The sequence below is a fragment of the Sphingobacterium sp. LZ11T8 genome (assembly GCF_024261425.1).
Lineage (GTDB): Bacteria > Bacteroidota > Bacteroidia > Sphingobacteriales > Sphingobacteriaceae > Sphingobacterium.
In genome coordinates, this window is record NZ_JANBZY010000008.1 from 115,343 (window position 1) to 284,281 (window position 168,939).

A 168,939-nucleotide genomic window follows, 5' to 3' on the forward strand; every position below is an offset into this window, starting at 1 on the left:
GATTTCCCTAGCAATATCAGTGTCCATGCCGGTGGGGTGCTGATCAGTGAAAAACCATTGAATGAATACGGCGTATTGGAATTACCGCCAAAGGGATTTCGGACCCTCCATATGGATATGTTCGAGGCCGACAGGATAGGACTCTTTAAATTTGATATCCTGAGTCAGCGTGGCTTGGGGCATATCAAAGACGCTCTAGGATTGGTGCAGAAAAATAAAGGTAAGCATGTCGACATTCATCAGGTGGAACGCTTCTTTGAAGACCCCAAGCTTGCAGAAATGATCCGAAAGGCAGATACCATTGGCTGTTTTTATATCGAAAGCCCTGCTATGCGACAGCTTTTGGGCAAACTGAAATGTTCTGACTACCTTACCCTCGTGGCTGCCAGTTCGATCATTCGGCCAGGAGTCGCTCAATCGGGCATGATGAAACAGTATATCGAACGCTATCATGATCGCGATAAAATCGAATACCTGCACCCTAAAATGAAGGAACTCCTCGAGGAGACCTTCGGTGTGATGGTCTATCAGGAAGATGTGATCAAGGTTGCCCATCATTTCGGTGGGATATCCTTGGAGGAGGCCGATATCCTGAGACGGGCCATGAGCGGAAAGTACCGTTCTGAAAATAAGTTTGAGCTGATGCGTGCGAAATTCTTTTCAAACTGTAGGGAACAAGGCTATGATGAATCTGTCACCTCCGAGGTTTGGCGGCAGATGGAGAGCTTTGGTGGTTATTCCTTTGCCAAAGGACACTCGGCCTCCTTTGCTGTGGAGAGTTATCAGAGCCTTTACCTCAAAACGTATTACCCCTGTGAATTTTATGTCGCCGTTATCAATAATTTCGGCGGCTTTTATCGCACGGAATTCTATTTCCATGAATTACGGAGGAATGGCGGCATCATCCAACTTCCATGCTTGAACTACAGCGATCATCTTACCAATATTACCGAGCAACAGGTCTATGTCGGTTTTATCCACTTGCAAGGTCTGGAGCAGGAGTTTGCCCATCAGATCGTGGAGGAAAGGCAGCGAAATGGACCTTATAAGAGCTTGAATGATGTCCTACAGCGATTGCATCCGGCTCCCGAACAGCTCAATATCCTGATCCGGATCGGTGCATTGCGGTTCACGGGCTTGGATAAGAAAACCCTGCTATGGGAAGCAAACTTCAGGAATAAACGGACAGAGAAAGATGATCCTGAAACGCTTTTCCAAACAGAGGAAATCAAGTTTTCCCTGCCTGATTTTGAAAAGAACAGGATGGATGACCTGCGTGATGAACTCGATCTCTTGGGCTTTGTCGTGGGCGACTTCTTTGAGCTGTTGAATAAGGAGCATCTGAAAGGTTCGGTCTTGGTCAATCAGTTGCCTGATCTCCTTGGCCAACAGATCAAGATCATCGGCCGATTGGTCACCTTGAAAGAAACCCGAACCATTAAAAAAGAACGGATGTGTTTCGGGACATTTCTCGATGTGGAGGGAGACTGGTTGGATACCGTGCATTTTCCGCCCGTACTCCGTCAATACCCTTTCCAGGGAAGCGGCTTTTATGAACTCCATGGAAGGGTTATGGAAGAATTTGGAGTCTACAGTGTCGAGATCTCTGCCATGCGGAAGCTCGGATTCAACATTCAGCAAGAAGTATAAAAACACAAAAGACATAAGGCGAACCTTATGTCTTTTGTCTTAAGTCCGAAAAACTTATTCTTCGTCCTTCTTCTTGAATTTATCTTGCGGAAGGTCTTCATAAGGGAGCTCCTCAGATTCATTGATCTCTTTATAGGTCATTTCAGAATGCGGAGTTTCCTCAGGACCATCTACCGTAACATTGACATCCACTTCAATTTTTTTCTTGTTTTTGGGCATCCGAACGATTCCCCATTTCATCAGCAGCTCCTGTGTCGAGTTCCGCTTGAGATGGAGTTTCTCTGGCTCACCAATCAAGAAACCAAATGCTTCCATATTTGGGTTTGCATCAAAAATAACCTTTAACGTTGCGATAAAAGGCAGCGCAATGATCAAACCGGCCAATCCAAATAACATCCCGCCCAATAGGATTCCGATGATTGCCATCAATGGATTGATGCTGACCTTGGAACCCACAATATTTGGCGTAATGATGTTACCCTCCAGGAATTGCACCACTTGAAACCAAGCCACCACACCCAACGCGTATAGGGCACTATCCTTTGTGGCCAATGCAAATAATGCAGGCAAGATCGATCCAATGGCAATACCTATATAAGGAAGCAACATCAGCAGGGAGGCCAATGAGCCGAAAAACCAAGCATAGTCAATACCCATCGCCATGAGTCCCACCGTATTCAGTACAGCAACAATTCCCATTACGGTAATCAGCCCTACCAAATAACTCTGAACCACATCGTATATTTTGTTCAACACCTCATTGACTTTACTCTGAGGAGTTGTTTTAAAAGCTTTAAAGAAAAATTCCCGAAAGAAATCACGGTAATACAATAGGAAAAAGCTCAATAATGGAACCAAGATGGCACTGGCCAGGATATTCCCAATCGACCCAAATGTACTGGATACCATACCTCCGGCATTCTCCATGGCTTTTTCCCCCTGCTCGCGCAGTTTTTCCATCACTTCAGTCCTTTCAATGCCGAATTGGCTTTCCAGCCACTTCTGCCCACCCTCTAATACAGACATCACTTTGTCCGTGATCGCTGATGCATCCTTACCGATCAAGATACTCTCATAAACAATAAACCACGATAGACCCGAGATAATTGCTATGGCTACAATGACAGCCAAGATCGCAGAAAAGGCCTTTCCAAGACGGATTCTTTCAAATAATCTTGCCAATGGATAAAGGGAAATTGAAATCAGGATTGAAAAAATGAGCGGTAATAGAACACCCTGGGTAAAGTACATGACGGCAATGATAAGAACCAAGGCCATCAAGCTCGATGCAAGCTCAAAGGAATACGGTCTTTTGGTTTGTTTATTTTCCATACGAATGCTATAACAGGTTATTAGTTTTTTTGTTTTTTGAATTCCAGTAAATCACATAAAAAAATGCCAGCAAGATGATCAGGGCATTCCCATAGAAAATATACGGAATTCTAAGGATTTCATCGTGATAGATATATCCAGCAAATAATGCGCCACCTCCAATACCAGCTTCCAATGCGATATACATGGTCGCCATGGCTTTCCCACGATATTGCGGCAGCGAAAGATCAATGGTCCAGGCATTGACTGCTGGCGAAAAAATACCCGTACCTATCCCGTAAAGGCAGGCACCGATCACCAATTGAGCAATGCTGTTTCCAAAACCAAGGTACAAAAGAGAGATAGCGACCACTACCAGCCCTACTTTCATCACACTGATCCTACCATAGCGATCGGCCACTTTCCCCGAAACAAATCGAATCCCTATGGACGCCAAGGTATAGGCCGTGAAAAACAGCCCCTTATTTACTATGCCCAAATGTTCGCTCCAATCCGGAATCAAAGTCAAAATTACACCATAAGCCGAGTAGGAGAGAAGCGTAACGATTGCTGCAGGAATCACACGCACTTCAATAATATCACGGCGTGAAATCTTGAGCATCTTAGGCGAGAATCTATTTTTGTCCTTCAGGGTTTCCTTCATGTTCATCACGATAATGATGGAAAGGAATGCAAATGCTGAAGAGCTATAGAACATGGTATTCAGATCATACTTTAGGGCAATATAACTTCCGATTGCCGGTCCAACGGCACCACCGATGCTGAAACATAGCCCATGCATCCCCAATGCCTCACCCCAACGCGTCGATGGGATAATATCAGCGATATATGCCGAGGTGGCCGTGGGCTTAAACCCAGTGGAGAAACCATGGACTAAGCGGAGGAGAAAGAATCCAGCTACACTGCTCAGGATAGGATATAAAAAACCACAGATGACACAGACGGTAGACCCTATGGCCATCACAGGTACTCGGCCCCATTTGTCCGTCAATCTACCGCTAAATGGTCTTGAAATCCCAGCTGTAAGCGTGAAAAGAGCAATGATCAGGCCCTTGTGGGCTGCACCTCCCAAAGAGGACAGGAAATTGGGTAACTCTGGAATGATCATGTTGAAACTCGCAGAGAATAGGAGAGAGCTCAAACAGAGCAGTCCAAATTGTATTGTATATAAAGGTTGATCTTCGTTTTCGATATTATCCATTTTTCTTTTCCATATTTTGTCGCGTCAATTCTGAACAAAATATTGTTGTCGCCACTGCAACATTTAATGACTCAGCCTTGCCAACCCGCGGAATGGTCACTGCCTGATCAATTTTAGGGATCAAGCTTTCCCTGATTCCATTTCCCTCATTGCCCATCATGATAAACCCTTCATTCCCAAAATTGGCCCCATAAATAGAATCCCCGTCCAACAAAGCCCCAAAAACCGGCATGCTGTTTTTCTGAATGAACTCTTCCAGATCCAGATAGTGTAATTTAATACGTGAAAGTGAACCCATGGTCGCCTGTACGACCTTGGGATTGTAGGCATCTACAGTACCTATTGAACAGATAATGTTTTCAATCCCGAACCATTCCGCCGTACGGATGATGGTTCCCAAATTGCCCGGATCTTGAACATCATCCAAGATCAAACTATGCCTCCCCTGTAAATCCTTTACCTGTAATTGATTAAAATGAGGGATTTCCACCAAAGCCAAAGCCCCTTGCGGATTCTTTAAGCCACTTATTTTCCCAAACTCTGACTCACTAAGCTCTTCAAGTTTTATATTTTGCGGTATTTTGCCCAATTTTGCAGCGGCATCTACTGTCGCAAATATTTTACTTATCTTGTAGCTGGAATGTATAAACTCCAAAACGGATTTTATGCCCTCTACCACAAATAAGTTATGCTGAGTTCGAAATTTTTTATGCTGCAATGAAGTAATTAGACTGATTTGAGCTTTTGACAACATGGGATGAATGACTAATAAAAGAAGTTTATTATTTTTTGCAAGTATAACGTTTTTGTCGCTAATTATTGCGTCCTGTCGATCTGCGAAATACCTCGACGACAATCAATACCTGGTCACAGATGTCGATCTAAATGGCGTAACTCCCGAATTGAAAGAACCCGCTGGCATGTACGTGGCCAATGAAATTCGTCCGAATTCTCCGCTCTATCTGACCATCTATAACATGTTCAATACCCGAGACGGTCAATATAAAACTGAAAAAATAAAAAATGTCGGTGAGGCACCGAGAATCCTAGACTCTGCGGTAGTCGAGCTATCGGCGACCCAAATTCAACGCTTCCTCCAAACCAAAGGTTATTTTAATGCCAAGGTTGAACCGCAGATAGAATTCAATAAAAAGAAAGCAAAAATCAACTTCAATGCGAACCTGGGAAACCCTTATACCATTCGGGAAATCGATAGGACAGTAGAGGACCCCGCCGTCGATTCCATCTATCAAGAAAAGGTCGTCCCAATTAGTCCTCTGAAATCAGGAAAACGCTATGATGCTTCTGATCTTTACCTAGAACGAGAGCGCTTATATACCAATATGAGAGAATCGGGATACTATGATTACCTAAGGCAATATATGCGGGCTGGAATTGATACCATTGATTTGGAAAATCAAGCTGATTTATTGATCCAGGTGTCCAATAGAGAAGATTCAACTAAACATAAGATTTATTATATTGACAGTGTGTACTTTACGGTTGAAGCTGCCGATCCGGAATTAAAGAAGAATTCTGAGGGTAAATTTGACAGCCTGACCAAGATTTTCTATACCGATCAAACCGGCAATTTTAAACTAAGACCGTTATCCAGATATGCATTCCTGAGAACAGGACAAAAGTTCAATAGTGCGAATGAGGAATTGGCCTACGACCGGTTATATGAAATGAATGGTTTCCGATCGGTAAAGATCAATTACCAGCAAAAAGATTCCAATAAATTGGATGTCCATTATAATGTGGTGCCACGTTCTGCCATGAGCAACCAGATTGAAGGCGAATTTACTTTCAGCTCTGGAATGAGCGGTTTTAACGTGGGGAATACCTTCTCCCATCGAAATGTCTTCGGTGGATCGGAAACCATTGAGGTCAAAATGCGCTATGGAGTACTTTTTGATTCCAGGTTGCCGGGTAGCTTGGCCGATAAGATCTTTAACAATGACTTTCAGGTAGGGGTTAACCTGTCCTTTCCTAGGTTATTGACCCCTTTCCGGGTTCGTAGCGTAGGTCGTTACGGTTTGCCTAGAACCACCTTTTCATCTAGTTTGCAATTGTTCTTTCAGGATCAAACCTATGCCAACAGGTATTGGATCAATAGCTTAAACTACATCTGGTATGAGGCAACCAATAAGATGCATAGTCTGACTCCGGTGGTTATCGAGTATAGACACGGACAGTTGAACGAAGAATTTAAACAGAGCCTGATCGATCAGGGCTATGGCCTATATGTTCGAAGCAATGACCGTAAATACTTTGGCTTAGGTGCACAGTATGCCTATACCTACAATGGACCAAAATTAACAACCAAAGAAAACTTCAGTTATTTCAGGGGAGCGGTCGATGTCAGTGGAAATCTGTTAGGTGTGTTTGGGAATGTCATGAAATTCAAGCAGAATCAAGACGGCGAGAAGCTGATCTTTGGGGTGCCATTTCTACAATATGTGAAAGGTGAAATAGACTATCGTTGGTACAGACATCTGGGCGGAAATAAACAGTTTGTGTTTCGGGTCAACTCCGGTGTTGCGGTTCCTTATGGTAACAACTCCTCCCTGAACATGATTTTTGAAAAGAGTTTCTTTGCAGGGGGTATGAATGGTATCCGTGCTTGGCAGGCCCGTACGCTGGGTCCAGGGGGCTATAACCGTTCTTCCATCAATCCTGAATTCCGTGTAAACCTGAGAAACCTCGATCAGCTTGGTGAAATAAAGTTGGAAACCAATGCTGAATTTCGCTTCCGCATGCTGAACAATTTCTTTGGGGCCAAGTTAAATGGAGCCACATTTTTAGATGCTGGAAACGTATGGAGGATCCGTGAAGATATCATCAATCCTAATGGGGAGTTCCGTGGGGATAAATTCCTTTCGCAAATTGCACTGGGCACTGGTTTCGGTCTTCGTGTCGACCTCGATTATTTTATTATCCGTTTAGATGCAGGTCTTAAACTGAAAGATCCACAGTTTTCAGGTTCGGATCAATGGGTTATCAAGGACTTCTTCAATGCCAAGAAATTCAAACAGGATTATTATCAGACCAACTGGCCAGACCGATATAGCTTTATCCAATACAATTTCGGGGTAGGGATGCCGTTCTAGAGCAGGCCTTTCAATCCCATGATACTGCTTTCGATCAACTGTCGAACATCCAATCCTTTGCTATAGTTCAGGTAGAAATAAATAGCAGCTAGAATTAACAGGGTAATCAAGAAGCGCTTGAACTTATAGGCAATGTACAGGATCAACAAGGGAATAATGATCAAAAGAAATCCACTGATTTTATAAGGGGTAATGCCTTTGTCGGTCACCCGCAAGAAAAAAAGTTTCCCTAAATCAGAACCTGCGAATTTATGCTTAAAAAACACAAAGGTTGAAGATTCAATGGGATTGCTTGTAACAGCCACACCATCGGTAAATTTCAGTTCCTGCGAAAAACCATTGATGGTGAAATTATAATTGCCGTTGACCGTATTGTCCGTTTTTTCAGCGGTATCGATGGCAATTATCGCTAATTTTCCATTCTGCGAAAGGTTTTCCTTAACTGTAAAGTCCTTAATAATTGTGTTTTGCGCCAGCAATTCTAGGGGCATAAGGTACAAGATACCAAGGCATAAGAAAAGAAACCATCTGTTTTTCATGATGCAATGATACAAAATTGCATGGATTCTAAAAATGGATAGGCTACAAATTCAAGTTTATTAATTGCGGAGGTCTTCTTATCTTTGCTCACGTTACAAATAAAAAAGCATAATTATATGTTGCAATTAAATTACATCCGCGAAAATCGGGACCATGTAGTTGAAAGGCTTGGAGTTAAGAATTTCAACGAAGTAGAATTGGTCGATCAGATCATTGCTTTAGACGAACAACGTCGCAAAACTCAAAATCAATCTGACTCTATTGCAGCTGAGGCAAACTCGTCCGCTAAGCAAATTGGAGACTTGATGCGTCAAGGTAAGAAAGAGGAAGCTGAAGCAATAAAATCGCGTTCTGCATCATATAAAGAGCAAATCAAAGAGCTTTCAGAAGCATTGGATAAAATCGAAAAAGAACTGCACGATAAGTTGATCCAATTGCCGAATCTGCCTTATAAACTGGTTCCTGCTGGATTGACTCCAGAAGATAATGAAGTTGTTCTAGAAAATGGAACGGTCCCTCAGTTACCTGAAGGAGCATTGCCTCACTGGGAATTAGCAGCTAAATACGATATCATTGACTTCGAATTAGGTACTAAGATCACCGGTGCTGGTTTTCCAGTGTATAAAGGAAAGGGCGCCCGTTTGCAACGAGGATTGATTAACTTCTTCTTGGATGAAGCTGCTAAAATGGGCTACCGTGAGGTTCAGGTCCCTATTGTAGTGAATGAAGATTCTGCCTATGCAACTGGTCAATTACCTGATAAAGAAGGTCAGATGTACCATGTCACAAACGACGACTTTTATCTGATTCCAACTGCAGAGGTGCCAATCACAAATATTTACCGTGATACCATTGTTAAAAGTGAGAATTTCCCTATCAAACATTGTGGCTATACCCCATGTTTCCGCAGAGAAGCGGGATCTTATGGCGCGCATGTCCGTGGTTTGAACAGATTGCACCAATTTGATAAAGTTGAATTGGTTCAGATCGTTAATCCTGAGAAATCCTACGAAACGTTAGAGGAGATGAGTAGCTATGTACAATCTTTATTGCAGAAGTTAGGATTGCCATACCGCGTTTTACGTTTATGCGGAGGTGATATGAGCTTTACATCTGCCATGACCTACGATATGGAAACCTATTCAGCGGCACAAGAACGATGGTTAGAAGTATCCTCAGTATCAAACTTTGAAACTTACCAAGCAAACCGTCTTAAAGTTCGTTTCAAAGGCGAGGATGGCAAGACCCAATTGGCGCACACCTTAAATGGTTCCGCATTGGCTTTACCTAGAATCGTAGCAACACTCTTAGAAAACAATCAAACCGAAAAAGGAATCAAGATCCCAGAAGTTCTGGTCCCTTATGTTGGATTTGACTATATCGACTAAAAAAATATCCCCGATCTCTCGGGGATATTTTTTTTAGTCAGTATTGAGATATGAGATGTGAGATTTGATATATTAAATTTGAAACCTGTATGATCTCAAATCTCATATACCAATACTCACATCTCTCTTAGCGCCTTTCTATCTCAAATCTCAAATCTCAATACTCACATCTGTCGTAGCGCCTTTCTATCTCATATCTCACATCTCAATACTCATATCCCGACCTCACATCTCAATACTCATATCTCCTCTAGGCTCCATCCTCAGCAAATACTGATCATTATCATCTTCAAATAGGACCTGCACAACCCAATTCTCTTCATGGGCTATTTTGATCAAGGTTTGTTGGTCGATGTAAAGCCATTTGAAAGGCTGTCCAAGGTTACCCTTGTATTCGTATTGAAAGTTGATCTCACCGAAGTAGTGTTCTGGTCTGGCAATCCTATACTCCTCATAGAGGTAGGAAATATCGGAACTGTCGAAAATAAGCTGTCCTTTATCGGTAAGCAGCTTTTTTGAATGTTTTAGAAGATTCCTGAATCCATCTAGGGTTTCGGCGATCCCTATTCCGTTCATCAAGAACAATAGGGTATCATATTTTTTATCCGAGAACTTAAAGAAATCAGCATGGATGACATGGTTTACACCGCGCTTTTCCATGATCTTGCAGGCTGTCTCCGAGATTTCCATGGCATCGACCTCAAATCCCTTCTCTTGCAGGTACAATGCATGTACTCCGGCACCTGCGCCAACATCCAGGACCTTGCCGTCGCAAAGGGATAGCGCAATAAATTCCAGCTCCGGAATATCTTCCTCTTCCCTGAAAAACACTTCAATGGGCATTTCTTCAATATCGCCATAGCTGCTGTGCAATAGGAGAGGTTCATTTAGCTTGCCTACAGCATGATAATCATATAGCGCTTCACCATAAACATCTCTATTCATGGTTTGCGATATTTAAGAAACGTTTCGCCATTTTTATTTCCTCGGGGTCACCGGTATGTTTGTTAGGTTCATCCGACAGCTTGATTACAGGAGTCCATTCGCCTTCATCTGGAAAGGCTTCCGTCATCTTGATTACGATATTCATCCTCGACAGACCGACATCATTGGTGAAGTCTGTTCCGATACCAAATGAATGACCGATTTTATCCTGACAGAAATTGACAATCTTTACGACCTTCTCATAATCCAGTCCATCAGAAAAGATGATGGTCTTGTTGAGCGGATTGATTCCTTTACTGTTATAGTGGTCAATAGTCTTTTGCGCAAATTCAATCGCATCGCCACTATCATGTCTGACCCCATCAAATAGCTTACTTAGCTTTTTGTCAAACTGTTTGAAGAAAACCTCTGTAGTATAGGTGTCCGAAAGGGCGATCCCTAAATCGCCACGGTAAACATCCGACCAGTTCTCCAAGCCTAAGAGGTTGGCCATCTTGTAGCCATATTTTGCGGCATGGAACATAAACCATTCATGGGCATGTGTACCGATTGGCTTAGTATGGTATTTCATGGCGAAATGCACATTGCTCGTGCCGATAAATGTCTTGGAAGGATGCTCCTTCAAGGCTTTGATCACCAAGTCATGCACGGCATAGGAGTGGCGTCTACGGGTCCCAAAGTCTGCAATCGTAATGTTGAGCTTATCGTATTTGTACATCTTTTCATGAACAATATTCATGACCTCAGCATCATCCACCCTTTTTTGTCCAGTTACTTCATAATAGGTTTCACAGATCAATGCCATCAGGGGCACCTCCCATAAAATGGTCCTATACCAATAGCCTTCGACCTTTACCGATAGATCGGGGCCATTTTGTGTAATCTTGACTTCATCTGGGTCAAAATGATAGCCTTGTAGGAAATCAAAATAAGTCGGGTCGATATAAGGACAGGTCTTTGCAAAAAAGTTTTTTTCTGCAACCGTAAGCTTCAAGTTTGCCAATTGATTTACAGCTTCCCTCAGTTTTTCGGCAAAGCCCGCCGGAAACTCATGCTTCCCACGGTTGATAAATTGATAACGTGCTTTCGCCTTTGGAAAGAGTTTCACCACGGCATATTGCATGGTGAATTTGTAAAAATCATTGTCTAAAATGGAGGTAAGTTTTGCCATTCCTTAAAAAAATTATGCTTGTGCTTGAATTGAAGTTAACAAAAAGCAGGAACAAAAATGCCTTTTTATCCACAACAAAACAAAAAATCATCTCCTTTTGGATTAAATACTAACCACAGATTTCTAGTCATTCAGGTCTTAGCTTGGCTAAGTCGTCGAGTAAAAAAACAAAGCGGGCTGATCAAGATCAGCCCGCTTTAACAAATTGTTTCAACTAAATATAAAAATTTATCCTCTATTTCCTCGACCTGAACCACGTTCAGAACGTTGGTTTGATTGTGGTCTTGAAGATGATCTAGATTCATGATTTGAACTACGTTGTACCGAAGGACGACTTTGTGGTCTTTCGGAGTTGCGTGTTTGAAATACTCTATTTTGCGACCTAGATTCCTGTTGCATTCTAGGTTGGCGTTGTTCTCTCTGTGGAGCAGACTGCCTTTGCTGGCTACGGTTCATCGACTCATTTCTAGCCGGTCTAGAGCTGCGGTTCATCGACTCATTTCTAGCCGGTCTAGAACTGCGGTTCATGGACTCGTTTCTAGTTGGTCTAGAGCTGCGGTTCATCGATTCATTTCTGGTCGATCTAGAGCTGCGGTCCATAGACTCATTTCTAGTTGGTCTAGAACTGCGGTTCATTGATTCATTTCTAGAAGCAGGACGATCCATTGAAACGCGTCCGCGAGAAGAAGGCTGACGGTCTCTGTTGTTGTTGTTTGTGTTTCCTCGCTCTACTCTTCCAGAACGTGAATTCGTGGTTGCTTCTCTATTGCTACGGTTTGAATTGCCGTTTCCAATATGCATTTCACGTTGCCCCTTCGCATTTCTAGTGATTCTGTAGTCAGAATTACTTCTTCCGCTTTGGCTACGTCCTGACCTGTTCTCTACGCGATTGGCAGGAGATCTGTCAGAAGAACGTGAGCTACGATTGTTTTCAAGGCGTCCACTTCTGCTGCTGACAGCACGATCCGAACGATTGTTTCTATCTGGACGGTACATCGATACTGAACTGCGACTTACACGTGATGCCCCACGTCTGTTATCAAAACTTACATTTCTAACATCAACGCGTCTACCGATATGTCTTTCGATGTCTCTGCGAGCAGGACCTCCATAGTAACGGTTGTTGTTCACGATATAAGTATTGTTGATAATCGTGGTATTATTATAGATATTGCGGCGTCCGTAAGACCAATGTCTGTTGATATAACGGTCATAGATACGCGTAGTCGGAATAAATACCCATAGGTCTAGCGGTAAACCGATGCTTACATTGACACTGATGCCAGGACGCATCGGTGCCCAACCGTAATATCCACCACCACTACGCCAATCTACCCATGCTGGTCCCCATTCATAGCCTGGAACCCATGCCCAACCTCTATGTGGTCTGTGGATCCAACGACCGTAGTGAAATGGTGCCCATCCCCAATCGTAATTGGAGACCCAGGTATTTCCATATTCGGTCATGGTCCAATATCCATTGGTACCATAAGGACGAAAGTCATCGTCTTCATCCGGATACCAAACATCGCCATATTCGTCATCATGATCCCAATCCCCATAAGGGTCCAGTTCTTCATGAAAAACATCAAAATCGACATCTTGATATCCCTGTGCCGATACTGAATTTACGCTGAAAAGCCCCAAGAGCATCATCATAAATGCAGTATATATTGTGGATGTTTTTAAATTTTTCATATGTAAACCATTTAATCTTATTACCATAATTTGTAGGTATGACCGCCACTTTTAAGAAAAGGTTTAATTGTATAATTATTTTGTCAAACTTTTTTGCTCTTACTGATGTTTCTGCTAATATTGGATAGACTTTCCGAATGGATATTAAGAAATTTTGTACATTTGCCACAAAATATTTCCGAATTAGCAATTGGAAAAACACGTTAATCACATAGTTAATGGCTAAAAAAATTGAGTCCTTATTACTAGAGTTTGCGAAGATTCACCGCTTTCTGATGCGTTTTTTTCGCGAAGTGGTAAGTCCACCTTACGAGTTTAAAGAGATCATTAGACAATGTTATGAAATTGGGTGGAAATCATTTCCATTAATAAGTTTAACGGGTTTTATTGTAGGATTTGTTTTTACAAAGCAATCTCGACCTTCCCTGGAGGAATTTGGTGCCGCCTCATGGTTGCCAGCCTTAATTTCCATCGCTATCGTAAGGGCCTTGGCCCCATTGGTTACTGCGCTTATTGCATCCGGTAAGGTAGGGTCGCAGATAGGTGCAGAATTAAGCTCCATGAATGTTACCGAGCAGATCGATGCCATGGAGGTATCAGGTACCAATCCGTTCAAGTTCCTGATTGTGAGTCGAATATTGGCCACAACTTTTATGATTCCTGTCCTCTGTTTTTATGTTGCCGGAATTGGATTAGCAGGTGGTTATTTGAGTATTATTTCCAAAGATCAGTTGAGTATTCTAAGCTTTATTACCCAGGTATTTGAAGCTATCGCTCCTAAAGATATTTTCGCCATGGTATTCCGCGCCATTGTTTTCGGTTTTACCATTGGTTTTGTTAGTACCTATGTAGGTTATTATTCTTCAAAAGGTACCGAGGGTGTGGGTAAAGCAGCAAACAGTGCCGTTGTGGCATCCATGTTTATAGTGTTCATCGAGGAACTCTTGATCGTTCAGGTTCTAGCTTTAATGGGATAATGGATTATGGAACAGAAAAAGCCAGTAAATATTAATTACGACGATGTAGTGATCAATGTGCAAGGGGTAAGTAAGTCCTTTGGGGATTTACATGTCCTGAGAAACGTTGACCTGCAACTCTATAATGGCGAGAACTTGGTGGTGCTAGGGAGGTCTGGTACTGGTAAATCAGTTTTGATTAAACTGATTTCCGGTTTGTTAAAGCCTGATAAAGGTGATATTACCGTGTTGGGCGAAGTGGTAAACCAATTGAACGAGAAGGAATTGCGAGATCTGCGTTTGAAAATTGGGTTCTCCTTCCAAAACAGTGCGCTCTATGATAGTATGACCGTGCGTGAAAATCTAGAGTTTCCCTTGGTTAGAAATAAAAGAAACCTAACTAGAGCAGAAATTGACCGTGAAGTCGAAGATGTATTAGATGGAGTAGGCCTTTTAAGGACGATCAATCAAATGCCATCAGAGCTTTCCGGAGGTCAGAGAAAACGTATCGGTATCGCACGCACCCTGATCTTAAGACCTGATATCATGATGTATGATGAGCCAACAGCTGGATTGGACCCCTTGACCTGTTTGGATATCAATACCTTGATCAATGAAGTTCAAGAACGATATAAAACCTCTTCCATTATCATTACACACGATTTGGCTTGTGCAAAAATGGTAGGCGATAGGGTAGCCATGCTTTTGGATGGCAAATTTGAACGTGTAGGTAAATTCTCTGAAATCTTTGATACGGATGATGAGAGAGTGAAACCTTTTTATGATTATAATTTTATAGTATAGCAAGATATATGGCAACATCAGAGAGAAAACGATCAATAATTGTAGGATTGTTTACCTTCATCGGATTAATCATTTTGGTTGCAGGGATTTTGGTCATTGGAACACAACAGAACAAATTCTCTAAAAACCTGACCGTGACGACTTACTTTAAAGATGTTAAAGGCTTGAAAGTTGGAAATAACGTTTGGTTTTCAGGTGTTAAGGTAGGGATTATCAAAGAAATCAGCTTTGAAAGTGTGGAGAATGTTCGTGTGGTCATGAACGTTGAAGAGAAATCCAGCAAATTTATCCGTAAAGACGTCATCGCTACATTGAGTTCCGATGGTTTGATCGGTAATGCTATTATCAGTCTTGTGGGCGGTACAGAAACCTTTCCTCAGATTGAGAATGGTGATGAAATCAAGTCCGGTGTTTCTGGAGGTATGGATGCCATGTTGGCAACCCTGCAGGTCAACAATGAAAACCTGGTGGAGATCACTAAAAACTTTGCTGCGCTTTCCAAGAATATGCTCGAAGGAAAAGGTGCGGTGGGCGCTATGATGACCGATGAAACAATTGCCAATAATTTAAGGCAATCTGTTGCTTCATTGAATGGTACCATGTCGCAGGCCAATCATGCTGTCAATAATTTGGTGGAATTGACCAAAAAGCTAAACAGCAACCAAGGCCTGATCCATGAGCTATCTACGGATACAGCAGTGTTTGCAAGTCTGAGAGAATCAGCAGCACAATTGCAAGGGGTGACCCAAACAGCGACTGCTTTGATGGCAAACTTAAATAAAACCTCAGAACGCTTAAATGACAAGGATAACGCCATTGGTGTGTTGACCAATGACCCTGAAGCAGCTAATGAAATCAAACAGATCCTTAGAAACCTTAATATGAGCACAGAGAAATTGGATGAAAACATGGAAGCATTGCAGAGCAACTTCCTGTTAAGAGGTTTCTTTAAGAAAAAAGCTAAGGAAGAAGCAGAGGCAGCTCAGAATTCAATTAAATAATTAAAGAATTTGATCGTCAAAAAAGTATAGAAAAGCGTCTGCTAAAGACGCTTTTTATATTTGATAATGGATATGGGAATTACAGAGAAAGATGTTCTTTTCGAGGACAATCATTTTATCGCCATCAATAAACGTGGAGGTGATATCGTTCAGGTAGATGTATCTGGAGATACTTCCATGGAGGATATGGTCAAGCAGTTTTTGGCTAAGAAATACAATAAACCAAACGAAGCTTTTCTAGGGGTTATCCATCGTTTGGATAGGCCAGTGAGTGGAATGATCCTTTTTGCGAAAACCAGTAAAGGATTAGATCGCATGAACCGTCTTTTCCATGATCGCAAGGTGGAAAAAACCTACCTTGCTTTGGTTCGTGAAAAGCCGCCACATCCAAAAGGGACCCTGAAAAATTGGTTGCTGCGTGATCGAAAAAAGATGGTCACCAAAGCTTATGACCGCGAGGTTAAGAATGGAAGTTATGCCGAGCTTAATTATGAGGTCGTAGGTACCCTAGATGGATATTATTTGCTAAAGGTCAACCCATTGACGGGCCGTACACATCAGATCCGAAGCCAACTCGCATATATGGGCTGTCCCATCGTTGGAGACAATAAATATGGATATCAACGTGGTAGCCATAGAAGGACCATTTGTTTGCATTCCAGGTCCTTGAGTTTCGTACATCCCATCAAGGATGAGCAAATGATCATTAAGGCTCCTTTGCCGGAAGATGGCTTCTGGGAGAAATTTAATGGCCTGATTAAGGGAAACATATAAGAAAATTGGGATAATAACGTTAACTTTGCAATATGAGTTTCATGCAAAAGTTCAGAATAGGTCTAATTGCTAGTTTGCTAAGTATTACACTGTTGGCTGTTCCTACTGCAGGTTCAGCACAATGTGCTATGTGTACATTGAATGCTGAAAACAGCACACAGGAAGGTAATAACCAAGGTAAGGGCCTAAATGATGGGATTTTGTTTTTATTAGCAATGCCATTTATGATTGCTGCTGGTGTAGGGTTCCTTTGGTATAAGAAATTCAGGAATACCGGCTCAGCCAATTCATTGAATATGGTTAAACAGGTGGAAGAATAAGGAATGATCTCTAAATTTCAAGCTGTTTGCCAAAGTAAGTGCCCGAAGTGTAGAACGGGAAATATGTATAGTGGATCAGCCTATGGTCTATCTAAACAAAAAATGCACGAATTTTGTCCGCACTGTGGATTTAAATTCGAGATAGAACCCGGCTATTTCTATGCTGCCATGTATGTTAGCTATGCTTTTTCCGTAGGCGAGGTGTTAATGTTAGCCTTAATTACGGCTTACTTAACGGGCAGTGAGTCTCCTTGGACCTATATCATTGTCCTTTTCAGTGCGATCGTTATTTTCGCACCTTTCAATTATCGTTATTCACGTTTGGTTTTATTGCACTATCTTTCGCCGAAGGTATCCTTCGACCCCAAATTATACGGGGACCCAAAAAATAGTGCAAACCTAAAGGGCTAATTATGGGGGATGTATTGCATGATACTATCAAACAGAAAAGCCTTTTCTACATGATGCGTGCTAATATATTCCTGAAGCCTCTGAATAACCTGCTCTCTAATTCTCTCAATCTCTTCTTCATTGTTTAATACCACCTGTAGGCAATAGGTTTGCCCTTCGTGTGGAGAATGGAGCATTTTGAGTAGTTTAATGGCAAATCCAGGATGCTCATTCAATAGACCTTTGGTCCAAGTAATGACTTCCTGATGAATGGAATCTTCAATGATGATCGAAACGTTGTATAAAAACATAGAAATCTATAGCTTGATTGAAGCTGTAAAATTAAGGTTGCAAAAGGAACTTTACGGTATTTTTTTATAATATTTGATTAGAGGCTAAAAAAATAGAATGAATTTAAATTACTTGTTCTCTGTTCTACTTATGATGATGGTTTTGGTTTCATGTAAGCAAGAGCAGGGCGGTCAGTTACATGTGCCAATAGAGGACTTTTTCGTTAAGCCAGAAAGGACCTCTTTTAAACTGTCTCCCGATGGAAGCAAGGTAGCTTATCTGGGGGTGCATGACCATTGCAAAAATATCTTCATTCTCGACCTCGAAGAACCCGATTCTTCCAAACAACTTACTTATCAGGTCAACCTGAATGTCCAAAGCTTTTTCTGGCTAGACAACAAACGCATTGTCTTTTCCAATACGCAATCTCCAACGGATAGTTTGAGGATGTTCCAGATTGATGTGAAGACCGAAAAAAGACAAGCTCTATTTTCACCTGAAAAATCAAGATTGCGCTGGGTCTATCCCATTGTTGAGAAAGACAATAGCCTAATGGCTGGGATGAACTTACGTGATTCCTCGCTGTTTGACCTGTATAGGATTTACCTAGACGGTAGAAAGCCCCAATTGGTGCAGCATAACCCAGGAAATGTGGTGAGCTGGATCGGAGCTCCTGATGGAGTCGTAAGGATGGCATTGACCAGTGATAGTGTACAGGAGTCATTATTGTACCGAAAGCATGAAGGACAGCCTTTCAAAGAGGTCATGAAGAATGATTTCGAAACCATTTTTGTACCCCTTGGCTTTGTAAAGGATTCCGATAAAAATGTCTATGCGCTTTCTAATCAGAACCGAGATAAGATGGCTTTGGTGGAGTTTGATGCCGAAAATGGCAAAGAAATCCGCAATATCTATGAGAACAAACTTGGTGACCTTGGCGTAGAGGGCTATTCTGCCAACCTACAGGAAATGCTGTATGCGACTTCCTTCATCGATAAGTTCAAAAAGAACATCTTCAACGAAAAATATGAGCAGGTCTATAAAAAGCTGAAAAAGAAATTCAAAGGTTCCGAAATCGGTTTCTTGGATAGCGACAGCAGCTTAACTGGATTTGTCGTACGTGTGTATAGCGATATCCATCCTGGAGAAACCTATTATTACAATCAGAAAAAGGATGATATCCAACTGTTGAACGAAGAGAATCCTAAACTCAAGGATTTGGAGTTCAATCCTATGGAGGAAGTGGAATTCCTGTCTCGGGACAACAAGAATATACATGCCTATATCACGTATCCTAAAAATAAAAGAAAGAACAGCCCTGTTGTGGTATTGGTCCATGATGGTCCTAACAGGAGATCAGAATGGGGGTTTGATCCGGAAGTTCAGTTCCTTGCCAATCGTGGCTACACCGTGTTCCAGGTGAACTATCGTGGTTCAGTGGGCTATGGTAAGGACTTTTGGACCTCAGGTTTCAAGGAATGGGGCGGTAAGATCCAATCTGATATTACGGATGGTGTCGCTTGGTTGATCCATCAGGGGATAGCCGATAAGGATAAGATTGCCATTATGGGCACCGGTTTCGGCGGTTATTCTGCCCTGTATGCTGCTGCATTTAATCCTTCCCTTTATAAATGTGCCATATCCTCATCGGGATATAGCAACCTATTCACTTATTTCAGGGAAATTCCCCCTCATCTAAAACATTACGTACAGTTATTCTATAGAATCATTGGAAATCCAGAGACTGAACCAGAATTGTTTCAAGCGATTTCCCCAATTTTCCATGCTGATAAGGTTCGAATCCCTATCCTATTTTTCCAAGGTGGAAAAGATAAATACAGTTCGGTAACCGATGCTAATCAATTTGTTGGTAAATTGAAGGGCAATGAAGTTCCAGTGCGTTATATCTTTAAGAAAGAAGAAGGCAAGAGATTTAGGAACGAAGAGAATATCGTAGAATATTATCAGGAGATAGAGAAGTTTCTTGCAGTGTACCTGAAGTAATCACACATGGTGAAAAGAGCAAGTAAATACCGGAAAAACATTGGGTTGTTGATCGCCTTTTTGGCTTTTTTGACAGTCCTGTATATCATTTCAGTTTTCTTGGCCAGGACAATGATGTCCAACTTTGTAGAATCTGAGTTTTATAACAGAAAGGTCGATGTCTTTGATGCGACCCTAAAACCCTTTAATAGCTTTTTCAATAACGATATTTCCGAAGTATCCAATTATCAGGGGTACCTCGATTCCACACATGCCAGCAATTATTCTGAAAAGGTCTTGCGAAAGAATCCATTCGTTGACGAATTGGTGTTTTATGACGTACTGTTCACCAATCAGAACCCCACCGTTCGCGGTGTACGCTTTCAAAACCTCCTGATTTACCCCCGATCGATCTTTTCCTATAAATTGGACAAGGAAAATAAATTGATCAAGGCCAGCCTTTCTTCGGTAGATAACAGGCCTAATGCCGATGACTTCAACAGCATGGCCATTAAAATGGTGAACTTCTTGGATGTCCTGGATGATTCTACTTCCTTGAGCGAAAATGATATCTATCGGATCTTCTATAATACGGTTCCGGGAAAAATAACCTATCTGAACATCCCACGGGTCAATACCCTTCGCGCCTATAAATCCATGATGGATGATACGACGGCAATGACGGCGCCTGTAGCGTTTGACCAAGATTTATTCGTCTATAAGGTTAATCCTCAGAAGATAAAAATAGTCAATAACCAAAAGAGATTGTATGAAACCATTCGGATCAAGGCCATAGCTGACCCTAATGTGATGGAAGAAAAAGCCTTTCTTTCCACAGATATGCCGTTGCCAGGTGCATTATCCGACTATAAACTGCAATTTGATTCCTCAGAACATTTTTTGAGAGGAGAGATCAATAGAAGATTTTTTCCTGTAGTGTTGGGCGTTTCCCTATTATATTTAATTTTGTTATTGATTATTTATTTGATTTATAGGAATATCTCCATCAATAGTAGGTTGTTCCAATTGCAGTATGATTTTATCAATAACCTGACCCATGAGTTTAAAACGCCGGTCAGTGTGATCAAGATAGCGGGTAACAATATCCGAAGTGCTGAGAAGATAAGTGATCAAGAGCGCGCGATGTACGGAAAGATCCTAGATCAGGAAGCTGATAAGTTAAATAATTTGATGAATAAGTTACTGTCTTTCACGCAGATAGAAAATAAATCATTAAAATTTAAAGGAGAATACATTGATTTGAACAGTTTTTGCGAGGAAGTATTTGCGGGTACACGGATTAAATATCCTGATCTGAACCTGAGCTATCACATCGATGTGGACAGCAAAATGCATACAGATCCGGTTTTATTGAATTCCGTGTTCCAGAATTTAATTGATAATGCGTACAAATATTCAGAAGTTTCAAGAAAATTTATTGATATTAGTGTACAACAATCTAAAAAGCACTTTATCATGAAGTTTAGTGATAAAGGAATTGGGATAAACAGAAATGAACTTAAAAACATATTCAAGAAATTTTATAGAGTAAAGAATCAGTTCAATCAAGGTGGGAGTGTTGGGCTTGGATTGGCATTTTGTAAAGAGATTACCGAATTTATGGGTGGAGAGATCAAAGTCAGTAGTGTGGAAGGAGAGGGAACGACCTTTACTTTGACTTTTCCTAAATAATGTTTAGAATACTATGAATAAAGATATAACTATTGCCGTTGTAGAGGATGATGATAACTTAAGGTTCTTGGTTAGTCACCGTCTACAGACCGAAAATTTTCAAGTAATTCAATGCAGTGATGGCTTGGAAGCTGAGAAAATCATCTTAGACCAAAAGCCAGATATCGTTCTATTGGATTGGATGCTGCCAGGTAAAGAAGGGATAGATGTATGTGAGTCCGTAAGAAAGTCTGGATTTGAGAACATCATTATTATGATGACCGCCAAATCCCAAGATATCGATAAAATTGATGCCTATAGCTACGGCGTGACCGATTATATCACCAAACCATTCAATATGGATGTTTTAGTGGCCATGATCGAGAATAAAGTACGCTTTTTTGTGCCTAAAACCCAGAACGAGGTTTACCATTTCGGTGATACCGAACATCACCCCAATGTACATTCACTGATCAGGGATGGCAAGAAAATCGAGCTTACAATCCTTGAAAACCGAATCCTCTTGCACTTCTTACAGAACAAAGGTAGAGACATCACCCGCGAAGAATTGATGGAGGTGGTATGGGGCTATAGTTCCAACGTGAATACCCGTACTTTGGACATGCACGTTGTGCGCTTAAGAAAGAAAATCGAAACCAATCCTGACAAGCCTCATTACTTGCAAACCGTTCGAGGATTGGGCTATAGATTCATCAATGAAGAGACTGATGATGTAAGTTAGATATTTGTTTTATTAAATTTAATTATATAACTTCGTCAGAAGAGCAAGACCATGTTGTCCTATTAGCGGATAGTGTGGTCTTGTCTTTTTTTTGTTTATTAAAATATTAGAAAACTATAAAAAGAGGGTAAAAGGTACATATTATGGCAGAAGTAACTTATTACACAGAAGAAGGATTAACTAAGCTTAGAGAAGAGCTTCAATATCTAAAAACAGAAGGTCGTTCCAATATCGCTAAAGCGATTGCTGAAGCAAGAGATAAAGGAGACCTTTCCGAGAATGCAGAATACGATGCCGCGAAAGAAGCTCAAGGACTTCATGAAGCTAAGATTGCGAAACTAGAAGAAGTTTTGGCATCAGCAAGGATCATCGATGAGTCGAGTCTAGATACCTCAAAGGTATTGGCACTGTCTTACGTAAAGATAAAGAATAAGAAAAATGGAGCAGTCATGTCTTACCAATTGGTTTCTGAAACAGAAGCTGATCTGAAGGCAGGAAAGATATCCGTTAAATCACCGATTGCGCAGGGTCTATTAGGACTGCAGGTTGGCGATATCGCAACGGTAGAAGTTCCAGCAGGACAACTTGAACTAGAAGTTCTGGAGATTTCAAGATAATGAAATAGAGGTTATGTGCGGTGATGCCATAACCGCCATGACAATATCAAGAAATTGAAACCCCGTTTAAAGCTATTTAAATGGGGTTTTTTATTTTATGAAATTTGAAAATTAAAGGAAAACTGGTGTGAAAAATCACTTTTAGAACAAAATTAGAACAAAATTAGAACAAAAAATAAGGGGTAATTTTTAGTTACCCCTTTTATATTCAATGTCATATCTACATCCATTTTCCTTTGTACTGATGTGTAAATCACCATCTTCAAATCTATACATATAATTGACCGTAGAATCATTTTTTAGGGTGAATCCAACCATACTATACTTCCATTATAAGTGAAAGTTGTCTTATATCCATCTATAATAGCCTTATTTCCTTTGTTAAATTCAAGCTTGTTATAAAATGTTGGTTCAACATCCGATTCACAAGCATTCAGTAAAGTTGTATTTGATTTTTCCCATGAACCTAAGATTGAATCATCATAGGTTGTTTTTGTGCATGATGCCATAATTGCAACTGTTGCAATGATAGCCAAAATTGATTTTTTCATTTTTATCCGTTTATTATAAATAGTGGATAAAATGAATTTGGTCCTCAAATATAGATTTTTTTTTTAAAAGAAAAGGGGTAAATTTTCATTACCCCCAATATGATTGAAAACAAATATAGATTTAAACTCCTAACACAAATCCTTATCACTCCTACTATATAATCAAATGTATACTAACATTGGTCAAAAGTCAAGTTTATAAATAAAAAAATTATTCAGGTTGAAGAACGTCTATAACAATACCACCGTTGTTAAAATCATCCCAATCTTTTATAAATTCATTATAAATAACAATGAATTCATCCAGAGTCAAATCTTTTCCCTTCACATCATTGATAAACAAAATAGTAGCAATTCTAGACCATTCATTGATTATATGCCTACGATTGTACATGAATTGAACAATGTCAGGATTGAAAACATGTTGAATGAATAATTCATAATTAGTTTCTGTTTTTTCCATAGCAATAGGTTTTAATTAAAGATAAGTAATCTGACCTTAAATAAGACGTTTTAAGCTGTTTTAATTTGGTTTGAACCATTGATATCATTCCTGAATAATATTCAATTGTAGGTCACAGCAGGGTGGCGAGCGGAACCCCTTCAACATTGATGTTCTATGATTATATTCTTTGAACTATTGACGATAGTCTATTGAGATAGTTGGAATATTGTGATGATAAACATTCAACCAATACTTATTACCTGTTGAAGAATTTTATTTTTTATGTTGAGATAATTATGTTATTACCTGATTTTATACCGTAGGGTAATATCAATTTCATTCTTGAAGAATTAACTGTTTTAAGTTGATTTAAACAATTTTTATTCTGTTTCAATTACCTACCTAAGTTGAGGTAATTAATTGATTTAATAGTTAGTGTATATTTAGTAATTCCCATAACTTTTTAAATTAACTTGATGTTGCTAAGATAGTACAAATTTAGAACAAAACAAACTTTAATGATCTTTAAAGGCATATTGTAAGGTAATGCCATAACCGCACTTTTCTTACAATTTACAGCCCCGATATTTCGGGGCTTTTTTTTGCTCCAAGGTTCTACGAAGCGTCTTTTCTAACCTTTAATTCAGATTATTATCCATTTGAGTTTTGGCAGTTGCTTCGGGAATGGCTTTACTCTTATTCGAGACATATTCGGAATTTTCAATATATGTCTCGAATGAGGGTAAGCTGATGTAGCCATTAAACTTACTATGCAGAAAAATTGGCTGGGAATTTTGATAGAATAATGACTTCAACAAACAGGGGTAATTTAGGTTGATGAAACCGGTAATAAATCCTATTTGTCATTATTTTATTGTTAAGAAATCAATAAATGTCACATTGAAGTTAAATCTTATGCTTCTAGGGGGCTGAATGTCTGTTCATATGTGCACAAAATTATTATCTTTGTTACTCACGAAATTGAACTATAGTTTATGTCAACCATATTCGCTAAAATCGTTGCAGGAGAGATTCCTGCTTATAAAGTTGCTGAGAGCAATGATTACTTAGCTTTTTTAGATGTAAATCCACTAACTGAAGGACATGTTTTAGTCATCCCGAAGAAAGAAACAGACTATATCTTTGACATCAACGATGAGGAATATATGGGGATGTGGGTTTTTGCCAAGATTGTTGCCCAAGGCATCAAGCAGGCATTTCCATGTCAAAAAGTTGGTGTAGCGGTAGTTGGTTTAGAAGTAGCACATGCGCATATTCATTTGATTCCATTGAACCATGTGCATGATATGAACTTTGAAAAACCAAAGCTGAAGCTTTCGGAAGACACCATGAACACGATTGCTGACCAGATTCGGGATGCAATTTCAACGATAACAAACCCAGCTTAATCCGATAGCGGGAAATATAATTTACTATGCAAGAATACTTGTTGTCTTTTCAACAATTGCTAGATGCTGAATATCTTTTAAGTCACGGTGGTTTCTACATCGTTTGTCTTATAGTTTTTGCCGAAACCGGTCTCTTCTTTGGATTTTTTCTCCCAGGGGATTATTTGTTGTTTTTAGCGGGGCTGTTTTGTGCGCTGGATAAAATCGATGTGGACATTGTTACATTGTATTTTGGGATTTTATCGGCCGGGATACTCGGTAATTTTGCGGGCTATTGGTTTGGGCATCGAACGGGTCCCATGCTCTTTAAACGGAAAGATTCCATACTTTTCAAACGGAAATATGTGATCATGGCCGAGGAGTTTTTCCAGAAATATGGTGGAACAGCATTAATAATTGGACGATTTGTACCTATTATTCGTACATTTGCACCCATCTTTGCAGGTGTAGTACAGCTGAACTTCAGGAAGTTCGTGCTGTTCAATGTGCTGGGAGCGCTGTTGTGGGTGTCTTTATTGACCCTGACAGGCTATTATTTAGGTATAGAATTCCCATGGATCATCGACTATGTTGAATATATCATCGTAGCCTTGATCGTCATCGCATTCCTACCTATCGCGATTGCACTCCTGAAAAAGTGGCTTAAGAATAGAAAAACGAAAAACGAAATAAACAAACAGTAATTATTTAATGAGTACACAACATCCTTGGCATCAAGTGTCTCCTGGTGAGGACTTGCCTAACTCCGTAAATGCCATTATCGAAATTCCTAAAGGTTCTAAAGCGAAATATGAAATCGACAAAGACAGTGGTTTGATCAAATTAGACCGTGTATTGTTTTCTTCTGTGATGTATCCGGCTAACTACGGGTTCATTCCGCAGACATATTGCGATGATAAAGATCCTTTGGATATTTTAGTTTTATGCTCAGTTGATGTTTACCCGATGTGTATGATCGAAGCGAAAGTTGTAGGTGTGATGCACATGATCGACAATGGTGAACAAGACGACAAAATCATTGCCGTTGCGAAACACGATATGTCGGTAAACTACATTAACGACCTATCTGAACTTCCTCCTCACACGATGAAGGAAATCGTTCGTTTCTTCCAAGATTATAAAACCCTTGAGGGCAAGAATGTGACCATCGAGAATCTTTATGGTCGTGCCTATGCGCAGAACATCATCATGGAAAGTATCGAACTTTACAATAAAGAAATTAGGACTAAGTAACCATTTTCATGGACCTCTCAATTTTATTGTCGCTGTTCTTGTTGTTTTCAAGCCTTGTTGGGCTAGGACAGGAGCAGCACCCATGGCATCAGGTTTCCCCTGGGAAGGATGTCCCAAATACTGTTACAGCAGTAATTGAAATCCCCAAAGGCAGCCGAGGCAAATATGAAATTGATAAAGCTTCTGGAATGATCAAGTTGGATAGGGTATTGCATTCTTCAATGGTGTACCCGAGCAACTATGGATTTATTCCACAAAGTTACTGTGGCGACAAAGATCCACTGGATATACTTGTGTTATGTTCAGTGGATCTTGTTCCTGCATCCCTCGTGGATGCAAAAGTAATCGGTGTGATGAGCATGACGGACTCTGGAGATCAGGATGATAAGGTTATCGCCGTAGCGAAAAACGATATGGCCTATAACTATATCAATGATATCTCGGAGCTTCCGCCCCACACTATGAAAGAAATCGTGCAGTTTTTTCTGGAGTATAAAAACCTAGAAGGAAAAAAAGTTATTATTAACAAAATAAGTGGAAGAGCTATCGCTCAAAATGTTATATTAGAGAGTTTAGAATTGTACAAGAAAGAATTCGCTAATAAAAACCTAAATCATGGCAATTGATATTTTTTGGACTATCTTTTTAGTGCTGGCAAATGGTTTTTTCGTTGCAGCTGAATTCGCTATTGTGAAGGTTCGAGCCTCTCAGATAGAGCTCCAGGCCAAATCGGGCAGTAAAGTTGCCAAGATGGCCAAGAGCATTACCGATCATTTGGACGGTTACCTTGCGGCTACCCAATTGGGTATTACCTTGGCTTCCCTAGCCTTAGGTTGGGTGGGTGAGGCCGTAATGACTCAAATCGTACACCAGATCTTCGGATTTTTCAACATTGAACTTACCGGTAAATTAGCGACGAACCTAGGCCATGTCCTTGCGTTCAGTATCATTACCTTTTTACATATTGTTTTTGGAGAGTTGGCACCTAAGTCCATCGCGATCCAAAAACCTGTAGCAACGACCATGAAAGTGGCCGTGCCGCTTCAATTCTTCTATTATGTCTTCCGACCTATTATTTGGTTGTTGAATGGTTTCGCCAATTTCTTGTTGAAATTGATCGGTATCCAGGTGAGTGCCCATGAAGCCAGCCATTCATCCGAAGAACTTCAATACCTATTGGAGAAAGGAAAAGAGAGTGGTGCCTTGAACAATGCAGAACATGAATTGATCAAGAATGTCTTCGATTTCAATGAGCGTATCGTCAAGAACATTATGGTGCCCCGAACCAAGATCGTTGCAGTAGACAAGGATGATACGGCAGAAGAGTTTATCAATACCGTAACGGAAGAGGGCTATTCCCGTATTCCGATCTATGATGACAATATTGACCAGATCATTGGTGTTGTCCATACCAAAGATATCTTACCGCTTATTGTTAAGGGTAAGGATGTGGTATTGAAGAACATCATGCGTAAGCCATATTTTATTCCTGAAACCAAAAAGATCAACGACTTGATGACGGAGTTCCAATTGAAGCGGATCCAGATTGCTTTTGTCCTAGATGAATTTGGAGGAACGGCTGGTATGGTAACGCTGGAAGATATCGTGGAAGAATTGGTAGGAGAGATCCAGGATGAGTATGATGAGGAAACTCCAGTAGTAGAGCAGATTTCGGAAACGGAATTTATGGTGGATGCTGGTGCCAGTGTACATGATGCCAATGGATATTTGCCGTTGGAACTACCTGAAAGTTCAGATTATGATACGATAGCTGGTTTGGTTTCACATCTCTTTGAGAAGATCCCAGATGTTGGCGATAGTACGGAACAATTGGGTTACCGTTTTACCATCATCAAGAAGACGCAACAAAACATTGAATTTGTAAAATTGGACCTTGTCGAAACTCCAAACGATGAGGACGAAGAATAATCCATAATATTGTGCATTTATTCTATACAGCGGATTTAAAGCCCGATCAAAGCTTATTTCAACTTTCTGAGGAAGAAAGCAAGCATGCCGTGCGTGTATTGCGATTGAACGTGGGCGACCAGGTACAGTTGATTGATGGGGTAGGTGGTTTCTATGAAGCTGAGATAGCGGATGCACATCCCAAAAGGACGCAGCTGAGAATCTTAAATTATACTCCAGAATTCCAAAAACCGGATTACCATTTACATATTGCAGTGGCACCGACCAAGAACATCGATCGTATCGAATGGTTCTTGGAAAAGGCGACCGAGATCGGAATCCAGGAAATTACGCCCATCATCAGCGAGCATTCCGAGCGTAAGGAGGTCAAAACCGAGCGTCTGAACAAAGTCATCGTCTCGGCGATGAAACAGTCCCTAAAGGCTTATATGCCCCTTCTAAATGAAGCTATAGGTTTTGATACCTTCCTGAGCAAGGTTGAATCAGAAAAAGACCTGAACAAGGCAATTGCCCATTGTGAGGAAGACGCTGAAAAGAAATACTTAAATCAGGAATTTGAAAAGGGGCAACGGTATTTGGTCTTGATCGGCCCTGAGGGGGATTTCTCGCCCGCTGAAATAGAAAAAGCCATTTCTGCAGGATTTATTCCGGTATCTCTTGGGGAGGCCAGACTTCGCACAGAAACGGCTGCTTTGTATGCTTGTACAGAAATTGCTTTACTGAACCGTTAGTTCACGAGTTCAGCATCCACGATCTGAATTTCCGCATTACCTTTCAAGGGTTCAGGATTGAATTTCATCTTTCCTTTGATCTTGATCGGCTCATCCGTAAACTTCACCGTACCTTTTTTCATAAAGATCTCCACCATTGGGGGGATACCATTGGTACCACAGAACTGACACTGGGTGATCGGCAATACCGAAAGCATATAGGTGCTGTGGTTTCTGCCACTCACTAATGGAACCATGTAACCTGGAAGATCAACCACGGTGTTCTCTAATTTCTTCAATGCAGGTGGGTAGGTCGGGGTATACACTTTTTTGTTACCCACGGTAGACACCTTGTACATCATCTTGTCAATGGCTTCCCAAGTACCGTTCATCATAGGAGTATGATCTGGAACTTGCGTTTCATTGCTATAGTTTCCGATTTGAGCTTTAGAAAAGCTCACTGTCATCATCAATACGAATACTGTAAATATTAACTTTCTCATCATTACTTATTACCTAAAATGGTAGAAATTGTTGTGTTGTATGCTTTAACTGCTGGAATAAGGGATGCGATCACCCCAATTAAACAAGCCGTAAGCAAAATTAACCATTCTTTACTATATATCTGGAATGCCTGGATAAAGTCTGCACTCTGACTGGTCTGGGTACTGATCAGGTACAGGCCGATATGACCAATGAACAATCCGACAATACCGCCAATGAAGGTTATTACCAATCCTTCGACAATCAACATGGTGAATAGTTTAATCTTACTTGCCCCTAAGGTTCTCATGATGGCAAGGTCATATTTTCTGTCTTTAAGCGCATTATAAAGACTGATAAATACGCTCAGTCCGGCGATGATCATGATGACATAGGCCAAGATTTCAAGGGAATCGATGCCTACACCCATTAGAGAAAACAATCTTGCTGTTTCCAATGCTGGGGATGCTGCCTGCATGCTTGTGGATTGGTTGACCAACTTAGGGACCACACCAATGGCAGCAGGTGAGCTGAATTTGACCAATAGGGCCGTTATCTCCAATCCTTTGTCCTGAACGATATCATCAGCGATGCTCTTTACGAATACATCCGACCTAGGGCGTTCTGTCACTAGGCTATCCGGAGTTGCTTGAGCAAGGGGGCTAGGTTTTTCCGCTACGATCTCTTCATGTTCGTGATCTGCATGGTCGTGTGCATGGTCATCATGTTGATGGGTCTCTGTAGCTGTATGTTCATGCCCGTGATCGTCATGGTCATGGTCTGCATGGTCGTGATCGTGGGCTTCTGCAACATGATCGTGCTCATGGTCATGTTCTTCGTGACCGATGCCATGGATATCCCAGACACTTTCTAAATTGGTCAATAGCAGGTTGTCTACGATAGAACCCGACGGTTTCAGGATTCCGACAACTGTAAAGGGATGTTCTTCGTGGACATGGGCATTTTCGGCCAGACCATGTGCGCCGTGTACTTTATCCCCTAATTTCAATTTGTTTTTACGGGCAGTTTCACTGCCTATGACTACCTCATAGCTTTTGTTCCATAATTGACCATCGGCCAATTGAAGTTCATATAAGCCCATAAAGCTGGTGTCAGTACCAACGATACGGTGGCCTTTGAAGTTATCTCCCAGTGAAATGGGTACAGCTTTTTCAATGAAAGGGTTATCCATCAGCTTTTCAGCTTCTGCCAGTTTAATGTTCCCGGTAGGGTTGTCCACATGGTACAGTGCGCTGAGGATCAATTGTAACGGGCTCCCTTTTGCACCAACAACGAGGTCAACCTGTTTGCTATTGCTGTCCAGTTGTTTTTCAAAAGTGTCACTGGTAATATAGATACTCACCAAGATAGCTACTCCGAATGCGGTTAGGATGATACTTAACAGCGTGGAGCCCCATTGTTGTGATATGTTTTTCCAGACTAATTGTAATGTATTCATCTTATTGCGCAGCTAGTATATAGTTGTTAGTAAATTCATCTTTTAACCTTTTGTCATGGGTAGAGATCAAAAGGGTGCTTCCTTGTTCTTTGGCCAGTCCCTTGATGAGTTCCACCACCAGAAAGGTATTCTTGTCATCTAGGGCTGCGGTAGGTTCGTCAGCGATCAGGAGCGAAGGCTTGTTGATCAACGCCCTGGCGATCGCAACACGCTGTACCTGACCACGGCTCAGCTCATTGGGTCTCCTGTTTCCAAAACCGCCAAGTTGCAGTTTTTCCAATAGCGATTTAATGGCCTGTTCATCCACGGCAAGTCCGGCAAGGCTTTGGGCCAGTTTGATATTTTCTGTTACAGAGAGATTTTTGAGCAGATGAGCTTCCTGAAAAATAAATCCCAGGTTTTGCGCCCTGAATTTATCCAGATCACTTCCTGAAAGTTGATAGAGATTTTGGCCATTGATGATGACCTCTCCCGTAGTTGGAGAAGAAAAACCTGCAATGAGGTTCAATAGCGTTGATTTTCCGGATCCTGAGTCCCCTAAGACCAAGGTGTGTTGCTGATCGGCCAGCAGCAGATCTTGGAAAGAAAGTTTGGGACCTTTAGGGTATTGATAAGATAAATTGGAGGTTTTTAATACAAAATCGCTCATAATAAAACTTTGTTGCAAAATAACACTAATTGTTGGCTAAACCCAATCTAAAGGGTAACAATTTGACCGATAGGTGTCTTAACAATTAATTAACTAGAGACTAATATTAACATAATAGAGTATTAATATTCACGTAACAATGCGATTATACTTTTGCAACATAATATTAACATTGTATGAATTGTATTAAACGAGTATTTTTATTGTTGGTTGTTTGCTTCGGCGTGATGATGAGCTATGCCCAGCAAGCACCATTTGGAGTAAAAGGGACGGTTGTGGACGTGGAGTCCTACCAACCTTTGGCAGGTGTTACAGTAACAATTGCGAACTCCCAGTTGGGCACAACAACGAATGACAAAGGTGAATTCTTTATCCCCTTACCTAGCGATAAATCCGCAGAATATCTGATTCGTGCGACTCTAATGGGGTACGACGCCCAAGAAATGAACTTTACGCTACAGTCTAGCGACACTGAGTTTGTGTCCTTTGCGCTGAAAAATGCAGATGCGGTGATCGAAGAAGTGGTGGTGACCAGACGCCGTGAAAAATTTACAGAATTAGCCTTATTGGAAGAAAGAAAGAAATCCAACCTGATGGTAGAATCCATCGGTGCACAGGAGCTATCTAGAAAAGGGGTTAGCGATGCAAGAGCAGCATTGACTAAAATGGCGGGTGTATCGAGACAAGAAGGTGTAAAGAACGTATTTGTACGCGGGTTGGGCGACCGTTACAACTCTTCTTCCCTAAACGGATTGCCATTACCTTCGGAAGATCCATTGAATAAAAATATCTCTTTAGATTTCTTCAGTTCAGATGTGATCCAAAGCATTAATGTAAACAAGACTTTCAACTCGAATATTGCTGGAGATGTGACTGGTGCAAACGTTGATATCTTTACAAAGGAAGCTACCGGAAACAGTTTTGAAATCAATGTTGGCGGAGGAGTTAACTCGCAAACGGTTGGTGCAGATAATTTCAGGAGAATTGACGGAACAAATTGGTTTGGAAGCCTTCCTGGCGGTTCAAAACCAAAAATGACCAGTTTTGATACCTATAATTTTGGTAATAGCTGGAATCCTAATCCTCAAGGATCTCTTTTCAATTCAAACTTCAAATTGTTGGGAAATAAAAGGGTATTGATTGGAAACAATCCATTGAGCATTTTCTTCACAGCCAGTATGGATTCCAAATACCGTTATGCAAATGGAAAGATCCAGCAGTCTGATGACCAAGGTCGTTTGATCTTGAACCAAGATTTCGTGAGAAATGAATATACCGTTTCCCAAACCGGTATGTTGAACCTAAGGTACACTTGGGGAAATAGCAATGTGAGCTTTAACTCCCTGTATATCCATGACCAAAGACAGGACTTAAGTGATTTCCATGGATTTGAGGAGAATGTGGGTGATGCCAAGACTGACGTAGTTGACATGAGAAGACAACAGGTGAATGATAACCATGTTTTTGTCAATCAATTATTGTCCAAACTATTCTTGAATGAAAAATGGTCTGCAGATTTAGGTTTGGCCATGAATAATGTGATCGGCAATGAGCCAGATCGTAGAATTAACAGAGCGGTAACCAAGGAAGCCACAGGTACTAACCTTTCCAGAAACAGTGCTGGAGAGAATGAAAGATACTTTGGGGACATGGATGAAACCGGTTATATAGGAAAAGCGATCCTGAACTATAACCTGGATAACGAATCAGGGCTGGAAAGAAAGATCTCCTTCGGTTATACCGGGAACTTTGTGAACAGAAATTTCAATTGGTGGGAATTCAACCATCAATTAAGAGCCGTTGCTGCGCCTCCATTAGATTTAAACAATATCGAGGCTATCATTGGTGCTGAAGGTTACAGAAAGTATTTTGATTTGGTAACCAATAGAGGTGGAGATGGAGATGTAAGCAACTTGAACCCTTTCTACTATAAAGGTAGCAGAAGGACCCAAAGTGGTATTGCTTCAGCAATCTACCAGTTTACCCCTGAATTTACAGCGGTATTGGGCTTGCGTTTGGACAATGTATTCCAATCTGTAAGTTATCAAACCAACCTACCGGATTATTCAACTTCTAACTATAATAAAATCAACAAGAACTATTTCTTGCCAAGTTTGAATTTGAAATATTCCTTGACAGAAAATATGTTCTTGAGAGCTTCAGGTTCCAAAACCTATACCGTTCCCCAGTTTATTGAGTTAGCGCCGGTAAGATATAGAGGTAATAACAACTTCACCCAAGGTAACCCGGCATTGAATCCATCGGAGAGCATCAATGCAGATTTCAAATGGGAGTTTTATCCTAGCAATTCAGAATTGGTATCCCTTGGTCTATTCTACAAGAATATCAAAAACCCAATTGCGAAGGTTGAATCTGGTTCATCAGGAAGTACATTGAGTTTCTATAACATCGGTAAGGATGCGGTCGTATTCGGTGCGGAATTGGAATTGAAGAAAGATTTGATCAAAACTTCAGGTGCCAACGGAGAAAACGTATTGTCAGGAGGCTTGAATGTTTCTTATCTGCATTCGGACCAGAAGTTGAGTCTGGAAGGAAGATCCTTCAATAAAGAGTCTGACCAAATGGAAGGAGCATCTCCATTGCTAGTTAACGCAGACTTAACCTATAAATTAGCTTTTGCTAACGTGGATTTGACGCCTTCTGTTGTATTCAACTATTTCTCGGATCGTATTTTCTCCTATGGTACATCAGGGTACAAGAACATCATGGAGAAAGGTATTCCATCTTTAGATTTTGTTACTCAGGCGATGATTAAGAAGCGTATTGGCGTTAATTTAAAGATTGAGAACATCTTGAACCCGAACAGGGAATTGTCGCGTGAGATTGGTGGGGACTCGCCAAAAGTGCTGATTGAGCAGTACAAAAGAGGGGTAGATTTTAACCTAGGAATTTCTTATAAGTTTTAACAATAAATTAATTTTCACCTAACAGAAAGGTTAACTGTTAACGGTTCCTTTGTGTAGAAATAAAAAGATTATGAAGACAAAATTATTTTCGATTTTAGCAGCAAGTGCTTTAGCTTTTACAGCATGTACAGACACCAATGTGCCAACTCCAACGACTCCAAAAAGTGAGCAGGATCTAATTGGTAAGATTGACAAGAACACAAAATTAGATGCGAACGTTACTTACAATTTAACAGGTGCATTGTACGTTGAGTCTGGCGCTACTTTAGAGATCCCAGCTGGGACTACTATCAAAGCGAAGAGCGGTGGAACGAGTGTATTCTTGTTGGTAAAACCAGGAGGTAAAATCGTTGCAGAAGGAACAGCAGAAAAACCAGTTGTGTTTACATCAGCTTCAGCTACACCAAAAGAAGGTGACTGGGGTGGAGTAATCATCAATGGTAAAGCTCCTCTTTCAGGTCCTGCAGGTGTAGTGACACAAAACACTACAGAGATGGATGCAACTGTAAAATATGGTGGTGACAATCCAGCTGACAACTCAGGTGTACTTAACTACGTGAAGATCGAATATACCGGTGCTCGTATGGACTCAAACAAAGAGCACAATGGTTTAACATTGAACGGTGTTGGTAATGGTACAAAACTTTCTAACCTTCACTTAAGATATGGAGCTGATGATGCAATCGAATTCTTCGGAGGTACAGTAAATGCTACAAACATTTTGGTTGAGAACTGTTCAGATGATATGTTTGACTTTACTGAAGGTTATAGCGGTACAATCACAAACGCTTACGGTATCCGTATGAAAGGTTACTCTGATGCTACTGAGGATCCAAGAGGTATCGAAGCTGATGGAAACTTTGACGGTAAAAACCCAACCCACGTTAACCAATCAAATTTCAAGGTAAATGGAATGACTATCGTTGTCAATGCAGCTGATATCAAAGGACAAGATGGTAAAGTTTCATTGGTAATGAACAAAGAGGTTTTCAAAATCAGAAGAGGTGCTAAAGCGACTATCACTAACGCATTCGTTAAATTTGGTCCTGGAACTACTCCTTATGTATTGATCGATACAGATGGCGCTAACCCAGAAACTTCAATTAGCTACAACTTTGATCCAGCTAATGGTTTAGACAAAGCGAAAATCGTTAATCCTGTAAATGCATTGTTAACTAAAGATGCTTCTAAAGGTGCTGATGTAAATGCTTTTGCTTGGACTAAATTCCAATTCTAAGAACATAGTACTAAATAGTTTATCAAATACAAAGGACCGCCTGCATGGCGGTCTTTTTTTTTGGGTTTGAACCAGGATGGAAAGGATGGGAGGATAGACCAAGATCTGGCTATGAACCAGGATAGCAAGGATGGGAGGATAGGCCTAGATTATGGCTATGAACCAGGATGGGAAGGATGGGAGGATAGACCAAGATTATGGCCAATATATCGCTATATAGGTATCAAGCTTAATTGGGGTAAGTTGATATCGGTTAGTGATTTATCCAATAAAAAAATCCTGGGGCGGGGAACCTCAGGATTTTAACTAACCAATTATTAACCTAAATTATGAAATTTTTACTCTTTACTCTTTTTTACTCTGTTTGTACTATCTATAACGCAAAGCATATGCCGATTGTATTTCGCATAACAGCTCTTAACATCTTTTAACAGATGGATTAGATTATGATGACAAAAATGAGATGATCAGAGATTTTTATGACATTTGACCCGTATTGGCCTACTTTATACCTATGCTACCCTTCCCAAAATATGTATACAAACAGAAAAGCCTGACAGCATCTGTCAGGCCTTATATCATCAAGTCTAAATACTAAATACTTTATACTAAATACTACTTCACCTCATGTTTGTGTCTGAACAAAATGGCAAAGAGTATGGCTATTACCAAGGTATATAGGGCAAAGGCGATCCATATATGGTGCCAGTCCTTTAAGTGAATGACCTGATCAAAGATTCCATTGCTGACATTCACCCCTCTGGAGCTGATGAATTTTTGCAGGGAACCATTGTCGGCTGTGGTGTCCAAGAAAGAGGCTAAAGAAGCGCTGTCGTTGAACGAAAGGGTGTAGAACCTATCAATGATCCATCCGGACACCCAAGAGCCAAATACGGCTCCAAATCCGTTGGTCATCATCATGAACAATCCTTGTGCTGATGAACGGATCTTGTTATTGGTATTGGTCTCCACGAATAGGGAACCTGAAATATTGAAAAAGTCAAAGGCCATTCCATAGACTACACAGGACATAATGATCATCCATAGGCCAGTGGAAGGGTTTCCATAGGCGAATAGTCCAAAACGTAGCACCCAAGCCACCATGGCGATCAACATGACCTGTTTGATACCAAACCTTTTGAGGAAAAATGGAATGGCAAGGATAAACAAGGTTTCAGAGATCTGCGATATCGACATGATAATGGTGGAATACTTCACCACAAAGGAATCTACATATTTTGGATAGAACTTGAATTCATCCAAGAACACATCGCCATATGCATTGGTCAGTTGTAAGGCTGCACCCAAGAACATGGAGAAGATAAAGAACATGGCCATCTTAAAGTTTCCGAAGAGCTTGAAAGCCTCGAGTCCCATGATCTGGGAAAAGCTTGCATTTTCTTGTATATGTCTTTGCGGTGGACACTTAGGTAGGTAGATCAAGGAATAGAGCCCTAATAGGATGGAACCTCCGGCAGCAATATAGAATTGCCCCTCTGTTGCTTTACTTCCACTCAGGTTTGTCATCCACATGGCCGCGATAAAACCAACCGTTCCCCATACGCGGATGGGAGGGAAGGCCTTGATCAGGTCGTAATTGCCTTGGTTGAGTGCTGTATAGGCAATGGAGTTGGACAGGGCTAAAGTAGGCATGTAGCAGCACATACTGAGCAACATGACCGTAAAGAATGATCCAGGGTCCTGCACTTGGGCAAGATAGATCAGACAGGCTGCGTAAAGCAAGTGTAAGGCTACATAAAGTTTTTCGGCATTGACCCAGCGGTCGGCAATGATACCCATCAGAGTAGGCATAAATAAAGATGCAATGCCCATGGTTGAGAAAATGGCTCCGAATTCGGTACCACCCCAGTTTTTAGTCCCAAACCAATAGTTTGCTATAGTAATCAACCATGCTCCCCAGACGAAGAATTGCAGGAAGTTCATGATCGTTAACCTCAGTTTAATAGACATCGTATTTTGCTATTAGTTATTGTAGGTAGAAATTAAGATTTTCGTTTTTCTATTTCGTCCCTGATTTTGGCAGCCGTCTCATACTGTTCGTTTTCGATAGCTTTTTCCAGGGTTTTTTCAAGTTGTTCCAGCGTTAGGGAAGCGTAAGGTGATGGTTTGTTTTTTGCTGGTTCTTTTTCAACGCTTTCCTGTTCTTTTTCTTTTTCCTCGGTTGGAGTGTCCGATTGTTTATAGTTTCCTACGTTTTCGATGTTTTCCAGAAAGGCAAAGTCATTTCCTTCGATCACGATTCCGGCTGTATTCATGATAAAATCATAGGTATAGATCGGACATTCGAAGCGTACAGCAAGTGCGACGGCATCCGAAGTACGGGCATCGATTTCAGAAGTCTGCTCTCCATCCGTACAGATCAATTTGGCAAAGAAGATCCCATCAACCAGGTTGTAGATCAGGACTTCTTCTAATTTTATCTTAAAGGTTTCCGCGAAAGATTTGAATAGATCATGGGTTAGGGGCCTGCTTGGGGTCATTTTTTCAATTTCAACGGCAATGGATTGCGCCTCAAAGCCGCCAATGATGACAGGTAGTCTTCGGTTACCTCCTACCTCTCCCAGAACCAGGGCATACGCTCCAGACTGGGTCTGGCTATAAGATAAGCCTACAATATCTAACTTGATTTTCTTCATCGATAACACGTTAACGTGATTACAAAGATGGGAATATTAACAGCAAAAAAAAAGTGACCTTGCGTTTTTTTAGGCAAGGCCACTCGTTCATTGTTTAGTTATTCCTAGTTGTTTTTTAAGTTTTTGATAGCTTCCGTCAGCTTTGGAACGATTTCGAAGGCGTCTCCTACGATTCCATAATCCGCCACTTTAAAGAACGGTGCTTCTGGGTCTTTGTTGATGACAACAATGTTTTTTGATGAGCTTACTCCCGCTAAATGCTGGATAGCTCCAGAAATACCGATAGCGATATAGAGATTCGGGCTGACCACAATACCTGTTTGTCCTACGTGTTCTGAATGGGGTCTCCAACCGGCATCGGAAACAGGTTTTGAACAGGCTGTTGCAGCACCAAGCACATTGGCTAATTCCTCGATCATTCCCCAGTTTTCTGGTCCTTTCATACCACGGCCTGCGGAAACCACGATTTCTGCTTCCGGAAGGGAGATTTTATCCGTTGCTCGGACAATCTCTTTGACCATAACATTAAAATCTTGGTCGTTCAGATCAGGTGTAAAGTCTACGATCTCTGCTGAGCCTCCTGTTTCTTTCAAATCGAAAGCATTTGGGTTGACGGCAATCACCTTGACCGCTGAGCTGATCACTTCGGTTGCAAAGGCTTTGTTGGAGAATGCAGTCTTTTTAACTTCCATTTGTTCTCCATTGAAGGTAGGAAGGTTGATCGCACCATCAGCAAAACCTGCATCTAGTTTAGCGGCAACCCTCGGCCCCAATCCTTTTCCACTAAATGAATTGGAAAGGACAACAACCTTCGCATTTTCCTGCTTTGCAGCAGATGCTATAATGGATGCGTATGCTTTGTTCACAAAGTTCTTCAACTTGTCTTGGTTGGCATCCAAAACTTTGGATACGCCGTATTTGCCCAATTTTTCTAATTCTGACCTGTCCACATTCCCAATGGAAAGGGCGGTTACAGTATCGCCTAATTGGTCAGCAATAGCTTTGGCATAAGAAGCGACCTCAAATGCCGACTTCTTTAATGTACCTTCTGTATTTTCTATATATACTAAAATTGCCATGATTATTTCTTAATGGGGTAAATGAATTAAATAACTTTTGCTTCGGAACGAAGTAACTGAACCAATTGGTCCACATCTTCTACCAGTTTCACAGCGCCCCTTGGAGCAGGTGATTCGAATTTCGCGATATTGGACAATTCATTTACTGCTATTGGTTCCACAACTTGAAGAGGTTTGGTCCTTGCTCCCATAATGCCGCGCATATTCGGGATCTTTGGTTCTGCAACTCCTTCAGCAGTACCGACCACCACCGGTAGTGAAACGGTCAATACTTCTTTACCGCCTTCAATTTCACGGTCAATAGTCGCATTGTTATCTTGGATATCTAATTTCTTTGCAATGGAAACCGAAGGTAGGTTCAATAGCTCGCCTAATAGGGCAGCAACTTGTGCGCCGTTATAGTCTATGGACTCACGACCCGTTAAGATCAGGTCAAAGTTTTGTTCTTTTGCGTAGTTGGCAATCTGATTGGCTACAAACCAAGCGTCTCTAGGTTGAGAATTTACGCGAACTGCATCATCCGCACCAATTGCCAATGCCTTTCTGATGGTAGGTTCTGTGCTAGCATCACCAACATTGATTACAGTGACCGTACCTTTGCCACCTTCCGCCAATTCAACTGCTCTAGATAATGCAATCTCATCATATGGATTAATGATATACTGAATACCATTGCTGTTAAAAACCGTATTATCGTTGCTGAATGTTATTTTTGAAGTGGTGTCAGGGACATTACTTATACATACTAATATTCTCATAATTCAAACGTTTTACACAAACCTACATTAATTAAGGAGCATTTCAAAGCTGTGTTTCCTCGATTTTCAGGAACTGTTAGATAATTGTTAATTATCAAAATAACATCAAAATTGTATAAAAAATATTATAAATTTAATTAACCATATATTTTTATTTTAATATATTAATACATCATTGGTTTTGATGCGATTATCTAATAGTCATTGATTTGTCATTTTGTATGCTAGCATAGTAATTCTATTCCGCGGGAGCAATGCTTTTGCATTTCTAAATATTGATTACTTTTGTTTATGGAAAGCAGATTAGCACAGTTACAGAATTTTTTAAGAGAAAGCCCAAACGATCCTTTTTTAAAGTATGCCCTGACCATGGAGTTTGTTAAGTTGGGAGATAAACAAAGTGCAAGAAATGGATTTGAAGACCTTGTACATTCCCACGCTGATTATGTAGGTACCTATTATCATTTTGGAAAGTTTTTGGAAGGCGAGGGGGAGAAGGACTCGGCACTTGAAATTTATGAAAAGGGAGTTCTGGTTGCTCAGCAAAAAAGAAATTTTCATGCGCTTAATGAACTGAAAAATGCCATGCTTATGGCTAATGGGCTGCTCGATGAAGACGATTAATGTTAAATTTTCTAAAAAATAGATTTGTGGTATCTTTTTTGCATTTTTTCTGGCAAGGAAGAAAATTATGCGAGTATTAACACTGTCATTAATCGGATTGATCATGCTGATCTTTGGATTTAGTTGTATTAACAACAAATCCAACGTCAATCAGCTTGTTGCTGCCGAAGATAATGCAGTGAAAGGTTTGGCAATCGTTGGTACCTATGAGGGTAAATTACCTTGTGCAGATTGTACTACAATTGCAACAGTACTTAGCTTAGATAAGAATAAAAATTACTCCATGCGGTATGAATATGTCGGCAAAAGTGCTGAGGTATTTGAAAGTACCGGAAAATGGAAGGTTGACCAGGATATTTTGAGTTTAGAGAATGTAGATTATAGCTTTAAGATATCTAAGGACCAACTCAATCAATTAGATCTCTCTGGCAAGGAAATAAAAGGCGATCTTGCCGAAAAATATGTCCTTCAAAAAATAAAATAAAAACCTGCAATAGCAGGTTTTTTTATGGAACTACTCCCCACACTTTTATTAATATTTATTTTGAGGAATACCTAATGCTAGGTATTTTTTTCGCTTAGTGGGTTGATTATCTTTGGATAACACTAATTATTAAAAGATGAAAACCAAATTATCTTTTATGATGATGCCCGTTTTGCTCTTGCTATTGGTATCCATAGGCAGTATTTTTCAGGTAGTAGTGAATGAAGAGGAGAATACAGTCGATCCATTGGAAATAACAGGGCAATGGACAGCCTATGAATATTATGACAATAATATCAACCCCAAAGGCCTATCATCTGAACTGGATTATTCTAAGGTCAATCAAATTGCTAAACTGATAAAATTCCAATCTAAAGCAACCCCTTGCCCCGAAAAAGTAAGTAAGGTGGAACAGAAAATGGAATTCTTTAAGATCAATTTTAAGCCTAATGGCAAAGCGGAAATTTTTGAGAAACAATACTATAAGGCTAATTCCTTTGATTCACATTGTCGTAACACTGTTTATGATGAATCATATAACCAAAGAATGCAGGTGAATTGGAGGATTGATCAACCGGAAGCCGCGCTCATCCTGAATGATTCCACAAAAAGGCATCTTACTGTTTTTAAAGTTCTATATTTTGGTAATAATGAACTGCATCTATCCTTGAAACAGGATGAAGATTATATCCTTGTCAAATTACATAAGGATTAGTCAAAAAAAAAGGCTGTTGCACTGCAACAGCCTTTTTAATATTATCGTACGAGACCTATTTATGGTTACAGATTTCTTTTACTGTTGCTACCACGAAGTCTATTTCTTCTTTTGTATTGTACTTGCTGAAAGAGAACCTCACAGATGGTCTGGTACCATCAGCTCCAATTCCCTGAAGGACGTGCGAGCCTATTTCGGAACCTGAACTACAAGCACTTCCGCCTGATGCAGAAACGCCCTTGATATCTAGGTTGAACAATAGCATGTCGCCCATGTTAGTGCATGGTAAGGATACGTTCAGTACAGTGTACAACGATTTATCTGAATCAACCTCGCCATTGAATCTTACATCTGGAACGGCTTTGATCAACTCAGCTTTCATATAATCCTTTAGGGACTGTATATAAGTTTGGTGTTCGTTCATTTCAGCATAAGCGATTTCCAATGCTTTTGCCAATCCCACGATTCCATAAACGTTTTCTGTGCCCCCGCGCATGTTTCTCTCTTGAGCACCTCCGTAGATAAGCGGTTTGATCTTATTGCGGGCATTGATATATAAGAATCCAACACCTTTAGGTCCATGGAATTTATGAGCTGCACCTGTAATAAAGTCGATTTTTAGGTCTGCTAAGTCATGTGCATAATGTCCCATCGTCTGAACGGTGTCTGAATGGAAGATGGCATCAAATTGCTCACATAGCTCACTAACCTTTTTAAGGTCAGTTAAGTTGCCTAATTCATTATTGGCATGCATCAAGGAAACAAAGGTCTTTGGGTTTTTAGACAAAAGCTCCTCTAGTTGACCAAGATCAACATTTCCTTTTTCATCAACGCCTAAAAGATCTAAATGAATTTTTCCAGCTTTTTCCAGTTCTTCCAACGTGTGTAGTACAGCATGGTGCTCAATTGGTGAACTGATTGCGTGGGTAATATTATAAGCTTCAATAGCACGAACGATAGCCATGTTGTCTGCTTCAGTTCCTCCGGAGGTAAAGAATATCTCGGAAGGTGATGCATTCAATAATTTAGCGACTGTTCTTCTTGCTTTTTCAACAATGGTCTTCATTTCTCGGCCATGTGCATGGATGGACGATGGATTTCCAAAATTCTCGTTCAACATCTGAACCATTACCTCGATAACTTCTTTATCTAAGGCAGTGGTGGCGGCATTATCAAAATAAACTTGCATGGCGGCAAATATAATTATTCAATAGGATAATTCTGTTATATTTATTTTTTTCTGACAATCATTAAGCCTATTGATATTAAGCCTGTTACGAATGATAAATAGACTATTAAATCACTATATTTTGTATAGAAAGTAAGGTCTTCATTCAAATTGATTTCCTGAGACAGCGCAGTCGGCACCCACCAAGAACTTTTTTGGACAATATCCCCACGTTGGTTAATAAAGCCAGAAATACCTGTATTGGCTGATCGAACTACCCATCTGCGGTTCTCAATGGCCCTAAGTTTAGCGTATTGAAGGTGTTGGTCCTTTCCTGAAGTATCTCCCCACCATCCATCATTGGTGATGACGGCAATAAATTGGGCTCCTTTTTTAATATATTCAGCTACATAATTCCCCCAAATGGATTCATAACAGATTACAGGTGCAGCGCCGATCCCACTGGCAGAATAAAAGACAGAGGGTTCTTCTTGGCTACCATACCCACCCGTAGTACCACCAAAATGCTTGAACAGTGGGGTTAAGAATGACAAGGTTTTTCCAAAAGGAGTTTTCTCCGCCCCCGGTACCAATTTAGATTTATGGTAAAATTGCAGCTTACTAGAACCATCCACCAATACTGCAGCATTGAAGCTGTCATAAAAAACATTACCGATCGGTCTTGCGGTCAAGGTCTTCTGATCTTCATAGATCTGGTAACTTTCTATCCCTGAAAGCACATTTCCATTGTGATAAGGCTCCAAGAATTCAAGGATCTTATTGTACTGGTCATATTCCCGAAACTCCTCCTCATTGATTCCATTAGATCCTGATATTGCGGTTTCAGGCCAAATAAAAAACTCGGTATTTAGTTTTGCTACCTTTTGCGAAAGATCGGTTAGGGTTTTTAATTGCTCCTCTGGGGTAATTGACCCAAATTTACCGTAAGGATCAATATTTGGTTGGACAGTTACAATTTCCGAAGGGTTGACATGTTCTTCGTAAGTGCTGTAGACAATTAAAGATCCAATAGCAGGAACGAGAATCCAGCCAGCCAATGAACCTAATAGCAGTTTCTGGCTATAGACCTCTACCTTTTCCTTCCTTTGCCAATACCACAGGAATACAATGATATTAGCTATCCAAATCCACAAAGTTCCACCATATACACCAGTAATGCTATACCATTGAACCAGTTGATGGAAATTGGCAAATCCATTCCCTAATGTCATCCAAGGAAACGCAAGTTCCCAAGTCTGGTGCAGGTATTCATATGCCATCCAAAAGGATACAAGCCCCATAAAGCTCAGCATGATGTTGTTCCTTTTGCGCATCTGGTAGTAAAGATTAAATGCCAGAGCCATTAAGAGAGGCGCCAGGGTAAATGGAATCAAAGAAACCATAAACGATGGAAATACATCTAATACAGCATTCATGGCATTAAATACCCAATAAATGGATGCGGTATTCCAGATGACACCTGTCAGAAACGCTAGACCAAATATCTTACGGCCTTTCTTTTTATAGTCCCCGCGGATCACGTTTTCAACAGCGACCAATAGGGGTACAAAAGCAATAAAAAGTAGAAAGCTAGAATATGGGATAGGGGGCCAAGCCAGCCACAGTAATATAGCACTTAGACTGGCTAGTAGGTAATTGTTTTTCATGCTATTATAATTGGCTTAAAACTTCGGCCTTCTTTGTTTCATATTCGGCTTGGGTAATAAGCTGCTTGTCATACAAGCTCTTTAATTTCTTTAATTTTAAAGTGATTTCATCATCCTCTTCAGCTTTATGCACTTCCGGACTAGGCGTAGGTGACGCTGGGGCTGGCGAGTTGAAAGAAGTTGGCTGTTGATAGCTTTGAGGTTCTTGTTTTGGAGCCTGAGCTTGTTGGTTTTGTTGGGCAAACATAGAATTCAAGCTAGGTCTTTCCTCAAACCTTGGAAGTTCAACAGGTTTTTCAGCTTCAACAGGTTTTGTAGCTTCAGCTGGTTTAACAGGTTCAACCTTCTCTTCCGGACTAACCACAGGATTACTGTAGGCTGGTTTATTGCCATAAACAGGAGTACTTTCTTTAGCTTCATTTTTCTGGTTCTGCAGATTAGCTAAAGCATCTTTTATCAGTTGGTACAACTTCCTGGCCTGTATCTTTGGGATATAATCAATCGTTAAGTTCTCGCCGGTAAAAGGGATAACAGTAACCTTGGAGCCAAAGATCTCCTCTTTAAATGCAATATCCTTAATATCCTTCCAAGGGAAGATCTCGAAGTTGGTAGCAAGACCCAATTTTGTGAACTCACACAGAAAGATTCTCCTGTTAGAAAGGGTAATGCTATCCGGCAATAAGTTCACGGCCGGTTTCTTTTGCAGGGCTATATAATTAATGGATTCTCCAGGGGTCAACATATCCAAAATCTTTCCATGGATCTTTTCTACCACTTTTGGATCCTGTCCATCCTGAACAAATTTGTCGATTTGATAATTTTCCATTGATTTGATATTTACGTCAAAAATTCTTTTTTATTATTACTCATGTCCCGCGACACAGCACACAAATTCCCCTTTGATAGGATTGGATTCAAAATGCTGTTTAATCTCTTCCAATGTGCCTCTCACGGTCTCCTCATACATCTTACTGATTTCTCGGGATATTGAAGCTTGCCTTTCAGGTCCAAATATTTGAATGAATTCATCTATGGTTTTCAAGATCCGATGTGGAGATTCATAGAAGATCATCGTTCTTTTTTCTTCTGCCAATGATTTCAAGCGGGTCTGTCTACCTTTTTTTACAGGAAGGAAACCTTCAAAGCAAAAGCGGTCATTTGGCAGTCCAGAATTAACCAGGGCCGGAACAAAAGCCGTTGCACCAGGCAAACATTGCACATCCAAACCTTCCTTGATCGTTTCCCGAACCAATAAAAAGCCAGGATCAGAGATGGCTGGCGTCCCGGCATCCGAGATTAGCGCGATCTGGTTCCCTTCCTTTAACAATCGGATAATTTCTTGGACAGCTTTATGCTCATTATGTTGATGATGGGCAAAGACTTTTTTGTCAATCCCAAAATGCTTTAACAAAGGTGCACTGGTCCTTGTATCCTCAGCTAAAATAATATCAACCTGTTTCAGGACATTGATGGCCCGAAAGGTCATATCTTCCAAATTACCAATTGGTGTGGGAACAATATATAACATAATCCAAAGATAGCGATTAACTAAGAATCTATTTCAGTATAATCTTCGGACTTAGGTATTTTGCTGATAATTTCCATCCATTCTTCTGGGATGTTGGTCAATTTCCTTTCTCTAATGTTCATCCAGGCACCATCCACTAACACTACAGCCGCTTTCACACCATTTTCCTTAAAGATCTCATGCCTGAAGGAAAACCTGGAATTGAGCTTGTTGAATTTAGTGATCACAACGCTTACTTTTACCCGCTCATCCAAACCTATTTCCCGCAAATAATTCAACTCTTCACGAAACAAAATAGGTCCAATCTTTCGCTTATTGAATTCCTCTAGCGACAGCCCCATCTTGTTCAGCATATTACTCCTTGCCTGGGCGCAAAAATCCGCATATGCAGAATGTCGTAAATGCACATTTGCATCAATCTGCGACCATAAAACCTGTCCTTCGTAAAATATATTTTCTTCCATCGACCTTAATCTTTAGTGTTTTTCTAAAAATATGAAAAATAAATAATCGGCTTTCCATGAAATACGAAGCTTAACAATCTGATGAGAATTCAATGTTAACTTTTTGCGAACTGCATTTCTTGCATTTAGGCTATTTTGCTGATAAAAAGAAATAAATACTCATTATAGGAAAATCGACAGGTTGGTATGTTAACAAATTAATAACATCCAGTTAATAATCTAGTAAATCCCTATAAATATTTTTGGGCCATTAAATTATTAACTTTATGAGATTATTCCTATTATTCCTATTCAATTTCATTTGTTGTATTTCCTTTGCTCAAAGGACCACCCCTTTGGCTACAACGACCATCCTAAAAGGTAAGGTCATGGACAACAATGATCATTTTTCTTTACCAGGTGCAACTTTAAGAATTGCAGAAGGCAATAAATTCACGGTTTCCGATGCAAACGGAAATTTTGAATTCCTAAACCTTCCTGCTGGAACTTATACCGTATCGGTTGACTATTTAGGTTACCAACATTTTGAACAAAAGATCCAGACTACCGATATGGCTGTTGAAATCTTTTTGGAGCCAGCTAGCAAAACAATTGATGAGATCCAAGTCATTGGAGATATTGCAAAAGGTCAAGCAAAAGCCTTGAACCAGCAAAAAAATAACAGCAACATCACGAATATTATTTCTTCTGACCAAGTGGGCCGTTTTCCGGATCAGAATATCGGAGATGCCTTGAAAAGGGTTCCGGGTATTACGATGCAAAATGACCAAGGTGAGGCAAGAAATATTATTGTCCGTGGTCTTTCCCCAGAATTGAACTCTGTGACCTTGAATGGTGACCGTATTCCTTCAGCAGAAGGTGATAACCGTAATGTTCAGATGGACTTGATTCCTTCCGACATGATTTCATCGATCGAAGTCAACAAAACATTGACCCCTGATATGGATGCTGATGCGATCGGTGGTAGTGTGAACCTGATCACTCGTGCCGTTCCGAATAAGCAACGTATTTCTGCTACCCTAAGTGGTGGATATTCCCCAGTTCGTGAAAAAGCAATCTACAATGGATCTTTGATCTATGGTAACCGATTCCTGGATAACAAGATGGGCTTGGTATTGAGTGGAACGATGCAGACCAATGATTTTGGTTCAAACAACATTGAAGCCGAATGGGATCAAAAAGATGGAAATGTATTCCTAAAAGAAATGCAGATCCGTAAATATGATGTGGTCCGTGTCCGTAGAAGTGTATCAGCTGCCTGGGACTACAACTTTAATTCTAGAAACAGGATTGCCTTAAATGCCATGTACAACTGGCGTGATGACCGCGAAAACCGTTTTGCAACCAAGTTCTCAAAGCTAAAGTACGATAATGCAACCAAGTCTTACACAGGACTAATTGAACGTGAAACTAAAGGCGGTATTGATAATAGCAGAAACAAAGGCCGTCGTTTAGAGCGTCAGACTGTATTGAACTTTTCATTGCAAGGGGAGCACCTTATTTCACCTTTGTTGGATATGGACTGGGCTGCTTCTTATTCAAGAGCCTCTGAATGGAGACCTAACGAAAGGTATATCTCTTATGAAAAACCATCGGGACCTCTTTCTGTCGATATTTCTGATCCTTACCTGCCATTTATTGCGAATGCAAACGCAGATTTGGACAAATTTGAACTTAATGAAATCACAGAAAATGAAAACAACACCCATGAAGATGAATTCGGTGCCAAATTAAACTTCCGTATTCCTTTGTCGGTGATTGCAGATCAAAAAGGAAGGATCCGTTTTGGTGGACGTGTAAGGTTGAAAACCAAAGAAAGAGATAACAATTTCTTTGAATACAAGCCCGTTACAGGCTTTGAGACCTTAACTTCTGGAATGCCATTGGTGACATGGGACGCCAAAACTTGGGACCAAGGTGAGCGTTATGCTCCAGGGACCTTTGTAGACAAAAACTATTTAGGAGGTTTAAACCTAAGCGATAAATCTAAATTTGAAGAAGAGGCAAACCCAAAAGAGTTCCTTTCCCAAAACTATAAAGCAAAAGAGCAGATCTTTGCAGGTTATGTACGTTGGGATCAAAATATTACGGAAAGAACAGCCTTGATCTTGGGAGCTCGTTTGGAGCATACTCGCATTGACTATACCGGTAATAATGTCGTTGATGAAGAAGAATTAAAAGGTCAGATCCGTAATGAAAACAGTTATACCAACATTCTTCCAGGTATTACCTTAAAGCATAATTTCTCGGACAACTTTATCCTTCGTGCTGCTGTGACAACCAGTTTGGCAAGACCAAACTACTACGCCTTGGCGCCATATGTTAACTCCAACATAGATGATAAAGAATTGTTCGCAGGCAATCCAAACTTGAAAGCAACCTATTCGACCAACTACGACATCATGTTGGAACGCTATTTCCAAAATGTGGGTATTATTTCCGGAGGTGCATTTTATAAAAACCTAAAGAACTTTATCTACATGTACAATGATAGGAGTTTTACCAATGCTCGTTTCTCGGAAGTGTTCCCAAATCTAGCAAACCCTATCGCTGCAGGTGAAACATGGGACTTTGCACAGTTTAGAAACGGCGATAAGGTAGATGTTTATGGTTTTGAAGTTGCTTTCCAGAGACAGTTGGATTTCCTTCCTGGAAAATTCCTGCAAGGATTCGCCATCTATGCAAACTATACCTTTACCGAGTCAAAAGCTAAGGGTATCTCAGGTGAAGACGGTGTGTTGCGTGAAGGCCTAGGTCTGCCTAGAACTGCCCCGCACATGTTGAACGGATCCTTGTCTTGGGAAAACAATAAATTCTCAGCTCGTGTATCTGCAAACTATACGGCAGCTTACTTGGATGAAATCGGAGATGATGCATTTACCGATGCTTATTATGACAAACAGTTTTTCCTAGATGCAAATGCTGCATATAAAGTAACTAAGTCACTTCGCATTTTTGCTGAAGCCAACAACCTAACCAATCAACCTTTGCGTTACTACCAAGGTGATGTACAGCGCATGCGCCAATTAGAATATTACAAGCCGCGCTATACCCTTGGAATTAAATATGACTTATAAAAACCAACAAATGAAGAAACAACTTACAATATTTAGTTTTTCGGCCCTAGTGCTTGTCTCCTGTGGAGATAAGTTGGCCCCTGTTGCCGAAAATGCGCTGAAACCAGCCGTAATTACTGAAGTGGTGCCTAATGATACCGATGATCCCGCTATTTGGGTCAACCCTCAGGATAGCTCCCAGGTAATCGTTATCGGGACAGATAAACATGAAAAAACCGGTGGGCTTTATGCCTATGATATGGACGGAAAGATCATCAATAAGGTCGTTCCTTTGGATCGTCCAAACAATGTCGACATCGCTTATGGCTTTAATTTGGCCGGTAAGAAAGTGGATATAGCTGTAGTTACAGAACGCGGTACAGATAAGATCAGGGTGTTCAGCTTACCGGATCTAAAGCCGATAGATAATGGCGGAATTCCCGTGTTTGAAGGTGAAACAGAAAGGTCACCTATGGGTATCGCGCTATATACGCAAATGGATACTACAGGAAATAAGATCTATGCCATCGTAGGTAGAAAGATCGGACCGACAGGAAAATACCTGTATCAGTATGAACTACAGGATAAGGATGGCGTGGTCGTAGGTAATAAAGTGCGTGAATTCGGAGCCTTCCAGGGAGGAAAGGAAATCGAGGCAATAGCCGTGGATAACGAACTAGGTTATGTCTATTATTCTGATGAAGGTTTCGGAATCCATAAATACTATGCTGATCCGGCTAAGGGCAATGAGGTCCTTGCGGTTTTCGGACAAAAGGATTTCAAAGAGGACCATGAAGGTATTGCCATCTACAAGAGCAGCGACAGTACAGGTTATATTGTAGCCTCCAATCAACAGAACAATTCCTTTAACATCTACCCTCGAGAAGGGGATGCAGGAAATCCTCATCAATATACAAGGATTGCTGAGGTTCCGGTATCAGCTGTGGAGTGTGATGGTGCCGATGCGATATCTATGCCGATCGGAGCTAAATTCCCGAAAGGAATTTTGGTTGCTATGAGTAATGGAATGGTGTTCCATTATTATGACTGGCAGCAGTTCCAAGATCAGATTGATGCAAAAAAATAACATACAACAATTGGATTGATAATAGATAGGCCGCGAAATTTTCGCGGCCTTTTCTCAACACTAACTATTGACCTATACTTAAAACTACCTATAACTTTCTTTATTATTTACGGACACATCTTACATTGGCGCCTCTTCCGTCCCTGATCTGTTCTAAATCTAGTACCATTGTCGTAAACACGGCACTCTGCCTGTAATACATGGTCATGTACGTTAAAGTGTCTGAAGTCCTATAATATCCTATATCCCCATATTTTGGAAAGAAAGGTACTATATTTCCAGCCTCATAATTGAAGTCTTTCAATGTTCTGTTCATTGCCCTATATCCAGCCGCAACAAAGGGTAGGTGTCTGTCTGGATATCTCGGTGGACCCAATGATGAAACATTTGTCCAGGCCATATACCAGCCTTTGTCTCCAGGTTGGTTGTAGCGGACCCTGTTGGTCGTGTAATTTATTATGGTATGGTACTCAGAGGTTTTAGGAAGGCGCCAAGTTCCTTTCGGGTACACTTGGTCACATGGATCCCAGATCGTCGGACCAGTTTGTGGAAGTGGTCTTGGGGGTCTGGTATCAAAGTAATCCCTTTCTATGAAATTCATCATACCTCCAGATTTGTTGTTTACAAAACCGTTGTCATACCAAAACCTGTATTGATTCTTCAAGGAGTTTGCAACAAAGGTGAGGTTTCCACGTGCCCAACTTGCGCCACCATAATTTATTCCCGATTCGATCAGCCGTATTTTTAGCACATAGCGTTTGCCCATTTCAGGTGTAAAAGTAGGTACGCTAAATGGGACATTGTCAAACGTTCGATCAACAAAATAATCTACATTGGGCGCTTCTGAATTTACAGATTGACTTGTGATTATGGTATTCTTTATGTTACCCGCTAAACTCATGTTTCCACCACTGGGAACAGTTAGGAAATCCATGTATTTCACCCAGCCTAAGGGAATGCTGTCGGCTATGGCGTCGGTCCACTGGCTTGCATTAAAAGCTACAGGCGTGGTGCTCGTGAAATTTCCGTTAATAATTGAAAATACGCCATTATTAAGACCAGTATTTCCACCACTTTGAGGGAATTCAATACTGGTACTCTTGATCTTGGAAAAGGTACCCCTAGCGTCCAGCTCAATTCTGAGTAAACTCATTTTCCGCTGGAAGGTTATCTGAATTCTATTTTCGGCTTCAGGGTCATCAGAAGTTCGGATCAGCCCTGTCGCGTATAAAAATTCCGACCCCTGGCCCAATGCTGTAGAATTAATGGTCAGATTTGGATTTGCAGGGTCAAATGTCGCTAGATCATTGCCATTATTGTAGGAATAGGCAAACCAACGGTAGTTTTTGTTCCTATAGGCGTCGATCACGATTTCAGAAGTTGCCGAAGCCTGTGCCTGGCCAAAATACGTAGTTGCCTCACCGGCATCATTGGCATCATACAGCACGATCAGGTATTTTGTGCTGCTGGGTAGCGGGTTTGCTATGGCTATCGAACGGGATTTCGGTTCAAAGGCTTTCGATTCGGCTAGCATATAGTCATAATCTACACCATTTGCAGAAGTCAGCTCTTTTTTAAAGATCAAGGGTTCAGCACTGTTCTGTTTTGAACTGTGCTTTGCAAGGATTTCCTTTGTGTCTATGGTTTCTCCAATGCCTTGTACACTGAATGTTAATCCTTCCTTGCCCCCAATTGTAGGCTCAGGTCTCTTGCATTGGCAAAAGAGGATTAGAAAAGAAAATGAGATGAAGACAATTGGGTCAATTCTGTGCTTCATTGTTTTTTTAATTTGGGTCTATTTGCTTTTAGAAGTCTACATTAAAGGTTTTGCCGTCGGAATCTTCCCATTCATCAACTTTTGGCGTATTTTCGTTTTCCCCTCCAATCCTTATCCTGGTTGATGTAATAGCAACATCAAAATCTAATTTAACAACATAGATTTCAATTGTTGGAAGGCTATATTCTTGTTTGAGATGTTCATTGTTTTTAAAAAAAGTTTTCCTTCTTGTTTTTTTATTAGGCATAAAATCATGCTTTTTAGTTTATGAATATTTCAATCCGATCAATCTTAAACTGGTTGGTCTATAATTATTTAATATTATCAATGGTTTATAATCGTTTGTTTCAAAATTATATAATTCAAAACAATATTTCGTAAAAAATTTATTAAAAGTATAAAAATGTTACTAAAGGCCTGTTTTTTGAAATTTTCTTTCGTCATATGTTTTATTAAGTCTGTAGTCGAAAATTATTCAAAACAAAAAAGGCGCAATGAAAATCATTACGCCTACAAGAAAAAATATTATATGTAGTTATATTTTTGCCTAATTATTTATTTTCTTATACATCGCACATTTGCCTCTCTTCCGTCCAAAAATTGAGTAACAGCTAGGTTAATATTGTTGTTTTTTTTGCTAAGCAAATGGGGGTTATCTCCTCACGCAGCGAACATTTGCTCCAATGCCTTCATGAGTAGTAAACACCCTCATGCCAAAGTCTATGCCTGCAAATCCGCCATAGTCAAAATTGAAAAACTGGGTCGTGTCCGAGGTCTTAAAGAATCCTTCATCAGCTGAAAGCGTTCCAAAACCCCGATAATTAAATCTCCTTAATTCTCTTGTCTTTCTGTCCCTGAAGCCAGCGGCAACTAAATTAAAATTATTGTTTTTGTACCTTGGAGTGCCCACCCCTGGTCGGTTTCTCCAAGACGCATACCATCCGCCATTATTTTCTTGGTCAACCCGATTTCTGTTAATCGACTCTGCCAATTCGCCGAGTCTAGTGAATTCTGCTGCTGTTGGAAGCCGCCAAGTGTTTTCTGGATATACTAAAGCACATGGGTCCCAATTTCTGGGTTCGGCTTGTGGTTCCCCTATGGGTGGTCTGGTGTCAAAATAATCGCGTTCTATAAAGTTTATCATTCCGCCATTGACATTTTTTATAAAGTTGTTGTCGTACCAAAATCTATATTTGTTTTTTGGTGAATTGGCTACATAGGTCAAATTTCCCCTAGCCCAATTGGTTCCACCCACTAAAAGTGTGCTCTCCTTTAATCTTAATTTTATGGTATATCGCTTGCCTGCAACAGGTGTGAAAGCTGGGAAATTTAATGGAATGCCCGCTGTAGGTATTCCGTAATCTCGGTCTGCAAAGGTGATTGCGGTAGGGTTATTTGGTGTAATGGTTTGGCTTGTAAGGGTCAAACTTTTTAGGATAGCCTGAAAATTCATAGGTTCACCGTTCGGAACAGTTAGCAACTGTTGATATTTGACCCATCCGGTTGGAATGGTATCGGCTATATGATCAAGCCATGTTGGTCTACTAAATGGCTCCTCAGCGTTTGTCTCTTTAAATACCCCATTTCTAAGGGAGAATTTCCCGTTTTTAAAACCATTAGAGGATGCTGGGAAATCCACCCTCAAATTTTTGATGGAAGAGAATGCGCCTCTAGCATCGATTTCAAAACGTATCGCACTGACCATTCTTTTAAAAGTAATGGAAGCTACATTTGGAGCGTTCGGATCATTGCTCGTTGTGATTACGCCCGTGGCGTAAAGAAAGTCGCTTCCGTCTTCAGCTGCTGCGGAGTTGACATCTAATATAGGAGATTCAACTGTTGGTTGGCGGAGGTAAGTAGAGGAGTTATAGGAATAGGCAAACCATCTGTATTGCCTATTGCGATATGCGGGAAATGGGATAGTTGGTCCATTGCCAGTGCTGGTGGAGAGAAGGTGAAACGACACAGCGTTGCCATTGCCGTCGGCTTCAAAGAGCATGATGATGTACCAGTTAAATTCACCAAATGGTTTGCTGCTTACAGCTTTTGTCAATGCTATATTCTTTTCAGCGCTTTCTTCGATCATTAAATCGATGTCCATGCCTTCTATGTTGTGTAGCTCTCGATGGATAGGGAATTTATTGAGGTTTTCGGTATCCCTTTCTCTATTGGAGCCCATTAATTCTGCGCTACTATCTTCTTCGATTCCTACCACTCGAAATACAATCCCTTTTTCGGATGGTAAATCTATATCACGTGGCTTGCAACAATTTAACATGACAATGCAAAATAAACTGCTCAGAATAAATAGGGGGGCTGTAATTTTCATCTTTTTAGGGTTTAGTTGGTTTTTCTAAAAGTCAAAATCTTTAATAGTTTCTCCTTCGTCCTCCCAGTCTTCAACTTCTGGGACATTGCCTGGGCCTCCCATTCTGACATGGGTAGAAGTGGCCATAAGACTGAAATCTAATTGTAGGGGCTGAATGGAAATTTTCGGGCGTAAGTAAGGTTTTTTGTCTTTTTTCCTTACAGAGGCATTCAAATCTTCAGCGCCCAAGCAGTGTGGTTCCTGTGGGGTCTTCATGATTTTTTGGTTCTTAATAACAGGTTGGCTGTTTATCTATAATCGTTATTTTTTAATTAATTGGTTCTTAATTAATTAATATTAGCAAAAATAAATAAAAATATTAATACTAAAGTAAAAATTAGTGTTTTAAGTATAAACTTTAAGTTAAGTGTTTAATCAATTCAGAGGGAGAGTGGAAAATGTGTGTCGGCAAGCAAAAAAAACAGCGCTATTTGACTTAGCGCTGTTTCTCGAAATGATAGGTTTTTTTTATACGCCTGAAGCGATTTTCATCAGCAATGCCGTTAACCATCCTGCATAGGTTCCGATTGCATAACTGAATACTGATAAGATTACTCCAACAGAAATTAAAGAGGGATGAAAGGCAGCAGACATCACGGATGCGGAGGCAACACCACCTACATTCGCCATACTTCCCACAGAAAAGTAAAAGAATGGCACCTTAAAGATCTTTCCAACAATGATCAACAATATAGCATGGAAACTGATCCAGATAAAGCCGACTACAAATAAACCAGGGTTGCCCAAAATGGCCATGATGTTCATCTGCATTCCGATTGTGGTGATCAGTACGTATAACAGAACGGTTCCGATTTTGGATGCTCCGGCAAATTCCAGTTTTTTTGCTGGAGTGAAAGATAGGGATATCCCAATGGCAGTAGCAAAGAAGATCAACCAGAAGAAAGTATTGGTCAGGGAGAACTTCTCCGTCTCCGGATAATGGGTTGCCATAAAGTTAGCAACAGGTTCTGCCAATAAGGTTGCCAGTCCCGTTCCGCCGAAGGCTAACGCAATCATGATCATAAAATCTTTCGTCTCCGGAATGCGGCTGTTAACTTTTACGCGTTCATCCATTTTTGCCTTTAGGTGCTCCACGTCCTGGGAATCGGCCTTGAAGAATTTGTCCACGGCCTTGTATTTGCTTGCACCATATAATAGAATGGCCATCCAGATATAGGCTACAAAAACATCCACGGCGATGATGGAAGAGAAGAGGTTAGGAGAAGGTTGAAGGATCTCCTTTAAGGCCACTTGGTTTGCAGATCCACCAATCCATGAACCTGCCAATGCACCTAATCCACGCCAGACCTCATCGGGCCCTGTGCCCCCAACGACTTCTGGTGCGACCAAGGAAGTCAGGTAAACAGCCAATGGGCCGCCCAATAGGATACCTATTGTACCTGTTATGAACATCAATCCTGCTCTCTTGCGCAATGCCCACATCTCCTTGAGGTCTAGATTGTTCACAAATAAGATCAAACAGGCCGGAAGAAAATAACGGCTCCCGATCGTCGTCAATGGCGAATTTTCACCATCGATGATATTAAACGAATTCAATAGCCCCGGTAAGAAATAACAGAGCAACAATGGCGGGATGACATTATAAAATCCCTTGATGTATCTGTTGGATAGACTGGAGGTGTAAAAAACCAAACCTAAGATCGTCATCAATAATCCAAAGACCACCGTAGTGTTCTCTATCAATGGTCCGGCTTCTGTATCGGTTATTTGCATAAAATTGTAATAATTGTTATTTTGCTGTGAAAATAGATAATTTTTCAATTATTTATTGAAATAATCAACATATCAAAAACATTAGATCAATCTGAATCATTCAAAAAAAGACCGAATGGACCGAAGAAATTTTATTAAAAACGGTGGTATTATCCTTGGTGCCACTTCATTAGACTTTTCAAATACCAACCTTGATTTCAAGAAAAAAATAAAAGTAGGATTAGTCGGCTGTGGAGGTCGTGGAACAGGAGCCGCCTTTCAGGCCTTATCTGCTGATCCAGATGTCGAAATTGTGGCATTGGCCGATATTTTTCCGGAACAATTGGAAACAGCGCTGGCTTCCCTGCAAGAAGCGCACAAAGATCGCGTCAATGTTCCTGAAAAAAGGAAATATGTAGGTTTTGATGCCTATAAAAACTTAATAGCCTCCGACGTTGACGTCGTGTTGTTGGCCAGCCCTCCGAGCTTTAGACCGGATCATTTGACCGAAGCGGTTAAACATGGTAAACATATCTTCTGTGAAAAGCCTATGGCGGTAGATGTGCCCGGTGTACATAAAGTGCGTGAAGCGGTAAAAGTAGCCAAAGAGAAAAAGTTGAACCTTGTTTCTGGCTATTGCTTTAGGTATTCAACTCCTAACCGTGAATTGGCAAAATTAGTCCATGATGGCAGTATAGGTGATATCTATGCCATCAGTACCTTCAGGTTGGGCGGTGAATTGACCGAAAAACCTAGGCAGCCAAATTGGACCGACCTAAAATATCAATTGTACAATTGGTTTTACTACCAACGCTATTCGGGTGATATCATCGTTGAACAGACCGTGCACAGCATAGATTTCATGAACTGGATCTTAAACCGCGGATTGCCTAAAACCGTTTCAGGAACAGGAGGTAGACAGAGCCGTCCTTGGGACAAGTATGGCAATGTCTTCGACCATTTTGCCATTGAGTTTGATTATGGAGATGGCTTGAAAGGGTTCCATTTCGGCAGACAGCAAAATGGTACCCAACCACGAAACTCCGTAGAAGCAATCGGGACCAAAGGCAATTTTAATGTAAGCCTTTTGAGTTCCTATGCAATCAATGGATCAAATCCGTGGAAATTTAACGGTAAGATGAACAATATGTACCAGACGCAACATGATGAGCTTTTTGCGGCCATCAAGAATAAGCAAGTGATCAATGATGGTGATTTTATGGCGGATTCTACCTTAATGGCTATCTGGGCGCGCGAAGCTGCTTATACTGGTAGCATTATTTCGTTGGATGAAATCTTGAATTCAACCAAAACCTATGGTCCGAGTTCAGATGGATATAATTGGGAAATGGAAATAGATACTGCAAGAATCCCTAGACCGGGATTGGCGACATAATTATTGGTGAAAGGGAAATATTGGAAAAGATAAAGATTTTAGTGGTTGGCTGTGGTAATATGGGAGCATCCCATGCGCAGGCCTATCATGAGATGGAAGAATTTGAAATTGTAGGACTGGTCTCGCGTGGAGACAGTAAAAAGAAATTGAATGAGAAATTAGCTGCGCAATACCCCTTGTATGACAGCTATGAGCAGGCCCTAGAAGAATCGAAACCGGATGCGGTCTGCATCTCTACCTATCCGGATACCCATGAAGACTATGCCATCAAGGCATTTCAGGCAGGAGCACATGTCTTCATTGAAAAACCCCTTGCGGATACGGTTTTAGGGGCCCAGAAAGTAATCGATGCGGCCAATGCTGCCGATAAAAAACTGGTGGTGGGTTATATTTTAAGGCATCATCCTTCCTGGATTAAATTTATTGAGGTTGCCAAGACCATGGGGTATCCTTTGGTCATGCGCATGAACCTGAACCAGCAAAGCCAAGGCTATATGTGGGATGTGCACCGTAATTTGATGAAAAGCCTGAGCCCAATTGTTGACTGTGGGGTGCATTATATCGATGTGATGTGCCAAATGACCAATGCCAATCCGGTCACTGTATCGGCCATCGGTGCAAGGCTAACGGATGATATACCGACAGATAATTACAATTATGGCCAGCTGCAGATCCGTTTTGATGATGGCAGTGTAGGCTGGTATGAGGCAGGTTGGGGCCCTATGATCAGTGATACGGCGTTCTTTGTAAAAGACGTGATCGGGCCGAAGGGCTGCGTATCCATCGTGGCCAAAGAAGCTGGAAAAGCTGGAAATTCAGACTCTGTCGAGTCACATACCAAAACAGAATCCTTAAAGGTCCATTATGCTGATATCAATGCGCAGAATGAATTTTTGAAAAAAGATGAATGGCTAGACCTAACCGATGAGCCTGACCATCAGGAACTCTGCAACAGGGAACAACGCTTTTTCCTGAAAGCCATAAAGGAAAACTTAAATTTGGAAAAATCAATGCAGGATGCCATCAATAGCCTCCAAATCGCTATTGCATGTGATGAATCTGTAAAGACTGGTGAAATCGTAAAACTCTAAAATGCGCAAATACTCTCTTTTGTTCGGGTTGCTGTTTCTCAACCTGATGCTGTTAGCTCAATCCAAGAAACCTAATATTGTATTGATTCTCGCTGATGACCTCGGCTATGGAGACTTAAGTATCTATGGACAAGAAAAATTCAGCACCCCAAATATCGATGCCTTAGCTAAAAAAGGCATGCTCTTCACGGACTTCTACGCCGGGGCTCCTGTATGTGCCCCTTCACGTTCTGCCTTGATGACCGGGCAGCATACGGGTCATACGCATATCCGTGGGAATAAAGAAATAGTTCCTGAAGGTCAGGAACCTTTAGCTCAGCAAGTTGAAACCTTTGCCATGGCCCTGAAAGATGCTGGGTATAGAACCGGTGCATTCGGAAAATGGGGCTTGGGGATGGTTGGAACGACAGGTGATCCCCTGGAAAAAGGGTTTGATGAATTCTATGGCTATAACTGCCAAAGACAATCCCACCGTTATTATCCAACTCATCTGTGGGATAATGAGGAGCGTATTGACCTGAAGGGCAATGAGAACTTAATGAAAACCACGACCTACGCTCCAGACCTGATCCATCAGAAATCATTGACTTTTATCCATAATTACAAGGATGGACCTATATTCCTGTTTATCCCAACGGTATTGCCCCATGCTGAATTGATCGTTCCGGAAGATGAAATCTTTCAGGAGTTTGACGGGAAGTTTGAGGAAAAACCATTCAAAGGTAGCCCTTATGGACCTAATGCGAGTTCAGGTTATACCAGCCAAGCTAAGCCTAGAGCGACCTTTGCAGCTATGGTTACCCGTATGGACAGGCAGGTAGCAGATGTAGTTTCTGCCTTGGAAGAAGAAGGAATGCTTGAAAATACCATTATCATCATTACGAGCGACAATGGCTCGCATAGGGAAGGCGGAGCAGATCCTGATTTCTTTAAGAGTTCGGGTCCATTCCGTGGTAATAAACGTGATGTTTATGAAGGTGGGGTAAGAACGCCTTTTATTGTGCATTGGCCAGCTCAGGTAAAAGCGAATAGCAAATCTAACCATATAGGCGCTTTCTGGGATGTAGCACCAACATTATTGGAAATTGCCCAAGCGAAACCGATGAAACAAACCGATGGTATCAGTTTCTTGCCAACCCTGTTGGGTAAAAAAGGGCAAAAGGAACATGAATATCTATATTGGGAATTCCATGAACAAGGCGGGAAGCAAGGCTTAAGGTTAGGTGACTATAAGGCTATCCGCTTGAATGCTAAAGGTAATCCGGATGCTGAAATAGCAATTTACCATTTACCGACCGATGTTGCCGAGCAAAACAATATCGCTGCCAAGCATCCTGAACTGGTGAAAAAAGCCAAGAAGATCATGGCTGAAGCTAGAACGGAAAGTGATATTTTCCCCTTTCAATAAAAAAGATTGGCTACAAAAAGGGAAGGGCTGCAAATCAAAATTTGCAGCCCTTCCCTTTTTATATCTAATGGGCAAAATGTATTCGCCATTAAGGGATGTTCAGATATTTGTGTGTCTGCAAGGAGATTTCCCACCTTGGATTGTCCTTAACATAGTCAATGATCAAAGGAGTCATCTCTGCAGCCTTGGACCATTCCGGTTGTAAGTAGAGTTTGCAGGTCGAGCTAACAAACTTCGCGTGTTCTTCGGCCCATTGGAAATCACTTTTATTGAAGACGATGACTTTCAGTTCACCTGCTGCACTCAACACATCTTCTCTCGGTCCCTTGAATTTTTTTGGAGAAAGGCAGATCCAGTCCCAATATCCCGTCAAAGGATAAGCTCCGGAGGTTTCCAAGAAAATCTTGATGCCTGCTTCCTTAAGCTTTTGGGTCAGGTAGGTCAAGTTGTACAATAAAGGTTCGCCACCGGTAATCACCACGGTTTTTGCCGGATGTTGCAAAGCATGCTCCACGATGACGTCTGCAGAAGTCAAGGGGTGCATTTCAGCATCCCAGCTCTCCTTGACGTCACACCAATGACAGCCTACATCACAACCTCCCAAACGAATAAAATATGCTGCTTTTCCGGTATGGTATCCTTCCCCCTGTATCGTGTAGAATTCTTCCATCAAGGGAAGAAATGTGCCGTCCTCTGGAACTTGATTTGACATGTTACTGAATTTGAGCTGCAAAAGTAGGAAAAAAATCAAGATAAATGGAATTTCAATCCCTTGTAAGTCCTTCAAGCCTGTCGGCTGAAGGTCAAAAAATAGACCTTCAAATTTTTAAAATCGAAAATTTCATTCGGGATTCCTTTTAGTCTTGTTCGAGGCATATTCGTAATTTTCGAAATATGTCCCGAATAAGGGTAAGGTGAGTCCCAGCTGTATTGCTTCCTTTTATTTTTGCTGAAGTTTTTTTCTTCAAGCTGGGATTTGTAACGAGGCCAGAAATAGAAGTCCATGTTTCTTGAAATATAAGCAAAAACTTTTCTGAAATGACTGAAAATAAACTTTTTTCCCCTAGAGTTCATTTCGAAAAGACTAAAAATTTTCGTATTTTTGCATTGCATTAATTAAGGCGGCCTTTATAAACCAATGTAATTGTACATATTGGAAAGGTTGCAATTTTAGACAAACAATAAATCATAGTTGTAAATGATTAACATTACACTACCTGATGGATCTGTCCGTCAGTATGAACAGGGTACAACTGCTATGCAGGTTGCCCAATCGATTTCCGAAGGATTAGCTAGAAATGTATTAGCTGCAGAGGTAAATGGTGAGGTTTGGGATTCTTCAAGACCTATTGAAGGAGACGCTTCGGTGAAATTATTGACCTGGAATGATGATAAAGGTAAATCTACCTTTTGGCATTCATCCGCTCACTTATTGGCAGAAGCACTAGAAGCCCTTTATCCAGGGATTAAATTTGGTATCGGTCCAAACATCGAAACCGGTTTCTATTACGATGTTGACTTCGGTGACCGTGAATTCTCCTCGGATGACTTCAAGCAGATTGAGGACAAGATGTTGGAATTGGCTAAGCAAAAAGAGGTTTTTGAGCGTAAAGCTGTATCAAAAGCGGATGCATTGGCTTATTTCGAGGAAAAAGGTGATGAGTACAAGTTGGACTTGATCAAGGACTTGGAAGATGGAAAGATCACTTTTTATACACAAGGAAATTTCACTGACCTGTGTCGTGGACCACATATCCCGAATACAGGTTTTATCAAAGCGATAAAATTGACCAATGTGGCAGGTGCTTATTGGCGAGGTGATGAATCTCGTAAGCAGTTGACCCGTATTTATGGGGTTACTTTCCCTAAGGCTTCGGAATTGACCGAATATTTGAAGTTTATCGAAGAAGCCAAGAAACGTGATCACCGTAAGTTAGGTAAGGAATTGGAACTGTTTGCCTTCTCGGAGAAAGTGGGGATGGGATTGCCATTGTGGTTGCCGAAAGGAACTGCATTGAGACAAAAACTTCAGGACTTTTTACAGAAAGCGCAGATCAAGGCTGGTTATGAGCCTGTGATTACCCCGCATATCGGTCATAAACAATTGTATATCACTTCTGGTCACTACGAGAAGTATGGTGCGGATTCATTCCAACCGATCAATACACCGGTAGATGGCGAAGAGTTCTTGCTAAAACCGATGAACTGTCCGCATCACTGTGAGATCTACAAAACAAAACCTCGCTCTTACAAAGAGCTTCCGGTTCGTTTTGCAGAATTTGGAACGGTTTATCGTTATGAGCAGTCGGGTGAGTTGCATGGTTTGACCCGTGTTAGAGGGTTTACTCAGGATGATGCGCACTTGTTCTGTCGTCCAGATCAGGTGAAAGAGGAGTTCAAGAAAGTGATTGACTTGGTGCTGTATGTATTTGGGGCATTAGGTTTCAATGAGTTTACTGCTCAGATTTCATTGCGCGATCCAGAGAACAAGACCAAATATATCGGTTCGGACGAGAACTGGGCATTGGCTGAGGCAGCGATCATCGAATCGGCTACCGAAAAAGGCTTGCCTACCGTAGTGGAGTATGGTGAAGCAGCTTTCTATGGTCCTAAATTGGACTTCATGGTGAAAGATGCCTTGGGCAGGAAGTGGCAATTGGGTACCATTCAGGTTGACTACAACCTTCCGGAGCGTTTTGAGCTGGAATATACGGGTAGTGATAACATGAAACATCGTCCGGTTATGATCCACCGCGCACCATTCGGATCCTTGGAACGTTTTGTTGCAGTTCTGATCGAGCACTGCGGGGGTCAATTCCCGTTATGGCTTGCTCCTGAGCAGTTTATCATCCTGCCAGTGTCAGAAAAATATGAAGAATATGCGCAAAAACTTTTGGAATCCCTAAATAATTCCGATATTCGCGGTCTGATTGACTTGCGTGACGAGAAAGTTGGACGCAAGATCCGTGATGCCGAAGTGAAAAAGATGCCTTACATGTTGATTGTAGGGGAGAAGGAGATGGAAAGCGGAACAATCTCAGTTCGTAAACATGGTGGGGTGGACTTAGGGTCGATCACAGCAGAGGAATTTAAAGATTTATTAATAAAAGAAATAACTGTTTAATTAAAGGAACATTTGGCAAAAAGTAACAATTTCGGCCCGAGAGGCCCGATAAGAAAAAAAGAACCAGAACATCGTATCAATGAGCACATCCGTGTTCCAGAAGTACGTTTGGTTGGTGACAATGTAGAGCAAGGGGTATTTCCGACACGTCAGGCATTAGCATTAGCTGATGAGTTAGAATTGGATTTAGTTGAAATCTCTCCAAACGCTACGCCTCCTGTTTGCAAAATTATTGATTACAGTAAATTCGTTTACGAACAGAAAAAAAAGCAAAAGGAAATCAAAGCGAATGCGAAGCAGACGGTGATTAAGGAAATCCGTTTTGGACCTAACACCAGCGAGCATGACTTCGAGTTTAAGTTGAAGCACGCAATGCGATTCCTGGAAAGTGGCGAGAAAGTTCGTGCTTACGTACATTTCAAAGGCCGTGCAATTGTGTTCAAGGAACAAGGTGAAATCTTGTTGTTGCGCTTTGCCCAAGCCCTAGAAGATTATGGTAAAGTGGAACTGTTGCCTAAGTTGGAAGGTAAGCGCATGTTCTTGACATTGGCGCCCAAAACCAGCCCAAAGAAATAAGACGTATCTAACAGATTGATAAAAATTATATAAGTATTATGCCAAAAGTTAAAACCAATTCCAGCGCGAAGAAACGTTTCAAATTGACTGGAACAGGTAAAATAGCAAGAAAAAACGCTTTCAAAAGCCACATCTTGACTAAGAAAACTACTAAACAAAAACGTAACTTAACTACTACTAGTTATGTGAGTGATGCTGATACAGGCAACGTAAAACGTATGCTAGCTATCGGTAAATAAGTTTAGAAAACATTTTATAACAATATTTTTTTAACCGGGTATAGGGTCGTAAGATTGCTGAAAAACGCAACGCCTTTTACCAAATTAAATTTTAAAAATTATGCCACGTTCGGTTAACGCAGTTGCTTCTAGAAGAAGAAGAAAAAGAATCCTTAAATTAGCTAAAGGCTATTATGGATCCCGTAGCAAAGTATATACTATTGCTAAAAATACAGTAGAAAAAGGTTTACAGTACGCTTACCGCGACCGTAAAACCAAAAAACGCGAGTTTAGAGCTTTATGGATTCAACGTATCAACGCTGGAGCACGTCAACACGGAATTTCTTATTCTCAGTTGATCGGTAAATTAAACGCTAAAAACATCGGCTTGAACCGTAAGGTATTAGCTGACTTAGCTTTAAACAATCCAGATGCTTTCAAAGCAGTTGTAGACGCAGTAAAATAAGTTTAAACCGCATCTTTTTGTTAGATATAAATAAAGCCATTCCGAAAGGGATGGCTTTTTTTGCTGAAGGAAATTAGGGATTTTTGTACGGGTGTATCGCATCCGGCTGACGGATGCAGGTACAGATTATGGGATTCTTTGTACTTCCTGTTTGACGTCAAAATTCCTTCCTCCAACCAATAAAAAAATGGTTTCCTCATCTTACGATTTTGGAATGACTGGCATCCCTAAAAAAACAAAAAATAGATTCTTCGCTTTGCTCTGAATCCCTTTTTAGCTCATTTTTGGTTCCGTACGCTAATTATATTTTAGATCCTGTCATCCATTATCGAGGATAATTGAACTGCTCGCCATATAAACCATTTATATGTTCTAAATATGCAGCAGGCTTATGCAATAAGCCCCTACGGAAATGGGGTCAATTTTTGCCAGGAAATAATCTTCAAATCATAATCTTGGTCCAGCCGTTGGATGAGCCTGTCGAGAACCACATCCTTGCCCAAATTCTAATGTCTGTTGTCTATTGTCTAATGTCTATCGTCTGTTTTCCCCCAATACAATCTCAAACTCATCATAATCTGCTTTTCTCCAGGCCATATCTTGGGTGCTGCTTGACAATGCAAACCATGGGGAAAAGGTTTTTACTTTTATGGTTTTACCATCTGGCAAAAACTCCAAAATCCTTATCCAGCCATCTCCACCACTTCCATAGGTTCCACCACCCAAGGCTTGGGCGTTAAAGGTCATTTGATTTACATCTTTACCTGCAGCGTTCTTGTCGATACGGAAGCCTACATGTTTCCTGGGGTCGTTTGGAGAGCCTATATGGCCGGAAATAACCATTTCGATATTCTTGGATGGTTTTACCAGTTTTTCAAATACAGCAGTCCCGTAATTGGCGTCCTGCAGATCATACTTGGCGGTCTTGATGTGATCGTTTTGGTAATTTAGGTAGGCATGGGTCAACAAGACTACGCTATGGTCTCGGTATTTGTCTTGGTTGACGACCTTGTTTGCCCATTTCAATACAGTATCTCGAGGAGCGAACTCGATGGAAAGGAATAGAAACGGCTTGCCATGAGGTGATTTCCATTGATAGGCCGCATTTTCTAAGCTTGGGTTCCCATAAATGTTCTCCGTAACTTCCCTTAGGATCTTTTGGTTTTCGCTGTTTTTGTCCGGATAGAAATAATTTGGGAAATGCGTGGTCTTGGGTTTATGGGTATAGCTGAAGATGTTGTAGTCATGGTTCCCGGTTGCGGTAATGTAGGGGATTTTGCCATCCAGTTTTTCGAAGGCTTTTGCGGCTGCTTCCCATTGCTGTTTACCGGTCTGGTCCATTTTCTTGGGATCTGGATTGATGATGTCATCGTGCTCTACCAGGTCTCCCGTGCACATGACCATCTGAATGTTGAGGTTGTCCTCGTTTTCCACGATCCAATTCATCATGACATCCAAAATAGGTTGGTTCCGCTGAAACTTCACGTAGTTCTGGATGTCAGGTAAGAGGACCATGGTCCAGGAGCTGGAATCGGATAGATGAGGCTTTTCAAAGGCTTTTTTTTCTTGTGCTATGGCGTAAGAAGTGACTGTGACCAATAGGACACAGAAGCATATGATTTTTTTGATTGCGTTCATTTTTTTAGGATTGCTGAGAAAAACAAACGTGACCTGGGCCGGTCACGTTTGAGAAATAAAAGTATTTGTATGAATTGTAAACGTATTAATAACCTGGGTTCTGGGTCAGGTTTTTATTGGCATCCATCTCTTGCGCAGAGATTGGCCAATACTCATCTTTGTTTTCCTTGAAGACTACAGCCTGAGTGCCGAAGACTTTACTTGCTACACTGTGGTTGTACACTGGGTTTGCATTCTCATCGATACGGGTCAATACGTTTTTATCCCAAGCATTAGCCAATCGGTTTAGATAGATATGGCCGTTCATGACTTGGTTTGCAATTCCCCAGCGACGAAGGTCGTGCCAGCGCAAACCATCATTGGCCAACTCTACCTTTCTTTCATAGCGTAGGGCTTGGCGCAATTGCGCCTGAGAAAGTCCTGTAGGAAGGTTTGGCATATGCGCGCGTTTACGGATCTGGTTGATGGCATCATACACTGTACCGTCGATGCTGTTATCTTCAATCTTCGCTTCTGCATAGATCAACAGGAGTTCTGCATATCTCAACACACCAACATTTAAGTCCGAGAATCCGGAAACCGAAGTCGTCGGGAAGTCCACTAGATCGGTATGTTTACGCCATAGATATCCGCTAAAGGAACGGTATGCATTGGTGGCATCAGCATTGGTCTGCGAACTAGGTTTGGTAGAGGTACCGTTGATTACAGGCCAATAGTTGTTCACTTTGGAGAATGAGGCATTTGGCTCGAATTGGAATCCCATAAACCTGGAATTCGGACGAACAGTGTAAAGGTCCAAACGAGGGTCTCTGTTTTCAAAAGGTTTCTCCGGGTTGTAACTGGTCGATTCCGTGATGTACTTGCCATCTAGATCCTGGAAAGAGTCGATGAAGTTTTGGGTCGGTCCCCAATAACATACGCCTTTCCCAAGTCTGGAAGCTAGATAATAACCTTGATTATGTACGTTGTCGCTGATATTGCGGTTGTATTCAGCCACCCAAATCCATTCTTTGCTGCTTTCGTATCCTTTGTGGCCAAATATATTGGCAACTTCTGGTTCGCCTTCCTTGTGGGACTTGTTGGCAAAGTCGATGGAATTGTCGAACTCCGTCAAGGCATGGATCCCATTGGATAGGGTGATAGCTTTTTGTGATGCTTCGCTAGCGAGCTTGTATTGTTTTGCATAGAGGGCAACTCTGGCTTTTAGGGTATAGGCAGCAATGCTGGATGCCCTAGAAAACTTTGTTCCGGCCTGTGATTGGGGTAGGTTGTCTGCAATGGCAGTCAGTTCATCCAAGATGAATTTTTCTACCTCAGCTTTTTTGGTTCTACCCGGTAGTTCATCGCCCAGTTTCAATGCGTTTTTCAATAAGGGAACATCGCCATACAATTCGATCAGTTGGGAATAGGAATAGGCACGGATAAATCTCAACTCTGCATCGATCTTTTTGTAATCAGCTTCAGACATGCTGGTTTTGATGTCTGCCAATTTATCCAGGACATCATGTACCCTTCCGATGGTTTTGTAATGGGCAGCCCAAGGTTTGGTTGCCAAGGCATTGTCAGTCGTGATAGAACTGGTAATCGGTGATGTATAGTTGTTTCCCGGTCTAGCATAGCCAATATCGGTGATGTTGTCCATAACGTGCCAGATAGGGGTGCTGGAAGCATCTAGAAGGGTTAAACCTTTGTATGCTCCTAAGAGTCCCATTTCAGCTTCTTTTTGGCTGGCTGGGAAGGTTTCAGACGATGGGCCGTCCAATGGTAATCGGTCTAGGTCGCAAGAGCTCATGAGAGCTGCGCATAATAAACTGATTCCTATGATAGATTTTGTCTTCTTGATCATTGTTCTTAAAATTTAAAGTCTAAACCAAATGTGTACACCTTAACCTGGGGGTAGAAGTTACCTGAACCTAAGGTTACTCCATCCTGTGCTCCTGAGTTATAATTGATTTCAGGGTCATAGCCTTCGTAGAAGTTTGTTTTTGTAAAGAGGTTCTGTCCGTTGGCATAGATGAATATTCCGCCGATCTTGCTGTTCGCCAGCCAGCTTTTAGGGATCTCATAGCCTAACTGAACATTTTTCAATCGGAGATAAGAAGCGCTTCTCATCCAGAAATCAGAGTTCTGCGTATTGTTTGTTGAGGTTACCGATACGCGTGGTAATGAGGCTCCTCTGTTGTCTTCGGACCAGTAGTCCAATTGCCAAGGTTTAATCGCCGAAGAGTTCACCGCTGGGATCACGTAATGTGAATCCAGGTAGCCATTTGCTTTGGCTACACCTTGCAAAAAGGCACTGAACCTAAGACCCTTGTAGCCTAAGTCTAGGTTGAATCCGTAGGTATATCGAGGCATGGTGCTGCCGATAATGGTTTTATCTGCATCCGTGATCTTGCCATCCGGGATGGCATTGCCATTCGCATCTAGATCACCCGCGATGTCCCTGTATCTGATATCGCCCGGTTTTAAGGTGCCGAACTGCTTAGGTCCATTGTCTATTTCTTCCTGGGATTGATAAAGACCGTCGGATTGGTAGCCGTAAATGGAGTTGATGGAATATCCTTCCTGTTGTCTCAATAACGTTCCTGAAACTTGTCCTTTCATGTCAAGGATCTTGTTCTTTACATCGGAAATATTGGCGCCGATACCTAATTTAAAATCGCCGAATTGGTTGTCGTAACGCACCGATGCTTCCCATCCTTGGTTCTGTACCTTGGCCGCATTTTGGAATGGTGCATTCTTACCATATAGCTCAGAAACGTAAAGTTTCATCAGGATACCATCGGTCTGTTTTGTGTACCAATCGAATGTAACGCTGAAGTTGTTGAAAAGGGATGCATCCAATCCTAAACCGGCCATGGTGGTTTCTTCCCACAATAGGCCCGAGTTTGCCATGGTGTTCAAGGCAATCATTTGGTCAACCGCACCACCAACGGAAATACTTCCTAGATTCAAGGTTTCGATGTATGGTTGGTAGGTTGTTCCGATGTTTTGGTTACCTAGGATACCCCATGAACCGCGGAGTTTCAACTGGTTGATGGAATTTTTTAGGTCAGCCATAAATGGCTCTTCCGAGATTCTCCATCCAGCAGAGAAAGATGGGAATGCTGCCCAGCGGTTTGATTTTGCAAACCTGGAACTTCCGTCATAACGAAGGTTGGCTTCCAAAAGGTAACGGCCTTTGTAATCGTAGTTAAATCTTCCGAAAGTGGAAACCAACAGCCATTGGAATTGGTTTCCAGCATTGTTCTTGGTTTCTGTGTCTGCACCAGCGTTCAATACCTCATAGGTGTCGTAGGTAAAATCACGACGGTATCCCATCAGGTATTTTTCGTCATAAGTTTCTCTTGAGGCACCGAGCATCAAGCTGAAGTTGTGGTCATTGAATGATTTTTGTGCAGTGGTTTGGAAAGAGTAGCTTCCGTTGAAATAGCGGTAAGCAGATTCAGTCAGTTCCGTAGAAGGTAAGGCTGTGCCCGCTTCGCTTCCGTCTTCGTAATAGGTCATGACTGCCTTTGCGAATTCATGGATATTACGGGTGCGGTATCTTGGTGCTGCCATACCTGAGATGCTCAACCAATCGAATGGTTTATAGTTAATGGAAAGGTTTCCCAATAACTCCAGGTTGTTTACTTTTTTATTGCCACCATCTTCAATAAAAGCTACGGGGTTGTTTTTTACCCAGCCTTCTGACCAAAGGCCATCGCCTACGCGGATTGGGATGTTGGTTGGCATACGGCCAATATAATTCCAGATAGTTCCTTCATTAGCGATCTGTAAGCGGTTGCTGTTTACGGCTGAAAGGTCAAAACGGATGTTTAATTTATCATTTGGATTGATGTCCATATTGTTTCGGAAGGTGTATCTTTTGAAACCGGTGTTGTCAATCAGTCCATCTTGGGATACATAACCCAGGGAAGGAGCCACGCGGATCTTCCCAGCGCCGGCATTGAGGGAAACAAAATGGTTGTGGGTGAATCCTGAACCATTTAGGATGCCTTTTTGCCAGTCGAAATTATCTGGGTTCTCTGCATATAATTTATTGAATTCTTCAAAATCTTTTTCGCTGTAGATTACGGAGCCGTTATCGTTCATGTTGGCATCGTTAAATACTTTCATGAAAGTTGCACCATCCGTTACCTTCGGGATAAAGGTTGGGTCCTGCCAACCTGTATAGCCTTTGTAGTTTAGGGCAAATTGGTCCTTACCACGCTTAGTTGTGATCAAGATTACCCCGTTAGCGGCACGGGAACCGTAGATTGCCGCAGATGCTGCGTCCTTAAGGATGGAGATGTTCTCGATCAGGTTCGCATCTACATTGTCCAAGGATCCTGCTACACCGTCGATGATCACAAGAGGTTCAGAATCTGATCCGCCGAATGAATTGACACCGCGGATACGGATCTGACCTTGGTCGCCGCCTGGTGCGCCGGATTGGGAGGTTACTGTTACGCCCGGTGCGAGACCTTGCAGGGCAGAGGAGGTGGATACGATTGGTCGTCTTTCCAGCTGTTCGCTATTGATCGTAGAAACAGCTCCGGTCAGGTTTACCTTTTTTTGAGTCCCATAACCAACCACAACGACTTCGTCCAGGTTGGTCAGGTCGGCTGTAAGGATAACATTGATTGTCACTTGGTCCGCAATGGTTCTTTCCGCATTGGCATAACCCATGCTTGCGAAAACCAAAACATCTCCAGTGTTGGCTTCGATAGCATACTCGCCAGTTGCTGAAGTTTGGGACAAGGCATTAAGATGACCCTTAATGCTGATGGTCACGCCTTCCAAAGGGTTTCCATCTTCATTGGTCACTTTCCCCGAGATATTCTTTTGCTGTGCCCATAGCATGCCTATAGGTAGAAAACACAGCAAAAAAATGAGTTGCAGTTGTTTTTTCATTTAGATGCTTATTAATAATAAATAGGTTCTTTTTACAGATGTTTTAGAGTAGAGTTTTAATGTCCTTACAATATGTTTAAAATTGTTTCGAAAATAGCTTAATAATGTTAAATCAATATTAAGGCTTTGTTTTCGTTATGTTAAAACAAGGCATAAATGCCGATATCATATTAGATTTTATTCAAAAATAACAATAGGTTATTCGCTTATAAAGCGTTTCGAAAATAAAAAAAAGATTTTTAAACCAAAAATTTAAAAATCTTTTTTCTGAAAATGACTTAGAAAGGTAGCTTAAGCTAGAATGATTTTGATACCCAAGTCTTCGATAGACTTGACGATGTTTGGGGACACCTTGTTGTCGGTAATGATGTAGTCTACGTCGATCAGTTCGCAGATCTTGCCTAGGCCTCTTTTTCCAAATTTGCTGCTATCTGCCAGGATTGCAATCTTTTGGGAGGTTTCGATCATTTTTTGGTTTAATGTTGCTTCAGGTAGGTTGCTGATGGAGATTCCGAATTCCAGGTCGATTCCGTCGGCTCCAAGGAACAGGATCCCGCAGCTGATCTCGTCCAAGATGCGGATCGCATACTGCCCGGCAACGGAAGATGAATTGGTCCTGATTAGTCCTCCGAGCTGTAAAACCTCGATGTTAGGCTTGCCACTGAGCTCTAAACCTACTTTTAATGCCGGCGTGATGACCGTAAGCATGTGTGTGGATTCAATGTTTTTGGCTAGGGTGAACACGGTTGTGCCGGATCCGATCATGATGGAGTCGTTGTCTTTGATCAGTTTGATCGCGGCCTGTGCTATGCGCTGTTTCTCCTCGCTGTTGATGGATTCCTTCACCATGATAGGGCGGTCGATAGCGTAAGGGTTGCTGTTGGAAGCTCCTCCTTTGATCCTGAATAACAGGTTTTTGTCTTCTAGTACTTTAAGGTCCTTTCGGATCGTTACGCTGGAAACCTTCATGGTTTCGCAGAGCCAGTCTATCGTAATTTTCCCTTTTTCCTTTAAGCTTTTTAGAATGAATTCGTGTCTGTCTGTGATATTCATCATAATTCATTAAAATAAGTTAATATAATAGCAAATATAGTCAGCATTTCTGTACTTGCCTATTCTTTTTTTTTATTTAAAAATGTTTTTTTATATTCATTTATTCCTACATTTGAATTCATAACTGGTATTATTTTAATAACCGAATCTAATTTATGTCGAAATTTACGTTGCCTATTCCAGCCACTAAAAGGAGATGGTATATCATAATTGTCATTTTTTTAGCCATTGTCTTCAATTATTATGATAGGCAGATTGTGTCGATCTTGAAGCCTATGCTAAAGGACGAGTTTGATCTGGGTGACGATGGATATGCCTTGGTGATCAATGTTTTCACGGTGTTCTATGCCTTGATGTATCCGGTGTCTGGTTGGTTGGTGGATAAATTCGGTGAACGGAAGGTGATGTTGGTCGGCATATTGGGGTGGTCAGTAGCATGTTTGGGAGGTGGTTTTTCAAGGACTTTTGGTTCTTTCCTGTTTTTCCGAGGGATGCTCGGCGCGGCAGAACCTACAAACTTTCCCGCTCAGTTGAAGGTGATCACGGTTTGGTTTTCAGGAAAATTGCGCGCTACGGCAAATAGCCTATGTGTTGCGGGAAGTTCGATCGGGGCGATCATTGCGCCGCCTTTGGTTGCTTGGCTCGCCATGCGCTATAATTTCCATACGGTATTTATCGTTGCCGGGGTTGTAGGCTTGATCATTGCCCTTTTATGGTTCCTGATCTATACGGAACCGCCAGCAGGGATCCGTAAGGAAGCAATCGGTGAGGCGGATGCTCAATCTGCCGGATACGGTTTCTCATGGGGGCAGTTATGGAAGACCAAGACCTTGTGGGGGATCCTGTTGATTCGTTTTGTGAGTGATCCCGTTTGGTATTTCTGTCTTTTCTGGTTGCCCGGCTATCTACAGGAAGAAAGTGGATTGACCTTGGCACAGATCGGTATGTTTGGATGGATTCCATTTTTGGTGGCCGATTTAGGAGCTATTGGCACTTCTGCATGGTCGGATAAAATGGTCCGCAAGGGCAAGGAGCCTTTGTTGGCCAGGAAAATTATGTTGAGTAGCATTGCAATATTGGCACCATTGTGCTGTTTGACGGACTATGTTTCCAATCCTTATCTCACCATTCTGATCTTTTCCTTGGTTGCCGTGGCTTGCTTAAGCTGGTTGTTTACCATTTCAGTGGTGATAGCCGAGGCTTTCCCTGTAAAGAATGTAGCTTCTGTTTTAGGGATCGCAGGTGGTTTTGGTGCATTGGGAGCAGTTCTGTTCAACTATTTCGTTGGTCAGATGATGGGATCGCTGGGTGCAGGGACCATTTTTATAGCAATGGCATTTATGCATCCCATTGCGGTATTGATTCTTTGGACCATGGTCAAAAAGGAGAAGCCCAAGGAGGCTGTATTAGTAGAGAATAATTAATTAAAAAATATTACAACATATTATTGTTATGGGAGAAGTTAAGAACATTTTGGAGCCTGCAAGAGAGACTCCTGTTCGTATGGAAGTTGATGTTTTGGTTGTTGGCGGCGGTCCTGCTGGTATTATTGCTGCTCAGGCTGCTGCATCAGACGGGTTAAAGGTTGCCTTGATTGACAACCGTAGCTTTGTTGGTGGGAATATGACCATCGGTTTACCGATCCTAGGTTTCTTGGGGCAAAAAGGAAACCAGATCATCAAGGGTCTTCCACAGAAGTTTATAGAACGCTTGAAAGAAGTGGATGCAGCCTCAGAACACCGTCCATGTCCACTGCACATGAGCTTGACCTTAGTGGAACCGGAAGCAGTGAAAAATGTTGGCTTGAAGGTTTTGGAAGAAGCTGGCGTGAAAGTACTGCTTTATGTTTTCTCTGCTGGTGTTGTGATGGAAGGCGATGAGCTGAAAGGTGTAATCATTGAGAGCAAATCTGGAAGAGAGGTCATTTTGGCGAAAACGGTCATTGACTGTACCGGAGATGCTGATGTTGCCTATAAAGCAGGGGTGGAATGCGAGCAAGGAAACGATGTTGGTGGTGCCCAGCCTCCGACCTTGATGTTCTGTATGGCTGGAGTGGATACAGACAAATTGCGGATGTCCATTGCTGAAGAGCCAAGAACTTATTTGACTGACTTTATACCAGCGGAATACTTTGGGCAAAACCATCAGTTTATCGTGGTTGGTCTTAGGAGTGTGATGGAAAAAGCACGTCAAGCTGGCTATCACCTTCCGGTTGAACGTACGATTTTGATCACCGGTCTTCGTGAAGGAGAGGTTTGGGTAAATATGTCCAGGATCAATGGCGTAGATGGAACTAATCCAGAAAGTTTGACTTTTGGGGAGATTGAAGGTCGCAGACAGGTGGAAGAGATTCAACGTTATTTGGTGGATTTCGTTCCTGGGTTTGAAGATGCACATTTCACTAAAATGGCTCCATTCCTGGGAATTCGTGAGACTCGCCGTATCGTTGGAGATTATGTGATGACTGCAGATGATATCTTGACCTGCCGTCGTTTTGATGATGCCGTTGCTGTGGCAAGTTATCCATTAGATATCCATCATCCTGAAGGTGGTGGCTGTACCTTGACCTGGTGTGGCGATAGTTATGATATTCCATACCGTTCTTTGGTACCTAAAAAGGTAAAGAATTTATTGGTGGCTGGACGCTCGATTTCAACGACGCATGAAGCTATGTCTGCCATCCGTGTGATGGCCCCATGTATGGCGATGGGTGAAGCGGCGGGGCGTGCGGCTAAACTAGCGGTTCGTCATGGCGTAAGCCCGGCAGATGTCAATGTGGAAGAGCTAAGGGCAGAATTGATCAATTCAGGGGCATATTTAGGAGAAGACCTAACGGCTACCGTTTAAAAATAATACAATGAAACGTTCCGAAATGTCCAATCGCAGGGAATTCTTTAAGAAAGTAGGTTTGTTGTCAGCAATGCCATTATTGGCGAAGCTGGATTTACAGGCTGCTGTTGCTCCTGTACTGGGTGGTCAGATTAAGGTGCTGACTTGCAATATCCGGGTTGATCTAGAGGAAGATGCCGCAAAGGGCTTAGGCTGGAAAGATCGCCGAGGTGCCTGTTTGGCAATCATTAAAAAGGAGAAAGCAGATTTAATAGGTTTTCAAGAGGTTTTGAAAGGTCAGTTTTTGGATCTCAAGGAAAACCTGAAAGATTACTTTGCTTTTGGATTTGATGGCCCTGAAATGGATCAGTTTAAGGAAGGTTATCATGGCATTGCCAAGAACCCTATATTGTTTTCCAAAAAGAGATTTGAGTTGTTGACAGCCAATACCTATTGGCTGTCGGAAACCCCCTTAAAGGCAGGAAGCCTTTCCTGGGGTTCAGCAAGAGCGAGGAACGCAGTGTTTGTAAGGTTGCTGGATAAAATAACTAATAAGGAAATCCGTTTAACAAACCTGCACTTGGACCATGTCAGTAATGAAGCCAAGGAAGGACAGATCAAGGTGGTGCTAGATGAGGCTGCGCAATATCAAACTGACTTTCCGCAGATCTTGACCGGGGACTTTAATGTGGGGATGGATTCTAAGGTTTATCAGGATGTTATTGATGCGGGATGGAAAGATTCTTATGTGCAGGTCCGAGGAAATGTAGTTCCTGAGGGTACTACCCATGGATTTAAGGGAAATGACCCGAACAGGAAGAAATCCAAGAAAATTGACTTTATCTTCCTGAACGGACCTTTGAAGGCCGTTGACACAAACATCATCAAGGATAGCTATAAAGGCGTTCTGCCAAGCGATCATTATTTTGTGAGTGCCGTATTGGCGTATCAATAAAGGAACGATTCAAATAAACAGTTAAAAAAAGAACAGTTTTTGGTACTGTTCTTTTTTTAGAGCGATTGGGTTTAATTATGTTATATTTTGTTTATTTTTATTTTACTTAAACACATATTTCAATTAAAACCTTAACTAAATTTAATGGCACAGCAAAGCACAATGGATAGGCTAGGTATACCTAGTCATTTAAAATGGGGCTACCTTGGTATTCTTATCTTCATGATGGGTGATGGGGTAGAGCAGGGATGGCTCAGTCCTTACCTTGTCAGTCATGGCATGAGTATGGAGCAATCGGCAGCTCTTTTCACCGTATATGGAATTACCATTGCAATTTCTTCCTGGTTTTCTGGCGTATTGGCAGAGAGTTATGGACCGCGTAAATCCATGTTCATGGGTTTGCTGTTGTATCTGATCGGGACCGTAGGTTTTGTGTCCATGGGAATGGCCAAATTGGATTACAATGCCATGCTGTTATTCTATGCCATCCGAGGCTTTGGCTATCCTTTGTTTGCCTATTCCTTTATGGTCTGGATCAACTACCGTAGTCCAAAACATATGTTGGGCAGAGCAGTAGGTTGGTTTTGGTTTGTGTTCACTGGGGGGCTGAATGTGTTGGGAGCCTACTATTCGAGTTGGGCATTGGATAAAATGGGTTATGAAAACACACTTTGGTCTTCTATACTGTGGGTCTTGATAGGTGCATTTTTTGCACTGGTCCTGAACAGGGATAAGTTTGAAACAAAAGCATCCAAAGGTTCAAAAGCTCAGGAGTTGATGAATGGACTGACCATTGTCAAAAAGGAGCCCAAGGTATTGATCGGAGGAATTGTGAGGGTAATCAATACGACTGCCCAGTTTGCATTTCCGGTGTTCTTGCCGATGTATATGGCAGAACATGGATTCAATACCAAAGAATGGTTACAGATCTGGGGAACCATTTTCACGAGTAACATTGCATTTAACTTAATATTTGGATTTGTAGGCGATCGCTTAGGCTGGCAACGCACCATTATGTGGTTTGGTGGAGTTGGCTGTGCGATTACCACGGTCCTTTTCTATTATTCGCCGGTATGGTTCGGAGGAGCCTATTGGGCGGTAATGGCGGCAGGTATAGCTTGGGGAGGGCTTTTGGCCGGCTATGTTCCTTTATCCGCATTAGTGCCTTCATTGGTGAAGGAGGATAAAGGAGCAGCGATGGCCATCCTGAACCTTGGAGCTGGACTGCCAGTTTTTGTGGGGCCAGCGATCGTAGGATTGTTGATCGGCACCATTGGAAGTGAGGGGGTGATTTGGGTACTGGCTGTATTATATCTGATCAGCGCAGTATTGACAAAATTTATCACGATTCCAGAAGGAGAGCTGAGGGAATCGGAGAAAGAATTGAATACCGTATAATTAAAGAATTTAGATTAAAAATAGAATAACAACCTATGAAAGTATTGCTAACTGCGCCTTATGAGAACGAAAAAGCTTTGAATGAATTGAAAGGTCTTTTTGATGAAGTCATTTACCGTTCATGGAAACCAAATGGACGCGCCTATAATCCAGCAGAACTAAAAGCGTTATTGAAGGAGACAGGGGTTGATGCCTTGATTTCCGAACATGATGAAATCACAGAGGAGGTATTGCGTGAGAACCCGAACTTGAAATTTGTCGGCATATGCCGTGGTACCCCATCGAATATCGATTTGAAGGTCGCTACAGAATTAGGTATTCCCGTATTCAATACTCCGGCAAGGAATGCACAGGCAGTCGCAGAGATGTTTATTGCTAATGTCATCACTTTGATGAGAAATACCGTTCCTGCTATCGATTGGTTAGAAGGAAAAAACTGGGGAGAAGGAGCGCATACTTCTTATTTACAGTTCAAAGGAAATGAGCTTGCAGGGAAAAAGGTCGGTATGGTCGGATTTGGTGCCGTAGGACAGCATATTGCAAGGATGTTGGTTAACTTTCCTTGTGAGATCTATTATTTCGATCCTTATTTTACAGATCCTAATACAGATTTTAAAAAGGTTGAATTAGAAGAATTGTTCGCTACTTGTGATGTAGTAGGCATCCATTTGCCCGTTACGCCAGAGACTACAGGAATGATAGACAAGAAATATCTTTCATTGTTGAATAAAGATGCGATTTTTGTGAATACAGCGCGTGCGACGGTTGTCAATCGTGAAGATTTATTGGAAGTGATCGAAGGTGGGCAAATCCGTGGTGCCGTTTTGGATGTATTCTACAATGAGCCACCAGATGAGATTGACTACAAGATGATCCTGAACAAGAATGTCATTGCAACGCCGCATATCGCTGGTGCTACCCATGAGGTAGAAGACCACCACGCATTTATCATGAACAACAACCTTAGGGAGTTTTTCCATAAGGGTAATAAATCTATCAAACAGCTTGTCAACAAAGCAGTTTTAGAGAACACATCAATTAGCTAAACATGGCAACAAAAGAAGCTTATTTAATCGTCGACATCGGCACAGGAAATGCACGCGTTGCAGTATGTGCTATCGATGGCGAAATCTTAAGTATCAAAAGAGAAAACGTTCATTACGAAACGGATACTCAATATGAAGACTCCATCTTCTTCAATCCTGAAGAGCTGTGGTCACAGATCCTGAAGCTTTCGAAAGAAGCATTGGCCGAAGCTGGAGCGGTGAAGATCAATGCTATCACAGCAACTAGCCAAAGGGAAGGTATTGTGGTGGTTGACCAAGAAGGAAAGCCATTGCTCGGCATGCCTAATATCGACCATCGAGGAAGAAAATGGGAAATCGACTTACAAGATAAAGATCTTGTCTATGATCTTTCTGGTCGTTACCCTACATCATTATTTTCTGCTTTCAAGCTTGTCGGAGTAAGGGAAGTATATCCAGAACTATTTGAACAGATTGCCTGCGTAATGAGCATCAGTGACTGGATCCAATTCCAGTTTTCAGGGGTTGCAGGATACGAGCATTCTCAAGCTTCTGAAACCTTGTTGTACGATGTGGCAAAGAAATCATGGTCCCAAGAATTATTGGATCAATTCAACCTATCCTCTAGCATCTTACCAGATTTGAAAGATTCAGGATCGATCCTGGGCGATATCAAAGCAGGCGTCTCGACCGCTTTTGGTATCAATCCAGCGGCAGTAGTAGTCGTTGGTGGAGGGGACACCCAATTGGCCATCCGTAGTATGGAACCTTCGGCTAATGACGTTGTCATCGTTTCGGGTACGACTACACCAATCATTAAGATTGTTGATAGCTATGAAAAAGATGCCGAGCAGCGGACATGGACCAGCAGGCATATCGATGCGGATAATTTTATCCTAGAGGCCAATGCCGGCGTGACAGGACTTAATTATCAACGTCTGAAGGAGATTTTCTATCCAAATGAGGGCTATGATGTCATTGAAAAAGAATTAGAAGATGCAACCTATTCGCAGTGTGTGGCTTCGTTAGGTTCTTTGATTGCAGATGAAGAAGAACCCTTGACCAAGGGAGGTTTTATCTTCAATGCACCGGTATCCCATCAGTTAACTCGCGGGAGCTTTGTTTTTGCGATTTTATGGGATATTGCCTGCAGTATCTATGAGAACTATAAGTTCCTGAGTGTGGTCTCTCCACACCAAGAGTCCTACATCTGGGCTTGTGGCGGCGGGGTGGAGAGCCGCAAACTGCGTCAGTTTATTGCCAACCTGTTTGGAAAGAGCATCAAGATCAGGGATACCTTCCGCCAAGCTTCCGTGCTGGGTGGTGTTTTCCTCTGCAATGATGCTTTAGGTGTCAAGAACGTGAGTCCGGAGTTATTGGAAGAGATACACCCGAAAGACCATGAGGAGTTTGAAAAACTATATCAAGAGTGGAAAAACGCTCGTAAAACCTTTAAAGAAGTAGTTTCCTAGATGAGTACATATTTTTTTGGATTAGATGTCGGGACCCAGGGGGCGAGGGTCGTTTTGGTGGATGAGAAAGGTGAATTGTTAGCATCTGATTCCCGAAAATTCCAATTGGATGATAAATTCCGTGAGGAGCAATCGCCATTGCTTTGGTGGAATGATTGTAAGGAGATGTTATCCAAGCTGATCCAGAAACTTCCAGATAACATTGACAAAAAAGATATCCTTGCTATCTCCGTTACCTCAACATCAGGAACGGTCATACCTTTGGATAACCAGAACCAACCCTTACATTCCGCCATCATGTACAGCGATCCCCGGTCAGCTGAACAGGGAAAGCGAATCAAAGTGATCGCAGAAAGAAACGTGCCACATGGCTATACCGGATTCAATGCATCCAGCGGAATCAGCAAAATGCTTTGGTATATCGAAACCTATCCTGAAAAGGTTCAGGATATCGCACAATGGATCCATGCTTCAGATTTCCTCGTAGGGAAACTTTGCGGAAACTACCAAGTGACCGACTATACCAATGTGTTGAAATCCGCTTATGATCTGGAGAAACTGGAATGGCCTACTTATGTAACCGAAGAGATCGGCCTAAAAGGAGAGTGGTTACAGGAAGTAGTACCCTCAGGAACCGTGGTGGGATCACTATTGCCAGCCTTGGCTGAGGAATGGGGTGTTCCCGAAATCAAGGTGGTCGTGGGCATGACTGATGGCTGCGCTACACAAATGGCTTCAGGAGCTGTCAAGCCTGGTACTTGGAACAGCACGATTGGAACAACCCTTGTAATCAAAGGCGTAACGAAAAACAACGTCGTAGATCCATTAGGCAGATTATACAGCCATAGACATCCAGAAGGTTATTGGATGCCAGGAGGAGCCAGCAATACAGGTGCAGATTGGATTTCTCTACAGTTTGCAGAGGGGTTAGAAGAACTCAACCAAGAAGCTTCGCACCTGATCCCGACCAATGAGTTGGCTTGGCCACTACTCCAAGAAGGAGAGCGATATCCCATTATGGCTTCCCATGCCAAGGGATTTGCTCCCGACAACATCAGCCGTGAGAAGCTGTTTGCTGCAAATCTGGAAGGAGTAGCTTTTATAGAAAAGTTAGCATACGATATTATCGAAGAGCTTTCAGGAGAAAAGATCGATGCGGTTTATTCTGCAGGAGGAGGCAGTAACAGTGATGTCTGGTTAAAGATCAGGGCTTCTGCGCTGAATGTGCCCATCTACAATTGCAAAGAGGCAAGCGGTGCCTTTGGTGCAGCTATCATGGCCGCTTCCAATACCTTTTACCAGACCTTGACCGAAGCATCAGAGCATATGACAGCCATTGAAAAAATGGTGGATCCAGATCCTCAGTTGCATGCTTCCTACCAAGTACAGTACAAAGACTTTAAAAATAAATTGAAAGATTTAAACTATTTATAGATGATAACAATCTGTCTTTTGAGACACGGAGAAACTGCCTATAATGCAGAGGGAAATAAATATTGCGGACGGACTGATATTCCTTTAACGGAAAAAGGGCTTTCCCAAGCCAAGCGAATGAATGAGCTGCTTAAGGATTACAGTTTTGATCAGATCTTTTGTTCTCCATTGCAACGAGCGAAAAACACCGCGGAGATTGCTTCCGGAAGACCCGATGTGGTTCAAGTCGATGAACGCTTGATTGAAGTCGATTTTGGCCAATGGGAAGGCAAGCGATCTGAAGATTTCATTGCCGAAGATCCAAATTCATGGTACAACTGGTTGTCAGATCCAGCAAGCTTTGAGGCTGGAAGGACGGGTGAAAATGCAAGCCAAGTGATCAATCGTTTGGAGAGTTTCTATGCTGAGCTGTTGGAGAAATATGATGGGCAGACCATTTTGGTGGTCGGACATAATGGAGTGAACAGACTGTTCATGGCGCAACAGCTGGGTATGCCTTTAAAGAACTATAGAAGGATCGTGCAAGAGAACTCTGCATTGACCTTGATAACATTAGATAAACATTCAGGTTTCAATTTGTTAAAATTGAATGCTTAATTTTAGAGCTTCAACAAAAACCCTATGAAGAAATCCCATTTAGTCCTATTTACTTTGATCGCTATGATGCAGGCTTCTCCTGCATTTTCCCAAAAACTGCACAAACTCAATTTCAAAACTGTTGAGGAAATGTATGAGTACTTCAAGTATCAACCAGGAAAGAAGATTATCTCCGGACATCGGGGGACCATTGAGGAACAGATGCCAGAAAATTCCATTCCTTCCATGGAGGCAGTCCTAAAGCATACCTCCGCAATCTTTGAGGTTGATCCACGTTTAACCAAGGATGGCGTGCCTGTCATGGTACATGATGCCACGTTGGAACGTACGACCAGCGGAAAGGGAAAAGTAGCTGATTTCACATGGAAAGAGCTTCAGGCATTAAAATTAAAGGATCATCAAGGTAACCCTACCAAGTATAAGATCAATACATTGGAGGAGATGATCAAATGGGCAAAGGGCAAGACGGTGCTAAACTTGGATAAGAAGGATCTCCCGATGGAAATGACGGCTGAAATCATCCGCAAGCATAATGCCTATGCTTGGGTTTGGGTTACAGTTCACAATGTGGAGCAGGCCAAGTTCTATTTGGATAAAAATCCCAAACAATATCTGTCCATGCACATCAAGACAGAAAAGGATTTAGAAGCCTTTAAGGCCTCGGGGCTTCCTTACGATCGAATGATCGTTTATATCGGACCTGAGATCAAACCTTCGAACCAAGCCATGTACACTTTCTTTAAGGAAAAGGGCGTGTTATGCATGATATCAACAGCACCTACATACGATAAGTTGGCAACGGTTGAGGAACGTGCTGAAAAGTATAGGGCTGTTTTTGCAGACGGAGCAACTGTACTGGAATCAGACTTGCCGATTGAGGTCAGCAAAGCTATAAAGTAACCCAAGGTTAATTAAGTTTATAGATTTAGGAAACCGGTACTGGTTTCCTTTTTTATTTTATTATGATTCTAACGCTTATTGATAATTATAGCTGTTTAAGTGGCTGTTTGTCAGTTGTTAATAATTTTTGTTTACCGGATGAAGCAGCTTGAATAATCAGTATCTTCGTTTACTGATTATTAACACATGAGAAAACCAATTTTTTTAACCGTACTCCTACTACTGGTTTGCAGCACTGTTTTATGTGCCCAATCGGCAGTAAGCATCAGCAAGGCCAATCTACCCACTTGGTTGAGAGCAAGCCAAATGAAGCCCCAATCCATCGATTTGAATGATATCAGTATGGGCTATTATTTTGAATTGATCGAAAACCAATATAATCTGCAGAACCAGACCCATTTCAACAGGACCATCAAAGTCGTTAGCGAGGCAGCGGGAGCCGAAAATGCGGGGCAGGCGAGCGTCAGCTTTGATCCCACGTACCAGAAATTGGTTATCCATGAACTTAATGTTATTAGAGATGGTAAAGTATTAAATCGCTTGGATCTTTCTAAATTCAAGACTGTAGCCGTCGAGACTGAACTTTCGAGAATGATATACAATGGTATTTATTCCGCAGTTGCTGTTTTGGATGATGTCAGGAAAGATGATAAGATTGTGTTTTCTTATTCCTTAGTCGGTTTTAACCCCGTATTTGAAGGGAAATTTGCGAACACCTATTATTTAGAAAGTACCGAACCAAATGGTCTGTTACACCTAGTTTATATTGTTCCTGAGGGCCGTATATTAAATATCCGAAAACAAAAAGGTGCAGCAGTTGAGAAAAAGCAGGTCAAGGGTAATCTAACCTATTATTATTGGGAGCAGCCCATGAATGCGTCCGAAGAAACGGGATTGTATACACCCAGCTGGTTTGATAATACCCCTCGTGTTGAGGTTTCTGAATTCTCTACCTGGAGGCAAGTTGCAGATTGGGCGAAAAGGATCAATCCGATCCCTAATATTAAAACCGGCTCAGCCTTGGATAAGGAGGTGAAAAAACTTTGGCAAGAAGCTGGAGGAGATAGTCTGAAATATTTTGAGAAAAGCTTGGACTTCGTTCAGAACTCCATCCGTTATATGGGAATTGAATTGGGCGAACATTCCCATCGTGCTCATCTTCCTGAAGTGGTCTATAATCAACGATATGGGGATTGTAAGGATAAATCACTGTTATTGGCTTCCATGCTCAAGAGCAAGGGAATAGGGTCTTCTTTGATCTTAGCTAATACCTATCAGGACAAGGAATTGGATAAGGTGCAACCTAGTCCATTTGCGTTTAACCATATGGTCTTGGCTGGGGTAGTCGCTGGACGTTTGATTGCCGTCGATCCAACGATTAGTAACCAGGGAGGTAGCATCCTGAATCGATATTTTCCTTATTATGGTAAAGTCCTGTTTCTTGAAAATGGAAAGAAGCTTTCCGAGGTAAAAAAACCGGTAGCAACTCATGGTTCCTTTCTCAATATCATAGAGGTTTTCCAGATCTTGGATGATGGCAAAGCCAATCTAAAGGTTACAACAACATACTATGACCATGAAGCTGATGCTATCCGCTATCAACTGCAGAGTTCTGCAAAAAACCAGTTGCAAAAGGAGTATGAAGATTATTATCAAAGGGTTTATGATAAAGCGAAGCATATTAGTCCATTGACCATCGACGATGATTTGGAAAATAATATTTTGGTCATCAAGGAAGAATATCTCTTGGATGCATATATAGTCGAAGAGAATTTGCAAAAGTCTGCCCCAATGTATTCCAAGTACATTTATGATCGCCTGCCCAAAGTAGAGGAAGGGATTCTAGAGCCAATTGCCATTAATTTTCCCCTTGATGTCCATCATGAAATCAAGATTGTCAATAAGGACAATAAAGCCATAGGCTTTTTTCAACCAGAAGAAAAGGTTTTAGACCGTGAAGCATATTGGTATTCAAAAGGGCAGTATGCTGATAAGGATACGCTCAAAATTTCCATTAGTTTTCGTAATAATGATTCATTTGTTCCCATGGAGCAGTCTCAGCAGTACGTGGAGGATTTCAAGGTCATGCAAGAAGGGATGGGGTATCTTTATTTTGTTGATAATAATGGTTATTTAACAATTGGGTCAATTAATCCCGTACAATTACCTAAAATAAATTTTGGAGCTCTCTTTACGTTTTTCACCATCGTCATCGCGACGCTGATCTTTTTATTTAAGACCCATTATAAATCAAAACCAACTGGTTTTATCAACCTGTATCATGAACATACGCGAAATGATATTGGCGGTTGGTTAATCGTTCTGGCAATTAAGCTTGTCATTGGTGTGTTTTTTTTAACTGTTATGATATTCATCACACCAACCTCCATCAGTGATTCGCTATGGGCATTACTTGATAATGCAGATGATGCCTATGGTTATTTGCTTCTCTTTCTCATCGTATATTTAGTGTCTCACGCTGCTTATTTAGCATTTAATATCTATTGCTGTATTTTGTTATTTGAACGCAGGGATATCTTTCCGCAGACCTATTTTTTCGTGAATATTGCTGGAGTGGTCATCCTGATTTTTGCTAATTTCGCCATTTCACTTATTTATCCTAATAGCCTGACCTGGGGTTTTATGAACCCTGGAGATCTTTGGTCTATTTTCGTAATTATTGCTTGGTCCATTTATCTATACCTTTCAAAGAGGGTTAAGGAAACCTTTACAGTACCCTATCATAAGGATAGCTATTACTACTTAGGTGGGAGCGGAAATTCAAGTACAGAATTATCATCTGCATCAGAAAATCCATCCCCGGAAAACTATGGACCCCATCCTTTGAATAATTAGAATAGGGGAGTTTAATATGCGTTATAGGGGGTGTAATTTTTTGTTTATGTTGCGGGCGTATGCGATAATTCCCCAAGAAGGATAATGCATTTATTGTACAATACTCCCTTGATCTTGGTCCATCCTCTCATCCCATCAATCCTGGTTCAAAAAAAGCAGCACGTAAAACATGCTGCTCCAATTATTTTCAGATGGAAAGTTCTCTCACATCTCATATCTCACATCTCAAATCTAACCCCTACAGATTACTTTCCTTTTTGATTTTCCTTCTGGTCGTAATCGGTTTAGCCAATTGTTTGGCTTCATACTGTCTTTCCAGATATTTAATGATCTCTCCGGCGATATCCTTTCCGGTTGCCTGTTCGATTCCTTCGAGGCCAGGGGAGGAGTTTACCTCTAAGATCAATGGTCCACGTGCTGAAGGTAGCAAATCCACACCCGCCACGGTCAATCCCATAGCACGGGCAGCTGCAATAGCAGTTTCCCTTTCTGTCCTGGTTAATTTAACAACTTCAGCGGTACCGCCACGGTGTAGGTTCGAGCGGAATTCGCCTTCTTTGGCCGTTCTTTTCATGGCACCTACAACCTTGCCGTCTACTACGAAAGCACGGATATCGGTACCTTTAGCTTCTTTGATATATTCTTGGATCAAGATATTGTTTCCGAGTCCGTAGAAAGCTTCAATTACTGATGAGGCAGCTTTTTTAGTTTCGGCTAATACAACTCCGATCCCTTGCGTCCCTTCCAATAATTTGATGACCAATGGAGCACCTCCAACCATGGAGATCAGGTCGTCCACATTTGAGGCTGTCCTGGCGAAACCCGTGATCGGTAAACCAAGGCCAGCACCTGAAAGGATCTGCATGCAGCGCAGTTTGTCCCTTGAGCGAGTGATCGCTTGGGACGGGTTGGCTGAAATGACTCCCATGACCTCAAACTGGCGGACAATTGCCGATCCATAGAAGGTTACTGAAGAACCAATTCTAGGGATGACAGCGTCAACCTCTGCAATATCTTGACCTTTATAATGAATGGATGGTTTTGCTTGTTGTATGCCTACATAGCATTTGCTATGGTCGATCACTTCGCATTCGTGACCTCTATTTATGGCGGATTCTACCAGTCTACGGGTAGAATATAATGACCTATTAGTCGATAATACAGCTATTTTCACAATTCTTTATTTGTTAAACAGATAACGATGTTATGAGTTTTATATGATGTTTGTTGCTAAGTTTTTTTTAGATACATCGACCAAGAATTTCCCCGTAATAAAATTACGTCCCAATAGCATGGGGTAGGACATGGCGGATCGATTTCGAAAGGACAATTTGATATCATATAGCTCGTTAAACATACGAATCTTGGTCAAAAAGATATAGCGTATCTCCGATTGTCCAAAAGAACTTTTTACTGTCCTTTCTCTGTGTACAGGGAAAGTCAGTTTCAGGGTTTTTTCACTGTCTTCGTTGGGCCTGATATAGGCGGTAATGTAAAGGTGGCCAGCTTTTTTTACCACTTCCACTTCTTCGCAATGTAGAACAGAGGTTTCAGCGCCGGTATCCGTCTTTGCGTGAATATTGTATAGACCTAGTTCCGGTAGGTCAATGGTTTCTGTTCTGCCAATGGTTTTTTTACCTCTCACTGCCTAGTCTATTCGTATACAAATTCTCCAAAAGGTGAACGGATGGTCACTTTTTTCTTGTCTGCAGCTTCCACACGACCAATAATCTGGGCAGGGATACCAAAAGATTCAGAGATCTTGATGATATCAGCAGCGATTTTCTCAGGAACATAAAGTTCCATACGGTGACCCATATTGAATACTTTATACATTTCTTGCCAATCGGTGTTGGATTCTTTCTGGATCAATTCAAACAGTGGCGGAATTGGAAAAAGATTGTCCTTGATGACATGAACATCGTCTACGAAATGCAGCACCTTTGTCTGAGCACCACCTGAACAATGTACCATACCATCAATCTGGCTACGGTATTTGTCCAAGATCTGTTTGATCACCGGTGCATAAGTGCGCGTAGGCGAAAGTACTAATTTTCCGGCACTTACTTCTTCTCCTGTTTCAGTTTTAACCATGTCAGTCAATGCCTTACCTCCAGCAAAGACTAAGTCATAAGGAACAGCAGGGTCAAAACTTTCAGGATATTTCTCGGCAATGTACTTACTGAACACGTCATGGCGGGCTGATGTCAGACCATTAGATCCCATACCACCGTTATATTCTTTTTCGTAAGTAGCCTTTCCATAAGATGCTAAACCGACAACCACATTGCCACCTTTGATCTTATGATTAGAAATAACATCTTCACGCTTCATGCGGCAGGTCACGGTGCTATCTACGATGATAGTCCTCACCAAATCGCCCACATCAGCTGTTTCTCCACCTGTAGAGTAGATGCCGATACCCAATTCACGTAATTCAGCAAGGATTTCCTCGGTACCATTGATGATTTCGGCAATCACTTCACCTGGAATCAGGTTCTTGTTTCTGCCGATGGTCGATGAAAGAATAATATTGTCAATAGCCCCAACGCATAATAGGTCGTCCAAGTTCATGATAATGGCATCTTGCGCAATGCCACGCCAAACGGATGCATCTCCGGTTTCTTTCCAATAAACATAGGCTAAGGAAGATTTTGTTCCGGCACCGTCTGCATGCATAATGTTGCAATATTGCTCATCAGCTGCTAGAATATCTGGAACAATCTTACAGAAAGCTTTCGGGAATAATCCCTTGTCAATGTTTTTGATTGCGTTGTGTACATCCTCTTTCCCTGCGGATACACCTCGTTGGTTGTATTTTAAATCTGACATCTTGCTGCAAAAATAAGCAAACCTCCCGATTATAGCGAAAAATTTTCGTTTAGAGAGGTTTGCAATTCGACATCTTCCTTTTAATGCCCGATAATCATAGTTGACAGAAGCTTCCTGAGAACTGTAAATACCTTAAAAACCTTATTCCGAGATCCCTTTCGGGTCGTAACCATTGTCCTTGACCTTGATTAATTGATTGAACAAATGCAACATGAGTGTATCTGTCCTTGGATCTTCCTTCAGGTATTTTTCATTTTCCTTATCGGTTGCAATGAGATTGAACAATTTATCGTTCATGAAATAATACCGTACCTCGCCCGCCTTTTTGGTTTTGTCCATGTCAAATTTCGGGTCTATGATATGTGTATTGTAATTGTACTGCTGCTCAAATACGAAAGACAGCTTATCATCCTTCAGGTACATGTCCTGCAAGGAATAACCACCTTCACCATAGTTCCTCGCCTTGATAAGTTCTAATTTGTTGTTCTTGAAGTAATATGTGGCCACACCGCCTTCAGTTGACTCATGTACTTGTGCAGAGTCTATTTTATCCCAATCTTTGATAGCATTGATCCTTTCAAAGTTTTCTCGGACCAGCAATGTCGAATCCGTGCTTGCTGCCACTGAACTGTCATTCCCATCCGTATTTGCTACCAAACTGCTATCTGAAAGTGTATTCCCTGAATTTTTATTTCCTTGGCAAGCGGATAAAGCTAGGACCGCTGCCAGTGAACATATTGCTAGTTGTTTCATATAATTTTTTAATAGTCTGCCTATGGAAGTACAAAAATAATTCCAAGGATATGCAGCAACAAAAAAGCCCTTCGTATGAATTACGAAGGGCTTTTGTATCAGTCTGAGCTTAATTTTTTTTATTAATGTTTGAAGTGACGAACGCCAGTCGTTACCATAGCAACTCCTTTTTCGTTGGCCATATCAATTGACAATTGATCTTTGATTGATCCGCCTGGTTGCAAAACTGCTGTTACACCAGCTTCTCCAGCAATTTCAACACAGTCAGGGAATGGGAAGAATGCATCCGATGCCATAACGCTGCCCTTGATTTCAAAACCGAAAGATTGTGCTTTTTCGATCGCTTGCTTCAATGCATCTACACGTGACGTTTGACCAACTCCTGAAGCGATCAAGGTACCATCTTTAGCGAATACAATAGTGTTCGACTTGGTGTGTTTAACAATCTTGTTTGCAAAGTATAGATCTTTCAACTGTTCTTCACTAGGTTTTACCTCCGTTACAGCAGTCATCTGTTCAGGACCTTCTACGGTATTGTCCTTATCTTGTTGGATTACTCCGTTCAATAGAGTTTTGAATTGCTGCGTAGGTAATTTAACCTCTTTGCGGCGAAGGATAATTCTGTTTTTCTTAGCAGTCAAGATCTGTAATGCCTCTTCAGTATAGGAAGGAGCGATCAAAACTTCAAAGAATAGGTTGTTGATTTCTTCCGCGGTTGCTTTATCCACTTCGCCATTGGTAATCAATACGCCACCGAAAGCTGAAACAGGGTCACAAGCTAATGCTGCTTCCCAAGCTGCCTTGATAGTAGGTCTTGAAGCTACTCCACAAGCATTGGTATGCTTAAGGATAGCGAAAGTAGGTTCGTTGAATTCATCGATAATGGCTACAGCAGCATCTACGTCAACCAGATTGTTGTATGAAAGCTCTTTACCGTTCAATTTATCGAACATAGCGTCAAGGTTACCATAGAAAACACCTTTTTGGTGTGGATTCTCTCCGTAACGAAGAACTTGGGCATTTTGTTCCGATTGTTTGAATACGTCTAGAGACTCTTCTTGATTGAAGTAATTGAAGATAGCAGTATCGTAATGCGAAGAAGTATTGAATGCGCGTTTAGCGAATGATTTACGTTGTTCAAGAGAAGTTGCACCTTCTTGAGCCGCTAAGATTTCTTCCAGTTCGGAATAGTCGTTTTTCGAAGAAATAATGACTACATCATTGAAGTTTTTTGCCGCAGCACGGATCAATGAAATACCACCGATGTCAATCTTCTCGATAATATCTTGCTCTGAAGCACCAGAAGCTACAGTTTCTTCAAATGGGTAAAGGTCTACGATTACTAAATCGATCTCTGGGATTTCGTATTCCTCTAATTGTTTTTTGTCGTCTGCCAACGGACGGCGAGACAAAATTCCACCGAATACTTTCGGGTGAAGCGTTTTTACACGGCCACCTAAAATGGAAGGGTAACCGGTTAAATCTTCAACACGTTCTACTGGGATATCTAAATCACGGATAAAGGACTCAGTACCGCCAGTGGAATAAAAAGTAACTCCGAATTTGTTTAGTAGTTGAATTAGAGGTGCAAGGTTATCTTTATAATAAACTGAAACCAATGCATTTTTAATCTTAACAGGATGATTCATTGCGTTTTGTTTGGAGCCGCAAAGATAATTATTTAAAATATAATTTTCTTGAATTTTATTACTTAATTAAAATGCCTCGGCTAAACAGTTTTAAATTATTAGTATATTGGATTATCCAATTCTAAAACAAAAAATTGACCATGAAAAATCACCTTATATTTCTAATGACCTTGTCCCTCGTTCTCATCGGTTTGGGCGGAATTGCTCAGGAAAACATTGGCGCTAAAGAGACCAAAGTCAGTTCCCCTATCGTTGCAGCAGACAATACGGTAACCTTTAATTTGGTTGCACCTGACGCAAAAACTGTTTATTTGACGGGAAATTGGATGGTTCAAAAGCCGCAAGAACTGCCTAGGGTTGCAATGAAAAAGGATGCTTCTGGGCTATGGTCGGTTAGACAGGATAGTTTAGGGTCAGACCTATTTCTCTATAATTTTATTGTTGATGGCGTGCGCATAAATGATCCTTTGAATGTATACCAGGTGAGGGATGTGGGTAGTGTCTTCAATTACTTCATAACCAATGATGGAAATGCAGATTATTATAAGACCATGTCCGTGCCTCATGGTTCCATGATCAAGCAGTGGTATCCCTCTCGGATCAATAAATCCGAACGTAGAATGACTGTTTACACCCCGCCAGGTTATGAGTCTTCCAAGGAGAAATTTCCAGTGCTGTATTTATTGCATGGAATGGGAGGGGATGAAGATGCATGGCCAACCCTCGGTCGGGTCGCGCAGATCATGGACAACCTGATTGATGAAGGTAAGGTTGTGCCGATGATCGTAGTGATGCCTAATGGCCATACCAGCAATTCAGCGGCCCCTGGTTTTTCAGAAAAGGGAGAGTATAATATCGAGTTTTTTACGCCCGATGTAGGTTCGGGGGATATGGAATCCAATTTTGATGAAGTCATTAACTTCGTGGAGTCCAATTATAGGGTCATTAAGAATAAGAAAAACCGTGCAATAGCTGGTCTGTCCATGGGCGGATCCCATGCTATGTTTATATCCAGTTTTTATCCGAACACCTTTGGATACGTAGGTTTGTTTTCCGCCGCCTATAGAATCAATGATAAGATAAAAAGAGAGGTCTATGATAAGTTTGATGAAAATCTGCTGAAACAAAAGGAAAATGATTACGAAATATATTGGATAGGTATGGGAGAAGATGATTTTCTTTATGACACTGGAGCTGATTTTAGGAAGAAGTTGGATGGGATAAAATTGGATTATATTTACCATGAATCCAAGGGTGGTCATACTTGGTCTAATTGGAGGGATTATTTAGTGGAATTCGGTACCTTCCTCTTCCGAGATTTCGATTAGACTAGGAGCAATAATATCCTAAGTAAAATAAGAGTTTTTTGATAGGAAATCTTTGGGTTTCAGTTTGACCTCATTCGAGACACATTCGGAAAATTCGGAATGTGTCTCGAATGAGGTCAAGTTGTATCCTAGGAAATTTTGAGTTTAATGGAATGCTGGATCAGGTCTCGAAGATAATGAAAAAGGAGCTGTTCCTAAGGTAGCTCCTATATTATATTTTATGATTCTAAGCTTAGTAATCCTTAGTTGTATTTTTTCAACAGGTTCTCGATTACTTTAGGGTAATGTGCGTGTTCAAGTTGTTGGCCATTGAACTTTAGTATTTCCAAAGTATCTCCTGGCTCTACCCGGAAGCGTGCCTGATGAATGATCTCTCCTTCATCGAAATTTTCATTTACAAAGTGAATGGTAATTCCGTGTTCGTCTTCACCGGCTGCCAATACTGCTTTATGCACTTTATCCCCATACATGCCTTTTCCGCCAAATTTTGGCAATAGGGCAGGATGTATATTGATAATTTTGTTTGGAAAGCTTTTTAAAAGGTTTTCAGGCACTAACCACAGGAATCCAGCTAATACTACTAAATCAATTTCAAGTCTTTTTAACAAGTCAACGATTTCATCTGTTTGGTAGAAGTCGTGCTTATCAAAAACATGCGTAGGGATTTCGAAATTATCTGCACGTTGTAAAACATATGCATCTGGGTTGTTACTTAGGACTAAGGCAACTTCGGCGCTGTCAGAGTATTTAAAATGCTCCATGATCTTTTGAGCATTCGATCCAGAACCAGAAGCAAAGATAGCAATACGCTTTTTCACAGTGTGTTATCGTTTGAAAATTTAACTTTAATTTTTCACAAATATAGCTGATTTTTTCCAATAAAGGGCGGTTTGACCTCCATATTGGGGTATTTTTTGTTAGATTTAGGGACATTAAGCTCAAATTATCAGGTTATGAAGAATATTATCTTAGTCCTATTGACTGTTTTTGCAACCGTTAGCTTGTCGGTAGGGCAGGTTCCGGAGAGGATGCCTTCATTTTCCAAGTTTAGTGATATGAATACGGGGGCGAAGTTTACTTCTGACTCATTAAACCGTAAGCATACCCAGGTATTTATCCTTTTTGATCCTGGCTGTGGGCATTGCCAAGAGCTTGGTCAGGGCATTGCCGAGTCCTTGGGTAGGATTCGGGATGATGTAGATTTCTACTTTATATCCATGCAGGAAAAACCATTGGTGGATGGGTATATCAATATGTTTGCAAAAGGTTTGCGAAATGACAAGCGTGTCAGATTCCTCTACGATCCTGAAGGCGAATTTATTTTAAGTTTTAATCCCAAAAATTTTCCTTCGACCTATATCTATGAGGCCGAATCTCTACAAATAATCAAACAATTTGACGGTGAAAACCGTGTAGAAATGCTACTTCCGTACCTTCAAAAACAGGACTAGAGCATTAAAAACCTTATATTTCCTATATTTTACTTTATATTTCTAAAATTTTCCTAATAAAATAAAGTGATATTACTTATTTAATTGTTTTCATATATTTACATATTGAAAGTTTTTAAGGAAAAAACTGTCCTTGATTGGTAGTAGATAGTAAATTCTAACAAAAAGGATCTTGGTTTTGGAGATAACATAGATGCAGGCAACGATTTGTGCGAATGTGAAGACCTAAAAGAAAGCTGAAATCAAATTTTAGAAACATTTTTGAACAAACAATTGATGATATTTGAATTTTACGGGGCGATAAATTGCTGGAAATGAATGGTATTTATTTCTTTGGGGGTAATTTAACTCAAGGTTCGTATAAGTGGAAAATATATTTTCAAGCCGCATTAAACATTTTCAAAATTCTTTAGTCTTTGCGAATATCAGCCAGTCGATAATAAAATATTGTAATGGCCAAGAAATTACAATTGGGGTTGAAGTATACATTTATTTATGATTAACATTTATAAGGAATTAGCTTATCGCGATAAGGAATCTTTTATGGCGGTAGAAACTTTGATTATGTCACTTGATTTAGGACCTCAGAAGCAATTGGTGCTGAGCCAATTTCCGAACTGGGTAAATATTGCCAAGGATTATATCAAAGAACATTGGAATAAACACATCACTCTGGAAGAGTTATCCAATCTGTGTGCGGTTCATAAAGTAACAATATCGAAATATTTCGAAAAATATGCGGGTAGTACAGTACTCCTTTACCAGCGGAAAATTAGGATTATTCGAGCAGTTGAATTGATGCATTTTAGCGGTTATTCGCTAACAGAGATAGCTTTTTTGTGTGGTTTCTCGGATCAAAGCCATTTTACGAGGTACTTTCGTCAAATGATTGGATTCTTGCCTAAGGAGTTACAGAAGAACTGACGCTAATATCGTTCTATTTTAAATTTTAAGCATAGGTTTATTTTGTAACAAGCGAATAAAATCAATTGTTTAACATGAAAATATTACAGGGAAACCGACTGCCAAAACCAAATGGACATTATAGTACAGCCATAGTATCAAATCATTTTCTGTTTGTGTCGGGTCAGTTGCCCATATCGGCAGATGGAAAACATCACGAACAAGATGATTTCGAAAGTCAATTTACTGTTGTATTTCAGAACATTGAGAATATTCTATTAGCTTCTTCGAGCAGTATGTCGAAGATTGTCAAGGTTACAGCCTATGTCTGTGATGTGAAATATTGCCCCCAATTCAATGCTCTGTTTGCCGATTTTATTGGTAAACATAAGCCTGCCCGGACAGTTGTTCCGGTTGCTGAATTACGTCATGGATATATGCTCGAGGTAGACTTGATCGCAGAAGTTTAGTGTTGCACACATTTATTAAACCCGTATATTCCTTTTCATTCGAGTAATTGAGTTTTGTAGCGTCCCTGAAGGAAAACTAGTTTATTTTCTTTCTTAGGAAGTTCCGGATAAGGTTAAAGATGAAAAAGCGATTGGTTTTTTTCTTCATTTTATCTCCAATGTAAATTTTTATCCCAGGATGGATCTTGAAATTGGAATGTAAATCAATAAGAGAACTAAACAATGAAAAAGGGAGGTTTCCACTGGAAATCTCCCTTTATTTTTATTTTATCTAACGCCAGTTAATTTTGGCGATTGGCATGGTGAATCTAAGTGTTAAAGCTAATACTCAGCAAGGTTATTTCGTAGAAAGTACTTTTTCCAATAAAGCCGTGCCTACCTTTCCCAATTCATTGCTTGAGTTGGAAAGCATAATCACCACCGATTTTTCATCGGGTACAAAACCTACAAATGCATTTGAACCAGCTGTTGCTCCAGTATGGTGGTAGTATATAACGCCATCCAACATGTTCATGTGCCAAGCCAGACCGATGTCACTGTTAGGTGGCACGAAGAAGGTGAACTGTTTGGTCAGGTTCATGGCTTTTTGAACATCAGTTTCCGGGTAGGTCAATTGTGCAATGGTATATCGTAGAAGGTCATTTACACTTGATTTCAGGGATCCTGCTGCGGTTATGGCCTGGAAGTTCCAGAAAGGAACCTGTTGGCCTTCTCCATCAAATGGTGGAGCGATGTTTTTTTCCTTCGGGTTCAATTTATCCGTGCTGTTTGTCATTTCTAAGGGGGTCAAGATCATTTCCTTGACCATGGTCATATATGGCTTTTTCGAAATGGTCGATAAGAGCTCGCCCAATAAGCCATAGCCTAAATTGCTGTACTCGTAGACCGTTCCTGCCTCTTCTTTGGATTTGAAGCCTTTTAGGAATGCATACAGTGCTTTTTTATCGTATGCAGCATAGGGATCACTGCTGGAGAATTTAGGAACCTTATTCCAGTTATCTGCAAGCCTTGGAAGTCCTGAGGTATGGTTTGCCAACATCTTGAACGTGATTTTTTGCACATCAGGATTTTGAGCTACGGAATCTGGTAGAAATTTTGCGATGCTGTCTTCCAGGGAAATAATTCCTTTATTGACCATCTCTGCCAATAAGGTAGCCGTAAAAGTTTTAGTTACCGAACCGATTTCATATAAGGTATTGGCATCAGGAAGCGTGTTGTTTCCCGGAGTGGTTTCACCATAGAAAAATGTATTGATCTTGTTTTGATGAATGACAGCAACCGCAAGGGAATGCGCATTTCCATTTTTCGCATAATTGCGTGCTACCGAGTCGATGTATTGATCCAAAGGACTTTTAGCTTCTACATTGGAAAGGATTTCTTCCTTTTTTGGTGCCTCATCAGGGGAATAAGGTTTTATTAAAAAGGTATTGTACCTCATGTTGGAGTCAATGGCAAGTTGCATGGTCAGGGTTTCCTGTTGCAATTCCACTTTATAGGTTGCCAATCCTCTGCTAAACCCTGTTTTAGTCACATTCTCGATGCGGCCTAGGATAAAAAGATTATCCAGTAATTCAGCCATCTTTTCCTTGCTGATGTGTTGTTTAAAATCATCGCTGGCAAGATTGTAGATGGAGTCAACTTGCTGGGAATTGAAGAAAAATTCAATTCTATTGAATACGGCTCTGTTGTTATTCTCCTCAACCGTCTGGGCATTCACAGTGCCCAAACAAGATAAAACTAGGATAATGAGGAGGTTGATCGCTTTAATTCTCATGCCCAAAAATACAAAACAAATTATAAACCTATAACTTGCTTTAATCTTGCATAGCCAGACTTGCTGATATTGACCTTTTCACCAGTTAGGAGGGTGGCAATATAGCTGTCCTTTTCCATGGGTTCTATCTTTTGGAGTTGATCGACTTTTACGATAAAGGAACGGTGGACCCTGACATATTGTTTAGCATCCAGTTGTTTCTCAAAGGAGCTCATGGTCTTGTTCTTTAAGAACATGCCGTCAGGGGTATGGATTTTCACATAATCATCATAGGCTTCCAGGAAATTGATCTGTTGGACCGGGATAATCTTGATTTGGTTACCCGTTTTAACCACGATGCGTTCCAAGGAAGTATCCTCTTCCATGGATTCTTGGAGCTTGGCAGAGTCTATTTTTGGTGCTTGATGGCTATTGAAAGAGGCCTTGAATTTGTCAATAGCCTTTTGAAAGCGATCCGGTCGAATTGGTTTCAACAGATAGTCCACGGCGTTTTTTTCAAAGGCCTTGAGTGCATATTCATCAAAAGCAGTCGTAAAAATGACATGGGGCTGGTTGTCCAACAGTTCCAGCATTTCGAATCCGGTCAATTTAGGCATTTGAATGTCCAGGAACACCAGATCAGGTTGGAATTGCTGTATAGCCTTTACGCCTTCGAATCCATCGTTGCATTCGGCCAATACTTCAAAATCTGGGTGTTCTTTTAGATATTCCAGGACCATGCTTCTTGCCAATGGTTCGTCGTCTATAAGGATTGTCTTTATCATAGTTGAGGGATTCTTAGGGTGGATATAAATGTATTTCCATCGACAGCTGTTTCCAATAGGTCAGTCCTGCCAAAAAGGAGGTACAGTCTTCGCTGAATGCTGGTCAAGCCAAAGCCAGTTCCTTTTTTCTGTTCAGGTTGATCCTGTTCGAAGGGATTGCTGATTTGGATGGTCAACATATTGTTTTCTAAATGGATACTGGTTCTAATGGTTACTTGGTCCGTGACATTGTAAAGGCCGAATTTAATGGCGTTTTCTACCAATGGCTGCAGGATCATTACAGGGATCTTGCCATTGAGTACGCTTTCATCATAATCAAATTCGGTGCTCAGTCGATGTCCGAACCTTACTTTTTCAATATCCAAATATAAGCTTAAATGATTTATTTCTTCTTCTACGGTGGTAAACTGTTTTTCATCCTTTCTCATGGTACCACGAAGGAAGTCTGAAAGTTGGAAGACCATGTTCCGGGCTTCCGTAGGTTTGCTGCCGATTAAGGCGATAATGGAATTTAAGCTATTGAATAGAAAGTGGGGTTGTAGTTGCTGTCTTAAATTGTAGAGCTCGGCATCGCGAACCATGCGCTCACTTTCGTCTTTTCGTCTTTTGTTGAATACGAGTTCTTCCTGGATATTCCAGAAGATATTGATGGTCATGACGCAAGTGATGATCAAGAAGTTGATCACAAAGCGAAACGGAAGGCTAAAATCTAAATAGACCAGGTTTTCATCGGGGGAAAGCTGAATAATCAAGATGCGGATGATGAGAACACTGATAGCTGAGAAGATTGCGGCCATGGAAAAAAGCTTCCAATAGTTCTTGTTGTTCGGAAGATAGAACTGGAGGGTACTATAGATCAGATAGGAGATTCCGGTCATGGTCAAGGCGCCAATGACTGCATCGTAAGCAGCAGTGACCTTGGCAATGTTTGACCAAAGCAAAAGTCCATAAACAATAAGGAAATATAAAACACAAATAATCCACGAGGAGGCATGGATTACATAGCGTTTGGATTGTTCACTAATGGGTTTTTGCATGCCTTAAACTAACTGTTCTTAATGGTTAATCCTCCGAATAGGGATGTGCCAGTGATATAGATCTTTTTGTTTTCATCCGTAACGACTTCGATCATGGGTCTTCTGTCGTCTACCTCTCCAAAAATAGAAGATACGTTGGAATAGACTTTCCAATTGGTTGGGACGATGATTTTGGTGCTTCCAAACAATTGGAAGGTATCTATCACAACAGGTTGTTTCAGATCTGCCTGTAGAAAGTTCAACTGAGTGCTTCCAAATACCGATGTGATATTGCCACCCAAGAAATTTTTGCTCAGGATGACCTTTTTGGTGTCACTGAAGAAGTTGTCTACTTTCAGGTAGTTTTCGAAATCGGGCAGGAATTTTCTTCCGTATGGCCTATGCTCAGTACCGGTGGCCTGAGCATAGGAGTCGTTAGGGTTTTGGGTACCAGGGTTAGTTGGTCCTTCTGTATTTCCTTGATAGTCTTGGTTTACGCGTTTGTCCCAGTCGTACTCATCGTTGCGTGGAGGAGTCGTTGGAGGCAATTGCGGGGTGCTTTTGTTACGATTGATCAAGTAGAAGCCCAGTGCAATAGCAGCAGCAGGGATCAAGAACCTACCTAAGTGGATATCCAATTCGTTCTTTAGTAAGAATACTGAACCGATAATGATCAGGACGATAGAGGATTTCTTTTCAAATTTTGAATTGACCCCGATTACCAGACCGATGACGATCAAGATGGTTTCCCATCCGAACATCCAATTCGGGATGATATTGCCCATGTTCAGGTTTTTGAATAGGATGGCTACTCCTAAAAAAACAATGATAAATCCGACTAAGTTGGAAGATTTGTTGTTTTTAGGTGGCTTTTCGTAATCTGTTTTCGTTGTTTGATTATTCATGATATTGTTTCCTTTTGAATTAGTTTACTCAAAAGTATAGCGAATATAAGCATAGCCACAGAGCAAATAGGTCTCTTGGGCATTTTTTTCGGTGAATAACTGTATTTAATCGGTAAAAATCCGAATTCAATTTGCGATCTCTTCAAATCTGGTGCAAATTTTTAATTATTATAATAATAATTTTTAAATAAAATTTGGATGATTGAAATTAAATATTATATATTTATGACTGAAAATAGAGGGTTAAACTTAAATTTTATATTAATCTAATGGGAGATTTTGACAATAAAGAGCGTGAAGAGGTATTTTCAAAAAAGGTGAGAGCGGGCAAACGTACTTATTTTTTTGATGTGAAAGCCACTCGCTCGAACGACTATTATGTGACAATTACAGAAAGTAAAAAGCGTTTCGAAGACGGACAGTTTATTAAACACAAGATCTTCCTTTATAAAGAAGACTTTGAAAAGTTTGCAGAAGGCCTTCAGGATGTAGTTGAATACATTAAAGCTAACCAAGAAGTTGTTGAAAAAAGATATGAGCCAAATCAAGACGAAAATGGTTTTGAGAACAATGGCGAACTAGTACAAAAAGACAATTACTCTTTTTAATTTAGTTTTGAATACATAATTAATGGGCCACTAAAATTTAGTGGCTCTTTTTTATTGGCAGCTGCATCGGCTTTGCAATTCCATTATTGACGGACAGCATGATGCTCTACATGATAATCCCCCAATAATATCCGTTTGACCCCATTGTATTTTATGCTATCGATTTCGTTAAATATGTTACAGGTATTATTTAACTAGATCGGTTAGAATTTCCTATTTTCGAAGATTTATTGAAACAAATTACTAATTACGAAATCATATGAACAAGTTGTTTTCAGCGGCTTGTCTTACGCTGTTTATCTTGTCGACAGCAGGGGCAGAGGCACAAACGAAAAAATTATCCTATGAACAGGCTTGGAACCAAGCACCTTCATTAACCAAGACGATCAGTCGTTTTGAAGGTTGGGCCGATGCCAATCATTATATAGAAAGGGCAAACAATCAGCTCTTCAAAGTCAATGTAAAGACTGGGAAAAAAGAAAGTTACAGCTATCATGTGAACAGCTCGACGCAGGTTTTTGTAAAGGACAAGGATGTTTTTATCCAATATCCGGAAGGAGAGGCCAAGAAATTGACGAATTCCCCGGACGTGGAAGAGCAAAATCCAACCCTGTCGCCTGACGGTAAATATGTAGCTTTTACAAGGAAAAGCGATTTGTATGGTTTGGAAATATCCTCTGGTAAAGAGGTTCGATATACCACAGATGGAACGGACGTAATCTACAACGGTTGGTCTTCTTGGGTCTATTATGAGGAAATCTTAGGTCGCCCAACCAATTATAGGGCTTTCTGGTGGTCTCCTGATAGTAAGGAAATTGCTTTTATGCGCTTTGATGACAGCAAGGTTCCCATGTTCCCGATCTATGTTTCGAAAGGTCAGCACGGCTACCTCGAAGAAACTCGATACCCTAAAGCAGGCGACCCTAACCCAGAAGTAAAGGTAGGATTTGTGAAAGTTGAGGGTTCTCCAATCGTTTGGGCAGATTTCAACGAGAAAGATGATCAATACTTTGGACAGCCTTACTGGAGCTTTGACAGTCAATCGATCATGGTGCAATGGATGAACAGGGAGCAAAATACCTTGAAGTTCTATGCAGTGAACCCTGATAATGGACAAAAAACGGAAATCTATAATGAGGAACAGCCAACATGGATCAATTTAGACCATGATGAGCGAATCACTTATTTGGCAGATAACAAACACTATATCCTGAAATCGGATAAAACGGGATGGGCACATTACTACCTATATACCTTGGATGGTAAATTGCTGAACCCTATTACACAGGGGGATTGGCAGGTGACTTCTATTGAGCGTATCGATGAGAAAGGTAAAGTTCTTTATTTTTCTGCGAGAAAAGAAAATTCAGCGACCAAGGATCTATATAGAATCGGTTTTGATGGCAAAAATATGCAGCGTTTGACCTTTGGTGACTATACGCACAATGTATTGGTGTCGCCAGATGGAAAATATTTCATCACGAACTATTCCAATATCCACACGCCAAATAAGGTTGCCCTTTTGGATAACAAAGGAAAGGTTTTGAAAGAATTGGCGGATAGCAAAGCTGATGATTATGCAAACTATAAAGTGGCAAAACGCGAGTACATGACTATCCCCTCGGAAGATGGGAAGTTTAATCTTCCATTGATCATCACTTATCCTACGGATTTTGACGAAACGAAACAGTATCCTGTAATCATGAGTATCTATGGAGGCCCTGATGCGGGTACCGTGAGAAATACCTGGAAAGGTGTGAATGGTGAATATTGGTCTCAAGAAGGGATCATTCAAATTGAAGCGGACCATAGGGCTTCTGGCCATTTTGGAAAACAGGGTGTGGCATGGATGCACAGAAACTTAGGAAACTGGGAGCTGGTGGATTATATCACCGTTGCCAAATGGTTGAAAGCTAAGACTTTTGTAGCTAAAGATAAATTGTTGATCACCGGACATAGTTATGGTGGTTACATGACCTGTCTGGCGTTGACCAAAGGTGCCGATTACTTTGACTACGGTATTGCAGGTGCACCGGTGACGAGTTGGGAATTATATGATACCCATTATACCGAGCGTTGGATGGATACCCCTCAATCTAACCCTGAAGGATATAAAAATGGTTCTATTTTGCCTTATGTAAATCAATACAAAGGTAGGTTGCGTATCATGCATGGCGATATGGATGATAACGTGCATATGCAAAATACCATTCAGTTGGTGGATGCATTGACCGATAGGGCGGTTCCATTTGAACTGATGATCTATCCTGGAAGCAGACATGGATTCAATCGTTCGAAAAGCGCTTATGATTTCAAGGAAAGAACAAGGTTTTATTACCAATACCTATTGGACAAACCTGTTCCAGAAAATTTAAGGTAAGAATTGTCGATAAAAGGCTAAGAATATAAAATCTTAGCCTTTTTTTATAACATATAGCGCTTCAAAAAAATTGATTCCACCGAAAAAATTATCATATTTGCAATATTATTTATGCCATGCTAGATTTTCTAAAAGACATTACATTTAAAGCTAACGACGTTGTTTTAAGAGCAATAGATATCCTCATGAGGAATTATATTTCTATCGCTGGGCTATGTTTTTTAATTTTTGTAACCTCTAACCTTTCATCTTTTCTAGCGATGTATTTGGATTCTTCGAATCTGATCGTGAAAGTGCTTTTGTTGCTGCTGTTTGTGGCTATCTATTTTGGTCTGCAATTGGTGCTTTTAAAGAAGGCTATTTTCTTGGCTAAAGATGAGAAAAGCCATGGCTTGATGGACTACCTGCCGACCATGTCTCAATTTTGCTATTACATCTTGGGATTATTGCTGTACAGTTTGATCGCATTTGTGGTTTACATCGTTATGTATGTGGCATTATTCCCTCTATTGTATTTAGGTGTGAACATGAATACGGTTCAGACCGAGATTCACCCATTCTTGACAGGTGTAATCATGTTGTTCGTATTGATCAGGACCACTTTCTTTCCATTCTTCATCGTGGAGAATGGCTTCAATACCTTTAAGTCATATCGGTTCAGTCTGGCGATGACGAAGGGGAATGTTTTGAGGCTATTGGCCATTATCTTTATTATTGCATTCACTCATCTACTACAATTAGGTACTGAATACATGGGGTATTCCCTGGTTTCAAAGATCTTGAGTCTTATCAATTCCTTTGTGATTATTCCTGTGGTCAGCGTTGTTATGTCAATTGTGTATATTGACATGATTAAAGCCTATAAGGGCAGTTCTGATCCTTCCCTTATGGATAACATTATATAAAATCATTTAAGTTTTGAGTAAAAGGAAATTAGCCATATTAGGTTCTACGGGCAGTATTGGGACACAGACCTTAGAAGTAGTAGAACAATATCCTGATCATTTTTCGATTACTGTACTATCTGCCGGAAGAAACGCCGATTTATTGATTCAACAGGCTCTTAAGTTCAGGCCAGCTGCAGTGGTCGTTTGTGAAAAGACGGCTTTTGAGAAGGTAAGCGATACTTTGCAGGGCAAGGGCATCGAAGTCCTGTTCGGTGAAGATGCACTGGTGGAGACCGTGCAGCGGGATGATATAGATATCGTCCTGACAGCGGTAGTTGGGGCGGTTGGGCTAAGGCCTACTGTTGCGGCTATTGAATCGGGTAAGGATATCGCTCTGGCCAATAAAGAGACTTTGGTGGTTGCTGGGGAACTGATTACAGGCTTGGTTGAAAAACATCAGGTTAAACTGTTGCCGGTTGACTCAGAACATTCGGCTATATTTCAATGCCTGGCCGGTGAGGAGGCTAACCCTATAGAGAAGATTATCCTTACAGCCTCGGGAGGTCCCTTCCGTGGGAAATCAATCGAAGATTTAAAGTCGGTGACGAAAGCGCAAGCTTTGAAGCATCCGAACTGGACAATGGGAGCGAAAATAACCATTGACTCGGCTTCTCTGATGAATAAAGGATTGGAAGTGATTGAGGCCAAATGGCTGTTTGGTTTAGAGTATGACCAGATCGATGTCATTATCCATCCGCAATCCATTATCCATTCGCTGGTGCAATTCGAAGATGGTTCTCTGAAAGCTCAGTTGGGCTTGCCGGACATGAAGCTTCCCATTCAATATGCTTTGACCTATCCACAGCGATTTGAAAATAACTTTAAGCGCTTTAGCTTCTTGGACTACCCAAATTTGACTTTTGAACAGCCCGATATGGAGGTTTTCAGAAACCTAAAGTTGGCATTTCAGGCCCTTGAAGCTGGTGGTAATGCAGCCTGTGTGCTGAATGGTGCCAATGAAGTTGTCGTAGATGCTTTTTTGAATGACCAGGTTGGTTTTTTACAGATGAGTGAAATCATTGAAGAGACATTGTGTCAGGTGAAATCACAAAAAACGTTAAGTTTAGAGGATTATTTACAGTTCGATTTGGAAAGCCGGACTGTGGCACGAAGTTTAATAGAACGTATTTAAATAATTAAATAGTAAATAAAATAATAAAAATATAATCAATGGGAATTGTAATCATGATTGGGCAAGTACTTTTAGGCTTGTCATTATTAATCATCTTGCATGAGCTTGGGCACTTTCTAGCTGCTCGGGCATTCGGAATCAAGGTGGAGAAGTTTTATCTTTTCTTTGATGCCTGGGGTGTGAAATTGTTCAAATTCAATTATAAAGGTTGTGAGTATGGTGTGGGCTGGTTGCCGTTGGGTGGTTATGTGAAGATTGCAGGTATGATCGATGAATCGATGGATACCGAACAGATGAAAGGCGAGCCACAGCCATGGGAATTCCGTTCTAAACCGGCTTGGCAACGTTTGATCGTCATGCTGGGCGGTATCATTGTCAATATTATCGTGGGTATCGTGGTTTTCTGGATGTTGACCTTTAAATATGGAACTACCGACTTTAACAACACGCAGCTTTACGGTGTAAAACCGGGCATTATCGGTGAAAAGGTTGGCTTGAAAGAAGGGGATAAGATCCTTGCCGTAAATGGTAAAAAAGCGAATCTATTCTATCAAGATCTGTTGACTTCGGACGTGTTGATGGGTGATGCGGTGTTGACGGTTGATCGTGCAGGTCAGCAAATGGAGATAAAATTGCCCAGCGATATCCTGAATGATGTCTCTGAACATAAGAAGAACGAGTTGGTTCAGCCTATGTTCAAGATGCTTCCCGTAACGATGGTCGAGAAGAACAGTAGGGCGGAGAAGATGGGATTGCAAGTAGGGGATAGCATTGTTTCGATCAATGGGGTTCAAGTGCAGCAATTGGATCAATTTAAATCTGAATTGGCAGCGAATAAGAATAAGGAAGTAAATTTGGATATTGTTCGTAAAGGAAGTCCAATGGCTTTAACAGCAGCTGCAGATAGTTCTGCTACCCTAGGTTTCCTAAACCTTCCGGTAGTTCAGCATAAATATGGCTTTATGGAGTCCTTGCCGCTGGGTGCAAGCAAAGCTTTCTCGGTGATTACGGATAACATCAAGGGCTTCGGAAAGATTTTCAAAGGTGAGGTGCGTGCTGACAAAGCGCTTTCAGGCCCGGTAGGGATTGCAACCATGTTCGGTACTGAGGTAGATTGGTTAAGGTTCTGGAGTCTGGTAGGTATGCTTTCCATGGCCTTGGCCTTTATGAATATCTTGCCAATCCCAGCATTGGATGGTGGACACGTGATCTTCTTGTTGATTGAGATGATTCAAGGGAAGCCATTGAGTGATAAGTTCTTGGAGAAAGCCCAGATCGTTGGGTTCTTCATCATTATCGCACTGATGATATTCGTTTTTGGAAACGATATTTTCAAATTGACGAAGTAATCTATTCAAAGATATAGGAAGCCCTGCGGTGTATGACCACAGGGCTTTTTTAATGGAAATAAGGTAGAGAATAAATTAAAAAACTATTGTTTGCGAATTAAAATAATTTGTACCTTTGTCTCCCGATAAAAATGAAAGAGACCTTCTACCCAATAGCATTTCAAAAAGTAGTTTCTACTTCTCGTCAATATATTAATTGATCTGTTAGCCCGTTTGGGCTTTTTTTATGTTTAGGAGTTAAGGAAATCTATCAGTAAATTAGTGATACGTTTTAACTAGAAATAAGAATGACCAACTACAGCAAATTGCCAGCAATTTTAGTCCTAGAAGATGGAACAGTTTTTCATGGTAAGGCCGCAGGAAAGATCGGTACTACTACAGGTGAGATTTGTTTCAACACTGGTACGACTGGCTACCAAGAGATCTTTACGGATCCTTCCTATTATGCACAGATTATGGTTACGACCAATGCGCATATCGGAAACTATGGTATCGATGATGAGGATGAAGAGTCTAAAGAGATTCAGATTGCAGGTTTAGTTTGTAAGAACTATAACATCAACTACAGCCGTAAAATGGCTGACCAATCTATCCAGAATTATTTCGAGGAAGAGAATTTGGTGGGTATCTCTGATATCGATACGCGTTCTTTGGTTCGTCATATCCGTAGTAAAGGTGCGATGAATGCGATCATCTCTTCTGAGAACCTAGATGTAGACTCCTTGAAAGCAGAATTGGCTAAAGTGCCTTCTATGGACGGTTTAGAACTTTCTTCCCGTGTTTCTACTAAGGAACCATACTACTATGGTGAAGAAGGTGCTCCTACTCGTATCGCTGTATTGGATTTAGGGATCAAAAAGAACATCTTAAGGAACTTTGATTCTCGTCAGGTGTATGCAAAGGTTTTCCCTGCTAAGACTACATTTGCAGAAATGCAAGAGTGGAACCCTGATGGATACTTCATTTCAAATGGTCCTGGTGACCCTGCTGCAATGGATTACGCGATCCAAACCGTTAAAGATATCTTAGCTGCTGATAAACCAATGTTCGGGATTTGTCTTGGTCACCAAATCTTGGCACTTGCAAATGATATCAGGACGCAAAAAATGCACAATGGACATAGAGGTATCAACCACCCTGTAAAGAATATTATCGCTAATAAATGTGAGATTACTTCTCAAAACCATGGTTTTGGTGTAGTAGCGGAAGATATTGAAAACTCTGATAAAGTAGAGATCACGCACGTGAACCTCAATGATAATTCGATCGAAGGTATCCGTGTAAAAGGTAAAAATGCATTCTCGGTACAATATCACCCTGAATCTTCTCCAGGTCCTCACGATTCAAGATATCTGTTCGATGATTTTATCGCTATGGTAAAAGGATAATTTCAGATAAAATATAAATCAGGTCGCATCTCAATGTTGCGACCTTTTTTGTGCCATTAAATTCGATGGATAAGGATAGGAGGCTGGACTGGTTAGTTTTGTGTATTTCAAAAGATGCTGCGTCCCGGATTTTTGGTTGAGTTTTACGATTTTCATAATATTCAATTTAGCAATGATTTAATTTTTCCAAGCATTAGGCCGAATCACTTAGATTTTTCATATTTTTGATAAAGTAAGAATTATTGTTATATTAGTGTCTTAGATACACTAAGTAAGGTAGCTAACGAAGTAAGATATTTAAATAAACCACACATAAAATGAGCTTGATAATTGACGTACATGCGCGCCAGATTTTAGATTCGCGCGGAAATCCTACGATAGAAGTTGATGTAACAACGCAAAACGGTTTTGTTGGCCGTGCAGCAGTTCCTTCAGGAGCTTCTACAGGTGCACACGAAGCGGTAGAATTACGCGACGGTGATAAAAAGAAATACTTAGGAAAAGGTGTTTTGAAAGCTGTTGAAAACGTAAATACAAAGATTGCAAAAGCTTTAGAAGGTGTTGACGTATTTGAACAAAATGCAATCGATAAATTGATGATCGATTTAGATGGTTCTGAAAACAAAGGTAAATTAGGTGCTAACGCTATCTTAGGTGTTTCTTTAGCGGTTGCTAAAGCTGCAGCTCAAGAAAGCCGTCAGCCTCTATATCGTTATATCGGTGGAGTAAATGCCAATACTCTTCCTCTTCCAATGATGAACATTGTAAACGGTGGTGCTCACTCTGATGCGCCTATCGCTTTCCAAGAGTTCATGATCATGCCAGTAGGCGCTGAGTCTTTCTCGGAAGCTCTACGTTGGGGTGCTGAGGTTTTCCATAGCCTTAAGAAAATTCTTCACGACCGTAACTTATCTACTGCTGTAGGTGATGAAGGTGGGTTTGCTCCAACTTTTGAAGGTACTGAAGATGCTATCGAAACTATTTTGGAAGCAATTAAAAAAGCTGGCTACAAACCAGGAAAAGAAATCTGTCTTGCGCTTGACTGTGCTTCTACTGAGTTCTTCGTAAAAGGTAAATATGATTACGCTAAGTTCGAAGGTAAAGGTGGAGCGGTTCGCAGTATCGAAGAGCAGGTAGATTACCTAGCTGAATTGACTGCAAAATACCCTATTATCTCTATTGAGGACGGTATGGCAGAAGATGATTGGAAAGGCTGGAAATTATTGACAGAGAAAATCGGTGACCATGTACAATTAGTTGGTGACGATTTGTTTGTTACAAATACAAAACGTCTTCAAGAGGGTATCGATAAAGGAATTGGTAACTCCATCTTGGTTAAAGTTAACCAGATCGGTTCTTTGACAGAGACTATCAACGCTGTTCATTTGGCTCAAACCAATGGATATACTTCAGTAATGTCTCACCGTTCAGGTGAAACCGAAGATACTACCATTGCAGACCTTGCGGTAGCTCTAAACTGTGGTCAGATCAAAACTGGATCAATCTCTCGTTCAGACCGGATCGCTAAATACAATCAATTGTTGCGTATCGAAGAAGAATTGGGCGAGAACGCAAAATTCATCGGAAAAGATTTTAAATACGCTCCGAAAAAATAATTGACTTTCTAGTCAGGGAAAAGGGGACCTTTGGGTTCCCTTTTTTTATGGCTTCTGTTTTAGCAGATCAGTTTATGGCTTCTAAGGGTCCTTAGGTTGTTAAAATATTTATTTTTCCACAATGGTTAATTTAATTATTCCAATATGCTGTTTCTATACTTGTATAGTTCATCTTAAAATAGTTATCTTTAACCGAATTTTAATTGCTTTGGTCTAGCCTATGGAACGTTTCATTAATACTATCCGTAATCAATATCTTATCGCAGGAGTTGCATTCTTAGTCTGGATGTGTTTTTTCGATCGTTACGATATTACTACCCAGTACAATTTTCAAACTGAGAAAACCAAATTGGAGCAGGAGAAAGAGTATTACACGAATGAAATTGAAAGCATATCTCAATCCATCAAAGATGTGCAATATAACCAAAGTGAGATTCAACGTATCGCCCGCGAAAAATACAAAATGAAGAAAGACCAAGAAGATGTCTATATCATTACCGAAATAGACGCACCGGAGTCAAAATAGTTACAATCCCCTTTCCTGTTTTCCATTTCTCTCCTTGATATTGCTCTGCAATTATCACGGTTTTGTCATTTAACTTGACCGTCAGTTCAATCCTATTTTTCTGATTATTCTTCTGTGTTTTCAATTGAAAACATGTGTTTATAGTCTCTAAAGGCTGATTTTTCAATTATTAAGGCTAAATGAAATCAAATAAATCATACTGCAACTAAATAGTATATGAATTGAAATAATTATTCTTATAATGATTATTTCAGATTCTATTTGGAATTGCCATGATAGTTATATTTTGCCCTAATAATTGTAAATAATTATAAAAAATAGCTAAATATGTTTTGAATATCATGGAATAATGAAAGTAATTTGAAAATATTAAAATATTATGTTTCGTTTATTTTATAAATAAGTTATGTTAATTATTATCTGCAAGAATTATATATAACTATAAATTACATATATAAAATATTACTACATGTAATTTTAAAAATACCCACACTAATTCTGTTCAATAAATAAAATTACTTAAAACGCTTTATATAGATAAAATATTGACTTTTTTAATATTTTTACGCCATTAATAACTATTTATTTAGCCGTAAGTCTAATTTTTATTAACAATTACAATTAAAAGATCAATTTTTTATGAAACAAAAATTACTCTGTCTTCTTTTTGTGTTAACATGCCTAATTGGGCAAACGTTTGCACAAAATCAAAATCTGAGTGGTACTGTGACCTCAGCGAATGACGGGCAGGCCTTGCCTGGTGTGTCGGTTCGTGTGTCTGGTTCAACGAATGCTACTCAAACAGATGCAAACGGAAAGTACACATTAACCAATGTGGCTTCTGGAAGTAGCATCACATTCTCATTTATCGGTTATTCGTCTCAAACGGTAACTTTTAACAACAATGCAGTTATCAATGTTCAATTAAGCTCAGCAGGTGAAGAACTTGATGAGGTGGTTGTCGTTGCCTATGGTACAGCTAAGAAATCTGAAGTAACAGGTTCCATGGCTACCATGAGTGCAGAAGATTTGGACAAACGTACTGTATCCAACGTATCCAATGCATTAGCGGGTATGGCTCCAGGTATCTCTGTTTCTTCCGGAAACGGTCAACCAGGATCAGGTGCTAGCGTACGCTTGAGAGGTATCGGATCTATGAGTGCTTCAAGTTCTCCTTTATATGTGGTAGACGGTGCTGTATTTGACGGTAACATCGGTGATATTAACGCTGATGATATCGAAAGCATCTCCATCTTAAAGGATGCGACTTCAGCTGCTCTTTATGGATCTAGAGCTGGTAACGGTGTGATCATGATCACAACGAAAAAGGGTCGCGGTCCGGCTAAATTAAATGTTGGCTTAACGCAAGGTATTACGGAAAGAGGTATCAAAGAATACGAAACAGTAGGAATCAATGATTATTATCCTGTTGCATTCCAGGCTATCAAAAACTCAAGAATGTTCCCTGCTAGCGGAGCTCAAGGTGCTTCAGAAGCAGATGCGAATAAATATGCATTCGATAATATCAAGAGATTCCTAGCTTACAACCCATTCAACGTTGCGGACAATGAAATCGTTTCAATGGACGGTACCATGAATCCAAATGCAGGTTTGAAATACGATGATTTCAACTGGTTTGATGCCATTCAACGTGTTGGAAAAAGAACTGATGCCAATATGAACATCGGCGGTAGCAACGAAAAAACTGACTACTACGTTTCATTGGGATATTTGAATGATGAAGGTTATATCTTAAACTCAGATTTCCAACGTTTCAACGGAAGGATCAATGTAAACTCTCAGATCAAAGATTGGTTAAAAGCAGGTGTTAACATTTCTGGTGCTATGTCTGAAGGTTCATTAGCTTCTGATGCTTCAACAGGTAATGGTAACTCCTACATCAACCCATTCTCGTTCATCAGAGGATTAGGTTCGATCTACCCAGTTCATGCATTTGATGCAACTACAGGAGCTCCAGTTGTTGACCCAGTTACTGGAGAACAATACTACGACTACGGAATGCACCCAGGCGCTGTAAACAGACCTTCAGGAGCAAGTCCGGGTAGACACGTTATTTACGAGACTATCTTGAATACTCGTCTGAACAAACGTACGATGTTAGGTGGTAGAGCTTTCTTGGATATTAAATTCTTGAAAGATTTCACATTCACACCTTCGGTTAGCATTGACCTTTCTAACAGAAACTTCGATTACTCTTGGAACAACCAAGTAGGTGATGGTGTTTCTTACAATGGATTAGGTTCAGCTGAAAACTACATCACGAAATCATATACTTTCAACCAAGTATTGCAATATAGAAAATCATTTGATTTACATAACGTATCTGCAATAGCGGCTCACGAAAACTATGATTATCAATTCAGCAGCAGAAATGCGACCAAAACAGGACAGATTATTTCTGGAATCACTGAATTAGATAACTACGTAACTCCACTTTCTTCAGGAGGATACAAAAACGTGAACCGTCTTGAATCTTACTTCGCTAAAGCATCATATAACTACGATGAGAAGTATTATGCAGATGCATCATTCAGAACGGATGGTTCATCGATCTTCGATGATAGCAAAAGATGGGGTAATTTCTTCTCAGTAGGTGCTGCATGGGCTATCAACAAAGAGGACTTTATGTCAAGCGCTACTTGGATCAACGACTTGAGATTAAAAGCTTCATACGGTCAAGTTGGTGTCAACCACCTATTGGATGTAAACGGAAATACAATCTATTACGGATATCAAGCGCTTTACAACCTTGGATGGTCTAATGGTGGATTGCCAGGAACTGTTCTTAGTTCATTACCTAACCCTAACCTGACTTGGGAGTCTTCAAATACATTCAACCTAGGTGTGAACTTCGCTTTATTCAACAACAGATTAAGAGGTGAGGCTGAATACTACAAGAGAGGTTCAGACCAGTTATTACTATCCGTTCCACGTCCTCTTTCTTCTGCAGTTAGTACAGAATTCAGAAACGTTGGTTCGATGTACAATACAGGTTTTGAATTGTCATTATCAGGTGATATCGTAAGAAACGATAATTTCACTTGGACAATGACCAAAAACTTCACCACCTTCAAGAACGAAATCACGAAGATGCCGGTTGAATCTCCAGTTATTACTGCTGGAAACAAAAGAAGAGAAGTTGGAAGAGATTACTACTCTTTCTGGTTGAGACAATACGCTGGTGTTGACCAAGCTGATGGTGCTGCCCTTTACATCCCTGCAGAAGGTACTGCACAAGAGAACATCCGCGTAGTGGATGGTAAAGAATATGTAACCAACCAAAACTATGCGAAATTCGATTATTCAGGTACTTCAATTCCTGATGTAATGGGTTCCATCATCAATACCTTCAACTATAAAGCATTCACATTGTCTTTCTTGTTGAACTACCAGATCGGTGGAAAAATCTATGATAGTAACTACGCTGGTTTGATGAGCACAAACTCATATGGTAAATCATACCATGTTGATGCGATGAAAGCATGGACTACGTCAAATACTACAAGTAATATCCCTAGATTAGACCAAGCGAACAGCAACAACATCAATGCTGCTTCTACAAGATGGTTGACAAGCGCGTCTTACTTTAGCATTCAAAACGTAAACTTCCAATATAGATTACCAAGTAGCTTGTTGAACAAGATCGACCTGTCTACTGCACGCGTATTCTTAACTGGTGAGAACTTAGCCTTATTCTCAAAACGTAAAGGTATGAATCCTACAGAAAGCTTTGATGGATCTGTATCATCTACTTATTTGCCGACTCGTATTTTCAGCATCGGTGTAAATGTTGGATTTTAATTAGCAGCTGAATTATTATGAAAAAAAGAAATTTAACGATATATGCTTCCGTTTTACTTCTAGCTCTTAGCGGATGTAAAAAGGACTATTTGGAAACCGCTCCAACTGACAAAGTTTCTCAAGATGAAATCTTCAGTTCGATTGCCAATGCTAATACAGCATTGAACGGTATCTATAGATTTATGTTTGAGCGTACAACCGTAGTGGATTGGAATGTTCAAAACAAACCAGGTGTTGGTGGTATCATGCTAGGTCTTGACTTTATGGGCGAAGACTTAGGTATCAGTGATGCAAACTGGTTCGGTTCTACCGGTGAAGGTAACTGGCAAGGTGGTCGTAATGACAACCATAAATTGACTGAATACTATTATAGAACTTTCTACAAAATCATTGGTGACTCTAACTTTATCCTGGATAATGTAGATGGTCTTCCAGGAACTGATGAAGAGAAAAACAACCTGAAATCTCAAGCTTTGACGCTTAGAGCATATGCTTACTCCAATCTGGTTCAGCTTTACGCTAAAAGATATGATGCAAGCACAGCAAACGATCAGCTAGGTGTTCCTTTGGTATTGAAATCTTCAGATGGCGCATTGCCAAGATCAACAGTGAAAGAAGTGTATGCTTCAATCATCAAAGATTTAGATGATGCGATCGCATTGAACGTGGAATCAAGAGTAAACAAGTCTCATATCAACCTATATGTGACTTACGGTATACGTGCAAGAGTTGCTTTGACCATGCAGGACTATCCTAATGCAATCAAATATGCTCAATTGGTTATCGAGTCAGGAAGTTTCCCATTGATGAACCAAGATACGTACATGAAAGGATTCAATGATGCTCCTTCTATGTCTGAGTTTATGTGGGCTTCTATGCCAACACAGGATCAGATGGATGCATTCGGATCTTACTTTGCACAGATCGCTTACAATGCAAATACCTCTTTTATGCGTGCGAACCCTAAGAGAATCAACTCTGCATTGTATGACAAAATCTCTGAAACAGATATCAGAAAGAAACTATGGGAACCAAAACCAACTGCGGCCAACTTCCCATTGCCATTGGCATCTTTCGCTCGTCAAGAGTATATGACTAGGAAATTCTCTATCAAATCACCAGGTGGTGCTTTGGGAGATGTTCCTTTGATGAGATCGGCAGAAATGCACTTGATCTTGGCAGAAGCTTATGCAAGCTCAAACCAAACGGCTAATGCACAAGAAGCATTGTTCAACTTTGTAAAAGTTCGTGACCTTGAAGCGAAGAAATCAACCAACACGGGTGCCGCTTTATTGGAAGAGATCTGGACCAACAGAAGAACAGAGCTTTGGGGTGAAGGATTCAGATTCTACGATTTGAAACGTTTGAACCAGCCTTTGGACAGAACTGTCGTTCCTAACTATGCTCCTGGAAGTGTAAATGGAATCGTAAAGGTTGCTGCCGGTGCTAAAGATTGGCAATTCTTGTTCCCATTGGCGGAATTGAATGCTAACGCGGAAATCAAACAGAACGATTAATTCGGTTTGTAAATAATAATCTGGAAGAGGTTGTCTGAAGAGACAACCTCTTCTTTTTTGAGGGAAAGGGAGAAGAAGTGGCATCGGCTCTGCTCTGCCAATGGGATGAAAGGTGCATTTGAACCAGGATGGAAGGGATAAGAGGATAGACCATGATTATGATCAACATTTCGCTGGAAAATCCATCATACTGTAGGGACGTATCGAATACGCCCGCGCCCCAATGACTCTATTATCCTTATCCGAAGGTCACGGAAAGTACGCCAATTCTAATAATGCTGTTTTTAATTAATCTATTTGATTTTTGATGTTGTTCTGAGATCCTTCCTGCGTACACAATATTGTCTTTTTTGCGACATACTGCCCTAGCAGGGCAGAATTATTTTAGAAAGGGTCTTGAACAAAAAAGGTGGTAACGAAAAACCGATGTTCGATTAATCGAACATCGGTTTTTCGCTAATTCCAGCCTATCATGCCGCGTCGGCTAAAATAATGAAACCCCTATAGGGTTCCATTTCTAAAATTTCAAAAACCAATGCTTTTTGCCAGCCTGCTGCTATCTTTATTTCTTCTGTACATTGTGGGCTGATGCTATTTAGAAATGCTTATAGATGGTCCATTAATAAAAACAATCCTTTTACCCTTTCACTAATGAAATTTCCTGGTAGGTATCAGAAATGGCAAAGATCCTATAGCCATGGTCATACAATAGCTTAAAGAATTTCTGTCCTTTTTCCTTACCATTGGGAAAGAACCTTTCGTGGGTTTCAACGAGGATTTGTTTGATGGGAATGCCGGAGTTTAATATTCCTTCCATGACAGCGTATTCAGAGCCCTCTATGTCCATCTTTAACACATCGATGGATTGGTGCCCCAAATCGTTGGCAATCTCTTTAAACTCCTTTAAAAGCACGTCTACAGAATCGTGTTCATCGACAAGGCTATGGTCGTAAACACTTCCGGAAACATGCTCCTTGTTTTTGGGAAGATGGAAGGTAACCATCTCCGTTTTTTCGCCCAAACCAAAAGGATGGAAATAAAACTGTTCTGGAGTTTCATTATTACGCACGTAATTGATAGACTTTGGGGTAGGATCGAAGCCAAAAACCTTGGCTCCATGTTTGGCAATGATGGCTTTATCAAATGAAATATCCTCACCAATGCCAAATGAATATACGATCGCATTATCGGGAACCAGGCTTGGATCGACATAAAAGCCGCCATATCCATTGCCATACCATTCCTTTGCACGTTTTTCCTCTACGTCAATAAAAGCAATCTTTCCAATGCGCGCTTTAACCCAATATTCTAATCTTTTAAGTTTGTCGTTTCTTTCCATTCTTTGTGGTAGATTAATTTAAATATACCCAAAAAATGGAAAAATCCTAAACTTCTGAAATTGCGTTGATGATATCGTATTGGGTGATGATATTGATCCTTCCAAAATCATCTTCCACCAATACCGCTTGGGTATCTTTATTGATCAATCCAGAGATCTTATCAATGGAGGTGTTCAGGTCAACAAATGGAAAAGGTTTGGATGTAATCTCTTCCACTGCAGATGATTTTAATGATGGATTTTCGAGCAATGCAGAAAGAATATCCGATTCTGTGACCTTTCCGATTACCATACCCTGTTGGGTGACAGGTATTTGGGAAATGTTCAGCGATTTCATGATATTGAAGGTTTCCACAACAGTCTGGTTGGCATCTGCCGTGATGATGGCCTGTTCGCCACGTTTTTTGAGAATTGATTTTGCCGTTAGCTTCTCATCTTTTAAGAATCCTCTTTCGCGCAACCAATCCTCATTGTACATTTTTCCCATGTAACGAGATCCATGGTCATGGAAAATCACAACGACTACATCATCTTCTTTCAGGTCTTTTCCTAATTGTAACAAACCTGCCAATGCAGCGCCGGCAGAATTTCCGGCAAAGATACCTTCCTTGCGCGCCAGGTCCCTGGTCATCAATGCTGCATCTTTATCAGTGACCTTTTCAAACAGGTCTATCAGTGAAAAATCAACATTCTTCGGCAAGAAATCCTCACCTATACCTTCGGTGATATAGGGGTAGATTTCATTCTTGTCAAATATGCCGGTTTCCTTATATTTCTTGAATACGGAACCATAGGTGTCAATCCCCCAAACCTTGATGTTCGGGTTCTTCTCCCTCAAATATTTTGCGGTACCCGAGATAGTACCACCGGTTCCGACCCCTACGACCAAATGCGTAACCTTTCCTTCGGTCTGTTCCCAGATTTCCGGACCGGTCTGCTCATAATGGGCTTTAGTATTGGAAAGGTTGTCATATTGATTGGCCTTCCAGGCATTGGGAACCTCTTTCTCCAATCGGCTGGAAACCGAATAATAGGAGCGAGGATCCTCTGGATCTACGTTGGTAGGACAGACGATCACTTCAGCACCAAAGGCACGAAGGGCATCGATCTTCTCTTTCGACTGCTTATCCGTGGTGGTAAAAATACAGCGATAACCTTTTACTACGGCCGCCATTGCCAATCCCATTCCTGTATTTCCCGAAGTCCCTTCGATAATGGTGCCTCCAGGTTTCAGTAAACCGGCTTCTTCAGCATCCTCAATCATCTTCAAGGCCATACGGTCCTTGATGGAGTTTCCAGGATTGCTTGTTTCGATCTTGGCTAAAATAGTTCCCTTTAAATTCTCAGTTATCTTATTTAGTTTGACCAAAGGTGTATTTCCAATGGTTTCTAAAATGTTATTATACCACATAGGTGAAGTTTTGTGTCTGTTTGTTGTCTACCACAAAAGTAGATATTTTTTAGAACTTCAAGTGTTTTACCGTTAAGCCATTGTTGATTAATTGCTTTAAGGCATCAATTCCAATTTTCACATGGGTTTCCACATAAGATTTGGTAACCGTCACATCAGATTTGTCTGTTTTAACGCCTTCCGGTACCATTGGTTGGTCTGAAACCAATAATAGGGCACCAGTAGGGATCTTGTTGGCAAATCCTACCGAAAAGATCGTTGCAGTCTCCATATCTACGGCCATGGCACGGATGCTCTTTAGGTATTTCTTAAACTGCTTGTCATGCTCCCAAACGCGACGGTTGGTGGTATAGACAGTTCCGGTCCAGTAATCACGGGAGTGGTCCCTAATGGTGGTGGAAATGGCTTTCTGCAGAGCGAAGGCCGGTAGTGATGGTACTTCAGGTGGCAGATAATCATTGGAAGTCCCTTCTCCACGGATCGCAGCGATCGGAAGGATCAGTTCACCTACATCTATTTTCTTCTTTAATACCCCTGTTTTACCTAGGAATAGCACTGCTTTCGGGTGGATGGCTGTCAATAGGTCCATCACGGTTGCAGCAACGGGAGAACCCATACCAAAATTGATGATGGTAATGCCGTCTGCGGTACAGGTCTGCATCGGTTTGTCCTCGCCCATGATCGGCGCATCGCCATGCATCTGCGAAAACAACTTCACATAATTGCTGAAATTGGTCAATAATATATATTCCCCAAATTCTTCCAAGGGTCTACCCGTATAACGAGGCAGCCAATTGTTCACAATATCTTCTTTTGTCTTTAATCCTGCTTTAATAGGGGAGTTTACCTCTTCGATATTTTCTTGTTTTTCGTCTTTTTTCTTAGTCATAATTTCATCCTTTCTTAATAATTTCCTAATACAAAAAACCCTCGCGTGATTGGCGAGGGTTTAGATTTTTATGCGACTTGCAGTTTCTTAAAGTCCGTCTTAGCAAACTTGTTCTTTGCATAATCCAGACTGATCTGCAAGGTCTTGTCTTCTGAATTTTCCTTATTGCTCGGTGTTTCGAACATGGCATCCAGCATGATTGCCTCACAAATGCTCCGTAACCCACGGGCCCCTAATTTGAATTCCCAAGCTTTGTCAACGATGAAGTCATAAACCTCTGGCTCGAATGACAGCTTGATCCCTTCGTACTCAAACAACTTGATATACTGTTTTACCAAGGCATTCTTAGGTCGGGTAAGGATATTCAACAAAGTTTCCTTATCCAATGGGTTCAGATGCGTAAGAACTGGCAAACGACCGATCAACTCAGGGATCAATCCGAAGTTCTTAAGATCTTGCGGAGTGATGTATTTATATAAGTTGTTCAGGTCAATTTCCTGATCCTCATCTTTCATTTTATATCCAACAGTTTGAGTTCTCAATCTGTTTGCGATTTTCTTTTGGATACCGTCAAATGCACCACCACAGATAAACAGGATGTTGCTGGTATTTACCGAGATCATTTTCTGATCAGGGTGCTTACGGCCACCTTGAGGTGGAACATTGACATTGGTTCCTTCCAAGATCTTCAATAATGCTTGTTGAACGCCTTCTCCTGAAACATCACGGGTGATCGATGGGTTATCGCTTTTTCTAGCGATCTTGTCAATCTCATCGATATAGATGATTCCACGTTCTGCGGCAGCGACGTCATAGTCTGCAGCTTGCAGTAATCTGGTCAAGATGCTTTCCACATCTTCACCGACATATCCTGCTTCTGTCAAAACTGTAGCATCCACGATACAGAATGGCACGTTCAAGATCTTGGCAACGGTCTTTGCCAATAAGGTTTTACCTGTTCCGGTCTCTCCGACGATAATCAAGTTGGATTTTTCAATCTCGGTCTCATCCGACTCAACACGTTGGTTTAAACGTTTGTAATGGTTGTAAACCGCTACAGAGATGACTTTCTTCGCATCATCTTGTCCAATCACGTATTGATCCAAATGTTCCTTGATTTCCTTTGGACGGATTAATTTAAGAGCAGTTTGAATAGATTTATTCTTGCGTTGCTTAAGCTCTTCCGCCAAAATCTCCCCAGCTTGTTGCACACATCTGTCGCAGATATGCGCACCATCACCCGCAATAAGCATTTGCGCTTCATTTTTACTGATTCCGCAAAATGAGCAATGGATATCTCTATTGTTCGATTTACTCATTGTTATTATTTTGTTTCTTTCTTCTTCGGTAGCAATACCTCATCTATCATACCAAATTCTTTGGCTTCAGCGGCACGCATCCAATAATCACGGTCTGATGACTTCTCAACCCAGTCGTAAGTCTGGCCCGAATGATCAGCGATGATCGTGTATAATTCTTCTTTTAATTTCAACATTTCACGCAGGTTGATCTCCATATCTGCAGCTACACCTTGTGCACCTCCAGATGGTTGGTGGATCATCACACGGGAGTGACGCAATGCTGCACGTTTACCTTTAGCACCTGCCACTAATAATACAGCACCCATTGAGGCTGCCATTCCGGTACAGATCGTTGCTACATCAGGAGAGATGTACTGCATGGTATCATAGATGCCTAGACCAGCATATACACTGCCACCTGGTGAATTGATATAGATCTGTATGTCACGTTGCGCATCGGTCGATTGCAAGAACAATAACTGTGCTTGAACGATATTTGCAACCTGATCATTAATGCCATCTCCTAAAAAGATGATACGGTCCATCATCAAACGTGAAAATACGTCCATCTGAGCTACATTCAGTTGTCTCTCTTCGATGATGTATGGCGTAAGGTTGCTCGGAATTTGTTGTTGTAGTCTAGAAATGTAACCATCTACATGTTGGCTTCCAATTCTATGATGCTTGATAGCATACTTTCTAAATTCGTTTTTATCTATATTCATGTGATTCTTTCTGTCTTTATGCTACTAATATAATATTTATTTTAATATCCAAAATTTTCCTGCCCAAAAGATGGCAGTTCCGTTATAAATGTAAATTTCTCCTCCTCGAAATCTATCCTGCAATAATAATGCTCAATTCCATTACTGACCAAAAGAAGGGGGATTTTATAAATACTGTTGTAATTTGCGATCTGTTCGAATGTTTTTTCGGTAATTTTGACAGATGGAGCCTTGAATTCTGCCAAAAGTACGCGCGATCCTTCTCGGTCATAAATCACCAGATCACTCCTTTTCTGCAGGCTGTTCAGGGATAGGCCGCCCTCGATCTTCATCAAGGACATCGGGTACTGATAGTGCCTGTTCAGATGACTGACCCAATGTTGTCGTACCCACTCCTCCGGTGTCAACAAAAGATGCTTCTTCCGCAGCTCGTCGAAAATATAATACTGATCCTGTTTTTTGCTGATTTTTGCCGGAAAGGGCGGTAAGTTCAAAGGAACCGGTCTAAACATTTACAAAATTACGAAATTTTCCAACCTTTTCCAACAAGCAAAAGTCTATGTATTTTCGTACTTTCGTACAGCATGAATGTCCAATCCATTTTATCCGATATCAAGAAAAAAAAACTCGCCCCAGTTTACCTACTGCATGGTGAAGAACCTTACTTTATCGACCTGATTTCTGATGCCATAGAACATACCGTCCTCGACGATGCCCAAAAGGGTTTCGACCAGTCGGTCGTGTACGGTAAGGATGCGGACTTCTCCAGCATTATCAGCATGGCCAAACGCTATCCCATGATGAGTGACCATCAGGTCATTGTGGTCAAGGAAGCGCAGAACCTGAAATGGAAGGATGATGAACTCCTGCAAAAATACCTAGAACAGCCAACTCCTTCAACCGTATTGGTTTTTGCCCATAAATACAGCAAGTTTGATAAGCGGAAAAAATCCTTTAAATTATTGGAGAAGGCAGGAGTGGTGCTGGAATCCAATAAGCTCTATGAAGATAAGGTGGCAGCCTGGATCAATGAGCAGCTGAATGCTTCAGGGAGAAGGGTGCATCCGCAGGCAGCTGCGCTGATGGCCGAATACTTGGGGACCGATCTATCTAAGATTGCCAATGAAATCGAAAAACTGCAACTGAATATTCCTGCAGACAAAGAAATCAGCACTGTGGATGTGGAGCAGAACATCGGTATCAGCAAGGACTTCAATGTATTTGAATTGAATACCGCTCTTTCCAAGCGGAATGCGCTGAAAGCTTTCCAGATCGTGGATTATTTTGCTGCCAACCCAAAGAGTAACCCGATGCCGGTGGTGATTGGTTTTCTGGGCACCTATTTCACCAAGATCCTGAAATACCATTACCTACCCGATAAATCTTCGGCCGTGGCTGCCAAGCAGCTCGGGGTACATCCGTTTTTCGTCAAGGAATACGAATATGCCGCTAGGAACTTCAATAGAAGGAAAACCTTTGAAATCATCCATCTGATCAAGGAATTCGACCTGAAATCAAAAGGAATGAATGTGGGACACCTGACTGAATCCGGTGATCTGTTGACCGAACTGATCTATAAAATATTAAACTAAAAACATGCAAAAGCTATTTTCTCTTCTTATCCTGATGCTGATCAGTAGCTTGGGTTTTGCCCAAAGCTCCTATTATACCTTAATTCAAGGTGGTGGAAATCTTGGCCTCCGTAATCCCGGTTATGAAGGCACCTTCAATGGATATTCCCTGCATTTTATTTTTGGAAAGAACTTTGATGATAAAGCCTATTTAGGGCTAGGGATTGGTAATGAAACCCTGAAAGGAGATTACAGCAAATCTGGGGAAGTAGCAAATACCGATGGGAGGAAATCCAAATATGACCGTAATCTTTTTCCAATATTCATTGATGCAAGATTGCCAGTGAAGGATTTTGGACAAGCATCCAGAATCGGTTTCTTGGCTAATGCTGGTTATTCTGCGAGTATCGGTCCGGTCTATGATAAAGGCTTTATGGGCAAAGCAGGTGTCTTTTACCTTTTTGACTCCCTGAGCAAAACCAAATTCACGATTTCAGCCACTTATGCCTACCAACAACTGCATGGTAGTTTTTATACCAGCAATTTCGATCATCAACATCTGAACCTTTCCGTGGGGATTATGCTGAAGTAAGGTGTTTTCATGCTGAGGTCCATTCGAAGGAATTTGAGAAAAATACACTCCATTAATATCAATCAATATGGATAAAATTGGGTACTTTCTTGTACCGTCAATTTTCCTTTTTTTGTCATGTTGAGGGTTTAAAATTTGAACTAAATTTATCGGAAGGTGATGACAGCATGTTGGCAATGAAAATCTATTAGCTCTTTTATTTTTAAATATAGACCCCCTTTTGGGGTTCCATTATTTTAGCTGGCATAGCACGTTAGCCTGAAAGTCGCGCAAAAACGATGTTCGATTAATCGAACATCGTTTTTGCATTAGCCCTATATTGTTTACCATCCATGCTAAAATAATTCATCCCCTCCGGGGATGTATGGCGGATAAAAAATATTCTTCTGGAAAATTAATATGGGTCTAAATATCTAGGAACACAGTTCATTGGTAGGAACGAAATATCTCGGGACAGTACCTTATTTATAAACTAAACTGAAGAAAATAATGTATTGGCGTACATTTCCTGTACCGAAGCTACAAGAAAACAGAGTCTTTGGGGCTGGGCGTATTCGATACTCCCCAACAGTATGATGGACTTTCCAGCGAAATGTTGATCCAAATCTTGGTCTATCCTCTTATCCCTTCCATCCTGGTTCAATACCAACAACCATACAAACAGCCCCTTCTACGTATTCAAAATTCCTTAACATGGAAAACTCGATTCTTCCTTAGAAATTGTATAGATTTAAAGCATCGCACTTCACAATAAGTTTTCCGATTCCATTTTTGTTGAAATCAAAAATTAAAAATTTTTAAGATCCATTGGACATCAATCGGACCTTATTCGAGGCATATATTGAAAATTCCGAATATGCCTCGAATGAGAGTAAAAGGAATCCCGAAGGTTCTTGCCAAAAACTTTCATTATTTTTTTAACTTTCTTCCCCTCATCTAGTCTAGTACGTCCTATGTGTCGGATGGCATATGCCTAAAATCTTGGGAAGATATCAAACAAAAAAGGCTCGTTCATTGCTGAACGAGCCTTTTAAAAATATGGAGTTAAACTAAATTAGTGCGCACTTAGGCTTTTCTTTTTCTCCTCATCGAAACTAGCTTCCAATTCTGCTAATTTCTTTTTACCGTAAGCCATTCGTGTAATCACTACGAAAAGCACCGGTACGATAAAGATGGCAAGGAAAGTTGCTGCTGTCATACCCCCGAATACGGTCCAGCCGATAGTCTGTCTTGATACAGCACCTGCACCTGTAGACAACATCAATGGGATAATACCTAAGATAAATGCCAATGAGGTCATGATGATCGGACGCAGACGAAGTTTAACAGCGTCTAGCGTTGCTTCAACCAGGTTCATTCCGATATCCACCCGTTCCTTGGCAAATTCCACGATCAAGATCGCGTTCTTGGCCGCCAAACCGATAATGGTTACCAAACCAATCTGTGCATAGATGTTATTGTCCAAGTTAGGTAATAAGGTCAATGCTAAGATCGCTCCGAATATACCTAGAGGTACAGATAACAGGATGGAGAATGGTACCGACCAACTTTCATATAATGAAGCCAATAACAAGAACACGAACAAGATACAGAGTGCAAAGATCTGGATGGTTTTGCTACCCGACTGTTTCTCTTGCAGGGATAGTCCTGAGAATTCAAACGAATATCCATCGGAAAGGGTCTGAGCAGCTACTTCCTCCAATGCGCGGATGGCATCACCGGATGAGTAACCTGGACCAGCCTCTCCAGAAATCTGGATCGAACGGAAAATGTTAAAGTGGTTGACGATCGAAGGGTTTGTTGTCAGTTCATATCGCACTAAGTTTGAGATAGGCACTGGTTGACCCTGAACGTTTTTCACATATAATTTATTGATGTCTTCGATATGCATACGGTAGCTGGTATCTGCCTGTGTTACTACACGGAAGTTACGGCCGTATTTGGTAAAGTCATTCACATAGCTACTACCTAAGTAAGAAGATATAGTGCTATAGATATTGGAAACGGGAACACCCATACGTTTAGCCATTTCACGGTCTACCTGTAATTTGTAGTTCGGTGAATTACTGTTGAAAAGGGTATAGGCCATTCCAATTTCAGGGCGTTGGTTTGCAGCAGCCAAGAATCGGCCTACCATTGCTTCGAAATCTTTGATATCGACAGTCTGTCTATCCTGGATCTCCATGGTGAAACCACCCGCGGTACCCAAACCAGGGATTGGCGGCGGAGTTGCAGCAATTACAGTAGCCTTCGAATAGCCTCGATATTTACCCATGATGGCACCTGTGATATCAGATACGGTTTTCTGTCTTTCATCCCATGGTTTTAAGGATACGAAAAGGGATGCACCGTTTGGTTTTGCAGAACGGTTCAATAAGTTCATACCGTTGATGGAAGTCACATAGTTGATTTCTGGGAATTCCTTACGAAGATCGTTCGTCAATTCCGTCAAGACTTCTTCGGTTCGTGCACTGGATGCCCCTTCTGGTAAGCTGACTCCCATAAAGAAGATACCACCATCCTCATTAGGGATAAATCCGGCTTTCTTAGCGGTAAACATCCATCCGGTTCCTACGAAGATACAGACCAAGATAATCAATACCAGTGGAGCTGACTTAATCGCTTTTTTAACACCTTTGGAATAGCGGTAGGTCACCTTGTCGAACCAAACGTTGAATTTATAGAAGAATTTGTTCAAACCCTTGGAGTCCTTTGTTGTTGCCGAAGGTTTCAACATGATCGAACATAAGGCAGGCGTCAGGGAAAGTGCAATAAATGCCGAAAGCATTACGGATACAGCAATGGTAATCGCAAACTGTTGGTACAGTTTACCAACCATCCCTGGGATAAATCCTACCGGAACGAACACCGCTGCCAAGATCAGGGCAATGGCAATAACGGGCGCTGTAATATCCTTCATGGCACGCATGGTCGCTTCTTTCGCATCCATCTTATAATGGTCGATATAATGCTGGACGGCCTCCACCACAACGATGGCATCATCCACTACGATACCGATGGCGAGTACGAATGCCAACATCGTTAAGTTGTTGATCGAGAAGCCAAATAAGGTAAAGAAGATAAATGTACCCACAATGGATACTGGAATCGCCAATAATGGGATCAAGGTTGCTCTCCAACTTTGTAGGAAGAAGAATACCACTAAGGTTACCAAGATCATGGCTTCGATTAGGGTATGGATTACGGAACTGATGGAAGCGTTTACCACCGATACAGTTTCATAACCTACAACATAATCAACACCTGTAGGGAATGACTTCTTCAATTCCTCCAAGGTCTTATAGATACCATCGGCAGTTTCCACCGCATTACCACCAGGGGTTTGGGAAATCATCATACCCGATGCTGTATTTCCATTTACCTTGTTGGTAATACCGTAGTTAAATTGTCCTAGTTCTACTCTAGCTATATCTTTCAAAAGCACGATGGAACCATCTGCATTTGTTTTTACTACGATGTTTTCAAATTGGTCCACTTCCTCCAAATCGGAGTCCATTACGATTGGGTATTCAAATACCTGCATGTTTTCCTGAGGACGGGCACCTACCGAACCACCCGGCATACGGGAGTTCTGTTCTTGGATAGCTGTATTGACATCTGCTGGAGACATCCCGATGTTAGCAAGTTTATTGGCATCTAACCATACACGCATGGCGAATGGTTGACCGAAAGCTTGCACATCACCCACACCAGGGACACGCAATAAGGCGTCTTTCAGGTAAAGGTTGATGTAGTTGGATAGGAAGTTGATATCGCGGCTACCATCTGGGGATACCAAGGAAACCATCATCAAGATATCGGTATTAACCTTACGCGTGGTTACCCCTAAACGGCGTACAGCCTCTGGCAATACGGGTTCTGCGATACTCACACGGTTCTGTACGTCCAAGGTTGCAATATCGATATCGGTACCTACTTCAAAAGTTACCGTGATACGTGAACCACCATCGGAGGTTGAGTTGGAACTCATATAGATCATTCCGGGAGTACCGTTGATCTGACTCTCGATAGGTGTCGTTACTGTTTTTTCTACTGTTTGTGCATCCGCACCTGTATAGGTTGCTGAAACCGATACAGTAGGGGGCGCAATATTGGGATATTGACTGATAGGTAAGGTTGTGATCGCGATAACCCCAATGATCGAAATCAAAATGGATACCACCATCGCCGTTACCGGCCTTTTTATAAATACTTCTGAGATCATTCGTTAATTATATTTTGTGGAACAGCACTTATTTTTTCGGTTGAGCTTGAGGTTGTTGAGGAGCCATTGTGGCTTTGTCCACAACCTTTGCGCCTGGTTTCAATGAGGTTACCCCATCAACGACGATTTTCTCTCCAGGGTTGATACCTTTTGTAATCACGACACGGTCGCCTAATTTTTGTCCTAATGTTACTTGTTTCAAGTCCACAGTACTACTGTCGGTTACCGTATAAACAGAGAATGAACCTAACTGCTCAAAGATGGCACGGTAAGGAATTACCACAGCTTCTTCTTTTGAAGTACTTACCACATTCAAGTTCAAGTTCATACCTGCACGTAAAGTATTGTTGGGATTGTCGAAAGTAGCTCTAACCTTTAAAGTACCTGTTTGAGGATCCACTGCACGGTCAATTGTTGAGATTCTACCATGAGAACCATAAGTACTTGCATCTGGCAAAGTCAAGTTGATCTGGGTACTTGATTTACCTGATTGAAGGTTGCTGAACTCCATGATCTCTTTTTCATTGATCTGGAATTCTACAGCAATTGGGTTTGTTGAACTGATGGTGTTCAATAAGGTTGTTCCGGCTGATACTAAAGCGCCATTACGCACTTGGGAGATACCAATGGTTCCCGAGAAAGGTGCGACGATGCTAGAACGTTGCAAGTTAACTCTAGCAGTAGTTAAAGCAGCTTCGGCAGCTTGTACCTGTGCTTTTTGATTATTGACATCAGTGAATGCATAATCCAATGTTTGTTTAGCGATCGCATCTTTATCTGCTAGGGTCTGATAGCGTTGCAAGTCTTTTTCCACACGAGCTAGGTTAGCTCTAGCGATTTCAAGATTTGCTTTGGCTTGGTCGACTGCAGCTGCATAACGAACGCGGTCGATATCATATAGTTTCTGTCCTTTGCTGACATGGGCACCATCAGCAACGCTGATATTGGTGATATAGCCAGAGACTTCTGCTCTAATTTCAGTTTCTTGTAATGGAACAACGTTCGCTGGATAGCTATGCTGTCCTGAAACGATTTCATGTTGTACAACAGCCATGGTAACAGGCATGGCCTGCGCTTGCATCTGCCCAGGACCTTGTTGTTTTGATCCCTCTTTGTTGCCACAAGCTGTAAAGAACAGTCCAGAGCCTAAAAGTATTGTTGAAAATAAACGAGTTGTATTCATGTTTTCGTAGTTTCTTATGTGAATTGTATTGTGGATGTTGTTGTATTAATTAGCAAAATTGATTGTTCCCAATGCTTTTTGAATATCTAGTTTGCTTGACAGTACGGCATACAGCGAGTTCAAGTAATTCAATTGGCTTGTTTTCAAGTCTGTTTCCGCAGTCATCAGCTCTAGATAGGTCTTTACCCCTGCATCATATTGTAATTTGATCGTAGCGTATACTTCTTCTGAAAGCTCTACGTTTTCTTTTGCATTTCTCCATTCATTGATATTGGCACGGTAGTTAGCCATGGCAGCGGAATATTGAGCACCGATCTGGTTTTCTAGGTTTTCAATGTCCATATCAATTCTTGATTCCAACAACTCTGATTTTCGGATTTCTTGCACGCGTTTTCCTCCTTGGAAAATAGGGAAGGATAGGCTCAGGCCAAAGCTGGACTGTGGAAAGTTATCGCCATACAGGTCCGCGAATGAATTGTTCCTATAGTTAAGACCGTAGTTTGCAAAGGCTCCTAACTTAGGAAGGAATTGCCATTTTTGATACTGTGTGTTCAGTTTTTGGATGTCCTTCATGGTCTGCAATTGTCTCAATTCAACGCGGTTGTTATAATTCAGGACATCTGTGGTATCCATCAGAACATTGGATTCCATGTTTTGGTTCTCAAAAGAGAGCGTCAAACCGTTTGTTGGGTTCAAGCCCAACAAGGTCTTTAGATAATCATATTTATATTTTCTAAACTCCAATGCAGATTTTAATTCAGCTTTAGCGTTGTTCAAAGAAATCTGGGCTCTTTTATAGTCTGTTTTATCGACCAATCCAGTTTCATAACGTGCATTGGCCTCCGTGTACTGGCGGTTCAGGCGTGCGATGTTTTCCTGGATGATGTTGATCTGTTCTTCGCTTGTTAAGATATCGTAATAAGCTTTGCTGACATCGACTACGGTATTGATTTTAGTGTCTTCAACGCTAAGGTCATTTTGTTGTCTGATGAATTTGGCAGCCTTAGAAGCTTGGAACAAGCCTGGGTTAATTATTGCTTGATCTGCTTGAAAGGTCAATGCGGAGGTATTGCTCTGTCCCATTGCAATGTTCTGGCCGTTGATATTGGCGGTTGGCAATTGCGTAAAGTGGGTGAGGCTACCGTTGGCATTGATTTGCGGGAACCAACCCGAAAGGGCTGATGCGATTTCGCGTTCGCCGATTTCCTGGTCGATCTGTGCTTGTCTGATTTCGATTTTGTTTTCCAAAGCATATTGGATCAATTCGTCCAAGGTGGCATTACTGTTCAGGTTATTTGTCGTTTGGGCAAATACTGATCCTACAGAGATCGCAGTAAAGGAAAGATAAACTAATAAGTCCTTAATTCTAAAATTCATATATATTATTTTTTAACCCCGTTCCAAATGATGTCTACCATGGTTTCAATTTCTTGATCAGTAGGTTTTGATTTTTCGTATAAGCAGCCCCTAACCAGGGAGATAGCTACGCCCAAGTAGGCAGATATTAATAGTCGAACATTTAAATCTTTCAAATGTTTTAAGCGGACCCCTTCATCTAAAAAATGAAGCAAAACGTTTCTTTCGGACTTTTGTTGGAAGATGTTTTTACGGATACCTTCATAGAAAGGGGATCCATAGAATTGTTCCAAAAACCCGAAATGGTCTAGGTTGTCCAGATAGTACAACACGAGGTTTCTCCAGATTTGCTTGAATTTTTTTTCGTACGCCAAGGTAGGGTCTATGGCTGAAAAAACCTGATTGTTCAATTTTTCTTTACAATACCAGTATAATTCTAAGATTAAATCCTCTTTGGAAGGGAAATAATGATAGATCGAGCCTACTGCTACGTCTGCATCTTTAGCAATCTTGCTCATTGGAGATCCGTGAAACCCATGAGTATTAATTAGTTTTAGTGTGCTAAAGAAGATCTGCTCTTTCTTTTCTGTCAATTGAATGTTCATTCGGTTGCAAATGTAGGCTTTTTTTTGAGGCAATTGTGTCACGTATTCGTTATAAATGCGATTAAATCGGATGCTATGTTAAGAAATTGTTAAATATTCAATTTCCCCTTGACGTGTGTATTTTTTACACTTACCTTTGTAGTATCATAATTTAGGTTTATAATTGGTTATTAAAGGTTTTCATTCTCCCCGTTTGAAAACCTTTTTCTTTTTCCAGGGGTTTGTGTAAAGTGTTGAGGATGAATAGGTAGGGTTGGGTTTGAACCAGGATGGAAGGGATAAGAGGATAGACCAAGATCTGGGTTTGAACCAGGATGGAAAGGATGAGAGGATAGACCAAGATCTGGGATTAGAACTAGGATTAATTGGAATTTATTGGATAAGAGGATAGACCAACAGCATCTTTACAATATGGCGCTGGAATGTGCCCCCGACAGTAATGCCGACTTTCCAACAATTAGCTTGTTTTTTTTCTTAATGACTTATTTGCTTTCCTTCAGAAAGGTCTAGTGTCTTATGTCTATTGTCTAATGTCTCTCATTCACAATTGCGCAAAAACTCTTCGATTTCTTCTTTTTTGAAATGGGTTTTGCTATCGCCGAAATAGGTGGTGACATAGGTAAGGACATAGGCGATATCGACAGCGGAGAGTTCGGGTACTCCTGGCATCTGTTGATTGAATAGGGTGTTGTTGACTTTGATTTCGCCGGACATGCCGTTTTTGACGATGCATGCCAATTTGCTTCTGTTCTCGTTCAGGAACTGGGCGTCGGTAAGGGGAGGGTATAGTTTGCCCAGTCCTTCTCCATTGGCGCCATGGCAATTTTGGCAATGCTTGACATAAATTTTCTGTCCGTTGGTAGCATATTGCATCGTTTCCACACTTAGATCTGTATTGCAGGAAAACAGAAAATAAAGCATGGAAACGAGTGCAACAGAACCTATGAAGTATCGAGCTATCATTATTTGTATTCTGCTAATATGACATCAAGATCTTCCAATAGTTGTTTTACTTGTTCATCGTTAGTGCCATCATAAGCGCCACGGATTCTTTTCTCAGGATCAATGATCACTAGATACCCTTGATGGTCATAGCCTCCTGGAGCATTGGGATCTTCTTTGGTGAAGACCATGTATTTTTCGGATATGCCGTAAATATCAGCTTTGCTTCCGGTCACAAATTGCCATTGATCATTATCGACTCCCAGTTTGGTAGCATAATCCTTCAGAACAGATGGTTGGTCATATTTGAAGTCGATGCTGTGGGAAAGGAAAGCGATCTTGTCATTGCCTTTGTATTTTTCGTATGCCTTCAGCAAGTTACGTTGCATGGTAGGGCAAATACTTGGACAGTGGGTAAAGAAGAAATTGGCCACATAGATCTTGTCCTTGAAAAAATCTTGGGTCAAGTTTGTGCTATCCTGGTTTAGGAAAGAGAAATTAGGGATGGTATGATAAATGGTGTCAACGACCTTTTTGCCATCGACTTCTTTTTCAACTGGACTACGTTCACCATAGATAGGCAGTTTTCTTTCCGTGGGTCCACAGGAGAATAATACAACACTGGCCATACATGCGGCAAACGCTCCGCCTAAGTACTTTTTCATTTTGTTTTTATTAATTGAATGCTGCTAATGAAGTTTTGATTTGTTCTGAAACGCGATCGAATTGATTTTTCATTGCGCTGATTTTGTCAACCTCTTTTTGTTGATAGGCTTCATCTTCGTTCATTGCATCATAATCCTTCATCCAGGTCATCATATGGTCTGTTGCATTCTCGATGCTATCTTTCAGGTTTGTCAGGTCAACACGAGTTTTTGCGGTATCCAAGTCGGCCTTAGTTGCCTTGATCGTTGCTAGGTTGCTGATGATAGAGTCGATCTTAATGGTCGTTTTATCAAACTGTGATATTTGAGGCATGATTTCATCATGGATAGCAATTGCCTGTTCAGAAAGTTTTTGATCCTTGTTTTCAACCTGTTTGTTTTGACAAGAAGCAAATGCAATGGAAAATGCTGCACTTAATAAGATTAATTTTTTCATGATTAATTAAATTATAGTTCTATACTCGATTTCTCAATTTGAGTAGGAGCAGGATTTAAAGATTCGAAGTTAAAGTCCAGGTCACGGATATAGATTTCATTATGAGCGACGGCACATAAGGTTCCGTGTTTGTCAAAGACTTGGGTCTGAAAGGTTCTGACCACTTTTCCTTCCTTTTTAATGGTTTGCAGGGTTTCATCCAAGATTTGCTGATTAAGGCGGATGTTTACCTCCAAGTCAAACCTTCCGGGTTTGATATAGTCGATATGGGCTGTTTTTAACCAAGCCACAGTTCGCATTATTCCCTGATGTTTGAAATATTGGTCCAAAAGGATGGGGTAGAAAGGATCGATTGCGGAAAAGATAGTCCCTCCAAATATGGTTCTATTGGAATTGATGTTGAGAATGCTTCTGTTGATCTTGACATCTGCCCCTAAGAAATTGTCCAGAATCCTGCGCACCCAGATGCGTTGGAAAAAGAAAGGTGGGTACAATCTAAGTCCCCACTTTAAAGTATTTGGAGATACTTTCATGGCGATAAAAATACAGTTAATTTCTAACAAAAAACATCGTTCTATTGTAATAAAAGAAAGTCTGCCTTATATTCAATAAATATTCCTGGATTATGGACGCTCAAAAACCTAACAAGAACGTATGGATATTGATTTTTGTGGCCGCATTGGGCTACTTTGTTGATATCTACGACCTCATTATTTTCTCTATCGTCCGTATAAAGTCTTTCAGTGATATCGGGGTTCCAGCAGATCAGATGCGCAGCAAGGGTGAATTTGTTCTCAATATGCAGATGGGAGGTTTACTGATCGGGGGTGTGATATGGGGCGTGTTGGGTGATAAATATGGAAGGCTGAAGGTCCTGTTCGGTTCCATCCTGCTTTATTCCATAGCCAATATTGCCAACGGTTTTGTCCATGATGTCACGACCTATGGAATAATTAGGTTTGTTGCTGGTATTGGATTAGCGGGTGAATTAGGGGCCGGAATCACCTTGGTTTCTGAAAGCATGCACCGAAAGAAGCGCGGCTATGGTACCATGATCGTGGCTGGAGTAGGGGTCTTAGGGGCGATTTTGGCCTACTTTATCTCCGAATGGTTCAGTTGGAGGACCGCTTATTTTGTTGGTGGCGGCATGGGGATCCTATTGTTATTTATGCGGGTCGGGGTTTTGGAATCAGGCATGTTTTCCTCCTTGGAGAATAAGTCGGTACAGAAGGGCAAGATATCGATGCTGTTTAACAATGGGGATCGATTTAGAAGGTACCTGTACTGTTTGTGCATCGGATTGCCGATTTGGTTTGTCGTGGGAGTCCTGGTCACACAGGCACCTGAAATTGGGCAGGCCTTGAATGCGCAGACGACCCTGAGTGCGGGGAAAGGAGTGATGTTTACTTATCTGGGGATTTCTTTAGGTGATTTTCTTGCCGGCTGGTTAGCCCAGATCTTTAGATCAAGGCGTAAGGTGGTTTTTATCTATCAAATATTGATCCTCCTATTTTCTTGTATCTATTTGACCCGGCAAGGGATTTCAGAACAGGAGTTTATGTGGTTGGCATTCTTGATGGGGCTGGGTGTGGGTTATTGGGCAACCTTTATCACTATTGCAGCAGAGCAGTTCGGAACCAATATACGTTCGACGGTTACCACTACAGCGCCTAACTTTGTGCGAGGAGCATTGATTCCTTCGACATTGATGTATGGGGTATTGGTAAATTGGGTGGGTATTATCGCTGCGGCCATGATCATGATCGTCTTGCTGTCATTGATCGCTATTTTTGCCCTTACGCGCTTAAAGGAGAGCTTTGATAAAGATCTTGACTATGTGGAAGAATAGGGAGGAAGAATAGCTTTTTTTATTCAGATCTACCTGGGCATTTTTTGCATCTTTTGCCCTTTTTATATTTCTTACAACATTTTTTAAAAACCTGTTCTCCATTGGAGTTAAAAGGAGAGTGACCCTTCTGGTCTTCAAAAGGGTTGTTTTCTAAAATATGCAGCTTGATCATGGTCTCGTACATGATGCAAAGATAGCTAATTTAGATTAATTAAAAATAATTATCCAATTCTTTTTCTGAGTTCGATTGCAATATCGTTGGTGAAGGTTTGAATGACAAGTGGGTCATCCACATTGTTATGGATGATCAAGTCACATTCTTCACGGTGAGGGAGAAGATATTGGTTGTATGAAGGGACCACATGGTTGATCCATTTATACATAACATCGTCATGGTCGTAGCCACGTTCTACAAGGTCACGTCTCAATCGTCTTTCGAGTGCGATGGGTTCATCGGCATCCAAAAAGATCCTATAGTCCAGCAGTTCATTAATTTCCTCATAATGGAAAATAAACAGGCCTTCAACAACTAGGATAGGGGCAGGTTTGATTTCCAACATCTTGGGTTCTAGATCAGGATTGTTGAAGGTGTATTCTTTTTGGAATACCGTATTTCCTTCAAAGAGTTCCTTGATGTGCTGGTAGAACGACTCGCGGTTGATAGAAGTCGGCAAGTCAAAATTATAGAGCCTATTTTCTTCTTTTGTTTTGGTATTGGCAGGGATATAGTAATCATCTTGAGAGATCAAGGTGACTTCTTCTTGCGAAAAATGATTTAAAAAGCTTTTTAAAAAGAAAGTTTTTCCTGAACCGCTGCTTCCAGCGATTCCAATTACATAGGGTTTGTCCATTTTTTAACTTGCACTAATTTACTGGTGCGCCGTAGGCAATTTCAATAAGGAATCGTTTATCAAGTGCTCCAATATAAGATGCTGCGGATTTGGAAAGAATAACAATAGCATCTCTGCTTTCTGCAGTATCGGAGAATTTTCCTACAACTTTCGCAAAGGTAACACTTTTTGTCAATGGGTTTGTAATTTTTAGAATTGTACCTACTGGAGCTGTACGGTGCAAAGCCAGGTTACTGCGGCCACCGGACTCCAGGTTTTCCATCCAGATGCCTATACCTTTTTCTTTTTTCTCGCGGATGCCGTAGCGATTGGTTTCGAATTCGATCTCTTCCTTGGAAATGTTTTCAGGGATAGGGAGGTTGATGGCCGCTGGTGCGGTTTCTTTCTGGATTACGACCACATTGCCATCTGGAATCTTTAAGGTCTGACCTTCGCGAACGGTGTCCGAATCCAGGCTATTTAGCTTTTTTATGTTGTCTACTGTGGTTGAAAAACGCTTGGCGATGGAATATAGGGTTTCATTGGATCCAACCTTATATTCGGTTAAGATCTTAGCCTGAATGGTTTCTCCATTGGGATCTCCCAAAGGCTTTGAATCCCTATTGATGGGTTCGTTCTGAACAACCGCCGGTTTATTGTCCTGTTTTTTTTCTTCCTCCTTAAAAGGGATATAGACGGCATCACCCACGCGTAAATTCTTTTTATTGTTGGCATTCATGATATCCTTCACGGGAATGCCGTAAATCCTGCTCAGTTGGTAATAAGTATCCTTTGCAGTGACACTATGTTCTATAAAAGTTTTTCCGTTTACTACAGTTTTCTTTTGACTAGGATTGCTGGATTGGGCCTGTGCCAGAGAGATTCCAGCGAATAAAAAAGCAGCAGAAAATATAATAATAGTCTTTTTGTAAGACTTTTTGAATAATCGTTCTTTCATCATTGAATGCAATTATACTAAATATGAAACAATTTCTCTCTTGTTAAAGGACATAAAGAAGACTTGACTTCCTAATTGGAAATAGGGTTGGGGAATCATTTTCTCCATGTCATGAAGTATGACTTGTTGATCTAGTATCTGGTTTAAATTACTTGTTGCCAAACAAAGGTCGAAATGGTCATTTTTCTGCTTGTGGTAACACCAAAGGAAATGGTGTCCGCACTTGCTCAACCAAAGGGGACCGATGTTATGTTCATTTTTTAGAAATCGTGGGGTCTGTTGATACGTGACTGGGTACTGTACTTTGTTGCATGCCATATCAAACTGAATGTCGTTTGCGGAGCTGTATTCTCCATTCTTGATATTGATGGCAATGCTTTCTCCAGAGGAGATGCTACGGTGCCTGGCATGGATGTAATCTTTGAAAACATCGAGTAAGACAAACTCATAACTGCTGAAGATAATTTCATTGTTATGGATCTGGATGATCTGTATCCCTTCTTGCACCGGTGTCTGTTCACCGATCCGCTTAAGGATCAAATAGCCATTTTGGATGGAATCCAGTGTCCATTCCTTTCCATCCGCTTGGCATGGTGACATGAGGCAATTTCCTTCGAAATCGAACACAAAGAAAGAAGCCAGAGTAGTCTCCACATCCCTAGTTTCTATAGCTACATAGGGCTTTACGGAGTCAATCTCTATTTTCCAGATATTCGTAGGGAATGCTTTCTCGAAAATTTTATTTATCGTATATTTAGTCATCCGATGACAAGCAAATTCGGTAAAAAACACTATTATGAACAAATTTACAAAATACATTTTAGGTATTCTCGTCATTTGCTTTGTGAGTTTCTTTCAATCTAATGCACAGACGGTTTATTCTGTGCCAATCAAGGAAGATATTGGTCCCAATGCATGGCGTACCGTGAAAAATGCGATAAAGCAAGCCAAATTGAACAAATCAGCGTATTTATTGATCGATCTTAATACGTTTGGTGGTGCTTTGAATTTTGCCGATTCTATTCGTTCTAGCCTATTAAACGAAAATCTGTTCAAAACTATTGTATATGTTAACAATAATGCTGCTTCTGCAGGAGCATTGATCTCATTAGCAGCGGATTATATTTACATGCACTCGGGTGCAAGCCTAGGCGCCGCATCGGTGGTGAATCAACAGGGCGAAGTCCTTCCGGAAAAATACCAATCCTATATGCGTGGCCTGATGCGGGCAACCGCTGAAGCCAAAGGGAGGGATCCGAAGGTTGCCGAGGCATTTGTAGACCCCGCTATTTCGGTTCCTGAGCTTAAAGAAGATGGTACATTATTGACCCTGACAGCCTCTGAAGCTGTCAAGATTGGACTGGCCAAGAAAGAAGTGAAAAGCCAGGTGGATATCTTTTCGGATCTCAATATAGAGAAGCCAGAGGTCACTGAACATAAGCTTACCTGGGTCGACTCTTTGATTGCCCTTTTGATCAATCCCTTGGTTAGTGGTTTGCTGATCATGGGAATTATTGGAGGGATCTATTTTGAGTTACAGGCTCCAGGAATTGGATTTGCCTTAGTGGTTGCCCTGGTCTGTGCTGCTTTGTTCTTTGCTCCGTTGTACCTTCAGGGCCTAGCGGATAACTGGGAGATTGCCATCTTTGTCTTAGGTGTCATACTCCTCGTGCTGGAAATATTTGTAATTCCAGGCTTTGGGGTCGCTGGTATTGCGGGAATTATATTAGTTTTATGCGGATTGGCTTTCTCAATGGTAGCTAATGATTATTTTGATTTTAAACTTACCCAACCAGGATTATTGATGAATTCCTTTATAATAGTAATAGGCGCCATGATCTTGACCATTGTCTTGATGGTTATTTTTGGCAAAAATGTATTGCAATCTCCAACTTTCAAACGACTGGTCTTGCAAGATGAACAAAAAGCGGATGAAGGTTATACCTCTTCAGTTGCTAAACCTAATCTGATCAATAAGGTTGGGGTGACCAAAACGGTCCTGCGCCCAAGTGGAAAAATAGAAATCGACAATGTATGGTACGATGCGGTTTCCTTAGATAGCTTTATAGATGTTGGGGAAGAGATCTATGTTGAAAAACACGAGAACTACAACCTCTTTGTAAGGAAGTTGTCAGAGCGTAAAGCGTAGGAGAGTATTGAGATATGAGATAGAAAGGCTCTAAGAGAGATATGATTATTGAGTATTGAGATTTGAGATATGTCCTGTTGAAGGTAAATGGTCTAAATACTAAATACTTTCTACTAAATACTTTAAAAAATAAAAGCCCGGAATTATATTCCGGGCTTTTATTTTTTAAAACTTAGCGCCTAAAGTCAGGACTACGTTTGTTCGTGTATTTTTCACTTCTGCTGTTGGAATTGGACTGTTCCAAGAGGAGAATGTATAAGGGCTGTGGTTGTAGTTGAATTGCTTGTATTGCATTGCCGCTAAATCCACATATAAGGATTTGGTAAGGACATAGCCTAAACCTAAGCTTGCAATATAGTCGCTTTGGGTGTCACCTTTGTAAGGGGATCCAATCAGGTTGAAACCAGCGCGGGCAGCTAATTGATCTGTAATCAAGATTTCACCACCTACCTTGAAATTAAAGGTACCTTTGAAGGTATCATTGATATTGTTGTTTACTTCACTTTCAAATGTATAGTCAGGGTCGGTTACAATTTCGCGGTATTTAATGGACGAATAGTTTAGGTATTCCACTTCGGCAGAAAGCAGGCCCCTTCCAAAGAACTTGGTAAGACCAACTGCAGTCTTCCAAGGAGAAACTACGGCATAATCATAGGATTGACCATAGTTCTTGGAACCGTAGCCAGGGTGTAAGGAAGTGGTTGTATTTTCGTCCTTATAATAATCCACTATAGTTTCAATATTGCTATCTTCTTGGATTTCCGTCCAGGTAGGAGTGGAAATGTTGATGCCGATATTCCAATCCCAAGTAGGTTTGAAAATAGCCCCTAATCCGAAATTAACGCCTGAACCTTTTAAGGTCAGGTCATTGAAATCCGTTAAGTCATAGCTGATGTCGGTATATTTATTGGCAGGATCATTCGGGTTCGCAAAATCTGTATCTGGATTATCTGCCTTGATCTCTGCAGCAGTCTTGGTCCATCCTTTTTCTAACAAAGTAGCTTTGGAATCATATTTATAGGATATGAATCCAAACCTTGCACCGATATATATTTTATTGCCATAGTTGGCACCAAAGGAAACGTTGGTATTATATTTATAACCTGTTGTCACTAAATCCATCTGTTGGTTTTTAGGGTCAGCTTCCAAAACAGTAGGGAAGTACCTTCCATTAGCGCCAGGACCTTGTTCCACTAGGTATGAATTCCAGAAATCCTTAGCGAATACATCATCATCCTCCATAATATCCGTGTAGGAATGAACCAAAGAGTTTTGGTTGTTAGTCCCTGCATATTTCAGGTGATCGCTGAAATTATTCTGTTTGTCTATGCTTAGACCGACATTAAAATTTTGCCAGCCATAATCAGGATCATTATGCGTAGGGTAGTGGATGACAATACCTAAATTTTCCAGTCCGAACTTACCTTGACCTTGAGTTGTAGATTGGCCGAAAAAGTTTGATTTATTATTGTTGTTCAAATAGTTTACGGAAAGGGAGACATCGGACTGTCCGAAGAAACCAAGACCGGCAGGGTTTCCAGATACAGAACTGATATCGCCACCTAAGGCCGTATTAACCCCTCCCATAGCCTTAAAACGAGCAGTTCCATTTGTAATGTCTCTAGAGATCAACAAGGAATTGTCTACTAATGATTGGGCTTGTACGTTTGAATAGTTGTATGCGAGGGCAAGACAGGTAAGGGAGAGTAAGATTTTTTTCATTGTGTAATTTTGATCTTTTGTTTTTTTCTTAGGTCACTCAGGAACGGCGGCCAAAGATTGATAGAGGTTATATTAAAAACATGTATCCGAAAAAAAGTATAGCCAATATAAATTTATATTGGCTATACCATATATCTGTAGTAATTAGCGTCTGCTTCCGCTTCTTCCTGAAGAAGAAGAGCCACCGCCACCACCAGAGCTTCTGCTGCTACCACCAGAGCTTCCTCTGCTGAATCCGCCAGAGCTACCTGAGCTACCGCGGTCAAAGCTTCCGCTTGAACGAGGAGTTGATGATCTGGTGCTTGGAGCTGAAGATCTAGAAGGTGTTCTGTTGATCGTACCTTGAGACCTACTAGAACCTGATCTTGAAGAAGGAGTTCTATTGATCGTACCTTGGGATCTACTTGAACCTGATCTTGAAGAAGGAGTTCTATTGATCGTACCTTGAGATCTGCTAGAACCTGACCTTGAAGAAGGAGTTCTATTGATCGTACCTTCTGATCTGCTAGAGCCTGATCTTGAAGATGGAGTTCTACCTACAGTACCGCTTGATCTTGTGCCACTACGTCCTGAAGATACACCTGATCTGCTATTCACAAATCTTCCGCTTGCATCTCTAGTTACTCGGCCACTGTTTGATCGAGGGGCATATCCACTTGAATAACTTCTACCAGATGCTACGCGTCTGTTTCCGTAGTAGTTTCCGCCATAGTATGCATTACCGTAGTAACCACCGCCGTAGTAAGGGTGTCCCCAGTAATTATAGTAGGAGTTAGGGCCCCAATAGTTACCCCATCCGTAGCCATAATAAGGTCTTCCCCATCCGTAGCCGTAGTAAGGACTTCCCCAACCCCAGCCCATGCCAAGATATGGAGATCCCCAACCAAAGCCTAAGGACCAGCCAAATCCAGAGTTCCAGCCAAGGCCGAAACCAGAATAGCCATACCATGGGTCAAACCAAGGGTCGTAGTACATCATTCCTGGAGAATTGTAATAGAATCGGTTGATGCGGTTTGCATATTCTAATTCCTCAACACCGCCTTCTACATAATCCTCATCGGAGTATTCATCTGCATAATAATCTGATTGAGCAATGGATTCTTCGTCCGTGCCATCAGTATAGTAGTAATCTGGGCTTTGATAAACCGTACCATTGTCCCTGTTATTATAGACATCGTCACGGTATACTGTCCGGCTTGTTGTCGAACAGGAGCTAATCAGAGCTGCGAAAGCTAAGGCTAACCCTCCCAAAAATATCTTGTTGTTTTTCATGATTCTAAAACAGTTAAAATTCGATATTACAGTCATTAATTATTATCTTAGACCCGATTTTATCGTCAGGGTTTAATCTACCAATCAAAATTACAAATTATTTTTTTGCTTTGGTTATTTATGTGTTAAAGTACACGCAAACCCATGTTTTTAGGTTAAAATACTATTTAAATTTTCGAATGAGTAAAGGGATAACAAGCCGTAGCGAAGATTATTCGCAATGGTACAACGATCTGGTAATAAAAGCCGATCTAGCAGAATACTCTGCAGTAAGAGGTTGTATGGTGATCAAACCATACGGGTATGCAATCTGGGAGAGAATGCAAGCCGTTCTTGACAAAAGATTTAAAGAAACGGGCCACTCCAATGCCTATTTCCCCTTATTTATCCCCAAATCTTTCTTTTCTAAGGAAGCCTCCCATGTTGAAGGCTTTGCCACTGAATGTGCCGTTGTTACTCACTATAGGTTGAAGAATGATGGTAATGGCAACATTATCGTTGATGAAGATGCTAAACTGGAAGAGGAATTGATCGTTCGTCCAACATCAGAAACCATTATCTGGAATACATACCGCGGATGGATCGAGTCATATCGTGATCTTCCAATCTTGGTAAATCAGTGGGCAAACGTCGTTCGTTGGGAAATGCGTACGCGTTTATTCCTTCGTACAGCAGAATTCCTATGGCAAGAAGGCCATACTGCACACGCGACCAGCGAAGAAGCTATTGCTGAGGCAGAGCAAATGTTGGAAGTTTATGCTGAATTTGCGGAAGGAACCTTAGCGGTTCCAGTGGTTCGTGGAAGGAAAACTGAAAACGAGCGTTTTGCCGGAGCGATCGATACGTTATGTATCGAAGCCTTGATGCAGGATGGTAAAGCTTTGCAAGCAGGGACATCACACTTTTTGGGTCAAAATTTTGCAAAAGCTTTTGATGTGAAGTTTACTTCCAAAGAAGGAAAATTAGATTATGTTTGGGCTACATCTTGGGGAGTATCCACTCGTTTGATGGGTGCTTTGATTATGGCGCATTCTGATGATCAAGGGTTGGTATTGCCTCCGAAATTGGCGCCAACTCAGGTAGTCATCGTCCCAATTTATAAGACCGATGAAGAAAAAGCAAACCTTGATGCTTATGTGGATCAATTGAGTGCCGCTTTGAAGCAATTGGATATCCGTGTGAAATATGATGATCGCGATACACAAAGACCAGGATTCAAATTTGCAGAATGGGAATTGAAAGGCGTGCCTTTGCGCGTAGCTCTAGGTTCTCGTGATATGCAGAATGGTACCGTGGAGCTTGCTCGCCGTGATACACAAACGAAAGAAACTGTTCAGCAAGCTGGATTGCCAGACCGTATTGCGGCCTTGTTGGGAGAAATCCAGGATAACATCTATAATAAGGCATTGACTTTCCGTGATGAACATATCACTGAAGTAAATTCTTATGAGGAATTCAAACAAGTATTGGAAGAAAAAGGTGGATTTATTTCTGCACACTGGGATGGAACGGTAGAGACCGAAAAACGTGTGAAGGAAGAGACCAAAGCAACGATCCGTTGTATTCCTTTGGATGCTAAAGAAGAGGAAGGCGTTTGTATCTTTACAGGTAAACCTTCGAAACAACGTGTTTTATTTGCGAAAGCATATTAATATAATGAAATGAAGAACCTTTTGATATTGGGTTGTGGATGGGTAGGTGAAGAACTTGCTCGTCAGCTCAAAAAGAAAGGTTGGAATCTGTGGGTAACGACCCGTACAGAGGAAAAATACCATCGCTTGCAAGGCGATGGTATTTTTGCGTTTATCCACGACTTTGACAGGGATCTCAACCTGGATCTTCCAGTTGATGTCAGTTTTGATGCGATCGTCAACTCGATTCCAGCCACGCAGAGAAATACGGAGGCAGAAATAGAGCATCGCTTTTCGCATGTTTTCAATATTCTATGTTCCTTAAATTATAAAAAGCATATCTTTTTGAGTTCCGTTGGAGTTTATCCCGATCAGGATGGCAACTTTGATGAAAGCTTTGTGGAAGAAGAATTGATGTCCCCAAAGCTTCGAATGGCTGAAAAGAAAATGATGAGCCTCCCTTATTCATCTACTTTTAGGCTAGGAGGCTTATTTGGGAATGAAAGAATACTGGCTAAATACTTTCAGGATAAGGTGGTGCATATTGGGGGTCAACCTTCAAATTTTATCCATTTGGATGATGTTGTTGGAATCATCGAGCGGAGTCTCGAAATCAATCTGCCAACCGGTTATTATAATCTGGTGGCTCCGGAGCATCCCTTGAAAAAGGAGGTGATCCTGAAAAGCGCCCAGAAATATATGTACAGTTATCCAAGTGCTTTTGAACCGAAGGACAGTTTCCAGAAAGTGGTAAATTCGGATAAGATCATCAATTTGTTGAATTACGAGTTTAAATACCCTTCTCCATTAGATTTTTAATAACTTAGTCCGACTAATACAAAATAATATGAATTACAAATTTGCAACCAAGGCAATTCATGCCGGACAGGAGGCAGATCCTACAACTGGCGCAGTGATGACGCCGATATACCAAACCTCAACTTACCAACAGAAAGCACCGGGTGACCATAAAGGTTATGAATACTCACGTGGTACCAATCCTACCCGTAAGGCACTCGAAGATTGTATCGCAGCGTTGGAAAATGGAAAGTTTGGTTTAGCATTCTCTTCAGGAATGGCCGCAACAGATTGTGTATTGCGCTTATTGCAACCTGGAGATGAGGTGGTAACCGGTGATGATCTATACGGTGGTTCTTACCGTATTTTCACAAAAGTTTATGAGCCCCTTGGAATTACCTTTAAGTTTGTCAATACTTCCGATGTAAAAGCAGTGGAAGATGCTATTTCAGACAAGACAAAATTGATCTGGGTGGAAACTCCAACCAACCCAACCTTGAAATTAGCAGACATCGAAGCTATAGGGAAGATCGCAAAAGCAAAGAAAATCCTTTACGCGGTAGACAATACTTTTGCCTCTCCTTATCTTCAAAACCCATTGGACCTTGGTGCTGACATCGTGATGCACTCAGTAACTAAATATCTTGGTGGTCACTCTGATGTGGTCATGGGAGCTTTGGTGATGAATGATGAAGAGTTGTACAAGAAATTATGGTTTTTCTATAATGCTTGCGGAGGTACTCCAGGACCACAGGATGCATTCTTAGTGCTTCGTGGTATCAAAACTTTGCACCTTCGTATGAAGGCTCATTGTGAGAACGGAAGAAAGGTAGCAGAATATCTAAAGAACCATCCTAAGGTAGAAAAAATCTATTGGCCAGGATTTGAAGACCATCCAGGACATGATGTTGCCAAGAAACAAATGAAGGATTTCGGAGGCATGGTATCTATCGTAATCAAAGGAGCTGATTTGGCGGAAACATTCCGCGTCGCTTCTGGATTCAAGGTATTCACTTTAGCTGAATCATTAGGTGGTGTGGAATCATTGATCAACCACCCTGCAACCATGACCCATGGCTCGATCCCTAAAGAAACTAGAGAAAAAGTAGGTGTAGTGGATAACCTTTTGCGCCTTTCGGTAGGGGTGGAAGATGCTGAAGACCTGATCGCTGATCTGGAACAAGCCTTATCGCGTTAATTTATTGTAATTATTATTTTATTTGCACACAGACTTTTGTACATTTGTGCAGCTTTAATAGGAGATTATCAATTATGGAAAATACAACTGTAGAAAGACCAGCAAAACATACGGACAATAATGCAAACCGTACTGAATATTATGTATCATTAACTATTGCCATCGTTATCGGCTTAGTAGGCGTGTTTATTCGTTTTGTACCGGATGTAATCCCTGCGTTGGATCAATTAGGATCTGTATTCTCATGGATCGCTAACATTGCACTTATCGTTGCTTCTTTCTTAGCATTCAAAGTTGTTTTTGCAATCTTAGGATTCAGCAAAAAGTAATTGCAAGATATACAATACAAAAAGAGAGGGCTAAACATCTGTTTAGCCCTCTCTTTTTGTAGGATTATTAGGGAGTATTTAGTAGTAAGTATTTAGTATTTAGACCTATGGGTATCAGTAGGTAAAGTTAAAGGGGCAATTTTCATTGCCCCTTTATTAATTCTTTTAGAGTCTAAATACTAAATACTAGATACTTTATACTTAAAAATACTAGTTAAAAATCGACCAAGTAGACCAAGGGATTCTTGAAAGGATCAATACCAATCCTAAGATATAGTAAATAAGCACTGTTTTGTTAGCGGCTTTTTGATCTGCTAATTTCTTAGCTTTAGAGTATCCCATTGTAATCAATACTAGACCTAAGATCATCATAATTGGATGTTCCAAGAAGTACAATCTAGCTCCGCTATTTTTCATGTTTTCTCCTGAAAAGCTGCTTAATCCCAGTGGGGATGTAAAGTATAATACCAAACCAATTACCAATTGAAGGTGTCCACTGATTAATCCGATTAAAGCGATCTTACGGTTGTAAGGCTTGTTTCCAGAGTAATTTACCAATGTAATGATGATTGCAATGACCAACGCTATTAACAATACAATAGCTAGGGTTGAGTGTAGATGTTTCATTCCTGTAAGCATAGTTTCAATTATATAATATTCACAAATATACTATTTTGAAAGGCGTTTGTCGCCTAATTCTTTAAACTCTGATTTTGCTTTAAAGTTAGGGAAAATTGTATCCATACTTAAAGTGTAGCCAATATCAAAAAATAATCGGATGTCGGCAATGATTCCATCGAAGTTCCAGTTGTCATTTAGTTCATCAGTCACGGCATGATAGCGGCCTGCTAATGCCTTCTGACGGTTCTTGATAACGGTTGTGTCGGATTCTAAGTAATCCCCACCACTGCCCATGTATAGACCTGGTACACCTACTTTCACAAAGTTGAAATGGTCAGAACGGTAGAATCCACCACCTGTAGCACTTCCTTCTGGTACCATCTTACGGTTAAATTTAGCTGCCGATAGGATGGCATAGTCTTCCAATTCCGTCTGTCCTGTTCCAGTTACACGGAAACCGTTCATGGCACCTACAGGATTGAAGGAGTCCATATTTATATTGGCAACCGTTTTGTTCAATGGGAATACAGGGTTTTCAGCATAATATTGAGAACCTAATAAACCTTGTTCCTCTGCAGTAACCGCTAAGAACACAACTGAACGCTCTGGCTGAACCTTTGCCGCTTTAAAGGCTTTTGCCAATTCAAATAAGGCAGCCACACCTGTAGCATTGTCCATCGCTCCATTGAAAATAGAGTCGCCATTGCTAGCTTCACCAATTCCTAAGTGATCCCAGTGAGCGGTATAGATAATGGTTTCATCAGGCCTTTTAGAACCTTTGATCATCCCTAATACGTTATTGGATTTAGACTCCCTGAAGCTGTTTGCCAATTTAACATTCGTCGTCACATTCAATGGAACGGCCTTAAATCCAGGTTTTTTAGCTTGTTCCATCAGATCTGCATTCAATCCACCCAATTGGAATAGTTTTTTTGCAGTTTCATTGCTTACCCAACCTTGGAATTTGCTCAAGTTGGCACCTTTGTTTTCAGGAACCAATGATAATCTAGGGCCTGTCCAACCACTTCTTACCACATTCCAGCCATAACTCGCAGCTTCAGTTTCATGAACTAACAAGATACCAGCCGCACCTTGACGAGATGCTTCCTCGAATTTGTAGATCCAACGACCGTAATAGGTCATGGTATCAGCTTTGAATAATGTTTTGTCATAGCGACCTGGGTCAGAGACCATCACCACAACGGTTTTGCCTTTTACATCAAGACCTTCATAGTCATTCCATTTATATTCAGGTGCTACGATCCCAAATCCAGCAAATACCAGTTCGGTGTTTTCAACATCGATGGTTTCCGCCATTTGGGGAGTACCGATTACATAGTCATCTAGGTATTGAGCTGTAAGATCGCCGTTTTTACCTTTAAAGGTCAGAGTTGGATTAACAGGTTTAGAGCTGATTTCCACCATCGGCACCTCTTGGAAAAAAGAGTCGCCGTTTCCTGGTTCTAGGCCAAGGGTTTTATATTGTTCTTGAATGTAATTTACAGTGATGGTATCGCCCTTGCTAAAAGGCAGACGACCCATGAATTCATCCGAAGATAGTTTAGCAACATAAGCTTTGTAGCTATCTTCGGTGATCGCAGCAATCGCTGTCGAGTCTAAACTGTTTTTGTCATAGGAAGAACTGTCGCTCCCCGATTTACAAGATGCAAGTCCGAGTAATAAGGCTGCACTAATAAATAGTTTGTTGTTCATCATGATTGTTGATTATCAATTTTAGATTATTTGGTTATTGCAATTTAAGGATTTGATTCCATTTCGACCGGTTTTACCTCAGCAATTGGGTGAAATAGATAAATTCGCTGTGTTTTTACCTCCAGACACTTATATCTTTTCCGCAATCGCTCCAATTTCTGGAAAACCCTTCCGTTTTTGATGCTGAAATAACTGTTGAATTCTATGCTGTCAATCGTTACGGTTTCAAATTCTGATTTATCGTAAGATTTCAAGACCTTATACAGGGTTAGGTCCGTACAACTGGAAGCTGCAGGATTGTTCATGTATTTGATCAATGCCAAATGGATATCTTCTGGAAATAGGTTCAGCTTAATGAATGCATCCATTAAACTCTTGAAGTTGTTTTTCCATTCAGCGCCATGCGGCTTTACCTTGTTCTTATGCTTTTGCCAAGTTTTGAGGTGAGCAAACTCATGGACAGTCGTAATCAAAAAAGAATAGGGGTTCAGATCGTGATTGATGGTGATCTGATGGGGTTCGTTTTTGAAAGGAGAGCGGTAGTCTCCCAGTTTGGATGCTCTAGAACGAGTCACCTTAAACCTACAGGCAGTATCATTGATCCATTCAGAGATGATAGGAGCTGCGGTAGATGGGATGTACTTACTTAACTGTTTGCTAAAATCAGGCATGAAATACAAACATATCAGTTTTTTAGAGATTTCAGAATATTAATGCCTTAATTTTAGCTTGGGATGAGAATTATTTATATTTGATGAGGAACAGCATGTTAGGGATTAAATGGACTATTTCAACATGTTGCTAAAGCACAAAGGAGCGAATGTTAAGCAAACTACAGATAAAAAACTATGCATTGATTGATGCATTGGACATTAATTTCGACGACAAACTCAATATCATAACAGGTGAAACTGGAGCGGGTAAATCCATTATTATGGGTGCTCTAGGTTTAATCCTGGGCAATAGGGCCGAGAGCAAGCATTTCTTCGATGAATCAAGGAAATGTATAATCGAAGGTCACTTCTATATCAAAGACTATAACCTTCAAGATCTTTTCAATTCTTTGGACCTGGACTATGAGGATACCAGTCTGATCCGTAGAGAGCTGCATGCCGATGGCAAATCAAGAGCTTTTGTCAATGATACACCTGTAACCTTGCAAACACTTAAGGTATTAGGGGAGAAGTTGATCGATATCCATTCCCAGCATGCTACATTGCAGATCAATACGGAATCTTTTCAGCTACTGGTCTTGGATACCGTAGCACAAAACCAATCTGTACTCGCTGACTATAAAAAGAAATACCAAGAATATAAACGTACAGTCGCTGAACTCAAGCAATTGGAAGAAGATTTGGCAAAGACCCGGTCGGAATCTGATTATCAGCAATTTGTTTTCAACGAATTGGAACAAGCCAATCTACAAGACCAAGAACAGGAAGGGTTGGAAGCAGAACAATCCCAATTGGAAAATGCCGAAGAAATAAAACGTCATTTTCATGCTGCAAGTTCAGAACTCCAAGATGGTGAAATCAATGTTTTGGACAGCCTTAAGCAAGCTTTGAGCTCTTTACAGAATGGTGCTCGCTATCTACCTTCCTCAGAATCCCTTGTTGATCGCCTGCAAAGCAGTTTGATCGAATTGAAAGATTTGAGTTCTGAAGTGGAGCAGGTAGCAGAGGGCATCAGTATGGATGAAGAGCGCTTGAGCATCGTGAATGAAAGACTGTCTGTTTTGTATGACCTGCAAAAGAAACATCGCGTAGCTACTGTAAAGGAGCTTCTGGAGCTAAAGCAAGACCTCGAAAACAAACTGCAGGCTACCGATTCGCAAGGTGAACAGATTGAAGAATTAAAGGTGAAAATTGACAAGTTGCATCAGGAAATATCCAAATTGGCCGATCAATTGACCAAAAACAGGAGCAAGGCAACTAAGATCGTAGAGAAGGAAGTTCAAGATGTGCTATCCAGAGTTGGTATGCCACATGCTCAATTGAATGTTGAACTCAATCAATTATCGGATTTCAAATCAACTGGTCAAGATGAAGTATCCTTTCTTTTCTCGGCCAACAAAGGTCAAGCATTACAACCTATACACAAGGTAGCCTCAGGCGGTGAACTTTCTAGGGTGATGCTGGCCATTAAATCCTTGGTAGCAAAGACTTCAGCTCTGCCAACTATCATCTTTGATGAAATCGATACAGGTATATCTGGAGAAGTAGCACTCAGGGTAGGGGAATTGATGGAAGAGCTCGCAGACAATATGCAGGTGATCAGTATTACCCACTTGCCGCAGATTGCATCCCAAGGGAATAGCCACTTTAAGGTATATAAAGAAGATAAGGGCGATAAAACCAAATCAAATATTGTATTGATGAATGAGGAGGAGAGGGTCTTGGAAATAGCACAAATGTTGAGCGGAGCCAATCCGGAAGATACGGCAATTCAACATGCCAAAGAAATGTTGAAATAAGAAAAAGGGGGCATGATCAATCATGCCCCTTTTCTATATCTTAGTTACCAACATCTGCATCGGTTAATACAATCTTAACGCGCATAGCTTTTGGAGCTTCATTTAATTTATCCAAATCAACAGCGTTCAAAAAAACCTTTCCTACAGAATATGAGGCGTTATAGCCATGACCAAATAAGCCTTCTGAAGGGATGTTGTGGAATGTTCCAACTTGATCTTCAAACTGAATGGCAACACTAACGTGTCCATCTTCATAATAAACATCATCAAGGTCTGCTACTGGAATTACTGCTTCAAAATTGTTTGCTGAAATTCGTTTCCAGTCACTTGATGCCAATGGGTGATAATAACTTACCCCTGGTAAATAATTTGTCACATATTCCTTTGTACAAGAGCTAAAGCCTACTAAAGAAGCTGTACCAATTGCGAGTGCTAATAAAAGTTTTTTCATGAGTGGTAAAAGTTATTTTGTAAATAATTTCATTCTTCTTTCTTATTCAGACAGATAAACTGTAAGAAAGTTTAAAGAATAAAGCAAAAACATGACCACTTTTTGAAACTTTTCAATAAACAAAGATGTATTTCCTTATTGCTTGATGTTTTTCAGTCGGTTAACCGAAAAGATTTTGATAGCATTTCCTTCCTTGGTCAATAACTTTTCGTCCTTAAAATCGGCCAGCATCCTACTTATGGTCTCGTTTGCCGTACCTGCTAAGGCTGCTAGGTCATCCCTGGAAATCTTGATGGTGACTTCATCCGATTCATTGTCTGATTTCTCTGCAACATTTACCAAAGCATTGGCCACGCGCTTGCGAACAGAATCGTAGGCAAAACCCAACATCTGCTCTTCTTTCTCACGAATGTTCTGTGATAGGACTTTGATCAGTTTGGAGGCAATTCCTGGCTTTTTGTACAAGAGCTCAAAGAAATTATCCTTATGGATCAAGGCAATTTCTGCATCTTCCAACGTGGCTGAATTATCTCCATACTTATCGTTCAATAACACAGATTCTAGTCCGAAGAATTGATTTTCTACATAGATGTTGGTAGATAGTTCCCTGCCGTCCTTATAGTTCAAGAAGCTGCGGACTTTTCCCTTTTTAATATAATATACATAAACTGGAGTGTCTCCAGCTTCGTAAATGGTTTGTTTCTTTTTGATATTCTTGATCCGTCCATGATCTGCAAGATCCTGTAACAGATAAGCCTGTTCCTGTTCATCAAGCCTTAGGCTTTCCATATTAGGCGCAGTCTTAGATTGTAATTGAGCCCTTTTTTTGAAACGACTTTCTATGGCATTGAGCAATTCCATGTCATCAAATGGTTTGGTCAGGTAATCATCTGCCCCCATTTCCATGGCCTTGCGCAAGTCTGCTTTCTCAGTTTTGGCAGTAAGGAAAATAAATGGGATCTGTTGTGTGTTTTCATGTTTGCTCAACATATACAAAACCCCATATCCATCCAGTTCAGGCATCATGATATCACAAAGAATGAGATCTGGCTTATGTTTAATGGCCATATCTACTCCAGTTTTACCTTCTTCAGCTACCAATACGGAATACTCCCCGGTTAATTCCAATATTTCCGCTGTGCTTTCGCGAATGTCACTATTGTCTTCGATTATTAATATTTTCCTCTTTTCCATTATTCTTGGATAAAAAACATCTTAAAAATTGCTCCTTGATTTACTTCCGACCAATATTCCAAACGTCCTCCCATCAATTCAACATATCGCTTCACAATATTCAAACCCAATCCAGTTCCTGGAATGCTGCCCGTGTTATTGGCACGGAAGAAAGGCTCAAATAGACTCTTCTGTTCTTCCAGCGGGATACCGATCCCATTATCTTTCACCGTGACCAACAGCTGGTTTCTGCCGATCTGGGTGTTGAACTCAATAAAAGTATCTTCACCTGAATATTTAATGGCATTAGAAACCAAGTTGATGATACTGTTCTTCAAAAGATTGGGGTCGATGACAAAGTCAGATTCCTCACCGGTATGCTGATATAAAATATGTTGGTTTTTCTTACAGATCAACTGCATCTCCTCGGCAATCTCCTCACCAAGGTGTACTATGTTGGTATGCGATTTATTTACCATGACAACTCCCGCCTCAAGTTTTTCAAGGTTAAGGAAGTCATTTAATATCGTGTTCAATAATTGTACAGAACCTTTGATTCGGTTTGTATGTTTCTCAATTGGGCCATATTCCTGCTTCTCTACATAGCGATCGATCAATGATGCTGAAAGTTGGACCGAACTCAGGGGAGTCCTGAACTCATGAGAGGCCATGGATACAAACCTAGATTTCAACTGACTCAATTCTTTTTCCTTTTCCAAGGAAACACTGACATCAGCTTTTGCTCTCTCAAGCTCTGAAACCAGTTTGATCAGATCCTTAGTCCTTTCCCTCACTTTTAGCTCCAGCTCTTGGGTATGTTTCTTCAACTCATTTTGAGCCTGTTTCTCCTTGGTCAGATCGTGGATAAAGCCCGTAAATATTTTACGGTCTTTATAGAACACTTCGCTGACAGCTAAGCGAAAAGGAAAGGTGGAACCATCTTTTTTCAGACCTCTTACTTCGCGCCCAATTCCGATAATTCGTTTTTTACCAGTTTCTTCATAATTGGCAATGTAACGGTCATGGTTAGAACGGTCAGGTTCAGGCATCAATACCGAAATATTTCTGCCCACAACCTCCTCAGCTCTATACCCAAACAGCTCTAGGGCCGCAGGGTTGATGCTCTCTACAATTCCGTGATTATCGATCGTAATGATGCCATCAATGGCATTTTCGATGATCGCTTCTAATAGCCTAGCTGATTCCAACACGTTTTTATTTTACTAATTTTTTGTATTTGATTCGTTTCGGACCAATATCGCCTAAACGTTTCTTACGGTTCTCCTCGTATTCTGTATAGTTACCTTCAAAGAAATAAACCTGTGAATCTCCTTCAAAAGCTAAGATATGGGTACAGATCCTGTTCAGGAACCAACGGTCGTGGGAAATAATTACCGCACATCCTCCAAAGTTCTCAAGACCTTCTTCCAAAGCACGTAAGGTATTTACGTCGATATCGTTGGTAGGCTCATCCAGTAACAATACGTTAGAACCTTTTTTCAAAGTAATGGCTAAATGTACTCGATTTCGCTCTCCACCTGATAAAACACCAACTTTCTTCTGTTGGTCAGCACCATTGAAATTGAATTTGGATACATAAGCCCTAGAATTCATCGATTTGTTACCCAACATGATGTTCTCATTGCCGCCTGTGATATTTTCCCATACGGTTTTATTAGGGTCAAGGTCATCGTGCATCTGGTCAACATATCCCAACGAAACGGTTTCACCAACCTTAAATGTTCCGGTATCTGCCTGTTCTTGACCAGTGATCAAACGGAATAAAGTAGTCTTACCCGCACCGTTTGGACCAATGATTCCCACGATCCCTGCCGGAGGTAAGGAGAAGCTTAAGTCTTCGAATAAAATTCTATCCCCGTAAGACTTGCTAATCTTGTCTGCTTCAATGACCACATTACCCAAACGAGGTCCTGGTGGAATGAATAACTCTAGTTTTTCTTCGCGTTCCTTCGTTTCCTCTGATGCTAATTTCTCATAGTTATGCAAACGGGCCTTTGATTTGGCATGTCTCGCTTTCGGAGCCATCCTTACCCATTCTAACTCACGCTCTAATGTTTTCTGACGCTTGCTTTCGGTTTTCTCCTCTTGAGCTAAACGTTTAGCCTTTTGGTCCAACCAAGAAGAATAGTTTCCTTTCCATGGAATACCTTCTCCACGGTCAAGTTCCAAGATCCAGCCCGCAACGTTATCCAAGAAATAACGGTCGTGGGTTACGGCGATAACCGTTCCTTTATATTGTTGCAAGTGTTGCTCTAACCAATCGATGGACTCAGCATCCAAGTGGTTGGTAGGCTCATCTAATAATAAAACGTCAGGTTCTTGTAATAATAGTCTGCACATGGCCACCCTTCTTCGCTCTCCTCCTGACAAATTGGCAATTAAAGCGTCAGGCTCTGGACAGCGCAAAGCATCCATGGCGCGCTCCAATTTGCTGTCCAATTCCCATGCATTTGTGGCGTCTATAATATCTTGTAACTCACCTTGTCTAGCCAAAAGTTTATCCATCTCATCAGGATTTTCATAAACTTCAGGAAGACCGAATTTCTCATTGATTTCCTCGTATTCTTTTAAGATCGAAGCAGTCTCGGCAACTCCCTCTTCTACAATCTCTTTAACGGTCTTTGTAGGGTCCAATTCAGGCTCCTGAGCCAAATAACCCACAGAATAACCTGGTGAGAATACAACCTCACCTTGGTAGGATTTATCTAGTCCCGCAATGATCTTCAATAAGGAAGATTTACCGGAACCATTTAAACCAATTACACCGATTTTCGCTCCATAGAAGAAAGAAAGGTAAATGTTCTTAAGTACTTGTTTGGATGGGGGATAAATTTTGTTTACCCCAGCCATTGAGAAGATAATTTTTTCGTCAGACATAGGTGCTTTGAAATTTTCTTTTATGTTTTTACACAAAGATAATGTAATTACTGACAAATTGATAGTTTTCGCTTGGTGGCGCAATTGTTGATAAAAAATATTTATAACAAATGGGTGTGATTTGTATTTTTAGTACATTTATACTGTTGATCACCCGAATTTAATTGAGAAAGGAATTTAATGGAAGCAAAATTTTCACCCCGAGTTAAAGATGTTATATCATATAGTCGTGAGGAGGCTCTTCGCTTACGTCACGATTATATCGGTACCGAACATCTATTGCTAGGATTAATACGTGAGGGCGATGGAGTGGCAATTAAGATATTGAAGAATATCGGCGTTGACATGGGCGCAGTCCGCCAATCAGTGGAGGATGCTGTGAAAGGTTCTTCCGTTTCACGCTCTCCAATTAGTAATATGCCGCTAACTAAACAAGCCGAAAAGGTCTTGAAGATTACTTATTTGGAAGCTAAAATTTTTAAGAGTGATATCATCGGGACTGAACATCTCCTGTTAGCTATATTACGTGATGAAGAAAACATCGCATCACAGATCTTACAGCAATTCAATGTTTCATATAACGTATTCAAAACCGAAGTCGAACAGAATGCCACCGGCATCACTGATGAAGCTTCCAGTACGCCTCCAGGAGGCGACGAAGAATACGCTGATGAAGATTCACAGTTCTCTTCACCTAAAAAAGTATCTGATATCAAGTCTAAAACCCCTGTTCTAGACAACTTCGGACGCGACCTGACGAAAGCCGCAGAAGAAGGTAAATTGGATCCTATTGTAGGTCGTGAGAAAGAAATTGAAAGGGTTTCGCAGATTCTTTCCCGTAGGAAGAAAAACAACCCTATTCTAATCGGTGAACCTGGTGTCGGTAAATCAGCCATCGCTGAAGGCCTAGCACTGCGTATCATCCAAAGGAAAGTATCTAGAGTACTCTTCAACAAACGTGTAGTTACCTTAGACTTAGCATCGCTAGTAGCTGGTACCAAGTACAGAGGTCAGTTTGAAGAACGTATGAAAGCGGTCATGAATGAGTTGGAAAAATCGCCTGATGTAATCTTGTTTATCGACGAGATCCACACCATAGTTGGTGCAGGTGGTGCTTCTGGTTCTTTGGATGCTTCAAATATGTTCAAACCTGCCTTGGCACGTGGAGAGATCCAATGTATCGGTGCTACTACACTGGATGAGTACCGCCAGTACATTGAGAAAGATGGTGCTTTGGACCGTCGTTTCCAAAAAGTAACCGTAGAACCTACTTCTATCGACGATACGATCGAAATCTTGAACCGTATCAAAGATAAATATGAGGAACACCACAATGTTACTTATACCCCAGAAGCTATTGATGCCTGTGTGTCATTGACCACAAGATATATCACGGATAGATTCTTGCCAGATAAAGCTATCGATGCTTTAGACGAGTCGGGATCACGTGTACACTTGAACAATATCCATGTTCCTCAATCCATCATCGATATCGAAGAGAAAATCGAGGAAGTTAAAGTGGAGAAAAACAAGGTTGTCCGCAGTCAGAAATATGAAGAAGCTGCCAAACTTCGTGATACTGAAAAGAAATTGATCGAAGAATTGGAGAAAGAAAAAGCCGCTTGGGAAGCAGAAACCAAAACAAAACGCTATACAGTTACGGAAGATAATGTAGCTGAAGTTGTGTCGATGATGACTGGTATCCCAGTGCAACGTGTTAGCCAATCGGATAGCCAGAAACTATTGAACATGGGTGAATCCATGAAAGGTAGGATCATTGGTCAGGACGATGCCGTACAGAAATTGGTGAAAGCCATCCAACGTACTCGTGCAGGATTGAAAGATCCTAAGAAACCTATCGGTTCCTTTATCTTCTTAGGTCCTACAGGTGTTGGTAAAACTGAATTGGCAAAAGAGTTAGCTCGCTTCATGTTTGATTCTGAAGATGCTTTGATCCAGATCGATATGAGTGAGTACATGGAGAAATTTGCCGTGTCTCGCTTAGTCGGAGCGCCTCCAGGATACGTAGGTTATGAAGAAGGTGGTCAGTTGACCGAAAAGGTTCGCCGTAAACCATATGCTGTTGTCTTATTGGATGAGATTGAAAAAGCTCACCCTGATGTATTCAACTTGTTGTTGCAAGTATTGGATGAAGGTCAGTTGACAGATAGCCTTGGTCGTAAGGTAGACTTTAGAAACACCATCATCATTATGACTTCAAACATCGGTGCCCGTCAATTGAAAGAGTTTGGTCAAGGGGTAGGATTTACTACAGCTGCCAAAGAAAATCAAGCAGACTCGCATTCAAGAGGGGTTATCGAAACTGCATTAAAACGTGCATTCGCCCCTGAGTTCTTGAACCGTATCGATGATGTAATCGTGTTTAACTCATTGACAAAAGACCATATCTTCAAGATCATTGATATCGAATTGAGATCTTTATTTGCTCGTATCGAAGGTTTAGGTCATAAAATTAACTTGACTGAAGCTGCCAAAAACTACATTGCTGAAAAAGGATATGACAGCAACTTTGGCGCTAGACCATTGAAACGTGCAATCCAAAAGTATCTTGAAGATCCAATCGCCGAAGAGATCCTGAAAGGTGAACTTAAGACCGGTGAGACTATCTTGGTAGATTATGATGATGAAAAGAAAGATATCGTAGTTTCTTCTGCAAAGAATGAAAAGGACGATGACTCTTCTCTTGCTTCTGATGTCAAAAACAACAAGAAAAAAGATTAATAGAAAATATATCCAATATGGCGGCCTGAAAGCAATTTTAGGCCGCTTTTTTATATAATTATCTGCTGATTTTACTCCTTTTTACAACCAAAATTATAATTAGAGGTCAAAATTCCTAGCTCATGGACCTTCCTCCTGCCAAAATCCTTCCGGCGAATTCCTTTGCAAACATGATTTATATCACTTTCTGTCATGATGCAGTGCATTCGTTTCTGCGGGCCTAAACGCTAATTTTGGAACAATAACTACTTTACTTAAGGGATGAGAGTGATTGCATATAACATTTTGGGACCTGAGAAGGAGCACCTCGCCAAGGCAAATGGTAAGGTACATGATTTGACTTTGATATCAAACGAGTTGAATTTTAGTACCATGCACTATGCCATAGGCAAAGAGGCTGTCATCATCTCTGATCGTGATGTGTTGGATAGAGTAATGTTATTTGAACTCTATAAAATTGGGATTAGAAATATTATCACCCGTTCAAGATCCACTGACCATATTGACCTAGATTATGCCGGAGAATTGAAAATACACGTTGCAAACGTCCCATTCGATAACTCCCTTGAAGGAATTGCCAAGCAGACCATCATGAACCTTACCCAATGGATGGTAGGAGGTTGTACGGGAGAGGCTTGTCAATGTAGAATGGAATGCAATAAAAAGGTTAAATATAGACGATATGGAAACGGAGATTCTAAACAAACTGATCAACAAATATAACGTAGCGGCACCTCGCTATACCAGTTATCCAACAGTACCTTTCTGGGAAAACGAACGTTTTAATGAAGCCGATTGGCGCCAAAGAGTGGCTTTGAACTTTAACAAGTCCAAAGATCAGGGAATCAGCATTTATGTGCACCTGCCATTCTGCGAAAGCCTTTGTACCTACTGCGGATGTAATACCCGTATTACCAAAAACCACCAAGTCGAAGATCCTTATATTACCTCCCTTCTCAAAGAATGGCAGATGTACAAAGATATCTTGAAGGAAGATAACCTTAAGATCGCAGAAATTCACCTAGGTGGTGGAACTCCGACCTTCTTTACGCCAGAAAACCTGCACCGCTTGATCGCAGGTCTCTTGGAAGGGAACGAAAAAACGCAAGATGCCTCTTTCTCATTCGAGGCCCATCCTGCAAATACTACTTACGATCATTTAAAGACCCTTTATGATTTGGGATTTAAGAGATTGAGCTTGGGTATCCAAGATTTCGATGAAAAAGTCCAATTTATTATCAATAGACATCAAACTGTGGAAGATGTAGACCGTGTCATGAAAGATGCTAGAGGTCTTGGTTACGAATCCATCAACTTTGATTTGATTTATGGCTTGCCTTTACAGACGGCAGAATCCGTGCGCATGACCATAGAGCATTCCATGAAATTAAATCCTGACCGGATTTCCTTCTATAGTTACGCCCATGTGCCTTGGATCAAACCTGGTCAACGCCGATTTACTGAGCATGACCTTCCCGTGGGAGAAGAAAAATTAAATCTATATAAACTGGGAAAACAGATGATCCAGGAAAGTGGTTATAAAGATGTAGGTATGGACCACTTCGCCAAAACGGATGATGCCCTTTATATCGCTTCCCTTGATGGAACCCTTCACCGTAACTTCATGGGGTATGCAGATCGCTATACACCCTTGTTGATCGGTCTGGGTGTGTCTTCCATCAGTGATGCCTGGACAGCATTCGCCCAAAACGTCAAAACCGTTGAGGAATACCATAAACTCATAGGCGAAGGCATTTTGCCGGTCGTGAAAGGTCATATCCTAAATGATGAAGATCTGATCATCAGAGAATATATCCTGGATATGATGTGCCGTGGTAAAGTTCAGCTGAAAGAAGGTTTTGCCCTAAATGAAAAAATCATCGAACGCCTACAACCTTTGGTCGCAGATGAATTGGTGAGTGTAGATCAGGATATCGTTCAGATCAGTGAACTAGGGAAATCATTCCTGCGCAATGTCTGCATGGCATTTGATGAACGCCTGCAAAAAACAAAAGAAAGAGACAATTTATTCAGTCAAGCTATTTAACCTTATATTTATATTATGTCAACAAAAGGGGAACTGCAATTAAATACAATTTGCTATCACTGTGGTGATCCGGTGGAGGATTCTGCCTATATCTTGGAAGACCATCGCTTTTGTTGCCTAGGCTGCCAAACTGTTTATCAGATCTTGAATGATAACAACATGGCATCCTATTATAAGTACAATACCCATCCAGGGAAATCCCAAAAAGCACAAAAGGAGGACCTTTCCTATCTGGATGAACCCAATATCATTGCCAAACTGGTAGACTATCAGGATAATGAACAGGCCATCATTACATTTTATGTACCTGCTATCCATTGTAGCTCTTGTATCTGGCTGCTTGAACACCTATATAAATTGAATCCAGGCGTGAAGACCTCTCAGGTGGACTTCATGAAAAAACAAGCTAGCATCACCTTCAAAAAGGACGAAATTTCCCTGCGTGAACTGGTCGATCTATTGCACAAGATCGGATACGACCCAAAGATCACCCTTCAGGATGTCGTCAAAGAAGGTAAGAAAATAAACCAAAGTGGACTTATTGCAAAGATTACCGTGGCAGGTTTCTGTTTCGGTAACTCCATGATGATCTCTTTTCCGGAATACTTCGGTATGGGCGAGTTTGAAAGACAGTATTCCAATTTCTTCAACTACATGAACTTGGCATTCGGACTCCCAGTCCTATTATATAGTGCCTCCGATTATTTCAAATCGGCCTGGTTGAGCCTCAAGCAAAAACGCCTGAACCTTGATGTGCCTTTGGCCCTCGGGATCTTTGTGCTCTTCTTCCGCTCGGCCTTTGAGATCATTTCCCAGACAGGTCCTGGATTTATGGATACCTTATGCAGTTTGGTATTCTTTATCCTGATCGGAAAATATGTACAACAGAGAACATACTACCATATTTCCTTTGAACGCGATTACCGTTCATACTTTCCTGTTGCGGTAACTGTATTGGATGAAGGTGTTGCAAAGCCCACACAGATCGCTGACCTGCAGGTTGGCGACAGGATCTTGGTCCGCAATAATGAAATTATTCCTGCTGATGCCATTTTGCTGAATGGCAATGCATCCGTGGACTTCAGCTTCGTGACAGGGGAGAGTAAACCTGTTGAAAAGGTGTTGGGGGAAGTGGTTTACGCTGGAGGTAGACAAATGGGAGAGGCTATCGAATTGGAAGTGGTCAAAGCGGTATCCCAAAGTTATTTGACCAAGCTCTGGAACAATGATAGCTTAAAGCAGTATGAAAAGAAATTTGAAACCTTTGTAGGTTTTATCAGTAAATATTTCACCATTGGTCTTCTCATGATTGCCATTGCAGCCTGTGTGTTCTGGATTGTTGGTGGAAATGCAGATAAAGCTTGGGGAGCTTTTACGGCCGTTCTGATCATCGCCTGTCCATGTGCATTGGCCTTGAGCTCGCCATTTACGCTTTCAGCTGCATTGAGCATCTTTGATAAAAACAAGTTGTACATCAAGAATACAGCCGCTATTGAACAGATGGCAGCTATTGAGACCGTCGTGTTTGATAAAACTGGAACCATTTCTTCGCCTACTGCATCCAGTATGTATTTCGAAGGAACCCTGGATCCAATGGAGCGCAATCTCTTGGCTTCCCTATGTCGTAATTCTAACCACCCATTGAGTAGAGAGATTATCAAATGGTTGGGCGATGTTCAGATGTTGAACATAGAAGAGTACGAAGAGGTAGTCGGAAGAGGACAATCTGGAAAATATCAAGATTACAGTATACAGATCGGTAGTGCCAGTTATGTGAATACCGCCAAAGTCGATTTAGAAGGGTCGGTTGTATATGTCAAGATCAATGATACCTTGAAAGGATATTTCACCCTAGAGCAATCTTGGCGTACTGGACTTACCGAAGTCATCAATAAGTTAAAGGCAGAGCATTATGACCTGCATTTAATTTCTGGTGACAACGAACGTAGGGCTGATGCATTGCGCATGATATTTCCCGCAAATGCTAAACTCCTATTCAACCAAACTCCTGCGGCTAAATTGGAAAAAATTACCGAATGGCAGCATCAAGGAAAAAAAGTCTGCATGTTGGGCGATGGATTGAATGATGCCGGAGCATTGAGGAAAGCGGACCTCGGTATTGCCGTATCAGACGATATCAATAATTTCTCGCCAGGTTGTGATGCCATCTTGGATGGTGAGGCATTCCATAAACTGCCGAAATTCTTTGATTTCAGTAAAGATGCCGTCAAGGTCATCAAGATGTCATTTATCATTTCCTTATTGTATAATGTAATCGGTATTAGTTTCGCCGTTCAGGGAACAATGTCACCTTTATTCGCAGCGATCTTAATGCCTATCAGTACCGTTACTATTATTTCATTCACCAGTTTGATGACTAGAGGATATGCAAAACGGAGAAAATTAATTTAACTTTGTACTATGAACATCATATTTTTCTTAATCGGTTGTAGTGTATTGATTGCACTGTTCTTTTTGGGAGCTTTCTTTTGGGCCAGCAAAAACGGACAGCATGAAGATACATATACCCCTTCCGTAAGAATCTTGTTTGACGATGAACCTAATAATCCGGAAACAGAAACTGAACAAGCCGCTCCAAAAAAATAAAATCACAGTTTTTTTACATTCCTAATACCTTTTTGCTTAACACCTTGCTTATCTTTGTGGCGTATGTTTCGACTATTGCATTTCTTGGCGCTATTCGGATACCTCAATGTGCTATGCTTGGAGGTAAAGTCTATCGACCTTTTTGGTTCCGCGAATGTGGTAGCCAACGAAACCTTAGTTGAAGTCGTATTGGAAGAGGTGCTCAACCTGACACATCCTGTGAATTCCGAGGCCCTTCCTGAAATCATCTTCGATGATTATCGCATTCTTTCCCTGTTCCTAGGGTTAATACCATTGGTATTCATCTTTAACTGGTTAATTTCCAGACTTTACAGGATCAAATCAACCTTAAAACATCCGTTTTATCTGTCCAAGACACTATGCCTCCCTGGCTATTACCAGTTCTTGTATAGATACCGTCCTTTCTAATTTCCATTTTTTATATGCTTTCCATTTTGAAAGTATAGGGATTGTTATGCCATCTGCGTAACAACCAACATCTATTGTATTCTATTTTATTTTAATACCCATATTTTATATTGCTATGAAAAAACAACGCATGCTACTACCCGTAGTAGGTTGCGCATTATTAGTTGCATCCTGTACTGCTACCAGTAACGAAAAGACAACTGCTAATGCACCTAAAGTCGTTCCCGTATCTAATTTAGTTCAACTGGATACTGTTGTGTACAAAGAGTATATCGCAGATATCCAATCTCAACGTAATGTGGAATTACGCTCCCGTTTGGTAGGGTTCCTGGATAGGATCTTTGTTGATGAGGGAGCATTCGTGAAAAAAGGACAGGTCCTGTTCTCTTTGGTAGCGGATGAATACAAAGCTGACTTGGCACAAGCTCAGGCAGCAGTCAGCAGTGCTGAAGCTGAAGTGAAAAAAGTAGAACTGGAGATGGAAAGGACCCAGAAGTTGGTTCAGAAAAACATCGTCAGCTCAACCGAATATGATCTATTGAAAGTTCAATTACGTGCCGCTAATGCTAAAGTTGGGGAAGCAGAAGCTGTTTTGAACCAAGCAAGGACAAAATTGTCCAATACGCAGATCCGCGCACCTTTTGATGGCCGTATCGATCGAATCCAATTAAAAGAGGGTTCTTTGTTGGAAGAAGGGTCCCTATTGACCACTATCTCAGATATGGCTAATATGAACGTGTACTTCGATATCTCTGAACAGGAATACCTAGGGATCGCATCTGACTCTACCTTTAATAGAAATAATTTCAAGAAAGAAGTTCAGTTGATCTTAGCAAATGGTGCTACCTATCCTAATACAGGAACTGCTGAGATCGTTGAAAGTGAATTCGAGGCCAGTACTGGATCAATTTCCCTTCGTGCTAAATTCAAAAATCCTGATGGACTATTGAAACATGGTGCTACCGGTAGGATCGGTGTGCCAGTGCAAACTGGTGACCTGCTTTTGGTTCATCAGAAATCTGTTTTCGAAATCCAGGACAAAGCTTACGTGTATACCTTAAAAGGGGATACCGTTAAGATGACCCCTTTCCAGAACGGACGTCGTGTTGGACATTATTATGTCGTAGAAAATGGTTTGCCAGCTGACGCTAAAGTTGTATATGAAGGCGTTCAATCCCTTCGTGATGGAATGGTAATTCAACCAAAAATGGTTAAAAACTAAGAAGGGAGCGAGATTTAATGTTTGAAAAATTTATTAAGAGGCCGGTGCTATCGCTGGTCATCTCGATCTTTATTACCCTTTTGGGTCTATTGGCATTGTTTACCTTGCCCATTACCCAATTCCCTGATATCGTTCCGCCATCAGTAGTTGTAACGGCTAACTATACCGGTGCAAATGCCGAAGTAAGTACCAATGCGGTAGCCATTCCGCTGGAAAAGGCAATCAATGGGGTAGCAGGAATGACTTATATGTCTTCGGTATCCACAAACAATGGTAATACCTTGATCCAAGTTTTCTTTGAAGTAGGTACTGACCCAGATATCGCTGCCGTAAACGTCCAGAACAGGGTGACCACCGTGCTCGATGAATTGCCTGAAGAGGTAATCAAGGCCGGGGTGACCACCGAAAAGGAAGTGAACAGTATGCTGATGTACCTGAACCTGTATACTGATGATGAAACTGCTGACGAACGCTTTATCTATAACTTTACCGATATCAATATCCTGAAGGAATTGAAACGTATCGAAGGTGTGGGCTTTGCGCAGATCATGGGTATGAAGGATTACGCCATGCGTATTTGGGTAAAACCCGACCGTCTTTCAGCGTATTCCATTTCAACAGAAGAATTAGTGGCGGCATTGCGTAGGCAGAATATTGAAGCTGCTCCGGGTCAGACCGGTATCAGTTCGGATAAAACCGTCAATATGCAGCAATACGTATTGCGCTATCCCGGTAAGTTCACCGAAATCAGCGAATATGAAAATATTCCGATCCGTGCCAATGTAGATGGTTCGATTATCCGTATCAAGGATATCGCCGATGTGGAATTTGGTTCCCTGGATTATGAAATGGTATCCAAAACGGATGGTAGGCCATCGGCATCCATCATGATCAAGCAGTTGCCGGGCTCGAATGCCCAAGAGGTTATCCAAAGGGTTAAGGATCGTATGGCGGAATTAAAAGATGCCACTTTCCCGCCGGGAATGACCTATACCATGGGGTATGATGTATCTCGTTTCTTGAATGCCTCGATTTCCAGTGTATTGATCACCTTAGTGGAGGCCTTTATACTCGTTTTCTTGGTGGTATTCATTTTCCTTCAAGATTTCCGGGCTACCATTATCCCGATCTTGGCGGTTCCTGTATGTTTGATCGGGTCCTTGTTCTTCATGCAGATGATGGGATTCTCCATCAACTTATTGACCTTGTTCGCACTCGTGCTCGCCATTGGTATTGTCGTCGACAACGGTATTGTCGTCGTCGAGGCCGTCTATGCCAAGATGGAGGAGGAACACCTTTCTCCAATGGAAGCAACATTGGCGGCAATGGACGAGGTGGGTTCTGCAGTTATCGCTATTACTTTGGTGATGTCAGCGGTATTTGTTCCCGTCGCCTTCCTGTCCGGTCCTGTTGGGATCTTCTATAGGCAGTTCTCCCTGACCTTGGCAGCTGCGATCGTCATTTCTGGTATCAATGCCTTGACGCTTACCCCTGCACTTTGTGCCATTATCCTGCGTTCACCGCATGATAAAAAACCAAGCAATAACTGGTTGGATCGTTTCTTTAAAGGATTCAACAATGTATATAACAGAATTTCCGGAGGGTACAAAGGGTTGCTTTCCAAGATTGCAGGTCGTCGCATAATCACTTTATTAGGGTTAGTTATTATGTTCATCGCAACTTGGGGTTCCGCAGCAATCCTGCCTTCCGGATTTATTCCTACCGAAGATCAAGGTATGATCTATGTGGCAGTAACTACGCCTCCCGGAGCAACGGTTGACCGTACTGAAGCGGTATTGAATGAAGTTGACAAGATTTCCAGAGAATTGGAAATGGTAGAAACGGTTTCCATCCTCGCTGGATATAGTATCGTAACTGAAGTTTCCGGTGCTTCCTATGGTATGGGGATGATCAACTTGAAGGCTTGGGATGAAAGAAATGAATCGGTAGATGATGTAATGAAAATCCTTCGTGAGAAAACTGCGCATATCGCCGATGCAGAAATCGAATTCTTCCCGCCACCGACCGTACCAGGGTTCGGTAACTCCTCGGGTTTCGAGCTGAGGTTATTGGATAGGTCCGGTAATGAAGACCTGAATCAGACCAATGAAGTCGTAAATGAGTTCATCACTAAATTGGAGCAAGATGAGGTGATCGAAAGTGCTTCAACAACCTTTGATGTTAACTTCCCACAATATATGCTGAAGATTGATTATGATCAGGCGGCCAAAAAGGGAATATCGGTAGAAAATTCAATGAACACCTTGCAAACCCTGTTAGGTAGTTTATATGCGACCAACTTTATCCGCTATGGACAGATGTATAAGGTAATGGTGCAATCCGATGCCTTTGCTAGACAACGTCCAGAGGATGTGTTGAACCTATATGTAAAGACCGAAGAAGGTGAAATGGTTCCTTACTCATCCTTTATGACGATGGAAAGGGTTTATGGTCCGGAGCAGATTACACGTTATAATATGTTTACCTCAGCCATGATCACCGGTCAGGCAGCCCCGGGCTTCAGTTCCGGTCAAGCTATCGAAGCCGTAGAACGCATTTCTGCTGAACTTCCGCAGGGTTATGCCATCGAATGGTCAGGGATGACGCGTGAACAGAAAATTTCAGGTAACCAAGCGGCCTACATCTTCTTGTTATGTTTGGTGTTTGTGTACCTATTGTTGGCGGCTCAATATGAAAGCTTCTTATTGCCTTTGCCTGTATTGTTATGTCTGCCTGCCGGATTGTTCGGAGCATTCCTGTTCCTTAAGGTCTTTGGTCTGGAAAACAATATCTACGCGCAGGTGTCACTGGTCATGTTGATCGGTCTATTGGGTAAGAATGCGATCCTGATCGTGGAATATGCCAACCTGAAACGTAAGCAAGGTATGGATGTGCTGACAGCTTCCATTGAAGGTGCGGTTGCACGTTTGCGCCCAATCTTAATGACATCCTTTGCATTTGCTGCAGGTTTGATCCCGTTGATGCTGGCCAATGGTGCCGGTGCTATAGGTAACAGAACCATTGGTTCTGCTGCAGTAGGAGGTATGGTTATCGGTACTATTATCGGGGTAATCGTAATTCCTGGTTTGGTCGTTCTTTTCTCAAAACGTGAAAAGAAAAAGAAAATCAAGCAAGCTGCGGTTGCTGTAGCGGTACTGCTGTTCATTACCTCTTGTTCAGTGCCTAAAGCAACGGTACAAAAGGATATTTCTCCGACCTTGACCGGACAGGCCGATCAGGTCATGAAAGATTCCAGCTCCGTAGGAAGCTTAGCTTGGCGCAATGTGTTTACGGATGCCCAATTGATTTCTTTAATTGATTCGGCATTGATAAATAACCTGGATGTCCGTCAGGCCATCCACAGGATCGAAATGGCACAAGCTAATTTCAAGTTCCGAAAATCTGCGCTGTATCCTAGTTTGGATGCTGCAGTGGAAGGGGGCTTGAGAAAGTATGGCCATTATACGGAATCGGGAATCGGAAATTATGATTCCAACTTTTCGGATAACCTCAATGATGATGAGAAAATCCCGGAACCTTTCATCCCTGATTATTTTGTGGGTGTCCGTTCTTCTTGGGAATTGGATCTGTGGGGGAAACTGAGAAATAGGAGAGAAGCTGCTTTCTTGAACCTCATGTCCGAAAGTGAATTGAAACGCCTGATCGAAACGGAATTGATTTCATCGATAGCCTCTTCTTATTATGAATTGATGAGCTTAGACGAAAAGATTCAGGTCTATGAAGAGAACATTAAGCTCCATGAACGTGCCCTGGAGATAATCGAAGCACAGAAGGAGGCGGGCCGTGCCGATGAGTTGGCCGTGCAGCAGTTCAAATCACTGTTGTCCCAATCTAAAGCTAATCGTGCGCATGCAGCCCAGGAAATCCTTGCCTATGAACATCAGATCAATTCCCTTTTGGGAAGGGTCTACCAACCTATCGATAGGAATAGCAATGGAATTGGCAGCAATCTCCTGTTCCAAGACCTGACCGTCGGCAATCTGGACGAGCTATTGAATAACCGTCTTGATATCCGCAAAGCGGGCATGGATCTTCAGGCAGGATTCCATGAAATGGAATCTACCCGCTTGGCATTCTTGCCGACCGTGGCGATCTCTCCGTATTTGGGATTGCAGTCTTTCAGCTTTGACAAGCTTTTCAGTTTGGACAAATCTGTGACCTACGGTCTTTTTGGTGGAATTACCATGCCGATCTTCAGGCAGCGCGAATTGAAGTCGGAATATGAAAAAATGAAAGCCTCCTATGGGATAAGCTTTCTGGAATATGAAAAAACCGTCCTGAATGCAGTCAATGAAGTATCCCTGGCCTTGAATACTCAAGATGCCATTGTTGCTCGTGCGATGCATGTGAAGGATCAGGTAGCTGCGTTGGAATCGTCCATCGGAGCTGCGGAAGAACTGTTTATAGCAGGCCGGGTTACCTACCTGGATATCATCACTGCACAAAAAGGCTTGATCGAAGCACAAGTTGCCGATGTGGACATCAACAAGGAGAAGATGCTGAATCAGGTCGTTCTCTATAAAGCCTTAGGTGGTGGATGGCAATAAATGGGTAAAGTAAAATAGATGGTGTGGGTGGACTTCGGTCCACCCATTTTTTTTTGGATCGATTTTGAGGTGTTTTTTTGGTTGTCTCCTTCGGGACTCGTTCGGGGCATGTTCGGGAATGGTCCGCAGAGAACAGGTAAACCGGCCGGAGCGTACCCGAGGGCGCATTGGGGATTTGGTCGCTCGCGTTGCGAATTTTCGGAATGTGGGTCGAATGAGGTCAGGTGGAAAGGGGAGGATGTTGGACCGGGATTCCCTTCCTGTCCTGGTCCATCCTCGTATCCTTTCCATCCTGGTCCTTTCCATGTTCTTGGTCCATCCTCCCATCCCTCTAATCCTGGTTCAGACCCGTCTTTTGGAAAAATTATCTGGCAATGCTACAGCGAGTTAGCTGGCGGCGGTAAAAATACTTTGGCCTCCCCCTTGGAAGTGAACGTATTTTGTCCCTATCTTTGCACCACTCCGCAAGGGAGGGACGGCCTAACGGCCACTGAAACACGGGAAGGAAAAGGGATGAGGAAGGGCCGCGACCGGCACGACCGAAACCACCGAGAAAAGGGCCTCAAAAAATATTTGAAAAAAGATTTTGCGGTTTCGAAAAAGGTTCCTACCTTTGCAGTCCCAACCAAGGGAAACAGCGAGGGACGCGATGTCCGGAGCGAAAGAAAATGACAGATTGCGACCTTCCGATGCGGAAGGGAAACAACATAAAAAAGCCGAAGCGAGATGCCCAGGCGCGATAAGTTCTTTAAATGATCATGTAGCGCAGCGACCCGTACGAGAGTACGGTAGC

At 41.2% G+C, this 168,939-nt stretch carries 145 protein-coding genes (1 of these 145 running past the window's edge); 77 read left to right on the top strand and 68 right to left on the bottom strand.

Annotated features, from left to right (window positions below):
- Positions 1-1,650, top strand: the 3' portion of a protein-coding gene (locus tag NLF99_RS17235) for a DNA polymerase III subunit alpha (protein WP_254529763.1). 1,287 nt of this gene lie to the left of the window's left edge; the window shows 1,650 of its 2,937 coding nt (coding positions 1,288-2,937); the start codon falls outside the window, past its left edge; its stop codon occupies positions 1,648-1,650.
- Positions 1,651-1,704: 54 nt separating this feature from the next.
- Here NLF99_RS17235 and NLF99_RS17240 read toward each other — a convergent pair whose 3' ends face one another.
- From NLF99_RS17240 to NLF99_RS17250, 3 genes are read right to left on the bottom strand one after another with little or no spacing between them, the layout of a single operon-like run.
- The gene (locus NLF99_RS17240) at positions 1,705-2,982 is read right to left on the bottom strand and encodes an AI-2E family transporter (protein WP_185210542.1); all 1,278 of its coding nucleotides are present in this window, start codon (positions 2,980-2,982) and stop codon (positions 1,705-1,707) included.
- Positions 2,983-2,989: 7 nt separating this feature from the next.
- Positions 2,990-4,183, bottom strand: a complete 1,194-nt coding sequence (locus NLF99_RS17245; RefSeq protein WP_185210541.1) for an MFS transporter — start codon at positions 4,181-4,183, stop codon at positions 2,990-2,992.
- On the bottom strand, positions 4,176-4,937 hold the full coding sequence (locus NLF99_RS17250; protein ID WP_254529765.1) for an RNA methyltransferase: 762 nt from the start codon (positions 4,935-4,937) through the stop codon (positions 4,176-4,178). The genes NLF99_RS17245 and NLF99_RS17250 overlap by 8 nt, the downstream gene beginning before the upstream one ends.
- Positions 4,938-4,989: 52 nt before the next feature.
- Here NLF99_RS17250 and NLF99_RS17255 point away from each other — a divergent pair, with 52 nt between their 5' ends.
- On the top strand, positions 4,990-7,296 hold the full coding sequence (locus NLF99_RS17255) for a BamA/TamA family outer membrane protein (RefSeq protein WP_254529768.1): 2,307 nt from the start codon (positions 4,990-4,992) through the stop codon (positions 7,294-7,296).
- Here NLF99_RS17255 and NLF99_RS17260 read toward each other — a convergent pair.
- Positions 7,293-7,835, bottom strand: coding sequence for a hypothetical protein (locus NLF99_RS17260; RefSeq protein ID WP_185210538.1), 543 nt, complete (start codon positions 7,833-7,835; stop codon positions 7,293-7,295). The two genes, NLF99_RS17255 and NLF99_RS17260, sit on opposite strands and share 4 nt — an antisense overlap.
- 117 nt (positions 7,836-7,952) lie before the next feature.
- On the opposite strand from NLF99_RS17260, the gene serS reads away from it, so the two are divergent.
- Positions 7,953-9,224: a serine--tRNA ligase gene (gene serS, locus NLF99_RS17265; RefSeq protein WP_254529770.1), complete on the top strand. Its 1,272-nt coding sequence runs from the start codon at positions 7,953-7,955 to the stop codon at positions 9,222-9,224.
- A gap of 225 nt (positions 9,225-9,449) precedes the next feature.
- Here the strand turns inward: serS and NLF99_RS17270 are convergent, their stop codons facing one another.
- The 3 genes from NLF99_RS17270 to NLF99_RS17280 form a co-directional block, all read right to left on the bottom strand.
- Positions 9,450-10,169 (bottom strand): bifunctional 2-polyprenyl-6-hydroxyphenol methylase/3-demethylubiquinol 3-O-methyltransferase UbiG, encoded by a 720-nt coding sequence (locus tag NLF99_RS17270; protein WP_185210535.1) that lies wholly within the window; start codon positions 10,167-10,169, stop codon positions 9,450-9,452.
- On the bottom strand, positions 10,162-11,340 hold the full coding sequence (gene pncB, locus NLF99_RS17275; RefSeq protein WP_254529772.1) for a nicotinate phosphoribosyltransferase: 1,179 nt from the start codon (positions 11,338-11,340) through the stop codon (positions 10,162-10,164). The genes NLF99_RS17270 and pncB overlap by 8 nt, the downstream gene beginning before the upstream one ends.
- 228 nt (positions 11,341-11,568) lie before the next feature.
- The gene (locus NLF99_RS17280; protein WP_254529774.1) at positions 11,569-13,038 is read right to left on the bottom strand and encodes a DUF6600 domain-containing protein; all 1,470 of its coding nucleotides are present in this window, start codon (positions 13,036-13,038) and stop codon (positions 11,569-11,571) included.
- 218 nt (positions 13,039-13,256) lie between these two features.
- Between NLF99_RS17280 and NLF99_RS17285 the strand changes: the two genes are divergently transcribed.
- The 6 genes from NLF99_RS17285 to NLF99_RS17310 all read left to right on the top strand — a co-directional run bounded on the left by NLF99_RS17285 (position 13,257) and on the right by NLF99_RS17310 (position 17,304).
- Positions 13,257-14,015 (top strand): ABC transporter permease, encoded by a 759-nt coding sequence (locus NLF99_RS17285; protein ID WP_093098864.1) that lies wholly within the window; start codon positions 13,257-13,259, stop codon positions 14,013-14,015.
- Between the two features lie 6 nt (positions 14,016-14,021).
- Positions 14,022-14,798 (top strand): ABC transporter ATP-binding protein, encoded by a 777-nt coding sequence (locus NLF99_RS17290; RefSeq protein ID WP_185210529.1) that lies wholly within the window; start codon positions 14,022-14,024, stop codon positions 14,796-14,798.
- An 8-nt stretch (positions 14,799-14,806) separates the two neighbouring features.
- Positions 14,807-15,799: an MlaD family protein gene (locus tag NLF99_RS17295; RefSeq protein ID WP_254529777.1), complete on the top strand. Its 993-nt coding sequence runs from the start codon at positions 14,807-14,809 to the stop codon at positions 15,797-15,799.
- Between the two features lie 72 nt (positions 15,800-15,871).
- A complete protein-coding gene (locus NLF99_RS17300; RefSeq protein ID WP_185210518.1) occupies positions 15,872-16,573 on the top strand; it encodes an RluA family pseudouridine synthase in 702 nt (233 codons plus the stop codon).
- A gap of 41 nt (positions 16,574-16,614) precedes the next feature.
- Positions 16,615-16,893 (top strand): hypothetical protein, encoded by a 279-nt coding sequence (locus NLF99_RS17305; protein WP_254529779.1) that lies wholly within the window; start codon positions 16,615-16,617, stop codon positions 16,891-16,893.
- A 63-nt stretch (positions 16,894-16,956) separates the two neighbouring features.
- Positions 16,957-17,304, top strand: a complete 348-nt coding sequence (locus NLF99_RS17310; protein ID WP_254529781.1) for a DUF983 domain-containing protein — start codon at positions 16,957-16,959, stop codon at positions 17,302-17,304.
- Here the strand turns inward: NLF99_RS17310 and NLF99_RS17315 are convergent.
- Positions 17,301-17,594, bottom strand: a complete 294-nt coding sequence (locus NLF99_RS17315) for a DUF4286 family protein (protein WP_185210514.1) — start codon at positions 17,592-17,594, stop codon at positions 17,301-17,303. The genes NLF99_RS17310 and NLF99_RS17315 overlap by 4 nt on opposite strands.
- A 97-nt stretch (positions 17,595-17,691) precedes the next feature.
- Here NLF99_RS17315 and NLF99_RS17320 point away from each other — a divergent pair, with 97 nt between their 5' ends.
- The 4 genes from NLF99_RS17320 (at position 17,692) to greA (ending at position 22,587) form a co-directional block, all read left to right on the top strand.
- Positions 17,692-19,578: a prolyl oligopeptidase family serine peptidase gene (locus NLF99_RS17320; protein WP_185218230.1), complete on the top strand. Its 1,887-nt coding sequence runs from the start codon at positions 17,692-17,694 to the stop codon at positions 19,576-19,578.
- 6 nt (positions 19,579-19,584) lie between these two features.
- The gene (locus NLF99_RS17325) at positions 19,585-21,249 is read left to right on the top strand and encodes a sensor histidine kinase KdpD (RefSeq protein ID WP_214648497.1); all 1,665 of its coding nucleotides are present in this window, start codon (positions 19,585-19,587) and stop codon (positions 21,247-21,249) included.
- Positions 21,250-21,262: 13 nt separating this feature from the next.
- Entirely contained in the window at positions 21,263-21,970 is a 708-nt protein-coding gene (locus NLF99_RS17330) for a response regulator transcription factor (protein WP_093098875.1), read from the top strand.
- Positions 21,971-22,113: 143 nt separating this feature from the next.
- The gene (greA, locus tag NLF99_RS17335; protein ID WP_093098877.1) at positions 22,114-22,587 is read left to right on the top strand and encodes a transcription elongation factor GreA; all 474 of its coding nucleotides are present in this window, start codon (positions 22,114-22,116) and stop codon (positions 22,585-22,587) included.
- 299 nt (positions 22,588-22,886) lie between these two features.
- Here the strand turns inward: greA and NLF99_RS17340 are convergent, their stop codons facing one another.
- Both NLF99_RS17340 and NLF99_RS17345 read right to left on the bottom strand, forming a co-directional pair.
- Positions 22,887-23,138, bottom strand: a complete 252-nt coding sequence (locus NLF99_RS17340) for a hypothetical protein (RefSeq protein ID WP_254529783.1) — start codon at positions 23,136-23,138, stop codon at positions 22,887-22,889.
- 211 nt (positions 23,139-23,349) lie between these two features.
- Entirely contained in the window at positions 23,350-23,601 is a 252-nt protein-coding gene (locus tag NLF99_RS17345) for a hypothetical protein (protein WP_185210510.1), read from the bottom strand.
- 977 nt (positions 23,602-24,578) lie between these two features.
- Between NLF99_RS17345 and NLF99_RS17350 the strand changes: the two genes are divergently transcribed.
- The 6 genes from NLF99_RS17350 to NLF99_RS17375 are packed head-to-tail and all read left to right on the top strand — an operon-like array spanning position 24,579 to position 28,885.
- Positions 24,579-24,992, top strand: coding sequence for an HIT family protein (locus tag NLF99_RS17350; RefSeq protein ID WP_185210509.1), 414 nt, complete (start codon positions 24,579-24,581; stop codon positions 24,990-24,992).
- Between the two features lie 26 nt (positions 24,993-25,018).
- A complete protein-coding gene (locus NLF99_RS17355) occupies positions 25,019-25,675 on the top strand; it encodes a DedA family protein (RefSeq protein ID WP_185210508.1) in 657 nt (218 codons plus the stop codon).
- Between the two features lie 7 nt (positions 25,676-25,682).
- Positions 25,683-26,225, top strand: coding sequence for an inorganic diphosphatase (locus NLF99_RS17360; RefSeq protein WP_093098881.1), 543 nt, complete (start codon positions 25,683-25,685; stop codon positions 26,223-26,225).
- Positions 26,226-26,233: 8 nt separating this feature from the next.
- Positions 26,234-26,851 carry an inorganic diphosphatase gene (locus NLF99_RS17365; RefSeq protein WP_185210507.1) on the top strand — a complete coding sequence of 206 codons (618 nt, stop codon included), beginning with the start codon at positions 26,234-26,236 and terminating at the stop codon, positions 26,849-26,851.
- Positions 26,841-28,154: a hemolysin family protein gene (locus tag NLF99_RS17370; protein ID WP_185218226.1), complete on the top strand. Its 1,314-nt coding sequence runs from the start codon at positions 26,841-26,843 to the stop codon at positions 28,152-28,154. Before NLF99_RS17365 ends, NLF99_RS17370 begins: the two co-directional genes overlap by 11 nt.
- Before the next feature lie 11 nt (positions 28,155-28,165).
- The gene (locus NLF99_RS17375) at positions 28,166-28,885 is read left to right on the top strand and encodes a 16S rRNA (uracil(1498)-N(3))-methyltransferase (protein WP_254529785.1); all 720 of its coding nucleotides are present in this window, start codon (positions 28,166-28,168) and stop codon (positions 28,883-28,885) included.
- Here NLF99_RS17375 and NLF99_RS17380 read toward each other — a convergent pair.
- Genes NLF99_RS17380 through NLF99_RS17390 form a run of 3 tightly spaced genes read right to left on the bottom strand, consistent with a single transcriptional unit; the run spans position 28,882 to position 31,455 of the window.
- Positions 28,882-29,370 (bottom strand): hypothetical protein, encoded by a 489-nt coding sequence (locus NLF99_RS17380; protein ID WP_237219546.1) that lies wholly within the window; start codon positions 29,368-29,370, stop codon positions 28,882-28,884. The genes NLF99_RS17375 and NLF99_RS17380 overlap by 4 nt on opposite strands.
- Entirely contained in the window at positions 29,370-30,806 is a 1,437-nt protein-coding gene (locus NLF99_RS17385) for an ABC transporter permease (RefSeq protein WP_254529787.1), read from the bottom strand. The genes NLF99_RS17380 and NLF99_RS17385 overlap by 1 nt, the downstream gene beginning before the upstream one ends.
- A gap of 1 nt (position 30,807) precedes the next feature.
- Complete coding sequence (locus NLF99_RS17390) at positions 30,808-31,455, bottom strand: ABC transporter ATP-binding protein (RefSeq protein ID WP_254529789.1); 648 nt, start codon at positions 31,453-31,455, stop codon at positions 30,808-30,810.
- A gap of 176 nt (positions 31,456-31,631) precedes the next feature.
- Here NLF99_RS17390 and NLF99_RS17395 point away from each other — a divergent pair, with 176 nt between their 5' ends.
- From NLF99_RS17395 to NLF99_RS17405, 3 genes are all read left to right on the top strand, one after another.
- On the top strand, positions 31,632-34,382 hold the full coding sequence (locus NLF99_RS17395) for a TonB-dependent receptor (protein WP_254529791.1): 2,751 nt from the start codon (positions 31,632-31,634) through the stop codon (positions 34,380-34,382).
- 70 nt (positions 34,383-34,452) lie between these two features.
- Positions 34,453-35,619, top strand: coding sequence for a hypothetical protein (locus NLF99_RS17400; RefSeq protein ID WP_185210501.1), 1,167 nt, complete (start codon positions 34,453-34,455; stop codon positions 35,617-35,619).
- A gap of 60 nt (positions 35,620-35,679) precedes the next feature.
- Positions 35,680-35,925, top strand: coding sequence for a hypothetical protein (locus tag NLF99_RS17405; protein ID WP_254529793.1), 246 nt, complete (start codon positions 35,680-35,682; stop codon positions 35,923-35,925).
- 309 nt (positions 35,926-36,234) lie between these two features.
- Here the strand turns inward: NLF99_RS17405 and NLF99_RS17410 are convergent, their stop codons facing one another.
- The 4 genes from NLF99_RS17410 to NLF99_RS17425 all read right to left on the bottom strand — a co-directional run bounded on the left by NLF99_RS17410 (position 36,235) and on the right by NLF99_RS17425 (position 40,113).
- A complete protein-coding gene (locus NLF99_RS17410) occupies positions 36,235-37,590 on the bottom strand; it encodes a nucleoside permease (protein WP_093098893.1) in 1,356 nt (451 codons plus the stop codon).
- Between the two features lie 32 nt (positions 37,591-37,622).
- Positions 37,623-38,276, bottom strand: coding sequence for a bifunctional nuclease family protein (locus NLF99_RS17415; RefSeq protein WP_093098894.1), 654 nt, complete (start codon positions 38,274-38,276; stop codon positions 37,623-37,625).
- A gap of 104 nt (positions 38,277-38,380) precedes the next feature.
- Positions 38,381-39,355, bottom strand: a complete 975-nt coding sequence (locus NLF99_RS17420; RefSeq protein ID WP_185218221.1) for an electron transfer flavoprotein subunit alpha/FixB family protein — start codon at positions 39,353-39,355, stop codon at positions 38,381-38,383.
- A 26-nt stretch (positions 39,356-39,381) separates the two neighbouring features.
- Positions 39,382-40,113 carry an electron transfer flavoprotein subunit beta/FixA family protein gene (locus tag NLF99_RS17425; RefSeq protein ID WP_185218220.1) on the bottom strand — a complete coding sequence of 244 codons (732 nt, stop codon included), beginning with the start codon at positions 40,111-40,113 and terminating at the stop codon, positions 39,382-39,384.
- 291 nt (positions 40,114-40,404) lie between these two features.
- Between NLF99_RS17425 and NLF99_RS17430 the strand changes: the two genes are divergently transcribed.
- The 3 genes from NLF99_RS17430 to NLF99_RS17440 all read left to right on the top strand — a co-directional run bounded on the left by NLF99_RS17430 (position 40,405) and on the right by NLF99_RS17440 (position 41,936).
- The gene (locus NLF99_RS17430) at positions 40,405-40,737 is read left to right on the top strand and encodes a tetratricopeptide repeat protein (RefSeq protein ID WP_185210498.1); all 333 of its coding nucleotides are present in this window, start codon (positions 40,405-40,407) and stop codon (positions 40,735-40,737) included.
- A 67-nt stretch (positions 40,738-40,804) separates the two neighbouring features.
- Positions 40,805-41,221 carry a copper resistance protein NlpE gene (locus tag NLF99_RS17435; RefSeq protein ID WP_185218218.1) on the top strand — a complete coding sequence of 139 codons (417 nt, stop codon included), beginning with the start codon at positions 40,805-40,807 and terminating at the stop codon, positions 41,219-41,221.
- Positions 41,222-41,357: 136 nt separating this feature from the next.
- A complete protein-coding gene (locus tag NLF99_RS17440; RefSeq protein WP_254529795.1) occupies positions 41,358-41,936 on the top strand; it encodes a hypothetical protein in 579 nt (192 codons plus the stop codon).
- A 55-nt stretch (positions 41,937-41,991) separates the two neighbouring features.
- On the opposite strand, the gene NLF99_RS17445 is transcribed toward NLF99_RS17440, so the two are convergent.
- The 5 genes from NLF99_RS17445 to NLF99_RS17465 are packed head-to-tail and all read right to left on the bottom strand — an operon-like array spanning position 41,992 to position 46,763.
- A complete protein-coding gene (locus tag NLF99_RS17445) occupies positions 41,992-43,125 on the bottom strand; it encodes a cysteine desulfurase family protein (protein ID WP_254529797.1) in 1,134 nt (377 codons plus the stop codon).
- Between the two features lie 41 nt (positions 43,126-43,166).
- Complete coding sequence (gene lnt, locus NLF99_RS17450) at positions 43,167-44,771, bottom strand: apolipoprotein N-acyltransferase (protein WP_254529799.1); 1,605 nt, start codon at positions 44,769-44,771, stop codon at positions 43,167-43,169.
- Between the two features lie 4 nt (positions 44,772-44,775).
- Positions 44,776-45,597, bottom strand: a complete 822-nt coding sequence (locus tag NLF99_RS17455; protein WP_254529801.1) for a PH domain-containing protein — start codon at positions 45,595-45,597, stop codon at positions 44,776-44,778.
- 36 nt (positions 45,598-45,633) lie between these two features.
- Positions 45,634-46,299 (bottom strand): 16S rRNA (cytidine(1402)-2'-O)-methyltransferase, encoded by a 666-nt coding sequence (rsmI, locus tag NLF99_RS17460; RefSeq protein ID WP_185210491.1) that lies wholly within the window; start codon positions 46,297-46,299, stop codon positions 45,634-45,636.
- A 20-nt stretch (positions 46,300-46,319) separates the two neighbouring features.
- Positions 46,320-46,763: a thioesterase family protein gene (locus tag NLF99_RS17465; protein ID WP_185210490.1), complete on the bottom strand. Its 444-nt coding sequence runs from the start codon at positions 46,761-46,763 to the stop codon at positions 46,320-46,322.
- A gap of 266 nt (positions 46,764-47,029) precedes the next feature.
- Here NLF99_RS17465 and NLF99_RS17470 point away from each other — a divergent pair, with 266 nt between their 5' ends.
- Together NLF99_RS17470 and NLF99_RS17475 are read left to right on the top strand one after the other, a co-directional pair.
- Entirely contained in the window at positions 47,030-49,840 is a 2,811-nt protein-coding gene (locus tag NLF99_RS17470; protein WP_254529803.1) for a TonB-dependent receptor, read from the top strand.
- A gap of 10 nt (positions 49,841-49,850) precedes the next feature.
- Complete coding sequence (locus NLF99_RS17475) at positions 49,851-50,906, top strand: phytase (RefSeq protein ID WP_254529805.1); 1,056 nt, start codon at positions 49,851-49,853, stop codon at positions 50,904-50,906.
- Between the two features lie 103 nt (positions 50,907-51,009).
- On the opposite strand, the gene NLF99_RS17480 is transcribed toward NLF99_RS17475, so the two are convergent.
- The 5 genes from NLF99_RS17480 to NLF99_RS17500 all read right to left on the bottom strand — a co-directional run bounded on the left by NLF99_RS17480 (position 51,010) and on the right by NLF99_RS17500 (position 56,785).
- Positions 51,010-52,683: a fimbrillin family protein gene (locus NLF99_RS17480; RefSeq protein ID WP_254529807.1), complete on the bottom strand. Its 1,674-nt coding sequence runs from the start codon at positions 52,681-52,683 to the stop codon at positions 51,010-51,012.
- 28 nt (positions 52,684-52,711) lie between these two features.
- Positions 52,712-52,930, bottom strand: coding sequence for a hypothetical protein (locus NLF99_RS17485; RefSeq protein ID WP_254529809.1), 219 nt, complete (start codon positions 52,928-52,930; stop codon positions 52,712-52,714).
- A 405-nt stretch (positions 52,931-53,335) separates the two neighbouring features.
- On the bottom strand, positions 53,336-55,012 hold the full coding sequence (locus NLF99_RS17490) for a fimbrillin family protein (protein WP_254529811.1): 1,677 nt from the start codon (positions 55,010-55,012) through the stop codon (positions 53,336-53,338).
- 24 nt (positions 55,013-55,036) lie between these two features.
- Positions 55,037-55,267, bottom strand: coding sequence for a hypothetical protein (locus NLF99_RS17495; protein WP_185218211.1), 231 nt, complete (start codon positions 55,265-55,267; stop codon positions 55,037-55,039).
- 252 nt (positions 55,268-55,519) lie between these two features.
- Positions 55,520-56,785 (bottom strand): DUF819 domain-containing protein, encoded by a 1,266-nt coding sequence (locus NLF99_RS17500; RefSeq protein WP_254529813.1) that lies wholly within the window; start codon positions 56,783-56,785, stop codon positions 55,520-55,522.
- Positions 56,786-56,900: 115 nt separating this feature from the next.
- On the opposite strand from NLF99_RS17500, the gene NLF99_RS17505 reads away from it, so the two are divergent.
- The 3 genes from NLF99_RS17505 to NLF99_RS17515 are packed head-to-tail and all read left to right on the top strand — an operon-like array spanning position 56,901 to position 60,659.
- A complete protein-coding gene (locus NLF99_RS17505; RefSeq protein WP_185210482.1) occupies positions 56,901-58,160 on the top strand; it encodes a Gfo/Idh/MocA family protein in 1,260 nt (419 codons plus the stop codon).
- 20 nt (positions 58,161-58,180) lie between these two features.
- The gene (locus tag NLF99_RS17510) at positions 58,181-59,251 is read left to right on the top strand and encodes a Gfo/Idh/MocA family protein (protein ID WP_254529815.1); all 1,071 of its coding nucleotides are present in this window, start codon (positions 58,181-58,183) and stop codon (positions 59,249-59,251) included.
- A 1-nt stretch (position 59,252) separates the two neighbouring features.
- Positions 59,253-60,659, top strand: a complete 1,407-nt coding sequence (locus tag NLF99_RS17515) for an arylsulfatase (RefSeq protein ID WP_254529817.1) — start codon at positions 59,253-59,255, stop codon at positions 60,657-60,659.
- 88 nt (positions 60,660-60,747) lie between these two features.
- Here the strand turns inward: NLF99_RS17515 and NLF99_RS17520 are convergent, their stop codons facing one another.
- Positions 60,748-61,371, bottom strand: coding sequence for a 7-carboxy-7-deazaguanine synthase QueE (locus NLF99_RS17520; RefSeq protein WP_185210479.1), 624 nt, complete (start codon positions 61,369-61,371; stop codon positions 60,748-60,750).
- Between the two features lie 486 nt (positions 61,372-61,857).
- Here NLF99_RS17520 and thrS point away from each other — a divergent pair, with 486 nt between their 5' ends.
- The 4 genes from thrS to rplT all read left to right on the top strand — a co-directional run bounded on the left by thrS (position 61,858) and on the right by rplT (position 65,043).
- The gene (gene thrS, locus NLF99_RS17525) at positions 61,858-63,783 is read left to right on the top strand and encodes a threonine--tRNA ligase (RefSeq protein WP_185218208.1); all 1,926 of its coding nucleotides are present in this window, start codon (positions 61,858-61,860) and stop codon (positions 63,781-63,783) included.
- A gap of 12 nt (positions 63,784-63,795) precedes the next feature.
- Positions 63,796-64,359, top strand: coding sequence for a translation initiation factor IF-3 (infC, locus tag NLF99_RS17530; protein ID WP_214648496.1), 564 nt, complete (start codon positions 63,796-63,798; stop codon positions 64,357-64,359).
- Between the two features lie 38 nt (positions 64,360-64,397).
- A complete protein-coding gene (gene rpmI / locus NLF99_RS17535; RefSeq protein ID WP_185210477.1) occupies positions 64,398-64,598 on the top strand; it encodes a 50S ribosomal protein L35 in 201 nt (66 codons plus the stop codon).
- Between the two features lie 100 nt (positions 64,599-64,698).
- On the top strand, positions 64,699-65,043 hold the full coding sequence (gene rplT, locus NLF99_RS17540) for a 50S ribosomal protein L20 (RefSeq protein WP_093098929.1): 345 nt from the start codon (positions 64,699-64,701) through the stop codon (positions 65,041-65,043).
- 534 nt (positions 65,044-65,577) lie between these two features.
- On the opposite strand, the gene NLF99_RS17545 is transcribed toward rplT, so the two are convergent.
- The 4 genes from NLF99_RS17545 to NLF99_RS17560 all read right to left on the bottom strand — a co-directional run bounded on the left by NLF99_RS17545 (position 65,578) and on the right by NLF99_RS17560 (position 72,633).
- A complete protein-coding gene (locus NLF99_RS17545; RefSeq protein WP_254529820.1) occupies positions 65,578-66,681 on the bottom strand; it encodes a metallophosphoesterase in 1,104 nt (367 codons plus the stop codon).
- An 85-nt stretch (positions 66,682-66,766) separates the two neighbouring features.
- A complete protein-coding gene (locus NLF99_RS17550; RefSeq protein ID WP_254529821.1) occupies positions 66,767-68,527 on the bottom strand; it encodes a RagB/SusD family nutrient uptake outer membrane protein in 1,761 nt (586 codons plus the stop codon).
- 5 nt (positions 68,528-68,532) lie between these two features.
- Positions 68,533-71,577: a TonB-dependent receptor gene (locus tag NLF99_RS17555; RefSeq protein WP_254529823.1), complete on the bottom strand. Its 3,045-nt coding sequence runs from the start codon at positions 71,575-71,577 to the stop codon at positions 68,533-68,535.
- Positions 71,578-71,868: 291 nt separating this feature from the next.
- Positions 71,869-72,633 carry a DeoR/GlpR family DNA-binding transcription regulator gene (locus NLF99_RS17560; protein ID WP_175486313.1) on the bottom strand — a complete coding sequence of 255 codons (765 nt, stop codon included), beginning with the start codon at positions 72,631-72,633 and terminating at the stop codon, positions 71,869-71,871.
- Between the two features lie 152 nt (positions 72,634-72,785).
- Between NLF99_RS17560 and NLF99_RS17565 the strand changes: the two genes are divergently transcribed.
- The 10 genes from NLF99_RS17565 to NLF99_RS17610 all read left to right on the top strand — a co-directional run bounded on the left by NLF99_RS17565 (position 72,786) and on the right by NLF99_RS17610 (position 86,096).
- The gene (locus NLF99_RS17565; protein WP_254529825.1) at positions 72,786-74,054 is read left to right on the top strand and encodes an MFS transporter; all 1,269 of its coding nucleotides are present in this window, start codon (positions 72,786-72,788) and stop codon (positions 74,052-74,054) included.
- 28 nt (positions 74,055-74,082) lie between these two features.
- On the top strand, positions 74,083-75,477 hold the full coding sequence (locus NLF99_RS17570; RefSeq protein ID WP_185210472.1) for an FAD-dependent oxidoreductase: 1,395 nt from the start codon (positions 74,083-74,085) through the stop codon (positions 75,475-75,477).
- Positions 75,478-75,487: 10 nt separating this feature from the next.
- Positions 75,488-76,414: an endonuclease/exonuclease/phosphatase family protein gene (locus NLF99_RS17575; RefSeq protein WP_254529827.1), complete on the top strand. Its 927-nt coding sequence runs from the start codon at positions 75,488-75,490 to the stop codon at positions 76,412-76,414.
- 144 nt (positions 76,415-76,558) lie between these two features.
- Positions 76,559-77,812 carry an MFS transporter gene (locus NLF99_RS17580; RefSeq protein ID WP_254529829.1) on the top strand — a complete coding sequence of 418 codons (1,254 nt, stop codon included), beginning with the start codon at positions 76,559-76,561 and terminating at the stop codon, positions 77,810-77,812.
- Positions 77,813-77,847: 35 nt separating this feature from the next.
- Complete coding sequence (locus tag NLF99_RS17585) at positions 77,848-78,858, top strand: NAD(P)-dependent oxidoreductase (protein WP_254529831.1); 1,011 nt, start codon at positions 77,848-77,850, stop codon at positions 78,856-78,858.
- 2 nt (positions 78,859-78,860) lie between these two features.
- Positions 78,861-80,309: an FGGY-family carbohydrate kinase gene (locus NLF99_RS17590; protein WP_254529833.1), complete on the top strand. Its 1,449-nt coding sequence runs from the start codon at positions 78,861-78,863 to the stop codon at positions 80,307-80,309.
- Complete coding sequence (locus tag NLF99_RS17595; RefSeq protein ID WP_254529835.1) at positions 80,310-81,743, top strand: FGGY-family carbohydrate kinase; 1,434 nt, start codon at positions 80,310-80,312, stop codon at positions 81,741-81,743. It begins immediately after the preceding gene.
- Entirely contained in the window at positions 81,744-82,340 is a 597-nt protein-coding gene (locus NLF99_RS17600; protein WP_254529837.1) for a histidine phosphatase family protein, read from the top strand.
- A 24-nt stretch (positions 82,341-82,364) separates the two neighbouring features.
- A complete protein-coding gene (locus NLF99_RS17605) occupies positions 82,365-83,240 on the top strand; it encodes a glycerophosphodiester phosphodiesterase family protein (RefSeq protein ID WP_254529838.1) in 876 nt (291 codons plus the stop codon).
- Between the two features lie 186 nt (positions 83,241-83,426).
- A complete protein-coding gene (locus NLF99_RS17610; protein ID WP_254529841.1) occupies positions 83,427-86,096 on the top strand; it encodes a DUF3857 domain-containing protein in 2,670 nt (889 codons plus the stop codon).
- Between the two features lie 238 nt (positions 86,097-86,334).
- On the opposite strand, the gene rimK is transcribed toward NLF99_RS17610, so the two are convergent.
- From rimK to purH, 5 genes are all read right to left on the bottom strand, one after another.
- Positions 86,335-87,270, bottom strand: a complete 936-nt coding sequence (gene rimK, locus NLF99_RS17615; protein WP_185210464.1) for a 30S ribosomal protein S6--L-glutamate ligase — start codon at positions 87,268-87,270, stop codon at positions 86,335-86,337.
- 39 nt (positions 87,271-87,309) lie between these two features.
- Positions 87,310-87,741: a RimK/LysX family protein gene (locus NLF99_RS17620; RefSeq protein WP_254529843.1), complete on the bottom strand. Its 432-nt coding sequence runs from the start codon at positions 87,739-87,741 to the stop codon at positions 87,310-87,312.
- An 8-nt stretch (positions 87,742-87,749) separates the two neighbouring features.
- Positions 87,750-88,928, bottom strand: a complete 1,179-nt coding sequence (locus NLF99_RS17625) for an AIR synthase related protein (protein WP_254529845.1) — start codon at positions 88,926-88,928, stop codon at positions 87,750-87,752.
- A gap of 141 nt (positions 88,929-89,069) precedes the next feature.
- Positions 89,070-89,681, bottom strand: a complete 612-nt coding sequence (locus NLF99_RS17630; RefSeq protein WP_185210461.1) for a hypothetical protein — start codon at positions 89,679-89,681, stop codon at positions 89,070-89,072.
- A gap of 122 nt (positions 89,682-89,803) precedes the next feature.
- Positions 89,804-91,330, bottom strand: a complete 1,527-nt coding sequence (gene purH / locus NLF99_RS17635) for a bifunctional phosphoribosylaminoimidazolecarboxamide formyltransferase/IMP cyclohydrolase (RefSeq protein ID WP_254529847.1) — start codon at positions 91,328-91,330, stop codon at positions 89,804-89,806.
- Positions 91,331-91,470: 140 nt separating this feature from the next.
- Here purH and NLF99_RS17640 point away from each other — a divergent pair, with 140 nt between their 5' ends.
- Positions 91,471-92,658: an esterase family protein gene (locus tag NLF99_RS17640; protein WP_254529849.1), complete on the top strand. Its 1,188-nt coding sequence runs from the start codon at positions 91,471-91,473 to the stop codon at positions 92,656-92,658.
- Positions 92,659-92,900: 242 nt separating this feature from the next.
- Here NLF99_RS17640 and purN read toward each other — a convergent pair whose 3' ends face one another.
- A complete protein-coding gene (gene purN, locus NLF99_RS17645; protein WP_185210444.1) occupies positions 92,901-93,476 on the bottom strand; it encodes a phosphoribosylglycinamide formyltransferase in 576 nt (191 codons plus the stop codon).
- A 135-nt stretch (positions 93,477-93,611) separates the two neighbouring features.
- Between purN and NLF99_RS17650 the strand changes: the two genes are divergently transcribed.
- From NLF99_RS17650 to NLF99_RS17660, 3 genes are all read left to right on the top strand, one after another.
- Positions 93,612-94,109: a hypothetical protein gene (locus NLF99_RS17650; RefSeq protein ID WP_254529851.1), complete on the top strand. Its 498-nt coding sequence runs from the start codon at positions 93,612-93,614 to the stop codon at positions 94,107-94,109.
- A gap of 495 nt (positions 94,110-94,604) precedes the next feature.
- Positions 94,605-95,033 (top strand): helix-turn-helix transcriptional regulator, encoded by a 429-nt coding sequence (locus NLF99_RS17655; RefSeq protein WP_185210442.1) that lies wholly within the window; start codon positions 94,605-94,607, stop codon positions 95,031-95,033.
- A gap of 74 nt (positions 95,034-95,107) precedes the next feature.
- A complete protein-coding gene (locus tag NLF99_RS17660) occupies positions 95,108-95,482 on the top strand; it encodes a RidA family protein (protein WP_185218191.1) in 375 nt (124 codons plus the stop codon).
- Positions 95,483-95,819: 337 nt separating this feature from the next.
- On the opposite strand, the gene NLF99_RS17665 is transcribed toward NLF99_RS17660, so the two are convergent.
- From NLF99_RS17665 to NLF99_RS17680, 4 genes are read right to left on the bottom strand one after another with little or no spacing between them, the layout of a single operon-like run.
- Positions 95,820-97,256 (bottom strand): beta-lactamase family protein, encoded by a 1,437-nt coding sequence (locus NLF99_RS17665; protein ID WP_254529853.1) that lies wholly within the window; start codon positions 97,254-97,256, stop codon positions 95,820-95,822.
- Between the two features lie 20 nt (positions 97,257-97,276).
- A complete protein-coding gene (locus NLF99_RS17670; protein ID WP_185210439.1) occupies positions 97,277-98,020 on the bottom strand; it encodes a LytTR family DNA-binding domain-containing protein in 744 nt (247 codons plus the stop codon).
- On the bottom strand, positions 98,017-99,057 hold the full coding sequence (locus tag NLF99_RS17675) for a sensor histidine kinase (protein ID WP_185210438.1): 1,041 nt from the start codon (positions 99,055-99,057) through the stop codon (positions 98,017-98,019). Before NLF99_RS17675 ends, NLF99_RS17670 begins: the two co-directional genes overlap by 4 nt.
- An 8-nt stretch (positions 99,058-99,065) precedes the next feature.
- Positions 99,066-99,941, bottom strand: a complete 876-nt coding sequence (locus NLF99_RS17680; RefSeq protein WP_185210437.1) for a LiaF domain-containing protein — start codon at positions 99,939-99,941, stop codon at positions 99,066-99,068.
- Between the two features lie 269 nt (positions 99,942-100,210).
- On the opposite strand from NLF99_RS17680, the gene NLF99_RS17685 reads away from it, so the two are divergent.
- The 10 genes from NLF99_RS17685 to NLF99_RS17730 all read left to right on the top strand — a co-directional run bounded on the left by NLF99_RS17685 (position 100,211) and on the right by NLF99_RS17730 (position 115,226).
- A complete protein-coding gene (locus tag NLF99_RS17685; RefSeq protein ID WP_093098970.1) occupies positions 100,211-100,549 on the top strand; it encodes a DUF3276 family protein in 339 nt (112 codons plus the stop codon).
- 259 nt (positions 100,550-100,808) lie between these two features.
- Positions 100,809-102,929 carry a S9 family peptidase gene (locus tag NLF99_RS17690; RefSeq protein WP_254529855.1) on the top strand — a complete coding sequence of 707 codons (2,121 nt, stop codon included), beginning with the start codon at positions 100,809-100,811 and terminating at the stop codon, positions 102,927-102,929.
- A gap of 260 nt (positions 102,930-103,189) precedes the next feature.
- A complete protein-coding gene (locus tag NLF99_RS17695) occupies positions 103,190-103,834 on the top strand; it encodes a hypothetical protein (RefSeq protein ID WP_254529857.1) in 645 nt (214 codons plus the stop codon).
- Positions 103,835-103,847: 13 nt separating this feature from the next.
- Positions 103,848-105,008 carry a 1-deoxy-D-xylulose-5-phosphate reductoisomerase gene (locus NLF99_RS17700; protein ID WP_254529859.1) on the top strand — a complete coding sequence of 387 codons (1,161 nt, stop codon included), beginning with the start codon at positions 103,848-103,850 and terminating at the stop codon, positions 105,006-105,008.
- Positions 105,009-105,046: 38 nt separating this feature from the next.
- Positions 105,047-106,357, top strand: coding sequence for an RIP metalloprotease RseP (gene rseP, locus NLF99_RS17705; RefSeq protein WP_185210433.1), 1,311 nt, complete (start codon positions 105,047-105,049; stop codon positions 106,355-106,357).
- 287 nt (positions 106,358-106,644) lie between these two features.
- Positions 106,645-107,745, top strand: coding sequence for a glutamine-hydrolyzing carbamoyl-phosphate synthase small subunit (carA, locus tag NLF99_RS17710; protein ID WP_254529861.1), 1,101 nt, complete (start codon positions 106,645-106,647; stop codon positions 107,743-107,745).
- Between the two features lie 317 nt (positions 107,746-108,062).
- Positions 108,063-109,361 (top strand): phosphopyruvate hydratase, encoded by a 1,299-nt coding sequence (gene eno, locus NLF99_RS17715; protein WP_185210431.1) that lies wholly within the window; start codon positions 108,063-108,065, stop codon positions 109,359-109,361.
- A 220-nt stretch (positions 109,362-109,581) separates the two neighbouring features.
- Entirely contained in the window at positions 109,582-109,887 is a 306-nt protein-coding gene (locus NLF99_RS17720; protein WP_185218184.1) for a septum formation initiator family protein, read from the top strand.
- A gap of 639 nt (positions 109,888-110,526) precedes the next feature.
- Positions 110,527-113,709 carry a SusC/RagA family TonB-linked outer membrane protein gene (locus tag NLF99_RS17725; protein WP_254529863.1) on the top strand — a complete coding sequence of 1,061 codons (3,183 nt, stop codon included), beginning with the start codon at positions 110,527-110,529 and terminating at the stop codon, positions 113,707-113,709.
- A gap of 17 nt (positions 113,710-113,726) precedes the next feature.
- Complete coding sequence (locus NLF99_RS17730; RefSeq protein WP_254529865.1) at positions 113,727-115,226, top strand: RagB/SusD family nutrient uptake outer membrane protein; 1,500 nt, start codon at positions 113,727-113,729, stop codon at positions 115,224-115,226.
- 637 nt (positions 115,227-115,863) lie between these two features.
- On the opposite strand, the gene NLF99_RS17735 is transcribed toward NLF99_RS17730, so the two are convergent.
- The 6 genes from NLF99_RS17735 to NLF99_RS17760 all read right to left on the bottom strand — a co-directional run bounded on the left by NLF99_RS17735 (position 115,864) and on the right by NLF99_RS17760 (position 121,403).
- The gene (locus NLF99_RS17735; protein ID WP_185210426.1) at positions 115,864-116,565 is read right to left on the bottom strand and encodes an FkbM family methyltransferase; all 702 of its coding nucleotides are present in this window, start codon (positions 116,563-116,565) and stop codon (positions 115,864-115,866) included.
- Positions 116,566-116,611: 46 nt separating this feature from the next.
- The gene (locus NLF99_RS17740) at positions 116,612-117,976 is read right to left on the bottom strand and encodes a pyridoxal-phosphate dependent enzyme (RefSeq protein ID WP_185210425.1); all 1,365 of its coding nucleotides are present in this window, start codon (positions 117,974-117,976) and stop codon (positions 116,612-116,614) included.
- Positions 117,977-118,025: 49 nt separating this feature from the next.
- Positions 118,026-118,865: an AMP nucleosidase gene (locus tag NLF99_RS17745; RefSeq protein WP_185210424.1), complete on the bottom strand. Its 840-nt coding sequence runs from the start codon at positions 118,863-118,865 to the stop codon at positions 118,026-118,028.
- A 68-nt stretch (positions 118,866-118,933) separates the two neighbouring features.
- A complete protein-coding gene (clpX, locus tag NLF99_RS17750; RefSeq protein ID WP_185210423.1) occupies positions 118,934-120,184 on the bottom strand; it encodes an ATP-dependent Clp protease ATP-binding subunit ClpX in 1,251 nt (416 codons plus the stop codon).
- 5 nt (positions 120,185-120,189) lie between these two features.
- Complete coding sequence (clpP, locus tag NLF99_RS17755; RefSeq protein WP_093098991.1) at positions 120,190-120,891, bottom strand: ATP-dependent Clp endopeptidase proteolytic subunit ClpP; 702 nt, start codon at positions 120,889-120,891, stop codon at positions 120,190-120,192.
- A gap of 41 nt (positions 120,892-120,932) precedes the next feature.
- Positions 120,933-121,403, bottom strand: a complete 471-nt coding sequence (locus NLF99_RS17760; RefSeq protein WP_185210422.1) for a type I restriction enzyme HsdR N-terminal domain-containing protein — start codon at positions 121,401-121,403, stop codon at positions 120,933-120,935.
- Between the two features lie 72 nt (positions 121,404-121,475).
- Here NLF99_RS17760 and holA point away from each other — a divergent pair, with 72 nt between their 5' ends.
- Complete coding sequence (gene holA / locus NLF99_RS17765) at positions 121,476-122,483, top strand: DNA polymerase III subunit delta (RefSeq protein ID WP_254529867.1); 1,008 nt, start codon at positions 121,476-121,478, stop codon at positions 122,481-122,483.
- A 4-nt stretch (positions 122,484-122,487) separates the two neighbouring features.
- On the top strand, positions 122,488-123,054 hold the full coding sequence (locus NLF99_RS17770) for a hypothetical protein (protein ID WP_254529869.1): 567 nt from the start codon (positions 122,488-122,490) through the stop codon (positions 123,052-123,054).
- Positions 123,055-124,108: 1,054 nt separating this feature from the next.
- On the opposite strand, the gene NLF99_RS17775 is transcribed toward NLF99_RS17770, so the two are convergent.
- From NLF99_RS17775 to NLF99_RS17810, 8 genes are all read right to left on the bottom strand, one after another.
- Positions 124,109-127,279, bottom strand: a complete 3,171-nt coding sequence (locus NLF99_RS17775; RefSeq protein ID WP_254529871.1) for an efflux RND transporter permease subunit — start codon at positions 127,277-127,279, stop codon at positions 124,109-124,111.
- A 28-nt stretch (positions 127,280-127,307) separates the two neighbouring features.
- Positions 127,308-128,462, bottom strand: coding sequence for an efflux RND transporter periplasmic adaptor subunit (locus NLF99_RS17780; protein ID WP_185210418.1), 1,155 nt, complete (start codon positions 128,460-128,462; stop codon positions 127,308-127,310).
- 45 nt (positions 128,463-128,507) lie between these two features.
- Complete coding sequence (locus NLF99_RS17785) at positions 128,508-129,839, bottom strand: TolC family protein (RefSeq protein ID WP_254529873.1); 1,332 nt, start codon at positions 129,837-129,839, stop codon at positions 128,508-128,510.
- Between the two features lie 5 nt (positions 129,840-129,844).
- Complete coding sequence (locus tag NLF99_RS17790) at positions 129,845-130,423, bottom strand: TetR/AcrR family transcriptional regulator (protein WP_185210416.1); 579 nt, start codon at positions 130,421-130,423, stop codon at positions 129,845-129,847.
- A gap of 537 nt (positions 130,424-130,960) precedes the next feature.
- Positions 130,961-131,386 (bottom strand): cytochrome c, encoded by a 426-nt coding sequence (locus NLF99_RS17795; protein ID WP_254529875.1) that lies wholly within the window; start codon positions 131,384-131,386, stop codon positions 130,961-130,963.
- A complete protein-coding gene (locus NLF99_RS17800; RefSeq protein WP_254529877.1) occupies positions 131,386-132,030 on the bottom strand; it encodes an SCO family protein in 645 nt (214 codons plus the stop codon). Before NLF99_RS17800 ends, NLF99_RS17795 begins: the two co-directional genes overlap by 1 nt.
- A gap of 10 nt (positions 132,031-132,040) precedes the next feature.
- Positions 132,041-132,466 carry a transposase gene (locus tag NLF99_RS17805; RefSeq protein ID WP_185218178.1) on the bottom strand — a complete coding sequence of 142 codons (426 nt, stop codon included), beginning with the start codon at positions 132,464-132,466 and terminating at the stop codon, positions 132,041-132,043.
- Positions 132,467-132,477: 11 nt separating this feature from the next.
- Positions 132,478-132,999, bottom strand: a complete 522-nt coding sequence (locus NLF99_RS17810) for a DUF4442 domain-containing protein (RefSeq protein WP_254529879.1) — start codon at positions 132,997-132,999, stop codon at positions 132,478-132,480.
- 92 nt (positions 133,000-133,091) lie between these two features.
- Between NLF99_RS17810 and NLF99_RS17815 the strand changes: the two genes are divergently transcribed.
- The gene (locus tag NLF99_RS17815) at positions 133,092-134,315 is read left to right on the top strand and encodes an MFS transporter (protein ID WP_254529881.1); all 1,224 of its coding nucleotides are present in this window, start codon (positions 133,092-133,094) and stop codon (positions 134,313-134,315) included.
- Positions 134,316-134,536: 221 nt separating this feature from the next.
- On the opposite strand, the gene NLF99_RS17820 is transcribed toward NLF99_RS17815, so the two are convergent.
- The 3 genes from NLF99_RS17820 to NLF99_RS17830 are packed head-to-tail and all read right to left on the bottom strand — an operon-like array spanning position 134,537 to position 136,865.
- Complete coding sequence (locus tag NLF99_RS17820) at positions 134,537-135,166, bottom strand: uridine kinase (RefSeq protein ID WP_185210410.1); 630 nt, start codon at positions 135,164-135,166, stop codon at positions 134,537-134,539.
- A gap of 13 nt (positions 135,167-135,179) precedes the next feature.
- Positions 135,180-136,106 (bottom strand): LysM peptidoglycan-binding domain-containing protein, encoded by a 927-nt coding sequence (locus NLF99_RS17825; protein WP_237219544.1) that lies wholly within the window; start codon positions 136,104-136,106, stop codon positions 135,180-135,182.
- 9 nt (positions 136,107-136,115) lie between these two features.
- On the bottom strand, positions 136,116-136,865 hold the full coding sequence (locus tag NLF99_RS17830) for a hypothetical protein (RefSeq protein ID WP_185210409.1): 750 nt from the start codon (positions 136,863-136,865) through the stop codon (positions 136,116-136,118).
- Between the two features lie 34 nt (positions 136,866-136,899).
- Between NLF99_RS17830 and NLF99_RS17835 the strand changes: the two genes are divergently transcribed.
- Entirely contained in the window at positions 136,900-138,252 is a 1,353-nt protein-coding gene (locus NLF99_RS17835) for a nodulation protein NfeD (protein WP_254529883.1), read from the top strand.
- Between the two features lie 165 nt (positions 138,253-138,417).
- Here NLF99_RS17835 and NLF99_RS17840 read toward each other — a convergent pair whose 3' ends face one another.
- Both NLF99_RS17840 and NLF99_RS17845 read right to left on the bottom strand, forming a co-directional pair.
- Positions 138,418-139,974 carry a hypothetical protein gene (locus NLF99_RS17840; RefSeq protein WP_254529885.1) on the bottom strand — a complete coding sequence of 519 codons (1,557 nt, stop codon included), beginning with the start codon at positions 139,972-139,974 and terminating at the stop codon, positions 138,418-138,420.
- Positions 139,975-140,118: 144 nt separating this feature from the next.
- The gene (locus NLF99_RS17845; protein WP_254529887.1) at positions 140,119-141,246 is read right to left on the bottom strand and encodes a hypothetical protein; all 1,128 of its coding nucleotides are present in this window, start codon (positions 141,244-141,246) and stop codon (positions 140,119-140,121) included.
- Positions 141,247-141,425: 179 nt separating this feature from the next.
- On the opposite strand from NLF99_RS17845, the gene proS reads away from it, so the two are divergent.
- From proS to NLF99_RS17865, 4 genes are all read left to right on the top strand, one after another.
- Positions 141,426-142,898 (top strand): proline--tRNA ligase, encoded by a 1,473-nt coding sequence (proS, locus tag NLF99_RS17850; RefSeq protein WP_185210405.1) that lies wholly within the window; start codon positions 141,426-141,428, stop codon positions 142,896-142,898.
- Between the two features lie 9 nt (positions 142,899-142,907).
- Positions 142,908-143,696, top strand: coding sequence for an NAD-dependent epimerase/dehydratase family protein (locus NLF99_RS17855; protein WP_254529889.1), 789 nt, complete (start codon positions 142,908-142,910; stop codon positions 143,694-143,696).
- A gap of 28 nt (positions 143,697-143,724) precedes the next feature.
- Complete coding sequence (locus NLF99_RS17860) at positions 143,725-144,873, top strand: cystathionine gamma-synthase (RefSeq protein WP_185210403.1); 1,149 nt, start codon at positions 143,725-143,727, stop codon at positions 144,871-144,873.
- Positions 144,874-144,947: 74 nt separating this feature from the next.
- Positions 144,948-145,202, top strand: coding sequence for a hypothetical protein (locus NLF99_RS17865; protein ID WP_093099024.1), 255 nt, complete (start codon positions 144,948-144,950; stop codon positions 145,200-145,202).
- Between the two features lie 210 nt (positions 145,203-145,412).
- On the opposite strand, the gene NLF99_RS17870 is transcribed toward NLF99_RS17865, so the two are convergent.
- The 3 genes from NLF99_RS17870 to NLF99_RS17880 are packed head-to-tail and all read right to left on the bottom strand — an operon-like array spanning position 145,413 to position 148,207.
- Positions 145,413-145,829: a hypothetical protein gene (locus NLF99_RS17870; RefSeq protein WP_214648495.1), complete on the bottom strand. Its 417-nt coding sequence runs from the start codon at positions 145,827-145,829 to the stop codon at positions 145,413-145,415.
- 42 nt (positions 145,830-145,871) lie between these two features.
- Positions 145,872-147,539 (bottom strand): M28 family metallopeptidase, encoded by a 1,668-nt coding sequence (locus tag NLF99_RS17875; protein ID WP_254529891.1) that lies wholly within the window; start codon positions 147,537-147,539, stop codon positions 145,872-145,874.
- Between the two features lie 41 nt (positions 147,540-147,580).
- Positions 147,581-148,207 (bottom strand): SprT-like domain-containing protein, encoded by a 627-nt coding sequence (locus tag NLF99_RS17880; RefSeq protein ID WP_254529893.1) that lies wholly within the window; start codon positions 148,205-148,207, stop codon positions 147,581-147,583.
- Positions 148,208-148,356: 149 nt separating this feature from the next.
- Between NLF99_RS17880 and recN the strand changes: the two genes are divergently transcribed.
- Complete coding sequence (gene recN, locus NLF99_RS17885) at positions 148,357-150,009, top strand: DNA repair protein RecN (protein ID WP_254529895.1); 1,653 nt, start codon at positions 148,357-148,359, stop codon at positions 150,007-150,009.
- A 40-nt stretch (positions 150,010-150,049) separates the two neighbouring features.
- Here recN and NLF99_RS17890 read toward each other — a convergent pair whose 3' ends face one another.
- From NLF99_RS17890 to ettA, 4 genes are all read right to left on the bottom strand, one after another.
- Positions 150,050-150,460, bottom strand: a complete 411-nt coding sequence (locus tag NLF99_RS17890) for a hypothetical protein (RefSeq protein ID WP_185210399.1) — start codon at positions 150,458-150,460, stop codon at positions 150,050-150,052.
- A 135-nt stretch (positions 150,461-150,595) separates the two neighbouring features.
- On the bottom strand, positions 150,596-151,654 hold the full coding sequence (locus NLF99_RS17895; RefSeq protein ID WP_185210398.1) for a response regulator: 1,059 nt from the start codon (positions 151,652-151,654) through the stop codon (positions 150,596-150,598).
- Positions 151,654-152,841, bottom strand: a complete 1,188-nt coding sequence (locus NLF99_RS17900; protein WP_185211424.1) for a PAS domain-containing sensor histidine kinase — start codon at positions 152,839-152,841, stop codon at positions 151,654-151,656. Before NLF99_RS17900 ends, NLF99_RS17895 begins: the two co-directional genes overlap by 1 nt.
- 7 nt (positions 152,842-152,848) lie before the next feature.
- Positions 152,849-154,531: an energy-dependent translational throttle protein EttA gene (gene ettA, locus NLF99_RS17905; protein ID WP_254529897.1), complete on the bottom strand. Its 1,683-nt coding sequence runs from the start codon at positions 154,529-154,531 to the stop codon at positions 152,849-152,851.
- Positions 154,532-154,711: 180 nt separating this feature from the next.
- Here ettA and NLF99_RS17910 point away from each other — a divergent pair, with 180 nt between their 5' ends.
- From NLF99_RS17910 to NLF99_RS17955, 10 genes are all read left to right on the top strand, one after another.
- On the top strand, positions 154,712-157,273 hold the full coding sequence (locus NLF99_RS17910; RefSeq protein ID WP_185210396.1) for an ATP-dependent Clp protease ATP-binding subunit: 2,562 nt from the start codon (positions 154,712-154,714) through the stop codon (positions 157,271-157,273).
- Between the two features lie 261 nt (positions 157,274-157,534).
- Positions 157,535-157,996 (top strand): lactate dehydrogenase, encoded by a 462-nt coding sequence (locus NLF99_RS17915; RefSeq protein ID WP_185210395.1) that lies wholly within the window; start codon positions 157,535-157,537, stop codon positions 157,994-157,996.
- On the top strand, positions 157,956-159,320 hold the full coding sequence (gene hemN, locus NLF99_RS17920) for an oxygen-independent coproporphyrinogen III oxidase (protein WP_254529899.1): 1,365 nt from the start codon (positions 157,956-157,958) through the stop codon (positions 159,318-159,320). Before NLF99_RS17915 ends, hemN begins: the two co-directional genes overlap by 41 nt.
- Positions 159,321-159,335: 15 nt before the next feature.
- On the top strand, positions 159,336-161,732 hold the full coding sequence (locus tag NLF99_RS17925; RefSeq protein WP_254529901.1) for a heavy metal translocating P-type ATPase metal-binding domain-containing protein: 2,397 nt from the start codon (positions 159,336-159,338) through the stop codon (positions 161,730-161,732).
- 9 nt (positions 161,733-161,741) lie between these two features.
- Positions 161,742-161,927, top strand: a complete 186-nt coding sequence (gene ccoS, locus NLF99_RS17930) for a cbb3-type cytochrome oxidase assembly protein CcoS (protein WP_185210392.1) — start codon at positions 161,742-161,744, stop codon at positions 161,925-161,927.
- Between the two features lie 63 nt (positions 161,928-161,990).
- The gene (locus NLF99_RS17935) at positions 161,991-162,356 is read left to right on the top strand and encodes a hypothetical protein (RefSeq protein ID WP_185210391.1); all 366 of its coding nucleotides are present in this window, start codon (positions 161,991-161,993) and stop codon (positions 162,354-162,356) included.
- A 115-nt stretch (positions 162,357-162,471) separates the two neighbouring features.
- Positions 162,472-163,578 (top strand): efflux RND transporter periplasmic adaptor subunit, encoded by a 1,107-nt coding sequence (locus tag NLF99_RS17940; protein WP_185218166.1) that lies wholly within the window; start codon positions 162,472-162,474, stop codon positions 163,576-163,578.
- A gap of 17 nt (positions 163,579-163,595) precedes the next feature.
- Positions 163,596-168,146 (top strand): efflux RND transporter permease subunit, encoded by a 4,551-nt coding sequence (locus NLF99_RS17945; protein WP_254529903.1) that lies wholly within the window; start codon positions 163,596-163,598, stop codon positions 168,144-168,146.
- Between the two features lie 118 nt (positions 168,147-168,264).
- Positions 168,265-168,537 (top strand): hypothetical protein, encoded by a 273-nt coding sequence (locus tag NLF99_RS17950; RefSeq protein WP_254529905.1) that lies wholly within the window; start codon positions 168,265-168,267, stop codon positions 168,535-168,537.
- Positions 168,538-168,759: 222 nt separating this feature from the next.
- The coding region (locus NLF99_RS17955; RefSeq protein ID WP_254529907.1) for a hypothetical protein at positions 168,760-168,939 on the top strand (180 nt) is incomplete at its 3' end.

Excerpts from the sequence above, each read along its gene's own strand:
- NLF99_RS17305 (WP_254529779.1), top strand. The coding sequence starts at position 16,615 with ATGCAAAAGTTCAGAATAGGTCTAATTGCTAGTTTGCTAAGTATTACA.
- NLF99_RS17865 (WP_093099024.1), top strand. The coding sequence starts at position 144,948 with ATGGAAAATACAACTGTAGAAAGACCAGCAAAACATACGGACAATAAT.
- NLF99_RS17490 (WP_254529811.1), bottom strand. The coding sequence starts at position 55,012 with ATGAAAATTACAGCCCCCCTATTTATTCTGAGCAGTTTATTTTGCATT.
- clpX (WP_185210423.1), bottom strand. The coding sequence starts at position 120,184 with ATGAGTAAATCGAACAATAGAGATATCCATTGCTCATTTTGCGGAATC.
- NLF99_RS17640 (WP_254529849.1), top strand. The coding sequence starts at position 91,471 with ATGAAAAATCACCTTATATTTCTAATGACCTTGTCCCTCGTTCTCATC.
- NLF99_RS17890 (WP_185210399.1), bottom strand. The coding sequence starts at position 150,460 with ATGAAAAAACTTTTATTAGCACTCGCAATTGGTACAGCTTCTTTAGTA.
- NLF99_RS17925 (WP_254529901.1), top strand. The coding sequence starts at position 159,336 with ATGTCAACAAAAGGGGAACTGCAATTAAATACAATTTGCTATCACTGT.
- NLF99_RS17465 (WP_185210490.1), bottom strand. The coding sequence starts at position 46,763 with ATGGAAGAAAATATATTTTACGAAGGACAGGTTTTATGGTCGCAGATT.
- rsmI (WP_185210491.1), bottom strand. The coding sequence starts at position 46,299 with ATGTTATATATTGTTCCCACACCAATTGGTAATTTGGAAGATATGACC.
- NLF99_RS17795 (WP_254529875.1), bottom strand. The coding sequence starts at position 131,386 with ATGATAGCTCGATACTTCATAGGTTCTGTTGCACTCGTTTCCATGCTT.
- rpmI (WP_185210477.1), top strand. The coding sequence starts at position 64,398 with ATGCCAAAAGTTAAAACCAATTCCAGCGCGAAGAAACGTTTCAAATTG.
- NLF99_RS17660 (WP_185218191.1), top strand. The coding sequence starts at position 95,108 with ATGAAAATATTACAGGGAAACCGACTGCCAAAACCAAATGGACATTAT.
- NLF99_RS17800 (WP_254529877.1), bottom strand. The coding sequence starts at position 132,030 with ATGAAAAAGTACTTAGGCGGAGCGTTTGCCGCATGTATGGCCAGTGTT.
- rplT (WP_093098929.1), top strand. The coding sequence starts at position 64,699 with ATGCCACGTTCGGTTAACGCAGTTGCTTCTAGAAGAAGAAGAAAAAGA.
- NLF99_RS17350 (WP_185210509.1), top strand. The coding sequence starts at position 24,579 with ATGTCAACCATATTCGCTAAAATCGTTGCAGGAGAGATTCCTGCTTAT.
- NLF99_RS17410 (WP_093098893.1), bottom strand. The coding sequence starts at position 37,590 with ATGTCTATTAAACTGAGGTTAACGATCATGAACTTCCTGCAATTCTTC.
- NLF99_RS17400 (WP_185210501.1), top strand. The coding sequence starts at position 34,453 with ATGAAGACAAAATTATTTTCGATTTTAGCAGCAAGTGCTTTAGCTTTT.
- NLF99_RS17485 (WP_254529809.1), bottom strand. The coding sequence starts at position 52,930 with ATGCCTAATAAAAAAACAAGAAGGAAAACTTTTTTTAAAAACAATGAA.
- NLF99_RS17435 (WP_185218218.1), top strand. The coding sequence starts at position 40,805 with ATGCGAGTATTAACACTGTCATTAATCGGATTGATCATGCTGATCTTT.
- NLF99_RS17290 (WP_185210529.1), top strand. The coding sequence starts at position 14,022 with ATGGAACAGAAAAAGCCAGTAAATATTAATTACGACGATGTAGTGATC.
- NLF99_RS17820 (WP_185210410.1), bottom strand. The coding sequence starts at position 135,166 with ATGGACAAACCCTATGTAATTGGAATCGCTGGAAGCAGCGGTTCAGGA.
- carA (WP_254529861.1), top strand. The coding sequence starts at position 106,645 with ATGACCAACTACAGCAAATTGCCAGCAATTTTAGTCCTAGAAGATGGA.
- NLF99_RS17475 (WP_254529805.1), top strand. The coding sequence starts at position 49,851 with ATGAAGAAACAACTTACAATATTTAGTTTTTCGGCCCTAGTGCTTGTC.
- NLF99_RS17515 (WP_254529817.1), top strand. The coding sequence starts at position 59,253 with ATGCGCAAATACTCTCTTTTGTTCGGGTTGCTGTTTCTCAACCTGATG.
- NLF99_RS17745 (WP_185210424.1), bottom strand. The coding sequence starts at position 118,865 with ATGACTAAGAAAAAAGACGAAAAACAAGAAAATATCGAAGAGGTAAAC.
- NLF99_RS17330 (WP_093098875.1), top strand. The coding sequence starts at position 21,263 with ATGAATAAAGATATAACTATTGCCGTTGTAGAGGATGATGATAACTTA.
- NLF99_RS17355 (WP_185210508.1), top strand. The coding sequence starts at position 25,019 with ATGCAAGAATACTTGTTGTCTTTTCAACAATTGCTAGATGCTGAATAT.
- NLF99_RS17825 (WP_237219544.1), bottom strand. The coding sequence starts at position 136,106 with ATGATGAAAGAACGATTATTCAAAAAGTCTTACAAAAAGACTATTATT.
- NLF99_RS17790 (WP_185210416.1), bottom strand. The coding sequence starts at position 130,423 with ATGAACATTCAATTGACAGAAAAGAAAGAGCAGATCTTCTTTAGCACA.
- NLF99_RS17605 (WP_254529838.1), top strand. The coding sequence starts at position 82,365 with ATGAAGAAATCCCATTTAGTCCTATTTACTTTGATCGCTATGATGCAG.
- NLF99_RS17300 (WP_185210518.1), top strand. The coding sequence starts at position 15,872 with ATGGGAATTACAGAGAAAGATGTTCTTTTCGAGGACAATCATTTTATC.
- NLF99_RS17840 (WP_254529885.1), bottom strand. The coding sequence starts at position 139,974 with ATGAAAAAAATCTTACTCTCCCTTACCTGTCTTGCCCTCGCATACAAC.
- NLF99_RS17860 (WP_185210403.1), top strand. The coding sequence starts at position 143,725 with ATGAATTACAAATTTGCAACCAAGGCAATTCATGCCGGACAGGAGGCA.
- thrS (WP_185218208.1), top strand. The coding sequence starts at position 61,858 with ATGATTAACATTACACTACCTGATGGATCTGTCCGTCAGTATGAACAG.
- NLF99_RS17320 (WP_185218230.1), top strand. The coding sequence starts at position 17,692 with ATGAATTTAAATTACTTGTTCTCTGTTCTACTTATGATGATGGTTTTG.
- NLF99_RS17830 (WP_185210409.1), bottom strand. The coding sequence starts at position 136,865 with ATGACTAAATATACGATAAATAAAATTTTCGAGAAAGCATTCCCTACG.
- NLF99_RS17270 (WP_185210535.1), bottom strand. The coding sequence starts at position 10,169 with ATGAATAGAGATGTTTATGGTGAAGCGCTATATGATTATCATGCTGTA.
- holA (WP_254529867.1), top strand. The coding sequence starts at position 121,476 with ATGAATGTCCAATCCATTTTATCCGATATCAAGAAAAAAAAACTCGCC.
- NLF99_RS17630 (WP_185210461.1), bottom strand. The coding sequence starts at position 89,681 with ATGAAACAACTAGCAATATGTTCACTGGCAGCGGTCCTAGCTTTATCC.
- NLF99_RS17910 (WP_185210396.1), top strand. The coding sequence starts at position 154,712 with ATGGAAGCAAAATTTTCACCCCGAGTTAAAGATGTTATATCATATAGT.
- NLF99_RS17415 (WP_093098894.1), bottom strand. The coding sequence starts at position 38,276 with ATGAAGAAAATCAAGTTAGATATTGTAGGCTTATCTTATAGCCAGACC.
- NLF99_RS17380 (WP_237219546.1), bottom strand. The coding sequence starts at position 29,370 with ATGATGAGAAAGTTAATATTTACAGTATTCGTATTGATGATGACAGTG.
- NLF99_RS17595 (WP_254529835.1), top strand. The coding sequence starts at position 80,310 with ATGAGTACATATTTTTTTGGATTAGATGTCGGGACCCAGGGGGCGAGG.
- NLF99_RS17250 (WP_254529765.1), bottom strand. The coding sequence starts at position 4,937 with ATGTTGTCAAAAGCTCAAATCAGTCTAATTACTTCATTGCAGCATAAA.
- NLF99_RS17445 (WP_254529797.1), bottom strand. The coding sequence starts at position 43,125 with ATGCAAGTTTATTTTGATAATGCCGCCACCACTGCCTTAGATAAAGAA.
- NLF99_RS17655 (WP_185210442.1), top strand. The coding sequence starts at position 94,605 with ATGATTAACATTTATAAGGAATTAGCTTATCGCGATAAGGAATCTTTT.
- NLF99_RS17395 (WP_254529791.1), top strand. The coding sequence starts at position 31,632 with ATGAATTGTATTAAACGAGTATTTTTATTGTTGGTTGTTTGCTTCGGC.
- NLF99_RS17600 (WP_254529837.1), top strand. The coding sequence starts at position 81,744 with ATGATAACAATCTGTCTTTTGAGACACGGAGAAACTGCCTATAATGCA.
- NLF99_RS17680 (WP_185210437.1), bottom strand. The coding sequence starts at position 99,941 with ATGAATAATCAAACAACGAAAACAGATTACGAAAAGCCACCTAAAAAC.
- NLF99_RS17785 (WP_254529873.1), bottom strand. The coding sequence starts at position 129,839 with ATGAATTTTAGAATTAAGGACTTATTAGTTTATCTTTCCTTTACTGCG.
- hemN (WP_254529899.1), top strand. The coding sequence starts at position 157,956 with ATGGAAACGGAGATTCTAAACAAACTGATCAACAAATATAACGTAGCG.
- lnt (WP_254529799.1), bottom strand. The coding sequence starts at position 44,771 with ATGAAAAACAATTACCTACTAGCCAGTCTAAGTGCTATATTACTGTGG.
- NLF99_RS17550 (WP_254529821.1), bottom strand. The coding sequence starts at position 68,527 with ATGATCAAGAAGACAAAATCTATCATAGGAATCAGTTTATTATGCGCA.
- NLF99_RS17495 (WP_185218211.1), bottom strand. The coding sequence starts at position 55,267 with ATGAAGACCCCACAGGAACCACACTGCTTGGGCGCTGAAGATTTGAAT.
- NLF99_RS17555 (WP_254529823.1), bottom strand. The coding sequence starts at position 71,577 with ATGAAAAAACAACTGCAACTCATTTTTTTGCTGTGTTTTCTACCTATA.
- NLF99_RS17915 (WP_185210395.1), top strand. The coding sequence starts at position 157,535 with ATGAGAGTGATTGCATATAACATTTTGGGACCTGAGAAGGAGCACCTC.
- NLF99_RS17390 (WP_254529789.1), bottom strand. The coding sequence starts at position 31,455 with ATGAGCGATTTTGTATTAAAAACCTCCAATTTATCTTATCAATACCCT.
- NLF99_RS17815 (WP_254529881.1), top strand. The coding sequence starts at position 133,092 with ATGGACGCTCAAAAACCTAACAAGAACGTATGGATATTGATTTTTGTG.
- NLF99_RS17935 (WP_185210391.1), top strand. The coding sequence starts at position 161,991 with ATGTTTCGACTATTGCATTTCTTGGCGCTATTCGGATACCTCAATGTG.
- NLF99_RS17945 (WP_254529903.1), top strand. The coding sequence starts at position 163,596 with ATGTTTGAAAAATTTATTAAGAGGCCGGTGCTATCGCTGGTCATCTCG.
- NLF99_RS17470 (WP_254529803.1), top strand. The coding sequence starts at position 47,030 with ATGAGATTATTCCTATTATTCCTATTCAATTTCATTTGTTGTATTTCC.
- NLF99_RS17775 (WP_254529871.1), bottom strand. The coding sequence starts at position 127,279 with ATGATCTCAGAAGTATTTATAAAAAGGCCGGTAACGGCGATGGTGGTA.
- ccoS (WP_185210392.1), top strand. The coding sequence starts at position 161,742 with ATGAACATCATATTTTTCTTAATCGGTTGTAGTGTATTGATTGCACTG.
- NLF99_RS17855 (WP_254529889.1), top strand. The coding sequence starts at position 142,908 with ATGAAGAACCTTTTGATATTGGGTTGTGGATGGGTAGGTGAAGAACTT.
- NLF99_RS17580 (WP_254529829.1), top strand. The coding sequence starts at position 76,559 with ATGGCACAGCAAAGCACAATGGATAGGCTAGGTATACCTAGTCATTTA.
- NLF99_RS17315 (WP_185210514.1), bottom strand. The coding sequence starts at position 17,594 with ATGTTTTTATACAACGTTTCGATCATCATTGAAGATTCCATTCATCAG.
- NLF99_RS17430 (WP_185210498.1), top strand. The coding sequence starts at position 40,405 with ATGGAAAGCAGATTAGCACAGTTACAGAATTTTTTAAGAGAAAGCCCA.
- serS (WP_254529770.1), top strand. The coding sequence starts at position 7,953 with ATGTTGCAATTAAATTACATCCGCGAAAATCGGGACCATGTAGTTGAA.
- NLF99_RS17310 (WP_254529781.1), top strand. The coding sequence starts at position 16,957 with ATGTATAGTGGATCAGCCTATGGTCTATCTAAACAAAAAATGCACGAA.
- NLF99_RS17740 (WP_185210425.1), bottom strand. The coding sequence starts at position 117,976 with ATGTGGTATAATAACATTTTAGAAACCATTGGAAATACACCTTTGGTC.
- NLF99_RS17575 (WP_254529827.1), top strand. The coding sequence starts at position 75,488 with ATGAAACGTTCCGAAATGTCCAATCGCAGGGAATTCTTTAAGAAAGTA.
- NLF99_RS17835 (WP_254529883.1), top strand. The coding sequence starts at position 136,900 with ATGAACAAATTTACAAAATACATTTTAGGTATTCTCGTCATTTGCTTT.
- NLF99_RS17695 (WP_254529857.1), top strand. The coding sequence starts at position 103,190 with ATGTATTTGGATTCTTCGAATCTGATCGTGAAAGTGCTTTTGTTGCTG.
- rseP (WP_185210433.1), top strand. The coding sequence starts at position 105,047 with ATGGGAATTGTAATCATGATTGGGCAAGTACTTTTAGGCTTGTCATTA.
- NLF99_RS17385 (WP_254529787.1), bottom strand. The coding sequence starts at position 30,806 with ATGAATACATTACAATTAGTCTGGAAAAACATATCACAACAATGGGGC.
- NLF99_RS17340 (WP_254529783.1), bottom strand. The coding sequence starts at position 23,138 with ATGAAAAAATCAATTTTGGCTATCATTGCAACAGTTGCAATTATGGCA.
- NLF99_RS17880 (WP_254529893.1), bottom strand. The coding sequence starts at position 148,207 with ATGCCTGATTTTAGCAAACAGTTAAGTAAGTACATCCCATCTACCGCA.
- NLF99_RS17360 (WP_093098881.1), top strand. The coding sequence starts at position 25,683 with ATGAGTACACAACATCCTTGGCATCAAGTGTCTCCTGGTGAGGACTTG.
- NLF99_RS17845 (WP_254529887.1), bottom strand. The coding sequence starts at position 141,246 with ATGAAAAACAACAAGATATTTTTGGGAGGGTTAGCCTTAGCTTTCGCA.
- NLF99_RS17260 (WP_185210538.1), bottom strand. The coding sequence starts at position 7,835 with ATGAAAAACAGATGGTTTCTTTTCTTATGCCTTGGTATCTTGTACCTT.
- NLF99_RS17810 (WP_254529879.1), bottom strand. The coding sequence starts at position 132,999 with ATGAAAGTATCTCCAAATACTTTAAAGTGGGGACTTAGATTGTACCCA.
- NLF99_RS17440 (WP_254529795.1), top strand. The coding sequence starts at position 41,358 with ATGAAAACCAAATTATCTTTTATGATGATGCCCGTTTTGCTCTTGCTA.
- NLF99_RS17545 (WP_254529820.1), bottom strand. The coding sequence starts at position 66,681 with ATGAACGCAATCAAAAAAATCATATGCTTCTGTGTCCTATTGGTCACA.
- NLF99_RS17560 (WP_175486313.1), bottom strand. The coding sequence starts at position 72,633 with ATGATGAATATCACAGACAGACACGAATTCATTCTAAAAAGCTTAAAG.
- NLF99_RS17280 (WP_254529774.1), bottom strand. The coding sequence starts at position 13,038 with ATGAAAAATTTAAAAACATCCACAATATATACTGCATTTATGATGATG.
- NLF99_RS17590 (WP_254529833.1), top strand. The coding sequence starts at position 78,861 with ATGGCAACAAAAGAAGCTTATTTAATCGTCGACATCGGCACAGGAAAT.
- NLF99_RS17365 (WP_185210507.1), top strand. The coding sequence starts at position 26,234 with ATGGACCTCTCAATTTTATTGTCGCTGTTCTTGTTGTTTTCAAGCCTT.
- greA (WP_093098877.1), top strand. The coding sequence starts at position 22,114 with ATGGCAGAAGTAACTTATTACACAGAAGAAGGATTAACTAAGCTTAGA.
- NLF99_RS17345 (WP_185210510.1), bottom strand. The coding sequence starts at position 23,601 with ATGGAAAAAACAGAAACTAATTATGAATTATTCATTCAACATGTTTTC.
- NLF99_RS17685 (WP_093098970.1), top strand. The coding sequence starts at position 100,211 with ATGGGAGATTTTGACAATAAAGAGCGTGAAGAGGTATTTTCAAAAAAG.
- NLF99_RS17730 (WP_254529865.1), top strand. The coding sequence starts at position 113,727 with ATGAAAAAAAGAAATTTAACGATATATGCTTCCGTTTTACTTCTAGCT.
- NLF99_RS17585 (WP_254529831.1), top strand. The coding sequence starts at position 77,848 with ATGAAAGTATTGCTAACTGCGCCTTATGAGAACGAAAAAGCTTTGAAT.
- NLF99_RS17760 (WP_185210422.1), bottom strand. The coding sequence starts at position 121,403 with ATGTTTAGACCGGTTCCTTTGAACTTACCGCCCTTTCCGGCAAAAATC.
- NLF99_RS17650 (WP_254529851.1), top strand. The coding sequence starts at position 93,612 with ATGAAGAATATTATCTTAGTCCTATTGACTGTTTTTGCAACCGTTAGC.
- NLF99_RS17940 (WP_185218166.1), top strand. The coding sequence starts at position 162,472 with ATGAAAAAACAACGCATGCTACTACCCGTAGTAGGTTGCGCATTATTA.
- NLF99_RS17895 (WP_185210398.1), bottom strand. The coding sequence starts at position 151,654 with ATGGAAAAGAGGAAAATATTAATAATCGAAGACAATAGTGACATTCGC.
- NLF99_RS17295 (WP_254529777.1), top strand. The coding sequence starts at position 14,807 with ATGGCAACATCAGAGAGAAAACGATCAATAATTGTAGGATTGTTTACC.
- NLF99_RS17870 (WP_214648495.1), bottom strand. The coding sequence starts at position 145,829 with ATGAAACATCTACACTCAACCCTAGCTATTGTATTGTTAATAGCGTTG.
- NLF99_RS17325 (WP_214648497.1), top strand. The coding sequence starts at position 19,585 with ATGGTGAAAAGAGCAAGTAAATACCGGAAAAACATTGGGTTGTTGATC.
- NLF99_RS17950 (WP_254529905.1), top strand. The coding sequence starts at position 168,265 with ATGGTCCGCAGAGAACAGGTAAACCGGCCGGAGCGTACCCGAGGGCGC.
- NLF99_RS17805 (WP_185218178.1), bottom strand. The coding sequence starts at position 132,466 with ATGAAAAAATTAATCTTATTAAGTGCAGCATTTTCCATTGCATTTGCT.
- clpP (WP_093098991.1), bottom strand. The coding sequence starts at position 120,891 with ATGAATATAGATAAAAACGAATTTAGAAAGTATGCTATCAAGCATCAT.
- NLF99_RS17505 (WP_185210482.1), top strand. The coding sequence starts at position 56,901 with ATGGACCGAAGAAATTTTATTAAAAACGGTGGTATTATCCTTGGTGCC.
- NLF99_RS17480 (WP_254529807.1), bottom strand. The coding sequence starts at position 52,683 with ATGAAGCACAGAATTGACCCAATTGTCTTCATCTCATTTTCTTTTCTA.
- NLF99_RS17240 (WP_185210542.1), bottom strand. The coding sequence starts at position 2,982 with ATGGAAAATAAACAAACCAAAAGACCGTATTCCTTTGAGCTTGCATCG.
- NLF99_RS17500 (WP_254529813.1), bottom strand. The coding sequence starts at position 56,785 with ATGCAAATAACCGATACAGAAGCCGGACCATTGATAGAGAACACTACG.
- NLF99_RS17690 (WP_254529855.1), top strand. The coding sequence starts at position 100,809 with ATGAACAAGTTGTTTTCAGCGGCTTGTCTTACGCTGTTTATCTTGTCG.
- NLF99_RS17625 (WP_254529845.1), bottom strand. The coding sequence starts at position 88,928 with ATGTCAGATTTAAAATACAACCAACGAGGTGTATCCGCAGGGAAAGAG.
- NLF99_RS17570 (WP_185210472.1), top strand. The coding sequence starts at position 74,083 with ATGGGAGAAGTTAAGAACATTTTGGAGCCTGCAAGAGAGACTCCTGTT.
- ettA (WP_254529897.1), bottom strand. The coding sequence starts at position 154,531 with ATGTCTGACGAAAAAATTATCTTCTCAATGGCTGGGGTAAACAAAATT.
- eno (WP_185210431.1), top strand. The coding sequence starts at position 108,063 with ATGAGCTTGATAATTGACGTACATGCGCGCCAGATTTTAGATTCGCGC.
- NLF99_RS17245 (WP_185210541.1), bottom strand. The coding sequence starts at position 4,183 with ATGGATAATATCGAAAACGAAGATCAACCTTTATATACAATACAATTT.
- proS (WP_185210405.1), top strand. The coding sequence starts at position 141,426 with ATGAGTAAAGGGATAACAAGCCGTAGCGAAGATTATTCGCAATGGTAC.
- NLF99_RS17665 (WP_254529853.1), bottom strand. The coding sequence starts at position 97,256 with ATGAGAATTAAAGCGATCAACCTCCTCATTATCCTAGTTTTATCTTGT.
- NLF99_RS17520 (WP_185210479.1), bottom strand. The coding sequence starts at position 61,371 with ATGTCAAATCAAGTTCCAGAGGACGGCACATTTCTTCCCTTGATGGAA.
- NLF99_RS17725 (WP_254529863.1), top strand. The coding sequence starts at position 110,527 with ATGAAACAAAAATTACTCTGTCTTCTTTTTGTGTTAACATGCCTAATT.
- NLF99_RS17675 (WP_185210438.1), bottom strand. The coding sequence starts at position 99,057 with ATGCAAAAACCCATTAGTGAACAATCCAAACGCTATGTAATCCATGCC.
- pncB (WP_254529772.1), bottom strand. The coding sequence starts at position 11,340 with ATGGCAAAACTTACCTCCATTTTAGACAATGATTTTTACAAATTCACC.
- NLF99_RS17565 (WP_254529825.1), top strand. The coding sequence starts at position 72,786 with ATGTCGAAATTTACGTTGCCTATTCCAGCCACTAAAAGGAGATGGTAT.
- NLF99_RS17770 (WP_254529869.1), top strand. The coding sequence starts at position 122,488 with ATGCAAAAGCTATTTTCTCTTCTTATCCTGATGCTGATCAGTAGCTTG.
- NLF99_RS17875 (WP_254529891.1), bottom strand. The coding sequence starts at position 147,539 with ATGATGAACAACAAACTATTTATTAGTGCAGCCTTATTACTCGGACTT.
- NLF99_RS17455 (WP_254529801.1), bottom strand. The coding sequence starts at position 45,597 with ATGGAAAATTATCAAATCGACAAATTTGTTCAGGATGGACAGGATCCA.
- recN (WP_254529895.1), top strand. The coding sequence starts at position 148,357 with ATGTTAAGCAAACTACAGATAAAAAACTATGCATTGATTGATGCATTG.
- NLF99_RS17735 (WP_185210426.1), bottom strand. The coding sequence starts at position 116,565 with ATGGAAAGAAACGACAAACTTAAAAGATTAGAATATTGGGTTAAAGCG.
- NLF99_RS17420 (WP_185218221.1), bottom strand. The coding sequence starts at position 39,355 with ATGGCAATTTTAGTATATATAGAAAATACAGAAGGTACATTAAAGAAG.
- NLF99_RS17610 (WP_254529841.1), top strand. The coding sequence starts at position 83,427 with ATGAGAAAACCAATTTTTTTAACCGTACTCCTACTACTGGTTTGCAGC.
- NLF99_RS17425 (WP_185218220.1), bottom strand. The coding sequence starts at position 40,113 with ATGAGAATATTAGTATGTATAAGTAATGTCCCTGACACCACTTCAAAA.
- purH (WP_254529847.1), bottom strand. The coding sequence starts at position 91,330 with ATGAATCATCCTGTTAAGATTAAAAATGCATTGGTTTCAGTTTATTAT.
- NLF99_RS17720 (WP_185218184.1), top strand. The coding sequence starts at position 109,582 with ATGGAACGTTTCATTAATACTATCCGTAATCAATATCTTATCGCAGGA.
- NLF99_RS17285 (WP_093098864.1), top strand. The coding sequence starts at position 13,257 with ATGGCTAAAAAAATTGAGTCCTTATTACTAGAGTTTGCGAAGATTCAC.
- NLF99_RS17780 (WP_185210418.1), bottom strand. The coding sequence starts at position 128,462 with ATGAATACAACTCGTTTATTTTCAACAATACTTTTAGGCTCTGGACTG.
- NLF99_RS17370 (WP_185218226.1), top strand. The coding sequence starts at position 26,841 with ATGGCAATTGATATTTTTTGGACTATCTTTTTAGTGCTGGCAAATGGT.
- NLF99_RS17670 (WP_185210439.1), bottom strand. The coding sequence starts at position 98,020 with ATGATAAAGACAATCCTTATAGACGACGAACCATTGGCAAGAAGCATG.